This window comes from Brevibacillus sp. MER 51 (assembly GCF_023714195.1).
GTDB lineage: Bacteria > Bacillota > Bacilli > Brevibacillales > Brevibacillaceae > Brevibacillus.
Map to the genome: position 1 here is coordinate 1 of NZ_JAMAUS010000003.1, position 230,686 is coordinate 230,686.

Consider the following 230,686-nt stretch of genomic DNA (forward strand, 5'->3'; position numbering starts at 1 on the left):
AGATGAGACTTCCCACAGCGCAAGCTGGTAAGACCCCTCATAGACGATGAGGTTGATAGGTTCGGTGTGGAAGCGCGGTAACGCGTGGAGCTGACGAATACTAATCGGTCGAGGACTTATCCACACATTCTTAGCAATCATGCATATCTAGTTTTGAAGGTGCATATAATCACGGAGAGTTACCCAAGAGGCCGAAGGGGACGGTTTGCTAAACCGTTAGTATGCGCAAGCGTAGCGAGGGTTCGAATCCCTCACTCTCCGCCATTTTTATTTTGGCGGCGTAGCTCAGCTGGTTAGAGCGTTCGGTTCATACCCGAAAGGTCGGGGGTTCGATTCCCTCCACCGCTACCAAACTACATAAAAAATATGGCGGTCGTGGCGAAGGGGTTAACGCACCGGATTGTGGCTCCGGCACTCGTGGGTTCAAGTCCCATCGATCGCCCCATACAACACGGGAGTATAGCCAAGTGGTAAGGCACGGGTCTGCAAAACCCTTATCCCCGGTTCAAATCCGGGTACTCCCTCCATTTTAGTCCCAGTAGCTCAGCAGGATAGAGCAACGGCCTTCTAAGCCGTCGGTCGGGAGTTCGAATCTCTCCTGGGACGCCACGCCTTTTCAAAAGATATCCTCCTTAGGACGTTGTGGCGTCCGCAGGAGGTTTTTTTCGTAGAAGATAGCGCGTCTTTCAGGAGGCAATCAGAAACAAATGATAAGTCAAATGGCCTATTTCAAAAAAATAGCAAAAAAACTTCCACCCACATCTGGAAATATTTTGTCTAATTTGTCATAAATTATGTAAAAATACCACAGAATATGGCTCCCTTTCTGTTCGGAAAATGTGACGAAACGATGATATTTTTGTAGGGAGGCGCTTGTATTCTTTCAAAATTTTTGCGACATGTAACTTTCTTTTTCGACAAACGTATCTACTAGAAGACAGAGCAAAAAAACAATAGTTTGACAGGAAAAATATGGGCTGCATCTACTCGAAAACGATATTGACTTACGAAAATTGATTGTGTATACTCAAAAACGTACTTCGTGTCAACAGAAAAACACGAGTAAAATCAACGTTTATAGGCGGTCGTGGTGGAATTGGCAGACACACCATCTTGAGGGGGTGGCGGGGCGACCCGTGCGAGTTCGAGTCTCGCCGACCGCACCAATCCCGGAAGCAATCAGGAAGAAATGGAAACGAGTGTTTGTATTTTTCTAAATAGATGGAGCCTTTTTCGACAAGGGCTTTTTTTTCTGCCAACTGCGAAAGCACTGTCGAATAGAAAGAGAAAAAGGTGGGAAAGGTGATAGCAGTGCCTTATTTTTTCCCACTTTTGGGTCATTGCTTATGAATCGTATTTGATGTAAACTGCCAATTGAGAGAAAAACAATAGAGAAATGTTGGAAAAACAACACTACCTAAATTCAGATCAGACCCAATCTGGTTTAGGTCGAGGAGAAGAACCCATGAGTGTAATTAGAGAGATCATTGAGGGATTATTCATCGGATTTACTTCTGCGGTGGGCGTAATCGGCACATATCAAACACTAGTTTCTTGTGCAGGCCTGTTCCGCAAAAAAGAGCAAGTAACATCTGAGCCGCAAAAGACATTTGCTGTGCTCGTGGCGGCTCACAATGAGAGCGCCGTAATTGCTCCGCTTATTGAAAACCTGAAGAAACTCGACTATCCACGTGAAATGTACGACATCTTCGTCATTTGCGACAACTGTACAGATAACACGGCAGAAATTAGTCGGGCGCATGGTGCAATTGCATGTGAGCGTTTTGACACATCCAAGCGTGGGAAAGGCTACGGCATCGAATGGATGCTGGAGAACCTCTGGGCAAGACCTAAGCAATATGACGCTGTCGTCATGTTTGATGCTGACAACTTGGTTGAGAAAAACTTCCTGAAAGTAATGAATGACCGTCTCTGCAAAGGGGCGCGTGTGATTCAAGGTTACCTCGACTCCAAGAACCCGTTCGATTCCTGGATTACGCTGTCTTATGCGGTTACCTACTGGTTTACAAACCGTATGTGGCAACTGGCTCGTCACAATTTGGGACTGCCGAACACTTTGGGCGGAACTGGCTTGTGCATTGAGAGCAACCTGCTCAAAGAAATGGGCTGGGGAGCAACCAGTCTCACGGAAGACTTGGAATTTGCAACACGTTGTATCGAACGAGGTATTTACCCGACATGGGCACATGACACCAAGGTCTGGGATGAAAAACCGATTGACTTAAAATCGTCTATGCGCCAGCGTTTGCGTTGGATGCAAGGGCACTACGATGTGGCAGGACGCTATATTCGATCTGTCTTGTTTAATGGTATGAAGTCGAGAAAGCTGGGGATGCTTGATGCAGCCTTCTACCTCTTCCAACCGATGTATGTTCTGATGGTGACAATGATGTCGGTATTGTTCCTGGCAAGATTTTTTGATATCGGTACGTTTTCAACGGTATCCACGATCTTGCCAACATGGCTGGTATACGGTTCTACTGCCGTGTTCTACCTGTTGCCGATCTTGGCCCTCTATTTGGATAAAGTTCCGTGGAAGGGGTATTTCGGGCTCCTCTTGCTACCGTTCTTTTTCCTGACCTGGCTTCCGATTATGTTTTACGCGTTCTTTACGAAGAAAAACCAAGTGTGGAGTCATACCTCTCACACACGCGCGATTCGTATCGAGGAGATCCAGCAATAGTGACGTAAACAAGCAAAAACCACAGGGGGAATATTCACCTGTGGTTTTCCTATTATCTTAAAGTAGCGAGACCGTTGCCGAATTTGGTATAATGACGTGATCAAGCAAGTAGCGTTCGCCAACGGGATAAAGGCACCAGCGCCAGACGTAGCGGTGCCCATAGGAGGAAAACAGCAATGAAGCTCGCGACAGATATTCACAACAACGACGTCCCATTGTTGTGGGGCGATAAACGATACCATACATGGAATTATCATTTAAGAGGGACTTTTCACGAAAAGATTTTCAAGGTTCCATTGGATGGCGGTTTTAGCTGTCCGAATCGGGATGGGAAAGTAGCGACAGGCGGATGCACGTTTTGCAGCGCCAGAGGATCTGGAGATTTTGCTGGTGACCGCAGAATGGATTTGGAAAGACAGTTTCACGATGTGAAAAATCGCATGCACGAGAAATGGCCGCAAGCCAAGTATTTGGGCTTCTTCCAAGCGTATACGAATACGTATGCGCCCGTGGAGGAACTGCGGGAGATGTACGAAGTCATCCTCCAGCAAGAAGGTGTAGTCGGACTCTCCATTGCCACACGTCCTGACTGCCTGCCTGACGACGTTGTGGAGTATTTGGCTGAATTGAATGAGCGCACATATTTGTGGGTGGAGCTCGGACTCCAGACAGTCCATGAGCACACAGCCCAGTTAATCAATCGAGCACACGATTATCAATGCTACGTGGATGCTGTAAAGAGGTTGCGCAAGCACAACATACGTGTATGTTCTCATATCATCTACGGATTGCCCGGAGAGAGCCACGAAGAGATGATGCAGACGGCAGATGCTGTGGCACATCTGGATGTGCAGGGGATCAAAATACACCTGTTGCATCTGCTGCGCAAAACACCGATGGTGAAGCAGTACGAAGCAGGACTCTTGGAATTCCTGTCTCAGGAAGAGTACACGAAGCTTGTTGTGGATACATTGGAAATTTTACCTCCAGAGATGATCGTCCATCGAATCACAGGGGACGGACCACCTGATCTTTTGATTGGACCGATGTGGAGTCGCAAAAAGTGGGAAGTTCTGAATGGTATTGATGCAGAACTGAAAGCACGGAATAGCTGGCAAGGAAAGTTATTCGTTCCACGCACGTAAATTCATCGCAACAAAAAGGGAGCCATTTCTGGGCTCCCTTTCTTTTTATAGATTGCGAATCAGATTTCTCGCACGCTTCGGGTAATTGGTGATCAGACCATCTACCCCACAGTCAACGGCTCGCTGGATTTGCGGACCTGTATTTACCGTCCAGCTCAAAACTTCAAAATGACGCTGCTTTGCTTGTTTGACCAAATCCTCCGTCAATTGATCATAGGGGACGTGCAATTGATCAGCTCGATAGCGACTGGCTACTTCCCAAGGCTTGGCGAGTGGCCCAACATATAAAAGTCCCGTCGTTTGCGTGGCATCTAATTGCTTGATTCGTAAAAGGCTATCGAAGTTGAACGTTGAAATGATCGTTCGCTCTGTTAGCTGATATCGTCTGATTTGTTCGATGACGAGCTCCTCTAAGTGAGGTTGATCGAGGAAGAAATTTTTCATCTCGATGATAAAGCGCAGTGGTGTGTCTACAAATGACTGAAATACCTCCTGTAGGGTTGGAATGTGGGCTTTTGGTACTCGCATAGACGAGTCTTTATCCGCTCGTAGCTGACGCAGCTCACGCAATGTGTAATGACGCACCAAGCCAGAACCATTGGTCGTGCGCTCCAGGTTATGGTCATGAATGACGACCAGCTTATTGTCACTGCTGAGCTGAACATCTAATTCGATCCCATTGGCTTTTCGTCGGGCGGCTCCTTGAAACGATTCCATCGTATTTTCCGGAAACAGGCCGGAAGCGCCACGATGGGCATAAATAAGTGGGGGCACGAGGGCTTCCTCCCTTCTCGAGCGTGTCATTGCCTACTATCATGATATGTAAAGGGCCCCTCGATACGACCTGACATGAGAGGCATCTCCAGAAGTCTATCCGATTACGACGAGTACGATGACCAACAGGACAAAGAGGACAAGGATCAGGGCAAAATTGTTATGGCAACTCACAAAACACACCCTCCTTCTCGCACATGAAGCGTCTACTCTCATGGTATGAAGAAGAGGTAAATATGACCCAACAGAATGCCCACCTTCTGTTTTTTTGTGCATAAGGAACGCTTTTTTATACAGATTGGCAGATGACGGTATACCTTGTTTTGCTACAATGAGAGTAAGAGTATTGTAGGGGAGGGTGAAGACCGTGATAAATGTTGTAGGCGCACAGGATGCTGGCGACCTGATCATTGATCGACAAAATCGCCGCGTAAAGCTGCATGTGTATGAACCATCACAAATCGAGCAGTGGGATCGGGTCTTGAAGGAACTGGCCGAGGAGTCAGAGGCAACAAAAGTGATTGTGTACGGAAAGAAACAAGATGTTCCGCAATGGCAATCCCTGGGTTACGAGCTGGAGGGTACCATTGATGGTTTTTTTCAAGGGGAAAACGCACAGATGCTCACCTGCTATCTGACAAAAGAGCGGGCTACCTCTGGCGCAGAAAAACTTGCTGAGGAAATTCTTGCGTTGAGCCTGTCAAAAGCGGGGAGTATGATAGAAAAATCATTACCAGAGGGATACCACCTGCGTGAAGCAACGGAGGCAGACACGAAGGAATTGGCGTGTCTGTATGGACTGGTATTCGCGACGTATCCTACACCGATGAACGATCCGTCCTACATTCGCAAAACCATGCAAGAAGGGACCCTCTACTATGTCGTTGAATTTGACGGCAAGATTGCTTGTGCTGCGTCAGCAGAAGTATCCGAACGCTTTGGGTCAGCGGAAATGACGGATTGCGCGACCCATCCAGACCATGCGGGGAAAGGTCTCCTCCAACCGCTGTTTATCGCGTTGGAAAAAAGGATGGAGGAGGCAGGGATTTACTTTTTGTACACCTTGACCCGGGCACAATCGGCAGGCATGAATGTGACGGCTGCCAAAATGGGCTATGCATACCGCGGACGGCTAATTAACAATTGTACGATCTTTTCAGGTTATGAAGACATGAATATATGGGTTAAGCCACTTCGCCCGACGAGGGAATAACAGGCTACCTGTTTGTAGGATACAACTGCTGTTGCAGACGGCGGGCCATCAGGGCCAACTGAAGCTGCCAGCGTTGATGAGCATCCTCCAGGCGGTAGCCTGTTTTTTCTTCGATCTGGGTCAACCGGTACTTGAGCGTATGTCGATGGATATACAAGGCTTGCGACGTCTGAAGACCGTTTCCGTTCTGGGCTAAATACACCTCAAGTGTTTCGAGCAGCTGTTGATTATATTTCGTATCATAGCGAATCAATGGATCCAGCAATGGGTTCCACAGGCGGAGCAAGCTATCTTTTTCACGATGGTACGGAAACAAAAACTGATAGCCCTGCATATCCCGGTATCGCAAAATCTGCGGGGACTGGGCCAACAGCGGGTACGCTTGCAGAGCAAACATCGCTTCTTCGGAGGCAGTGACGACGTTTGGCAATTGCTCACAGGGATTGCTCAAGGCGATGTGTAGAGCAAAGTCAGGGTGCAGCCCTCTCCAGCGGGAAGTGAGCTGTTCCAAGAGGCGCAGGCTCGTCTGATCATCCGGCAAAATAAACAAGAGGCAATGTGGCCGCTCGCGCAGCAAATAAGAGCGCTGATGACGGTCGCTAAGCCTCCGCATCAACGTAATGACACTTTGATGCATGTCTCCGAGCATCGTTTGATCGGCTACCTCTACACGGACAGCGACGCAGAGATGATGTCCAGCAAGCGGGTACCCCAGCATGCGACAACGGCTCTCCAGCTCCGTGTGGGTCATCTGCTGCCCATTCAGCAACTCCTCCACAAAATCCCCTTTTAACCGCCATTCCGTTGCGGCTACCGCCCTTTCCTTTACATATTCGAGTGCACATAAAGTAGAGGCATGCTGTAGAGCGACGTCATCGAGCTCTTTCCAGGCCTGCTCGGGCTTCGTTAAAGTCAACGTGCCAAAATGCTCGCGATTGGCGCGAATCGGTACATGATGCGCGATTTCCTGGGACTGATCATGCGGCAGCGCTTCCGAACTGCCATGCTGTGTGACTTCAAAGCCTAGTGCATCTACGAGCGAAACGACCCCTCCCGTAAGTGCAGCGAGCTCGCCTGCGATGGCGGGAAGGCCTCCTTTAGACAGGGCAGCATCAATCATTCGGTTATGAATCGCCGAGGAATAGGCCAGCGTTTCAAATTGCCGATTCATGATCGGCTGCAAAATGGCTTTGGTAATAGTAGAAAAGTTTATCTCCGTAGGAATTTCAATCAATGGAAGTTGATACTGATCCGCCAAAGTCAAAAACGTCTCGGGAATTTCCCGTAAATAAAAGCCCGTATGAATCGCAACGCCACTCAGCTTTTGCTTTGCCAACGAAGGAATAAAAGAAGCGAGCTTTTCTGTATGCTCAGCCAGTCCAAAGCCGGTTGTAATCAAAAATTCGCCTTCCTGCAAGCGGCTCGTATCCTCCAGCACCTCGACAATTGTCACCCAACGAATCGGATTGTCCAGTCCGCCTGCTCCTGCGATCAGCCTGGTGTGAACCATGTCCGGCAGTTGCAGCGCTTCTCTTATCGTGATGGTCATCAGGTATCTCCTCCAAAAGCCTCGGTAAAGGTTCTCTTATACAAAATGTACAAAAGATTTTGTCTCTTTGCCATGTTTTTTTGCCAGCACGTAGGATGGCTCTTGCGTGCTGGTCAGCTAGGATAGAGGTAGAGAATAAGCGAGGTGGCGACGAAAATGACGAAAAGCTATGTAATCAAGCCTGAATTGGGCAAAGAGTATCCGGTTATTTCTCACGGAAAAGGTATCTATCTTTACGATAAAGAGGGGAATCGTTACATCGACGGTTCTAGTGGAGCGGTGACGGCAAGCATTGGTCACGGTGTAGAAGAAGTAGCTGAGGCGATGTATGCGCAAGCCAAGGAGGTTTCCTTCGTATACCGCTCGCATTTTAGCAGCGATGCCGTGGAGAAGCTGGCTGCAAAGCTGGCGGAGTGGGCACCAGGCTCACTGAACTGGACGTTTTTTGTCAGCAGTGGTTCGGAAGCAACCGAGACAGCACAAAAAATCGCGATCCAGTATTGGCAGGAAAAAGGAAGACCAACGAAAAATCGGATTATCTCCCGCTGGATGAGCTATCACGGGATTACAATGGGTGCGCTCTCGATGTCTGGACACGTCTTGCGCAGAAAGCGGTTCACCCCATTATTGGCTGACTATCCGGCGATCACAGGACCATATCCATATCGTAAACCGGAAGACATGTCCCTGGAATCGTATGCGCTTGCGTGTGCAGACGAGCTGGAGACCGCAATTTTGCGCGTAGGACCCGAGCAGGTAGCGGCATTCATTGCAGAGCCTGTCATCGGAGCTTCTGGGGGAGCGGTCGTGCCACCAGACGGTTACTTCCAGCGTATTCGCGAGATTTGTGATAAATATGAGGTTTTGTTTATCGCAGACGAAGTAATGACAGGAGTAGGTCGCACAGGAAAAGCGTTTGGGATCGACCATTGGGGCGTCGTGCCTGACCTGATGACATTGGGTAAAGGGATGAGTGCCGGTTACACGCCTATGGCTGCTACGATTGTCTCGGACGAAATCATTGAGACCATTACAAAAGGTAGCGGCTCGATTATGGCAGGACATACGTATAGTGCCAATCCACAATCTGCTGCTGTTTCTCTGGCTGTCCTCGACTATGTGGAGAAGCATCAGTTGGTCGACAAAGCAGCCGAACAAGGTGCCTATATGCTTGCCCGCCTAAAAGAACTGGCAGACGAGCTGCCGTTGATCGGAGATGCACGTGGTCTTGGCATGTTGTGCGCGCTGGAATTTGTGAAAAACAAGCAGACAAAAGAACCGTTTGCGCTTTCTCAAGGCGTAGGGGGGAAGGTCATTCAAAAAGCATTTGAAAAAGGCTTGCTTATTTATCCGGCAATGGGCGGAATCGAAGGGGTGGCAGGGGATGCTGTCATCATCTCACCTCCACTGACCATTACCACGGAGCAAATCGATGAACTGATATCTCTGCTGAAAGAAGCGGTGGTAGCTGTTCAGCAAGAGCTCCAAGACAAGGCACTGATCGGATAGAGAAGGAGGAACGAGGATGACAAATCGATTTGAAAAGGTCGTCTCCCTGTCCGAAGCGCTCACCCATTTTCGCGATGGGATGACGCTGTTGGCAGGGGGATTCGGTGGCGTAGGAAACCCGCCTACTTTAATACAGGGAATTTTGGATAGAGGTGTGCGTGATCTGACGCTGATCAGTAACGATACGGCTTTCCCGCATATCGGAATTGGCAAACTGGTAACCGAAAAGCGCGTCAAAAAAGTGATAGCTTCGCATATTGGCTCAAATCCGAACGCAGGGGCCCAAATGACAGCTGGGGAGCTGGAAGTAGAGTTCTGCCCGCAGGGGATACTTGCAGAGCGTGTACGGGCAGGTGGAGTCGGTCTGGGAGGCATTCTATCGGATGTCGGCATCGGGACGATCGCGGAAAAAGGAAAACAGAAGGTCGTTCTGGATGGAAAGGAATACTTGTTGGAGACACCGCTCACTGCCGAAGTGGCTATCGTACATGCGAAAAAAGCGGATCGCTTTGGCAATTTGGTGTTTGATACAAGTGCACGGAATTTCAATCCGTTAGTGGCGATGGCAGGTGACATTACCATCGTGGAAGCGGATGAGATAGTAGAGGTAGGCATGATCGACCCGGAAGAAATCGTCACCCCGGGCGTTTTCGTGAACCTTATTGTCCAAAGTGAAGGGGTGAACTGGCAATGGGCATGGGAGAAGTAAAAGAAACCGAGAGCTATCGTGAACGTATTGCCCGCCGCGCAGCATTAGAAGTGGAAGACGGCATGATCATTAACTTGGGAATCGGCATTCCAACGTTGGTTGCGGATTTTATTCCAGCGGAAAAACGAGTCATGTTTCACGCGGAGAATGGCATTCTTGGTACAGGACCAAGCCCTGCGAAAGGCGAGGAGAATGCCATGCTTTGCAATGCGGGCGGTTTTCCTGTCACGCTTGCCACAGGAGCTTCCTTTTTTGACAGTGCGACTGCTTTTGCCATCATTCGCCGTGGACTATTGGATATGACGATTTTAGGAGTCCTGGAAGTAAGCCAAAATGGAGACATTGCCAACTGGATCGTTCCAGGCAAACGTGTCCCTGGCATGGGTGGAGCTATGGAACTGGCACAAAAGGCCAAGAAGGTCATGGTTGTGACCACGCATCTGGATAAAAACGGACGTTCGAAAATCGTGCGGGAATGCTCACTGCCGTTAACCGCGACAAAAGCTGCGGATTTAATCATCACGGACATGGCAGTGATGGAGGTCATGCCAGATGGGTTGTATCTGCGAGAAGTCATGTATCCATACAGTGTCGCTGACGTGATTGGAGCAACGGAAGCCGAACTCAAGATGGACGGAGAGGTTGGCGTTTTCCGCTAAGCAAAGAAAAAACGATAGAACGGGGGAAAAACATGGCAAACTGGCAGGTGCGTATCCGGGAGCAATTGGAAAAAGATCGGGAAGCCGCTGTTCAACTGCTGCAGCAATGGGTAAAAAGCCCAAGCGTGCAAGGAGAAGAGCAATCCATTCAACAAAGCATTGCAGAACTTTTGGGGCAGATGGGGCTGGACGTTGACTTATGGGTCATGGAAGGCGAAGAGCTGGTGTCACATCCGTATTTTGTCTCCCCGCGTACGACGTTTGAAAGCAGCCCGAATGTCGTCGGTGTGTGGAAGGGGCAAGGAGATGGCCGTTCCATCATTCTGAACGGACATGTGGATGTAGTGCCAGCGGGCGATCTGGCACAGTGGAGCGATGATCCGTTTGGCGGGAAGGTTGAGGATGGCAAGCTTTACGGGCGTGGAGCAACCGACATGAAGGGTGGAAACTTATCTTCACTGTTGGCGATCCAGGTTCTACAGAAGTTGGGCGTGCAACTGAAAGGCGACGTCATTTTTCAGAGCGTCGTAGAAGAAGAAAGCGGCGGTGCAGGCACATTGGCGACGATCATTCGCGGGTACAAAGCGGATGCTGCCTTGATTCCAGAGCCGACCAATATGAAAATTTTCCCGAAGCAGCAAGGCTCCATGTGGTTCAGATTAACGGTTAAAGGTCGTTCTGCTCACGGAGGGACTCGCTACGAGGGAGTCAGCGCCATCGAAAAGAGCATGCTCGTCGTTCAAGCCATTGGACAATTGGAAAAAGAGCGTAACGATCGACTCGACGATCCACTCTATGCCAAGCTGCCTATTCCGATCCCGATTAATCTGGGGGTGATTGAGGGTGGCAAGTGGCCTTCGTCTGTAGCGGACCTCGTCAAGCTGGAAGGAAGGATGGGGGTTGCCCCAGGAGAACAGATGGACGATGCCAAAGCAGAAATGGCGGCAGCACTCAAAAAGCTGGCAGAGGTCGATCCGTGGTTTGCAGAGCAACCTGTTGAGCTGGAGTGGTTCGGAGCTCGTTGGGTACCGGGAGCAGTGGAGCTCGATCATCCGTTGATGGATATTTTGCAAGCGCAGTTTGAAGCTGTGACAGGAGATCGTGCCATTGTGGAAGCATCGCCTTGGGGTACAGACGGCGGTTTGCTGACGGCTTTGGCCAATACGCCAGCGATTGTGGTCGGACCTGGAGTCACACAGGTTGCACACTATCCGAATGAATTCATCGTTTTGGATGAGGTATTCCGTTGTGCTGAGATCTTTGCGCTTACGTTACTGGAATGGTGCGGTGTGGCTGAAAGTGTGAAAGAGTAAAGATATCCAAATATTTCAAAATCGAGACAGGAAGGCACGCGTATGAGGGAGAATGATTGGAAGGTGAACACCAATCAATGAGAGTGGGGATATGCCGATGAAAAAAACATGCTTTATCGGGGGAGCGTGGGTGCCAGCCACTACTCATGCACCACTGTTCTCTCCATGTACGGGTCAAGAGATTGCACAAATTTCGCAAGCAGACTCATCATTGGTTGAAAAGGCAATTGCTGCGGCCCACGAAGCGACTGCCGACATGCGGCGCCTTCCTGCTTATCAACGCGCCTTCCTGCTTGAAAAAATCTCGATTTTAATGAATGAACGTTTGGAGGAAGCGGCGCGAATCATCGCAATAGAAGCGGGGAAACCAATCAAAACAGCTCGCGGAGAAGTGATTCGAACCATTCAGACGTATAAGTTTGCGGCAGAGGAAGCCAAACGCCTCCACGGAGAAACCGTACCACTCGATGCAGCGATCGGAGGAGAAGGACGCTTGGCTTATACCGTGCGTGAACCACTGGGAGTGATCGGAGCCATTACACCCTTTCCTTTTCCGATGAATCTCGTCGCCCATAAGGTCGGGCCTGCTCTCGCTGCTGGCAATACCGTTGTTATCAAGCCAGCTTCGCAGACACCGCTTAGCGCATTGTTTCTGGCAGAGCTCGCAGAGCAAGCGGGTGTACCTGCTGGCGCCCTCAATGTGATCACGGGAAGTGGGGCGAGCGTTGGCGATCAAATCGTGTCTGATCCGAGAGTCAGGGCGGTGACCTTTACAGGGAGTCCAAGTGTTGGGCTGGATATACGCAATCGAGCAGGTATGAAAAGAGTCATGCTCGAGTTGGGATCGAATTCGGCAGTGATCGTTGATCGTGATGTGCAGCTGAGTGAAGTGATTCCTCGATGCGTTTTTGGTGGCTTTGCCTACTCAGGGCAGGTATGTATCTCCGTGCAAAGAATTTATGTGGTGAAAGAGATCTATCAAGATTTCGTCCAGCGTTTTGTTGAACAAACACGAGCACTTCGCGGTGGTGATTCGCTCTCTGAGGACGCAGACTATTCGGCCATGATCAATTCGCGCGAAACTGAACGAGCGATGGAGTGGATTCATGAGGCACTCCTTCAGGGGGGACGTTTGGAGTGTGGGGGACAGATCGTGGATCGGATGCTTCAACCTACGGTGTTGACGGGTGTTCCGGCAGATGCAAAAGTATCTTGTCAGGAAATATTCGGCCCTGTCGTGCTGATAAATCCAGTGGATTCGGTCCGGCATGGCATTACGTTGGTCAACGATTCACGCTACGGATTACAGGCTGGTGTCTATACCAACAATCTGTCGTTGGCTCTGGAAGCGGCAGATGAGCTGCGTGTGGGCGGTGTGATGGTGAATGATATTCCGACTTTTCGGGTGGACCATATGCCCTTCGGTGGCGTAAAGGAGAGTGGACTTGGTCGGGAAGGGGTCAAATACGCGATAGAAGAAATGACGGAATTGAAACTCGTTTCCATCAAGCGATAAAGGAAATGGAGAAAGAGCTCTTGCAAAGAATAGTAGAGCTGTGATATAGTTTATATTGTTGAAATACGGAGGGATACCGAAGTGGTCATAACGGGGCGGTCTTGAAAACCGTTAGAGTGCAAGCTCACGCGGGTTCGAATCCTGCTCCCTCCGCCATAAATACAAATGAACCGACTCCAGTTGAAAAGCTGGGGTCTTTTTTATGGTCGAGAGCTTTGAGAGTAAGTTGTCGTTTCTTTTTTGTGAAAATATCAGAAAATAAAGAAAACTATTATATAATGGAGAGGAGACTATAAGTGATGGGGGAATATGCATGCTCGAAGCGCAAAGGGTTCGTAGAAATGCACTTGGCGATATTTTGCGAAGAAGTCGTGGACGAAATCCTGATAAGCCTGCCCTGTACTTTGAGGAAGAAGTATTGACCTACACGCAGCTTGATCAGTTTGCGAACAAGACCGCTCATTTGCTTCTTTCCAAAGGCTTGCAAAAAGGGGAGCGGGTAGCAGTATTGTCACGCAACTCAATGGATTTTGCGATTCTGAACTTTGGGCTAGCGAAAGCAGGAGCTATCATGGTGCCGATCAACTTTATGTTGAATAAGGAAGATGTCGCTTATATTTTCGGTCATGCGGAAGTGAGTGCTTGCTTCGCAGCTCCCGAATTCATGCAGCTCGCTCAAGACGGACTCCAATTAGCTGGAATTTCCCCTAAGCTGCTTTCCCTCATGTCCAAACCAGCAGTTCAAGCAGGGGAATGGTTGCCTTTTCGCACGCTGATTGAAGCAGCAGACGATCATGAGCCCGAAGTCGACATCGTGGACGAAGATGTTGTGCAGATTTTGTATACCAGCGGAACGGAGTCAAAGCCCAAGGGTGTTATGCTCACTCATAAAAGCATTATCTCCGAATATGTCAGCACGATTATCGAAGGCGGGATGACGCAGGATGATGTGGCTGTTCACGCACTACCCTTGTTTCATAGCGCGCAGCTTCACTGCTTTTTGGGACCATATGTGTACCTGGGTGGAAGCGGCATTATTTTGGAACAGGCAACCCCTGCGCTGATGCTACAGACGGTAGAGACGTATAAGGCCACCCAGTTGTTTTGCCCGCCAACTGTATGGATTGCTTTACTGCGTTCTCCCGATTTTGCCGCGCGTAATTTGAGTTCTTTGCAAAAGTGCTACTATGGTGCAGCAATCATGCCAATAGAAGTGTTAAAAGAGCTCAGTCAACGCCTCCCGAATGCACAGTTTTACAATTTTTACGGACAGACGGAAGTGGCGCCATTAGCAACTGTTTTACCACCGAAGGATCAGATGAGAAAAGCAGGCTCTGCAGGCAAGCCAGCGTTAAATGTGGAGACAAAAATCGTCGATGATGACGGGAAGGAAGTCCCTCGTGGGAGTGTTGGTGAAATTGTACACAGGACCAGTCACGCGATGCTGGGGTATTTCCGTGATGAGGAAAAGACACAGGCTGCCTTCCAGGGAGGGTGGTTTCACAGCGGGGATTTAGGCATCATGGATGACGAAGGCTATATTACGGTCGTTGATCGGAAAAAAGATATGATTAAATCGGGTGGAGAGAACGTAGCAAGCAGGGAGGTTGAGGAGCTTATTTATCAACATCCGAAAGTGTCTGAGGTCGCCGTGATCGGCGTTCCTCATCCGTTCTGGATCGAAGCAGTGACGGCCGTTGTTGTGCCGAAAGCGGGTGAGTTACTGACTGCTGACGAGATGCTTGCTTTTTGCAAAGAACGTCTTTCCTCCTTCAAAGCACCTAAATATGTAGTGATTGCTGATAATCTACCCAGAAACCCCAGCGGCAAAATCTTGAAAAGAGAGTTGCGCCTCCGATACGAAACACTGACGACTTAGCCAGTCACAAGGTATAAAGCTTCAGAAAAGCCCGCTCTTTCAGGGAGCGGGCTTTTTGCTGTTTAATTATTTTACATTGGAAACAGTCGGGCGATCGGCTTGAATGACTTCAAAACGATAGCCTTTTTCTTTCAGGTACGAGATGATTCCGGGGAGAGCTTGAGCTGTTGGCGATTTGGTGCTTGAATCATGCATCAAGACAACGATTTCTTTTTGTGACTTTACTTGCTGCTTTATATTTGCCAGTGCTTGCGTGGCTGTGTATTTGTTGCTCCTCGCATCGCCGTTTGTTATATTCCAGTCGATAAACGTATAGCCACGTTGTTTCGCCTCTGCTTTGATCGCATGCATGACTGTTTGTTCCTTGTTATAACGTTTGGGATCTTGATATTTCAAACTGACGGTATTCGTACTGCCACCTGGATAGCGGAATACGGTTGGTTTTATGCCGGTTGCTTTTTCAATCATTTGGCTGCCTTTTTCCACGTCAGCAAAAAAGCTTTCCATATTTTTGTAAACAAGCTGATAATTATGGGAATACGAATGTCCTCCCACCGCATGTCCTTCAGCTACAATCCTTTTGAGAATGGCCTCATGACCAGCTACCTCACGACCCACAATAAAGAAGGTGGCTTTGACCTGATGCGCTTTCAGCGTATCCAAAACGTGCGGAGTTACAGGAGAGGGTCCATCGTCAAAGGTTAAGTAAGCGATCTTCTCAGAAGACTTCGGTGTCTGAGGGATCGGTTTTGTAGCAGGTTCAGGCTTCTTCGTTTGATTGGTGGTTCCTTTGTTATTGCCAGGCTGCAGTGGAGTCGGTGTCTCTGGTTTTGCAGGCTTGGATGGTTTCAGTTGTTCTGGTTGCTTTGGCTGCTTCTGTTGAAGCGGCTGCATCGGAATAAACGGTTCATTGCCATAGATCAAATATTTTTGACGCAGCTCAACAAATTTCTTCAGATCCGCTTCATAGGAAGAAACAATCTCCTGCGGGGATTTGCCTTGCTCGAGAAGCAGCGCGATTTTGTTGGTACCCATTACCTTGTCGAACATGGAGATTTGCATACTCGTACTTTTTGGCATAGGGAATGGTTGTAATTGCTTGGCATATGCCAGCGCGTAAATACCTGTTTTTACCGGGTTAAACTGATATGGATCGTTGATCTGAAGACGTACTCCCCCTGCCGTTCCTTTATTCTCAGGAATAAAGATGACGCCAGGTAGAAGACTTCCATTTAACAGATCAGCGTACTTGTGCGAGTCTAGACCCTCTGCCCCGATCCAAGTGAAATGGTCGCCTTGACGAATGGGGGTACCCTCACCCAAACCGGTTGCCATATAACCGAAAACCGAGTTCAAGCTAGGAATGTGCGGAGAACTCGGAATCCAGGCCAAACCTGTCTGTTGATAAATCATGTTGCGTGTATACCCTTGCATCGGAATGACGGTAAGATCTACACCGATGGTACGGTTGAAAAACAAGGCCAGCTCTCCGATGGTCATGCCATGTGCAAGCGGGAGGGTATCCACTCCAATAAAAGAGCGGTATGGCAGTTCAACTACAGGACCCTCGACAATCGTTCCACCGAGAGGATTCGGTCGATCCAGTACCATTACTTCTTTTCCTTGTTCTTTTGCAGCTGTCATGGCATATTGCAAGGTAGATATGTACGTGTAGGTTCTCGATCCGATATCCTGCAAATCAACGAGAAGAATATCAATGTCTTTCAGCATTTCTGGTGTCGGCTTGCGGGTTGATCCAGACAAGCCATAGACGGGAATAGCGTAGACGGGATGAACAAAGCTCGTTACTTGTTTTCCTGCGACCGTTTTTCCGTCGAGGCCGTGTTCAGGTGCAAAGAGAGCGGTTAAATGGACGGAGCGATCTCGTCGTAACATGTCGATCGTGCTAACCATTTGACTGTTCTGACCTGTTTGATTCGTAATCAACCCGACTTTTTTGCCTTCAATGAGATGGTGGAACTGATTGAACAGTACATCACTTCCCAATTGGATGGCAGTCGTATTGGCGGAGCTTCCTACTGGAGGAATTAAAGTTAAGATAAGTGCCAGGATGAGGAAAGGGAGAAATTTGTTCATCATTCATTGCCTCTTTCAAGATAAAATACTGTCGCTTCTTGTCTATTGTAACGGTTTTGCAATGCAAGATGGTTGCATTTTTGTAACAATTTGAAATTAGGTCAAAAGGAGCAGAAAAAGGTAACGGAAAAGGGGAGGGGTATTAGGAAGAAATGTTCTTTTGAAAGGGAGTCTACAGGAAAATCTTGAAACAGCCCTCATCCTATAGTAGATTAAGAATCGTGTGAACCTTTTTGGAAATGGAGTGAATGTTTTGCTGAAAAAAGTAACCTCATTACTGCTAGCGATTGCCTTGGTACCAATGGCAGCGTTTTCTGCAGCGGCAGCGACTGCACCTGGAGCACCTAAAGCCGTACAGAATGCTGTTAAGGTGGAGTACAATAAAAAACAAATTGCGTTTCCTGACCAAGCACCTATTATCACCCAAGGGCGGACATTGGTTCCGATTCGTCCGATTGCAGAGAGTCTTGGATTTGAAGTGAAATGGAATGAACAAACGCGTACCGTGACCATCAACAAAGGAAAAGATAATATCAGATTGGTGGTTACTCAAAAAATTGCCAACAAAAATGGACAAACCATCAACCTCGACGTGCCTGCACAGATTGTGAACAAGCGTACTGTAGTACCCGTTCGTTTCATCGCGGAAGCTCTGAGCTACAAGGTTGAATGGGATCCGAAGACACAAACGGTATTGATTGCGGATAATGTGAACCCTAATCAAGTTGGTCAACAGGAAAAGCCAAAAGATCCAGCAAAGCCTGGAACAGACGAGAAAAAACCCGATACACAAGTATCATTGTTCGATAAAGAGAGTATTGAAGGTAAAAAAGTGAATGTCTTTGCTTATTATCAAGTTACCGGGAAGGTTGAAGCAGACTCAGAAGTTGTCGTCATCCTAGGAGATGACACATATGAGGTTACAGTAAATAAGGATGGCACCTTCAAGTTCCAACTCGAAGGTGATCATGATGGTATTCGTAGCTTCACTTTAAAAGCAGAAAAAGATGGAAAACAAGATACAGTAGATGGTGAGTTTATCGCTCAGTAAGGTAGCTACTTCCTGAGTAAGAACACCTCCTGCACATCACACTAAGTGCAAGGAGGTGTTTTTGTTATGAGACGAATAAGTAGGAGTATCATTACAGTACTCCTGTTTGCCGGCTTGCTGACAGGGTGTTCCCCTAACAAAGAACAGGGCACCGAAGATCAGAACGGAAATCAGGCCAAATTTGAATCTCTCGGGATTAACTTCCAGAATGATAACGTCGGTAGGGACAAAGGACCGGCAGCCATGATTAGCCAAAAGAGGGTTCATCAGCGAGAACCGCAGCTTGTGACGTCCTTGGAGGGGCATGCGGAAAAGCTGCCCGGTGTAGCTGATATCAAGGTGTTAGCGTACAAGGATAACTTGATTGTAGGTGTGCTGCCAGTCGATACACCAAAGCCTGACGAAGTCAATCCGCGGACGTCGATCCCGTATACGCCTGGAAAAATTGTACGAGTCGATAATGGACATCCAGATTCGCTGCACAGACGTGTTGTGAATCGGATGAGGTCAAGTTTACAGGCAGAAACACGCTTCAACATTTTGTATGTGTCTACCAATCGCGCTGTTTATGACCGAATCGCAGATTTGCATTCACGAATTACGAACGCAGAGCACATCAGTGACGAGGAATTTCAAGTCCTGTTAAATGATATTGGATATACTGTTATTGGATATAATTTAGTGGATTGAAAGAGCACCACCTGGACTCCCGGGTGGGCTTTTTGTCGATTAAGGGTCAAACGGCAGGAGAATAGTTAGAAATGGGGAAATAGTCAAAGAAGAGCAGGAGAACGGCAAGGAGTGCACATTGTATGATTCCAATCCACATCCCAATATCCAAAATAACTCCTCCAGGACAGAAGCCGTATGTCTTACGGAGACCTGCATTGGCAAAAAAATTACGATTGTTGAAATATACGCAGCTTTGTCTCATACATGCAGGGACAGGCTACGGCAAAACGACTTCTTTGGCTACATTTTTACATGATGATGCACTGGCTTCGTCCTGGTATACCATTCAGGATGGAGACGATGCCCTTCTTGCATTTGTCATCTGTCTCGTCGAAAGCGTTCGTCAGGTTCATTCTGATTTTGGACAGGTATTGCGAGAGCAACTCAAACGTATCACAGAGCAAAGTCAGGTGCCCTCCCTGGACAGTAAGGTACTGGTTGACTGGTTTGTCGGGGAGTGTGTACAGCTCCAGGCTGACCACATAGTTGTTTTGGACGATTACCAACGAATTGAGAATGGCAGTGAAGTTGATCGATTTGTTCAACGGTTAGCCGAGGCTCTTCCACAAAAGGTCAAGCTGGTTATTTTAACGCGTTCCCGACCGAAATGGTCCAATCTCGACTTGTTGTCCGCCAGAGGGGAGTGTCTGGAACTTACAACAAATGACCTTTCTTTTACGCTGGAGGAGAGTGAGGCCTTTTATTCAGATCAATACGACATCACACTGTCCGAAGACGATTGGGGCCGAGTCGAAGAAGTGGCGCAAGGCTGGGTGATGGCGCTGCGCACTTTTGGTGAAATGGTAACGAGGGGGCAGACGGTATCAGATAGTCTGCGTGAATTATCCCGATTGCTGCACTTGCTGGAAGTAGAAGTCTGGACACAGTTGGATGCACGTATGCAGGGCTTCTTGTTGAAGGCAGCTGTTCTCGAACAATTCGATTTGGAGGATTGCAAGCAAGTACTTGGGGAAGGATGCATGGAGCACCTGTTGGAAGCCCAGCGTTGTAATCTTTTTCTTCATGTCCAAACAGGATCTCATTATTTCTTTCATCCACTTTTCCAGCGTCTCCTGTCTAGCAAGCTGGCTGGGAATCAAGCGACATATGTGCAGGTCAATCAAAAGGCTGCAGGTTGGTACAGACGTAAAGGGGACGAGGCAAAAGCTTTTGGGCGGTTGCGTCTTGTCGAACAGTGGGAGGTGCTGGGCGAATGGCTGTGCCAAGCATCGGAAAGGTTGCTGCAAGCAGGGAAGCTGGACTTTTTATATGAGTGGATTATGCTGTTACCAGATCACATCAAGTGTGAACAGCATTGGCTGTTGTTTTATCAGGGCGAAGTAGAACGCTATCGCTGTCTATATGCGAAGGCCTTTTCTTCTTATGAGCAATTTTTGAAACAATGTGAACAAAAGCAAGATCAAATCGGATTGTGTCGAGGGCTGGAAGGGCAAGCACGCGTTCATCTCGACAGCGTACAAGGCGTCCGGGCAGAAGAACTGCTTAAAAGAGCGATTCAACTCTTGCCCCCATTTGAACAGGAGAATGAGATGGCGCCGAGGCTGTATCGCTTGTTGGCAGAGATTTATACAAATCGCGGAGATGCCAAACAGGCGTCTGCTTGGTATGAACGGAGTCAGGAATTAGAGCAGCAGACGGAGGTTGAGCTGGAATCGCGCCTGTTGTTTCGTACTGGCCGACTACAGTCCTCCATTCAGCTGTTGGAGAGTAAGTGGCAGGTAGAACAGAGGAAGCATCCTCCCTTGACCAGATCGTATCGGGAGACCTCTTTGCTCCTATCTTTTGTGTATGCATTGAATGGCGAATGGGAGCGAGGGTGGGAAGCAGCAGAAACTGCCATACAACTCGGACGTGCAGCGCATTCCCCTTTTGTAGAGGCGAATGGTTATGTTCGAAAAGCCCATGCGGCCCTCATCAGTCAAACATTGCCTACGGACGAGATTCGCCAGCTTTATGAAAAAGGTTTGCAAATCATGGAGGAGCTCCAGTCGACACGGGGAAAGTCAGAAACGCTTCTGGGACTAACTTTGCTTCATGCAAGAGAAAAGGCACTCGACCAAGCGCTTTTATATGGCAACAGGGGGATACAAGAGACAGAGGCAATGCGCGACGACTGGTTAGGCAGTCTTGTACGCATGGCGATTGGAATTGCTTATGCCAAATACGGGAAAGAAGAGGAAGCATGGGCTACCTTTATCGATTGTGCCGACCGACTCAGTCACTGCGGGGACAGCTACAGCGTCGTCATTTGTCAACTGTGGCTGAGCTTCTTGGCTTATCGCAAGAAACAATGGGATTTGTTCGTACCTGCAGTGACGCAAGCACTGTCCTTGATGAAGTCCGGTGAATATTCATTCCTTTTGCAGAGGCCTACCCTACTTACACCGCATGATGTACAGCAGCTTATGCCAATTCTGATTGAGGCAGAGCGCCGCAAGGTATCACCGGATTACGTCTCTCAACTTTTAAATGATTTGGGCTTGCAAAACGTGACTTTCCACCCCGGGTATACCCTTCGTATTCAGACGCTTGGTGCTTTCCGTGTATGGCTGGGAGAGCGGGAACTGAGCGAAAAGGCATGGCAGCGTGGGACGGCCAAGCTGCTGTTTCAGCTTTTATTGACGAAGAGACATCATTTATTAGCCCGGGAAGAAATCATGAACCGGCTATGGCCAGACAGTATTGAAGAAGCGGCAATTCGTGATTTTAAAGTATCGTTGAATGCGTTGAACAAAGCCCTCGAGCCAGATCGTGCGGCCAGAACGGACACATTTTTCATTCAACGCCATGGCAGCTCTTACGGTTTCAATCTGGCATCGGGCTACCATATGGACGTCGAGGAGTTCGAGAAGCTCGTTACACTGGGCTTGGCAGAGTCTGATCCGCGTCAGGGGGCCATCCTTTTGGAAAAAGGGCTTGCGTATTACTTGGGTGATTACATGCCGGAATGCCGTTATGAGGATTGGTGTGTAGAAGAGCGTGAGAGAGTGCAGGCGCTGTTTTTACGCGGAGCAGAGAGGGTAGCCAAAATCATGCTAGAGGACGGGCAATTGGAAAAAACGATCCGCTGGTGTGAGGCGATTTTGCGAGTGGACGATTGCTGGGAGGAGGCGTACCGCTTACTTATGACTGCGTATTATCAGCAAAATAATCGGACACAGGCAATCCGCTGGTATGAAAAATGTGTAGTAAAACTAAAGGAGAACCTAGGTGTCGCACCAATGCCTGCAACCATGGAGACTTACCTTCAAATTATAGAGTCGTAAAAGATCGCCCACAAAGCGATCTTTTTTTGTACATAGAGCAATGGCTGCTTGACAAAACTAGGAAGTATTCGTAATATAATCTTTGTACTGACCGGTCAGTTCAAAAAATCGAAAGGGGACAGGAGTGATGGCACCATCAAAAAAAGATCAAATTGCAAACGGAGCTTTAACCGCATTTGCCCAATTGGGTTATAGCGAAACGACCATGGATGCAATCGCGGAAATGGCACAGGTGGCAAAAGGAACACTCTATTATCACTTTTCCACAAAGGAAGAGCTGTTTTTGTACGTGATAGAAAAAGGCGTGAAGATGCTGATTTACCATGTAGATCATGTGATGCAGAATGAAGAGCTTTCCTTGGAGGATCGCATTCTGAATGTGTTGGATGAGCATCTTCGCTTCTTTTCCGAGAATCAAGATTTGTGTTTCCTGTTGCTGAGTGCCTTTTCAGGAGATGGACAGCGCGACAGGATGGTTGGCAATCTGCTAGGTGGCTATTTCAGCACGATGGAGTCTCACATGCTGGAACTGCAGAAGCAAGGGTATATCCGGGCGGATATCGATATTCGCACACTTGCTTCCTCGTTGTTTGGCATGGTTGGTTTTACTGTACTACGCAAGCAGTTTCGCAAAGAGCCAGTCAACAGTGCCGCAGATAAACAGACGCTTCGTTATATGCTTTCAGGAATGTTTCAAAATAACGTCTAGAGAAACGTAAAACAAGAGGAGAAGACAGATGAACAAACGTGCATGGATCGGTGTAGGTAGCTTTGTAGTTAGCATTGCAGTACTTGGAACTGTATTGTTTGGTTCAAATGTGAGTAGCATGGCAGGTCAGAATACAACGAAATTAGCAGGTGTAATCGAGGGAACAGAGGTAGACCTCTCTTTTAAAATGGGCGGTTCCATCGAACAGCTCTCCTTAAAAGAAGGAGACGAAGTAAAGGCAGGTCAAGTAGTTGCCACGCTAAGCAGCGCGGAAATCCTTGCGAAGAAAGAACAGGCTGAGGCTGCTTACAAGCTCTCACTCGTCAGACTTGATCAGGCAAAAAAAGGAGTATCAGTGACGGATAACTCCAGCAATGCTCAAGTCGACCAAGCAAAAGCAGCAGTAAACTCGGCGCAAGCGCAGCTTGACGCGAACAAAAATGGAGCGCGTTCGGAAGAAATTACACAGCTCAAAGCGAAATTACAAGCAGCACAAACTGCGAATCAAATTGCCGCGACGAATTTGGAACGAATGAAAAAATTAATGGCGGAAGGCGCCGTTCCACAAGTGAAAGTGGAAGAGGCGCAGATGCAAGCAGATAAAGCCCAAGCGGAGTTTAAAGCAGCAGAAGAGCAGTTGAAAATGGCTCAAACTGGATCGCGCAAAGAGCAAGTCGATGCCGCACAAGCACAACTGGATCAAGCAAAAGCTGCATACAACCAAGCGGTAGCAGGGAGAGGTCAAGTAGGCTTGAAGGAGCTGGATGTTAAATCCGCAGAAGCGAACGTCATGCAGGCAAAAGGTGCACTGGCAGAAATGGAAGCCTATGTGAACAACACCAAGCTGACAGCTCCAGTAGACGGTATTGTAAAATCAGTAGCTGTTCAAAAGGGAGAGCTGGTTTCGCAAGGCTTCACCGTCTTGACGATCCAAACGAAATCAGACAACTATGTCAAATTTTATGTAAATGAATACATGCTTGCGAATGTGAAAACAGGCGATCAAGTGAAATTGTTTGTCCCAGCCCTGAACAGAGAAGTAGACGCCAAAGTGGTTACTGTAGCTCCTGCTGCTGACTTTGCCGTGAAAAAAGCGACACAAGAACTCGGTGATCGTGACATTCGTTCCTTCCAGGTGAAGCTGCTGGTGTCCGATCCGGAATTGCGTCCAGGTCTGACGGTTGAGTGGCAACTTGAAGGAGCTGGTAATGGTGAATAGTTTCTCTCACCTATTTTGGAGCGAATGGAAAAATCTTTTTGCAAACAAAACCATTCGCAATATTCTCTTCCTCGTTCCGCTGATTTATTTGACGATGTTCGGCTTTCTGTACAGTGAGAAAAAAGTAATGGAGATCCCCACTGTGATGGTGGATGCCGATCAAACCGAATTGAGTCGTGAGCTCTATCGCGCCTTTGAGGTCGATCATACATTTCGGATCACGTCGATTGTAGGAACAGAAGAAGAAGCAATGAAATTGGTTGACAAGGGCGAAGCAAACATCGCCCTGATCATTCCTGCTGGACTAGAAAAGGATGTGAAGGCTGGGAGAGAGGCAGAGGTATTGACTGTTATCGACGGCAGTAACATCATGATTTCGAATACGGCAGTTCGAGCAGCAAATACAGCGATTAAGTCTGTTTCAGCAGGAACCACGCTGAAGAAGATGGAAGCACTCGGCGGCTGGGGAGAAGAAGGGAAAAACATGTTTACGGGTATCGACTATCGATACAGAGTGTTGTACAACCCGACCTTCAGCTACCTGTCCTTCATGGTATTCGGTCTTGCAGGTACAGTGCTTCAACAAGTGCTGTTTCTCGGAATCGTATTGTCGGTTGCCCAACAAAAAGAAGAGGGTACCTGGAAGGATACACTCTCTCGCCATGGTTTCTTTGCAATCACAGCGAGCAAATTATTGCCGTACTTTCTGGCGGGAACCCTCAACATGTTCCTGGCGTTTACACTGATGTTAAAAGGTTTCGATATCCCTTATTACGGAAGCACATTTGACCTAATGCTACTGGCTACCATGTTTAACTTGGCGGTATTGGCTATCGGTTATGCCATCTCCTTTGTATCCAGCAGCCAGCTCCAAGCTACACAGATCGGGATGATGATTGCCGTACCTTCTTTCATGCTATCGGGTTATACATGGCCACTGATGTCGATGCCAACAGGGATTGCTGCAATTGCAAAATCTTTGCCACTGACCTATTTCCTGGATGGTGTCAGAGAAATTTTGACGAAGGGCCACGGGCTGTCAACAGTCATGGACGACTTTATGGTTCTCGGCTTCATGACACTCATCGGGTTGTTCGCAGCCTATGTGATTTATTTGTTGCAGATAAGGAAAATGAAGGGGAAAGTTAGAGAACAAACGGCTGTAGAAATATGAGAATTTGGCTGCGCCAGAGCTATGGCGTAGCCTTTTTTTACTTACATGCAACTTGTTTGGCAGTCAGGCTGTATAAAAATAACCCTTGTGTAATAAATAATCCTTCCTTTATACTTATTATAAAAAAGGCAGATTCTTCAACACTAGGGGGACTTTATGTCAGCGACTCATCTAAAGCAATTGTGCGAGGAGACGTACACCAAGTTGAAAAAGGTCAGCATGGAAGTGGAACGTTTTTTGAATCAGGTCACATTATCTGCTCTAGTATCTGCGTCAGGTGATCCTGAAGAATTTGAAACGTATTATCGTAACTATCTTTCCGACTTGCGCCACCTTTTGGTCTACTGCGAAAATGCATACGAAAGGCTGGGAGTATCACTCCGACGCGCACGATTCCATGAGGAGTTTGCCGAGGAAGTATTGTATCAGGTCTACCATACCTGTATAAATAACTTCTACTATCCAAAAGGTGAGGTCTACGAAGAAGATGGGCGGTTGGCCTATACAGGTCAGGACTGTATCATTTTCCGCAAGCAGGTAGTCCCTGAGTTGCAGGAGTTGACCTTGTCCCTGGCCAGAGTGTTCGAACAGATGCGTAATGATCTTCAATATTATGAGACAGACTACATTGCGAAAAAAAGTATGCAAATAGAAAAAGCACAGGCCTAAAAAGCCTGTGTTTTTCTTTGGTTTCCCAATCAGGGATGAACCCTGATGGAAGTCCTATTATTTATAAAAGTGTAGCGTAATGGATAATGGCTGTGTACATTATGCTTCGAAGTACTCACTTTTCTCCTCATCAAAAGAGAGGGGAGAGTTCATGAGAAAAAAACGAATTTCCTCAATGCTTAATCCCATTTTTCGTGCTGTAAGGATTAGATCGATCCATTCCTTATCCAGGAGATCTTTAGGAGACGGAGTGGTTTTCATGTTAGTTCCCCTTATACCCTCCTTTTGTAAAAACAAATAAAATACCCAAAAAATGGTTGGAAAAAGATAGGAAAAAGCTTATATCAAAAATGATACTTAATTCAGTTTCATATGTAAATCTAGTATTTGTGACTTTTGTTTTAAATTCATGCAAAAATAATAAGCCACCACTATATCAGTGCTGGCAACAATGTTATTTATGTCGATTTAACCGCCATTTATTGTACTCCAAAAATTCCCGAAACTGTTCTTTACTTACCCCGGATTTCATAGCCTCTTCGATCAGCTTGTACCATTCTTCATCAACATTCTCGCTTGAAGGAACATCTTTTTCCTGAAGCAATGTGTCTACTGTCACATTTAATACTAGTGCGATTTTCTCAAGAAATTGAATAGAAGGATTTCGCTGAATGCCGCGCTCGATTGAGCTCAGATAAGACTTGGCGACACCAGCGCGTTCAGCTAAATCAGAAAGAGAAAGGCCTTTGTCTATTCTAAGCTGCTGTATACGCGAGCCGATCATGTAATAGCCACCCCTTTAAATCTCTTTGTTTATTATAACGTCAACATAGCTGAAACACAACTTTTTGTGGGACTAGTCCTGTGTCGTTTGGCTCATTTATTCGAATTGAACCTACTGACACTGCTAAAAAATTACCTTTCTACTAGATGAAATGTAGCCCCATTATGGCTAAGTATCTATAATCGTGGTCGTTCTTTATAAGAAACGTGTTGTTCGTTATTAAGGTTGAGCAAAAACGAGATATTCAGACGTTATTCAACAAAATAGTCGATTTTCGCTGTTTTTGGTCTATTTTTAGAGAAAATTGATATTTTACATTCTTTTGCCTGTACAGGATACTGATTTCAAATCGTTCTTTATAAAGAACAAAACGAACGAAATGTTCTCTATAAAGAAAGTTTCGGATTTGAACGGCGCTTACTGCTGTCGATTTGAAATGGATAGGGATGCACAGAAAAACGTACAAAAAAAATCGGAGAGGAGAGATCCATTCTGCATGCCAATTTGTCAGAAGCAGTAACGGTAATCTGCCTGCTAATTGTAATAATTATACTATTTTTTATGGGGATCTTGGTGATTAAATCAAGGAACTTGTTGATAGAAAGGAGAACGCGCGTTTACCTGAGACAGTTTCAAGACTACTTCACGTATATCCAGTCTCAGATGGACTCGCCTGAGAGATTGAAACCGCCTTACTGGCAATTAAATCGTTTGGAAATGAGGGTTCTGCAACAAAAACTCATTGAATGGATCGAATCTCTAACAGGAAGCCACCGAGAGAAAATGATTACACTATGTGAGGATACAGGACTCGTCAAGCAAAACCTCCGAAGGCTGTATAGTCGCTTCCATTGGATAAGGATCGATGCAGCGTACTTTCTAGGAGCAATGCGGTCGGAGGAAGCTGTACCAAGACTTCTACAGTTGCTACAGACAAAAAAACTCGATCCTACTCATTTTATCATCGCGAGATCTATCGCTAAGTGTGCGAGAAATCTGGAGGATATAAGGAACATGCTGATGCTCCTTGTAAAACATCGAAAAAGCAATCATTACCTTGCCGTTGACATCATGAAAGAGACAGATCTCGATTGCACACCATTATTGCTTGAATGTTTGCGAAGTACGGACAAGGATTTGAATAAAATCGCTTTGATTGGATGGTCTGCTCCTTTAACCGCGGAGATTGCCGATTTGGTATATCGGCAGATCGATTCGGAAGACAAGGAAGTCCGCATCCAGTCAATGAGGTTGCTGTTCAAATATGATGCTGTTTTGGCAACGGCATTGTTCGAGTCCTTGATGAAGACGAACGATATGGAAGTTTGTCAGAATACTGAAATGATTGAGATGTATGCCAGTTACAAAAAGCAAATCAATGAGGATGAGCAGGTGGACAAGAAAAGCCGTTATGTTTATGCCGTGTAACTATACCTGAAAGGAGTTTGACATGAGGGACTTTTTGCAAGCATACGGGATCTTTGCTGTTTATTACGTAATCGTGATTGAGACGCTCTATTTAACGATTCTAAGCCTGTCCATCAAAAATATTTTTTCCATCATCAAAAGCTCCATGTATTCTCGCTTTCAGTCACTCTCTGGATCAGAGTACGTACCACAAATTTCGATTCTCGTTCCCGCTTACAATGAGGAATTGACCATCATTGAAAACGTTCGTTCGCTTCTCGCGCTAGATTATCCCAAGTATGAAGTCGTTGTTATTAATGACGGTTCCAAAGACGAAACGTTGCAAGTTTTGTTACAGGAGTTCCAGTTAACTCGCACAGAGTATGCAGGGGGCTCCAGAGTATTGGAAACCTCCAACGTACGAGGCGTTTATTACAATCCGCAATATCCGAATTTATATCTCATTGATAAGGAAAACGGAGGAAAAGCCGACTCGCTAAACGCGGGGATTAATCTTTCCCATTATCCATTGATTGCTTCCATCGATGCTGATTCCTTATTGGAAAAGGACGCATTGATCCGCATCGCCAAGGTGTACATGGAAAACCCTGAAGAAACGGTCGCAATCGGCGGCATAGTCCGAATCGCTAACGGTTGTGAAATCGAGGATGGAATGATAAAGAAAGTTAATCTTCCTACCAAAATCTTGCCTATGTTTCAGTGTGTCGAATACCTAAAGGCATTCCTAGGGGGAAGGATCGGTTGGAGCTCAATCAATGGACTGATTATTGTGTCAGGTGCCTTTGGGGTATTTCGAAAAGATTTCGTGGTCAAAGCCGGCGGTTATCGAGGGGGATATCCCGGCGAGGACATGAACATTATCATCAAGCTTCATAAATATATGCTTGAAAATAAACTTCCATATCGAGTGGCTTTTTGCCCTGATGCCGTTTGCTGGACCCAGGCTCCTGATACCTTGAAAATACTTGGCAGCCAGCGAAGAAGATGGGGACGTGGCAACCTTAAAAACATGCTGGAGTACGGTATTTATATAGTAGGCCGTCCCAAGTACAAAGTTGTAGGGCTGATTACATTTCCCTATAACATCATTTTCGAAACGCTCAATCCTTATTTCAGGTTTACCGGTTTTTTGGCTCTGCTGGGATATACATTGATGGACATGACTCAATGGAGAATACTGGCTATCTATGCGATGCTGAATCTCTTGTTTGGCGTGCTGCTCGGGATCGGTTCTCTTTTTATGGAAGAGCTGGCCTTCAAGCGTTACACAAGATTTCGCGACAACCTCAAGATGTTGGCATTCCTCTTCTTCATGTTTCTTGGATATCAGCAGTTGGGAGTCATTTGGAGATTTCTGGGGCATATCGAGTTTATGCGCAACAATAACACATGGGGAACCATGACGAGAACAAGCTGGAAAACATAGAGAAATAAAGCACAGGAGGGAGATACCATGAGTCAGATTGCAAAAGCGTATTCGTTTCCTTTATTTCAAGCCTTTGAACATGTGCTTACCTTCTATGAGTCGAGTCAGTTGCCATGCGGGATTATTCTGGCTGTCACGAATGGAAGCAGTGAGGAAAAGCTCCAAGATTTGAAAATGTCTTTGGCAAAAGCAGAGGGGTTTACGGATATCCATTGTTTTTACGACAAACAAAGCAGCATTCTGGGAATTCTCCTTGGCGATCAAATGCTAGGCAATACTCATTTCTATTCTCTCTTCATCAAGGAACAGCTACAGACCCAACAACTGTTGGCAGGGCCAGTATTCATCGCCAGCTTCCCTGAACAGGGGGAATCAGCAGCACAAGTTCTCAGTGGTATGGTACAGGAGATTACTGCTGGAAAGGGAAGCGCTGGTGAGATTCACATATACAGCGGTAAAAGATCATCGGAAGAAAAGAGAAGTCTTTTGCTTGTTTCGCAAGATGAAACTGTGAATGAGTTTTTACGCATCTATTTACAAAGAAAAGGTTACTGCGTTTATTTGGCGGACAACGGGAGAGAAGCGTGGGAAAAATACAAACGATTTTTACCGGACGCTGTTATCACCGATATCAATTTGGCCATTGAAGACGGTTACCAGCTCATCAGCAAGATCAATGCAGTTGAGCATGGCACCAAAATCGTGGTGTTAACCCACAAACGGTTGGAAGGCGACAAGAAAAGATCATTCGAGCTGGGAGTCTCAGATTATATAGCGAAGCCATTTTCACCAGTGGACCTGGAAGCACGAGTGAGAAGTCTATTGTCTTAAACATAGATAAAAGGGAGGAAGAAAAAAATGAGCTACTTCACAAAATTGAAGCAAAAAATGGAATCAAAAACCGTAAAAGTCGGGGTAATTGGTCTTGGGTACGTTGGTCTTCCCCTCGCTATGGAAATGGCAAAAAGCGGTTTCTCTGTTTACGGCATCGATTTGGACCAACGGAAGGTAGAAACCTTGCTTGCTGGGAGGTCGTATATTCAGGACGTTCCTTGCGATGTGATCCAATCAAGCCTATCTGCTCAGCGATTCTTCCCGACTACTGATTATCGGGTGCTCAAGGAGCTAGATGCCGTCAGCATATGTGTGCCAACGCCGCTCAGTGAAAATCAAGACCCGGATACGTCCTTCATTAAGGGAGTTGTCCGTGAAATTATTAAATATAAAAAGAAAAACCTTCTGATTACGCTTGAGAGCACAACTTACCCGGGGACGACAGAAGAATTGATTCAATGGGAGTTCGAAAAGCTGGGTCTGACCGTCGGAAAGGATTTCTTTCTTTGCTTCTCTCCTGAGCGAGTAGACCCAGGCAATCATTCCTTCAACACACACAATACGCCAAAAGTAATCGGGGGAACCACGCCGAAGTGCTTGGAGTTGGGGGCCCTGCTGTATGGCAATCTGGTAACCAATGTAGTAACGGTTTCTTCTCCAAAAGTAGCTGAAATGTCAAAATTATTGGAGAATACATTCCGGAGTGTAAACATTGCCTTTATCAATGAAATGGCTATGATGTGCGACAAAATGGGCATCGATGTGTGGGAGGTTATCAAAGCTGCGTCAACGAAACCGTTTGGCTACATGCCATTTTATCCAGGTCCTGGAATCGGTGGGCATTGCATTCCGCTTGATCCGATGTACCTTTCTTGGAAGGCAAAGGGCTTCCGCTTTCATAGTAAATTCATCGAACTGGCACAATCGATTAACGACAATATGCCAGACTATGTGATCAATAAAACTGCACAGGTACTGAATCTTTATGCCAAATCAATCAAAAACTCGCGGATTCTCATTTTGGGGATGGCCTACAAGCCTGACATTGATGACCTGCGTGAATCCCCAGGCTTGCATATATATGAGCTGTTCCTGGAAAACGGGGCACGTGTGGATTACTACGATCCTTATGCACAAAGCTTTGTAGACAAACGCGGGAACACAGTTCGTTCCATTCTGCATGACTTGGAACAAATGAAAAATTACGATTGCATGGTACTCGTTACGAATCATAAGAGCTTTGACTATCAGGAGTTTGCTGACCTGGGTGTAGCCATCATTGATACACGAAATGCCTTTGACAGCATAACAGGTCAACACATTTACAAGCTGGGGAATCCGGCAAGGATGCATGGTGAAGAAGAACGAGTCGTACTCCTGGCTTAACTCGGAAACTGGATGCTCATTACGGAATAGGGAGGCAATCGTATGTGCGGTATCGTGGGATACATTGGTGAGGGGCAAGCGCAAAAAATCCTGACAAATGGTTTGCAGAAGTTGGAGTATCGCGGCTATGATTCGGCTGGTGTAGCAATATGTAACGGTGAAAAAATGGAGATTTGCAAATCGAAAGGAAGGCTGGCCGTTTTAGAAGAACGGCTGGTTCAATCTCCTATTCGAGGTTGTTTGGGAATCGGACATACGCGTTGGGCTACTCACGGCCGTCCATCCGATGAGAACTCACATCCACATACGGATGAGTCGGGGAAGTTTTCTGTTGTCCACAATGGTATTATCGAAAACTATCTGGAAATCAAACAGGAGCTTTTGGACCATGGAGTCACTTTTACATCCGAGACCGATACAGAAGTCATTGCTCATCTCATTGCTGTACTATACGAAGGCGATCTCGTTACCGCGGTTCGAAATGCAGTACTGCGTATGCGCGGAGCATATGCTCTCGGAGTTATTTGCGAGTACGAACCAGATAAAATGGTGGCAGTCCGATTGGCAAGTCCATTAATCATCGGGGTAGGCAAAGGAGAAAACTTCATCGGCTCCGACATCTCTGCTGTACTTGAGCACACACGCGACATTGTTATCTTAGAAGATGGGGAAATGGCTGTTCTCAAGAAAGACAGCGTTTCTCTCATGAAAGTGGAAACGGGCGAACCGCTTCAACGAGAGTTGTTCCACGTAGATTGGAATGTGGAACAGACGGAGAAGGACGGTTTTGAGCACTTCATGTTAAAAGAAATTTACGAGCAGCCAAATGCATTTCGTAACACGCTGCTCAACCGGATTGACGAGGACGGAAAGAAAATTGTTTTGAAGGATTTGCAATTACACGCAGAACAAATCAAAGGTGTTGAGAAGATATTTATCGTCGCGTGCGGTACCGCCTATCATGCAGGGCTGATCGGTAAAAATGTGATCGAAAACCTGGCAAGGATACCGGTAGAGATCGATGTCGCTTCAGAATTCAGATATCGACGCCCTATTATATCTGAAAAAACGCTGGTCATTGTCGTGAGCCAGTCGGGTGAAACGGCTGATACGCTGGCCGCCTTGCGGGAGAGTCAACGCCTGGGAGCCAAGGTCTTGGCTATTACCAACGTACAAGGCAGCTCTATTTTCCGTGAAGCCGATTACGTACTTGCTACCTTTGCAGGGCCGGAAATTGCTGTAGCTTCAACGAAGGCGTACACCTCTCAGGTAATCGTTTTTTATCTGCTCGGATTGTATCTAGCTCAACTGAAGGAGACGCTTACGGAAACAGAGCGAGAAATCATGATTGCCAATTTGCGGCAGCTGCCTGAGCAGGCTGAAAAGGCACTCCAACATGCGGATGATATTCGTGTTTATGCCGAGTCTATCCAAAATCATGCCAGCCTGTTCTTTATCGGTCGAGGCATTGATTATGCTGTGGCGCTGGAAGGGTCCTTGAAGCTAAAGGAAATTTCGTACCTTCACTCAGAGGCATACGCTGCAGGGGAATTGAAGCATGGAACGCTGGCTTTGATCGAAGAGGGTACGCCTGTCATTGCCTTGGTGACACAAAAAGAGCTGGAAGAAAAAATGGTTAGCAATATTACAGAAGTGAAGGCCCGAGGTGGGAATGTGTTAGCGATCACATTGGAAGGGAATGTCGAATTGCACCGAAATGTTGACGAAGTGTGCTTTGTGCCTGCGACTTTGCCTGTATTTACCCCCATCCTGTCCGTTATTCCGCTGCAGTTGATCTCGTATTATACTTCTCTGGCATTGGGTAATGATGTTGACAAGCCACGGAATCTTGCCAAAAGTGTAACCGTTGAATAAAAAATATGATTTGGAAGAATCCCGGAACAGCCAGCTTATTGGAGTGAACGGGATTCTTTCCCCATTTTGACTTGTCGGATTTATATTTATTTCCGTAAGGGGCTGAAGTGTCCATGATGGATTCCACTGACCAAACTCTTGATCAAAAAACGTTGATAGAAATCATGCTTCAGGTTTACGAGAAAGGTCAACAGACAACGACAATGGGAACGAGAGATATTGTTGAGGATATTGTCAACAGAGTAAGGCCGTACTTCAAAGAAGCCAAATAAGTCGATCTGATAGGAGGATCACATGACTAGTCGTTATGCAATTGTATTGGCAGCAGGAAAAGGGACACGAATGAGGTCTGCGCGATGCAAAGTGCTCCATGAGGTTTGTGGCAAACCAATGATCCAGCATATTGTCGACCGATTACATGGTCTTGGCATCCATGAGATTATTTTGATTGTAGGGCATGGGTCCGAGCAAGTGAAAAAGCAATTCGGTGCTTCTGTCCGCTATGCTTACCAGTCCGAGCAATTGGGGACTGCCCATGCAGTGATGATGGCGGCTGACCTCCTGCATGACAAACAGGGAACAACGATCGTGTTGAGCGGGGATACACCATTGGTGAGGGAGAAAACACTGGCGCAACTGCTCGAGCAACATGAAACTCAACATGCAGCAGCAACTGTATTAACAGCACGCGTAGACGATCCTACAGGGTACGGGCGATTGATCCGCAACGCAAACGGTCTTGTAGAACGGGTCGTGGAGCACAAGGATGCAACAGCCGAAGAACGGCTCGTATGCGAGATCAATACAGGAATGTATTGTTTCGACAACCAAAAGCTGTTTCAAGCCATATCTCGAGTGAAAAATGATAATGCCCAGAAAGAGTATTACTTGCCTGATGTTTTGAGTATTTTAAACGAGCAAAACGAGCGCATTGGGGCTTTTATGACCGATGATGCGGAAGAGGGGGGCGGCGTGAATGACAGAATCCAGCTAGCTTGCGCCGAGAGATTGCTCCGTATGCGAATCAATGAGCAGCATATGCAAAACGGGGTCACGATCATTGATCCAACCTCCACCTATATTGATGCCGATGTGTGTATCGGACCTGATACGGTTATTCATCCGGGAACGTACCTTCGCGGGAAAACAACAATAGGGCCCGAATGTGACATCGGGCCGAATGCAAACCTAAGTGATTGCATCGTAGGGGGTAACGTAGAAATTCGCTACTCAAATGCATGTAACAGCACGATTCGAGACGGAGCAGTGGTTGGCCCTTATGCCTATATTCGTCCAGGTTCAGATGTAGGTGAGGGGGCGAAGGTCGGAGATTTTGTCGAACTGAAAAATTCACGTCTGGGAAAAGGGGCAAAGGTTGCTCATCTCTCTTATATTGGTGATTCTGATATTGGTGAACACGTAAACGTTGGGTGCGGTACAATAACTGTCAACTACGATGGCGTCCACAAGCATAAAACGATCGTGGGTGATCACGCCTTTATTGGTTGCAATGCGAATTTGATCGCTCCCGTTACCATTGGAGAGGGTGCCTATGTAGCCGCAGGCTCTACGATTACAGATGATGTTCCGAGCGACGCTTTGGCTATCGCCAGAGAACGTCAGAGTATTAAAGAGCAGTATGCCAAACGGTTGATAACAACCCGCACATAATCGCAGTCAGTAGGAGGATGTCTTATTTTTACAGCTAGCACAGAACCAGAACAAAATCGATCAAGCAAAAAAAATCTGCTGCTTGGTTTTGTGATCATTATCATACCAGTCATCGCAATCATCGCCTATTTGTATAGGACTCCGCCGATGATCGCGACCTGGATTTGGAATACGCAGCTCATTGTTACAGAAAGAGAAGAAATCATCACATTTGCCAAGCAACATGACATCAATCTCATCTATTTGCATATTGACCAAGAAAAGGTTACCCATCAAGATTATCGATCCTTTATTAAGGAAGCAAATGCATCCGGCATTCGCGTGGATGCTCTGGCAGGAGATCCGGTATGGTCTCTTGTTTCCAATCGAAAAAGTATTACCACCTTTGTAAACTGGGTTCAGACCTATAATAAATCAGCAGGAGAAGATGAAAGATTTAGCGGTCTCCATCTCGATATTGAACCTCACGTACTACCCGAATGGAATGAGAATAAAGAAGTAATCAAAAACGAATGGGTATCCAATATCGAATACTTGTCCGCGGAAATCAAAAAGGACCCAGCGTTGGAGCTAAGTGTCGATATTCCGTTTTGGATGTACGAGCTGTCGCTGGCAGACCAATCGGAAACGGTCAGTAAGTGGCTGGTCAGCACGCTAGATCATGTAACGTTAATGGCCTACCGCGACAGGATAGAGGGACCGAACGGGGTATTGGAAATTGTGAACCCGATCATGAACGAAGCGAACGGTCACAAAAACAAAGTGGTCGTAGGCCTTAACCTGCTGCAAAGCGCAGAGGGAGAAAACACAACCTTTTATGAGGAAGGGCATGGCGGATTGGAGGAGCAGCTGGCCGTTCTCGAAGATAATCTCGAAGAATTTGCAGGCTACGCCGGATACGCCATCCATGATTACGAGAAGTGGAAGGAACTGGTCAAAAAAAGCGAAGCCCAAATGGAAGCAAGCAAAGCGGCAAAACCGATGCCTGTATTCGAAGGTGAAGGCAAGAAGCTGGTTGCCAAAGTAGACGGCGGGGATATTGCCCTCTATAACGGGCAAGGCTGGGAACCCGTGTTTTGGGCGGGAATCAACCTGGGTGCAACGACACCAGGGCACTATCCTGGAGAGCTCTCCCCGACCCGCGAAGATTACTTGCGCTGGTTTTCACAGATGAAAGAAATGAATAACAAAGTCGTCCGCATTTATACAATTCTACCTCCGATTTTTTATGAGTCATTACATGAGTTCAACCAAAAGCAGGAAGAGCCGTTGCTCCTACTGCAAGGAATCTGGTCGCCGGATGAAGCGCTCGCGGGTGAAGATCGGAAAGGACGGGATGCATTTACTCCCGAGATAACCAAAGATTTTCGGCAGGAGATTAAAGACGCTGTACAAGCAGTCCATGGAGACGTGACTCTCCCGGAGCGGTACGGTCGTGCCAGCGGTGAATATCGAACAGATGTGTCGGAATACTTGGTAGGGTGGATACTTGGTACCGAGTGGCATCCATATACAGTACAGGTGACGAATGCAACACATCTGGACATGCCTCCTTATCAGGGAAAATATATCATAACAGCGGAAAAAGCGTCTCCTTTTGAAAGCTGGCTTGCCTCCATGCTTGATTCTTTGGCTGAGGAAGAGATGAAATATGGATGGCAGCATCCAGTATCGTTTACAAATTGGCTGACGACCGATCCGCTGTCGCATCCCAACGAGCCGCTGCCGCAAGAGGATATGGTCTCGATTGACCCGATGAATCTGAAAGCCTCGGCGGAATGGACAGCTGGTTACTTTGCCGCATATCATGTCTATCCGTATTACCCGGACTTTTTGCGATATGAGGGAAAGTACCAAACGTACCGGGATTCAAGCGGCAAGATAAATCCGTATGCCGGCTACCTGCGTGATTTGCGTGCCCACCACAAAGGAATCCCATTGTTAGTTGCCGAATATGGTGTACCTAGCTCACGTGGAATGACTCATTATGGGCCTGCTGGACGGAATCAGGGAATGCATACGGAACAAGAGCAAGGCGAGATGAACGCCGATATGCTGCGCAGTATTTATGAAGAGGGTTACGATGGTGCACTTTTATTCGCATGGCAGGATGAATGGTTCAAATTTACTTGGAATACGATTGACCTGGAGCTGCCTTCGGAACGGAGGGCAATGTGGAACAATCCGTTAACAAACGAGGAGAAATTTGGCGTCATCGCGGTCGAACCTGGTAATTACGTATCTGACCAGATCATCCTTGATGGGAAAACAGCAGATTGGGAAAAAAGACTTCAGCGTGTCAAACGTGCTTATCCCGGATTTGATCTCTCTGTTTCACACGATGAAGCGTACCTGTATCTTATGCTAAAGAAGAGCGAAGGGGTTTGGGATTTCTCAAAGGACAGGCTGGATATTGGCTTTGATACGCTGAGTGGTGGGAGTCGAACAGCTGATCAAGCACCAGGAATTACATTTTCCCAAGAGATCGAATTTTTATTGCGAATGCAAGGGGAAAGCAATTCTCGCATTTTTGTCAATAGCGCCTATGATCAGCATAGTTGGCTATATGGGTATATCAAGGGAATGCTGCCTTGGGATGAACGTTATGATCAAGCAGATAGGGGCATATTCTTGCCATGGAAACTGACACTCAACAAAGCATTGTATTTACCGGAAACCAAGAAAAAAATGCCTTTCGAAGAGTTGGAAGTGGGCATCATGAAACCAGGGATTTCCGATCCAGAAGATCCGACGTACAACTCATTGGCGGATTGGTATGCAAAAGGCAATGTTTTGGAAATACGTATTCCTTGGATGTTTCTGGGGTATACTGACCCGAGTAGCAAACAGGTTTGGAAATACCCGTATGAGGCGAATGGAATCGTTCCAACCGAAAGTAAAGGGGTTGGTGTGGAAGTATTTGCACATTCCAATCAAAAGCCATTCTCTCGGGAAGCTTCCAAACCACTCTTGTACCAATGGGAGAAATGGGATTTGCCAACGTACCATGAACGAAAAAAGCTGAGCTTTGAGATTTTGCGCAAGGCGTACGAAGCATATGGTATGCCAAGGCATGATTAACGAAAAAGGTGGTTAGCTGCCACCTTTTTCTATTCGAATCGCTCTGAAATGTATATAAAAAGGCGTACAAACCTTAGACGGGGACGTACGCCTTTTTGTTCACCGAAATTTATTACTGGATTTATTGTGCCCCAAAACGCAGACGTTGAAAAAACTTGGTAAGCAAGCCGCCGATTGTTTTTGGAGGCTGTTCCGTTTTGACTTGCTCGACCGGTTGGGCTTGGCGAAGGGCTTGGTTCACGTTAATGATACCGTACCCGTACAACTGGTCGTGACCTGGAGCTCCGAGGTCAGTTGCGGAATGTCTAATGAGATTCATCACGTCTCGGGTGTTCATATCGGGATGAATGGAACGGATGAGCGAAGCGAGTGCAGCGACGTGAGGACATGCCATCGAAGTACCGGATAGAGAGGCATAGTCGCTATAAATGTACGTGCTCGGAATATCGACCCCGGGAGCAGATACATCTACATAATCGCCAAAGTTGGAAAAATCGGCGCGTTCCTTGCGGTGATCGACAGCGGCAACGGCCAGGACTTCATCATAGGCTGCAGGAAAGCTAGGTTGATCACTTGCGTCGTTTCCGGAAGCCGCGACCAATACGACATTCCTTTCAAAGGCGTAGCGACAAGCTTCCCGTAGAGCGGCTGAGGAGGTATAGTTGCCTACGCTCAAGTTGATGACATCCGCTCCGTTATCAGTCGCCCAATAAATACCTTGTGCGATGTCTACAGCTGAGCCCGAGCCGTCTGCGCCAATGGCTTTGACCGGCATGATCTTGCTATTCCAGGACATCCCGGCAATCCCATCTCTGTTATTCGTTTTCGCCGCTATGACACCTGATACATGGGTTCCATGACCATTATCATCCTCGGGTTTGTTACTGCCATCCAAAACGTTATAGCCTTTGACCAGCTTACCGGCAAATTCCGGATGCTTCATATCCACACCTGTATCGACGACTGCGACGATGACATCACTGCTACCTTCACTGACGTCCCAGCTTTGCTCCATGCCGATCAGAGGAAGATTCCACTGGTATTCCTTGTAGTACGTATCGTTTGGTTTCACGTTCGGAAGTAAAAGGTAATTTGGCTCGGCAAATACGGAGTCAGGATGTTCAGCCAGTTTTTTCATGAGCTGCTTGGTAGTCATGCTCTTTGATTTGATAATGAGAAATTTGTCAAAGTCGCGCTTGATCTTGGCATCCAACGAAGAAACGAGCTCATCAATTTTTTCTTGCTTGGGTCGAGGGGAGAAGCGCACGACAACTTCATTTTCGACATAATGACTGCGGTCACGCTGGTTATGATGAAGCGTTTGGATATGGTTTTTTGTCTCCAGGTCACGACGAATGTCTTTCACTTGTTCAATGTAGTTAATGCGGGGAATTCTCGCTTGAACGGATGTCACGCGGGGATGAGGTTCGCGCATTTCCTGCTCTGCATTCTGATTCATCCGATACGGGACAACTACGAGACCGACCAAGGCAATAGCGGCAACAAAAGGCCAGACGCGCAAAAAAACTCACTCCCTCCAGTGCTGTTATCTATATCGTGCACATGAAGGGAGTGATTATGAAGGAAATACTTACAATTGGTGTGACTAGATTAATCCAAGCTTTGCTAAACCATGTTGAATGCCATTGTCGTTTACGTGGCGCGTAATCATATTGGCGAACGGCTTCAATTCTTCATGAGCGTTCCCCATCGCTACTCCCATACCAACATAGGAGAGCATCTCTTTGTCGTTCAATCCATCTCCAAAGGCAACAGCATCCGCAGGAGTGAGTCCAAAATGTTTCAAGACGGCTTCAATTCCTTTTGCCTTGGAGCCGTTTGGGGGCAAAATATCCATGCAGTGTTCATGCCAACGAATGTAAGTAACGTCACGGAATTCTCCTGTGTACCTTGCTTCATCTGGGCCACAGTATAGAAATGCTTGATAAATCGGCGATTCCTCCCAGTAGCGATGGCGATACGCTGGGTATTCCAGTCCCAACCAATCAAAAGACTCGATGATATGCGGGTGGTCCATCGCATTGGCATAGAAGTGATCTGCGCTCAAAAATACCATGGGATGGGAATAACCCTCAGCCATTTGTTCGAGCTTTGCCAATGTTTCTGTAGCAATTGGCGTGTGATGAATGATCTTCCCTTCACTCTTCACATACGACCCGTTAAAGCCCACGAATGTCTCAATGCCCAGTTGCTCAGCGATTGGCATCAAATGATAAGGAGCACGTCCTGTTGCGATCGCGACATGGACACCGTTTTGTTTTAATGTCTGTACGGCGTCTACCGTTGTTTGTGGAATGATATGATCGGTGTTCAGTAAGGTTCCGTCAATGTCAAAAAAGACGATTTGATAAGCCACTTCTTATCCGCTCCTCTCCACGCTCTCTCTCTAGGTGTTCTCTCTATAAAAAGTTTTGCACAAAAAAATAGGAAAAGGAATGCCGGTTGGGACACTCCTTTTCATTCCGCTATTAGAATACAGCTACTTCTGTCTCGCTGTCAAATACATGACATTTGGCAAGATCCATCGCTAGTTTTACCTTCATCTTTGGTTTGAGCGCTTCACGAGAATCCACACGCGCTACCATCTGGGTATCCCCGATATTGTGGAAATAGACATACAATTCGGAACCCATGTTTTCTACGACTTCCACTTCTGCTTCGAGTGAGCTCTCAAATGGATTTGCTTCCATAAAAGTAGCGTCGCTGTAAATGTCCTCGGGGCGAATCCCAAAAATAACCTGCTTATTTACATAACCTTTTTCCCGTAAAGTCTTGGCTTTATCTTCCGGGAAGCGTACATGAATATTTTGGGCATCAAAATAGAGTGCTCCGTCTTTCTCGGAAAGATTCCCTTTCACAAAGTTCATCGCAGGGGAGCCGATGAAGCTTGCTACAAACAGATTGACTGGATGATTGTAGATTTCAGTCGGGGTTGCCACCTGTTGGATGAGGCCGTCCTTCATGACGACAATCCGGTCTCCCATAGTCATGGCTTCCGTTTGATCGTGCGTCACATAAATGATCGTGGTATTCAAGCGTTGGTGCAGTTTCAAAATTTCCGTGCGCATTTGTACACGCAGCTTCGCATCGAGGTTGGACAACGGTTCATCCATCAAAAATACTTGCGGTTCACGCACGATAGCACGGCCCAGTGCGACACGCTGTCTTTGTCCCCCGGACAGCGCTTTTGGCTTGCGGTCTAGCAAATGCGAAATATCGAGAATTCGAGCTGCATCTTGAATGCGCTTATCAATATCGGATTTGGAGAATTTGCGCAATTTCAGTCCGAAAGCCATATTTTCGTATACATTCATATGCGGATAGAGTGCATAGCTTTGAAAAACCATGGCGATGTCGCGATCTTTGGGAGCCACATCGTTGACACGGCGATCGCCTATGTATAAATCACCTTCCGAAATCTCTTCCAGACCCGCAATCATGCGCAGCGTGGTAGATTTTCCACAACCAGATGGTCCGACTAGAACGAGGAATTCGCGATCTTGAATTTCCAAGTGAAAATCGTCTACTGCCGTAACGTTGTTTCCATATCGTTTATAAATGTGGGAAAGACTTACCTTTGCCATGAAAAAGGCACCTCCTCGGGTTTGTGAAGAGAGAGAATTCTTGGATGACTGTAATGGTAGGGTACCAATTCATTTGCAAGTTGGATACGGACAGTATATACAAAATGTTTTGTTAATTTTGACGAAAGAGGAGGTAGAGCTGGAGCATGACGGCATCAGGAAACAATCGCGGGTCTAATCCGGTTTGTTCAGTCAGCTTGTCCAATCGATACAACAGTGTATTCCGGTGAAGGAAGAGCTGTCGTGCTGTATCGCTTACATTCAATTGTCTGGCGAACAAGGTATCTAATGTTTCCAGTTGTTCATCTGTCATGTGCGGAACGGTTATGACAGTGGCCAGCTCGTTCGCGATTGCAGCTGCTATTTCTTTGGGGAGAGAAGCAGCCCATCGTTCCAATGGATAAGACCAATCTCCAGCAACCATCATTTGTGGTCGATAGGTTTGAAGGGCACGGGCCAGTGATAATTGCTGTAAAAGAGTGTCGCCCAATGCTAGTGGACTCGCGATTGGCGATCCGACAACAAGGCGAACGGGTTCCATCCATTCCATCGAAATCAGATCATGCAGGCCAGATGCCCACTCCAAAAGCTCAGAAGCCGTTTTTTGGTGATCGAGCATGGAGACTGGGATGATGAGAAGGGCATGTGTTTGCGTTAGCGGAATGAAATCAGGTGCTCCTTCAAAAAAATCATGCAGCAAGGGCTGCAAGGAATCCCATTCTCCCTTTTGATCCGGTCTGCATCGCTCTAATAAAAAGGAGACGCGAGCTTCTTTCCACGGCCATTTTGCTTCCAGCTGAGCAGGAATTGCAACAGGGGAACCGGAGACAATGCCCGAAAGCCAATTGGATATCTGTTTTGGGAGGGGAAGCGTTGTTGGGTCATCCATATGAGGAAAAATCAGATCCAGCAACGCCCGGGCTGAAGCATGCCAAGATGCCGTTTCGATAAGAATCAATGACATTACACCGTTACTCGAATGGAGGGCAACTGGTTCCCAACCTTTTTGTACCCAATCCTGCTGGGCTTGTGCAGCTTCCGTTTGTGAGACTTGTACATATTCGATAGGTAAATTCGTCGTTTGTCGGATGTGCTCGACATCTCTCTTCCATTTTTCCACAAGTTGACCCCCATCTCGACACGAAAGTAAGGCTATTATACCTTAGTCGAGGGCAAGCGTGGCAGCAGTTTCTTGTAGGGCCGGAGCTGGAGCGGCTATCACGCTGAATGGAGCATCACTGCCCAATACATGCAAGGTTATCTCGGGACGGGAACGCAGACGGATGTTTACCCCTGTTTGCCCCAGGCCCTCACTGATGTAAAAGGGTCGACCATCCATCTCATGAAGACCTTTCACGATATTTAGCTTCGGCAATTTCCCCATCTTTACGAGATGAAAGGGACGAGGCCAATGGATCTGACCTCCGTGAAAATGCCCTGACAACAAATAATCGTAAGCATACTCCTTCATGTGCAAAACTATATTAGGATCATGAGTCAAGACGAGCCTTGCTCCTGTCTCGGGAACACCGAAGAAAGACTTGGCCAGGTTGCTATGGCGCGTGCTGAAATCATCCACACCGATAAGGTGCAGGGGTTGCCCTTTGTGATAGATTGTTTCATTTTCGTTGACAAGAACATGACAGCCAATTCGCTCCAACTCTGATTTTAACTGTGCAAGCTTGAAAGGGGTAAGCACGTAGTCGTGATTGCCAAAAACTACATAAGTTCCGAGTGTCGGCTGTAATTGCTGGAGACATTGCACAAAAGCAACTGCCTTCGGAATGTTTTTGTCGCGGTCGAGCAAGTCGCCGGTAATCGCAATCAGGTCTACCTGACGCTGCGAGAAGTCATCGACAATGCGCTGGGGCAATACGGATAAGTTTTCCATGTGCAAATCAGACAGATGCAAGATCGAAATCGGCTCAAAATCATGCGGTTGTTGAAGATGCCGTGATTTTTGCAAGGGTATTGCTACTTCCTTTATTTGAACATCAAATGTATTGCGATAGGCTCGAAAAAGCAACAAGGCGATAGCGCCAAGTAAAATAAACCAGATCATCAAGGTCAGCCATCTCCTTTACGATAAGCGTACCGTCAATTATACAAGAAAAAGTTCGCAATCGAATAAGTAGGTTCTGGCAGGAGGAATTACGCAAAAAATGTAGAAATATTATGAATGTTGCGTAGTGAGAAAAACGATGTAGAGTAGGAGAGTGAAGACATGAACGTAGAGAAAATTCCAGCAACGGAAGGCCCTTATAATCTGGAAAATTATGACGAAGCATATGCGAATTTTGATTGGGCGGATGTGGAGAAGCAATTCTCTTGGTATGAGACCGGGAAAGTGAACATGGTGTACGAAGCCATTGATCGACATCTCGCTACTGATCGGAAAGACAAAATTGCTTTGATGTACAGCAATGCAACGAGAGACGAGACTTATACGTTTGCGCAATTAAGCGAATTATCCAATAAATTCGGGAATGTTTTGCGGAATTTGGGCATTGTAAAAGGGGACCGCGTTTTCGTCTTTATGCCGCGTTCGCCGGAGCTTTATGTAAGCGTTTTAGGCACGATCAAGATTGGCGCGATTGTAGGGCCGCTGTTCGAAGCGTTCATGGAAGCAGCAGTGCGTGATCGTTTGGAAAATAGCGAAGCCGTTGCGATCGTTACGACGCCTGCACTCTTGCCGCGCATTCCCGTAAGCGACCTGCCTGCCCTAAAACACGTGATTGTTGTAGGTGCAGAAGAGGAGCTAAAAGAAGGCCACATCTGCTTTGAAAAAGCGATGGAAGAAGCCTCCACCGAGCTGGAAATCGAATGGGTCGATCGTGAGGATGGCATGATCCTGCACTATACCTCAGGCTCAACCGGTAAGCCAAAGGGTGTCCTGCATGTCCACAATGCCATGATCCAGCATTATCAAACTGGGAAATGGATTCTCGACCTGCAAGAGGATGATATTTATTGGTGCACAGCAGACCCAGGCTGGGTAACGGGTACTTCTTATGGCATTTTTTCGCCTTGGTTGAATGGAGCGACGATTGTTGTACGTGGCGGACGTTTCACTCCTGAAGACTGGTATAAAGTCATTGAGAAAAACAAAGTATCGATCTGGTTCAGTGCTCCGACTACGTTCCGCATGTTTATGGGGGCAGGGGATGAACTCGTCAAGCAATTTGACCTGTCCAGCCTGCGTCACGTCCTGAGCGTTGGCGAACCACTCAATCCTGAAGTTGTTCATTGGGGAATGCGCGTGTTCAATCAACGCATTCATGACAACTGGTGGATGACGGAGACAGGTGCCCAACTAATTTCTAACTATCGCTGTATGGCGATCAAGCCTGGATCGATGGGTAAGCCGTTCCCAGGTATTTATGCAGCGATTATTGACGATCGAGGAAATGAGCTGCCGCCGAATCGTATGGGGAACCTGGCAATTCGTGCGGGCTGGCCGGCCATGATGAGACAAATCTGGAACAACCCGGCGAAGTACGAAGAATACTTCAGCATCCCGGGCTGGTATGTATCCGGGGATTCTGCCTACAAGGATGAAGAAGGCTACTTCTGGTTCCAAGGCCGTATTGATGATGTGATCAATACTTCCGGTGAGCGAGTCGGTCCGTTTGAAGTAGAGAGCAAGCTGGTGGAGCATCCAGCAGTAGCCGAAGCAGGCGTCATCGGCAAACCGGATCCGGTTCGTGGTGAAATTATCAAAGCATTCATCGCGCTGCGAGCTGGGTATGAGCCAAGTGAAGCGTTGATGGAAGAAATTCGCAAGTTTGTGAAAGAAGGACTGGCTGCACATGCTGCTCCTCGTGAAATCGAATTCCGCGACAAGCTGCCAAAAACACGTTCCGGAAAAATCATGCGCCGCGTCTTGAAAGCGTGGGAATTAGGTCTACCGACTGGTGACCTGTCTACAATGGAAGATTAATCACAGGAAAACCATCTCTCGAAAATGTCGGGAGATGGTTTTCTTTTTTTAGGAATGGCTATGTTGTCTAATGATCATGAGGATGGTTGTGCTCATGGTTATGATCGTGATCGTGGGAATCGGCTGTTGCCTGGCAATGTAAGTCACCATGTAGAGTAGAGGAGTTCTCAATCTGGATGGTAGCGTGTGTAATACCGAATTCTTTTTCCAAAAGGACCAGCGCGTCATTTAATACAGGGTAGCTGGGCAAATCGTCTTGAACAACCAAATGGCATGTCAGGGAATCAAATCCGGAAGTAACCGTCCAGATGTGCAGGTCATGCACTTTGATAACTCCAGGCAGCTGACTGAGTCGCTCTTCCACTTTTGTCGTATCCAGCCGTGAAGGGGCGCCTTCCAGCAAAATATTGACAGATTCTTTCGTTACGCGCCATGCGCTCAGCATGATCAGGACAGCCACGACGATACTGATAATTGGGTCGGCGATGTACCAGCCAAAAGCCCACATCAGGATACCACCAGCGATTGCGCCGACAGAACCGAGAAGATCGCCAAGAACGTGGAGATAGGCACTGCGTACATTGACGTTATTTTTGGTATCGCCACGCATGAGTACAATGGCTGCAGCAATATTTGCCAAGAGTCCGACTGTGGCGATGATGATCATGGAGCCACTGGCAACCTCAGGCGGATTCCACATGCGTTGGAACCCTTCCCAGAAAATGAACAAGGATATCAGTACAAGTGTCACACCATTGGTCAGGGCAGCCAAGATTTCAAAACGTTTCAACCCGAATGTTCTCTTTGCAGAAGGTGGTCGTGCAGCAAAATGCACAGCGATCAAGCTCAAAAGAAGCGCTAATGCATCGCTTAACATATGCCCAGCATCAGAGAGTAACGCCAAACTATTGGTGAGGAAGCCCCCGATGGTTTCTACAACCAAAAATACAGCAATGATGAGGAAAGAAATGAGAAGAGCTCGTTTACTGGCTCCTTTTCCATGGTGATGGTGATCGTGACCATGACCATCTCCATGATCGTGATGATGAAAGCCCATGATAGAATCCTCCTTATAGAAAAAAATTTATAGATGTTCCACTAGATAAAGGGCGTCTTTTCCTACGCCACCCATAAGCGCTGACGCTCTCGTATGCTGCCAGGGAAGTCCGAGAAAGGATAGGCCAGGCACTTTTGTGATACCCCGAAGATGAATGGGTCTGCCTTTCGAATCCAGCACATCTGGAATACTCAACCAATCGTAGTTTGGTCGAAAGCCAGTGGCCCACAATACGTTATTGACGGTTGCCTCTGTTCCATCTGCAAAATAAACGGTTCGCCCATTAACCTGTACAGCTCGAGAAACCAACCGCAATGCTCCTGAGCGAGAGAGCTCGCGCACCTGCTTTTTGTAGCCGAATATTGGATCGGGTGAGCTGCGCATTTTCTTGCCGATCCAGGTGGAGTGGGGAGCATCGAGTAATCCAAGTGTCTTCATGTAATCAAATATAGGTTTTCCAAATAGGAAGTTAGGCAAGTAAGAGCGTGATTCTCCCTGTGAAAAAATAACAGGTCGATGAGCGGCGAGTTCTACCGCAATCTGTGCTCCAGAGTTGCCGCTGCCAACGACAAGAACCGCGCCGTCGATGAGCTGGCTCTCATTCTTATACTGCGAAGTGTGCAGTTGATGAACGGTGTGGTCCAAGCTGTTCGCAATATCTGGGATAAACGGCGTATGAAATGGCCCTGTTGCAATGACGACTTGCTTCGCGAAGAGCAGACGGTCTTGTGTCCGTACTTGGAAGCGGAAACCAATTTTGCTGAGTTCCATGACAGTCGTACCCAGCATGACAGGCAATTCGAAATGTTTGGCGTACAATTCTAGGTAGTCTGCTGCTTCATCCTTGTTCGGGAGCGTATTCCGCTCTCCGGGAAACGCAAGACCAGGTAGTTGATTATGTTTACGTGGTGTAAAAAGCACCAGTGAATCGTAGCGGTGCCGCCAACTGTCCCCGATCCGTTGGTTTTGCTCCACGATGACAAAACGACGATTTTTACGCTTGAGCGCATATCCGAGCGCAAGTCCTGCCTGCCCTCCGCCAATTACGATGACGTCATAATCGTTCATGAGTAGTGCCTTCTTTCTGGTAAGGATTACCTACATCATACCACATTCATTATCATATTCAAGTAATTGTTTGAATGTTTTTTTGGAAATCAGCAAAAAAGGCCGCCACATTGGTGACGGACCTGTTTAAAAGCCAGTGGATTTACGGTTTTGATTGCTTCAATTCGGCAGCATGCTCAATTCCACACATGATTAAATGGCGGACATGATCATCATCGAGTGAGTAATAGACGAGCTTGCCACTTTTCCGATAACGGGCGAGACCCATGTTTTTTAACAGTCGCAGATGGTGAGAGGTATTGGGGATCGAACTATTGATAGTTGCTGCGACATCACAAACGCATAGTTCTCCTTCAAGCGCCAGCGCGTAAATGATTTTTGCTCGGGTATCGTCTGCGAGAGCCTTGAAGAGAGGGGCGACACCTTCCGTCTCCATCATCCTGGGCCGAAGCCTGTTTACTTTTTCTTCATCAATCGTCTGGACTTCACAAACCTCGAGATCAGTGGGAATGCGCTGAATGTCTTCGCTCACTTCATTCACCCCAAACCGTACCATTTTCCACCATTATAAGACGGATACAGGGGGAAGGGAAGGCTGGACAACCTGCTCTTCTTGTAAAAAAAGTAAAGGACAAGAAGGAAATAAAGGTGTCTTTATCTAAATAGGAATGATACCTATTTGTAAATGGAGAGGAGAGAATTCCCACTTGATTCTGAAGATTCGCCAATTCCTGGTTGAAATAATCGGGGCGCTCCTGCTTGGACTAAGTGTCGTTTGGTTAACAATGGGCACGGACAGCAGCTTGTTTTCCGGTTGGAGTATAGAGTGGTCCCCTTTGTGGCTTGATGTGAAAACCTTTTTCCTTAGTATTTGGCTGGAAGCAATCCCGTTTGTCCTCCTGGGTGTATTCTTTTCTGCGTTTATCCAGACGTTTGTGACAGAAGAGCAGGTGAGGCGTTGGACACCGAAGCATCCACTCGTTGCCCTGCCGTTTGCCGGGTTGCTCGGATTTTTGTTCCCCGTATGTGAATGTGCCATTATCCCTGTGGTTCGTCGTTTGATCCAAAAAGGGATGCCCCTGTCAGTCGGGATTGTTTTCTTATTGGCGGGACCGATTGTGAATCCCGTTGTTTTGTCATCGACCTATGTCGCTTTCACCCGTCAGCCGGAAATGGCTCTCTACCGGGGCATTGCGGGATTCGTAGTTGCACTTATTGTGGGTATGCTTGTCTTCCTGTTTGTCAAAAAAAATCCGATACGGCTTGGCATGGAAGCACAAATCAGTCATGAAGCCGACCATGTAAAAGCGACGGGTGGAAAGCTGTCCTCGACGTTTGCCCACGCGGTAGATGAATTTTTTGACATGGGAAAATATTTGTTGTTTGGTGCGTTTATCAGTGCGCTTTTACAGGTGTACATCAGCAGGGATACGCTCATGGACATCGGTCAAACGCCGCTCACTTCCCATTTGGTCATGATGGGGATGGCGTATTTGTTTTCGCTTTGTTCAGAAGCAGATGCGTTTATCGCTGCTTCCTTTGCCAATACGTTTTCAAGCAGCTCGTTGCTTGCATTTTTGGTTTTCGGCCCCATGCTCGATTTAAAAACGACGTTGATGCTATTTGGAACATTCCGTTTTGGTTTTGTTATCAAGCTGGTCGTGGCTATTACGCTTTTAGTGATTTGTGTCACCATGCTCATACCGATATAAGGAGGAGAATATGGATCAGAAAAATTTGAAGCGTCATCACATCATGCGCAGTTTGATTTTGTCGGGCATTACAGCGTTGTTGGCCTATTTGATCCTGTCGGAAACACTCAGTTACTATCTTGCACCACGATTGCACATGTTCAGCTATGTCACGCTCGTCATCCTGGCCCTGTTGACCATTGTCAGCATACGGCAAATTTTTGTAGGCAGTAGCGTTTACGATTGCGATTGTGAGGAGCAACACAAAGTTCCGCGTACACCTATCGGCTCCCTTTTGGTTTATGGATTGTTTGTACTCCCCATCGTAATGGGATTTGTCATGCCGGATAAAATTCTTGGCAGTGATGTCGCACAGAAGCGTGGGATCACGCTGCTCAGCAATGATGTACGAAAGCTGGCGGATGTTACGGCGAACGCGAATGTGAATGCGAATGCAGCAGAAAATGTGAAGCAGAAAGCAGAAGGAAAAGAAGATGCCGAACAAAGCGTAGAACCACAGCCAGAGGCAACCAATCAAGTAGCAATACCCCCGGTTCAAGCAACAGACGACGAACAATTGCGACAGCGATTCTCGAACGAGGGATTTGGTGACTTTTACACGGATATCGCCGTCTTTTTACATAAACAGCCAGTAATCGAACTCAATGACAAGGTGTTCCTGGACGGACTCACCACGATGGAGCTATATGCAAAAGAATTTGCTGGAAAAGAGCTTGAGACAATGGGATTTGTATATCGGCAGCCTGACTTTACCAAGCAGCAGTTTGTCGTAGCGCGTTTTTCCGTCACCTGCTGTACAGCAGATTCCAGTGTTTATGGTGTTCTGGTGGAAAAAGAGGACGCGAACAAATGGAAAAAGGATAGCTGGGTAAAAGTACGCGGAAAGCTTGAGTTGCGTCAGGTAGACGGGTACGACATGCTTGTTCTCAAAGCCTCTCAAGTAGAAGCCGTTTCCGCACCCAAAGATCCTTATGTGTATTACAGCTTTGAATCAGCACCAGAAAGCTAAAATCGGGGGAAACGAAATGATCGTGCGGCTAGAGTTGCAAAATGAAAAAACGGTACAAAAACTTTGGAACATGCAGCAAAGAGCGTATCGTGTAGAGGCAGAGATAATTGGTACAGAAGATATTCCACCCCTGCGCGAATCAGTAGAACAACTGAGGACATGTGGAGAAACATTTTATGGCTACATGGAGGAAGGCGAGTTGGCAGGGGCCGTTTCTTTTATGATCGAGGGGGAAACGTTGGATATTCACCGAATGATTGTTGATCCTACTCATTTTCGCAAGGGAATCGCGAGTCAATTGCTCGCCTCTGTCCACGAGCATGGTTGCAACAAGATCGTCGTCGCGACTGGTTCCTTGAATGAACCGGCTGTCCGATTGTATGAAAGACATGGATTTACCTTGAGGGACCAAAAAGAAGTGAAGCCTGGTCTGTGGCTATCTTTTTTCGAGAAAACGATTCTAGGATAAGGCGAGAGGTTGGGAAGGGTGAAGTTCATGCTGATTAGGAAGGAAAGCAAGTGGCAACAGCGTTTGCTCAAGGCGACGGCGATGGCTTTTGGGTTGGCTTTGGTCCTTGGTGGATCAGGAAGTGGCTGGTGGATGCCAGAACGGGTGCGGGCGCAGTCTCTTACAGTGGGAAAGATAGACGACTTCACAGCCAAGCCCGTAGCAGATGGCAGTAAAGGCTCATACGACCTGAAGCTCGAGATGTCGCCAGAAGGAAAGTTTACCGCTGAGGCCAAGATCACCGTTGAAAATCGTTCCAAGGACGAATGGGATCAGTTGATCTTTTACTTCCTGCCCCATGCATTTACAAAAGAGAACAAACCCCCATTCTTCGAGGACGCAGCTGAAGTGAAAATTCGAGAGGTCAAGCTGGATGGTGTGAAGGCGAAGTATCAACTGACGGGTGATACGCTTGCCATCCCACTTGCCGAAAAGCTTGCGCCAAATGAGAATCGAGAGGTAATCGTAAAATATTCGTTTACCGTTCCGAGAAAAGGATTGCGATTTGACCGTACGGAAAACGGCTTTCATCTAGCGCAAGCATATCCGATGCTTGCCTCCTACCAGGGAAAGGACGGATGGAATAAGAAGCCGTATTCGCTTCGAGGTGAATCGTATCATACGAGCCATGCGGATTTTTCGATTTCGTACCGCTTGCCGCCAGGGTATACCATCATTAGCTCTTCTGATCAGGATAAGGCGTCGAACAGTCAGAGCGGTAAATTAAAAGTGAAAAATACGAAGGAAGTATTCATCGCCGTTGTAAAAGGAATGCAAAGTAAAAGCAAAACGGTTAAAGGTGTCGAGCTGCGAGTATGGGGAAAGGAAGCAGACAAGGAAGCGATGATTGTCGCTTTAAAAGCTGCGGAAAAATCGCTTGAACAATTCACGGATAAATTGGGTCCATATCCGCATAAACAACTCGATATCCTGTTGGATGAAACCGCAAGTATGGAATATCCTGGCGTGGTGACGGTTGGACACATGGGGAGTGTAGTCCCCGATATGAGTCACACGGTGGTGCACGAGATTGCCCATCAATGGTTCTATGGAGTGGTCTCGAATGATCCGTTCCATCACGCTTGGTTGGATGAAGGAATAACAGAGCTGGCTACAACGCTCTATTTTTACGATGTGGAGAAAAAAGGGGACGCAAGCTTTTATTTTGCTGATCAAGCGGATGCGACCAAATCGGTTTCCAATCTGCCGCTGGATGCATTTGACAAGGGACCGATCGTGGGTCCGGTGTACGGTCAGCCTGTAAAAGAGCTATGGAAGCTGATTACAACTTACGGTGATGCGACGGATGGCTGGGAGTTTTTGCATGAGTATTATCAGACGTACGCTTACAAACAGGTGGATACGCATGAGTTTGTTCGTTTTGCCACAGCGTATTTTCCAGTGAATGAACAGTACTTTGCGAAATGGCTGCGTTTATAGTACGCCCCTGTACACAAAACAACCCGGATAACGGGCACTTTCCCAAGTGTCTGTTTCCGGGTTTTCTTTCTTTTTACAGCATAAGCTTATTTGGTATCATCTGTTTCTTTCTGTTGGTCTTCGTAAAACCAGAGAGGATCATCGCAATCCTCATCGCCATTGTAGTTGATTAAGATTTCTTCACCCGCTTGAATGTCCGTATACGCATAAAAATCAAACGTGTGGTTGTCGAAATTAATCTCATACGTGGCATTTGGCGTGTAGGAATGATTAAATAGCATACCATACCCTAACAAGAAGGCCGTGTGATTAGCACCGTACTCAAATGCATAATCCGCGAGCAAGGTTTTCTCAATATGCTCATGCTCTTCGTTCAAATAAGGCAGCACGGGCGCTTCATGAATCAGGTCGCCTTTTCGGATATCTTGAGTCGCAAATACACCTCTATTTAATTCTCCATTGCTAAGTTTGGAGGTCTTGACTTCGATCATGCGGATCACCTGCATTTCTTATGTCTGTGGAAAACGTATCTTTCTAAGGATGACAGTTGATCGAGCAGAAAGCAATGTTTTTTATTTGATAACCAAATGATGGCGAACCGCGTAAGCAGCGAGCTGGACGCGATTAGCCAATTGCAGCTTCTCGAGAATGTTTTTCAGGTGGTTTTTCACTGTGTTTTCTGCGATGATCAGCGCTTCGCTTATTTCCCGATTCGTTTTTCCTGCTCCCACATACATGACAATCTCTCGCTCTCGCGGGGTCAGAACAGCAGGGACCATTTCATCTGTGGTTTCTTCTTGACGGAAGCGGTACATGAGTCGGGTTGCCATTTCGCGAGTCAATTCACTGTCCTCGCCGAGCAAGGCATGCAAGTAGTTAATCCAGTCGTCAGGCTCTAAATTTTTCAGCAAGTAACCTTGGGCACCGAACTGAATGGCCGTGATCAGGTCAGCAACGTCATCGGAGACGCTGAGAATGACGACCTTGATGTGCGGGTATGCTTTCTTGACCTCGCGGGTCGCTTCGAGTCCGCTCCATTTCGGCATGTTGATGTCCATGAGAACAAGATCCGGTTGTATTTGTCCGCATAAGAGAAAGGCTTCCTCGCCATTTTGCGCTTCTCCGATGACTTCAAAAGAGGGATCTGGATCAAGGAGGCTGCGAATGGCCATACGAGCCATCGGGTGGTCGTCGGCGATCAATACACGGTAAGCGTTCATAGTGTTTTTCCTCCTGAATAAGAAGATAAGCGGATGATCGTGCCGCCTGCCGGTCGCACCTGAATGTCGAGGTAGGCGTTCAACTGGCGTGCTCGCTCGCGCATCATGGACAAACCGTATTTTTTCGTATCGGGAGAAGGGTTGGAAATCCCAATGCCATCGTCCTCAACGGCGAGAATCCAGCCAGTTGTTTCATCTGTCGTGAGGTGAATCCACGAATGCTTGGCCTGAGAATGCTTGCGAATGTTGGCAAAAGCTTCCTGGATGATCCCAAACAGTTGTACTTCTGCGGTGGGAGTAAAAAAGCCGTCTTTGACGTGCAATTCGCTAGCAACGTCGATTCCTGATAAAGCGCTCCATTGGGCCAACCATTTCTCAAGGCGTTGATCCAGACTGCCTTCTTCTGGCAATGAGCGCAAGTTAAAGATGGCTTGGCGTACATGATTGTCGATGGCAGATACAGCGACCCGTGCATCGTCCAATTGTCCCTGCTTCAGCTTTACGTTGAGGAAGAACAAAGACTGTGCAATCCCGTCGTGTAATTCGCGGGCAAGGCGTTCCCGTTCTTCATAAACAGCGCGACGGGCTTGTTCCTCGACGATTCGTGCATTCATTTGTTTAAGCGTGTGAAACATCCAGGTAGCAAATAAAAAAGAGAGAAAGAGCGTCAAGAGGGTAATGTACACATTTCCAGCTTCCATAGACATATAAGGCAGCAGAAAGTCGTGACGGATGAATTCAAAACCCCCGATGATGATGGTTGGAATCAAAAAGGTCAACCAATAAAAGATTCGATAGGACATGCAGATGCCTCCTTGCATGACTGTTGGCAAACATTCCTTAAGTATACCGAATGGGACGAGCGGATGGTATACTCAGGTGAGAAAAGGTGGAAAGCAGGAGGGAATATCATGAGCACGATTGCGAAAGCATTGACGATAGCGGGTTCAGATAGCGGTGGGGGAGCTGGGATTCAGGCAGATCTGAAAACCTTTCATCAACTCGGTGTGTACGGGATGAGTGCGATCACAGCAATCACTGCACAAAATACATTGGGTGTAGCAGGTGTTTATCCGTTGCCGACAGAGGCAGTTGCCCAGCAAATGCATGAGGTGTTGCGTGATCTTGGCGCTGACGCGGCGAAAACGGGCATGCTGTTTAATGCTGATATCATTCGTGTTGTTGCGGAAGAGATCAAAGCATTTGGCCTGAAAAAGCTGGTGGTAGACCCGGTGATGATTGCCAAGGGAGGGTCAAAACTACTGTTGGATGAGGCGATCATTGCATTGAAAAAAGAGTTGTTGCCGTTGGCGGAAGTCGTCACACCTAACTTGCCGGAAGCAGAATGCTTGACTGGCATGAGAATCGAGACGACAGATGAGATGCGCGAAGGGGCAAAAGCGATACATGCGTTGGGCGCCCGCAATGTCCTGATGAAGGGTGGACATATGCAAGGGGACGTTGTCGTTGATATTTTGTTCGATGGTACCGCATTCCATGAAATATCCCATGAGCGTATTCATACACGCCATACGCACGGTACAGGTTGTACATTCTCCGCGGCTCTTACAGCAGAGTTAGCCAAACATACACCGCTCATCACTGCGGTAGAAAAAGCAAATCGCTTTATTTTCGAAGCAATTAAGACAGCACCGCAATTGGGTGGCGGGCATGGGCCGACCAACCACTGGGCGGTTGTAGACTAAGTTTATCAAAAGAATGCCCCACAGCGATGCCGTACAAGCAATCGCTGATGGGGCATTTTTTATTTGACTTCTACTGAAAAAGTACCTTGAAGACGTTCAGGATAGCTGGACAGAGGAAAGGAATAGGAAGTAGGGGTGCCTTTGTTTGTTTTTCGCTTGAATAGAATGGAATAGTTTTGAATCGATTCATCATTTGTGGAGTAGTTGCTTCCTTGCACATAATCATATTCATTTCCTAGGTCGTCAGTCAGGTCATACCCTAAGGATATATGAGAGTGTTTATCTTGAAGCGGAACCTTCAAAGAAAAGTCCATACCCACCACATCATCGACTTGACGCAGTGCTGTTAATTTTAAGCGATCATTCGGCACGTTTGTTAATGTGCCTGTCTTCGCGTCGATTACGATTCGCAGTTTATCTTTGTCTAGGGCACGAATGCTATCGGCTTTGAGAATTAGCTTTTCGGGCTCTACAAAATAAATACTTTCCAGATTATATATCCTCCCATTTTCACCGTTGTCACGAACAGGAATGCCATTTCCCCAAAAAGCGAATGGTTCTCCTTTTTCATCTTCGAGCCTCAGCTTATCAAAATCAAATACGTGCTTTTGGTTAGCTGGATCAAAGCGAATGCTCACTTCTGTCTGAGTAGGAAAAACCGCGATTTGTTCAATCGTGAAACGCTGACCGTCGATCATGACTTCCTTCATCACCGGGTACACTTTTTTGTCAAAGGTCTTAAATTTGTTTTTATCTACAGCAAAGTCGATCAAGAGAGGAGTCTTTTGTTCGAGATTATCGATTGCAAGTGTGACTTTTGCAGTCATTGCATCGGGTATTTCAGTGGCTTCATTGATGACAATATCAATACGATCCTGAATCACAGGCTCTTCTCTCCCCATGCTTGACCAAGATACACCATGCTCCCATTCCTTTCCCGTTTTGTCTAACAACTCGATCTTGTGCAGGGCTACTTCTTTATCCGTAAATGGATGCTTTACAGTATAGAAGAGGACCATCCGTTTTTCGTCGGCCAAAACTTGATCGATGGTAAACGTCACATCTTCCGTTGAACCACTGGCGCCAATATTTTGAACGAGGTTGTGTTCTGCTGCCTTTTGCAAGCCTTTATCGTCCCGAAGAAAATCAACGATCTTTTCCATCCCGGGAATCGAGCTGACATATGCGGCAACAGCGGGTGAAAGGCGAACGGAAAAAATAAACACGAAAATGAACAAACAAGCAACCAGACTAGAACCAACGCGTACCCAGCGTTTGCGGCTCCGATTTTGACGCAGCTCTTTTGCTTGTTCCATCCCTCTTCGAATGTATTGATCAATCTCAGCGGGAACCATGAATGGACTCGCATTCTTTTTTTCATTTTCACTCATAAAACTCACCAGCCTTTCCCGAGATCTTTGCGCAGTGCACCCAGAGCCTTGTGCAGCCATGTTTTGATGGTGCCTTCCGGATGACCGAGTACCTCAGCAATGTCGCGTATTGTCCGATCTTCAAAATATTTCAAAATAATGATGTGCCGATAATTTGGACTGAGACGAGCGAGAGCCGCTTCAATTTGGATACGCTCGACATTTTGGTCGTCCATCGGAGTACTTGCACGACTTTCGACGTCATCCTCCATGGGATCCAAGATGATCCGTTTTCGGCGCTTTTGCTCATCCAGACAAATATGAATAAGGATGCGGGTCAGCCAAGTACGAAAATACGCAGGCTGTTTCAATCGTGCCAGCTTGAGATAGGAACGGCACGTCGCTTCCTGAATGGCCTCTAATGCATCTGTCTCGTTACGAAGAAAGGCGTAGGCGATTTTATACAGTTGTTCTTTATGAAGGCTGACGAGTTGAAAAAAGGCATCATCATCCCCATTTTTTGCGCGTGAAACGAGCAGTTCCAGATTCACTTTTTCCCCCTCCTCTACCATTAGACGGCCAAGAGGCAAAAACGGTTTTCCTAAAATGTCAGCAACTCTCTTTTGTTTTGAACCAATCCCCCGTCCACTGCTTACTGTAAAAGAAAGAAGTGTGTAAGGATGGGGTGCAGGTGAATGTGGATCAAATGGGTTACGATTCATGAATCGTATGGTCTCCCACGGATTGCTCAGGAATGTCGGCGTTATTTAGAAATGAAAGGAATTCGAGTCAGGCTTTTATCCAGGCAGACCAAAAAAGCAGGACATGTCTATACGCTCCAAGTCCCGCAAACTCAAGAGGGGCAAGCAAAGACGCTGTTACGCGAATTTAAGAACACCCTGAAATAAAAGGCACAGCCATACTTCCCCTCACGTCCTGTCGAGTGGCACGGGCATACTAGGTGAAGGGGGGAATGATGGCTATGGGAACAACCCTTTTGGAAAGACCTGAAAAGACGGAGCAGAAAGGCAGCAAGCTGTTTGCTCCGGATTATATTTTCGTTGAGCCACATGCATTGAATTATCCACTTGGTCAAGAGCTGTATCGCCGTTTTCAGGCGGAAGGGATTCCGATGCAGATGACGACTAGCCATAATCAGGTTCGTGGCATTCCTGGTGATACTGAAGTGGAGAAATATCGCAATGCGAAGCGGACGTTGGTCATTGGTGTACGCAAAACATTGAAGTTCGAGACTTCCAAGCCTTCCGCAGAATATGCCATTCCACTGGCAACAGGATGTGCTGCCCACTGTCACTATTGCTATTTGAACACCAATATCGGGACTAAGCCGTATGTTCGGGTGTACGTCAATACAGATGAGATTCTGGCACAGGCCGAAAAGTATATCCAAGAACGCCCGGGAGAAATCACTCGTTTTGAGGCAGCTTGTACATCTGATCCGGTAAGTATTGAGCATCTTACAGGCAATCTGAAACGAGCAATTGAGTTTATGGGCCAGCAGGAGTTTGGGCGGTTGCGCTTCGTGACGAAGTTTCACCATGTGGATTCCTTGCTGGATGCCAAGCACAACAAGCATACCCGATTTCGTTTCAGCATGAATGCCGACTATGTCATCAAAAATTTTGAGCCAGGTACCTCCAGCTTTCATCAGCGACTGGAGGCAGCAGGGAAGGTAGCCAAGGCAGGTTATCCGCTGGGCTTTATTTTAGCGCCATTGTATTGGTTTGAAGGATGGGAAGCAGGGTATACCGATTTGTTGGAAAGGCTGCGTTCGCAGTTGGTCCCCGAAGCGATGGAGGATTTGACGTTTGAGCTAATCCAGCACCGTTTTACCAAGATCGCGAAAAGCTTGATCCTCCAGCGCTATCCGAAAACGAAGCTGGAGATGAAGGAAGAAGAGCGCAAGTACAAATGGGGGAAATACGGGAAAGGGAAGTATGTCTATCCCGACATCCAAGCAAAGGCTTTGCAGGCCCATTTGGAAAGTGAAATTGCTCGATTGTTTCCACAGGCTCGGGTTGAATATTTTACGTAAGAACCAGACTGCTCTTGATGAAGAGCAGTTTTTCTTTTAGAAAGATGAGCACCAAATGATACCAAACGACACGATGCGAATATTTTCGACAAACGCTTACATACGTGCTAGAATATGGAGTGCTCTCATTTTCTTGAAAGGAATCGAAGCATACATGAAGTCCATATTGATTACCGTTGAGGGACCTATTGGTATTGGGAAAACCTCTTTATCGCGGGAACTAAGCCGTGCATGCAACTTGCAGCTACTGGAAGAGATCGTCTACGAAAACCCGTTCCTGGGTAAATTTTATGAAAATATTGCCGAATGGAGCTTTCAACTCGAAATGTTTTTCCTCTGCAATCGTTACAAGCAGTTGCAGGATATTCATTCACAGTTCCTGAATCAAGGTATTTCCGTTGTTTCTGATTACAATATTTTCAAAAATACGATTTTTGCCAAACGGACGCTACAAGGAGATAACCTGCCAAAGTACCTCAAAATTTATGATATCCTAACAGAGGATTTGCCTCAGGCGCATTTAGTGATCTACATGACAGCTTCGATTGAGACCGTGATGAAGCGGATTGCGATGCGCGATCGCGAAATGGAGCGCAGCATGGATGTCACCTATATGGAGAACCTGATTGCTGATTACAACGAGTTTATGGAAGCGTTTGAAAAGCATCATCCGGATACGCCTGTCATCAAATTCGACTGTGACGATTTGGATTTCGTACATCGACCAGAAGATTTGAAGGTTGTACTGGATCGAATTGTGCCACGAATTCAAGAGTTGATGGGACAAGAAGGATAGGGAACAAAGGAAAAGTAAGCATGGGGATAAGGAGTTGCGTACATGTCGAGGTTTCAAAACAGCACGCTTCGTGAAAAATACGGGATACCAAACAACGCAGTAATTACGATCGGCGGGACAGTAGGGGTAGGAAAATCCACCTTTACACATGCCTTGGCAGATCAGCTCGGATTTCGCGTATCTGTAGAAAAGGTTGACAATAACCCGTATTTGGGCCGTTACTATAATGATTTATCACGTTGGGGTTTCCATTTGCAAATTTTCTTTTTGGCAGAACGCTTCAAGGAACAAAAACGGATGTTTGATTATGGCGGCGGTTTTGTCCAAGATCGCTCCATTTATGAGGATACCGGGATTTTTGCCCGCATGCTGTACGAGCAAGGCAACATGACAGAAGAAGATTACCGCACTTATACAGAACTTTTTGAAGCGATGGTCATGACGCCTTACTTCCCGCATCCGGACATTTTGATCTACTTAGAGGGCAGCTTCGATGATATTATTGGCCGCGTAAAAGAGCGAGGGCGTCCGATGGAGCAACAAACACCGGTGGATTACTGGCAGGATTTATTTAGCCGCTATGATAGCTGGATTGCCTCCTTTACGTCCTGTCCGATTTTGCGGGTCAATATCAACGAATACGACGTTGTGGATGACCCATCTTCGGTAGAGAGCATTATTGCGCGGGCTGCTGAAAAAATTCGGATCGGACGAGCTACCCGCTTTTCATCATAAAACCCTTTACAATAACAGAGCACCCCTGCATTTTGCCCGGAAAGAGGCGGAAGCAGGGGTGCTTTGCCTTTATTGGGTGCGATATCCTTCCAAGAGCAAGGTCAATGCTGCAGAAATTTCCTCAAGGGACTTCTCATGATCAGGCGTCTCCGAAATCCAGAGGACGGCTTCGTTCATCGCACCAGACAGCAAATGAGTCAGAGCGTCGATGGAAACGGTACGTAGGTACCCCTGCTCTTGCATCGTTTGTAGCTGCTCCCTGAGATGCCGCATGGAGTTTTCCTCGTCCATTCGGCGCCACGTTTCCCACCCGATGACAGAAGGGCCATCGATAAGCAAAATCCGCTTGTTGCGATGTTCGACGGCCGAGGAGACAAAGGCCAGGCACCCCAAGATCAATTGTTGCCAAGGCTCCTCACTTTTCGCAGCTTCAGCTTCTACGCGCTCTCCGATTTCTTGTTGGACAGAAGCCAGTACTGCCTCAAACAACCCTTCTTTGTTCCCAAAATGATGGTATAGTGCGCCCCGGGTCACCCCGGCTTGTTTTACGATGTCTTCCATGGCGGCATCCGCATAGCCTTGCCTAGAGAACACCTCTCTTGCTACTTCGATCAGTTTTTGCATCGTCTGCTGTTTTTGCTCTGCTTTGGACATCTTCATGCTTTACAATCTCCTTACTTGTTTCATGCCAGATTAGACAGGGTCAACATAGCTGTCAGCAAATGCTTCAGAAGGCGGGATTACTTTTATGATATCAAGTAAAATGCCGCTTGGATCGGATGTGATAAAATGCCGCTGACCGAAATCTTCGTCTTTAATGTCAAGATGGAGAGGAAGACCTGCTTTCACAATAAGTCTCTCGTATTCAGCGTCAACATCATCGACTTCGAAATTAAGGATAAGACCACCATCAACTGGCTTTCGGAAACCCTGTGGAATCGTGTTGTGTGAAGGATCCAAGATGGCTAGCTCAAATGCCGGAGTACTGCTCTTATTTTGCATGCTCACATACCAGTCTGCTTCGAAAACAATTTCAAAACCAAAGTACTCTCGATAAAACTTCGAGCTAGCCTCAACTTGTTTTGTCAAGATGACAGGATAAAAGCTGTTCACTTTCATTACGGATCTCTCCTTCACGATTGGATGAGATTAATTTTACATACATACAGTATGTACGTAAAGTGTTTTCACAATTTTTTCAACAAAGCTTCCTACACTTTGCCACACGCAAATCGGCAACGGATAAACCCCGCTGTGGTATAATAAGAACATCTTGGAATTAAAGGGGCTCAGACATGGCAGAAGAATGGTTTGAACGCAGCTTTCGCGAAGATTATGTGCTTGTGTATCGTCATAGGGACGATTCGGCAGCAGATGGAGAGATCGCTAATCTGTTGGAAAGATTGCCGGTAAAGGACACAGGACGCGTACTTGATCTTTGCTGCGGGAGCGGGCGTCATTCGCGTGCGCTGGCTCGCCGGGGGTATGAAGTAGTTGGTGTGGATTTGTCGCCTGTTCTTTTACAGTTGGCCGAGGAACAAAACACCTATCCACAGCTAAGTTTTGCCCGCTGTGACATGCGCGACATTCCGTTTCGCGAAGAATTTGATATCGTGGTGAATTTGTTTACCAGCTTCGGTTATTTCTCCACAGATGAAGAAAATGCTAACGTTATTCGTAACATGGCACAAGCTCTCAAAACAAAAGGTGAAGTGGTCATCGATTTCTTAAATGCAGCGTACGTCATCGATAATCTCGTGCCGCACTCTACCAAGGAAGTCAGTGGGATGTTGATTAAAGAAGAACGCTGGATCCAGGATGGATTTGTGAAAAAGCGGATACTGATTTCCGACGAGTCATCGAATGAACCGCGTGAGTATATGGAGCAGGTTCGCTTGTTCTCTGCCCAGCAAATGATTGCGATGCTTACAGAAGCGGGATTCGAAAAAATTCAAGTATTTGGAAACTATCTATTTGAAGAATATGTGGCGCATGAATCACCGCGTATGATTTTTTATGCTGTGAAGCAATAGGGTGCGGATAACCTGTACGTCTCGTGAATATGATGGTGTAACAACCATTTATCGGGTAAAAGGGGGCATTGCTACAATGAGCAAGCTGTCTTTGGAACAGGTCAAATTGTATCTGAGCAAAGTACCTGGCTGGAAGCTGGTAGAAGACCGAATGGCACTATCACGCACGTACCACTGTCGTGACTTTTCCACTGCGGTCAGTTTCGTCAACCGTGTGGCGGAGATGCTTGAGCATGACAATCAGCATGTGGAAATTCATCTGGCAGGTGGGACAGTCACGTTTACGTTAGCCACCCGTGAGGCAAAAGGTTTAACCGGCAAAGATTTTGCATTAGCCCAGACCATTAGCAAAGTAAGCTGAAAGGCAGAAGAGAAATAACCGCTTCCCATAGCGAAGCGGTGTTTCTTTTTGGCTTTTTAAGAGTTACTTTGTTATGATGGGCAGTATGAACCATTTCGGAGGGATTACAAGATGGACATTCAACAACATGAGCAATTGATTCAACTGTTGGCGGAGTATAAAAATCAAAAGGCTTCCGTGACTTTTACCCAATGGGATACCGATAGGGAAGAAGAGGAAGAGGTAACACAATTTCAAGCTCAGCTTTTGGAAACCAAGCTGACTGACAATGAATTTGAAGAAAAAGATCTCCTCCTTGTGTTTACGACAGCAGAGGGCGAAGAATTGGAAATCCTGATGGAGATTCCGGGTGATGAAGTAGATTTGGCTAGCTATGAAGAAGGACATTTGCGTATTTTTGGAACAGAAGCGGAGATTGTTTTGCAAAAATGAAAACGAAGCGAGCTTTTCGTTATGTAGGCACGCCCGATCCTATGTCTGATAAAGAGGCGTACCACTGCGAAAAATATATAAAGAAAAACAAGCATTCATTGGTGAGAGCGGGACAATATTTGGTTGATGTAACAGCCCTCCATGCTTTGTTTCACTTGGACTGTTGGAATTGCAGGACGGTTCATCGTGAGACCTGTTGTGAGGGTGGACAACCTTACGCCGTAGAAAAATGGCAGATTCCAATCATGGAAGGGGAAATCCCCTCTATCTCTGCTGGACTCGAGGATGAGGCTGAACGCAATCATTGGCTTCTTCATGGAGTTTGGGATCGCAATGAACCTCAAGGAACCATTCGCATGCGGCATGGCAATTGCCTTTTTTATCAAGAAAACAATGGGCGTTACGGGTGTGCGATCCATGCTTATGCGGAGCAGGCTGGTCGTGAAGTAGAGCCTATTAAGCCATTTAGCTGTCAACTGTATCCAATCGATTTGATTGATACAGGGGAAGGGATTCTGTTAACAGCAGTCACCAATGAAACCTCCTCCTTTTCCAGATGGGGTACGGATTATTTGGAGCAGTTTTATTGTGCCAGTCCAGCTCGCCGAAAGCTTGCCACGCACATAGATGACAAGCTGTTTGCATTAGAAGGCTATCGACCAGCCTATGAGTGGAATCTCCCTTTGTTACGTTATATCTTGCAAGATGATGCCGAGCGAATAGAAGGCATACTTGCGAGTAGCTATCAATTGGAACGTTGAATGCCGTGTGATATGATGATGTATGCATCAAGTAGATTGATAAAGGAGCAACAGCGATGAACGTCAAGACAACTCAAGAATCTCGTACAATTCAGGCATCACTGGTTCAGCCATCCGATACGAATTACCATGGGACTATTTTTGGTGGTACGATGATGGCTTATATAGATGAGGTAGCTGCAATCGCTGCGATGCGACATTCGCGTCGCCCTGTTGTGACAGCATCGATTGATTCGATTGACTTTCTGGCTCCCGTCAAAATGGGACATTCCATTTGCCTCGAAGCGTTTGTTTCGTCAACGGGCAAAACGTCCATGGAAATTTTCGTAAAGGTTATCTCAGAAAATCTCCAGACTGGCAATCGCATTTTGACCGCGACATCTTTTCTCACCTTTGTTGCCTTAGATGAAGATGGAAATCCGACTGAGGTGCCAGCCATTGTTCCTGAAACAGAGGAAGAAGAGCGATTGATGGCAACTGCGGATGAGCGCAAAAAAATGCGCAAAGAACGAAAAGGGAATCTGCAAGATTTCGTTAGCCAATTGAACATCGAGAAAAACATATAAATACTTTAGTCTTCACCCTGAGCGAACATTCGTTCAGGGAATTCTCGTTTATTTATGAGGAGGAGGAATCGGGCAATGAAGTACCGCAGACTAGGAAAAACGGATCTGAACGTATCCGTGATCGGTGTAGGTACCTGGCAATTTGGCGGGGAGTGGGGCATGGATTTCTCCCAAGAAGCTGTTGACCAGATTCTCGACAAAGCAAAAGATCTCGGCATCAACTTGATTGATACAGCGGAATGCTACGGAGATCATCTGTCCGAACAGCTTATCGGAGGATATTTGAAAAAAAGCCGCCGGGAAGACTGGATTGTGGCGACGAAATTCGGTCATCATTTTCATGACAAATTTTCTCGAACCAATCATTACGGTGCAGTTGAAGTTCAGCAGCAGTTGGAAAAATCGCTACAAGCCTTGCAGACCGACTATATTGACTTGTACCAATTCCACTCGGGACCTGACGAGGCTTTTGACAATGATGACTTGTGGACCTACCTCGACAAACAGGTGCAGGCAGGAACGATCCGTCATCTCGGTCTCTCCATAGCGAAAAACGACAACATGCATCAAACATCAGCTGCTTCTTCGGTACATGCAAAAGCAATCCAAGTAGTTTACAATCGTCTGGATCAAAAGCCGGAAGAAAGTGTTTTTGCTTCTTGCCAGCAGCAAGACCTTGGTGTATTGGCTCGCGTTCCGTTGGCGAGTGGTTATTTGAGCGGAAAGTATAAGCCGGGTTCTGTATTCGGTGGAAATGATGTTCGACACCGACACGATCAGGAGCATGTCAACAAGCTGTTGCTCCAGGTAGAAGAAATCAAGAAAAATGAAGTTCCAGAAGGAATGGATATGGCGCAGTGGGCATTGGCGTGGTGCCTCAAGCATCCGGCTGTCACGACCGTGATCCCGGGCAGCAAGAGCCCAGCACAAGTAGAGGCAAATGCCAAAGCGGCTGACTATGTAAGCGATGAGCATCCACAAGCGATGTCGAAATAAAAAGGATACGTGCCATGACAACTTCCAAAAAAACGGAAAGAACGTGCGCGAATGGTCATTCATACATGAAAAGCACAGATTGTCCGACTTGTCCAATCTGTGAGCAAGAACGCAAACCGGACATGGGATTTCTTTCTCTGCTCTCGGCACCAGCAAGAAGGGCATTGGAACACAATGGAATCACTACCTTGGAACAGCTCGCAAGCTACAGCGAAAAAGAGGTTCTGAAATTTCATGGGATGGGGCCAGCATCTATGCCGAAACTTCGGACAGTATTGAAGGAAAAGGGATTGTCATTTAAGAACGAATGATTGAACACAGCGAATAAAAAAGGAGGAGCCGCGAGAGGATAGCGGCTTCTCCTTTTTCTTTTAATCCAAAAAGCGGGATCTGATCTGAGGGGTAGGTAGCATGCATTGCTCTGCTTTACCCATCCATCGATAGCGATTTCTCGCGACCCAATCATAAATCGGATTGCGGACAGGTCTAGGGATGAGTCGAGCTATGTTTGACAGCAGAGGCCATCCGCCTTGAAGCTTGCGGCCAACGTGCAAGATCGCATCCGATTTCGTATATAGCTGTCCGTTGGCGATAAAGACCACGGATGACATGTCTTTTTCCTGATAGTTGTAATGAGACAAAATTTCCTGCGCTCTCTGTGACTGCAAGGAAGCAAAATGAATGTGTCCATGCGGATCACGCTTCAAAATAAACTGCACAGCACCGTGGCACAGATGACAAACCCCATCAAACAGCAACAGATACGCAGGATGGTCCAGTTCTCTGCCTGCTTTCATGAGACAGCCCTCCATACTTCAAGTGGTTTGTTCTACATGCTTATCCTTAGCTCCATCATAACAGAGAAAGACAATGGTTCCTATACACGAACAATTATTCCGTCACAAACGCGAGTGTCCCTTGCTGGATCAGCTCTTCTGCCTTTACGAGATCAGGATGCATTTCGCGGTCTTCATGCAGACGGGGAATCACCCGGCGCAACTCTTCATAGGCTCGTGCTGTACCTGTTCCAAGATCTCCCGAACCAAAATCGATAGCTTGTGCTGCTGCCAAATATTCAATGGCAAGCACCTTGGTGACATTAGATACGATCGTGCGAAGCTTGCGTGCAGAAGTTGTACCCATGCTGACATGGTCCTCCTGATTGGCAGATGACGGGATCGAATCGACAGATGCCGGATGGCAGAGCACTTTGTTTTCAGAAACAATGGAAGCGGCTACATATTGCGTAATCATAAATCCAGAATGGAGTCCTCCATTTTCGGTTAGGAATCCGGGAAGACCGCTTAGCTGTGGATTGACGAGACGTTCTGTCCGTCTTTCGGAAATGTTTGCCAGTTCAGCTATGGCAATGGCAAGAAAATCTGCTGCGAATGCCATTGGCTGACCATGGAAATTTCCGCCGGAGATGACGTCGCCAGTTTCCGTAAAAAGGATAGGGTTATCGGTGACGCTATTGCATTCACGAGTAACTGTAGTCCATACATACTCCAGTGTATCACGAGTTGCACCGTGCACTTGTGGGAGGCAACGAAGGCTGTAAGGATCTTGTACACGCAGTTCACCCTGTGCAGTTGTACGTTTGCTGCCGGATAAGTGCTGGAGTAATCGCTTGGCCGACTCTTGCTGTCCTGGATGCGGGCGGACGAGATGGAGCTGAGGATCAAAGGCTTTTGGAATTCCACGTAGCGCTTCAATCGTCATCGCCGCAATCAATTCCGCGCTTTCAAGCAGAACTCGCGAATCATACAAGGCGAGGCAAAGCTGTGCGGTCATCGCCTGTGTACCGTTAATCAGAGCCAGACCTTCTTTTGCCTCCAGTCGAATAGGGGAGAGACCCACTTCGCTCAGTGCTTCTTTGCCAGAAAGCCGCTTGCCATTGACGAGTGCTTCACCTTTGCCGAGCATGACCAGAACCATATGAGCGAGAGGGGCCAGGTCGCCACTGGCACCAAGGGAACCTTGTTGAGGTATAATCGGATGAACCCCTCGATTGCATAGTTCTACTAGCTGAAGCAATGTTTCTTCTCGAATTCCTGAATACCCCTTTGCCAACGCATTGATGCGCAAAGCCATCATCGCACGAACAACTTCAACGGCATAAGGGTCGCCCATCCCGCAAGCATGACTCATAATCAAATTTTCTTGCAGTTTGCTTACGTCCTCACCGTGGATCATGACATCAGAGAATTTTCCGAAGCCGGTGGTGATTCCGTATACGACTTCCTGTTGCGATACCATTCTCTCCACCATAGCCCGTGAAGCACGAACACGATGCAATGCTTCTTCGGTCAATTGGATATGGGTGGCGCTCCTTGCAATGGAAACGACATCTTCGATACGCAATTGATCCCCGTCTACTTTTACAATGTTTGCTTGCTGATTCATCTGTAATTTCCTCCTTTAGCAGAGCAGAGAACGAAAAGAGCGAGGGGTTAGGATATCATATCCTAACCCCTCGCTCGAGAGCATGTATGTGATTGGATGAAAACGTGTAAGCCTGCATTCGTCGCGGCATACGTTCTTCCTCACTTTCGTTCATTTGCAACTGTCTGATTATTTAAGCTATTGCTATCATTGTATCAAATGCCTACGTGCAGTCAAGATGATCTTGTCACGGCGACTTCCCTAAGGAGCAAAAAAAGGGCTTAGTCCATTTTTTCAAACTGGGCGAGAGTCGTCTCTCGAGTTGGATAAATGTCATACCATGTACTGTGTTATTTCATCCGAAAGGACGTGTAGAATTCCGTGGAAAAGCGACGTAAGATGCCGCCAATGCCTACCGCACTCCCAAGGCGTCCTAAAGAAATGCCGAAACCGCCTTCTTCAGCTATGCCATTGCCCTCCCCATCGATGCCGTCACCTATGATGCCTTCTCCTGAAAAACCCAAGTCGGAAAGTCCGATCAATCCGAATCATTCTATTCCAGCGCGCCCAATGCCGCAAAAGCCGATTATGCCTGCTCCCAATTTGGCTAACCCGAACGTGCCAAACGTAATGCCGCCAAATCGGATGCCAGCAAACCCAATGCCACCAAATAGTAAGCCGTCGAATCCAATGCCGCCAAATCTAATGCCACCGAACCGAATGCCGGCAAACCCCATGCCTAACGCTTCACCGAATGTAAGACCCAATGTACGGCCGAATGAAAGTCCAAACATGAGACCAAACGTGCGACCAAATGAGAGTCCAAACATGCGGCCAAATGTAACACCGAACGTAAGGCCAAACGAAAGTCCAAATATGCGGCCAAATGTTGGACCGAATGTAAGGCCGAATGTAAGACCGAATGTAAGACCCAATGTGAGGCCGAATGAAAGTCCAAATATGATGCCAAATGTAAGACCGAATATCAGACCGAATATCAGACCGAACATCAGGCCCAATATAATCAGGCCGAATACGCGACCGAATGAGAACATAGGAAGGGAACTGGAGCTGTACCTGTTCAAATTCCAGTTCCATATGGATCGGATGGAATATTTCCGCCACAAATGCGAGGAGCATCGTGAAAATCGCCGCAAATACATGGATTACCGCAGACATTACAAGCATCATGAACGGAGAATGCATCATTATCATGACCGGTGCCAATTATGGAATGACGGTAGCAGTTCCTTTGGCAGAGGTTCATCATCTTCGGGTGGCAGTAGCTCCTCCTCCTCCGGATACAATTATCAACATAGACGGGGTCATAGACGAGGGCGTGGGTGTGATTGCGGATGTTCATTTTGAAGCGCATGAGGAAGGACGCCAGCTAATTAAGCGGCGTCCTTTTCCATATTCATTTCGTAAATGCCTCAACAGCGACTCCTTTTTTCTTTAATTCGCGTCTTAAAGTAAGGAGGGCATCATCTTTGTTTTTACATTCCAATATGATGTCCACATTGTAATTCGCGAGCGCACTGACAAAAGTTAGGAACGCCTCCGGGTCAATATTGTCTGCATGAGCGCGAAAGTCTTTTTCTGACTTTGGCGAGGACATATGCATCTTCGGTGTGCGCTCTCCCCAGGTTTGAATAATCCTTGGAAGGTATTCCGTCCAATCTTCGCCTTCAGAATGGCAGTTGTGGTGGTGAATATCGAGCACCATCGGCACACCGATCCGTTCGCACAGCTCCAGTACCTCGCGCATGGTAAAAGACATGTCATCGTTTTCCACGACTAAACGACGCTTGACATTTTCAGGAAGCAGCTCGAAGTTGGATGCAAAACGGTCGAGAGAAGAGGCTTTATCTTCGTATACGCCTCCCACATGTGTCACCAAGACGGAATTATCGTCTAGCCCCAGTAAATCAAACACTTTTGCATGGTAGGAGAAATCGGCAATCGTCGATTCCAGCACAGAAGGCTTGTCGCTGTTCAATATGCTGTAATGGCCAGGATGAGCTGTCAAACGAATGCCATGATTGCGGATATAGTTCCCTGCCTTTTGGAAGTCCCATGCGAATTCTTTTGCCCAATCCCATTCAGCTGCTACTGGATGGGTCGCCAGAGGAACAAATTCAGAAGGAAGTCGATACAAAAAGATCTGATTTTCTACATTATAAGCAAGCAAATCCATTAAATTAAAAAAGTTTGCCTGCATAACTTGCCGCAGCTTTTTTAACCGGGCTTGGGGATCTAATTTATTTACTTGGGCAACCGTCGTTTTTTTGTTTGGATTGTTTTTGGTCTTGACACTGATGCAGGCATAGCCCATACGGATCAAAGATAATCTCCCTCCTTTGCAACAGCATTCCTTTGTAGTATCTCCAAAACGGGAACGTCGTCGGCTTCTTGCCAGGGAATTATAAAACGGATAAGATGGGAGAATGTCACAGGTATGCCGATAAACTTTCCTTGAAAACGCGGGTGTTCCTTGTGAGTAGACTTCGGTAAAGGTTTTTGAAGGAGAATGCAATGAATAGTCTTGACCAATCCTATAGTATGACTCTGGTTTTTCTCTCCTATTTTATTTCAGCAATGGTGTCATACACAGCATTAGATCTAGGCGCACGTCTCCATTATGCGAAAGGCAGGGGACGTGTGTTTTGGTTATGTGCTGGATCCGTCTCCATGGGGCTTGGTATTTGGGCTATGCATTTTGTTGCCATGCTTGCCTTGCATCTGCCGATTGCTGTTCAGTATGATAACTTGATTGTATTTTTCTCGATTGTTTTGGCCGTGTTATCATCGGCGCTTACATTATGGATCGTGAGCGAGCAGTCCATGTCCAAAACGAGGGTAGCAATAGGATCAGTTGCCATTGGAGCTGGTATCGCAGGAATGCATTATACAGGGATGGCAGCGATGATGATGAACGCCATTATTCGATACGATTGGCTATGGTTTATCGTATCCATTTTCGTGGCCATCCTGGTTTCAATGGTAGCATTGATTCTTACGTTTCAATTGCGTTCGGTGGACCCAGTAAAAGGTCTCCGGCGTAAAATTTTTGCAGGGCTGTTGATGGGGGCAGCCATTACGGGTATGCATTACACTGGTATGTACGCCACCACATTTATCGCGCATGAGTACATGACGATCGCAGCGATCTCGTATGATGATTCTGGGCTGATTGCTACGATGATTGGCATAGTCATCGTGTTGATCCTGATCGTGACCTTGGCTTCTGTATACGTGGACAAGCAATTCGCAGGGAAGACCTTGCGCGTGCTAGAAAGTGATCAACGCTATAAATCGCTATTTGAGCACAATTACGACGGGGTGATTTTTTACTCGATCGATGGTAGCCAAAGCGTTATGAATCCTGCGGCAATGCGATTGACAAAGGAGCAGAGCCTGCCTCTTAAAAAACTAATGACGATGTGTGCTTCTGCGGATGCAGAGCTCATATCGACACATTTTTCAAATGCAGTACATGGTGAGGCGCGCAGCTACGAGATTACCTTGACCACGAGAGAGGGGCGTCAGCTTCATCTGAACATGACCCATACCCCCGTATTTGTCGATCAGCAGATTACGGGTGTCTTTATGATTATGAGAGACATTACCAATAAGAAGGAATACGAGGCAAAAATCAATTATCTCGCTTTTCATGATTCGTTGACTGGTTTGCCGAATCGCCGTTTTGTCGAGCAGAAACTGGATCAGGTGATCATGGAGGCACAAAAAACGCACCAGCAAGTATATGTGTTGTTTTTGGATCTCGACCATTTCAAGCTGGTAAACGATTCCTTGGGGCATGATTTTGGTGACCTGTTACTACAGGAAGCTTCCTTGCGTTTGCAGGAATGTGTGGGTAAAAAAGGAACGGTGAGCAGGCTTGGCGGAGACGAATTCATGGTGATTCTAACAGATGTCACGGAAAGAGAAGTATCTTCCGTGGCGAATAAGATCAACCAGAGGATTGAACAGGCATTTTTTATCCATGGGCATGAGCTTTACATAACAACGAGTATCGGGATTTCTCGCTATCCAGAGGACGGACAAGACAGAAGTGTCTTGATGCGTAACGCAGATGCGGCGATGTATGCAGCCAAAGAAAAAGGGAAGAACAGCTTCCACCTGTACGTACAGAATCTGGAGCAAGCAGTGAATGACAAAATGAATATTCAAAATGAATTGAATCGTGCTTTGGCCAGACAAGAATTTTTATTGCATTACCAGCCACAGGTATGTGCGAAATCAGGCGCAATCGTTGGCGTAGAATCGTTAATTCGTTGGGATCATCCTGAACGAGGCTTACTTTTGCCAGACCAGTTCATCTCGGTAGCAGAAGAAACAGGGTTAATCGTACCGATTGGAGAATGGGTGCTGCGGACGGCATGCAAGCAGAACAAGCAATGGCAAGAACAGGGACTCATACCACTTCGGGTAGCCGTCAATCTATCTGCACGTCAATTTCTCAAACAAGACTTTACCCAGATGGTCACTGAGATTCTGGACCAGACAGGACTGGCGCCGGATTACTTGGAGCTGGAAATCACAGAAAGCAGCATGATCGACGTCCAGCGCGCCACACAAGTACTTAAGGAACTGAAGCAATTAGGGGTGTGCGTTGCGATTGACGATTTTGGAACGGGCTACAGCTCTCTCTACTATCTAAAAGAATTTTCGTTGAATCGTTTGAAAATAGATCGCTCATTTGTGCGTGACATGATCGAACAGCCTTCGAATCAGGCCATCGTGTCCACGATTATTTCCATGGCGCATCATTTACAACTGCGTGTGATTGCAGAAGGGGTCGAGACAAAAGAGGAGCTTGCGTTTTTGCAGGACCATCTGTGTGAGGAAGTGCAAGGCTATTTATTCAGCAGGCCGCTACCAAGTGAAGACGTAGCGTTTTATTTGCAAGCACAAAAAGGCGCTAGTTAGACAAGAGGAGCAGCTCTCATGAGTTGCTCTTTTGTTTTGCATCTGCGAGCCAAATGAGATGGTATAGCTGTCAAAATAGCACGTAAAATGTACTATTCCTGCTAACTTGTCAAGGAATTGCATGAGGGACGAAAGGAGGGAGAGAATGCTGGCTCTAGGTGTCATCTTATTGCTGTTTACCATTGGAGTTGCGATTGCCATTGGGTATCGGGCAAACGAAAGCGTCCGGCAATTTGATGAAAGCGCGCATGAGAGCTTTATCGGTTCCCAAGCAGAGAGGGAGGGATAACGAAATGCAGCAGGAAAAAGAACAGCAATTGCTCGAGGACAAGAGAGACCTGAACAAGTTTGGTTATGCGCAGGAATTACTGAGGGATATGGGTGGCTTTTCGAACTTTGCGATCTCATTTTCGATTATCTCTATTTTGACTGGTGCAGTTTCCTTGTACGGGCATGGTTTACTGTATGGCGGTTCTGGCATGATGGGCTTCGGATGGACCTTGGTTGCGTTATTCGTCATCTTGATTGCAGCATCGATGTCTGAACTCGCATCTGCGATCCCTACAGCCGGAGCGTTGTATCACTGGGCAGCTATTTTAGGTAGCAAACGGTGGGGCTGGTACACAGCGTGGATCAATCTCATCGGCCAAATCGGGATTGTCGCGGGCATTGACTATTCGTTCTCTTTGTTCGCGGACCCGCTGCTCGCGAGTGCATTTGGTTATACCTCAACAGAAACGACCACATTAATTCTATTCGGGATTACACTCCTTTTACACGGTACGTTTAACCACATTGGAATTCGACTCGTTGCCCGGTTAAATGACTTCTCCGCTTGGTACCATATTGGCGTCGTCGTCATACTCGTCGGAAGCCTCGTCTTTTTCTCCCGTCATGATTTGCAACCGCTTGATTACCTCTTTCAAGTCGGTCAAACCTTTTCAGAAAAACCGTACGCGATTGCTTTTTTAATTGGGTTGTTACAGGCGCAGTGGACGTTTACTGGCTATGATGCATCGGCGCATACGATTGAAGAAACAATTAACCCGCGAGTTCGTGCTGCTTGGGGGATTTATACGTCTGTGGCCTTTTCCTTTATTTTTGGATTTATCATGCTTGCTTTTGTCACCTTATCTATCAAAAACGCAGCGGCTGCGAGTGAAGCGGAAAATGCATTTATTTATGTGATTAGCGAGGCATTAGGCGGCGCATTTGGTTCGGTGGTGCTGTGGCTGGTTACCTTTGCGATGTGGTTTTGTGGCTTGGCGTCGATTACTTCCTTTTCGCGAATGTTGTATGCGTTTTCACGTGACAAAGGAATGCCGTGGAGCCATCAGTGGGCAGAAATTTCGACCAAATACAGAACGCCGGCAAAAGCAATTTGGCTGGTTATCATTCTTTCCTTTGCGCTTGCCTTGTTCGATTACATCGTGAAAAGCATCAATCCGAACACGTCGTATACCACCTTGGCATTTCTTACAGCGGTAAGTGTCGTTGGGTTATATGTCGCTTACGGGATTCCGTTGTACCTCAAGCTCCGGGCGGAATCGAGAGGACTTTTTCAGCGGAAGCATTACGGTCCCTGGCATCTGGGGAACTGGAGTAAACCCATTAATGTGTTGAGCTTGATTTGGATCGTCTTCATCTCGATTATGATGGTGATTCCACCCAATCAGACAGCGGGGTATGCCTTGATAGTTATGTTTTTAGTGCTTCTCATCATGGATTTGGCTTATTACCGGAAGCATTTCGGGGGCCCGCAAGCTGCGCTGGGCAATTCGGAGGAAGACATTAAACGTCAGGAAGCAAAATTTCGGGACTCCTAATAGAAAAGAATTTCCGGTGCACGGAATGCGAAGAGCCTCCCTTATGTCAGTAATGGCATAGGGGCTTTTTTTCGCGAAGGACGGTTTTGCATAACGAATAAGGGCAATTTTCGAATTGCTTTCAAAAAAGCTCCCAATCTAGCAGTATAAATGTTTTTATTGTTCCAAATAGTATATTTTACATGGACATTGTCGATGGAAAATTCTAAAATAACAAATAAATAGACAGCAACAGATGTAGATTCGACAGCTTTGTCCTTGTGGAATGGACATTTGTTATTTTCATCGTTCCGTGATAGAATTCACAAAACGATATTTTTTTTTAGCTAAACTTAACTGACTCGGAAAATGTTGAGGAAGAAAGCAAAAAAAGGAGTGATTGTGTGAGTTTGGAAACGAAGAAATGGGCGGATGAGGTAGCTGAGCAGGTAATTTCATGGCGACGATATCTCCATCAGCATCCAGAATTGTCGTTTGAAGAGGAGAAGACGTCCCAATTTATTTACGAAACGTTGCAATCTTTCGGGAATTTAGAGCTTTCGCGGCCAACCAAAACGAGTGTGGTCGCTCGACTGATCGGATCACAGCCAGGAAAAGTTCTTGGTATTCGCGCTGACATTGATGCTCTCCCTATCCATGAAGAAAATGATGTGCCATATGCATCAGGCAAAGCTGGTGTGATGCACGCGTGCGGACATGACGGCCATACAGCAATGCTGTTGGGAGCCGCAAAAATTTTGTCCCAGTACAAGGATCAAATAAAAGGTGAGGTTCGTTTCTTCTTCCAGCATGCCGAGGAGTTGCCGCCGGGTGGGGCTGCTGAAATCGTAAGAGCTGGTGCAGCGGACGGTCTGGATTCGATTATCGGCATTCATTTGGCATCATACATGCCTGTCGGGAAATTTGGTGTTCTTTACGGGGCACTTACTTCATCGACAGATCGCTTTGATATCAAGATTCAAGGAAAAGGCGGGCACTCCTCGCAACCGGAAGCATCTGTTGACCCGATCGTCATTGGGGCACAGGTTATTACTGGCCTACAACAAATTGTATCCCGCAATGTGAGTGCGTTGGACAAGGTCGTTATTTCGGTGACGATGCTGAATGCTGGGACTGCTTATAACATCATTCCAGATTCGATGACACTGACGGGCTCCACACGCTGCTTCGATGCGGAGATTCGCAAAAACATACCGATGTGGATTGAACGAATTGTCAAAGGAATTACGGAAGCGCATGGCGCAAGTTATGAATTCACGTTCTCACATGGCTACACATCCGTTGTCAACGACAAGCAGGTGACGAAGCTGATGGAGGATACCATCCGCGAGCGTTGGGGAGAAGAAGAGATTATTTACATTGATCCTTTGATGCCGGGTGAAGATTTCTCTGAGTATTTGAAAAAAGCTCCGGGCTGTTTTATTCAATTGGGTGCTGGCAATCCGGACAAGGGCTTTACGTATCCGCATCACCATCCACGCTTTGATTTTGATGAGGATGCAATGGTACGCGGTGTGGAGTTGTTTGTTCGGGCAGCTCAAAAAGTCGTCATAGAGTAGAGCGAGATAGAATGAGGGGGATGTCGTATGGCAGAGGCACGCGTCAATGAGTACAAGCTGCATTTTCTCGTACTGATTCTCGTCGCATTGACAGAATTTATCGGGACAAAAAAAATCAGTATTGGCATCGGGGTTATCGCTCTGTTTCCGATGCTTTACGCGCTCGTTTTAGGCGGGGCAATTAGTTGGCCCAAGTTCAAATTTTTGAGTGAAAAAGAAATGAACGTCGCAGCCAATATTTTGGGCGTTTCGTTTTTAATCTTTATTGCGAAGCTGGGAGCCAATATCGGTCCTGAGCTGCCTAAGCTACTCGGCTCTGGTGTATCCTTGATTGTTCAAGAAATGGGACACATTGTAGGGACAATCGCGCTTGGTCTCCCAATCGCATTGTGGCTGGGTCTGAAGCGCGAAGCAATTGGGGCGACTTATTCTCTCGATCGCGAACCAAACTTGGCGATCATTGTAGATAAATTTGGAGCAAACTCTGCCGAAGCTCGCGGCGCGCTGGGCGTATATATTTGCGGAACTTTGTTTGGTGCCATTTATATGTCGATTCTTGCAAGTATTTTAGGAAGCAGCGGGTTGTTTCACCCGATTTCTCTGGCGATGGGAGCAGCAGTTGGTTCCGGTAGTATGATGGCTGCAGCAACAGGTTCATTGGCTGTTATTTTCCCGGAAGCGCAAAAAGACATTGCCTTTTATTCCGGAGCGGCAAACTTGATGATGAGTATCGTCGGAACGTACGTATGTATCTTCTTCTCCTTGCCGGTTACACAAAAGCTGTACGCATGGCTTGAGCCAATCATTGGACGCAAAGGCGCTTCTTCTGCAGCAGAAGGGGGGAGAAAAAGCGCATGAATCAAATCTTGACGATTTTTATCATTGGCTTCATTGCTCTTATCGGTAACTGGATCGGTTATAAAGTACCATTCATGGAATCTTTGCCAGGTATTTTGCTCTTGGCGGTCATTACGTTGATCGGAATGGGCTTTACTCGCATTTTGCCGTTCAAATCCCCCGTCATTGTTTGGATTTCTTTGTTTGCGATGCTTGCGACATCCCCGTTTTTTCCAGGGAATGAATATACGGCTGCTGCGATTGCCAAGATCAATCTGCTCGCACTGGCCACTCCGATTCTCGCCTATGCGGGTCTGTCTCTTGGAAAAGACGTTCATCTATTCAAACAGCTTAGCTGGCGTATCGTAGTGGTGTCTCTCGTCGTCTTTACCGGCACGTTCCTATTCGCTACGTTGTTTGCGGAGATTGTATTCAAGATTCAAGGCAAATTTTAACGAAACTGTTTTTGTGTTAGGGCCTCCGTGTGCTTCCATATGCCATGGAGGTTCTTTGCACATACAACTGTTAAATTTAGGAGTGGAGAGAGTATGATCATTGATGTAAGAAAGGTTACCTGGCAAAGAGATGAAACAACCATTTTGCGAGACATTGTCTGGCAAGTGCAAGACAAGGAGCATTGGTGTTTAGTCGGTTTAAACGGCTCTGGTAAAACCAGTCTGCTGAATATCATTTGTGGCTATGTATGGCCGACAAAGGGGGAGGTCAGTGTATTAGGCAATCTTTACGGAACAGTCGATTTGCGCGAGGTACGTAAATCAATCGGCTGGGTAAGCACAGCGCTGATGGCACAGCTTCACGAGCATGAAACCGCACTCCGTGTCGTCTTAAGTGGTCGAGAGGCAACCATCGGCTTGTATTCCGTTCCAGAGGAGGCAGACGTAGAGAAAGCGTCGGATTTACTCGATACATTTGGATGCCGTGCATTGAAAAACAGACGATTTGCCGCTTTATCGCAAGGGGAGAGACAAAAAGTACTGATTGCGCGTGCGTTGATGGCTTCCCCTCAATTACTCATTCTGGACGAGCCTTGCACTGGACTGGACTTGCTTTCAAGAGAGCAGCTGTTGGCCATGATTGAACAAATCGCCAAACAGCCAAATGGGCCCACGCTCATTTATGTCACCCATCACATCGAAGAGATTTTGCCTTGCTTCACGCATACCTTGCTGTTAAAAGCGGGAGAAGTAGACCAAGCTGGAAAAACAGATGAGGTCCTGACGGCTGAACGTCTGACAAGCTTTTTCGGCGTACCGGTTCACATTCAACGCTCGCAAGGAAGATCTTGGGTCAGCTTAGGGGAAGAGGCGAAAGTTTGATCGTGTAGGATAAGTTTGGGCACGAGTCAGCACGGTTGTGCATGATTGTGTATAATAGCAATAAGAAATTGTATCTGGGAGGAGAGGAGAGATGGAGGCATGAACAATGTGATTGCACCAATCACAGACTCCACCTGGGCGATCATCACCTATGAGGAAGCGTGGAATAGCTACGTGAACAGCTATGTGATCAAACAAGGGAATGCCTTTGTATTGATTGATTCTCACCAGCGCAAGCAACGCTCATTTTTTCAACAGGCGTTGGAAGAGATCGGGGTCAAGCCAGATCGAACGGAATATGTCTACTTCACTCATCGACATGCTGATCATATTGGAAATGCCGATATGTTCCCTTCTCGAAACAATTGGATTCACCTCGACGATTATTACGAACTGGACGATTTTTCACAGACGCTATTCGGCCATACGTTTACAGGTAGTGGGGGAGATTTGCCTTCTCTGCGTTTCCGACAGCTTTCCTTTCATACAGAAGGCTCCGTTGCCTTCTTTGATCCCCAGTCGAAAATATGCTTTGTTGGCGATCATTTATGCTTTGAAAACACAGAACTTGGCCAAATCGTTGGAGGAGAAGTGGACTGTCGGACAGCTTATCAAGAACACTTGAAGCAATGGGTAGCACGTGAACCTGAGCGAGCAGCGGAGTTTACGGAGGGCTTGGAGATTTTGCAGGATTGGCCCATTGAGTATTTAGCCACTGGTCATGGCCCTATTCTTCAAGGCGAAATCAAGGAGTTTTTGCAAGAGTTGATTGCGATTGCTCGTCCGTAACGAAAAAAGACTTGTGTGCCGCGCATTGCCGGCTTGCACAAGTCTTTTTGCATTACTTGCTGGAAGTTGTTGTTTCTTCTTCTTCCACTGATTTTTCTTTTTCTAAATCTTTATCCATGATTTGGACGTTATGCTTTTTATACAATTCATCGATCCATTTATCCATATTATTTCGTTTGTTTCTGGATTTTACTTTTTCGATCACTTTCGGGCGAACTTGTTCAAATGTTCCCTCGAACTTATCTTTGTTTTTCTCATAGTATTCCTTGATTTGTTCTTCGGTGATCGGGTTATCCTTCTCGAACAGCTTGTCCCGCAGCATAACAGCGCGCACGCCTTCACGGAGCTCTTGCTCAGTCATTTGCTTTTCCTTCAAATACTCTTGGAATCTTTCTGGTGATCCCATTTTTTCTTTGACTGGGTTCACACGCGCATCGAGTTCTTGATCGGTTACAGTAACTCCTCGTGCAGCGCCTTCCTGTTTGTACAGCTCCAAGGTGATGATATCAGCCATGATACGCTTGCCAGCATCTTTTTTCATTTTGTCGTACAGTTGCTCTTGCGTGATCGTCACATTACCAATTTTGGCAACAGGGTTATCCGCAGAGAATGCAGAATCTTTTCCAGGTGTACAGCCCGCTACAGCGAGACCGAGTACAAGTGCTGAGGCAGCAAGTATAGATACATTGAATTTTTTCATGAAAAATACCTCGCTTTCTTGATAGTAATACGACTGTGCATAGAGCAGCGTTACGGGAAGCGGAAAATAAAAACCGCACACATAAAGCAATGTGCGGTCGTCAATCGATTAGCTGGCTTGTGTAGAGGCTTTTTTCCACTCTTCCAAGCGTTTTTCCAGTACGGTTTGATTCAGATCCAAAAGACTGGCTGATTTGTCCATCAATTGCTTCAGATGGGAAAGGGCTCGCTCATAATTTCCTTTGGCAGCTTCAATCTCTGCCAAGCAGAAGAGCTTCCAGTCTTTTGCCGATCGTTTGCTTGCGATCAGCTGGTAAGCTTCTATCGCACTCTCTACTTCACCCAGGCGGGCGTGCGAGCAGGCAATAAGAGCTAAGGAATCAATCATTCCCTGATCACGCTGGTAAATACGAAACGCCACTTCCAATGATTCGTTGTATCGTTCGGAGGAATAGTAAACGATCGCCAAGTTGTAAAACAAGTAGTGAATCATCGCTTGATTGAATAACGTTGGTCGTTCTTTGCAGACGTTGATTCCTTGAACGATATATTTTTCGGCCATTTCATAGTTGCCAAGCATGATTTCATGGGTTGATTTATCCAGCATAGCGACAGCACGGGAACGGTTCTTCCGATAGGAAGCCTCCAGCCAGCGCAATCGAATATTCAAACGACGTTTGAAAAGATTGGCCATGTACTGAAAGCGGAAGGGCCAGTGCAGGCGAATAAACATAACCAACAGCACAGCCGCAATCCCTGCCAGCGTCGATGTCAAATTAAAACTCAAATACTCCACGTAGTGACACCCTCTCTATTTACGCTGCATCTATTACCCCATCTTAGCACAGAACCTGTCCGCATGACAGAGCATTACCGCTATTTCGCCAATGGCAAGATATTCTCTTTTTTGGGGGTAGAGAGCTGCTGCGTTTTGACGTAATCGTCTGAAACGGTATAGAGCGTGTCGCCAATCGTAAGTATCCGTTTAATGTTACTGGAGCTGTCGTACCAGCCTTCGCCTGCTTTCGCAACATCTTCCTTCGACAGATGGGTGATCTGATCTTTCAGTTGAAATCCTTTTTGCAGATCAAGCCGATATACGTAGGCACCTTGGAAAGTAAAGTGGCCGTACTCACGCATATCGTTTTTGGCTTTTTGTTCAGCGGTACGTTCGTGGACGGATACAGGGAAGGCTAGCAGATTTTTTTCTTTGGAGAACAGCAGAGCCTTGTGATTGTGCAATAGCTCGGAGTCCGTCCCTCTGTCCCCGATAACCGTCTTGAACTTTTCCTTCGGTTTGGTTACATCACTGACGTCAAAGAGGGCAATCTTCATCCCTTGGTAGTACGCCCAGTCTTTATCAGATTCTGCCTCTTTGCCAAAACCGATGATATGGTTTTCATCATACGGGTGTAAATAGTCGCTGTAACCTGGAATTTTCAGGGCACCTAGTACGCTTGGCGCAGAAGGCTTCTTCAGATCGAGAACGAACAGCGGATCGACTTTTTTGAAGGTGACCATGTAGGCGCGATCTCCCATGAAACGGACAGAGTAAATGCGTTCTCCAGGAGCGATGCCTTCCAGCTTGCCGAATATCTCGAGTTTGTTGTTCAGTACATACAAATTGTTTTTGGACGTAAGCTCATCGTCTCGCCACATGTTCCCGCTCGTGGTGGCGATTCGGAAATAACCGTTGTTTTCATCCATAGAAAACTGATTCAGAATGCGTCCAGGCACCGACCCTTTTCCCGTATACTGAATGTCTCCCTTGTTCATGGCAAAACGATAAATGGTTGTATCAGACTCAATGGGAGGTGCAACGAAAGGAGTTGGTACTCCTTTTTGCTTAACGGCTATTGGCTGGGCGGCATTGTTCTGGGTGACGGCTACATACAGATTTTTGGTGGATGCATAGATGTTCTCGCCAGCGCCGAGATACGTATGCAGTGACATCTTTTCTTTCGAATCATCCAGATTCACGCCAGTGACGATCAAATACTCGGGACGAAAATGATCCGGGAAGTAACGAATCTCGCTGTAGGGAATGGTTTGGTATTGATTATCATGGGCGCTGTCTTTATACGTTGGGCCTGGCACTTCCGCTTTCTCTTGCAGAATACGATACGTATCCATGTAATGATTGGCTGTCACGTACAGGCTCGCGCCGATTTTGCGGGACGACATGTACTGGCCTTCCAGCTCCAGTTGACGAATGAGCCGAGGTTGTTTTTTGTCCGAAATATCGTAGATCATGGTTTTCACGGACTGCATGCTTTGGAAACGGGGGATGCCTCTTTTGGAAGCAGAACCAGGAGGATAAGAGATGTTCTCATCCGCTTGCCCGATGACGATGAGTCTCCGATCGTCTACGTACATTTCTTGCGGTACGAATTTTCCATTGTCATAGCTGATACGGCTTGCGACCTTCATCTCGGTGGCTGGATATGCTTTGATGATGCGTACCTCATCCTGCGTGGATTGATAAAGATAAGTTCCGTCTGATTTGACGATATCTGCTTCATCTACGCCCTGCACTTGTGTATTCGTTGTGGAAAAATCACCGCGAGCAGCGCCGCCGGAAGTGTCCGCTACTTTGTTGGCTGTGCTAGGTGCGGCTGCTGGCATAGCGGCAGTTGTTTCCAAGGTGCCGTAATGATAGCTGTCCAAGTCTGATGATTGGATGAGCTTTTTTAGCTCCGCATAGGAACCGACTACTGGCAACTCTTCCGTAGTTGCTGCGGCTTGAACGGCTGGCTCCGCAATTGTACCTGTCGTGAACAGGAAGGGTATAGCGGTCACCACCATCACGGAGGCGAGAAGCCCGGCAAATGTTCTTTTCATTTTAATCCCCCTCGTATCTGCTTCTTGCCAAAATTTGCTGTCGGTAATAAGACGACGCACGTTTACGGAATGTTTCACACACTCTTTGGGCAGCAATCTACGGACAGGTGGGGGAGCGTGTGCTATAATAATAGGCGGTTTATGCTACCATTTACACCACTACGTCAAAAGGGGCGTCATAGATGGAAAACTTGAAGCAAAGCATTCTGGAACTCATCACGGATACTTCTACGAATCTACCACCAGACGTGCGTCGTGCCGTCAATGCAGCTAAAGTGAAAGAGGATCTTGGCACTCGTGCAGCGCTGTCTTTGTCTACGATTGCGCAAAACGTCGTCATGGCAGAAGAAAATGTTTCTCCGATCTGTCAAGATACGGGGATGCCTACATTCGAAGTGAAAACTCCGGTTGGAGTCAACCAGCTGATCATTAAACAAGCGATCAAAGAAATGATTGCAGAAGCAACCAAAACAGGTAAGCTGCGTTCCAACTCCGTAGATTCCTTGACGGGTGCAAACACAGGGGACAACCTCGGACCAGGTACGCCTGTCATTCACTTCGAGCAATGGGAAGAGAATGAAATCGAGATCAAGCTGATTCTCAAAGGCGGCGGCTGTGAGAACAAGAACATCCAGTACTCCCTGCCCTGTGAGCTCGAAGGCCTGGGCAAAGTGGGCCGCAACCTGGATGGTATCCGCAAGTGCATTTTGCATGCCGTCTACCAAGCGCAAGGACAAGGCTGTAGTGCCGGCTTCATCGGCGTAGGAATCGGTGGGGATCGCACCTCCGGTTATGCACTGGCGAAGCATCAATTGTTCCGCAAAGTGGACGATGTGAATCCAATTGCTGAACTTGCTGCTTTGGAAGACTACATCATGGAAACAGCAAACCAACTAGGAATCGGAACCATGGGCTTTGGTGGTAACTCGACTTTGCTCGGCTGCAAAATCGGCGTGGAAAACCGCCTGCCAGCAAGCTTTTTCGTATCCGTTGCGTACAACTGCTGGGCATTCCGCCGTCAAGGTGTTCGCCTGAATCCGGAGACTGGCGAAATTCTCCGTTATCTGTATAAAGATGAAGAAGTGGCGATGGACTTGTCCCCGGTAGCAGCTACGGACGATGCGGGCGAAAAACGCCGCGAGGTTGTTCTGGAAGCGCCAATCTCTGAAGAACAAATCCGCAGCCTGCGAGTGGGCGATGTGGTCATTATCAATGGTGAAATGCACACAGGACGCGACGCCCTGCATAGCTACCTGATGGATCATGACTGCCCAGTGGACCTGAACGGTGGCATCATCTACCATTGCGGTCCGGTCATGCTGAAGGACGAAGCAGGCGAGTGGCATGTAAAAGCGGCTGGCCCGACTACCTCCATTCGCGAGGAGCCTTACCAAGGCGAAATCATCAAGAAATTCGGAATCCGTGCCGTTATCGGAAAAGGCGGAATGGGTGCGAAAACCCTGAAAGCATTGAACGAGCATGGCGCTGTGTACTTAAATGCGATTGGTGGAGCGGCCCAGTATTATGCAGAATGCTTGGAAAAAGTAGAAGGTGTCGACTTCATGGAATTCGGTATTCCAGAAGCGATGTGGCACCTGCGCGTAAAAGGCTTCGCAGCAATCGTCACCATGGATGCTCATGGCAACAGCTTGCACGCGGATGTGGAAAAGTCTTCCGCAGAGAAATTGGCTCAGTTTGCAGCACCTGTATTTAAATAAGAAATGTAAAACACGAAAGCCTCTGGCGCACTTCACGTGCTCCCAGAGGCTTTTTTTTCAAACTAGGCGGAAGAGGAGAAGGAAATAGTCGGATAAATGATGAACTTTCGAGGAACTAACCACGATTGCGGACAGATGAATTTTCATTTTTGACAGGGGGGACAGGAATGAAATGGTTGATTGCTGATCGCGTCATTATCGGAGATGGAGAGCATGTAATCGAACAAGGCGCTGTCGGGATTGATGAGCGAGGAAAGATTGTAGCAGTAGGGGCAGAAGCGGAGCTTACAGATTCCATTTCAGGAGGAGAAGTAAAGCGGTACAGCGGATGTTCCATTTTACCGGGTTTGATCGATTTACATGTTCACATCGGGTATTGGTGGAGCAAACCAGATTCCGCTGAGTATCGCAACAACGATGGACTCGTGGCGTTACTTGCGACAGCGAACTTGAAAGAAGCACTTTCTTTGGGGGTCACGACGATCCGCGATGTAGCAGCACCGGATGGATTGTGCAGTACACTGAAACTGGCAGCCAAGAACAAGTTCATTGTGTCCCCTCGTCTTTTTCAGGTTAACCAAGGGATTATTATGACCGGGGGGCACGGCTGGCAATTAGAGGGTGCCCTCAGAGAAGCAAACGGTCCGTGGGAAGTTCGGACAGCCGTGCGTGAACAAGTGCGAGCAGGTGCAGACTGGATCAAGCTCATGACGAGTCATCGTACACCAACGCCGGAGTTCACACAAGAGGAGTTGGATGCGGCGGTTGATGAATCTCATCGCTTGGGACGAAAGTGTTGTGTGCATGCCTCGCTCCAACCGGCGATCCAAATGGCGATTGATGCGGGATTTGATACGATTGAGCATGCAACGTTTATGACTGTCGAACAGGCGGAACAGATGAAAGAAAAAGGACTCGTATGGGTACCGACCATGGTCACCTTCTTCCAGATTGCTGATTATTACAAGCATATTTGGAATGAGCAGCAACAGGCAAATCAAGGCATATTGAGCGAAGGGCTTATTGAGCAGGGAGCTTTTTTCATCGAATCGGAAAAGGCGTACCGGGAGAACTTCGCACGATTGATAAATACAGGTGTAAAGATCGCTACGGGTACGGATATTGTATTGGAAGGCTATCCGATTACACCTGTGGCAGAAGAGATTAAACTGATGGTGGAGCTGGGGATGGAGCCAATTCGGGCGATCCAGGCTGCTACTCAAAACGCTGCCGAGGTGCTGGATCAAGGAAGTAAGATCGGTACGTTAGCGCCAGGTTATTTTGCAGATTTGCTTGTGGTAAAAGGTGATCCATTACAAGAGATAGAGGTATTGAAGCAAGTAGAAGAAGTGTTACTTGAGGGTGCGACAGTCTATTCAAAGTGTTAATGGGGCTAAGCCTTGCACTTCCGGGTTTGTAACGGCGTTTGTACTGGGTGTTTGACTATTTTAAGCCAAAATGGGTATTGGTTTATTGCGCGTGTACCAGGGCGGGCATAGGTTAATAACGAATGATCACAGAAAAAAGGAGTGAGATTCGTGAACTATGTAGTCCGTTCGGGAGATACGCTGAACAGCATTGCGGCTCGTTTTGGTGTATCCGTTCAGGAATTGATCCGCGTGAATAATATCGCCTATCCTTACTACATTTACGTGGGGCAAAATTTGTACATCCCAATTACTCCAACTCCGACACCAACTCCTGGTGGGGATGTCGAGCGTCGTTTGAATCGACTGGAGAACCGAGTAGATGCGCTGCGCGAAGACTATCGTAGGCTGGATAATCGAGTAGATCGATTGGAGAACCGTGTCACTCGTCTGGAGCGGGCCATTACGCCAACACAACCTCCGCGCCCACGTCCGACCGGCACGCCTCGTCCACGCTAAGCAGCTGGATAGAGGGACGAATAATTTTCCGCATTTCGCAATTTCCCCTTCGCCTGATCCTGCATAAAGTAATACGAGAGGATTAAGAGGAGGTGCGGCCATGCTAGGGTTAAATGGAAAAAACGTCCGACACCATTTCATGGGCGTCTATGGAAAAGTAGTGCAGATTCGAGAGCTGGTGGATGTGATCGACCAAGTTTTTGACTCTGTAAACAAAGTGGGCAATATAGGTAAGGCGATGCTTGGACCTCGTAAGGCAAGTGCCAAAAAGCTCGACAAGCTGAGATGAATGGCAAAACAAAAAAACCGCGTCCATCATGGAGGCGGTTTTTATTTATGATATCATTCGTGATTCCTAGGGGCAGACTCTATCATCAGAATAACTCAACTGAAAGAAAAAGTCTACTCTTTTTTTGAAAAATCCCTTATATTTTTGGAGCTGTTATCAACTGACTTCAAAAAGGGGAGTGCGATGGAGATGGAAAAGGAAAAGCGTCGCGTAGACTTAGTCACGGGTGGAGTGCTGATGGGGTTAGTCTTGTCATCGTTGGATCAGACGATTGTCTCAACAGCCATGCCGACAATTACGAAAGAGCTGGGAGGTCTGTCTCTTTATAGCTGGGTGTTCGCCATTTATATGCTCACATCGACCACGAGCATGCCCATCTATGGGAAAATGGCAGACTTGTTTGGACCGAGAAAAATGTATTTGATCGGGTTGTTTCTGTTTCTCTCAGGATCTCTTCTGTGCGGCATGGCGAATTCCATGACGGGTCTTATTGCAGCGAGAGGAATCCAAGGCTTGGGCGCCGGGGCATTAATGCCGGTTGCGTTCATTATTGTGGGTGAGCTGTATCCACCCGAAAAGAGGGGCAAATTTCAAGGTCTTTTCGGAGCTGTCTTTGCCATGACGAGTATACTCGGTCCAACCATTGGAGGAATTATCGTGGAGCATCTGTCATGGGGATGGATCTTCTTTATCAACCTTCCCATCGGTATCGCTTCCATTTTGATCATTGCCCTAGCCTTTCGAGATCAGCGGCAATATGATAAGAAGCCTGTCATCGACTGGTATGGGGCGGCTAGCTTAAGTGCAGCCATCATTCTCATCTTGTTGTCCCTTGTCATGGCGAGCAGGGAATACAAGATCGGGTTAGGGGGTGCGGGCATCTTATTTCTCGGTCTGTTCATCTGGATTGAAACCAAAGCAAAGGAGCCCCTGCTTCCGTTGTCCCTATTCCGCATTCCGGCCATTGGATATGGCAACCTCGCAGGATTCTTTGTGAGTGCCGCTTTGTTCGGGGCAATCGTATACATCCCTTTGTTCGTCCAAGAGGTACGCGGTGCGAGTCCATCAGAGGCTGGTTTCCTTTTAGTGCCACTCATGCTGTCCGCAGCGATTTCTTCGACGCTTGGGGGAAGATGGATGGCAAAAGCTTCATTTCGGGCGATTCTGATTCCCAGCTTGCTCATCATGGCGACAGGCTTTTTCCTTCTGAGCACGATGGATGTAGGGACAACCAACACACAGCTCGTCAGCTACCTGATTGTCACAGGTCTAGGCATGGGGGCGATCTATCCGGCATTCGGTACAGCAGCACATAGCGCTGTAAAACCGCAAGATCGAGGTGTTGCCATGTCGACATCGCAATTATTTCGTTCCATCGGGGGGACGATTGGAGTTAGCGTGTTGGGGAGCATCGTAGAATGGCGGATGCGGGAAGGTCTGGTGTTTAGCGAAGCTTTGCACGACGTCTTTATCACTGGCTTGTTTCTGATTGGAATCAGTTTGATAGCCAGTATCCGACTTGGTAATACTCGCTTGCTCGACAAAGAACCCCGCCATTCGCATTCATCAAATAGCGGGGTTCCCAAACAATAGGATTACGGTTTTTTATTCATGCCTTCCATTGCCATCCGAACCATCTCTCTGACCATACTGCCGCCCAAGCGTCCTCCGATTCGACCGGCATCGTGAGAGGTTAACTGTCCATTGTAGCCGGGCTGCAATGGAACATGAATTTCTTCTGCAACCTCGAATTTGGCCTGCGCGGGATCAGCAACGTCTGCAACCTGCGCTTTTAGGGCGTCCAGCCCTTTTCTCGCCTCGGGTACGAGAGGGCGTTTGCGTCTGCTCATGGTAGATCACCTCACGCCCTAGTGTGCCCCATTAAACGAGTGCTTTGCGCAGAGTAAAATCAGTCTCCTGATAGTAAGTATTAGCAACGAGCAGGTTCGGTCCTGCACATCCAGCGGCAGGGCAGAAGCAATTGATCTTCTGATTCAGCGTGTGTTCTTGCCATTTTTCAAACATCGACTGGAGCTGATGGGTTTGAATATTGCCCAATGGCTCTACATCCCCGAAATCGGTCACGATGACATCGCCGGTGAAAATGTTGATGTTTAGACGATTGCGACCATCTGGATCATTGCGAGTCGTCACATTTTTCGCAGAGCGCAGTCTGCTGATCAATTCTCTGTCTGCTGCTTCAGGACTACAAGCGAAAAACGGAAGTGTCCCGAAAAGCATCCACAAATCTTCATTGCGCACATCGAGCATCCGGTGAATGGCTTGACGGAGCTCATCGAGTGAAAGGACATCCAGATCACGGGCAAAATCACTCGCGTACATCGGGTGTACCTCATGTCGTTTGCTGCCCATCTCCTGAATTTGACAATGGAGGGTATCGAGCTTTGTCCATGTGCGATGATTCAGCATCGTTTCAGCTGAGACAAAAACACCTGCTTCCGAGAGTTTGCGGGCATTTTCCATCATCTCATGAAATTGTGCTTCCGCTCTTTTGATTGAAACCGGCTGCCGTGCTTTTGCGTAAACAATATCATGGAATTCTTCGGGAGTAGACCAATTCCACGAAATATGCATGACATCGATGTAAGGCAGGATCAATTCATAGCGAGAAAAAGGCATAGACATGTTGGAGTTGATTTGCGTCCGCAGCCCGCGATCTGCTGCATATTGTAGAATAGGCGCGATCACAGTTTTCACGGTGCGCTCGCTGTACATCGGTTCTCCGCCTGTTATACTTATAGTAAGCAGATCTTTTGCTTCATCGAGACGACGGAGTATGAGATCAACTGGGAGAGCGGGATCGTCTTTGTATCGCAATGTATCACCAACCGCGCAATGCTCACAGCGGAGATTGCACAGATTCGTTACAGTAAACTCGACGCTGGTAAGCTTATAGGCGGGGGGTGTCGCATTGAACAACGGCTCCCATGGATCGTGTAAAGGTGTTAATGGTGTATTTGGAACCATGCGGATCAATTGTGAAACCTCCTTCATTCTGCGTACAACTCAACCTATTATAACGACATTAGGGCGGAAGGAGAATAGCTAACGACATGATTATGGGGATGTCTTTTGGACGCGGTGTGCTTTTTCATGATCGAAATGTGCTGGCTTGCGCGGAAGTAAAAGACGGCGTGATTCACATGTGGGCGGAAAAAATCACATTGAAAACGATAGGGAAGCTCTGGTATAGAATCTTCTTCTCCTTTCCTTGGTACTATCAATTGTTTCACTTCCTTCTTGCTGGTTATGTACTGGCGGCGATCATAAAGCCTGACTGGGCCATCATCGATCCAATGTGGGTAGCTGTATACATCGCAGGCTTTCACTTCGTTTTTCCGAAAAAGATGAAAAAATTTCACGGTGCAGAACATAAAGTGTTTAGCTATGGAGGGAAGAAATCGTTAGCAGCACTGAAAGAGATTCAACGGGCAAATATCGTGAATGACGGTTGCTCGACGAATCTGGTCGTGTGGTTTTTTACGGGGTTCTTTTTGTCTGTATTCTTCTTACCCTTGGAATGGAGCGTCGCATGCGGGGGAGCAGGACTGCTTGTTGGTATGCTCGGGGATCGCTACGTGCGTAAATATTTCGGTTTTCTTTACAAGCTGTCGGCTTTCTTTCAAAAATACAGCACGACCAAAGAACCGGATCGGATTCATTTAGAGACAGCGATTCGCTCGTATATGCTATTTGAGCACATTCGCGAGGTGGATCGATTGCAGAATGCTTCGTAAGGAAAAAGCGGTGTTTCCACTATGGATACGCCGCTTTTTTTGTTCCATCACAGGGTCCTAATTCTTCCTTTTTTTCTATTCCCGTTCGAGCGGGCTTTCTTCCAGTTGGCGATACGTCTTTCCTTTATCCACATACGATTGGCGAATGCGTACGAATTCTTTCAGGTCTGCCTCGTTGAGTTCACGTTTTACTTTTGCTGGGTTGCCAACAACAAGCGAGCGAGGTGGCACCTTCATGCCTGGAGGAACGAGTGCACCCGCAGCAACCATCGCTTCTTCTCCGATTTCCGCACCATCCAGCACGATCGCGCCCATTCCAATCAATGCGCCGCGACGTACCACGCAGCTATGTAAAACAGCGTTATGTCCTACAGTCACCTCGTCTTCAAGGATCAACGGGTTGTTCGGGCTTTGATGCAGGGTGCTGTTGTCTTGGACACTGACGCGTTTTCCAATGACGGTCGGGGCGATGTCCCCGCGGATGACGGTGTTGTACCAAATAGAAGAATCCTCGCCAATTTCGACATCGCCAGAAACGACGGAGCCTTTTGCCAGGAAAACAGTAGGGTGAATCTTCGGTTGGATGTTTTCAAATGATAAGAGCAGCATAGTTACCTCCTAATCAATGAGTAAGCGAGCAATCTGTTTGCATTGGGCGCGGATGGAAAATGGAGAAGCGGCCAGTTGCAGGATCGCAGTCGATGACCGTCCCGGAGAGCTTGTCAATCTCATGTGTTTGATAAAAGAAACGAATCCCACTTATTTCTTGGTCGAGATCATGTTTGTCCGCTTCCGTAATGGCGATGCTATATGTATAGCTGCCACAACCCGTCGTAGTCGGGACGAGTCTGATTCCGAGCTGTTCAGCATCCGATTCCTCCGCGATCATTTGTGCAAGACGTACTGCCGCAGTTGGAGTAATGGTTATCATCGTCCTACCTCCTTGTACCATTTCTATTGTACTACAAATGACCCTTCCAAATCCTGCTTGTTGACCATGTATGAGGCATGTGATAGAGTAAATGTTACTGATTCTGATGTGCAGGAAATGTGGGTAGTCGCTGCCGCAATCGTTTCGACGATTGGCGGTAGAGGAAAGTCCAGGCTCGCCCAGGCTGAGATGCCTGGAGTGTTCGTACCTGGTGCAAGCCAGGGCAGTGAGGTGCTGAGCCTTGCTGACGGCGTGGAAAGGGCTCTCTCTGAGGCCCGAGTACGCTGAAAGTGCCACAGAAACGTAGCTTTTCTGGCGACAGAAAAGATGGAACGCGGTAAACCCTGCGAGCGAGAAACCCAAATTAGGTAGGGGAACCGTCCTGAAGGAATCAAACGGAAAGGACGGATGGTATCTTCGGATGCCATAGATAGATGGCTACCGCTCTTGGTGCGAGGGATTGCCCCGCTTGAAGCACGGGAGAGACAGAACCTGGCTTATAGCATTTCCTGCTGGAATGAAACGTAAAACCACCTGATCTCAGGTGGTTTTTTTACGTTCCGCGAAATATTGTGAACCCGCTACCTATCAATGTTTGAGGAACAGTGGAATGATTTACCGTAAACAAGCTCTGAAACTTTTTCGGAAATCGTGTCGTCTAAAAAGAGCGTTCAGCCGAAGAAAACAGTTCTACTGTGGACTATTCCATCATTTCTTCAAATGGGAGTGTCTGCTGGAGAGAATGAACTGATATCACTGTTATATTGATGGAGGGGTTTATTTTGCAAAAAGAAAAGAATCGAGCAAGCAAGGATCTCAAAAAATTATTGGCGACAGCGGTTCTGGCAGGCTCGCTTGCATTGCCGGGTACCGGATGGGCTGCTACGGCACTGCCATTCTCCGACATCGGGGGAAATGTGAACAAAGACGCGATTCTGAAATTGAATTATGCGGGTGTTCTGAAAGGTTATACCGATGGCACTTTCAAACCGTATAAAGAAGTGACGAGAGCAGAGTTCGCCAAAGTTGCGGTCCTGGCACTTGGGTACACAGATGCGCAAGCAAAGCTTCTGCAAGGAAAGACTGTATTTAAAGATCTGCCAGCAGATCATTGGGCAACAGGATACATTAATCTTGCGGTATCCCAAGGCATCATCAAGGGATATCCAGATGGAACCTTCAAACCGAACAACAACGTAAAAATTGCGGAAGCATTGACTGTTTACGTACAAGGCTTAAAAATTGACGTTCGTCCATCAGCCTCAAGCGAGTGGTACATCCCATACTTGCTGGAAGCGGACAGAGCAGATATTTACGATGCAAAGGAAACGCCGACAGCAGCAGCTCCGCGTGATATCGTCGCGAAGTACACGGATCGTTTTATGGAGACGCCTGTTTACGCAAACGGCGCATACTACGACAAAGATGGCAATGCAAAAGGAACCAATCAGAAGCTGCAAGTAGTGAAGGGCGCAGTCGCTTCTTATGACAAGTCTGGCAAAAAGCTGAAACTAGTCGGACAAAACAAAGAAATCGAATTGGCTGATTCCGCGCAAGTGTACGGCAATCTGGTCGTAGGCGCGCAAGTGGAATACATCACGAAAAACGGCCGAGTGGCTTTCCTCACTGTTGTTACTTCTGACTCCGAAATCGTGGAAGGAATCGTGAAGACTGGCCTTAATTTTACAACGGCTGTAGGCGATGAGAAGAAATTCAAGGCAATCGTCAATGGTAGAGAAGTCGTATTGGAAGTAGAAGATGGCGTGAATGTAAGCCGTTCTCACATCGGTCAAAAGTTTGTGGCAGTCGTTGGAGACAATGGCAAGATCAAGTCCATCACGATCAGCGATAACACGACAAAAGGAATTGTGGAAAAAGTATCTTCCGTGAGCGGTTCCAACTCGAAGAAAGAGCTGAGAGTAGACGGCACGACCTACACGCTGGATTCCAAAGCAACGATCAAAGGTAAGGCACATCCAGAGGCAAAAGCAACAAGTGCTTCGTTCTCTGACATCGAAAAAGATGACTTGGTTGAGCTGACACTCAATGTGGACGGCAAGGTATCTGAGCTTGTTTACACGAAGCTGAGCTACACAGATACGATCACCGTTGATACAGACAAAAATCTGATTCGCGTTGGCGGCGTCAATTACGAGGTGCATGAAGATACAGAGTTGTTCGTAGACGAAGACGAAGTAGATGAGCTGGATGAGTTGACGAGTGGTCAAATTGCAGTGCTTTCGTTTGACAAAAATGGAAATTTGGTAAAAGTAGAGCAGGGCGTAGGGGCAGCTACGAACAAGCTGGTCTCAGACACAACTGCGTATGCACCTGGTAAACTGGCAACAGTGAAAATCGACGGGAAAATCTATGACATCTTGACCAATGCGAAGCTGACTGTCGATGGCAGCTCCGTATCTCCAACAACGATTAAAACCGATCAGTTCAATGACCACCGTATTCTTACGTGGAAATACAACGTCGGCACGAATGACATTGTGGAGCTGGCTTTGGAAAAGCAAACCGTAAAAGGATACGTGACGAAAAAATCCGGTTCCAAAATTACCGTGAACGGGAAAGTGTATGAGCTCTTGTCCGGTGTAACGATTGACAGCGATGCAGCATCCAACGACAAAGAGTACACGCTGACACTCAACAACGCTGGCAAAGTAAAAGCCATTACAGGTGCGCCTAGAAAAGTAAGCGGCGTGGTTGACTCTGTTGAAGTCCGTAACGATGACGGCAAGGTGACCTCCGCAAAGGTAGAGGTTAATGGTAAGACGTACGATGTAACGGATGAGGATGCGATTGAAGACGTCGATCAATTCGAGTACGTAACATTGACCCTTGATCGTGATGGCGATGTCATTGCTGCTTCCGTCAGTGGAAAGCTGGCGAAGGAAAACGTGCGTTTCGTCGGAATTGAATCCCGTGTGAACAAAGACAAATACGTATTCTTCGATGACGTATCGACGAGCTTGAAGATGACAGAAGATGCAAAGATCAAATACTACAACGGTAATGACTTGAAAGAAAGCGATCTTTCCTCCAAGGACAAAGTGGATTTGTGGACAAATGATCAAGGTCATGTCTATGCCATTGTCGTAGCAAAACGATAAGAAAATAGAAAAAGGCGATCTCTTGCTCGATTCGAGAAGGGGTCGCCTTTTCATTTGCTGGCATCGTCTTTCAAACGTATTTCATTGAAAATGGTTTTCAATTAAAAGAAAGTGTGATATATTCATATTGTTTCGTGCAAAACAAAAAGAGGAGTGGTTTCCATGCTTGTCGATTATGAAGTGATTATTGTTGGTGGCGGACCAGTTGGCATGATGGTGGCTGGAGAGCTGGCGTTGGCTAAAGTGAAGGTGTGCGTACTTGAGCGCTTAAAGGAAACGACCCCGTACTCACGAGCGCTCACTGTACATCCGCGCACACTGGAAATCCTGGATATGCGCGGGTTGAAAGCGAAATTACTTGATAGAGGAAAGCCGATTTCGACGGGGCATTTTGCTGCGCTTGATACACGCTTGGATTTTTCGGTCTTGGACTCTTCTTCCAACTACACCCTGATTATTCCTCAACATGACACGGAGAAGGTGCTTGAGGAGTGGGCGAAAAGTCTAGGGGTGGAAATACGCAGAGAAGTGGAGGTAATGGCCGTACACCAAGATCAGCACATGGTTGAGGTTGAGACTTCCGGGCCGAATGGAAAAGCTGTGCTGACGGCACTTTATGTGGTCGGCGCAGATGGCGCTGCCAGCATTGTCCGCAAGCAGGCAGGCATTCCGTTTGTCGGTAAGAATGCGACTTTTACGGCTATGCAAGGGGATGTTGTTTTAAAAAACCCGCCGGAATCAGGAGCTCCTTCCTACTTTAATGAACGAGGATTAGTCATGATTGTACCCTTGCCAAAAGGGATGCATCGGGTGGTGCTGATCGATTCGGAGCGAATGGCTGTGCCAAAGGAAGAACCAGTTACACTGCACGAACTGCGAGCAAGTTTGTTGCGTATTCTTGGAGACGATTTCGGGATTTCCGATCCGTTTTGGATGACTCGTTTTGGCAATGCGACCTTGCAAGCTCAGCGTTATCGAGAAGGACGGATTTTCCTGGCGGGAGATGCAGCGCATATTCATTTTCCAGCCGGAGGACAGGGGATGAACGTTGGCTTGCAAGAGGCAATCAACCTGGGGTGGAAGCTGGCAGGCCATTTAAAAGGCTGGGCACCGGATTGGCTGTTGGACAGCTATCATAAGGAGCGTTTCCCCATCAATACCGCATTGCTAACGAATACACTGGTGCAATCACTGCTGTTCGGTAGTTCGGAATTCTCCCCATCCGTTATCGCTTTGAGGAATATGGTGTCCGACCTGCTGCAAATACCCGAGGCAAATTATCGGCTGGCTACCCAAATTTCTGCGTTCAATGTCCAGTATGAACCGGTTGGGGAGATGTCGCCGCATGTATTGAATGGCCGACGTTTTACAGAGTTGAATCTGCGTCTGGAGAACGGTGAGTGCCAGAATGCATACGAGCTTTTTCATTCTGGTTCCTTCCTCTTGCTGCATTTCGGCTCGGATGAACGATTGGACGATGCACTCGATTGGTCGAAATACAAGCATGTCCATGCAGTTCACGCTTCGCTTGCTAATGGAGCTGCTGACTGGCATGACGTGCATACAGCGTTGATTCGACCGGATGGATATGTCGCATGGGCGGTTTCCCAAGAGGAGTCTAATCCGATAGAAGCTATTCGGAAAGGAATCACCCACTGGTGCGGACATGATTGATTATAAGTACGATTGTTTCGCACAAAACAAAATGAAATTGTTTTTCTCGAAACAATCAGTATATAATGGAGAGGAGATGAGATAGTAATGTAGGAGACTTGATATGCAAAGCACAGAACTTTCCAAGCAGCGGATCATACAGCTTTACATACAGCTAGTCACGCAGCAAGAGCTGCGAGAAAGCAAATTGACTGCCCGAATGGCAGAGGAGATGCAGAAGCTGGAAGCCGAGATGGGGATGAAGCTAAACCTTACCCTATCGGAAATTCATTTCATTGCCTGTATCGGGGATCATGGTCCCATCAATGTCACGACGATTTCGGAAAAAGTCAATTTAACGAAAGGGTCCATAACACGGATCAGCAAAAAGCTATGGAAGCTTGATTTAATTAAAAGGCAACAGCTGGTTGATAATAAGAAGGAAGTGTATTATCGGCTAACCGCAAAGGGACAAAAGCTGTATAAGATTCATCACCAGTTGCATCAGGACATTGAACAGCGATTTAAGAGCTTTCTGGATAAATACACACCGGAGCAATTAGCATTTTCCCGGGAACTGCTGGAGGATTTGCTGGATTGGGATTTCTAAGTACGGAAACAAAGGGGCGCCATCACACTGATGGTGTCCTATGTCTGTGAACAGTACTCTCGATAAGTAAAAAGCCGGATTTACCCCACGGTAATCCGGCTTTTTTGCTTATTTAATCTTAGGGTTGAATTTTGCATTTCTCATAGGAAACCGCTCTTAGTTAGGTATACGTCTGTCTTTCCACTCGTCAACTTCTCTTGGATCGATGCCGAGAACTTCGCAAATATGTAGCGCAATCGTAACAGTGGGATTGGTAATCCCGTATTCAATGTTCTGATAATGTTTCAAGGATACGTTTATGATCCTGCTTACTTTTTCCTGGGATAATTTCTTTTCTATTCGGGCATCTTTTAGTTTCAATTCTTGGAAGCTCTCCTTGAATCATTTACTCATATGTTAACCTGTTAGCGAATTAAAATACACGTATTATACTTACTGTTATTGCCAAGCATTTGCATTTTGATAACCTCTAAAAACAAAGATGAAAGTGGAATGAAAATTCATAGAAGGATGTGAACTCCATGCATGAGTAATATAATTGACGGATCATGAGTAAGTTCAAGGGGAAATTATGGTAAATAGTTACGTGTTTCTTATGTACACTACTAAGGGGGATTTCTTTTAGTATGGAAACAAGAAAAACAACACAAAAATCGATACGTTCTGAAATAGATAAAAATATGAAAGAGAACGGATATACACTTAGTAAACTCAGTGAGTTGAGTGGCGTTAATCCTGGACATTTGAGTGAGATCCTAAATAGCAATCCACCACGTGCCATTACAATTGGTCAGCTTGACACGTTGGCTAAGGTCTTTAAAAAGGCTCCTGGTTGGTTGTACGAGTTATACCCGGAAGAGTGCATAGCCGAGGAAAAAATTTCGCGTCCACGCTTGATCCCTTACTTGGTTCGATGTGCTGAGATCGGGCGTCAGAATTGTATTGATGTGGTTGTCTCAAGATTGCTAGAGAACCCTAAAAACGTTTCCATTCTCTTCACTGTTGCAGAGCAATTATTTCAAACTGGTGGAAAGGTTATGTCAGTCCCTTTTTATCAGCTAGTGATTGAAGCTGAAAAAGATAGTCATTCGGATCACTTTCTGATAAGTCAATATCGGTTATTTCGTGCGTTACAAGGTACAAGTCCAGAAGATAACTGGAAAGCGGTCATAAGGTTTGAACCCTATCGGAACAGATTGTCCGAAAATCACCAATTGGATGCGTTGCTACATCTAGCGAATGCGTGCTACATGTTGCAGAAGTGGAAAGATGTAGAAAAATATGCTGACGAATTACGGACCCTAGCTATTGCAGTCTATCAGGATCAACTACGCAAGAAAGAGAGCGGTAAAACGGTTGAAATGTTACACACGGAACGTCATCTAGTTGTGTACTATGGCCAAAGCTCCTTGTTAAAAGGAGTTGCTCTCACTATGCAAGAACAGTATGAAGAAGCGGAAAAACATGTGATCAAAATATACTGATCTTACTTGGTTTGAACTGTTAGATGAGATAGGGCATAAAGAAGTAAAGAAATTCAATATATGGGGCAGGGCTAATTTATATGGGCTTAACTTAAAGAAGGGAAACGTGAGTATCCTATCAGAGTATGTTGCTTTCTTACAGGAACATCCAAATGAAATTCTCCCTGGGATGTTGACCATCATCGAAGCAGCCAATAAACATAATTTTTGTATAGATGAGCTACTGCATCGTTATTCCGCTAATCTATCCAGCTTTCATGACCATCAGAACCCTATTAATTTGAGTCAGAATTTTCACTTTTGGGATCAAAAGACTGAATATGATTTTAGAAAAGGAAACACGTCTCAAGCGATAGATCAGTTACTGCTGTGCCTGGATTTATCTGACAAAATGACCTATCACCAAGGATTTAAACGTTGTGTCACAAAGTTTTGGAAACACTTGCCACATGCAACAAATGAGCAAAAAGATCGCTATGAAGCCATTTTAGAAGGGAGAGTGTGAATATGAAGAAATTTTTTGTTTTGTTATCCATGGTTTTGAGTTTTGGGGTATTTTCCAGTGTTGGCCAGGCTTCTATAGGAAGCGAAACGCCATCTTTTTCTGCTGGTTCTCCTCCTCCAGTTATGCAATATCATCACGGCGTAGGAGGCTAAATAGGGTTTGATAAAGGGTTCGAAAAAGCATCCCAAACAAAAAAGGGATGCTTTTTTTATTTTCCCATTTTTCTAAGAACAGTGAATTTGGGAAATTACAGTATAGTTATAAATGTATTTATTGTTAAAAAAAGGGAGGTGATAACCATAGGGGCTATTGCATATAAAAAGGGCGTTCCACCCCTTGGCCAGGTTAAAGGAACGCCCGCAGGAGGAGCAGATACAACTCCTATAAGTAAATGTACCACGCTAGCGTTAGATCAGGAAGGAGGAACTTATCAAGATATAGATCATTTGAAAAACATTGTGGAACAATTACGCGAGCAACTGGTGCAATTGTTTTTGGAGAAGAATGATTTGTTGGATGATGCAGTCGTGGAATTAAGTCAGCAATTGGATCAGTACATCCTGGTAATTCAATCAAAAATGATGCAAAAATAAGAAAAAAGTAGATAAGGTTTTATTTGAATTAAGGTTATAGCAACTCAATTTGGAAATATATGTTATAATTCCCTTGAATTTAAAATTTCTAAAAATATACAGGAGGGTAAAATGACTATTAAGAAAATTTCTTTCGCAACTCTCTTACTTAGCAGTTTAGTTGTATCTGGGGCTGGCTCTGCTTTCGCAGTATCTCAAGGTGAGACTATTAAAATAGGTAACCTAAAAATCGTTGAACGTGTATATGAGAACCCAGTAGAGTATGATTTTACAGATGACCTTACAAAGAGTGATTCATCTAAGATTGGTCCCTTTGGCAATGATATGACTGGCAAAGTATATGAAATGTCTAAGAAGGACCTATACAAAGCAAAATCTTATGAAGCTGATATTGAGAACAATAGTAGCGAAAACGATACCTTTTCAAGGAAGGTTACAAAAAAAACATTTCTAACCGGAAAAATAGGCGTGGAAGCCGAGACGAAAGTCAACTGGAGGATAATAGAGGGAAAAGTGGGGATTAATGCAGAAGTCTCCTTTGGAGATGAAGACATTGTAGAAACAACCCACAGTTGGGTCATACCAAAGCGTACGATTACAACCGTTGAATACGGATCAAAAGCCGTAAAAACAACTGGAAGCTTAAACGAATATTTTCAAGGCAGAGTAGTAGATTCTAACTACGTTAACGTCAAATACTCGTACAAAGAGTATTCTAGTAAAAAATCAAAAGATCTATGATCCGACCTCTCCATATACTTCTCCTTCTGTTCATAGTTCTTCTTAGTGGCTGTAGCGAGGCAGTAACAGTCCCTAAAGAGAAGTCATATGTAACTGTCTACGATTATTTCGAAGAAATTACAGGGGAGAATCTAAAAACATCCGTGCTTCAAATAACAAAAAACGGTAATTCGGCAGAACTCACGTTACGAATCTTAATTTCGGACGATTTAAGAGAAAAAATGATGCATACTGAAAAACCCATTTACTTTCCGTTTGCAGATATGCCAGGCAACGAGACCATTAAAAATTTGCTTGCTGAGACTCCTTCACATGTTCAAATTGAGTTCAACAGTAAAGAGAATCGGTATACGATTTCGCAACAGCTAAAGCTAAAAGAAAATTTGACGGAAGATGATGAAAAGGCGCTATTGTCTCCTGCTAATTACCGATTTCAGGTCAGCAACGAAGAAAAGCTCTCCGTAGCTAGTTTTATGGGTTTAGAATATTCGCTACTTCCTGAAGATAATCAGAAGTAGCAAATCGCTTGTTACGAATTGTACCTCTTGTGGCAAACGTGGCCACAGCCTACATGGTATCTTTTGGGGGTACCGCCAACAAAATGTGACTTGGATGTAATAAAAAACTCGTATTCCTGTACGCTAAGGAACACGAGTTTTTCATATTGCCGGTACCCTTTATTTTTCGAGTCTAATACATTATTTTCAGTGAACACCTAGGCTTACTAGCAACTTCTTGTTGTATCCCTCAGCGTGTTATAACGTAAAGAGTGCGCCTACAAAGAGGTTTAAATGATTCTCATTTTAAAGATTCTGACCACTTTAAGCCTAACTGAAATGCTGATGTGGAATAGTTTACCTAATCATGTGATCATAAAGACATGTCAATTAAGTTGAAACGGAGTTTACAGTTTAGCGTGGTTATTTATTTGCTTGGGCGCTTGGACTATAGTGCTACAAAGTATGACAGAATCTAAAGTGGCATCAAAGTCATCGGAAAAAATAGTCATCATCAACAGAAAACGATTGTCGTTAATAACCATATTACTACTAATGGAGGGGTGACAAATGATTTGTTTCGGAAATAACAAATTCAAAACTCCTTTTACTGTCATTAGGATCTATTAACTTAGCGCCACTCTGCGCCTTAACCGGCGTAGGGTGGTTCTTTTTGAGCAAAATGAACACTACCCAGTGCCGAATAAATTGGGCGGAAGGTACTGAATGAACTTAACCCTAATTATCCCCGTATGATGTTCCTTTAATATGCCTGTACGCACAAAAATGTTTGAATTTAACCCATTAGCGTTACATATTACAGCTTCGAACAAAGGGAGCTTTGACAATGGCAAAGATTCGGCTGAATATCATTTCAAAAAAACGGCCCATCATCGCTACAAAAAGAATGGGAAATGTATTGATATTGCCAATGACGGTACAATTGTTTTATTCGATCTGGTGAAAAGAATGGACGCGAATTCAAAGACGATGCACGTTTGGCGAAATCTAAAATTTTGAAAGAAACCGTGCTTTTCGAATTATATTTGGCAGACAAAGATCTCGATTGATCGAGTGGATATTGTGACGGAAGAATATGATTTGATTGTGCAGCATTCCAGGCTGTATGGCAAAGAACAAAAAACAGTGATTTGGCAGCGATATTTGACGCTGATGGCATAACAGCCAACTGCCATTAAATAAGTTTTGGAGGTAGAATCAAAATGAAGATCATAAAAATTAACGGTGAGGAATTTACTTCTAGGGATAATTTACACAGCATTCTGAGAAGCAAACTAGTAGAACCTGAACATTATGACCATACGTATTGGGGAAATAATCTCGATTCGTTATGGGAATGTTTAACTGCGTGGATTGAATTACCTCTAACGATTGAATGGTTGAATTATGAAAAAAGTGTTGAATATTTAGGTGATTATGCAGAGAAATTACTCCAAGTCTTTACTGATGCAGAGAAAAATGAAAGAGGATTTAAAGTGATAGTAAAATGAAAACTGGTTTGAGTGATTTTAAGTATATAGAAAGCACCAGAGTAGCCCTTCCAATGTAATCTTAAAAAAGCTATTCATTCTTTCCAAAAAGATGTAATCGATCTTAACTAATATGACCCAACTCACTTTCAATATATTGATCCAAACACAGGGAGAACTAGATCAGACCAACATTTCTACTTCAACGATTAGGAGGATAGCATGGAACTTAACTTTATAAAATCAATTGGAATGTTAAAACATAATGTGTCAACTGAGGAAGTTGCTCAAATTCTTAGTTTTCTAATAGAAAACGATTCCTTGCTGTTATTCTCTTTCTATGAGAGAAATCTTCATTTATTCGAGTCGAAGATTCAAGATTTCATCAATGAAAGACGTCTATTTACTAATTCCGAATGGGTATTGCCGTGGGAAGAGACAATTCCTCACTGGGACAAACCAAATAATACTCCACCAAATATTATTTGGTTCTCAGTAAAGACAACGGACGAGATTATAAAAGCGATTGATATCGACAGTTTGTTTCGATGTGTTGTTGTGAAGGATGGCGACGACTTTTCGAAATACTCGAATGTGATATTCCAACAAGAATATTATGCAACTTTTGACGAAGAAAATTTTGAGCATTATATTGGGTTTACGAACAAGGTTGAATTTCTTAACGCCACATGGTCAGAATTAAAGAACCGATTTCATGTAAACTTAGTTGAATAGAGTAGGAGGACCTTGTTGGATAAATTCTAACAAGGTTCTCGAGTCTGTACTCGCCCCGTCCATTTTCGTAGGACATCTATCGTTACGAGATATAACATTTTAAGCAGGGCATTGTCGATGGGGAAACGGCTTTCCCCTCGTTACTTTTCGAAGTTGTCGATGGTAGCCGTAGGCTTGACTAATTTCTTGTCACCAGTAGCACTTGATTTAGGGGGACATGTTAGGAACGGGATAGCGATTGCCGTAACTATTTGGAGCCTTTCTCTGCAATTGGCCACGATTTAAAATTCATTAACTCCTCATTCACGCAGGGGTAGTGCCTTCTTTTTTCAATCGATTATAATAGCGTATAAAAGCCATTTATGGTTAGGAGAAAGAGGGAACCTCCATGACTTATACGACACAGGAAAACGGTGTTTTTCCAGCAGTCTGTTCACTTGATTGCCCGGACCAATGTGGATTGCTCCTTCATAAAAAAGAGGGGAAAATCGTCAAAATCGAAGGGGACCCGAACCATCCGGTGACGAAGGGGAATATTTGCAACAAAGTCCGCAACATGACAGAGCGCATTTACGATCCCAAGCGACTCACGCATCCATTGAAGCGTGTTGGCAAAAAAGGGAGCGGGGAGTTTGTTCGAATCAGTTGGGAGGAAGCGGTCACTACTATAGCCGAACGCTGGCGTGCCTTGATCGACTCAGACGGTCCCGAGAGCGTTTTGCCTTACAGCTTTTACGGGAACATGGGGCGAATTAGTGTAGAAGGAATGGATCGCCGTTTTTTCCATCGTATGGGGGCCAGTCAACTTGACCGTACGATATGCAACAGTGCAGGGGCTGTAGGGTACAGCTACACGATGGGCGGAGCTTTTGGAACAGATCCGGAAGACACCGTTCATTCCAAGCTGTTCATCATGTGGGGGATCAATACGGTCAGCACCAACATGCATCAAGTGGTATTTGCAGAACAGGCTCGAAAAAATGGGGCGAAGATCGTCGTGATCGATGTCCATAAAAATCAGACGGGTCGATGGGCTGATTGGTTTATCCCGATTTTACCCGGAACAGACACAGCTTTGGCTTTGGGTATTATGCATGTGCTTTTTGCAGAAAACTTGGTGGATTCAGCCTTTATGGAAAAGTATACGGTAGGACATGAAGAGCTCAGGGAGCATGTTCGTACCTACGATCCTGCTACCGTATCAGCCATAACGGGTGTCCCTGTCGACGATATTTACAAATTGGCGAGAATGTATGGTACCACTTCCCCGTCCTTTATTCGCATTGGAAACGGCATTCAGCATCACGACAATGGTGGCATGTGTGTAAGGACAATTGCTTGTCTTCCGGCCCTGACAGGGCAGTGGCTCGTCAAAGGTGGTGGGGCCAATAAAGGAAATAAGGGTTTCTTGGAGCACAACAAGCTTGCCGTGCAGCGACCAGACTTGCTGGCCAATAAACAGACGAGAGTCATTAATATGAATGAGCTTGGAAAAGCGTTGCTCGATACAGAGCCGCCGGTGAAATCGCTCTTCGTCTATACGAGCAACCCAGCCATTGTTGCACCGGATGGAAACAAAGTGCGGCAAGGCTTGGCGAGAGAGGATTTGTTCACCGTTGTGCATGATTTGTTTTTGACGGAGACGGCTCTTTATGCCGATATCGTTTTGCCAGCGACGTCTTCTTATGAAAATACGGATTTTTACACGTCGTATTGGCATCATTACATTCAGCTTCAGCAACCGGTGATCGCCCCATTTGGAGAGAGCAAGTCCAACACGGATGTTTTCCGCTTGCTGGCTGCCGCCATGGGGTATGACGAACCTGTTTTTCAAGACAGTGATGCAGAGATGGTCAGACAGGCGTTGGAGGGGCACGGCAATCCTCATTTGGAAGGAATCACGTATGAAACTTTGGTCGAAAAACAATATGCCAAAGCAAATTTGGAACCTTTCTTTTTGGAACATCTCCCCACCCCAAGTGGCAAAATTGAGCTTTACTCGCAGGCAATGGCAAAACGAGGGCTGCCCCCATTACCGACGTACACGCCATTGGTGAATGATGGGGATTTCCCGTATTTATTTGTGCCGGGGCCGAATCACAACTATTTGAACTCCACGTTCTCGAATAATGAGAAGCATAAGAAAATGGAGAAAATACCACGTTTGCATATGAATGTGGCAGATGCGTCTGCATCAGGCATAAGTGACGGAGATACGGTCCGCATATGGAATGAGCGGGGAGAATGCGAGCTGGTTGTATCGATAGGAGAAAATGTTTTACCGGGAGTGGTGGTTAGTCAAGGCTTGTGGGCTGATGCTCCTCACTCAAAGCATTATGTAAATGCGCTGACCCCGGATCGCATCGCGGACATGGGGGGAGGAGCTACCTTTTTTTCCGGGCGTGTCGATGTGGAGAAGGTCATACGATAAAAATCAGCGAGTGTCTCGATTGTAGCCGGACACTCGCTGGTTACTTTTATTACCCGAAAGGATAGCAAGGGTTATAGTGAGGAAGTTGTCCAATGAACATAGTTGCTTTAAACCAATTCATCTTAATTATTTTTGAGCTTTACACAAAAACAGCATGTCTTTAATGATGTCTACGACAACATTTGGCTGATCAATATGAATGGCATGTCCAGCATTTTCAACGATGATATGCTTGCTGCGGGTTGATAATTTCGTAAGCTCTTTATGTAAGTGGACCCAAGCAGCCATAGATTCGGGAGTATGATGAGGTTGTAATGTACCCGATACGACAATGAGTGGCTTGTTGCCAAGTGATTTAGAATTTCGAGCTTGTTCAAAGCTTTCTTCTATCTCTTGAATAGAACCTTCAAGAACAAACTGACTATAGTACGCTGCTTGAACTTCTTCAGAGAACAAAGGAACCATGACTTTATTTTGATCTTCATGACATGGATCTAATAAAATCACTCCGGCAACCTCTTCTGTGAATGTACTTGCATATAGGCGAACATTCAATCCCCCAAAAGAGTGACCGACCAAAACGTAAGGGGGAGACACGTTTGCTTTCTGAAGCAAGCTTCTAAGATTCTCAATGATTTGCTGACTATGACGAGGTCTTTTATCATTTTCACTTTCCCCTATACCTGCTCGGTCATAAATGAATATCCTAGTATGCTTTGAAATGTCACCACCAATCGAACTCCAGTAGTTCAATGTACACCCATAACCAGAATCAAAAACCACCGTCGGAAAATCACTTATTTCACCAAAATATTTGAAACATAGTCTAACTCCACCGATGTCGAGCTTTTGACTCGGTTCATTTATTCCAATGTCACTCATTTTATCTCCTCCAAATATTTTTTTATTTGGTTCATTTCCACAAACCATGCAATCATCCTTTTTTTGCAAGAGAACTTTAGCTATACCCTTTGCATACAAAAAAGTGTCCCTACTGCACATGGCAGAGAGACACATTTTTATGTCACTTACAAAACAAAGCTGACGATGACACCGGACAAAAGACTAACCAGCGTGGCACCGAACAACAGCTTCAACCCAAAGCGAGCAACCACATTGGATTGTTTCTCATTCAGCCCTTTCACCGCACCAGCAATAATGCCGATAGAGGAGAAGTTCGCGAACGAAACGAGGAAGACGGAGAGAATTCCTACTGTACGTGGGCTCAGTTCAGATACGACTTTTCCCAGCTCGATCATCGCTACAAACTCGTTCGTTACGAGCTTCGTCGCCATGATACTACCAGCCGTCATCGCTTCCCCGAAAGGAATGCCCATCAGGACGGCAAAAGGAGCGAAGACGAATCCGAGCATTTCTTGGAACGTCCAGCCGAAAATCATGCCGAACAAGCTATTCACAGCGGCGATCAAAGCAACAAAACCGAGCAGCATGGCTCCCACGACTACCGCTACCTTGAATCCGTCCATGATGTACTCGACGAGCATTTCGAAAAAGGACTGCTTTTCATTACTTTGAATCTCCAGTAAATCTTCTTCTTCGTTCACTGTATAAGGGTTGATAATCGAAGCGATAATAAAGCCGCCAAACAGATTCAAGAACAGGGCCGTGACAACGTATTTTGGCTCAATCATCGTCATGTACGCACCGACAATCGACATCGAAACGGTTGACATGGCTGACGCGCACAGCGTATACAGACGGTGCTCCGGCAAGGAACCGAGCTGTTTTTTCACCGTGATGAATACTTCATTTTGGCCGACAATAGCAGAAGCAACAGCGTTGTAAGACTCCAGCTTACCCATGCCGTTAATTTTGCTCAGAACAAAGCCAATTGCTTTCATGATCATCGGCAAAATCTTGAAGTGACGCAAAATACCGATGAGGACGGAAATGAAGACGATTGGGAGCAAAACACCAAGGAAAAAGGACATTTGTCCGTCGTTTGCCAGATTGCCAAATACGAAATTGATTCCTTCCGCAGCAAAAGCAAGAAGCTTTTCAAACGATTTGGAAATGGCTGAAACGAATATAAACCCAAACTTGGTATGCAGAAGAAGAAAGGCGAGCAAAAATTGCAGAGCAATCATGACGATGATCGGTCTGTATTTGACCTGTTTTCGACTATTGCTCCCTAACAATGCTAACCCGATCACGATGAGTATGCCAGCGATGGGAATGATAAAATTCATTACAACCTCCAAAAAATTAAATAGTACTAAACTTAAAAGGCAAAAAAACGCACTTCCCGACAAGAGAAGTGAAAGCGGTTTATATTCTATCATCCTGATAATATGATTGCAATTTATATGTATGTTCAGAATTGTTGTCCGTTTGCGTTTGGAGCGCTGAAATCGGGCGTACTAGCATAAGCCCACCACCATACGGTTTATGGAGGAGGTGAAATCCCTTGGATGAGTTGCAGAGGCTCAAGCAGTTTATCACTTCAGCAGAGCATGTCTGGACTCAGATCGCGAATTCGCCGAGAGGAAAGCCTGTTTATACCGTAAACGGTGTGGATTACACGCCATTGCCCGAAAAATACAACACCAAACGAAAAATCTCCCGTATTTTCCGCCGGTATTGGGGGAAGCAATTGACGGAAGTGATGATTCGGAATCTCCATTTGCGGATGCTGAAAGGTAAGCTCTGTGTTCCTTACCGTGACATCCCGCCTTTTCCAGCAACCGTGCTGTCGTTGCAGATAAAAGTGAATCTGCCGGATCATCGGACCGTGGCTGCGATCCTGAGCGGGGGAGGGAAAAAAACAAGAGTGGACTACCGTTTGATCCGAGTCGGCGCAACCAAAACGTTCACGATCATGAAACGCTCAGGCGAGCAGTTTGATCTGAGATATCAATCTCTGGCTACCATACCCCTCAACCCGAAGGCACAACCCGTACGTAGAACCAAGCAACGGGGACGAACCAAAAAGTAACGAAAAGCTCCTCAATTCCCCCGAAACATAAGGGGCGAGGAGCTTTTGTTATACCGTTACGTACGAATGGAAACACGGTACTCCCGCAGCCAATAATTCAGCTGACCGAGATAGGCGAACAACTGAGGTGTACTCATGAGCTGACCGAAAAACGGAATGCTCGAAGCTTGTGCATCTGACTCGGCAATTTTTCGAATCGTTGGAACATCTACCAGTTGAAGCAGTGGAGAGGAAGAGTCGTTTATGATATCCAGCAGCCAAGAGCGAACGGCTTCCGTATAGGCTGGATTGTGTGTTTTTGGGTACGGGCTTTTCTTGCGGTACAAAACCTCATCAGGCAAGATTCCTTCCATGGCTTTTCGCAAAATTCCTTTTTCCCGATGCCCGTGCGTCTTCATATCCCATGGGATGTTCCAAACGTATTCCACGATACGGTGGTCACAGAACGGGACACGCGCTTCCAGACTGGCCGCCATACTCATTCGGTCTTTGCGATCCAATAATGTGTTCATGAACCACGTTATATTCAAATAAAACATTTCCCGTCGGCGAGCTTCAATCGGATCTTCCCCTGGAAGATGTGGGACTTCATTGAGAGATTCCTCATATCGCATGGCAACGTATTCCTCTGGTTTGACCCAATCACGAAGATCAGGGGATAGCCAGGAGGCACGTTCTTTTGTCGCTCTCGACCAAGGAAAGGTTCCGGCATTTAACAGCTCCTCACGATGAAACCACGGATACCCGCCAAATACTTCATCTGCACATTCTCCAGAGAGGACGACGGTTGTCTCTTTTTTTATTTCGCGGCAAAACAGGTAAAGGGACGCATCTACATCAGCCATCCCCGGCAAGTCGCGGGCGAGTGTCGCTGTTTTCAAGGATTCGATCAAATCTTCAGTGTCGAACTCAATCGTGTGGTGCTCGGTTCCGAGAAACTTTGTAACGAGTTGTACAAAAGGTTCATCCTCATTCGGTTGAAAAGCACTCGCCTTGAAATGTTTTCGGTTGTCGACGTAATCGATGGAGTAGCTGTGCAGGGTGCCGCGGCCTGTTTTTTGAAAATGATTTGCCGCAACGGCTGTAATAATGCTCGAGTCCAACCCGCCTGACAAGAGGGTCGAAACGGGCACATCCGCAACCAATTGGCGTTCAATCGAATCCGTGACTAACTCCCTGACACGTTCCGCTGTTGTCTCCAGGTCATCTGTATGTGGGTGGCTTTCGAGCTGCCAGTAGCGTTTTTGCTTGACGCCATCCCGCGTCACTAACAGATAAGCGCCGGGCCGAACCTCGTGTACGTTGTGAAAAACACCATGGCCAGGCGTACGGGCGGGACTGATTCCGAAAACCTCCGCCAAGCCTTCACGAGAGAGCTCTGGTTTGACTTCGGGGTGAGCGAGCAAGGCTTTCAGCTCGGAGGCAAGCAGAAATGAACTGCCTCTTTGCGCATAAAACAGCGGCTTAACCCCCATACGGTCACGGCCGACAAACAATCTTTGTTTGCGTTCGTCCCAGATCGCAAAAGCAAAGATGCCGTTTAGCTTTGACAGACATTCTGGGCCCCACTCCAAATACGTGTGCAAAAGCACCTCCGTGTCCGAGTGAGATTGAAAAGTATGTCCGCAAGCAAGCAGCTCTGCTCGCAAATCCTCGGTATTATACAATTCACCATTGTAAATCATGGTGCAGGCATGTTCGTTTTTGAGAGCCGACATGGGCTGCTGTCCGCCAGCAGGGTCTACGACCACAAGGCGACGATGACCGAGGGCCGCGCGAGGAGTCAGCCAAAAGCCTTCTGCATCAGGGCCTCGATCCTTGAGGCATTGGGTCATTTTTTGCAGCACATTACGTTCACCAGATAAGTCCTTTTCCCAATCAATCCATCCTACAATTCCACACATGGCATGATCACCCTTCTCCTGAAGCATTGCACACACAGCGTATGCAATTAGCCCAACGAGGTTGTCTGTCCAGCAGGGAATTGCGGGTAATATGCGGAATTTATAGAAGATTTAAACTGAGGGAGGCTATGGTGGACAATCTCACGTTATTGCTCATTGAAAGAATGGGCATTCTTTTGACGCTGGCATTTATTTTGACAAGGACACCGTTGTTTCGCCAGCTTTTAGACCGCGAACTGCACGTAGGGACGTCAATTGCATTTTCCGTGATGTTCGGGTTGTTTGGGATTGCAGGTACATATGCAGGAGTGGTCGTGCAAGGGGAGAGCTATCTCCCTGCGTTTTGGATATTTCGTTTGTCCCATGATGAAATAATTGCCAATTCTACTTTGGTAGGGGTTGTTATTGGAGGTTTGCTTGGGGGACCTCTCGTTGGCCTGGGGGCAGGTGTCATTGCTGGGCTTCATGTCTTTCAATTGGGAGGATTCGCCGCAGCACCGATGGGCTTGTCGATCCCGATCACGGGGTTGCTGGCCGGATACGTAGCGCGTTTTTTCTCACAGGAGCGGGTTATTTCTCCGTCCAAAGCCATGTTCATTGGCATGTTCGCACCCATTATTCAGATGTCGCTTTTATTGATCATGGCAGCTCCGCCTGAGCTGGCGCGAACTATGGTCAACGTAATTGGGATTCCGATGGTGCTCACGAACAGTGTTTCGATTGCGATTTTTACGACGATGATACGGGTTGCCTTGCAAGAGGCAGAACGTTCGGCAGCCATTGAGGCAGAGCGTTCCTTTACGATAGCGGAAAGAATATTGCCACATCTGAAAAGGGGGCTTACACCGCAAACGGCTCAGTCAGCAGCCCTCGTCTTACAAAAAGAAACGAAAGCAGCGGCCGTTGCGGTAACCGATCGAGAACGGCTTCTAGCACATGTAGGAGTGGGGGCAGATCATCATCATCCCGGAGAAGCGCTCCATAGTGAGCTCGATAAGCTGGCGCTGTATAGCGGTGGAATCGACAAGGGATTGTCGCGTGAGAGTGTCGGGTGCAAGCGGAAAAATTGTAGCCTGCATGCCGCGATTCTCGTGCCGATTAAAGAGGGGGACAGCGTCGTTGGTTTGATCAAACTCTATTATCGGAGGCCGCAACAAATAGGAAGGGTCCAGGAAGCATTGGCAAAAGGGCTTGGCAACCTGATTTCCAATCAATTGACCCTATCTCTCACGGAGCAAATGAAAGGTTTGATGAAGGATGCAGAGTTGCGGATGCTACAGGCACAGATTCATCCTCACTTTTTGTTTAACACATTAAATTCAATTGTGACCTTGATACGAATTGATCCGCAGCTGGCCCGGCATATGACCATTCAGCTTGGCGTGTTCATGCGTTTTAACCTGAAGCTAACAGCGAGTCCGCTTGTCACCGTGAGACAGGAGTTGGATCACCTGCATGCTTATTTGGAAATTATCAAAATCAGATTTTCCGAGCAATTCGCCGTTCGCACTATCATTGATGCGGGGGTAGAGGAAGCTCTTATTCCCCCTGGCACGTTGCAGCCGTTATTTGAGAACTGCATTCAGCATGGTGTTCGCGATATCACGAACGGCGGTGAGATCATTCTCCATGTGAAACGGGAGGATGTGCATGTTGTTTTTCAAATCGAAGATAATGGACAAGGCTTTCCCGACAACTTGCTGCCAGTTCTGGGAAAGGTGCCGATGGAGAGTAAGGAGGGCAACGGAATTGGCATCCATAATGTCAACCAACGTCTGATCAGCTTGTGCGGACAAGATGCCCAACTTCATTTTGCCAATAAACCAGAAGGCGGCAGTACGATTACCTTTACGATTCCGATTACAAAAGAGGTGAGTGCCTGATGCCAATACGCGTCATGATTGCAGAAGACGAGCGACTAGCACGCGAAGAACTGAGCTATTTACTGCTACAGGAAGGAGACGTAGAACTGCTGCCCTATGCTACTAACGGGCGAGAGCTTTTGGAATTGGTCGATGTGCACGAGCCGGATGTCGTCTTCCTCGATATGAAAATGCCTGAGCTGGAAGGAGCACAGGCAGCGAGAATGCTCGCTTCACGCAAGCAGCATCCCCTTATCGTTTTTTGTACCGCGTATGAGGAATTTGCCATCGATGCATTTAAGCTGTACGCCGTCGACTATTTGTTGAAGCCTACGGAGCCCAAGCGGTTGGTAGAAACGATGCAACGAATACGGGAGCGTCTGGTCAAGCCAAAAGTAGAGCCAGTCCAGACCAAACGAACCAAGCTGTTGGTAGAAGACAACAGCAGATTAGTGGTTATTGATCCAGCGACGATTGTCTACGCAGTGCGGGAGGAGCGATATGTGCAAATCGTCACCCAAACGGCTACCTACTCGACGAGAATGACCCTGACACAACTGGCGGATAAGCTTTTCGCATACGACTTTTTCCGTACCCACAAAAGCTATTTGGTCAATCTTCAATACATAAGCGAGCTCGAACCCTGGTTCAACGGTGCCTACAACCTGATTTTGAAGGGAGAAGGTAGACCACGTATACCCGTGTCCCGGACCTCCGCCAAGGATTTGCTCAAACGGCTCGAGGAGTAAGCCTGGTGATCCATTGGTTTGCAGATCGTGGTTGAAAATCTGCCACTGACACACGCTCCCCGACATCTTGCGCAGAAAAATACACGGTTAGAAAAGGATTCTCTACAATGTAGGAAGCGCTTACATTTTTGTAGATGAGGGGGAGGTTCCCATGAGCAAATCCGCTTCGGCAAAAAAAGCCGAGGATCAGAAGAAGGATGCTGTTGATTATGCAAAAGTGATTCAGTCAGCCACTTTCAAAGAGCTTTTAAGAAGAAAAAAAGCATTTATTTTGCCATCTTCTATTTTTTTCTTCGTGTTTTACTTTACCCTTCCGATTTTAACCTCCTACTTCACCGTACTGAATCAACCAGCGTTTGGAGCCATTTCGTGGGCGTGGGTATTTGCCTTTGCTCAGTTCGTCATGACATGGGGTCTCTGTATCCTGTACACGAGGCGGGCAGAGCAGTTTGATCAGCTCGTTGAGAAAATCAAACAAGAGGCAGGTGGAAGGGGCTAATGAACGTTACTGCATTTTTACTCTTTCTAGTCATTGTTCTATTGACGCTTGTCATCACTTTTTACGCTTCGAAAAAGACGAATACGACTAGTGAGTTTTATACCGCTGGAGGAGGCTTGACGGGTTGGCAAAACGGCCTCGCGATTGCGGGAGATTACATGTCCGCTGCTTCCTTCCTGGGAATTGCCGGAATGATTGCGTTGAGCGGGTTTGATGGATTCTTCTACAGTATCGGTTTTCTTGTCGCGTATCTCGTTGTGCTCTACTTGGTAGCAGAGCCTTTGCGTAATTTAGGAAAATACACGATGGCTGATATGATAGCCGCGCGTTTTGACAATAAAAAGGTTCGTGGTGTCGCGGCTCTCAATTCGATTGCCATCTCGATTTTTTACATGATCGCGCAATTGGTCGGAGCAGGCGCCTTGATCAAGCTGCTCTTGGGGCTGGATTACACGACCTCCGTATTGATCGTAGGGGCATTGATGACGATCTATGTCGTCTTCGGCGGGATGACGGCGACCTCGTGGGTGCAGATCGTCAAGGCAGTTTTGTTGATGGTCGGGACATTCATCATCTCCATGATGGTTTTCGCCAAATTCGATTTTAATCTCTTGAAAATGTTCGAGCAAATGAAGACGGCGACACCATTGGGAGAGCAATTCCTCAATCCTGGCAACAAGTTTAAAGTAGGGCTCGATACGATTTCCCTGAATCTCGCGCTTGTGCTCGGAACAGCTGGATTGCCGCATATTTTGATTCGTTTCTTCACCGTAAAAGATGCCACAACAGCTCGCAAGTCGGTCGTGTACGCGACGTGGATCATTGGTGTCTTCTATGTCATGACGATCTTCCTCGGCTTTGGGGCGGCAGCGTTTGTCGGAGCGGGCAATATGGACCCGGCAGGTAACATGGGAGCTCCTCTGCTTGCGCAAGCACTCGGCGGAAATTTCTTGTTTGCCTTCGTGTCCGCGGTTGCCTTCGCTACCATTCTCGCGGTAGTGGCTGGGCTGGTGCTGACTGCGGCTTCTGCGTTTGCGCACGACTTTTACGGACACGTATTACGTCAAGGAAAAGCAACGGAAAATGAGCAGATGAAGATGGCCAAATGGGCGTCTGTCGGAGTCTCGATTGTCTCTATCCTGCTCGCCTTGTTTGCGCAAAATCTGAACGTGGCTTTCCTTGTTGCCTTGGCTTTCGCAGTAGCGGCGAGTGCAAATCTACCAGTGATTTTGTTCACGATCTTCTGGAAAAGGTTCAATACGGCGGGAGCAATCAGCGGGATGCTCGTCGGATTGTTCAGCGCCCTCATTCTGGTTGCGTTGAGTCCGAACGTTTGGAATCCTGTGGCTGGAAAAGCTATTTTGGTCGGCGAAGCGCTGTTCCCGTTGCCGAACCCGGGTATTGTCTCGATCCCGTTAGGGTTTTTGGCAGCATGGATCGGAACCTTGTTGTCCAGCTCCCGTGATGATAAAAAGTACGATGAAATTTTGGTGAAAGCGAATACAGGAATGAAAGATTCAGCGTAGAAACAGTAAACATAGGAAGCTCATGCCACGAAGAGAAGGCTGGGGTTAGCCCCTGGTCTTTTTTTCATTTTTGCAAGAAGGGAGAGGTATTGTCCGTGACGACGATCATCTTTTTCCTTGCCGTCATTATCGGGACGATGGCCATCACTTATTCGGCTGCCCAACAGACAGGAACGACGAGAGATTTCTATGCAGCTGGAAATCGCTTGAACGGGTTACAAAATGGCATTGCCATTGCAGGAGATTACATGAGTGCTGCTTCGTTTTTGGGGATTGCGGGCACGATTGCGATGTACGGCTTTGACGGGTTCGTGTATGCGATTGGCTTTTTTGTCTCTTATCTGATTATTTTGTTTTTAGTAGCGGAGCCGTTGCATAATTTGGGGCGATATACGTTGGCAGACGCGATTGCCGTCAGGTTTGACAGTCTTTGGCTGCGTGGCGTTGTTGCCTGTACGACACTATTAATTACGATTTTTTACATGCTGGCGCAATTAGTTGGGGCAGGTGCCCTCATTCATTATTTATTGGGAGTCCGTTACGATACGGCGGTCCTGATTGTCGGGAGCCTGATGACATTTTACGTCGTGTTCGGCGGGATGGTTGCGACCTCCTGGGTTCAGATTATTAAAGCGATTTTGCTCCTGACGGGGACGTTGATCTTAAGTCTGATCGTGTTTGCACGTTTTGATTGGAGCTTCTCCGAAATGTTTTCCCATGTGAGTACGATTACACCTCTTCAAGAACAGTTCTTGCAACCGGGTAATCAGCTTCATGATCCGCTGGAAACGATCTCCCTACATTTGGCCTTGATTCTCGGTACCGCCGGACTGCCCCATATTATCTCCCGGTTGTTCACAGTCAAGGACGCAAAGACGACGCGTAATTCGATTTACACCGCTACTTGGGTCATCGGCGCTTTTTATTTGATGACGATCTTCCTCGGTTTCGGGGCGAGCACGTTTGTAGGCTACGAGGCATTGAAAAATGTGGGCTTTGGGGGGAATTTGACTGTCACACTCTTGGCGGATGCTCTCGGCGGAGAGTTTTTGATGGCGTATATTGCTGCCGTTGCCTTCGCGACGATATTGGCGGTCGTGACAGGACTCGTGCTCTCCGCCTCTTCTGCATTCGCGCATGATGTCTACAGTCATCTGATCAGGCGAGGGGTGGCATCAGAAAAAGAACAAGTCACCATGGCAAAGCTTTCGTCAGTTGCGGTGGGCGTGATCTCTATTTGGCTGGCGATTGGTGCAGAAAAAATGAACGTGGCGATTCTCGTTGCGCTGACGTTTGCGGTTGCAGCATCATCCAATTTGCCACTGCTGTTGTTTACCTTGTATTGGAAGCGGTTTACTGTAAGAGGAGCGATTTGTGGTGTCCTGACAGGGTTAACGGCATCAGTAGTCCTTGTCTTCTTGGGACCGACTGTTATGCATCCCGTAACCGGACTTATTCGTGCGGAGCCACTATTTCCACTGACGAATCCTGGATTGGTCTCTATACCCCTCGGCTTTTTAGGGGCAGTGCTCGGAACACTACTGGATCGGCCTGATCCGGATGCCGAGAGGAAGTACCAACGCGTACTGTTTCAGGCGTTGACGGGAATCCGAGTTCCACCTGCGAAGAAAACGGAACAAGAATCTGCATAAAGCCCCGCCGCGTGCCCCACTCTAGGAATAAAGGAGGAGGGGTAAGTGGGGACGACGAAAGAGTCAGACGCTTTATCACATGACCAGCCAGATGTTTATGAGCGCGCAAGGCTGGCACTGGATGATCTGATTGGCGAGCTATGTGAAGCACTGGAAGAGGAAGATACCGAAGCCTTTAAGCGAAAAGGCTATGAAATGATCGGAAGCTACTTTCGTGAGCCGGTCAACACCGGGGAGTTAACGTTGATCTATGCAGCGGTGCTTGCCGATATCCTCTATAAGCTGGAGTTGACACAGCATGAGGAAAACGTAACGATGATCCGTGATGAGTACAGCATGATGAAAAAAGACGATTGAGTGGCGACCCCGTTTGAGGGTCGTTTTTTGATTGGCACGATCTCACCCTGCATGTTTCGTTGGGTAATCATTCATACTACGGGTAAACGACATCAAAATAGGTGATTGGTATGGAAAAGGTCGGGCTCGTTTTGCAGGGAGGGGGTAGCCGTGGAATTTATACTGCTGGCGTTTTGGATTACTTCATGGAGCAGGAGCTATACATTCCGTATGTGATTGCTGTATCAGCAGGTGCATGTAATGGGGCGGCATACCTGGCGAGACAGCACGGATTGGGCAAGATTTATCATACGAAATACATTCGTGATCCCCGATACTTTCACTACAAAAATTTGATCAAGAAGCACTCGCTGTTTGGCATGGATTTTATTTTCAATGAAATGCCTAACAAACTGGAGCCGTTCGCCTTTGATCGGTTTCGCGAAGCCAAGGAACAGTTTGTCGTTGTCACGACGGATTGCGCGACAGGGGATGCCGTTTACTTTACGAAAGACGACTGTGAGGATATTTTTCATGTGATTCGGGCTTCGTGCAGTCTTCCGTTTCTATCACCCAAAGTTGCGTTCAACGGACGTAAACTATGGGATGGAGGCATCGTGCATCCGGTACCTTTCGTGAAGTCCATGCTTGATGGCAATCAAAAACATATTATAGTGCTTACTTCTTCTTGTCCGCCAAGTGAGTGGATGCGCAAGCTTTCGCGTGTCGAGCGTTTTTTTCCAAAAAGTAAGCGCTTGTGTCAAGCATTCATTCGTCATTTTCGTATCTATTGTGAGGCTATTGAGCAGGTCAAAGAGATGCAAAAGGAAGGCAAAGCGTTTGTCATCGCACCTCCCGTCGGTACCTTTCTACGAGGTTTTGAACGTCAAGAGGAGAAGCTGGAGCATTATTACTCACAAGGCTACCAGGATGCACGTACCCAATTTTCTGGGCTTTGTACATGGCTTGGTCTTGGAAGGCACAGATGAAAAACGAGGAGGAATCTGTTCCGGGGATGTTTTTTCGGCAAAATCCTGCGAAACAGGTTTTTTCAAAGCAAAGATAGGGAAGAAGCATCAGGGGAGGACGGAATCAGGAGGAAAGACCCCATGAAATATGTGAATGTAGACCTAGTAGAGCCAGGAGACGTTTTGGCTCGAAGCATTTATACAAGCGAGGGTTTGACGCTCTTGCATGCAGGTGTCCAACTGACTGTCGGAATGATTAATAAATTGCGCCGGTTTGGCGTCACGATGCTAAGCATCAAAGACCCGCTGCTCGACGAAGTGAAAGAGCAGGAGGTCGTCACGGAGACCACTCGGAAGGACGCAATCCGCAATCTGTCACAAGCGATTTCGTGTGTGCAGTCCGGAAAAAACTTTGATGTCCGCGGCATTCAAAAATCAGTGGGAAGTATCATCGATGAAACTTTGAGAAATCGTCGTGTGCTCTTGAATCTGGGAGAAATTCGCACGACCGACAACGCTATGTACATTCATTCCTTGAATGTGTGCATGATGGCGACAGTAATGGGCGTTGGATTAGGTTATAATACGGCTCAACTAAAAGAGCTCGCCATCGGCGCCCTCTTGCATGACATTGGAAAGCTGTCAGTCGACAAGGAAGCACCAGCATACAAAAAGAACAGCAAAACGAATCATCATACCTGGCTGGGCTTTGATCTGTTGCGTAAAAAACATGAGATGAGTATTGTGTCCGCACATGTCCCTTTGCAGCATCATGAATGGGTGGATGGTAGTGGGCAGCCACGAGGACTGACTGGCGATGAGATTCATGATTTCGCCAAGATAGTGGCGATTTGTAACTACTATGACAATCTCATCTCGCCTTTTTCGGGGGAAGAAGAGACGTTGCCAGCGTATGAGGCTTGCGAAAAAGTCATGGGGCTTGCGGAGAAACGCTTCGATCATAAAATGGTCATTCACTTTTTGCGCTCGATTGCCATGTACCCGACAGGAACCTCGCTTAAGCTGTCAACAGGCGAAATTGGTGTGATCATTGATCAAAATAAAGGCTTGCCTTCGCGCCCAGTCGTTCGGGTTATTCGAAGAGACCAACAGGCGACTCGGCGGATGGTGGATGATCATGAGATTACGGACATTGATTTAAGTGAAAAGCCTACTATTTTTATCACGGCTGTCATGGACTAGGGCATTGAAAGATTAGGACTCCCTATCAGGGAATATCCCTACCAAGATCAGGGAATACCCCTACATACACGTCGGGCCCACAGGGCTACAATGAAATCAAGGCAGATGGATACATAGAGCTACACCGCATTTGCCAGATGAAAAAGAGGAAGGACGTGTCATTATGTCCCGCATTCTAGTTCCTGTTGATTTCTCAGCGCAGTCCATTCAGGCTGTCCGCTTCGCGCTGGCCTACGCCAAAAATAAGCATGATATCACATTGCTTCATGCCATCTCTCCGTTCCCTTCACGCAATGTTGTCAGAAGGTTGGGACGAGATGTCGTAGAAGATTATCAATTGGATGAAGCAAGAGAAGATCTGAAGAAATTTCTGGCGATCGTAGAAGAAGCAGGTATCACGTATGAATTGGAGATTGAATTCGGAGAGCCGCATGAAGTCATTGCCAAGCACGCTGCGAATGACTATGCCGCCATCGTAATGGGAACACACGGCTACGGCCGCATTACAGGCTTCCTGTTGCAAAGCGTCAGCTATCCGACACTCCATGATGTCAAAGTTCCGGTTTTCCTCATTGCAGAGGAGACAGATGAGAGCCGCTTCCCTTGGAACAAAGTACTCATTGCAGTAGATGGTTCCGATCATTCGATGGAAGCTGCGAAAAAAGCCATTGAGATGAGTCAGCACCTCCCAGATGTATCGTATACGCTTTTGTCCGTTGTCATCCCACCAGTCACATATGCAGGTGTATATGGCGTAGGCTGGGATAACATGAATACACTCGAAGGTTGGGGACGTGAATCGTTAAAACCTTGCGAGGAGATGCTTGAAGCTGCATCGCTTCCTTTTGAAAGCAAGGTCGTGGTCGGAGATCCAGCGACTGTGATCCGCCAGACCGCTGAAGAAATCGATGCTGGACTGGTTGTGCTTGGTCATCATGGCCAAGGTGCAGTCGCAGGTACGCTGCTCGGCAGTGTGACATTTAAAACGATTCATCGTACGAAAACACCACTCCTCATTGTGAAAACATAGCATTTTACTAGAAAAAGCTGTCCGTTTGGTGGACAGCTTTTTTGCTTGGTCGTATGTTTCTTACGATAGCGTTTGCGCCTGCTTGTGTTCGAGAAGTTGGTTAGCTCCATCTTGTGTTACTTCCGCCGAATCCCACTTGATTTGCTTACATCCCCATGCAGCGAGCAGAAGGATGACAGATGCAATCAGAAATACCGTAATCAACGAAGTCATCTGCATGAGCGGACCTGCTGCAAAGGAACCGACCATCATGAGTCCGACCATGAGCGGTGAGATCGTTCCATTCACCCTTCCGATATATGCTTCATCCACGAGCTTGATCATGAACATACCGATTACAATCTGTAAAAATGCCATCCCTATTCCGGTAAAAAAGCGCATCGCTGCAGTTAGGTACATCCATACAGAGAGAACTTCTACGGCGACGGAGAGAGCGAAGAATATTAATCCACCTGTAATGACCCAGCGACTATTCAAGCGTTCCAGATAAATGGAAGCCAAGATGCCGCCCAACAGCATACCCAAACCGTCTAGCGCGGTAAACCATTGAATGGCTTCCTTGGAAAGTAAAAGACGATCCGTGATGACAAATACCTCCAGTGAATTGATAAAACCCGAGGATAACCCCAGACATGAAAAGGCAATGGCGATCCGGCGCAAGGCTGGTCGCTTTTTTACATAGGCAAAACCTGCTTTAATCTCAGAAAGGAGAGTTCCGCCTTCCTCTGTTGCACTGGCAGTTGAGGTGGGAAGTATCAGCAAGATCAGTGCCGAGACGAAGAACAGCCCGGCCATCGTTAACAGGGAAGGGTAGATGCCCCACTGCTCGAAGAAAAAGGTACCAATAATCGGGCCAACCAGCAGAAAAATCGAACCCGTACTTTGTGAAATAGACACAGCTGCTGCAACTTGCTCATCAGGAATATGACGCTTCATCATCTTGGCAGAAGAAGGCTGGGAGAACTGCGACACGATAGCCGAGATAAAGGTCGCAAAGAATACAGCGATCCACATCCCTTGCCAGAGCAAATACACGATGACCAATACAGAGAGGGCACTTAACAGGTTTCCGGCTATCATCGTTCGCTTCGGGTTCCAGCGATCAGCCAATGCCCCGCCAATAATCGAAAAAACCAAGATCGGCGCAAGTTCGATAGCAGTCAAAAGCGATACGGCGGTCGGATTGTTGCCGCTCGTCTCCATGACATAGTAGAGCAAGGCCATGTTGCGAATCCATATACCGATATTTTCCAATGTATCCGTGATAAAAACGGTAAGAAAAACTTTGTTTCCCCAAAGACCTTTCATAGGTCATATCACTCCCGAAAAAATATACCGAACGTCCGGTCTAATTAAAGTTGAAAAAAATGCTACCTGGCAATAATGCCGTGCAGCAAAACGTCAATGCTCCTTTTCAGCAGAGCATGAAGACGCTCGTCTTCCATTTGATAACCTACATTGATGATTCCGTTCATGAGCCCTTCCAGTATCATCGCCATTTCTTCGGGATCGCATGGAGCGAACTCCCCTCGGTCGATTCCTTCTTGGAAGAGTGAAGTATAGAGGGTATACGTGGAGCCGAGCATTTCCAGCACTTGTTCCAAAATGACTGGATCAGCGAGCTGGCTGCCGGAGAACTCTTCGCCTGCTTTTTTCAGAGGGTGGGACAAAAAATCCTCCAAGAAAAAGGCAGCTAAGCCGTACAGCTTTTCGATGGATGTCTCGAATTCTTTTTCTTTTTCCTGCCATAAATCTACCCATTCGCTGTACTGCTTTTCAAGCAAATGCAGGAACAACTGCTCCTTGTTTTTAAAGTGGTAATAGAGGCTGCCCTTACTCGCTCCAGTTGCTTGGCAAATGTCCTCAATGGAAGTGGCTGAATAGCCTTTCTGAGAAAATAACTCGGTGGCTTTCTCTACGATATGTTGCTTGGTTTTCTCCCCATCGAGACGGCGCTTTGACATTATAGAAATGCTCCTTATTCCTAGACTGAACGTTCGGTTTAGTTTTAGTCTATTCGATCTGACAGGGAAGTGCAAGTGCTCGATTGAGAAAAAGGGACAGAGGGAAAAATGAGAAGAAGCGAGTGAGGGGAGGGGCTATCTTGCAAATCGGTTGTCATGTCAGTATTCGTCACGGGTACGAGGAGGCGGCGAGAACTGCATTTAGAGAAGGAGCGTTAGCATTTCAATTTTTCCCGAAAAACCCGCGTAGCTTAGGTGTCAAGCAATTCGATGCCCGGGACGCAGAGCGATGTCGCGCTTTTTGTCAGCAAAACGGCATGCTATCGATTGCTCATACCCCATATCCAGTGAATCTTTGCGTCGAGGAGCAGGAGCTTTTCGCCGTTACAGTGGGCTCCGTACGAAATGACCTTGAAATTGCCGAAGCCTGTGGAGCGTTGGGTGTGGTCGTTCACTTTGGCCAGTATAAAGGCGCGGATGTCCTTACCGGATACAAAATCATGATCCAGATGGTCAATCAAATACTGGATGGCTGGAATGGAAAAGCCCAGCTGTTAATTGAAAACAATGCTGGACAAGGCAACCGCATGGGTACGACTCTCGAAGAGCTTACGCAGGTTCGACAACTGTTTGCTGAGCCAAGAAAGGTAGGCTTTTGCTTGGATACGTGTCATGCATTTGCCAGCGGATTGTGGAAAGGGAATGATTGGGGAGAAGTAGCTGATCGGATGCGAGAGCTCGATTATTTTACGAGCCTGCGAGCCGTTCATCTGAACGATTCCGTTTATCCGAGTGGTTCCTTTCGAGACCGGCATGCCTCTATCGGTAAAGGGATGATCGGGGATGCAGCCATTGCCGCTTTTTTACAAACACCCGAATTGCGGGAACTTCCCATCGTTCTGGAAACCGCGAGAGGCTCAGAAGGGGGACATCGCGAAGAAATCAAACATGTCCGTCTGCTTATAGACAATTGGCAGGGCTGACCATGTTGTGGTAGAGTGTGAAATGATGTGTTCAACACGGGAGGGGTACCTATGAAAAAGCGTATTAAGGTGACGATTGCGGATTTTACTCATCTGACTGAAAACTTGAATAACCCGGAGGAGCTCGCTCTGTACGAAGCGGCGAACGGAAATACATACGATGCTGAAATCGAGCATGATGGATATGCGATTGTAGATGTGACTGACGATGATTACATCGAGCTGGCTCCAGGTGAGTATCAGCTGATGATCGAGGAGTGGACAAGCGCCGGACAAATCGGCGAGTGGACGCTGCAAACCATGTCAGACCCCGCGGATGACAAAGCTTTGCTGTACCGCACAGTGGACAAGGCTGGAACGGAAATACAAGCACCACAATCATTACCGAAGCAGGTAGTCGAGCTGGTTGCAAATACGTGGTTTGGCAAAAAAGCAAAGAAGATTGACGAGTAATCCAAGAACGAAAAGGAGCGCTGCAAGGTAGCGCTCCTTTTTTATGTCATAAAGAGTGTATACGGGCGCACATCTGTAGCATTGAGCCTTATGAAGATTATCCCTCAGTTTATACTGACGAGGATCTTGCTTTTAAAAGGTACCGATGAACAAAAAAAGCTGGTGAGAAGAAAAAGCGCAGGACTCGCAGACCTTGACAACGCCTACCCAGTCGGAACTTCAAAAAGGGGACCCGGTTGTCGAACACTTCTTCCCTGAGAAACGTCCGCCCGTAGGGTGGCTTTGGCTCGACGGTCCCCTTTTTGAAGTGGAGACGGACAGTCAATCCCCCTTGTGAGCGTGTCAGAGTCGAAGAGAACTGCGCTTTTTCTTCTCCTCCACAATGTTGACTCAGCTTCCCAATCATTCCTCCTCAGAATCCAGCTGAATCCCATACTTTCTAATCCGCCGCATAAGTAGCGACTGGGTTATGCCAAGGGCCGATGCTGTTTTGCGAGTTGTTTTGTGTGTACGCAATGCTTGCAGAATAAATTCCATCTCAATTTTCTCCATCCGCTCTGTAAGAGAAAGAGAACCGAGTGAAAGAATTCCCTCCTCCAGCTCACGAATACTCCGCAGTTCTTCTGGCAAATCACTCACTTGAATTTCATCCAGCTTGGACGTGATAACGATCCGCTCTACCAAATTTTCCAACTCCCGCACATTCCCAGGCCATTCGTATTGATGCAAAACATCCAGTGCTTCCGGGGAAAAACGCCGTTTCTGGTTATGTTTGCTATTGAATCGCTGTAAATTGTGATGGAGTAACGGGAAAATATCGTCCTTTCTCTCCCGTAATGGCGGAACATTGATGGGTAAAATATTTAGGCGATAGTACAGGTCATGTCTGAATTTGCCCAACCGCACGAGCTCCTGAAGGTTGGCATTGGTTGCGGTTATGATGCGGATGTCAGCAGTGTATGTTTTCGTTCCGCCGATCGGCATAAACGTTTTGTTTTGCAAAAGCAGCAATAATTTCGATTGCAAGTGATAGGGAAGCTCGCTGATTTCATCCAGGAAAAGCGTCCCTTTGTCCGCCATTTTTACTAATCCGATTTTTCCCGAGTGACTCGCCCCCGTAAAGGCCCCTTTATGGTAGCCGAACAGCTCTGACTCGATCAAGGTTTCGGGAATGGCGCTACAGTTGACGTGGACGAACGGCCCGCTGCTTCGTTCGCTCAATTGATGGATTTGCTCCGCAAGATAGCTTTTTCCTACACCTGTTTCTCCTGTAATAAACACGGTCGTGTCCACAGGGGCTGCTTTTTTCATTAATTCCAGCAGGGCGAGATAGGAACGGCTGTTGCCAATCAAGGTTTGGGAAGAGCTCTGGCTAGCTTCCCACTTCATGAGCTGAATTTCTTCGCTGTACCGCTTTAGTAAAGCGACCGTCTCTTCCAGCTGTGAACTGGCACGGGCTGCCTCAGTGATATCGCGTGAGTGGGAAACGATCAGCTCCGGTCTTCCATCCTCATCCGGGATAATATGTCCGGTCACCAGAAATTTCCCCTTATTATTGACGAGCTGAATGGTTGTGGTCGGTTTTCCCGTTTCCAAAACCAAGCGGGTGACAGAGGGGCTGAAAATCCCCATTTCTTCGAGGTCGGATACGTTTTGCCCGATGAGTTCGGCTTTTGGCAGACCACACAGGTTTTCACTGGCATTGTTTAACCATAAAGTAGTTCCCTGGGCATCAGCAATGAATATGCCATCTGCCAGTGTGTTCAGGATGTCAATAAAACGATCAACAGAAGACAGTGCTAGTATCTCCGCAGCTTTTTCCATGTTGAGTAGCTCCCCGGTTTTTCAACTGATTGTACAAGATCAAATTGATTGTTGTATAGTGAATCGAAATTAAAACTAGCTGAGTCGAAATCGATTCATTAGAAAAGTTAGACTTTTCCTGCCTTTTCGCTTCAAAAGTGAGTCTATTTCGACTCAGTAATAGAAGTAGCTTGTAGCTTGCTTGTGTTTTTATGCCGCTTTGAGGCTTGGCACAAGAGTTGCTACTACATAGTTCGACGTAAGCGATTTACCCAAGAATACGAGACAAGGAAATGCATGCGATGTTATCAAAACTGGTGACGCACGAACAAGCAGTGGAGCATGTTCTGGATGGCACCCGGCTGATGTATGGCGGATTCGGCACGATCGGTTCCCCGGCACTCTTGATTGATGCGATCTTGCACAAAGGCGTGCAAAGCTTGACACTCATCGGAATTGATGCGGGGTATCCGGAAATCGGAATCGGAAAGCTGATCAGTCATGGACGGGTGAGGCGGCTGATAACCACACATATTGGCTCCAATCCCGAAGCAGGTCAACAAATGTTGGATGGAATGCTGGAAGTGACATTTTGTCCACAAGGAATTTTCGCAGAAAAGATTCGGGCAGGGGGTGTTGGCATTCCGGGAATCGTTGTAGATGCGCATGTGAGTGGAGAGCGAATGGAAGGAGCAGAGCCGTTTGCTTTTGCCGGAAGAACCTGTCAGATCGAAGCTGCCCTGACAGCGGAAGTAGGGATCGTCTATGCAAAACAGGCGGATACTTACGGAAATCTCATTTATGACAAGGCAGCAAGAAATCTGAATCCGCTAGTAGCGATGGCCGCAGATATCACAATCGCTGAGGTGGAAGAGATCGTTCCGGCAGGAGAGCTGGACCCGGATAAAATCGTGACGCCTGGCATTTTTGTGGATTATATCGTGGTTCGTGGCGGAGGGAACAGCTAATGGGGTTGGAAATGGATCAGCGAAATATGGTTGCGTGGCGTGCGGCCAAAGAGGTCGCTCCCGGAATGGCAGTGAACTTGGGGATCGGAATACCTGAGCTGGTCGCTGATTTTATCCCGAATGAATGGCAAGTCATGTTTCACTCGGTGAATGGAATCTTGGGTGTCGGACCTACGCCGTTAAAGGGAGAAGAGGACCAGCATATTTCCAACGCAGGTGGAGCACCTGTTACCGTTGTACCGGGGGCATCGTATTTCGACAGCACCATTGCGTATGGCATGATCCGAAGAAGAAAGCTGGATGCAGCGTTTATCGGGGCTTTGCAGGTGAATCGCCGAGGAGATCTGGCAAACTGGATTGTTCCAGGCTCGCGCGTTCATGGAATTGGTGGAGGAGCGGAACTGGCCTATTACGCCAAGAAAGTGATTGTGCTCATGAGCCATGTCAATCAGGCAGGTGAGCCCAAAATCCGCAGGGAGTGCACATTGCCACTGACGGCGAAGGGCTGCGTCGATCTCATTATCACCGAGAGGGCTGTAATCGAGGTCACGCCAAGAGGCTTGCTTTTGACAGAGGTAATGTACCCGTTCACCTTGGAAAATGTCATTACGAATACCGGGGCACCTTTAATGATTTCAGAAAATTTACAAATGGTGGAGTAATGAAAAATGTAAGCGCGAACAAATAGAACAGGGGGATGAAACACATGAAAAAAACAATCAAAATGATCGCAGGAGTCGTATTTTCGTTGTCACTACTTGTAAGCGGATGTAGCCAAGGCGCTTCCACTAACAGTGCGGGAGGGCAAGCGGGTGGGGCTTCTGCTGGAAATGCGTTGTCCATGACAAAAGAGGCAGGCGTATTTGTATACGCGGCTTCAGGTGAATATCAGCCATTCAGCTACTTCAAGGATGGTCAATTGACCGGATTTGATATCGAGATCGGCAATGAGATCGCCAAGCGTTTGGGTCTTGAGCCAAAGCCAGTCACGTCGCCTTTTTCCGGTATTATCGCAGGGGTAAAAGAAGGACGCTACGATGCAGCGATTGCCAGCCATGCGATTACAGAAGAACGGAAGCAGCAGGTTGATTTCGCAGACCCGTACTACTTGTCTGGTGGTCAACTGTTCGTTCGCCCGGATGGGACGATTAGCACACTGGAAGGTTTGAAAGGTAAAGAAGTGGCAGTCGCACTCGGCACTACACACGAAAAGATGGCGCGGGAGTATACGGATAACATCAAAACGTATGACAGCGATGTAACGGCTCTGCGTGCTTTGGAGCAGGGAAAACACGATGTCGTGATTACAGATAGCGTCGTAGGGGAGATTGCCATTGCGCAAGGCTTGAAGCTCAAGAAAAGCGGGAAGCCACTCTCGGAAGTCAAGCATGGAATCGCAGTGCGCAAAGGAAATACGGAATTGCTGAACAAGATCAACGAAGTGCTCAAGCAAATGATGGAGGATGGTACCTACGTTAAATTGAGCGAGAAGTACTTTAATCGCGATATCAGCAAAGCAGAATAGTGAGTTGGTATAAAAGACAAATTCCATTACGAGTGAGGGGTGGCATCAAGTGCCCAGTTTTGCCCATCTGACAGAAGAGTTTTTCCGGACATTGCCGTTTTTTTGGAAGCCGTTGCTGCTGACCTTTCAGCTGACGATCGCTTCTGTTATCGTAGGCTCGATTATCGGATTGTTTGTCGCTTTGTTAAAGGTATCCAAGCTTCCAGTTGCACGCTTCATAGCCAATGCGTACATCATGATCATTCGCGGTACACCGTTGGTCGTGCAAATTTTCGTTTTGTATTTCGGCTTTTACAAAATTATTGACCTCGGTCAATTTTGGTCGGCAGCGCTCGCTCTGGCGATTCACAGTGGAGCCTATATCGCAGAGATTTTCCGGGGCTCGATTCAGTCGATTGATAAAGGACAAATGGAGGCAGGGCTGTCTTTGGGGATGTCGGCTCGTCAGACCATGCGCCGGATCATTTTGCCGCAAGCGATGAAACGATCGATCCCGCCGCTTGGTAACCAGTTTATTTTGTCTTTGAAGGAATCATCTCTGGCCGCTTTTATTGCCATGGATGAGTTGTTCTCGCTGGCTCGTCGCTTGTCTGCGGAAACCTTTGATGAAATGACGTACTTTTTGATTGTGGCGCTCTATTACTTGGTTATTGTCATGGCGTTTACGTATGTGGTCCACATCATGGAGAAGCGTTTGGCAAAAGGAGAGGCGTAAAGCGGAGGGGAAAGACGATGGAAAAGCAAAGAGAAATGATACGCGTGCAAAATTTGAAGAAAAGCTTCGGAAAAGTGGAAGTTCTCAAGGATGTCACCCTTCAAGTCGGAAAGGGTGAGGTCGTCGTCTTGATCGGTGCCAGTGGATCGGGGAAAAGCACATTGATTCGATGCATTAATTTTCTGGAGATCAAGGACGGCGGAGAGATTTATATCGAAGGTAAAAGCATCGATCCGAAGAAGGATGACTTGACCAAAGTACGGCAAAAGGTAGGCATGGTGTTCCAGCACTTCAATCTGTTCCCGCATAAAACCGTTCTGGAAAACATCATGGAGGCACCGCTGATTGCGAAGAAAGCGGACAAGGAAGAAACGAAGCAGGAAGCGCTCCGGCTGCTGAAAAAGGTAGGTCTTTCTGAAAAAGCGGACGCCTACCCATCCAGCCTCTCCGGTGGACAAAAGCAACGCGTGGCCATTGCTCGTTCACTGGCGATGAAACCGGATATCATGCTCTTCGACGAGCCAACCTCGGCGCTTGACCCAGAGCTGGTAGGGGAAGTGCTGGAGACAATGAAGCAGCTCGCGCAAGAAGGAATGACGATGATTATCGTGACGCATGAAATGGGGTTTGCCAAGGAAGTGGCTGACTGGGTGGCGTTTATGAATCAAGGCAAGATCATCGAGATGGCTAGACCCCAAGAAATTTTCAACAACCCGAAAGAAGAGCGCACGAGAGAATTTTTGAACCGTGTACTGTAATGGCGTAAAAACGAAAGGGAGCTGGGGTATGAGAGACGTAGTCATTGTTGCGGGTGTGCGCAGTGCTGTGGGTGCATTTGGGAAAAGCCTGCGGGACGTACCGGCAACAGAGCTGGGGCGGCAGGTATTGGAAGGCTTGATGAATAAGGTTGATTTGCCGAAGGAACAAGTCAATGAAGTGATTTTTGGCAATGGGTACGTACATGGGGGAGGACTCAATGCTGCACGTATCAGCTCGCAGCTGGCGGGATTTCCACGCAATGTCTTTGGTCACATCGTTATTAAAGCCTGTGGTTCAGGATTGAAAGCAATTGGCAACGGTGCGCTAGCCATTGCAGCAGGTCAAGAGGATGTGGTGATTGCGGGCGGAGTGGAATCCATGAGCAGTGTTCCCTACCTCGTGAAGAACCGCTGGGGCAGCAAATTCGGCAATTTGTCCATGGAGGACGCTCTTTTGTCCGATGGCTTGATCTGCTCGTTGACCGGCGAGCATATGGGGCTGACCGCAGAACGGCTGGCGGTACAGTACGGTATTTCCCGTGAGGAGCAGGATCGGTTTGCCTATGAGAGCCACGTAAGAGCAGCGGCAGCAATCGAAGCAGGCACGTTCGCGAATGAGATCGTACCAATTGAAATCAAGGATCGCAAAGGCACCCGTGTTTTTGCGCAGGATGAATCGGTGCGACATGATATCAAGCTAGAAGAGCTCGCCAAGCTGAAAAGTGTTTTTCAAAAAGAGGGATCTATCACTGCCGGAAATGCGTGTCCGATGAATGACGGCGCAGCCGCAGTATTAATGATGTCTCGTGAAAAGGCGGAGGAGGCGGGTTTGACTCCGCTCGTGAAAATCAAGGCTTTTGCCAGCGCAGGAGTCGAACCTGACGTGATGGGGATCGGACCAGTTCCCGCTACGCAAAAAGTACTGGAGAAAGCGGGATTGGCGCTAGAAGACATTGGGCTCATCGAATTAAACGAGGCATTTGCCGCCCAGGCTTTGTCCGTGATCAAATGCTTGGAGCTGGACTCGAGTAAGGTGAATGTCAATGGAGGCGCGATTGCCTTGGGTCACCCTGTGGGAGCAACTGGCGCGAAGCTGACAGTGACGTTGATGAACGAAATGATGCGCAGACGCGAGAAGTATGGCATGGTGACGCTGTGCATGGCAGGTGGCATGGGAATGTCAGTGATCTATGAAAATTTGACGCTATAAACTTTACATGTACAAAGGAAAAAGCCCCGAACGTTGTTATGTCGGGGCTGTTTGTCATGAAAACTAGATCGGTTATGAAGGGGCATTTTGTTCACGTAAGTATTTTCGCAATGTAGCCGCTACTTCTGTTGGGTTTTCCAGCTGTACAATGACGTGCTGGTATTTGGCATGACCCTCTACTTCCAGGATCAACAACGAATCTGTCTGGGTAAAAGAAAGGAAGTACCATTCATTTCTATACTGAAAGCTTCCTTCATAAATGTTCAATGGGCCAAAAGACGTCCCTGGCATGCGCAACATCCATTTTGGCGGAATGAAAGAACCAACCTCGACATGCTTGATCGACTGATAAGGTAACGTGATCGTGCTCTTTAAGGCTAAGAGCGTATGCAAGCCAGTGAGTCGCAAGGTAAAATCCGTCTTGCCGAAATGTACACTTCTTCCCATTGTTGCTCACCTCTTTCATCTGCCATCGTTTCATTATCTCACAGAAGAATGACGATGACACGGGACAATCAAAAAAGCCGGCGCTTCCCCACAAAAGGAAGGCAACCGGCTTTTCGTATTCTTTCTTACATTTCTTCTGGAGCAGACAGACCGAGCAGACGCAGACCTTCCTTCAGCACAGCAACGACTGCTGCTACGAGCTGGAGACGAGATGCCTTCACATCTTCTTCCTCAGCCAGGATGCGTACATTCGCATAGAATTTGTTGAACGTTTGTGCCAGGTCGATCACATACTTGCCGATTTGCGACGGATCGAAGTTATCGGCAGCACGTTCGATTATCTCTGGGAACGCGTTCAAGAGGGTAATCACTGCCCAAGCCTCTTTGCTGTCGAGTGCACCGGAAGCCAGGTTTACCGCCGATGCTGGCTGGTAGCCACCTCTGCGCAGCAGCGAGCATGCACGCGCGTGTGCGTATTGCACGTATGGTCCTGTTTCCCCTTCGAAGGTCAGCATCTCTTCCCAGGAGAAGTTGACATCATTGAGGCGGAAGTTTTTCAAGTCATGGAAAATAACTGCGCCTACCCCGACTTGACGAGCCACTTCTTCTTTATTGGACAGCGTAGGGTTTTTCTCCTCGATGACTTTTTGGACATCAGAAATGGCTTGTGCCAACACTTCTTCCAAGAGAACAACTTTCCCTTTACGCGTGGACATTTTCTTGCCGTCCTTGAGCATCATGCCGAATGGGATGTGGTGCATATTTGCAGACCACGCATAGCCCATTTTTTCCAACACTTTATAGAGCTGCTGGAAGTGAAGACGTTGCTCGTTTCCTACGACATAGAGTGCTTTTGCAAAATCGTACGATTCGTGACGGAAGAGGGCAGCAGCCAAATCGCGCGTTGCGTACAGGGTAGCGCCGTCAGATTTTTTGATCAGGCATGGCGGCATGTTGTATTCATCGAGGTTCACGACCATCGCACCGTCGGATTCAGTCAATAGCCCTTTTTCCTCGAGCAATGTAACAACGCGATCCATTTTGTCGTTGTAGAACGCTTCCCCGTGTGTGGAGTCGAAGGCTACGTTCATCAGGTCGTAGATCTTCATGAATTCCTTGAGGGACTCATCACGGAACCATTTCCACAGATGCTGTGCTTCTTCGTCGCCATCCTCGAGCTTTTTGAACCATTCGCGGCCTTGATCTTCCAAGGTAGGATTGTTCTCGACTTCTTCGTGGAAACGAACGTAGAGGCTGAGCAGCTCCTTGATTGGTTCTGCTTTTACCTTTGCTTCGTCACCCCAGAGGCGATACGCAACGATCAGTTTCCCGAACTGTGTACCCCAGTCACCCAAGTGATTGATGCGCACTGGCTCGTAGCCTTGCTTTTCCATGATGTTGGCAATTGCGTTCCCGATAACGGTAGAGCGCAGGTGACCCATGGAAAACGGCTTCGCGATATTCGGGGAGGAGAGGTCGATTGGTACTTTGCGCCCTTGACCGACATTGCTGCTTCCGAATGTGCTGCCTTGGGTAAGGATGGTTCCGATTACTTGCTCTGCCACATTTTCTTGATCCAGGAACAGATTCACGTACGGACCAACTGCTTGCGATTCGCGCACTGGTGCACCGGTGAGCTGTCCAGCCAGCTCTGATGCGATCATCGGTGGGGCTTTGCGCAATGCTTTTGCCAATTGGAAGCATGGGAAGGCCACATCGCCCATTGCAGGGTTTGGAGGTGTTTCCAGCATGCCGTATACAGCTTCTTTGGTCAGTGTGTCAACGCCCATCGAGGAGAGCGTAGCGGCAATCTTTTCAGCGACTTGGTGTTTGTAACTCATCTAAATTTCTACTCCTTTCAAATAAAAAAACCTCTACGTCTCCTGTGAAAAAGAGACGAGAGGTTATACTCCCGCGGTGCCACTCTTGTTGTTTTTCCCTTCCATCGAACAGGAAGGCAAAAACCGCTTGATCTGCTGTAACGGGCAGTCCCGGCATAGGCCCTACACGATCCGTTGCCCATAATGGCTGGCGCAGGATGTTCAGGCCGCATCTCCGAGGGGCGCTTCCTCACATGGTTTGGCATCGGGCTCACACCGTCCCCGACTCGCTTTCGTCCTCACACAAGGAGTACTTTCCTCATCAACGATTCGTCTGTTTCACTAGAATTATAGCTGTTTATACCGTCATGATGCAAGGTGCCTCGATCAAGGTTTTTTTAATATCTTATCTAATTCCGCGAAATATTGCTTGGTCAGCTCTTCCTTTTCTTCCGCGCTGAGGTTTTCCGCATTCATCATTTGCTCTTTGTACTGCTCCAACTTTTCTAGCATAGCCAACTCGGCAGCAGCGGCCTCGTCCAGATCGTAATTTTCCGATGGATCGAACGGGATCAATCGATTGTCATTCCCACTTCGCAAATAAGCGGAGCGCCAGTTCTCCGGAAACTGGTACGGCTGTTCGCCAAACATAATCGCTAAAATATCGTCGGATTCAATCGGCAGGAAGTGATCGTAATCGTCTCTTCTGCCTCCCTCGGACAAGTTAATGTGGGACAAAAAATAATGGAGATAATGTTCCCCGGTTTCGGTATTCTTAACGATGGAATAGGTTTCAAAATCGGATTTGGATAGTTCTTTTATGGTTTCCAAACAGGACAGAAATTTGTCTTTTTCTCGTGCTTGCAAGTCATCCATGTCATCTCGTTCCTTTCGCTCTACAATAAGCCTCATGATAGCAAAAGCAATGGGCGCTGACAATGAAAGCAACGTAACAGAGTGCAGCAGTGGAAGAAGAGAAAAGGATTATGGAAAAAATAATTGGATATTCTTGTCACAAAAACAAGTCAGCTGGATCAAATACATATCAACACGAAACAAGGAGGTGAACAGCGCGTGAATGCAAGTGCCAAAAGTAGCGAAGTGGACCGGACGCTGCAATTGACCAACGAGGAGAAGCTGACGAGGCTCATGAGCGAGTACGGAGACAACATCGTGCAGCTCGCCTACTTGATCGTCAAGGATCGGGGAATTGCGGAAGACATTACCCAGGAAGTGTTTCTGAAGGCGTATCGGGGTCTGGATCAGTTCCGCCATCAGAGTAGCGTGAAAACATGGCTTTACCGAATCGCGATCAACGAGTCCCGCAAATATTTGCGCTCGTGGTCCTTTCGCCAGATTTTTTCTACATACCTCTCCAAAGAGGAAGCACCCCCGGAAAAGGTCGACACGGCAAATGTTGAATCGGCAGTCATCGGACAAATGAGCAAGATACAGGTAGCGGAGCAGGTGATGAAGCTCTCGCCGCTGTACCGAAAAGTCATGGTACTTCATTACTATGAAGATTTGTCGATAAAAGAGATTGCGCATGTGTTGGATATTTCAGAAGATGCCGTACGAACCCAATTGTCACGGGCCCGAAAACATTTTAAGGCATTGTGTGAAAAGGAGGGATTGGAATGGACGTAGATAAGCAAATGCGTGAAGCGGTGCGGAGCGCAAGTGGGGAATCAGTGGAGGAAGTGAGGTTTACAAAAGAGATGGAATTGCGGATCAGAGATGCGATTGCAAAGAATAAACACAAGAATCGAAACCGAATTTTCGTGGCTGGTTCGCTGGCAGCTTGCTTGGCGGTTACTGCTGTGGGAATGCACCAGCAAGGCTGGTTTCCACAGTTGCCAAATGGCAAAAATGTAACGAATGCGATTGCAACGACTGCTACGAAAACAAATAATAAAGAGGCAAATCAGAACAGTGTAATGGTGTCGGCGGAAGATGCCGTCTTACCATTGAAAAAAGTGATTCCAGCCTTGAGCAAAATGACAATAAGAGTGGATCGTACAAGCTATGGATTCAGTGCACTAACTTTACTGGAAGGGGATACTGCGCGTGCCAATGTTGTCTATGATACACAGACAGGACAAATTGAGAGCTTTACAATAAACGGTGAGCGGAAAGAACAGAAGGAGATAAACTTGCCATCATCCAAGACTGCGGCGAAAGCAGCAAGCGCATTTCTTCAAGCTTTTTTGGGGGAGGAAAGTAAGACCTATCAGCTCGTCGAGACTCAGATCTACACCGACGAGCATATGGTAAAAGGCCCATGGATGAGCGTGAATTATCAACGGATCGAAAACGGCCAGCCCGTTCCGTTCGACGTATTGTCGGTTGGAATTGACGAACGTGAGCAAGTCGCGTTTTTCGGGCGATTGAACAAGAGCGAACAAGCCTTTTTCACCAAGCTGACAGATGCCATGCCCGATTTGAGCCCATCCCTTCTTCTTTTGGATAAAGAAAAGAACCACGATGGCATGTCATTCATTTTGGGGAAAACGAACAAAGAGGGTCATGAAGTTTCTCTTGTGATCACTGGCAATGGTCAAGCATTGGAACATTATAGGCTTCTGTTTAAGGATGAAAAGGAAGCAAAGAGCCAGAAAAGAGCAGAAGGAGCAAAAGCATTGGAGCAAGAGCGACAGTTCCTGAACAAGCTGCTCGGGGCTGATAGCGAGAACTATCGGTTGTTGGACGCTAACCATCCGGGATTGTACCTGAGATACTATAACGGGATGCCGGTGTTGTCTGATGAAATAAGCATCGAAACAACCGACTCTGGCCACCTCGAATATTTCAATAAGGGGCTCGAATCATTTGAGCCGTCGCAGTACCCGGATGTATCGACTGCTGTGTCAGAAGAGGTAGCCATCAAAGAGCTGAGCGAGCATATGAAGCTTCGGTACGTGCAGAATCCGAGAATACAGCCACAATCAAATCAAGGGGATATGTGGCAGCCCATTCTGGAGTACACACCAGCTGTTTCCTTCATGCAAAGAGGACGTGAAGATGGTCAGGAGTGGTATATCGACGCGACCAATGGCAAGATGGTGTATGGAACGGGAGATAACGGGCTTGCTTATGATCAGTTGAATACGAAGGAAGCACATCCGATCGAATCTCCAAAGGAATACGTCAAGGTTCGCTCCAAGGATGAGGCAAAAGCGTTGCTGCAAGCGGAATTCGGCATACAAGTGGATGACTCGACCTATAGAGAGAGTAACCGTGACGGACGCAAGGAATACGTCTGGAATGATAAAAATGACAAGTATATCGGCGTAGAAGTTCTCGCAGAAACAGGCAGTGTCGTCGGGCTGGGGTCACCGCGATCCGATACAGCAGTGACAGTCAAACGCGAGCAAGCGGAAGAGGCTGCACTTGCCTTTCTGCCTAAATACGTTGATCCAGGCATAAAAGAAGTGCAATTGGCGAAAGTCATACAGCCAGACGAAACGAATCCTGTGTCTTCGGGCGAATGGGAATTCAGATATCTCATGAGCAAGGATGGCATTCCAGTACAGGATCGCTGGCCAAAAGCGGCTTATTCAGTAACAGTCGATCCGTCTTCTGGCAAAGTGACAAAGTTCGAAAACTACAGAGAGACGCACGAGTTGGTGGAGCTTCCAGCATCCGACGAGATCGTCTCGAAAGACAATGCTGTTGAGGCGTATTTACGAGTCATGCCATTAAAGCTGGTCTATTTGAGGAGAGATGTGGATGGGCAAAAATTAGCTCAACCAAAGCTGGCGTATGTGCCGTGGAGTGACGAAAAGCTGGCGTTCAAATATATTACTCTGGATGCTGTGACAGGCAAGATCATCACCAAATAACAAGAAAAAAAGGCTATCCCGCAGCCATTCCTGATGGCTTTTGGGATAGCCTTTTTTACACACTTATCTAACAGTCGTCACACGAGCACCCGATAATAACCAACAGGATAAACAGCACGAGCACGATTGCGAAGCAGTCACCGAAGAATCCGTTACCGCAGAAAGATGTACTCATCTTTGTTTCCCCTCCTTTCCGTTATACTCCAGTCTATACACGAATGCCGATATTGGACTGGGCGGATGCCCAGCTTAGGCAAAAATGGGCGGGTAAGAAGAGAAGCTCAGTAAAAAATAGACAATTCACAATTGACGGGGAGACAAAGGGGGTGTTAAGATACTTGCAAACATTCAAGACATTTCGCAAACCAACTAAATGACAAGTGTACGACTCTTATCCAGAGAGGCAGAGGGACTGGCCTGATGAAGCCTCGGCAACCGGTAAAAATCCGGTGCCAATTCCAGCAAAGCTACGTGCTTTGAAAGATAAGAGGATGTCTCAGGCGTTTTCGTATCTGCTGACAAATCCTCTTCTTTCAAAGAAGAGGATTTTTTTATTTACCCAGATGCAAGGGAGAAAAGGGGCACGTCAATGAAACCAACTTTTCGCGAACAGCTTTCCCGGAAAATTCTGATTCTGGACGGTGCAATGGGCACCATGCTTCAACAGGCGAATCTGACTGCTGATGATTTCGGCGGTGAAGCCTATGATGGCTGTAATGAACTCCTGAACTTGACCAGACCAGATGTGATTCGTTCCATTCATGAGAAATATTTAGAGGCAGGCGCAGACATCGTCGAGACAAATACGTTTGGTGCTGCTTCCATTGTTTTGGCCGAGTACGATGTGCCAGAGAAAGACCTTGAGATCAATATAGCGGCAGCTCGCTTGGCCAGAGAAGCGGTGGATGCCTATTCCACGGAGGAGTGGCCGCGTTTTGTAGCAGGTGCCATGGGACCGACGACCAAAACCCTTTCGTTGACAGGCGGTGTCACCTTTGAAGAACTGATCGAGGCGTATTATCGTCAGGCAAAAGGTTTGATTCTCGGCGGCTCCGATGTTCTTCTTTTAGAAACCTCGCAAGATACGTTGAACGTCAAGGCTGGCGGGATCGGGATTCGCAAAGCTTTTGAAGAGCTTGGACAGGAGCTCCCCGTTATGCTGTCAGGTACGATTGAGCCGATGGGCACGACGCTGGCGGGCCAAAATATCGAGGCGTTTTACGTCTCCTTGGAGCATATAAAGCCTGTCTCTATAGGTCTGAACTGTGCGACAGGACCTGAGTTCATGCGTGATCATCTGCGGACACTATCAGGAATTGCCCAATGTGCGGTCAGCTGTTATCCGAACGCAGGCTTGCCAGATGAGAACGGTCATTACCATGAAACGCCACAGGGACTTGCTTCGAAAATGCGGGCGTTCGCGGAACAGGGCTGGATCAACGTCGCTGGCGGTTGTTGCGGAACAACGCCTGACCATATTCAAGCGATGGCAGAAGCATTGAAAGACTGCAAGCCGCGCAGTGCTGCTGTAGAACCGCTGAGCGCGGTCTCCGGGATCGAGGTCGTTTACGTCGAAGATGACAATCGTCCCTTGCTCGTAGGGGAGAGGACCAATGTCATCGGTTCCAAAAAATTTCGTGATCTGATTGCAGCTGGTCACTATGAAGAAGCGTCTGATATTGCCCGAGCCCAAGTAAAGCGTGGGGCACATGTCATCGATATATGCTTGGCTGACCCCGACCGTGATGAATACGAAGATATGGAAAAATTCCTACAGTTCATCGTGAAAAAAGTAAAAGCACCGCTCATGATCGACTCGACAGATGCCAAGGTCATGGAACTGGGACTTCGCTATTCGCAAGGGAAGGCCATTCTCAACTCGATTAACCTGGAAGACGGGTTGGATCGATTTGAGGAAGTGGTTCCGCTTATTCACAAGTTCGGTGCCTCCGTTGTCGTCGGAACGATTGAAGAAGCGGGTATGGCTATCACTCGCGAAAAGAAGCTGGAGGTCGCGCAACGTTCGTATGACATTCTCGTCAACCAGTATGGAATAAAGCCACAGGATATTATTTTTGATCCACTTGTCTTTCCAGTAGGGACAGGGGATGAACAATACATCGGCTCTGCCAAGGAAACCGTAGAAGGCATTCGTTTGATCAAACAGGCAATGCCTGCTTGCAAGACGATCCTGGGTGTCAGTAATGTTTCCTTCGGCTTGCCTCCTGCGGGTCGGGAAGTGCTGAATGCGGTCTTCTTGTACCACACTACTCTCGCAGGGCTTGATTACGCCATCGTCAACACGGAAAAGCTGGAGCGCTACGCTTCGATTCCAGAAGACGAGAGAAAGCTGGCAGAAGCCCTTCTATTCGAGACAAATGACGAGACATTGGCGGCCTTCACTGAATTTTATCGTCAAAAGAAAAAGGAAGTCCGTGTGGAAGTTTCCTCGTTAACACTCGAAGAACGTTTGGCCCGTTATGTTGTCGAAGGCTCCAAGGATGGTCTGGTGGAAGACCTGAAGCTGGCTTTGGATAAATACACACCGCTCGAGATCATCAATGGTCCGTTGATGGCTGGGATGGAAGAGGTAGGTCGCCTGTTCAACGGCAACCAGTTGATCGTGGCAGAAGTACTGCAGAGCGCGGAAGTCATGAAGGCATCCGTATCGTTTTTAGAACCATTCATGGAAAAAAGCGATGCCGCTGCAAAGGGGAAAATCTTGCTGGCGACAGTCAAGGGCGACGTACACGACATCGGAAAAAACCTCGTGGAAATTATTTTGTCAAACAACGGCTACAATGTCGTAAACCTGGGGATCAAGGTACCGCCAGAGCAACTGATTGCCGCATGCAGAGAAGAAAAGCCGGATGCCATCGGTCTGTCTGGACTCCTGGTAAAATCCGCGCAGCAAATGGTCATTACCGCACAAGACCTGCGTGAAGCAGGCATTGATATCCCGATGATGGTTGGCGGTGCGGCATTGACGCGCAAATTCACATCGAACCGGATTGCACCGGAATACCGTGGAATTGTTTTATACGCAAAAGACGCCATGGATGGTCTGGAGCTCGTGAATCGTCTGCAAAATCCAGAAGAACGTGATCGCTTGGTAGAGGAACAGCAGCATCTGCTGGAAGCAGTCGCAACGGCTCAGCCTGTTGTCGAGGAGAAAAAAGCACCTTTGCCCTCTCGTTCAGCCATCAGCAGAACCGTTCCAATCCATCTGCCGCCCGATTGTGAACGACATGTTTTGCGACAATACCCGCTGAGCCATCTGCAACCGTATTTGAACCTGCGGATGCTCCTCGGAAAACACCTCGGCGTACGCGGAAATGTAGATAGATTGATAGAGGAAGGCGACGAGAAGGTACTGGAACTGTACGGCATTGTGGAAGAGTTATTGCATGAAGCGAAGCAAAAAGGAACCATTTCGACCCACGGTGTGTATCAGTTCTTCCCGGCTCAGTCAGATGGCAACGATATTTTGGTCTATGATCCAAAAGACCACAGCAAGTTGCTGGAGCGCTTTTCGTTCCCGCGTCAGCTGGAAGAACCTCATCTTTGCCTGGCCGACTTCTTGCGACCGGTGGAGAGCAAGGAAATGGATTATGTCGGATTCCTGACCGTAACGGCTGGGGGCGGGATTCGCGAAAAATCTACAGAGCTAAAAGAGCGTGGTGACTACTTGCGCTCTCATGTCCTCCAAGCCTTGGCATTGGAGCTGGCAGAGGCATTTGCTGAGCGAATTCATCACGTCATGCGCGACGTGTGGGGTATACCAGACCCTGTTGAAATGACGATGCTAGAGCGCTTTGGAGCTAGATATCAGGGCATTCGTGTCTCCTTCGGTTACCCAGCTTGCCCGAACCTGGAAGATCAGGCGCAGTTGTTCCGTCTATTGCGTCCAGAGGATATCGGCGTTCAGCTGACAGAGGGCTTCATGATGGAGCCAGAGGCTTCCGTATCGGCGATGGTATTTGCTCACCCTGAAGCGCGTTACTTCAATGCAGGTCCATCTATTTTTGAAGTCTAAAACGACGGAGTTTGACCATGTATATATGAAAATGGGAGAGAAGGGATGGAGTTGACGACGAGAAAGAAAGATTTACGAGCCTACTTGAAAGACCACCTCCTAGTCGGAGATGGTGCAATGGCGACCCAACTGCACGGGCTGGGCGTCCCGGTTGGCGTCAGCTTTGAAGAGCTGTGTTTGTCCAACCCTCGTTTGGTGCATGAAGTCCATACGTCTTACTACCAGGCGGGTGCACGTTTCCTGGAGACAAATACGTATTCTGCCAACCGAGATGCATTGAGCCGTTACGGTTTGGAGCATAAAGTAGCGAGGATTAACCGGCTTGCAGTCGCCATTGCAAGGGAAGCTGCACAGGATGATGCGTATGTAGCTGGCAGCATCGGATCGATTTTGGCTGGACGGGTGAAGAAAAAGGTATTGGATGAATTCCGTGACCAGTATGAGGAACAAGCAATCGCATTGTTGCATGCGGGCGTGGATGGACTGATTCTGGAGACGTTCCTCGATTTGGAGGAGCTGCTTCTGGCGATCGAGGTAATCCGCCCGCTCACAGATGTACCCGTAATCGCGCAGTTAGCCACTTTGGAGGTAGGGCGTACACGTGATGGCTACGCTTTGACAGATGCCTTTTCTGAGCTGAAAGCCGCGGGCGCTGACGTGATCGGACTAAACTGTCGCCTTGGTCCCGCTGAACTCTTACGCTCGTTTGAAAATACAGTGATTCCAGAAGATGCACTCTTATCCGTATTCCCGAATGCAGGACGTCTGGGGATGACTGACGGAGAATACGCTTTTAAATCATCACCTGAATATTTTGGACAGAGTGCGCTTCGTTTGCGTGAGCAGGGGGTTCGGTTGATTGGCGGATGCTGCGGAACCACACCTGCACATGTGAAGGCGATTGCGGATGCACTTGAGTCACTGGAGCCGCAAGCGCGTGTTAACCCGACCATCGTAGCTGGAGATCGTCCTACGATTTCTGTGCAGAACACGAGGGAGAGGGAGAAACCGAGCATTGTCGAGCGCGTAAAAACCGCAACGACGATCATTGTCGAGTTTGATCCGCCACGTGATCTGGATGCAGACCAATTTATCCACGGATGCTGCGAGCTGCACAAAGCAGGAGCGGACGCGATTACGCTGGCGGATAATTCGTTGGCGACAGTTCGGATGAGCAACATGGCACTCGGGGCACTCATGAAGAGCAGACATGGAATCGATCCACTCTTGCACCTTGCTTGCCGGGACCGCAATCTGATTGGGCAGCAATCGCACTTAATGGGGCTGCACGCTCTGGGGATCGATCAAATATTGGTGATTACTGGCGATCCATCACGCTTTGGGGACTTGCCGGGTGCCAGCTCGGTATTTGACGTGACCTCGTTTGATCTAATCCGCATGGTGAAGCAGTTGAACGAAGGTGTTTCGTTCTCAGGACGTCCGTTAAAGCAAAAAGCCCAGTTCATCGTAGGCGCCGCCTTTAATCCGAATGTCCGAAATATGGATGCTGCTGTTGCCCGATTGGAAAAGAAGGTCGAGGCAGGCGCGGATTACATTATGACGCAACCTGTGTACGATGCAGAGTCCATTCGGAATGTGTACGAGGCGACGAAGCATATCGGCATTCCTGTCTTTATCGGGATCATGCCGTTGACCAGCTCGCGTAATGCGGAGTTCCTGCATAATGAAGTGCCCGGAATCAAACTGTCGACAGAGGCTCTGGAACGGATGAAAAAGGTTCAGGGAGAAGCCGCCAGACAGGAAGGAATTGCAATCGCGAAGGAATTGGTCGACACGGCCGTTCGTTACTTCAATGGTATCTATCTGATTACACCGTTCAATTATTACGAGATGGCGGCAGAGCTCATTCAATATACACGCCAGCAAAGCTCTTTGGTGAAGATGGCCCAGGCTTAACGGTTTTACGCCAGATATATAGGGAAGGCCCATTGTATAGACAGGCTATAGCCTTGCTTCTAATACACATGGGCCTTCATTTCGTTTAGCATAAAGGCGGTCTTGAGAGCTTCCCGATTGCAAAACTGTTGAATCTCCGCAAGGTCCATCTGGGCATACAGCTTTTTGCGTAAAAAACGTTCAATGATATGCGGGAAAGTGAGATCGACAAAGAGCAAATGCAGTTGCTCCATCGAAAGGGGGTTTTCTTGGAGATAGCCACGCAATATATGAGAGAACAATTCCTCGTTCCACTGGTCATTTTTTCGCATAGCAAGGGATAGAACACGGGCAATGTCTTTGGACGGAAAATCGTAACGAACGTCCTCCCAGTCAATGATCGCAATTCTTTGATTACTGACGAGCAAATTCCCATTATTAAAATCTCCATGACAGAGAAAATGGTTGGTTAAGGGTTCCCTTTTCCATTTCGAAAAGTATGGAGAGGATATCAAATGTTCCTTTGCTGTGATCCCGGCTTGTTTAAAAAAAGGAAGGTATTCCGCGATCACAGCGTATTTTTGATCATTCTTCCCGGCATATTGAAGCTCCCACTTCTCAAGGGCAGCTAAATCTGTCTTGTACTCCACGGTCCATTTTTCTGCGCCATTATAAAGGTTGCCATGCTTGGAAGAAAAACCGAGCGACCTCATATGAAATTTGCCCAATACCGAGCCGATCCGTTCCATTCGAATAGGGGAGTTATACGCGATATTTGGCCAGGATAGCCTTTGGTGGAGAACGAAAAGATTTTCCTTATGAGTTATGTAACGCTTATTATTTTTGGTTCGTTGAATGTCGGGGATGAGTACGTCTTTTTTCCGCAAATGCGCTTCAGCATCCAGGATGAAATGTAAACGTTCCTTTTGCAGAGTGGAAGCTTTTCCAATGAATTTGCCATTGGTTGTTTCCAAGTAAATGACGAGTGATTTGGGTGTATCCCGAATGGTCTTGTGATGCAAAACAGTCATGTCGTATTTGATCTGGATTTTTTTGATGAGGTCGTCCACTGCTGATGCCCCTCCTTGCGTACAGAGCTACAAGTATTGTACGGAAGAATAGGGGTGAATGACACTAAAGGATCTACTTAGCAGGCGAGGAAAGAGGGTGCCAATTCATTTCGCGTAAAAAATGACTCAGCTCAGTAAACTTAGCGATTCGTTCCTCACGTGTAAAAGATGCGTTAGCCCCACTTGTAGACGGGACGACAAACACATAGCTGCCTGACCAATCTTCTGTCCCAAAGTACCTGATTGGCTGAAGCCCCAGTGAAATTGCTTGTTTTTTTTGTCCAGTCGCGTGACGAAAAGCAGTAATGCCGTTAAAACAGATGACACGAGGCCGGTAAGTCTGGATCATTTGGACGAACAGCTCTGCCCCTGCAGCAAAATCCTCATTGCGCAGGTCTGTTGCGGAGCGGGTAGGGCGTGAGACCAGATCGGTAATACCATAGTTGTATTCTAAGAGGGTAGCAGTTTCCTCTGGCAAGAGCTTGTGAGGTGTAAGGCCTCCTTCGTACAATCCGCGCCAAAACAGGTTGGCTGGATTGGCGTAGTGAAAACCCGTCGTAGCTGATATACGCCCTGGATTGATCCCGCAAAATAAGACTGCCAAATCGCGGCGTATGTATGTAGGCAACCATTTTTCTGTGAACTCGACCAAAGCGAACCCCTCCTGTTTACCACATTGTAGCACATCAGTGAGCGCTTTCAGAAAGAAGCAAAAAAAGCTGCCAGACTCGGCAGCTTCAGGTTATATTGGATCAAGTAACGGATCTTAGAGCTGGGGATGCGGATACGGCAGCACTTGCTGTGGCTCGTTGAACGTGAATTGCTCCATTTCATTCCGGACGTATCTTTTCGTCTCGAATGGAACGACTTCTTGTTCTTCATTACCCCACAACCAATTCGACAGCATTTGTATCATAAGGATACCCTCCACTTTGTGGAAATGTTTTACATGTTCATCATACTCCAGTTGAGGGCATTTTTGGTTGGGCAGGTGTGAATAAGGCGTGAAGAAATCGTGGATAGAACGTGAACAAAATTGAAGCGATTTCACAGGGCTTCGAAAAAAAGCGAAAAGAAATCCGCCTGTACGAACGGACTCTTTTCGCTTTTTTGCCATGTCATTTCTATGGATTGGTGGACCACAGTCCAGCGGATTTCACAAAGATGCGTTTGTTCAGTTTCAGCTGGCTAACCACGAACTCAGCAATATCCTCAGGCTGCATCGTCTTCTCAGGATTTCCGTCTGTCAGACCCAAGTCCAAAGCCAAATCGGTAGCTACCGTACTCGGAGTCAGCGCCGTGACGCGGATGTTGTGTTTGCGTACTTCAAGAGCCAAAGACTCCGTCAGACCAAGAACACCGAACTTGGATGCGCTGTACGCACTGGTAAGAGGAGCACCTTTTTGTCCTGCTGTGGAAGAGATGTTGATAATGTCACCGGCGTTTTGCTCAATCATACCTGGGAGCACCGCGCGAGTCACGTAGTAGACACCCATCAGGTTAACTTGGATGATTTGCTCCCATTCACTTGTTTCCAGCTCCATGAACTTGCCGAATTTGGCAACGCCCGCATTATTGATCAGGATATCAATCTGACCCAGTTCATTTTTGATAGAAGCAACAGCTGTTGTGACAGCATTGTAATTGGAGACGTCTGCGGTCGCAATCGCTACCTTGACGCCGTATGCTTCTACTTCCTTGGCGACTTGCTTCAGATTTTCCTCAGAGCGAGCCAAGAGACCGAGATGCACGCCTTCCTTTGCGAGAGCGATCGCAATTGCGCGGCCAATACCTTTACCTGCACCCGTAATGAATGCGGTTTTTCCTTTTAGATCGATAGCCAAACGAAAAACACTCCTTTTTCAAGACAATAGGAATCTCATGTATATTGTGCAGTGTACTAGCATTTATCCCTGGGGGGAAGGATGCACTTTTATGTACGTAGGTTACGAAAAGTAACTGTTGAAAATGGAAATGTCCTCCCTGAGTAGGGAGAACATTGGGGAGCAAGGGGAGAACTGCTTACAGCTTGTATACGTCTGTGTATTTTTTCTCGAGGTAATTCATTAAGTAAGTAGCATTTGTACCTTCGCCTGTAATCGCTTGAACGAGTTCACGAGGGCTCTTCATTTTACCGTACTGATGGATTTTTTCCTTGAGCCACTCACGGATCGGCGCGAAATCGCCTTTCGCGATCAGCTCCTCGTAACCGTTAATCTCATTCTCCATAACGTGGACGAATTGTGCCGCATACACATTACCCAGCGAGTAAGTCGGGAAGTAACCGATCATTCCGCCTGACCAGTGTACATCCTGAAGCACACCCAGTGTATCTGTCGGTGGCTCGACACCCAGGTATTCTTTCATTTTTTCGTTCCAGATTTTTGGCAGATCAGCCACCTGAATGGTTTGATTGATCAAGCCTTTCTCGATTTCGTAGCGGATCATGACATGCAGGTTGTACGTCAACTCATCTGCCTCTGTCCGGATAAAGGAAGGAGTAACAGCGTTAACCGCACGATGCAGATCTTCTACAGACACGCCTTCGAACTGGGTAGGGAACGCTTTTTGCAAGTCCGCAAAAAAGTGATTCCAGAATGGCAGACTGCGTCCGACCATGTTTTCCCAGTAGCGGGATTGAGACTCGTGAATCCCCATGGAGGTACCATCGCACAGTGGTGTGAACAGCAGTTCTGGATTGATGTTCTGCTCGTACATCGCGTGTCCAGCCTCGTGAATACAACTGAAGAGTGCAGAATTGAAATCATTTTCAGCGTATCGCGTCGTAATGCGAACATCCCCAGGGTTGAAGGTGGTGCAGAACGGATGCGCACTGCGATCCATGCGACCAGACGTGAAGTCGTATCCGATTTTCTCGAGGATATAACGGCTGAATGCTTCCTGGTCTGCCACTGGGAAGTTTTTCGTCAAGAAGGAGGTGTCTGGCTTGTTCGGAGAGTCGGCGATCGCTTTTACCAGCTTGACGGTTTTCTCACGCAAGGTAGCAAAGATCGGATCGAGCTGGTCGACAGTCATGCCAGGCTCATACATGTCCAAGAGGGTGTTGTACTTGTTTTTGCCGTCATGACCCCAATATTCGATGAACTCGAGCTGGAAGTTCACGATTTTCTCGAGGTACGGCTGGAACATGGAAAAGTCGTTGTTGGCGCGAGCTTCTTCCCACACTGTTTCTGCCTTGGCGGTCAGTACAACGTACTCTTGATGCCTGTCAGCAGGAATTTTCTTGTTGCGGTCAAATTCCTTTTTGCATTCCAGCACACTGTGACGGGTAATTTCATCCAATGTTTCGAGAACGGATGGCTCACTCAGATCTGTCAAAAGCGCTTCCATTTCTTTAGACGTCGCCAGCTTGAATTGCTCGCCTGCCAATGTCCCGATGATTTCGGAACGGGCATCCATTCCATTGCGAGGAGCTTGTGTAGCCTTGTCCCAATAAAGAACGTTCAGTGCTTGCGTGTAGCTGGTTATTTTCTTCACATAGTCACGGAACTCGGCCGCACGTGTTTCCACAGTCGTTGACATAGGGTTCCTCCTGTAAATTTGTCATGTTCTGGTAATCAATATGTAAGTCATGCAGTCAAAAAATTTTTACTACTGAATATTATATCGGTTTAACAAAAAATTACTAGGTGGATGCGGCAAGCATTTGTCGGTATAATCGTAGAGGATACGAATGTGTTACTTATTTGCGATGACAGGAGAATGAAGATGAGTCAATCCAATCCCCAATGGGAAAATGAGATAGCAAAACGCCGTACCTTCGCCATCATCTCCCACCCGGATGCGGGTAAAACGACAATGACGGAAAAGCTGCTCTACTACGGCGGAGCCATCCGTGAAGCAGGGATGGTCAAAGGGCGCAAAAATTCCAAGCATGCCACCTCCGACTGGATGGAGATCGAGAAAAAGCGTGGAATCTCCGTTACGTCCAGTGCGATGGATTTCGAATACAACGGACACCACATCAACATTTTGGATACACCTGGTCACCAGGACTTCAGTGAAGATACGTACCGTACGCTGACGGCTGCTGACGCTGCTGTGATGATTATCGACGTAGCAAAAGGGGTAGAGGCACAGACCATCAAGCTGTTCAAGGTCTGTCGGATGCGGGGTATTCCGATCTTTACGTTCGTGAACAAGCTGGATCGTCACGGTAAAGATCCATTCGAGCTCTTGGAAGAAATTGAACGCGTACTGGGTATTCGTTCTTATCCGATGAACTGGCCGATTGGGATGGGTAGCTATTTCAGCGGCGTATTTGACCGTATGAAGTCTCGTGTCGAGCTGTATCAAAACAATACACAGCACGAGGAAATTTCCTTTTTCCCTGTTGAGGGAGCAGAAGATCCATTGATCGGTGATCGTGTTGGTCAAGAACTGTGGCAGCAATTGCAGGACGAAATTTCTCTGCTGGATGTTGCGGGAGATGAATACGATCCTGAACTGATCAACAAAGGGCAACTGACGCCTGTTTTCTTCGGTAGTGCCATCAATAACTTCGGTGTACAAACATTCCTGGACAACTTCCTGCAAATGGCGCCAGCACCTTCCGCGAAGAAGAGTACAGAAGGCTTGATCGATCCGTATACGAACGCGTTCTCCGGCTTCATTTTCAAAATCCAAGCCAATATGAACCCGGCTCACCGAGATCGCATCGCTTTCTTGCGTATTTGCTCCGGCAAGTTTGAGCGGGGAATGTCAGTCAAGCACGTCCGTCTTGGCAAAGACATCAAATTGGCGCAGCCGGTACAGTTTATGGCACAGGACCGCGAAATAGTCGAAGAATCGTTCGCGGGAGATGTCATCGGTCTTTTTGACCCGGGCATTTTTCAGATCGGCGATACACTCTGTGTCGGAAAATCATTTGAGTACGAAGAAATGCCGCACTTCTCGCCAGAGTTTTTCTCCAAGGTGATGGTGAAGGACGCGATGAAGCACAAGCAATTCCAAAAAGGAATCATGCAGTTGACCGAGGAAGGAACGGTGCAATTATTCCGTACCCATCCGATGGAAGAGCTGATTCTTGGCGTGGTAGGTGTGCTGCAGTTCGAGGTACTGGAATACCGTTTGAAAGCCGAGTACGGGGTAGACATCATGCTGACTCGTATGCCGTATCAAATCGCTCGCTGGCTCGAAGGGGAGAAAGCAGACCTCGATGCTGTGAAGAACCGAACCGTTTCCGACCGTTATGGCCGTCCGGTTATGCTGTTTGAGAGCGAGTACCAGCTGCGTGTCGCAATGGATAAGTACTCGAATATCAAGTTCCACGAGAGTTCTCTCGGTTTGAAGACCGTTCATTCTTAATTGAAAAAGAAAATGCAGGGCCTCCCGATCACGGTGAGGCCCTCTTTGTCCATTTCACGAATTCCACGACTCATTTGGACAGCATGGACTAGAACTCGATGGCAAAAAATCTGACCTCATCCGTAGCATCTGGAAGGGTAACCATTCCTTTTTCTTGCAGACCGATTTTCTTTAGAAGGTTGGCTGAAGATGCATTATCGGGGTTAGTGATTGCTACGATGCGCTTTAAGCCGACAACTTCTTTTCCGTGGGCAAGAACAGCAGAGGCTGCCTCATACGCATAGCCTTTGCCCCAGTATGCGGGCAGTAAGGCAAAGCCGATATCGACATCCTCTAACGAATCTCTCTTGATCAGTCCACATAAGCCGATCGGAACATTTCCTTCCTTCAGCTCTGCCAAATACAGACCAAAGCCAAGACTTTCGTACATCGCGACAGCACCATTCAAAATATAGTTGCGGGCGTCTTCCGTCGTACGAAGACCACGATCGCCAATAAATCGAATCCAGGAAGGCTCATTCATCAGTTTCAAGACAAAATCAGCGTCTTCGGCAGTTTGCCAGCGGAGAATGAGACGATCTGTTTCCAGCACTTTCAATGGAACGACACCAGCCTTTGCTTTTTGGATTTATCCGATAATTTGTAGTTCTTTGGGAAACGACGTCAATACTTCTACGCCATCCTTCGTGACGAGCACATTATCTTCAATTCGGATGCCACCGATCTTCGTGTTATAAATGCCTGGTTCAATCGTGAAAACCATACCTGGGATGAGCTCTCCTGCTGCTTGGCTATGAACGTAAGGAGCTTCATGTAGCTCTAGTCCGATTCCGTGCCCGACACGATTGATGAAAAATTCTCCATAGCCCCGGTCCCCAATGACAGCTCGTGCAGCTCGGTCAACCTCTGCGATCGGAGCTCCTGGTCGAACGGCCTGTATCCCGGCCAGATTCGCTTGCAAGACCGTATCGTACATGTCCAGCAATTCTGCACCCAATTGACCGACAGCAAAAGTACGCGTCAAGTCCGATACATACCCATCGACATACACCCCTGCGTCAATCAACAAAACTTCTCCCGCTTGAATCACCCGATCACCCGGGTCGCCATGGGGCAGTGCTGCTTTTTCACCAGCCAGCACAATCGTTGAGAAGGAAGGGCCTTGTGCTTTCAGCTTTTTCATTTGGTATTCCAGCTCTGCGACGACGTCCAGTTCCGTCATCCCTATGGATATCAGAGGGAGCGTACGGCGTAGGGATTCCTCCATCACCCAAATCGCTCGCTTGATCGTAGCGATTTCAGATGCATCCTTAGCCACGCGTATATTGCACAGCAATTCTCCGACATCCACTGCTTCTGTAGCTTGCACGATCGATACGAGCGACTCATATGTTTTCGCTGTCAAATGGTTCTTCTCCACACCAATCTGAGAGAGGGGAGTCGGCAGCAAATGCAGGAGCACAGTAAGTGCATCCTGTGAATCGTCATGTGTATAAATCATCATGGCAGGACAAGCCTCCCGTGCTTTTTCACCGTCCAGCAGAGGAACGAAGAGGAAGGGGGACTCGCCTCTCACCAAGACGAGGCCCATAAAACGTTCATGTGGCTCTGTCAAAAATCCGGTAAAATAGTAAACATTTTTGGGATGCGTAATCATCAATGCGTCCAGTTTCCTGCTTTCCATGTACGCGTGCAGCTTTTCCAATCTTTCTTGCATCCAGATCACCCTTTTTTAATGGTAGACAAGGTTAGGTTCTAAAAATGACAGGTGTCAAAACGGACAGGATCTCGGCTTCTTCAACAGTGGAAGGATTGTACCACGTATGAAGGAGAGAGGAAGGGAAGTGAATCGTGTCTCCTTGCTCGAGATGGTATTCTGTTTCGTCGACGACGATGGTGACACATCCTTTTACGACGTAGTAAAACTCTTCACCGGGATGCTGAAAGGCGACATGCTTCGTCTGTCCGGGTGGCAACACGTTGAGGAGGGGTTCAAGCGCCCTGTCGGGGAAATTCCCACCGATTCGAACGTACTTCACAGGTGACCCTTCAATCTGCAACGTTTTACGCCTTGCAATGGGCGTGTGGTACGTGACATCTTTTTCGACTTCAAAGAAGTACGTAATGGGGACACCCAGACATTCCGCAATTTTCTGCAGAGAAGTAATCGCGAGCGAACTATTGCCGCGCTCTACCTGTGATAAAAAACTGACGGAGAATCCCGATTTCTCGCTTAAATCCTTTAAAGTAAGCTCCTGCTGAATACGAAGTGCTCGTATTTTTTTGTAGACGTGCTCCAAAAAGTCACCTCCTGACAAAGGTGATTACGGTATTACAGTAAATATTACGGTAATACAAAAATAAATGCTACATCTATTCTGAATCTTCCTTCTTCTTTTCGTATCCTACTTGTACCATTCGCTTCATATACTGGGATAAAGACAGGCCGTTAGAGAGGAAGGGAATGCTTTGAGAGCTCTCCTGTTAGTGGTTTTGTTTCTTGTTGCCTTTGACATGCACGCGCAGACGCCACTTCTTGCGCCGTATTTAAACGTATTGGGTGTATCCGCTGCGATGATTGGTTTCGTGCTCGGGGGATATGCGATCAGCAACTTGACAGGCAACCTGCTCGCAGGACCTTTTCTCGATCGCTATCCGAAAAAATGGTTTATCGCAGGTGGATTGATTTTGGCTGGTGTGATGCTGATTGGTCAAGGCATTGTGCAAAATACCGCGGGTTTCTTTACCTTTCGGCTGATGCTCGGGTTTTTGATGGCGTTTGTTTCTCCTGCTTGTTCTGCCTTGCTCGGAGAAACAGGGAAGACGGCACTTGAGCAGGGCGAGATCATGGGAAAAAAGGGATTGGTCCTTACCTCGGCAGGTATTGTATCCCCGGCAGTCGGTAGCTTTTTGGCGGTGCAGTTTGGTTATGGTCAATCATTTGTGATTCTCGGCTACATGATGATGATTGCTGGCGTTTTCGCTTGGATGATGCTGCCCGATAGAGTAGAGGGAAGCGCGCCGTCAACGCCAAGGATGAAAGGTGGGGGCAAGCAGAGCCTAACCGCCATCCTGGAAAATCGAATGCTGTATCCAGCGTTTCTTGGGGGATTTGCGATCATTTACGCACAAGGAACGATCATCTATGAAGTGCCTTTGCTCATCCAAAGACAGGGGATGTCCCCGGCCGTTACGGGGATATTATTCAGCTTGAAAGGGTTGGGAGCACTTGCGATTTTATGCCAGTTTTGGCTGCATCGCGTCCCTGTTGAGACGAGAACGTTTGCCGGATTGGGTGTGCTCAGCCTTCTTTTGTACGCCCTGGCAATCGGGCTGGCGATTCCGATTCACGTCATGATGTTTTTCTTTGGTGCATGCTTTGGGATGCTGTTTCCCGCTTTTGCAACCGTTTTGACGGTACATTCACCCCGAGAGTTATACGGGAGTGTGTTTAGTATTTACTCGGCGGTTTTGTCAATCGGAGCGGTATTGAGCCCAGTATTGGCAGGCTTGCTGGGGAATTGGCACCATTCCTACTTCATTGCGTTTTTTGTAACCGCGGGTGTCTGTCTGATCGGGGGACTGCATCGATTCTTGTTAAGCGGGGTTCCACGCTAGGAGGATACGGACTTTCTGCTTAGTAAGCAGGGGGTCTTTTTTCGTTTTCAAAATAAAAAGTTGAGCATCTTGCCATGATCCGCTATAATACCCATTGTGATTATGATAATTATTCTCAATGAAAATGCGGTCGAGTAGGCATTTGTCGCTGCTAGATGGCATGACGCAAATGGAGGAACACACCCATGAAAAAAACAGCCAAACTTTCAATAGCCAGTGTCGTATTGGCAAGCCTCGTTACAATCGTGAGCGCTTGCTCTGGCCAGCCGAACACTGCGAGTCCAGAGACACAGACGGGCAACAGCCAGACCGCGACACCAGCTGCGGAAGCTCCACGAGTACTGAAGGATGCGATGGGAAATGAAGTAACAGTCCCAGCTAAACCGCAGCGCGTGATCGCTTCTTACCTGGAGGATCATTTAGTAGCGTTGGGAGTGAAGCCAGTTGCTCAATGGTCAGTAGGGAACAACCAGGTACAAGGCTACCTGCAAAAAGAGTTGGCGGGTATTCCAGCGATTCCTTACGATCTGCCGCCAGAGGTCGTGATGAGCCACAGCCCTGACCTGATTATTTTGGAGAGCGCATCCCTAGTCCAAGGGGACAAGTATAGCCAGTACTCGAAAATTGCTCCTACTTATACCATTGGGAAAGAAAAGAACAGCGATTGGCGTAAAGAGCTTCTGACAGTAGGAGAAGTCCTCAACAAGGGGGAAGAAGCGAAGAAGGTGCTAGCGGATTATGAGACATTTGCAGCCGAGTCCAAGCAAAAGCTGCAGAAAGCGATCGGGGAAAAATCAGCTGCAGCACTGTGGATGACGGGGAAAAATGTGTACGTAGCACGTCAGGACTTGTCTAGCGGCGACGTGCTATACAAGGACCTCGGGTTTAAGGTTCCTGCCATCGTTCAGGAAATCTCCAAGTCAGGAGATGCAAACTGGAACGCGATTTCCATGGAAAAATTGGCTGAACTCGATGCCGAGTATTTGTTTATCGTAAACAGTAATCCGACTGCTGTGGAACAGCTTCAAAAGGATCCAGTTTGGACGAATATCCCTGCTGTGAAGAATGGCAATGCGTATACGTTTGCGAAAGATTCCAGCTGGCTTTACACTGGGGTTATTGCCAATCGTCAAATGATTGAGAATGTACTCAGCAACGTTATGAAATAAAGAAGAGAAAGCCTATCCACCCCTTGACGTTTCGTACGAAAGAGTGGATAGGCTTTTTACATGTGTTTCTTGCTATCTTGGGATTGGGGCCTTCTGGATTTTACATGTTTCAACTCCGCCACGATAATGAAGCTCACGATGACGAGCAAAAACCACGAGCTGATTTTACTGAGATGCACGAGCTCCCAACCTGCTCTTTGATTCGGATAATTCCAAGCGCCGAGGAACGTCGCTATATTTTCCGCAATCCAAATGAAAAAACCGATCAAAAAGTAGCCAAGAGGGATGGGCATGAAAAACCGCTCGTTCGCGACAGTAAAATATACACGTGTTTTCCAGAAGACAATGAAAATAGCTGCCATCAGCACCCAACGCAAATCCCAAATATAATGGTGGGTGAAAAAGTTCAGATAGATCATTGCACCCAAAATGGTGGCGATAATCTGATTCGGCCAACCGGTGAGAGAAACCTCTAGTCGACGCCAAGCTTGACATAAGTAGCTCGCGACACTGGCGTACATGAAGCCACTGTAAAGAGGAACACCAAACACTTTGCTGTACGCATCCTCTGGATAGCTCCAAGATCCCATATGCACCTTGAATATTTCCAAGCAGAGCCCGATCACGTGAAAGACCGTGATGACCTTCAATTCGTCCCGAGACTCCAAGCCGCTTTTCACCATGAAAATCTGAAAGAGGAGGCAGAGTAACAGCAGGAGGTCATATCTTGGCAAACCAGGAATGGTGACGAATTTGGATAAGGCGAGCGAACCGAAAATAAAGACCGGAAACAAGCAAGACATGGCTTCTTGATAACCGAAATGAAGCAATAAACGCATATATCGTATCATTTGTCTGTCCTTTACGTTTACGAGAGTAGTTTCAAAGGGCTAATCCGTAAGCACAAACCGCACAAGCCTATTAATAGCGGAAGGGAGCACGCTTACGTGGCCCTCATCTTCGAATTTGATGAAGCTCACTTGAACACCTTTGGTAGCGAGTGATTCCATGCGCTCGACGACGCGTTGTGCACCCTCGATCATGAAGGATAGCTCATCGCCGCCAACAATGACAAGCAGCTTTCGTTCATGATCGCCTTTCCAATGGGCGATGAAGCGCTCTTGCTCTCTTAATACCTCGTCGTTGCCCCACCAGACGGAAGGGCTGCCTGATACGACGTGTGAGAAAAGCTTCGGACGCGAGAACATCGTATACAGTGTGAAATGACCGCCCAACGAGTGGCCGAAAATCGCCTGTTTGCTCGGATTTACCTGCCATTCGGAAGAAACAGCTGGCATCAGCTGCTGTTCAAGGAAATCGAGAAACAAATCAACTCCACCATGCTCTGGCCAAGGCTGCCCATTCGGTCGGTCAGGAAGTGTAGCTGCGTCCACAGGCATGGTCAAATCGTAACAACGGCGGTCCATGTCAAATGGCAGACGGGACGGGTAGCCGATTCCTACAACAATGGCTGGGTTGAAGCCCTTGGGCTTGCGGGTTTGCAACTTCACTGTCTCGGCAATCGTTCCGAACATCGCATCGCCATCTACGGCATAAATAACCGCATATCCTTCGGGAGGGGCCTCAGCTTCCGGAATCGCAATCATAACCCGATAGTCATGACCTTGGCTTGATTGCAGTGTCCACTCTTCACAATTACGAGGGGAGTAGTCGTTTTTCTCTATGATTTTCATTTTGCAATCAATCCTTTCACATCGTCAATGACTTTCCTATGTGCGATCAGGCCGCCACTTAACCAGTGATCTCCCTCTACTTTAAACGTACGACCATTCCTCACAGCCTCCATGCTTTTCCAAACAGGACTCTCTGTTAATTCTTTCTCGAAGGCATCTCCCGTACCAGCATCATTGATGAGGAAAATATAGTCCGCATCCAAATCAGGTAAGCTCTCCAGTGATAAATTGATGTCACCGCCGGATACAACCTGGCTTGGCAAAAAGCCTAGCTCATTGGTAAGGACATATCCACTGAAGAAATCGTACTTGATGAAAAACATCCCTCTGCCATTGAAGCGAATGATCGCTGCTTTTTTGCCTTGGATATGAGGAGCCAGCTCCTTTTTGGCTGCCTCGACATGCTCCTTATATGTCTGTAAAGCTTTTTCAGCTTCCGCGGACTTGCCCAACAAATTGCCAACCACGCGTACGGAAGATTCAAGATCAGCATTTGCTTGCTTGAACACATATGTCGGCGCAATCATCTTATATTTATCGTACACGCCGCTTTCGATATGGTTGGCATTGTGCAAGAGGATGAGATCTGGCTCATGGGCCATAACCGCTTCCGGCTCTGGAGGCAATCCACCTGTGAAGGCAATGGACGGCACATCTTTTAGCTGATCTTGCAAATACATTTTTGGTCTTGAGCCAGAAGACCACTGCACGACCGGAGCAACACCCAGTGCGACCAAAGTATCTTCCAGATTGGGAGCGAATATTTTGGCAGGTGCGGCAGGCAATGTCACCTCGTTATCCATTTCATCTTTTAATACCCGCGGGGAGGTAGGGTGGTCAGAAGAGCTTTTTGCCGATCCTGCGACATTCCCAGTCGCAGACGAATCGACCTTCTGCGTCACTGCCTCACTGCTTACGTTGTTCCCACAGCCTGCTGCCAGTCCAGCAACGAGCATCGTCGTGGTCAGCATCAGCGCAAGACTTGTTTTCTTTGTCATACAAGTGGAATCCCCTCTCGTTGATAATGTTTCTCACTCGGGAACATTATAATTCACCCAAGAAAGGGGCTCCATGGACAATACCTTGAATCGCATTTGGACTTTTCCCCGTTACCATCAGCAGCATCTCATCCAGCATACGGTTCATGGCGACCGGTGAATACTCGTACCACGGATTAGAAGGCAAGGGGTAGAGATACCCATTTTGAACAGCGCGAAGTCCTCTCCAAATCGAATGGTGCTGGAGAGTCAGCCAGCTTAGACGTGTCGACTCATCCAGACAAACGAACAACAGGATTCGCTCCGGGTTAATGCTAGCAAGCTGCTCGAGTGTGATTGGCCGATTGCAAGGTTCCATTTCCTCTTCCACAAGAGAAAGCTGCAAATCGTCGCATAGAAGCTCCTTCATTCCCTTGTTGTTGTAAAGAAGGATGCCATCCCGATAAAGTCGAATGATCGCAAATTTATCTTGTTTGAGCACGGATTGCAGGTCTGCTCGAACGGCAGCAACCTTCGCCTCATAAGAAGCAATCCAGGCGTCACAAGCTGCTTCTTTGGCCGTGTAGCTGGCAACCTCACGTAATTGCTCCTTCCAGCCAGAAGATTGGAGGGTCATTACGTCAATGCCGTGTACGGACAAACGTTGTCTGGTATTATCGGCAAGCTCCATGTGGCTAATGACAACATCCGGCTTGGCACCCAGAAGCATGACTTCCTGATCGTCATCGTTCCACGGTGTTTCGACCGCTTTTAGATGAACCGCGATCTGTTGCTGATACTGCTGATAGTAATAGGGGGTCCACTTCGCATCCAAAGGAGCAGCGACTGGTATAATCCCCAGTACTACTAGATGTCCCAGCAGGGAAGGGGAGTAGACGGCAACTTTTCGCACGGAAGCTCTTTCATACGCGGAGGGGGATACACCCACTTCCTTTTTGAACTTCCGGCTAAAGTAAAACTCATCGCTGTACCCGATTGTTTTCGCAATATCGCGCAGCTTCATATCTGTCTCGCGTAACAATCGCTTGGCGTGATTGATACGCAGACTCGTTACATAATCCATGACACTTTGTCCGTAAGCTTTCTTGAACGAATCGCCAAAATAGCTCGGACTTAAGTTCGCCATCGCTGCCAACGTAGTTACGTTTAATGGACGATCGAAGTTACAGATCATATAGACGCGAACCTCGTTGAGTGACATTTTGCGACTAGGCTCGTATTCTTCGTTATGCTTCATGAATCCATCCACCTTTTCAGGCACGTGCAGATGCTTGTGATAATGATAATTATTATCTATGAATGGTGACGAAAATGATAGAGGAAGAAAAAATAAGACGACCGCTCCTACTGTAGGTAGGGAAGCGATCGCCGCCAGTTCAATTATGGATTACTCTTCGCCGGTCGCTACCGGATTATCTGGATACGAGCTCCAATCACTCCAACTGCCCAAATACAATTTCACATCGGTTCGACCTGCAGCATGGAAAGCGAGCAAATTGGAGCAAGCCGTCACGCCTGAGCCGCAATAGACGATCAATTCTTTATCAGCGTAAGGAGCGAGACGCTTTTGCAGCTCGTCTGCTGGAAGCATTGTCTGATCCGCAGCCAGGTTGTCCTTATAAAAGAAATTGTGCGCCCCGGGTATGTGACCTGCTTTTGCGTCGATCGGTTCGTTCTCGCCGCGGTAGCGTTCTGGTGCACGAGAATCGAGCAATACAGTATGTTCACTGCGTTTTTTGACACCTTCCATGTCAACCAGCATATCGTGACGTACATGGGGGACGAACTGACGAGCTTGTACAGTAGGTACTTCTGCTGTTACCTCATAGCCAGCCTTTTTCCAAGCAGCGTATCCGCCGTCGAGGACAGCTACCTGATCGTGACCAAGGTATCGCAGCAGCCACCATAGCCGTCCTGCCATCGCCATTTCCTGATCATCGTAGGCAATGACAGTCGTGTTGGCATCGATTCCCGCATTTGAAAAATGGGCAGCCAGCAGATCCGTATCTGGTAGGGGATGACGTCCACCATGCTCGCTTTTGGTGCCAGAAAGGTCACGGTTCAGATGAAAGTAGAGGGCTTGCGGGATATGGTCCTTCGTGTATTCCTCTGCACCTGCTTCAGAAGCACTTAAAGCAAAACGACAATCGACGACCACCAAATTTTCATCGTTCAGATGATCCTTGAGCCATTGAGGTGTGACAAGTGCTTGCATGAATCTCCCTACTTTCTCTTTTTTCTTCATCATAGCAGATGGTGATCCAATCAGGTACAATAAATAAGGGATTGTGGCTAGGAGAGAGGTGAAGAGCGATGAAGCGTTTTATTCGCTATTTTTTTGAGGGGTTATTGTTTGTCATTCCTTTGGCAGTAACGATTTATATTTTGTACTGGATTTTCACGACCGTGGATAACTGGTTCTATCTGCTGGTCCATAGGTGGTTTAATCTCCAAATTCCAGGACTGGGTGTCCTCTTGACTATACTTGGCATCACGATTGTAGGATTCCTTGCATCCAATGTACTGACACGTGGAGTGCTTTCGCTGGTATCCACTGTCTTCGAGAAAGTGCCGTTTATCAAACTCATTTATACGTCCATCAAGGATTTGATCGGAGCGTTTGTAGGGGAGAAGAAGAGCTTTGACAAGCCGGTGCTCGTGACGCTATCCAAGGATGGAAATGCGAAGGCCATTGGGTTTATTACAAAGGAAAGCCTCGATTCTTTCGGCCTCAGCGACCACGTAGCAGTCTATCTGCCGCAGTCGTACAATTTTGCGGGAAATCTCCTGTTGTTTCCGAGTGATCAGGTACAGCTGCTTGATACGGAAAGCTCAGAAGTCATGGCATTCCTGGTATCGGGTGGGGTGTCCGGAGGGCTGCAAAACGGTAACAAAAAAAGCAGCGATGCGTAAATCTATCTAAATTCGACTGTTCCACACAAAAAAGACACTCAAGCGAGTTTGAGTGTCTTTTCATTTCAGTAACGTTAGCTGCTAAAAAATCCACTATGGCTGGAATATTTGCGACGATAGTGGCGATGACCGTATGTTCGATGCCCCATCTTCCACGAGGGCCGATATCGGTAATCACTGCTGCTGTACTTGTGATAGCCACGTCCGGTCATTTTCCATAAGAACCGGGCGCCTTTCTTAAAGAGGACCGCCACAATGACAACCGCAACGATCAAAATAACGAAACCGATCCCCAAAATCGTGAGTAGGACTGACATCCACATCGTCTCCTCGCCTAAAAGGTCTTACCTTTTTTACGGATGACTCCACTGGAAGTTTCAATTATCCCTCGGCATTCAAATATTTCTCATAGGGCGTGTAGTCGATTTCTTTGGATTGCAGGTGGGCAATGAGCCATTTATGGTCACGCTTGGGGGTTGCTACGATGTATCCCTTTACAATCAAATCTGTTGTAATGGTGCTTGCTTTCTCTTCTAATGCAATCTGGCCGATTTTCGCTGCGATGGAACGTCTCGCAACATCACGAAACAACTGTGGCACAGGATCAACCAGTTCATTGAGTAAGGTCAAACCCTCATCTGTCCAGAGCGAACGTGTCTGATCAATGTAATGGTCTTGCCAATCCAAGTCAGATTTTCCGTCTTGCTTGGGCATGGACTTGAGAAATTTACGGAACATGAAATACCCGCCAATCGCCATCAGACTTACGAGAACAATGGTCCAGCCAACGATAAACAGGGAAAACCCTGTAGACATTTCACCCATACCTTGTACACCTCATTACCAATATCCATTCATTAGTAAAATTGTACCTTATTTTGGTTCGGGCAACAAACTTTTTGTGCGTTTACCTATCCTAAGGGGTTTGCTCTTCCCAAGAACACATACAATTTAGTATGATTAGAATTAATCTTTATTGGGAGTTGACGCTCATGTTCAAGCTTGGACAACGCGTCGTCATTGTTGCCGACTCCTTCGAGCAGGGTTTGCCTTTGGGTGAATACGGTTACCTGATTGCTCGTGACCGCAATCCGGACAGCGCATTTTCCTGGGTTTTACGCATTCCGAAAATTGATAAGCATATCGCCGTTGTAGAAGAGGATATCGCCTTGGAGGAGCAATTGCTGGAGGAAGAAGCAAACCGCATCTCGCATGAGGCTTTACTTGACTTTGCATTGGCGACAAGGAACGAAGCACTGTTTCGACAACTGATGGGCATGGAAGATGCAGAAGAGGCAAATGACGAACCGGCGAAGGAATCAATGGAGGAATTTATCCGTAAAGTAAATATCAAAGCATGGATCTAATTGGCGATACAAGCATTTGAAACTTTTGTGAGGAAATGAAAGCGAGGCTGTTTCATGTCTGAATTTGTGACGTTTACCAATGAGCTTGGTCAAACCATCGATATGTCCCGAGAGGATTACCAGAAAAAAATAATTCCGCAAAATCTGGATAAGTACTGGGATGAAAAAGATAAGCTTCGCGATTTTGCGATGGAGTTGGTGAAGGGTCAATTTCACGAGCAAGCCGCTGTCGCTGCCGACAGGCTTCTCGAATTATACGGGCCAATTGAGTCTGCTCTCATTTTCCGTGCAGTCGTTCATATGCAGGCGAGAGAGTTTGAAAGCGCTAAAAAAATCCTGACAGATTGTCTGGAACGATTCCCGTCATCGGGTACGGCTTGCACCAATTTGGCAAAAATCTTCGCGTTTGAGGGAGATGAGCCAAAAGCGTTCGAGACACTACATACAGGTTTGCACAAAGACCCGAATCAAGAAAATGGCTTGAACATGTTTGTCGAGAGCTTCTTGCAAAGAGGGAAAAAGGATGAGCTAAAAGGGCAGCTGGAGGCGCTGGCAAGTAAAGAAGGAGCTTGGAGACCACAGCTTCAACTGGCTCGTCTTGCTTTGACGGAGGAGGACCTCCTGAATGCGATGAAATGGTACACGGTAGCGATTGAAGGAGCGAAGGACCGCTTTGAGGTCGTCATGACTGTGACTGGTGAATTGGGACAAGCGGGTTATGTCTATCAATTGATTCAGATTTGTGAAAAGTTCTGGACGCCACATTTCCCGTATCCGTATGCGGGCTTCAACTATGCCAATGCTCTGTTGGCGACTGATCAAATGGAAAAGGCAATCGGCATCCTGCGCAACATGCAAGAGCATTTGCCAGATAACTACAAGCCAATGGTCGATCACTTCCTGAATCGAGTACCTGGAGCGCTCGAAGTGGAAGCAGCCGCCCAACAGAAAGTCGTCGATAGCCAAATGGATGATCCGACGACGAAGAAGAGCAAGTGGAAGTTTTGGAAGTAAATCGATAGCTAGAGCGCCCGGCATTTCACTGTCGGGCGTTTTTCTGTAAGAAGGGGGATTGTGCGATGCTGCATCATGTGGAAGTGAATGTCTCCAATCTGGCGCGCTCAAAAGATTTTTGGGGGTGGTTGCTGGAGGGTGAGCTGGGTTATACGCGGTATCAGGAATGGGCCAGTGGGGTAAGCTGGAAACAGAATGGCACCTATCTGGTATTCGTCCAGACAGAAGAGCGATTCCTCGACATTTCGTATCACCGTTGTCGTGTCGGTTTGAATCATCTGGCATTTTACGCACGGGATCGGGAACATGTGGAAAAGCTGCGGGAGGAAGCTGCCCGTCGCGGCATCTCCTTACTTTATCAGGATCGGCATCCCCATGCTGGAGGAGAGGGACATTATGCTTTGTTTTTCGAGGACCCAGATAGAATAAAGGTCGAAATCGTGGCACCCTGATCTCCCCGGGAACATATTAGTCCATGAAAAAACGGTGCAATCATCCCCGGTAGATGGTTGGCACCGTTTTTTAGAAGCCATCTATTTGAACTGGCTGGTGAGCCGCCGCTCTATATAGGCTACTCCTTGATACATCAGGGTAGCGATGACCGCGATAATGGCTAAGCTCATCATGACCAGGGTGAAATTAAACACTTGGAAGCCGTATATGATCAAATACCCCAAGCCTTGCTGGGATACGAGAAACTCTCCGACGATGACGCCTACCCACGAAAGTCCGACATTTACCTTCAGCGTTGCGAGAAGGGTTGGAATGGTAGCCGGCAAAATGACGAGCGTGAAGATTTGCCGTTTGCTCCCTCCGAGTGTTTGCACGACTTTGACGTAGTTTTGATTGACTTCCTTGAAGCTGGTGTAGACGTTGATCGTGGTGATGATGACCGAGATCGCGCACCCCATAGCTATGACGGAGAGCAAACCTGGACCAAAGCCGACGATAAAAACCGGACCGAGGGCTACCTTTGGCATACTGTTGGCAATAACCAGGTAAGGCTCTAGTACGCGGGAGAGAAAAGGGGACCACCATATGATCGTTGCCATGACGGTTCCCAGAATCGTTCCTAAGAGAAAGCCGATAATCGTTTCCCATACAGTCAAGCCAACATGCGGGAGAAGACTGCCATCTTGCAGCTGCAACCAAAATTGAGCCCAAATCTTGGAGGGATAGCTGAAGATGAGCGCATTTATGGTATTGGTTCGAGCCAACAGCTCCCATAAGCCGAGAAAAACGAGAAAGAGGAGCAGTTGTGTGGAAAAAACGGAAAAGCTCATACGCTTTTCTAGCTCCAAGTAGCGGCGATGGACGGATTCAATTTCCTTTGGCTGCATCAGACACTACCTCCATCTCTTTCCACACGCGATGGAACAAGTCTTGGAATCCTTCATGATTTCTGGCGTCGAAGGGCAGAGCATCCCGAATCGGGCTGGGTATGACAATCTCGCTGTTGATACGTCCCGGGTTGCGTGAAAAGATATAAACGCGATCGCCCATCGCGATCGATTCGGAGAGATCATGTGTTACAAGGACTGCCGTTTTTTTATGCCGACGCAGTGTTGAAAAAATCAAGTCTTCTAGCTTGAGTTTGGTCTGATAGTCCAATGCCGAAAATGGTTCGTCAAGTAACAGCACATCCGGTTGACAGGCGAGTGTTCGGACGAGGGCAACCCGTTGCCGCATGCCGCCTGACAGCTGCAGGGGAGAGGATTTGCGCACATCCGACAGCTCCATTTCATCCAGCAGATGCAGCGCGTACTCCTCTGTTTCTTTGGTTCGGATGCCTTGGATATCGAGTCCGAGAAACACGTTGTCTTCGATGGAGCGCCAGTTGAACAAATAATCTTGCTGCAGCATGTAGCCAACTTGCCTAGACGTTCCTTGGACTTCTCTTCCGTCGATCCACACCTTGCCTGCTGTCGGCTTCTCCAGCCCTGCGATCAGGGAGAGCAGCGTCGTCTTTCCACAACCGCTGGGACCAACCAGACAAATGAATTCGCCTTCCTCCACGCGCAGGTTAATGTCTTGGGCCGCCATGAACGCCCTGGTCGTGGATAAATAAAGATGGGTCACGTGGCCGAGTTCTATTTTTGCCGGCGTAGAAGAAATCTGCTTCATGACGGCCTATTTCCCTTCTTTGGATTGGATAGCAAAAGTGGTGTTTACCAGCTTGTTGTAATCAGCGCGTTGCTTTAATTCACCAGCGGAATCCATAATATCTTGTAGCTGGTTCCATTCTTTTTCGTCCAGAATGGGATCTGTCGCATAGGAGCCTTGCTCCAGGTAACGCTGTACAGCGGTTTCCAGAATCTTTGGATCGATTTGCTCGAAGTACTTGCCTATTACATCAGCCGTTTCTTTTGCACTGTGGCTGGCAACCCACTGTTGCCCTTTGTAGACCGCATTGGTAAACTTTTGGATAGCTGCTGCGTTGCTGTCGATATAGCTTTGTTTTGTCATGAAGACAGTGTAAGGAACGGTTCCGCTCTCTTTGCCAAAAGAGGCGACGACATGGCCGATTCCTTCCTGTTCAAAGCGAGAGGCTTCCGGTTCGAACAACTGTACATACGCTCCTGTACCAGATGCGAAGGAAGAGGCAATGTTTTTGAATTCGATATTCTGAATAAGTTCCAGGTCGCCTTGCGGATTGATGTTGTGCTTTTTGAGTACATACTCTCCGACCATTTGCGGCATGCCGCCTTTACGTTGCCCCAAGAAGACACTGCCTTTTAGCTTGTCGAAAGTAAAGTCATCCATTTTGGTGCGGGAGACGAGGAAGGTACCATCCGTTTGTGTGAGCTGCGCGAAGTTGACAACGGGATCGGCAGCTCCTTGCTGAGAGACGTAGATGCTGGTCTCGGAGCCGACGAGCGCGACCTCGATGCCGCCAGATAACAGAGCCGCCATCACTTTATCTCCGCCGGGAATGGTTGAGAGCTCCACTTCCAGACCTTCTTCCTTGAAAAATCCTTTTTCAAGTGCGACATATTGCGGGGCGTAAAACAAAGAACGAGTCACTTCACCAATTCTTATTTTTTCGGGAGTGCTGGAGCAGCCAGTCAAGACGGCCGTCATAACGAGAAAAGCGGCCAGCCCCAGCGCCAAAAATCGTTTCATGATAAGGAGTCCCTCCTTGCTAGGCTTTGTATGTTGTAGGCTATGCGCCCAGACAAAAAAGGGTGAATGCCTAGAGATAGAGACAGGCACATGATGAGGGAAGGCCACAAAGGAGATGGACATAGCGTGATCGTTACATTTTTAGGCACCGGATCAGGTGCACCCACTACGCGAAGAAATGTGAGTGGGATCGGCTTGCGATTTTTACAGGCAGGAAAGTGGTGGTTGTTTGACTGCGGAGAGGGGACGCAGCACCAGCTACTGCGAGCACCGATGAAAATCAGTCAATTGGACAAAATCTTTATCACCCATCTGCATGGGGATCATCTGTACGGACTGATCGGACTGCTTGCGAGCCGGTCATTGCGCAATACCGAGCCAACTCCGTTAGAGCTGTACGGACCACCGGGGCTCGATAAATATTTTCGAGCGATCATGGAGGCAAGTCCGGTTCATTTGCAATATCCATTAGAAATAAAAATCGTCAGTGAGGGCGTAATCTACGAGGACGAAGAGATCGTGGTGAGCTGTCGGATGGCGAAGCATCGCGTGCCTTCGTTTGCTTATGCCGTGGTGGAAAAGGAGAAGACAGGAGCATTTCAAGTAGAACTGGCAAAGCAGGCCGGGGTGCCGTCAGGGCCGCTGTTTGGAGCCTTGAAGAGAGGAGAACAGGTCACACTCGAGGATGGTCGTGTTCTGGACGGGAAGGACTTCGTTGGAGAGCCGCAGCCAGGACGCAAAATCGTCTTCAGTGGAGATACGGAACCGAGCCAAGCGGTACTCGAGCTGGCAAAAGGGGCAGATTTGCTCGTCCACGAAGCCACCTACGCCCATCACGACAAGGAGCTGGCGACCAGAAGCGGGCATTCCACAGCACGCGAGGCGGCCCAAATTGCCAAAGAGGCTGGCGTGAAACAACTGTGTCTGACTCACTTCAGTCCACGTTATGAAGATGAAGACGGGGATTTTTCGATGGAGGATTTGTTGGCAGAGGCGCAGCAAATTTTCCCAGCGACCCAATTGGCTGACGATCTCGGCAGCATTTCTGTCAAGCGAGAGAGAAACGATGGGAGAAAGAAATAATCCTTGCTATAATGAATGATCACGATGGAGGAGGTGGGGGAGCATGAAGCGGATTACCTTTGCTACACCAGAAGAACTTATTCAACATTGTCAGTCGGAAGAAGTCAGCCTCGTTGTCGAATATCGAGACGAAGTGAACAAGCAACGCCAGGTCATTTTGACGGGAGAGCAGCTTGCAGAGGCACAGACCTACCTAAACTTCTCCAAATCCGAAGCGTATTACCGGAAGGACGGACTTTTTTACGAAGTCATCGCAGGCTGGAAGTAAAACACATCGTCAGGAGATGAGTAGACGTGTCTGGCAGAGGTTCCAACCGGTCTATTGCGGTTCGCTACATGATGTTTGTGCTTGGCTTGTTCGTTGGTGCATTCGGTACGGTGCTGGCCATTAAGGCAAACTTAGGCGTAGCACCCTGGGAAACCTTTCACATCGGCCTGCAAAAAACATTTGGATTAACGATTGGCCTATGGTCTCAGATCGTAGGAGTTGTTGTCATTTTCGCCACGTATTTAGTGGCAAAAATCAAGCCTAATTTTGGAATGTTCTTAAATATGATTTGCTTTGGCTTTTTTCTCGATCTTATATTATGGTTGGATTTTATTCCTGAACTGCAATCAATTTGGGCGAGGTTCTTGATGTTTCTCGCAGGTGTTGTGGTTCTGGCTGTCGGAATCGGGATGTATTTGTCTCCTTCTCTTGGTGCGGGTCCGCGTGACAGCTTTATGCTGGCGATGAACGAGCGTCTTGGCTGGAGTATCCAGCGAGTCCGCCTCATCATAGAAGTAACCGTCCTGCTTGCAGGAGCTGCTTTGGGTGGACCTGTGTCAATCGGCACGATTCTGATCGCGCTGTTAACGGGACCAATGATTCAACGGACGATTCCGTTTTGGCGTCAAGTTATGAAAAAACAGTATGAACTGCCCGAGCCAGTTGAAAGACAAGCGAGCTAATCTCCATTCCATTTGCCAGTAGCTGTGTGAAAATCCGGGAAAAACGGTCTTGTATAGGCGATGGTCCAATCATCTTTGAGCATTCGCACATACAGTATGACTAGTTGCTGGCAAAGGAGGGAAAGCGAATGAGTCTGTTCAACGGAGGATTTGACGACTTTGCTTTAATACTGGTGTTGTTCGTATTGCTCGTTATCGTTGCTTGCTCTTGCGACTAACGAAAAACACTGGGTAGCTTCGCCAGAGGGAGAGCGATTTTTCGCTCTCTCTTTTGTTTTGCATGAAAAAGGCTTCGCCAAAGAGTGGCGAAGCCAAGGGTAGACATATCTTATCCGAGACGATCATGCACTTGCTTTTTTACACTGGACATTTGCTGGTCGGATAATTTGACACCGACTGCCTTGCTGACTTTTTTAATCAGCTCGCTTAATTTCTTGTCGTCCTTCAAGTCTTTCATGGAAAAGTCTTTTGCCAGTGATCGTACATCGCCCATCGTCCATTTTTTCTTGCTTTTCTTGTTGATGGACTTCAGTAAATCACGTGGATTGCCCTTCGCTTTGAGCTTGACTTTTGCCCTTGCTTTTCCTTTTGCTTTTGCCATGATGCTTCGCTCCTTTCAAAAGAATACGTCTGCCCTATGCAGTTATATGGAAAAGCAAGGGGGTTCGCTTGGACAGATTCACGCCGCTTTTCGCCTATTTTGCTTAACGTTGTGCAATGGCCCAAACCCATAGGGGGAGCCATGACATAGGATGAGTCAGAACGATGCATGACAGGAGGCTAGTAGGTTGAAAATTGTCAGCTTTCATCGGGATACGCCATTTACCGAGATACTGTCAGATTTGAAAACCAAGGTTCTGACCAAAACCGAGAGACTTCCATGGCGATGCTATGATGACCTTTCTTGCTTGTGTGTCAAACAAAAGATTTTTGAGCAGCATGAGGAGCTTTTTCGAAGGTATAAAGCGATGGTGGAAGAGAACATTACCGTAAGCGTCCATGCGGAAGGGGAGGATGAAATCCCGTGGGGCGTGCGATATGTAGGGGCACAAAGATTGTGGCGAAAGGGGCGCGGAGCAGGCGTCAAAGTCGCTGTCATCGATACAGGAATCTCCCGGGATCATTTTGATTTGAGAGATCAAATAAAGGGCGGCATCCAGCTTGTACGCGGCAAACAAAATGGACACGGTACGCATGTCGCAGGAATCATCGTAGCTGAGATGAACCAAAGAGGAATTGTGGGAGTGTCTCCTGAGGCCCATTTGTATGACGTCCGTGCTTTTGATCATGAAGGTCAATCATCTTTGTCGACCATTTTGCAGGCGCTGCAATGGTCGATTGCCAATAAGATGGATGTGATCAACATGAGCTTTGGCATGCCCCAATATAGCGAAGCAATGGCGCGAGCAGTTGGCAGGGCCCATCAGCAAGGAATCGTACTGGTGGCTTCTGCAGGGAACGGAGGGGGAGAAGCGGAGTATCCCGCGCGGTACGATGGTGTCATAGGGGTTAGTGCGATTGATCAAACCGGAAAATTGGCATCGTTCAGTGCGAGAGGCAAGGGCGTAAATATGAAGGCACCCGGAGTTGATATTTTGTCTACGTGGCCGGGCAATCAGTTTAAAAAGCTGAATGGTACTTCTATGGCTGCCCCGCATGTGGCAGGGCTGAAAGCGCTAGAAATTGGTCGCAAACGAAAAAAAGCGTAGTGTTCCTACGAAAAACAGCTCCCAGGCTAAAATGCAGCCAAGGAGCTGTTGCTTTTTATAAACGAATTATTGATGGATTTTGGTGTCATGGTCTTGCTGGACACGGAACCATATATTAAGATCGTTAATAACACTGGCCAATTCGTGGATCTCGCTGTTCAATTCGCAAGATCTTACGAAATTTTCCTCTTCGGACATTTGTTTGGTTTTCTCAATGATAACCTGCTCTACCCGGTGTATTTGATCCGGAATGGTTGCTCGGATTTCTTCCCATTCCAGCAACATGTCCGCTCTTTCTACAGTCGAATAATCTTCCCATTCCAGATGCAGCACGGGAAGTCGTATACCTAGCCGTTCATCATGGATAAATTGATAACGCAAAGGTGAACTCACTCCTCTCCACCTCCATCATACCAAAAATGAATCGGTACGGGGAGAGAAATACACACGAAAGGAGCAACCATGTCAAAAGGACGTGTTCTTATCGATGCGGATGCTTGTCCGCGCCAGGCACTCTTAACTGCCCAAGCATTGTGCAAAGAGCTCGACTGGATCTGTTTGACCTTTGCCAGTTATAATCATCAAATCGGCAATGCAAATCATGTGACGGTAGATGCCGGGCCACAAGCGGTAGATATGAAGCTGGCGAACGAAACGAGTCCGGGGGATGTCGTGGTGACACAAGATATCGGTCTGGCAGCGCTCATTCTCGGGAAGAAAGCCCATGCCCTCACACCACACGGGATGGTTTTTGACCCAGAACGGATTGCGTTTCACTTGGAAGAACGAAATGAAAAAGCGAGATATCGACGCGGGGGAGGTCGTACGAAGGGGCCTGCTGCTCGTACACGAGAAGACGATCAACGATTTGCTGAGTCCCTGCGCTTTTTGATGGAAAGAGGAGATCACCCATGATTCAGACAACTAGAAAAAATGGATATGTAGGCGGAGCACTAACGTTTGCTGTTTTTGCTACGATCATGTTTGCCCTCTACCTAGCAGGGAGAGTGGCAGGTATGGATCAAGCTGCCATCGCATTTGCCGATTCGATTCGCTCGGATGTTGGGACTGCCTTTTTTCGATTGGTAACCAATCTGGGCGGAGGCATGTTCCTTGTACCAGTAGCAGTGATTATGATCGTTGTCCTATACATAAAGAAATATCGTGTGGAGGCAATGTTTGTTCTCATTTCCCTCGGTGTCAGTGAAGTCGCAAATGAGCTTTTAAAGCTGTTTTTTGCCAGACCTAGACCGAGTGGCGTCAATCTGATTGAACTGCCGGAGTCCTTTTCGTTTCCGAGTGGTCATGCGATGATTGGACCAGCCTTTTATTGCATGGTCGGGTTTTGGATTGCCCAGTGGTTTGCGGAGAAAAGATGGTCGTCGCTTGTGCAGCCTGCGATTTTTATTTTCGTGGCATTGCTCGCGTTCAGCCGTGTGTACTTGGGCGTTCATTTTTTGAGTGATGTGCTTACCGGCTTTTTCCTGTCGATGTGCTGGTACTTTCTCCTTCGTCTTGGCTATGAAGAATGGATGGGGAGACGAAGCACAGTCGTCGACCCCATACCGCATTCCAGATAATCACGAAGCTAGGTGGAATACCCTAATTCACCCATTAAACTCAGCCATTTTTCTACGCTGGGTTTATTTTTTTTGTCCTTCGGCAAGACGATGTATGCCGAGCGTTTGGGAGGCTTATTGCCTGTGATGATCAGTTCCTTCAAGGTACCAGCCGCAAGCTCGGCTTTGACGGTAGAGCGCGTCAACAAGCTCACGCCGAGACCTTCTTTTATCAAATCGATGGCGAGCTCCGCTTTGTCTACTGTTAGCTTGGGTACGTAATTTCGCGGCAGTGTTTGTCTTATCCACTCGTTAAAAGGAGGGCCCCAATTCATGTACAGCAGAGGCAGATTGCGCAGTTCGCGCGAATCGACGTGAGTAGATGCGGCGATGGAGCTCTCTGGACAGCAAACTAGGACAATTTCATCATCCCATGTTGGAATGACGTCAAAGTTGGGCAAGGATGGAGGAACGTATACGATTCCGATTTGAATCACGTTGTCCAGCAAATACTGGATGACATCGGACGAGTGGCCTGTCTTTGTGCTGATGGCAATTTGTGGATACCGGTAGTGGTACTCTTTCAAGATTGGTTCGAGGGTGGATGTCCAGATCGCGTTTAAGCTGCCAATCGATAAATAGTCTTCATAAGGCTGGAGTGAGGCGACTTCATTTAGGGCTTCATGGGACAGTTTGAGGATTCTCTCTGCATACGGTAAAAGGGTTAAGCCCGCTTGGGTTATCTCAACACTTCTTTTATCACGAATGAAAAGAGGTTTGCCAACTTTTTCTTCCAGTTGCTTGATTCGCATTGTCACCGTAGACTGGACTAAGTGGAGCATTTCCGCAGCCTTGGTGAAATTTTTCGTTTGGGCCAATGTGTAGAAAGCGCGTAATTGTTCGAAGTCCATACAGTTGGAATCCCTCTTATCTAAATATTTGATTACCATATACAAAATTGTTCGTTTCCCAAATTATACCCTGTTCGCTAAGCTGGGGATATCCTTATTTCATGGGCTATCGGGAGAGCGAGGGGTATTGAAATGAAGTGGGAATGGTGGCGAGAAACGCCCTTTTCAGTGAAGCTCTTGTTAAGCACATCTTTTATGATGAATATGGGTTTTTATGCATTAATCCCATATCTCACTTTGTATTTGACAGGCAGCATCGGCTGGACACTGGCGATGGCAGGAATTGTCCTGAGTGTGAGACAGTTCTCGCAGCAAGGTCTTGCCTTTCTTGGCGGTGTGATCGCGGATGCCTTCGGGTACAAAGGGGCGATGTTCCTCGGGTTGGGCGTGCGTGCTGTTGGTTTTGCGATGTTCGCTTTTTGTACCGAGACGTGGCACTTTTTTGTTGCCGCGATTCTTTCCGGTTTGGGTGGGGCGTTGTTTGAGCCTGCATGTTCTGCTGCCTATGCCATTATTACGCCTGAGGCCATTCGAAAAGAAGTATTCTCCCTTCGCAATGTGCTTGGCAATATTGCAGTTGTCGGCTCTCAAATCGTGGGGACAGCACTCTCGGCTATTGATTTTACTTACATTTCGCTGTTTGCAGGGGCGGTTTTTGGTGTGAATGCCATCGTGATCTTCTTTTTATTCCCACCGATTCGCGCCACGAATACACGGCATAGTATATGGGAAAGTATGTCTACGGTAGTGAAGGACAAGCTGTTTGTACGTTATACCTTTATTTTGATGGGGTATTATTACTTGAATATGCAGGTGTTTTTAACCATTCCGCTATTTGTTGAAAATGTTACACATAGCAAGGTGAATGTAGGGATCGTGCTTTCTGCGCTTTCGCTGTTTGTGATCTTATTTCAAATGAAAGTGACACAATTGCTGGAGGGTTATCCGCAAAGGCTTACCTTGATTGGCATCGGGACGTTGTTTATGAGCGTGGGACTATTTTTGTTCACGTTTGCTGATTCATTGTGGCTCATTCTCTTGGATGTGTTCCTTTTTGCACTAGGTACCATGATTGCTGTTCCGAATCTGGTGGATGTCGTTCCCCGTTTTGCTCCTAAGGATTTGGTGGGCGCCTATTATGGCTTTAACGGATATTCGATTGCCATCGGAGGTTCATTTGGACAGGTAGCGGGAGGATGGGTGTACGATGTCGGGCTTCGTTTGCAAACGCCGTGGCTGCCGTGGACCATTTGTTTGGTCATTGGTTTTTGGGTGGCCTGGATGCTGCATCGTATGGAACAACAAACCGGACAAATCGGGAATGATTTGAAGAAAATAGCTCGCTCATAAATATTTTTGGGCGAAATGAAACATTTTCCATTGTTCATACGTATATATCGATAGAGATGATTGGCGCAAGAAAGTGAGGGAATTTTATGGAAGATATGAAAAAGCTGAAGCGCATGTTGCTGGTAACGAGTTCCCTTGGATTTGCAGTCTTTGCCATGGTAGTCGTTACGGAAATTGTCCGAATCTCATTGTAGCAATGCCAAGCCTAACGCATCGCATATAAAACATGAAAAGCTTGCAGTCCCTTCTTGAAAGTAGGGGGCTGCAAGCTTTTCTTTTTGATTTACGCTTCGAGTTTCTTTTTAAAATGGAATTGATACACGCATATCGCAATGATCATGAACGGAACTCCGCAGTACAAGGCTATGCGCTGTTCTGGATCGAATGCCAAACTCACGAGAACGAGCAAGTTCAAGATCAAGGAAATCAAAGGCAGTATAGGGTACAAAGGTGTACGGAACTTCAGGTCCTCCAGCTTGCCTCCATTTTTCAAGTAATGGCGACGGAAAGCGAGCTGCGAAGCGGAGATGGAGATCCATCCCACCTGTGCGCCGAGACCAGCGATGGACAAGAGCACCATGAACACCGTATCTTCTGCAAAAATACCGGACAGAAGAGACAAGAGAGCAATGGCAAACGTAATCAACAAAGCGTTCATCGGAATGCCTTTTCCATTTACCGCCCCAAGCTTTTTCGAAGCCATTCCTTCTTTGGACAGGGAGTAAAGCATACGAGTTGCTGCGTACAAACCAGAGTTGGCCACAGACAGAAGTGCTGTCAGGACAACGAAGTTCATAATGTCAGCTGCATAAGGAATCCCAATGCTGTCAAATACGACGACAAATGGACTTTCAATCACACCCGCCTGTTGGTGTGGAATCATCCCTGCCACAATGGCAATCGCCAGAATGAAGAATACGAGTGTGCGCCAAACCGTCGTACGAATGGCCTTCGGAATCGTCTTCTCTGGATTCTCACTTTCTCCAGCCGCAATCCCGATTAACTCGGTACCTTGAAAGGAGAAGTTCACGGTGATCATCGTCATCAGCAAGCCTGTAATTCCAAAGGGGAGAAGCGGGCTTTCTGTAAAGTTGGTGAGCATTGGCGCAGGCTGACCGTTTTTTAGGTCGATAATGCCAAACATCGCCGCTCCACCCAAGATGATGAACAAGATGATAGCGCTTACTTTAATGCTGGAAAACCAGAACTCAGATTCACCGAACGCTCGAGCAGATAAAGCATTTAATAAGAAGAGCACTACACCGAAGATCGCACACCACATCCAAACAGGTGAGTCAGGGAACCAACGTTGCATCAGCAATCCTGATGACAACAACTCTAAAGCAACGGTCACGGCCCAACCAAGCCAATACAACCAGCCTACACCAAACCCAAGTGCTGGGCTAACAAAGCGAGTCATATATGTTTGGAACGAACCGGCCACTGGCATGGCAACTGTGAGCTCGCCCAGACATAGCATAGTCAGGTACATGATAAAGCCGCCGACTAAATAGGAGAGAATGGCACCAACTGGTCCTGCCTGACTAATTGTATAACCTGATCCGAGGAATAACCCGGTTCCGATTACGCCGCCAAGAGAAATCATAAAGAGGTGTCTGCTGTTCATCGTGCGTTTCAATTGATTGTGCTGTTCCATGTTGCTTTGGGACATATAACCCTCTCCTTCACGCGAGTATGTTAAATGGATGTATGCGTTTTCAGGCGCGATAGCGATATATGCTCTGCAAGAATGATACCAAATGAAATACTTTATGAAAATATTATTTTTGAGGTATATCCTGGCAAAAAGTGCAAAATGATTCGGCAGTTGATGCAAAATAATTAAAAAAACGCCAAATCTCTTGGCGTTTATTAAAATTGATAAGGGAATAATTGGATTGGCTGAATAGCATCTCATGAGATTATCATGCAAGTTTTTTAGGGAACGATGAACCAACAAAACTGTCGAGAAGAAAAAGCGCAGGGCTCGTAGACCTTGACAAAGCCTACCCAGTCGGAACTGCAAAAAGGGGACCACGCTTGTCGAACACTTCTTCCTCGAGAACCTTCCGCCCGTAGGGTGGCTTTGGCTCGACGGACCCCTTTTTGCAGTGGAGACGGACAGTGAATCACCTTTGCAAGCGTGTCAGAGTCGAAGAGGACTGTGCTTTTTCTTCTCCTCCACTATGTTGACTCAAACCAAAACGTTTTTATTGGTATGCTTTACCCCTTAATCCCCAGCTTACGCAAACGATATTGCAAGCTCTGACGACTGATTTGTAATTCCTTGGCTGCTCTTGAAATATTTCCGTTATAGCGTTCCACAACATGGTGAATATATGCTGTTTCAAATTCTTGCATCGTTTCCTTCAACGGCTTTCCTTCGTCCACAAATGGCAACGTGTGGGGGGAAGGTTGCTCGATTGTTACAGAAGCGGCTGGCATACGACGCAAAAAGTGTAAGGGCAAGTGTTCATAACGGATGGTTGATTCGTCAATCATCAGATTCATGGCCCCCTCAATCAAGTGCTGAAGTTCACGCACATTGCCAGGCCAGTCATGCTGAATAAAAAATTGCAGAACCTCGTCACTGATGCTTCTTACCTCCATTTGGAACAACTCATTGTATTTTTCGATAAAATGGCTGACCAGCATCGGAATATCTTCCTTGCGTTCCCGAAGCGGGGGGAGAAATAACGTGACGACTCCGAGCCGATAGTACAGGTCTTTTCGCAAATGCGAATTGGCGATTGCTTCAACAGGATCTTCATTGATAGCCGCAATAATTCGTACATCGATCGTTCGATCCTTTGTGTCACCAATACGTCTGATCGACTTCTCTTGCAGAGCACGCAACAATTTTGCTTGTAGTGGCATACTAAGCGAGTTGATTTCGTCGAGAAAAAGTGTTCCGCCTTCTGCTTGCTCAAACAATCCAGGTCGCTCTACTGCGCCGGTAAATGCTCCGCGAGCAGTTCCAAACAATAACCCTTCGATCAGGCTATCCGGAAGTGCAGCGCAGTTTTGTGAGATAAGGGGACCAGATGCACGCAGGCTGGCATTATGGATGCTTTGCACGAACAGCTCTTTCCCGGCACCAGTCTCACCGACTACCAATACGGATGAGGAGGTGCGTGCTGCGCGTTTGGCATTCTCGATGACATCGAGAATTGGACCGCTTCTCCCGATAATGTGCTCGAATGTGTAGCGTGACCCGTTTTTTTGCAGCAGGTTTTCTCTGATCAATCGTTCCATCTTGGTAACATCATTGGCGATTTCCATCGCCCCGATGATCTTGCCATTTTCAATGATGGGGTACGTATTGTTGATGGTTGAAATTTCTTTTTGCTTGTCATTGAAATACGTTTGGCGTGTATTGCGGATGCTATTTCCGGTACGCAAGCATGTGAGCAAGGTACTTTCCTGACCAGACGGGAACTGAAAAACTTCTGCCAAAGGTTTGTGCAAAACGTCTTGTCTGGTCATCGATTCCAGCTCGGTCATTTTGGCATTGTAAACAATCGTTGTCCCGTCCGAATCGATGACGTGTACACCTTCATTCATTCTGTCCAAAGTATGTTCATAAATGCGCAAGAGAGTGTCAGCAGAAGAATTATGCGTAGAAGACGACACTGTGGTCACCAGCCTTTCCTTATGAGGGTATCATAGCATAAAGGGAATGAGTGCAAAAACATTATGCACTGCAAAAGATTATGAATGCGAGATGCAAAATTTTTTTGCTCAACTCATCGAATTGGATCGACTTTTTGGGGTTTTGCTGTTTGGCATCGTTCTTGCTAGATAATTTTAGCAAGTGATCTTGAAGGAGGCTAACGACATGAGTAAAACAAACGTGGTTATTGAACAAACAGAAAAATTTGGAGCGCACAACTATCATCCGCTACCGATCGTTATTTCCAAAGCAGAAGGCGTATGGGTACACGATCCGGAAGGCAATAAATATCTGGATATGCTGAGTGCATATTCTGCGCTGAACCAAGGACATCGTCATCCACGTATCATCCAAGCTCTGAAAGATCAAGCAGATAAAGTAACGCTCACTTCCCGAGCTTTTTACAATGACCAACTGGGTGAATTCTACGAAAAGCTCTCTGCGGTGACAGGTAAAGAAATGATCCTGCCAATGAACACCGGTGCTGAAGCAGTAGAGACGGCACTCAAAGCAGTTCGTCGCTGGGCTTATGATGTGAAAAAAGTACCAGAAAACCAAGCAGAAATCATCGTATGTGAAGGCAACTTCCATGGTCGTACTGTCACAGTGACTTCCTTCTCTTCTGCCGAGGAGTACAGACGTGGCTTCGGGCCATTTACACCTGGTTTCAAAATCATTCCTTATGGCGATATTGAAGCGCTTAAGCAAGCGATTACACCGAATACAGCAGCATTCATGCTGGAGCCAATTCAAGGAGAAGCAGGGATCATCATTCCGCAAGAGGGCTTCTTGAAGCAGGCACAAGAGGTATGTAAAGCAAACAACGTACTCTTGGTCAGCGATGAGATCCAAACGGGCTTCGGACGCACAGGTAAAATGTTTGCCAGCGATTGGGAAAATGTAGTACCAGATATGTACATCATGGGGAAAGCTCTTGGTGGTGGCGTGTTCCCAATCTCCGCAGTAGCTGCAGATAAAGAGATCTTGAGCGTATTTGAGCCAGGCTCCCACGGTTCTACTTTTGGAGGAAACCCACTCGGATGTGCGGTTGCCATCGCAGCTATGGATGTATTGGCTGACGAAGGTCTCGTACAGCGCTCCCTGGAAATGGGCGCATACTTCATGGAGAAATTGAAAGAAATCAACAACCCGATTATCAAGGAAATTCGCGGACGCGGTCTGTTCATTGGCTTGGAGCTGACTACAGCGGCTCGTCCATATTGCGAAAAACTAAAAGAACTGGGACTCCTGTGCAAAGAAACACATGAGACAACCATTCGCTTTGCACCGCCACTTGTTATCAGCAAAGAAGACCTGGATTGGGCAATTGATCGCATCAAACAAGTTCTGCACGTGACAGAAGCAGCAAACGCATAAAAGCAACAAGGAAAGCCATCCTGTACAGGGTGGCTTTTTTTGGGGTTATTATGACAGAATAATCGCATCATTCGTTCGACAAATTTCGACTGACTGTGGATAAAAGGAAAAAAACATCCACAAAGGAAATGCTTGGATGCTTATAAGTTACACACAATTTGCCCACATGTTACCAACAAGATGTCCACATTGCTTGTGGATATCCGAACGATTGTTCGATACAAATGCTTCTGGTACAATGGGCTCATATTAAAGATGGAGGTGAGCAAAGGTGAAATACTTAAGTGACCAAATGTTGATAGAAGTATATCATCGAGCTGTCGACCTTCAACTAGATGCAGCTTTTATCGAATTGCTTCGCGAAGAACTACAGCATCGGAATATCCGTATCACGCAGTTCAGCGCCTAAGAGCAAAATCATCACACATACGTCACATATGGCAAAAGCCATCCTCTTTTTCGGGAGGATGGCTTTTGTTATCTCACGCTTGCTCCGTAATAAACTCAAAAGCGGTAATTCCTTTAATTGGTTCTTCATTGGCAAGCAACATTTCAGGCAAATAAAAATAAACAGGACCATCCTCTTTAATAGGCCTGCCGCCTTTGGAGAATTGGAGGATGGCTCTTCTTGCCTCGGCAAGTGGAAGAACGATCGCTTCCTGATCCTCGCGGTGAAGACGGACATGAGTCACCTCTGGTAGGGGCTCAGCATTTGCAATGAAGGGATCAAGGCGCATTCCGTACTCGCCTTCGAGCACTTTGCGTTCTTCGGCTAAACTTTTTCTTTCAGAAGGAAGCGTAGCTCCTTCGCGCAATTCCTTATCCCACTGCGTACCTGTGCCAGCCAAATATTTTGCTTGCGTGGCCAGCGAGCTATCATCTTCGCCCGAGTATGTTTTCAGATCGAATTTGCGTTCATCAAAAACCCAGACGGTTGGATCCAATGTAATAGGGAAAGCAATAGCCCCTTTGAACACGATAACATCAGACATGCGTCATTCCTCCGTGGTCGTTCATAATCAATCTCTATATTACTATAGACCAGCAAATGACAGCAATTATCCGAAAAGCGAAAATTTCATAAAATAGTCTAAAAATTATTGACATACATTTTACAGATTATATAATCATATTAGAAAGTTATTATGTGAGAGTGAACTTTGCCTGTGATATTTGAATTCCTACTGAAAAGTGGGGGGCCAGATAAAAGGCATTGTGTACAAGCCTTTCGATTTTTGAAAAGGCTTTCACGAAAAAAGGGAAGCTCACTTCGTCTTTCTCCCGCTGAACCATCAACGGCGATGAGCGCTAGAGAAGGAAACCTACATCATTCATCCCGAGGATGGTTGCAAAGCCGCAGAAACATTCAGGGAATTCAAACGACTTAGGGGGCGAAACTATGGCGAAAGGCACGAATGTGCAAGCAGATCTGATGAAGCAAAAAGGTATTTTAAAATGGATTGAAACCGTAGGGAATAAACTCCCGCACCCATTTGTACTGTTCATTATTTTGTGTGGCGTGTTAATGGTCGTCTCTGCAATCCTCGCAGCCATGGATTTTTCGGTTATACATCCTGCAAAAGGCGAAGAGGTTGCTGTAAAGAGTTTGCTCAGCGTCGAAGGTATTCATTGGATGTTAACGAGCATGCTGAAAAACTTTATTGAATTTCCAGCACTTGGCCTCGTTCTGGCGATGACGCTTGGAATTGGACTGGCAGAAAAAATCGGTCTTTTGACGACAGTTCTGCGCAAAATGATGGCAGGCATTCCGGCAGCCGTTGTCAGTTATGCCATTGTCTTTGTCGGTATTTTAGGAAATCTTGCTTCTGATGCAGCCATGGTTATTATTCCTCCGCTTGGCGGTCTCGTGTTCTTGGCAATGGGACGTCACCCGATTGCAGGCTTTGCAGCTGGTATGGCTGGTGTATCCTCCGGTTTTACAGCGAACTTTTTCATTGCCGGTACAGATGCTCTCTTGGCAGGGATCAGTACCGAAGTAGCGAAAACAATTGATCCAAATGCAATGGTCACACCTGTAGATAACTGGTTCTTCATGTCAGCTTCCGTTGTCATCCTCGCTTTCTTTGGAGGGTGGATTACCGATAAAATTATCGAACCACGTCTTGGCACGTATCACGGGGATCGAAACGTACAATTCGAGGAAGTAACTCCGCAAGAAAATAAAGCACTGCGCAAAGCTGGTATCGCAGCGTTGATTTTCGTAGTCATTGTAGGGTTGCTGGTCGTTCCGGAGGGTTCACTGCTGCGTGATCCAAAGACAGGTGACTTCTTGACCTCACCGTTTTTGAAAGGGATCATTCCCATCATCTTGTTGTTCTTCGTGACTGTATCGTTTGTGTACGGCAGAGCAATGGGAGTAATTAAAACATCGAAGGACATTCCGCATTACATGTCCGAAGCCATCAAGGATATGTCAGGCTTTATTGTGTTAGCGTTTACAGCAGCGCAGTTCATCGCGTTCTTTAACTGGAGCAACATTGGTATTTTGATGGCTGTCAATGGTGCAGAATTCATGACAAGCATGGGCCTGACAGGCTTGCCGATCATTATTGCCTTCACCCTATTCACAGGTGTTTGTAGCTTGTTTATCACGAGTGGTTCAGCTTTGTGGGCGATCCTCGCACCTGTATTTATGCCAATGCTGATGCTGTTGGATTACAATCCGGCGTTTATCCAAGTCGCTTATCGGATTGCGGACTCCGCAACCAATACGATCTCACCTGTGAATCCGTACATCCCGCTCTTCCTGGCTTTCTATCAGAAGTATAATAAGAATGCCGGGATGGGAACGATTTTCTCTACCATGACTCCATTTGCAATCGTTTTCTTGGTTGTATGGATCTTGCAGTTGACAGTATGGTACTTCCTGGATCTGCCATTTGGCCCTGGCGTATACGCTCGCTAGTCTATTATTTAGTAAGAAGAGAGTCGCTCATCAGGGCGGCTCTTTTTTTCGTACACCAGAAGCTTGGACAATTGGAAAAAGACGGTTTATGCTGTGTGTATGTAAGTGAAGGGACTACGGGGAGGGAACGAGCGTGTACGATTTTGATCAGCGCATCGAACGTAAAGGGACAGATAGTGTCAAATGGGAGATTCAGAATCCGAGAGTCAACGGAGAAGGAATGCTTCCGCTGTGGGTGGCCGACATGGATTTTGCTTGCGCTCCTGAAATCACAGAGGCATTGATCAAACGAGCAAATCACCCGATATACGGATATACGTTGAAGTCAAATGCCCTTTATCAGAGCTTGAAAGAGTGGATACACAAGCGATTTGGTGTAGAGGTAGACGTGAGCTGGATGACAGGGATACCTGGGGTCGTTCCCGGCATTCACGTCGCTGTAGAGGCTTTTACAGCCCCAGGAGACGGTGTCTTGATCCAGACGCCCGTGTACCATCCTTTTTATCATGCAGTCGAAAATCGCGGACGTCATGTCGTTGCCAGCCCACTCATAGAGCGTGACGGGCGTTATGAAATGAATTGGGATGATCTCGAACAAAAGCTGAGCGACACGCGGGTGAAGCTCATGCTGCTCTGCACACCGCATAATCCGATCGGCAGGGTATGGGCCAGAGAAGAGCTGGAGCGCTTGGGGAGATTGTGTGTAGAAAATGGCGTGATTGTGGTTGCCGACGAGATTCATTCCGATTTGGTCTATGAGCCAAATGTTCATACGCCTTACTATTCGCTGGCACCGGAGCTGGCTAACCAGAGCGTTACCTTTCTATCAGCCGCCAAAACGTTTAATTTGGCTGGCCTGTATACTTCCTATTTGATGGCAGAAAATCAGCAGTTATTGCGGGACTTCCAGGTCACAGCATCCAAAATGGGCTACGAGAACCTGAATCTGTTTGGGATGGAAGCAACGATCGCTGCCTACCAACATGGAGAAACATGGCTGGAAGAACTGTTACTCTATTTACGTAAGAATGCGGCCTACGTACATGAGTTTTTATCGACTCGTGTTCCGGGGGTATCTATGGCAATTCCAGAAGCGACATACTTGGGGTGGATGGATTTTAGACAGTTAGGTTGTAGTCAGGCGGAGTTGAACAAGCTCATTCGCGAGGAGGCAAAGCTCGGTTTGCACGATGGCACGACGTTTGGGCCAGATGGTGCAGGGTTTATGCGAATTAATTTTGCCTGCCCGAGATCGATTCTAGTCGAAGCGATGGAACGATTGGAGCACGCTGTTCAGAAGTAGGGATAATTTGACATGTCCCCTATAGAAATCTACAATCGAATCTGTATACATCGACGTAATAGACAGAGGGGATTTTCGATGGATTTGAAACAAGCGTCTGAACAATTGGTACAAGTACGCAACCAATCACTTGAGTATACACACAATGGGAGTGTAGCGTCCTACATCCCTGAATTGGCAAAAGTCGAACCATATCAATTGGGGGTGGCTGTATGCTTGCCCGATGGGACGATCCTTTCTGCTGGTGATGCAGATGTGCCATTCTCGATGCAAAGCATCTCCAAGATTTTCTCGCTGATCGTCGCCTTATGCCAGAACGGGAAGGAATACGTGTTTCGGCATGTGGGGAAAGAACCAACTGGCGACCCGTTTAATTCGATTATTAAACTGGAGACGACCGAATCCCATAAACCACTGAACCCGATGATCAATGCAGGAGCCATTGCGGTTGCTGGCATGATTCGTGGCGCTAACGTGGACGAGCGGCTAGATGCTGTGCTGGCTTTGATGCGGAAAATGACGGGAAACCCTCATCTTACGATCAATCAAGCTGTTTATTGTTCTGAAAAGAAAACGGCTGATCGCAATCGTGCCCTCGCTTGGTTTCTAAAGGACAGCGGCATTCTCGAAACAGATGTAGAAGAGACGCTTGATCTGTATTTTCGCCATTGCTCGATAGAAGTGACAGCGAAGGAAGTAGCTACACTAGGGATGGTCCTTGCAGCGGACGGAATTCTCGTGAATACGGGTGAGCGAGTGATTCCAGAAGAGGTAGCAAGAATCTGCAAGACTTTCATGGTGACTTGTGGGATGTACAATGCCTCTGGTGAGTTTGCGATTGACGTAGGAATCCCTGCGAAAAGCGGGGTTGCCGGTGGTATTATGGCAACCGTGCCACAGCGTATGGGGATTGGTGTGTTCGGTCCGTCCTTGGATGAAAAAGGAAATTCGGTAGCCGGTGTCAAGCTGTTGGAGCTACTCTCAAAAGAGTGGAAGCTTGGTATCTTTTAGCTTCTTGCAGTTGATCTGTCTTCTCCCCTTTTCAAATGGCCCAGAATCGCGTACTATGTATGATAAGGATGGAGGCAAACGGAGGGATAGGTTTTGACAGAAATTAAGGTTCCCGATCTGGAACAAAAAGCGCTAGCGTTGCTTCAAGCAGACGCCGACAAAATTTACAAGCTGATCGACGTACAGATGGAAAACCTGACCATGCCGCAGTGCCCACTGTATGAAGAAGTGCTGGATACTCAAATGTTCGGGCTTTCTCGTGAAGTAGAGTACGCGGTCCGCTTAGGACTGATTAGTGAAGACATTGGTCGAGAAATTATGGGTTCATTGGAACGTAAATTGGCCCATCTTCATGAACTGTTTAATCAAAAGTAAGGCGAGGAGAGCGGCGATTATCCTCGCTTTTCATTTTGTTAAAAGAAAAAACACTTGCCTATTTCGTATATTTATATTAAATTAAATTCTATAATTTTTTATTAATTTTGAAATGCGATGATGGAGACTAGTATGCGGAATCACCGCTTGTCAGGGAGAAGCTGCCTTAGACTGTAAGCAGCTTTGAAGCGCGCCCCGTAGAATTCCCTCCTGAGCAGCCCTCTTAATGGCTTTTCGCCTAGTAGGAGGAATCGGGTCATTCCCGTTATCAATGATGGAGAGAAGTGTGTAGGGTTTCTGTATCCCGTGCACTTAATCAGGGTGGTACCGCGAATAACTCGTCCCTTTTTTGGACGGGTTTTTTTAATTTTCGGGAATGCCCAACAATCGAATCATAGAAACAAGCAAGGAAAGAGACTAGTAAACGGACCTGCTACATGACAGGAAAGGCTGCCATAGACTGAGAGCAGCCTGATGGAAGCCCCGTTGAATTCACTCTTGAGCTGACCTCTGAACGCAGGCGCCGCCAGTAGGAGAGTCCGGGTCACACCCGTTATCAATGACGAAGCGAGGCATCGCCTTTAGGGGGATGTCTAAGTAGGGTGGTACCGCGAGAAATGAAAACTCGTCCCTTTTTGGGGCGGGTTTTTTTGTATCCATTTTTGAGCATAAAAAGAATATCTTTGGAGGGTGAAGACTATGAAACAAGCCGAACAATGGACGAGCAGGCTCGGCTTCATCTTGGCAGCAGCAGGCTCGGCGATTGGATTGGGGGCCATTTGGAAATTTCCTTATATGGTCGGAACGAGCGGTGGTGGAGCGTTCTTTCTCCTTTTCATCATCTTTACACTAGCAATTGGTCTTCCGCTGTTGCTAGGAGAATTCACAATCGGACGCAGTACGCAAAAAGAGGCGATCAGTGCGTACAAAACAATTGCGCCAGGGTCACTCTGGCATTGGATCGGTCGCCTTGGGGTGATCACTTGCTTCTTGCTCTTGTCCTTTTACAGTGTAGTGGGAGGCTGGATTCTTAGTTACCTTCTTCGCGGGTTTACTGGTCAATTGCAAGGGCCAGCTTATGACAAAGTGTTTGGTGAGGTTATCGGTGATCCTGTCAGTGCAGTCGTTGCGCAGTTGGTTTTCATGCTCATTACTGCATGGGTAGTCGCGAGAGGCGTACAGAGTGGAATTGAGTCCGCTAACAAGTACATGATGCCTGGTTTGTTCCTTTTATTCATGGTATTGATGGTTCGCTCCTTGACGTTGGATGGAGCGATGGAGGGCGTTTCCTTCTTTTTGAGTCCTGATTTTTCCAAGCTGAGTGCGCAATCGATCCTGTACGCATTGGGCCAATCCTTTTTCGCGCTGAGCGTCGGGGTGTCTGTCATGGTCACGTACAGCTCGTACCTTGCCAAAAATGAAAGTCTGGTTCGTTCTGCTGGATCGATTGTCAGTTTGAATCTGCTCGTATCGCTGTTTGCCGGTTTGGCGATTTTCCCTGCCGTCTTCTCCCTTGGAGTAGAGCCAACAGCAGGGCCGGGATTACTGTTTATCGTACTGCCTTCTGTGTTTGAACAAATTGCCTTCGGTAGCATTTTTCTATTAATCTTTTTGGCTCTTTTCCTTTTCGCTACGTTGACATCGGCTTTTTCGATGTTGGAAATTATCGTCGCATCTCTTGCAAAAGGGGACGAAACAAAGCGCAAGCGCCTTGCTTGGGTGGTAGGCCTGTTGATCTTTATCGTCGGTGTACCGTCGGCGTTGTCATTCGGCGTATGGAGCGAGGTTACGCTGTTCGGCAAATCTATCTTTGACGCGATGGACTTTTTGGTCAGCAATATCTTGATGCCGCTGGGAGCGCTGCTTATTGCGATCTTCGTTCCTTTGAAAATGAAGCGGGAGACCTTGATCAACGAGCTGGGGGCGCATACTTCTCTGGGCAAACGCCTGTTTATTGTTTGGCTTCTCCTGATTAAATATGTAGCACCTATCGCGATTCTCGCCGTTTTCCTGCAAATGCTGGGAATCTGGTAAAACAACGAAAGGCTTCGCCACTTTAGGATGGCGGAGCCTTTTTTGTTCCTGCGCCCTACGCGAAGAAAAAAACCGTACCCAAAATAATATACACCGTCAACAGGAGTACGCCTTCAAACCAGTTCGTAGCGCCATCCCGTGTGATGGAAATCGTAATAAAGGTAGCAACTCCAATCGCAGCCAATTCAAAGCTAGTGAACACGATGTCCATCGGATTGCCTAGCAAGAGACTGAGAATGACGAGAGTAGGGGCCACAAACAAAGCAATCTGCAAGCTGGAGCCGATCGCGATTTCGACTGCTGCACCGATGCGTCCTTTTAGTGCCAAAAGCATGGCAGCGCTGTGCTCTGCTGCATTCCCGATGATCGCAATGACAAAAGCACCGACGAATAACTCTGACCACCCTAACGATTCGGAGACATGCTGAACTCCCTCTACCAGCCATTCCGAGACAACGGCCACGAAAAAGGTGGAGACAGCAAGCATCAAGAGAGAGACGCCTTTTGACCATACCGCATCACTTTCTTGCGGCTCGATATCCGATAAAAAATCACTGTGGGTAATCATTGAAAAGATGAGCCATAAAATGTAGGCAATGATGAGCAGGCTGGCGATGACGATGCTGATGATCTCTACCTTGATCATAGGCAGATCAAACATGAAGACTGCCGGTATGAACAAAGCGACGATTGCGAGTGTCATCAGGGAAGCATTGTGACTGGCCAGCCTGCTATTGAAGGTTTGTTCCTTGTACTTAAGACCGCCCAGTAGCGTGCTCAAGCCGAGAACCAACAGCATATTTCCGATGATCGCACCGGTAATAGAGGCTTTGACCATATCGAACAAGCCTTCTTTCACCAGAAAAAAAGCAATAATAAGTTCAGCGGCATTTCCGAAGGTAGCGTTAAGAAAGCCCCCGATTCGGTCCCCAGCATAATGGGCGACGCTCTCTGTCGATTTTCCGAGCCAAGCCGCCAAAAAAATGATGGCAAGGGAAGACGTGGCGAATTGGAGCATTTCATTTCCAGAAAAATAGTGGGCGTAAAGGGCTAATAGCATGCTCCCGCCTACTAATGAGAAAAAGAGTTTCAAGTTCATTTCATCACCTCAGCAGTTTTTACGCATCTCTAAACCTTATAGGTATAGAGTTCCTGTTCTGGACAAAACTAACCATGAACTAGAAAAGGGAGGTGTTTTTTATGACCCAGCCTTTATTGTGCCCGACATGTAAATCGAATCGGATGAGGTTCACTGTCATTGAGCAGACCCCTCGCTATATAAGACTGGATCCACAGTCAGGCGAAGTCGTAGCAGAACTCCATCAAGACCAGCTCGATATGTTTCACCAGCCGTACAAAGGTGAGAACTACATGATACAATGTGGAGTTTGCGGGACCACTGAACCGGAAGAACGATTCATCAAAATGGCCCAGCATTTCCAATCACAGCGTTCCAAATGAAACGCGAAAAGGAAAACAGGCACGCAGTTTACGACTGTCGTGCCTGTTTTTAATAGAATGCTAACGGCAAAAAATGTGTCTGCCGATCTTTTTGATTTGAGGGCGGCTCCAAATCCAACCGGATGTAGCAGTATCCGGGTTGAAATAATAAATGGCCCCGTCAGTTGGGTCCCAACCTTTGAGCGCGTCATTCACTGCTTTTTTTGCCTGCTCGTTCGGTGTTAGCCAAATCTGACCATCCGCCACGGCCGTAAAGGCCCGAGGTTCGAAAATAACGCCCGCGGGTGTATTGGGAAAGGACGCGTTTTTCGTCCGGTTTAGAATAACAGCCGCCACTGCCACTTGGCCAATGTAGGGCTCTCCACGCGATTCTCCGTAAACGGCATTCGCCATCAGACGCAGGTCGTTCTCCGATATTCCAGCTGCGTGATACGTAGGTTTAGAAGGCGTAGAAGGCTTCGTTGGTGCAGGAGTTGCGGTTTGTGGCACCCCGAGATCAGAAGCAGTGGGCTTATAATTTTTCGTTGCGTTGTACAGCTTTACTTTCGTCTGCGCCCCAAGGACACCGTCTACGGTTAAGCCAAACTCATACTGAAAGTTACGCAGCGCCCAATAAGAACGCCATCCGAATACCCCGTCTACTTTTCCGGTATAGAAGCCAAGGTGCTTCAAGCGATACTGCATTTCGCGCACGTCTGAGCCTTCTTCCCCTACTTTGACGATCTGCTTACTGAATGCATCCGAGCGCAAGGGAGATACCATAACCGCAGACGTAACCAGAAGTGCGAATACTACTACAGCTAGCAGCCATTTGACAGGCTGTTTCATTTCTTACCCTCCTTCGGGTATGGATTTGTATATCAGTTGATTATTGTTAGGTTCTCCAACTTCCGTCATTTTGGTCTTAGTAAAATATTGGAGAATGCGTAGACTACGAGTACATGTATTTGCACTTTGTCCTGAAAGGGGAAGATTTTGATGCAGGTCGCGCAATATTTGACGGAGCAATTGATTAGATGGGGAGTAAAACGAATCTACGGGGTGGCAGGTGACGGAATCTTTGCCTGGCTGGATCAGATCGCGAAGCAATCCGACATTCAATACATTGCTTGCAAGCATGAATCTGCTGCGGCCATGATGGCAAGTGCGGAAGCAAAACTGACGGGGTTTCCGGCTGTTTGTACCGCGACGATGGGACCGGGTTTCGTCAATCTGCTGAATGGACTTGCAGATGCCCATACGGATCGTGTACCTGTCATTGCAATTACAGGTCAAGTGGAGACATACAAGCTGGGTGGTGCGTACAAGCAGTTTATCTCACAAGAAGATATGATACGCCCCATCAGTTTTTATTCGACAACGATTACGCATCCAGACGCAATCCAAAGTGTTCTGCACAAAGCATTTGTCACGGCTATGCAACAAAAAGGAGTGACACATCTCGCCATTTGCAAGGATGTCTTCACCCAAACGACTTCAGAAGCTGTCCTTGCAGCACTTCCACGTATTCCACATGCCATTTATCCTGATCGGATGGAGATTGAGCTCGCTTCCGAGCAGGTTGCGAAGGCGAAAAAGCCTCTCGTTCTCCTTGGAATCGGTGCCCGCAAGTCGGCCGATTCGTGTGTGAAGCTAGCGGAACAGCTAGGGGCAGGGGTGTTGCTGTCGCTCGGAGCAAAAGGGACGGTTGATGAATCTCATCCACTTGTGATTGGCGGTTGGGGAGAGGGGGGTAGCGAAACCGCTTTACATGCGTTAGCGGAAGCAGATTTGTTGCTGATTCTGGGAGCGAGCTGGTTCCCTCGTACTTTTTTGCCGAAGAAACTGTCCGTCATTCAAGTAGATCATCAGCCTGGATCCATACATGCTCATCCCTACCTCCAGTCTGTCACAGCTGAATTGGATGATGTCCTGCCGATCTGGATGAGGCGTTTGCAATCGCACAGAAAAGACGATGCGTGGCAGGAACAGATCAAGCGTTGGCATGGAGAGTTTGGCGAGGAGACAGAGCAAGTAGTCATTCAACAAGTGAGTGAACGAGTAAAGCCACAAACCTTGATGCATACACTTGGGGGCATGGTCAATGAAGATGCGATTATCGTCCTGGATACGGGGGAGCACACAATCTGGTTTAACCGTGCGTTCCGTGGGAAAAAACAGACCCCACTCTTTTCGGGAAAGTGGCGAACAATGGGATTCGGGTTGCCTGCGGCTGTGGCTGCAAAGCTCACCTATCCTGAGAAGCAGGTCGTCTGCGTCGCTGGGGATGGGGGATTACAAATGAATCTGGCGGAACTTATGACAGCGGCCCAGCACCAACTTCCGATTGTGATTCTTGTGGTGAACAATGGGACATTAGGATTGGAAGAGGTGAAAATGAGTCAGGCGGGCTTGATCCCTTTTGGAGTGAAATTGCGTAATCCAGATTTTCAGCAATTGGCGAGTGCTTGCGGAATCAGCGGCAAGGTTGTCAAAGAGGTACAAGCTCTTGAGCCAGTATTGCGGGAGGCTTTTGCTGCAGATCAGTTGACACTCGTTGACATACATTGCACGTCTCCGACACTAACGGAGAGAAAAAAACAAATTTCCTTCCAAGCCCAAGCATGATTTGTTTATAATGAAAGAAAAGGCAAATGAAACCAGTGGGGGAAGAACGAAACGGGCGAAGAGGAGGGCGTCCTGATGGCTGACAGGCTTGGCGAAATCAGAGTAGCAGATCAGGTGATCGCAATCATTGCTGGCGTTGCTGTAGAAGAAGTGTTGGAAGTCACAGTCCGTTCAGGCGGAATCTATCAAGATTTGGCGAAAAAGCTGAATGGCGGCGCGAAAGGCATTACTGTATCCGTAATCGACGACAGAGTCACCATTGACATGCGTGTATCCGTCCGTTATGGGGCACAGATCCATCACGTCTGTCACGTCCTACAGGAAAAAGTAAAAGAAGCGGTGGAAACACTGACAGGTCTTTATGTGGAAGCTGTGAATGTGCGGGTGGAAACAATCGAACTTCTTCGAAATGAGTAAGAAAAAAGGGATACTGGACGCATCCGGTATCCCTTTTGTTTGTTTTTTACATGGCATATGGCTGTTTTTGTAATTGCTCTTCTACCTTCTGGCGACTGACTTCCCGCGATATACTGAGTAAAAAGCCAGTGGAGAGCAGACATACGAGTAAGGAGGAACCACCATAACTGATAAACGGCAATGGTACACCTGTCAAAGGAATCAAACCCGTCACTCCGCCGATGTTTAAGATCGCCTGAATGGCAAACATGCTGACAACACCGATACCTGCCAGACTGGCAAAGGTGTCTTTTACGCGCAGACAAATATGGATGCCTCGCAGCAGGAAAAGCAAGAAAATCAAGAGGAACACCGAGGCACCGATAAAACCAAGCTCTTCTGTCATGATCGAGAAAATAAAATCGGTATGTCTCTCGGGCAAATACAAATACTTTTGAATGCTTTTTCCAAAGCCTGTCCCAGTCAGACCGCCATGTGCAATCGCAATCCAGGATTGAATAATGTTGTAGCCGGTGCCATCCATATCACTCCACGGATTGAGGTACGAGTAAATCCGATTCAAGGCATGGGGCTTTGCTGTGATGTATACCAATAGAGCAACAGTCACAGCTGGTGCACCGAGACCGACCAGTTGACGGATTTTGGCTCCACCGCAGATCATGACAATCAAAGCACACCCGAGCAAGATGGCGGCAGAACCGAGGTCAGGTTGGACTACAATCATCATAAAAAACATCCCCGTTACCATCAGTGGGGGCATCAAACCAGATTTCAGCTTTTGAATCCCGTTCCCTTTTTTGGAGATGATCGCTGCCAAGTACAGAATAAGGCCAAGCTTGGCAAACTCCGCAGGCTGAATAGTTGCAGAACCGATTTCAAACCATGATCGAGCTCCGTTCACTTCCTTACCAATACCCGGAACAAGAACCAGGAGCAAAGAAAAGAAACTGACGAGCGCAATCAATAAGAAGTTTCTCTTATAAAAGGAGAAGGGAATGTTCATGGCCACCAGCATCCCAACGACACCGAGCAGCAAGAAAACGGATTGACGCTTCACGAAATAAAGCTCATCTCCGCGACAGTAATCACAGCCGCCGCTTGTAAAGCTCGTCAATGCGAAAATGGAGCTGGAGCTGAGCACCATGGTTATCCCAAACCCAACAAGTAGGGCGGTCAAAAACAGGAGCAAGAAGTCAGGTACGCCCCTCGTCTTCATAAAAATAACCCCCCTCTACGTGAAACAGAGAGGGGATTCCTCTCTGTACACCGTGCCATTTCATTTTTTAGTGTGAGGACAGCTTTTCACCCAGCATTTGCAGCTTCAACTTCGCTGTTTTTACAACGGAGTCTGGCATTGGGTAATCGTAATCCAGACCGTGTGGGAAAAGGTGTTTGCCCATGTAAGGATCTTCGAGCTTCAGGACTGCGTGCGTATCCTCAAGTTTGCCTTCTGTCACGTTCGCTTCGATGCGCAGGTAGAAGACGTTGCCTTTATCTTGGATTTTATAATCGTATGTAGCATGCTTGTAATCCCAAGCGCCGCGATCAAAGCCGAGTTCGCTCATATAATGCTCCAGATCGGCGAAAAAGACTTCTTTCGTGCCAATACCCGTGTCCTTAATGACCATTCTTTTTCCTCCTAAAAATGGGTGAGATATTCACTTATTAATCATAGTCTGTTTTTGGAAGAAGCGCAATATATCATACTCTTTCTTGCGAATGAAACGATAGATGAGCGGACAAACTACAATCGTTGATTAGCAAAAGGAGGAGAATGAAATGGCAAAGCTGGAAAATCGCACTCTGCGCGAAATTATGACAAAAGATGTCGCTACTGTGACGCTTAAGGATAATGTGTATGAAGTGGCTTGCAAAATGCGCGATTGGAATGTAGGGGTCATTCCGGTTGTAGATGAAAAAAATGATGTGATCGGCGTGATTACGGATCGTGATATTGTGATTCGCGGTTTGGCTGAAAAGCATGAAGGATCGACTGCAACCGAGGTTGTCATGACCCGAGACATTATTCTCGGTCAGCCAGGAATGACGGTTGATGAAGCAGCAAAGGTGATGGCTCAGCATCAAATTCGTCGCCTGCCCGTTGTCGAGCATGGCAAGCTGGTCGGAATTGTGGCGTTGGCAGATATGGCTGTTCGTCAAGTCCACCACGATGAGGCGAGTGACGCTCTCCAACAAATTTCTGAGCCGGCCCCACATTAATAAGTATAGAAATGAGCTGTCGGGAGGAATCCGGCAGCTTTTTTTCTTTCTATCTGTACATTCACGCTGCGTCAAGGTTTATGATAAGAAAAGAATGATACAGGGAGAGAGTTCCATGCAAATCAAAGACATGGCCCATCGCTTGCAAATAACCCCGCGTGCGATTCGATATTATGAAGAAAAAGGGCTAATCAAGCCATCGAAAGCAGATGCATCCGGTTATCGCCAGTTCACAGAGGAAGATGTCTGGAGACTGCAAACCATCATTACACTGCGCGAGGTCGGGATGGCGGTAGAAGACATTCGGGAGCTTCTGATTCAAATGAAAGATCAGGAAGGCACTCTTCTCCATTATTTAGAGCTGCAGCGTTCGTTTATGTATACAAGATGGGTAGAAATGAGCAAGGTCATCCAAACGACAGAAGCGATGATTGAGCGGATAAAGGGTAGAGAGTCGATTGATCCAGCAGAGCTGTTTACATTGGCAGAGGCGAACAAGCGATTAAAGCAGACTCGGGATAACTGGGTGGATCGATGGAATTTTAATGAATGGGCGGACCGATACGACGAATGGGTACATGGCGGGAATGGTCACGAATCTTACGAAAACGTGCTGGATGAAGTCGTTGCGACAGTTGCAGTCAAACCGGGAGAATGTGGCCTAGATGCCGGAACGGGAACTGGAAACCTCGCAGGGCTTCTTGTGAAAAAAGGAGCCAGGATGAGCGGGTTCGACCAATCACCGCAAATGCTGAAGCAATGCAGAGCGAAACACCCAGAGGTCGAGACGAAGCTGGGAACCTTTTTCGCCTTTCCGTTTTTAGAAAATCGGTTTGACTTTGTGGCTACGAGTTACGCCTTGCACCATTTGACGGATGATCAAAAGCAGCTTGCCTTGGCGGAATGTCGTCGTGTGTTAAAACCAGGGGGACGCTTGGTCATTGCCGATTTGATGTTTGTGGATCAGGCACATAGACAAGCGCATCTTGTTGCACTAGAGGAGGCTGGCCATACGAGCGTGATAGCAGATATTCAGGACCGCTGTTATGCTGATCGCTCTCGGTTGCTACAGGAGCTTGTTCATCTTGGTTTTACGAATGAAGTCAGACAGCTAGGTACCTATACGCATTTGATCCTGTCTACTAGTAAGTAGTACATTCTTGTTGAGGTTTTTTAAAAGCCGTCTGTCGAACACGCATTTCACTTTTGGGCTCTTCCACCTACTGGCACGCGTCTAGCCTTTTGCATAGGCTGTAGCGAGAAGGAAAGGAGGACTCCACCATGGGTCTGTTCGACGGTTTTTTTGATCGCGAGAACGAGGAATTTATATGGATTATTATTGTCGTGGTCGTCCTGTTGTTCTTGTTTAGTGCCGATCGTGACTAAAATCTGGACGTATAAACAAAACGACCTTGCGCGAAGGTCGTTTTTTTCGTTACCCAAAATGGACTTCTTTATCCAACACATACTCCAGCGGTGGCAGTTCTCGTGGCGCTGCGTAGGGGGTCAAGGAGAAGCCAACACTATCGAGTTGATCGGGAAGGGCAGGACTGACCATAAACTGCAGGGAGATTTTTCGCTCAGAGCCGCGCGCTCCGCTTTTGCGTACATGGTGCTCCTGTGAGCTTTTGATTTCAAGCATGAGATGTGGGCGTAGCATACCAATGTCTTCATAATCGGTCAATCCCGATTTTATCTCGACATGAACGATGCTCAAATTCTTGTGTTGCATGGCATGTGTCAATGTGTAGGTAAAACCATCAAGCACAGTTGTTTTCATAATTGGCAGCACACCGATCAATTCGCCGTGCTCGTCAGGGAATACGGGCCTTATTTCAGAATTTAATGTGTGCATAAACCAACCAAGTTCAGCTTCATCGATACCGTATTTCTCAGCCCATTCCTGTCGGATTTCCTGGGGTGGGGTTAATCTTTTCCCGTTTGCAAGCACTTTTCGCTCACGAAGTAGCTGAAGAATACTCTCGTCGATTTTTTTGCATTCGTCGTTGTACTGGTTTGGTACAAGTTGAAATTCAGTCCAACCCATCAAGAATCGCTCCCTTTCCATTTTCATTATTTTACCAAAAGTCTTGAGTGTTTGTACTTTTTTCTCTCCTATTGACCTGCGCGGGCAAATCCACTACGCTGGAAAACAATGCAACATAGAAGAGGAGAAGGAAGTCTATGAAACGATTTGCTATGTATCTGCTCGCACTGGCTCTTTTGCTATCGGCCTGTGGAGCGTCCGGCAAACCAGAAGCTAACGGCGAGATGGATGCTGTGATCAAACGAGTGGTTGATGGCGATACATTCGAGCTGGACAGCGGGGAAAAAGTCCGTATGATTGGCGTAGATACCCCGGAGACAGTGAAACCCAACCATCCAGTCGAACCTTATGGGAAAGAAGCGAGCAATTACTCCAAGGAGCTTTTAACGGGTAAAAAGGTTAAGCTGAAGTTCGATGTCGAGCCCTATGACAAATACAAGCGTTTGCTTGCTTACGTATATTTGGAAGATGGAACCTTTGTCAATGAAAAGCTCGTTCGTGACGGCTACGCCCGGATCATGACGATCCCACCGAATGTAGCCCAAGCAGAGCTGTTCCTGGCAGCCGAGCGTGAGGCGCGGGAGCAGAATCGAGGGCTTTGGGCTTTAGAAGGGAAAAAGGCAGGGGCTCCTAAGGAAAAAGCCAAGCCCCAAAAACCATCCAATAACAATACCGCCGCAGACGCTGCACCATCAGAAGGTAAGACCATCAAGGGCAATGTCAACAGCAAGGGCGAGAAAATCTATCACGTTCCTGGCTCCGCTAGCTATGAGCAAACAAAAGCGGAAATGTGGTTTGCGACGGAGGAAGAAGCCCAGCAAGCAGGTTTTCGGGCGCCAAAACGATAAGACATGCAAGAAACATGAGCCGCATAAATGAAAATGTAAGCCTCGTCTGCTTTGGCAGTCGGGGCTTTTTCCTTGTCGAAAAAAATTTCAGAAATGTTACAGAACGATGTTATATGATGAAAAAAGGTCAAAAGACCTATGGTAAATGCCGTTACATAAGATAAAGGGATTAGTGAACTTGCCCGCCATTTTTCCCGAATGAAGCACAATTTGCAAGATTTATTAGAACGAGTCTCCTTCCATTCACAACAAGTAACCGCTTCCTCCGAGGAATTGACAGCAACGAGCATTTGAGCATGCGATCAGCTCATCCATTGAAGCGAACAAAACAGCAACAGAAGGGAATGAAGTGGTTGCCAAATCTATCGAACAAATGAATGGGATTAATCAAAAAGTGAGCTCTTCAACTGAAGTGGTCAATATGCTCGGCGAAAAATCAAAAGAAGTCGGTTCAATCGTTTCGATTATTACGGAAATAGCGAGTCAAACGAATCTCGAAAAGAACACAAGAAATGTCAGGACAAATCAATGAAGCCAATAACGGAACCGTTTCCGTCGTGGAATTTTCAGAGGGAATTGCGCATGTTTCAAGAATGGCGGCGGAGAACAAACAGCTTCTATGGAACAGATTACAACCGCTTCTAGTACACTCGCCGAAATGGCAGAAGAGCTGCAGCATTCCATTCGTAAGTTTCAATTGTAATGCGAGAACAGGCGGGGGTGCCATGTGTTTAATCAAATCAGAGATGTAAAGTATGCATTATCTGCATTGGAAGAGTCATCTGTTATTTCGATAACAGATGAAAAAGGAATCATCACCTACGTCAATCACAACTTCTGTCAAATATCCAAGTTTAGTAGAGAGGAATTAATCGGAAAAAACCATAACATCGTCGATTCCGGTTTCCATCCGAGAAACTATTTTAAATCGCTATGGGATACCATCAGCCTAGGAAAAGTGTGGAAAGGCGAGATGAAAAATCGGGCAAAGGACGGTACGGAATACTGGCTTAGCATGACGTTAGTGCCGTTCATGAACGACAGTGGTTTCCTTTATCAGTACGTGGCAATTGGGACGGACATCACGAAACGAAAGCAGATGGAAGAGTCTCTTTCAAAGACGATGAAGGACTTGCACGATATCAAAAATGCACTTGATGAATCTTCGATTGTAGCGATTACAGACGATAAAGGCGTCATTACTTATGTAAATGACAAGTTTTGTGAAATCTCCAGATACGAAGTGGATGAATTGGTTGGAAATACACATCGGGTCATTAACTCTTGCTATCATTCCAAGTCGTTTTTTAAATTGATGTGGGAAACGATCAAGCAAGGACGAGTCTGGAAGGGCGAAGTGAAGAACCGCGCCAAAAACGGCAGTGAATACTGGATGAATACGACCATCGTGCCATTTTTAGACGACCGGGGAGTTCCATATCAATATGTTTCGATCCGTACGGATATTACCGACCGGATTGAAGCAGAGGCAGCATTGGCAGAAGCATTGCAGAACGATTTTCGCAGGACGGTCCAAAACTTGCAAAACTGCGTGTTCAAGATCGTAACAGATCCAAAAGGAAACATCACCTATACCTTGTGTGAAGGGAAAATTGCCGAAGAGCTCGGGCTAACGTCTGAGAGGATGTTGAGAAAAACATCGTATGAAATCTTTCCATATGAGGTAGCGGAGCAAATGGAAAGCTATTTTCGCAGAGCATTTGCTGGTGAGTCTGTTACCTTCGAACTGAAACTATCCGGAAATGATTATTACATTACATTGTCGCCTATTGAGGAAAACGGAGAGATCGTGGAAATGGTAGGCTCCATGATTGACATCACCGAGAGAAAAAAGGCAGAAGAAACGATTCGCTACATGGCCCATTACGATTCCTTAACCAACCTGCCTAATCGAACGCTTTTTCATGAAAAACTGGCTGAGGCCATGCTCAAGGCAAAACAAAAAAATGAGAAAATCGGCGTCATGTTCATCGATTTGGATCGTTTCAAAAACATCAATGACACGCTTGGCCACTCCATTGGGGATGTCCTTTTACAAGCAGTAGCAAATCGTCTCATCGGTTGTTTGCGAAAAGAAGATTCTGTTTCTCGACTAGGTGGAGATGAGTTCGCCATCTTTCTCACAGGTGTCTCACACATGGAGGTTGGTGAAATTGCGCAGCGAATCATCACGAGCATGTCCGAATCGATTACGTTAGACCATATCGAAATCGTTATCACACCAAGTATCGGCATCAGCATGTATCCGGATGATGGAGACGATATCGAAGCGCTACTGAAGCATGCAGACGCTGCCATGTATTTGGCAAAAGAGCAAGGAAAAAATAATTATCAATTTTTCTCGGAGGAGCTGCATCAGGTTTTAGCTAAAAAGCTTCAGCTTGAAAGAGAGCTGCGAAAAGCTCTGGATGAGAAACAATTTACACTGCACTACCAACCGAAGATTCATTTGCACACCGGCAAGATTATCGGCATGGAGGCGCTGATTCGTTGGGAACATCCAGACCTCGGTCTCATCCCACCAATTCAATTTATCCCGATCGCAGAAGAAACAGGCTTAATCGTTCCACTTGGGGAATGGGTAATGCGAACGGCATGCCAGCAAACAAAAGTGTGGCAAGAAGCAGGCTATACAGAACTGGCTGTTGCAGTGAATATATCCTTACGCCAATTTATGCAAAACAATCTCATTGAGATGATTACCTCGATCCTCGAAGAAACAGACTTATCACCGCAATTCTTGGAGCTGGAAATCACGGAAAGCATGGCGCTAAATGTAGACTATACGATACGGATTTTGAATCGCTTGAAAGGTCTTGGGATTAGCATCAGTATCGATGATTTCGGGACGGGCTACAGTTCTTTGAGCTATCTAAGTCAATTTCCGATCGACCGGCTCAAAATCGATCAATCCTTTGTCCGGAATTTGAATCCACGGAATCAAGCGATTATAAAAACGATCATCGACATGGCACACAACATGAAAATTGCCGTTATTGCAGAGGGCGTAGAAACACGCGAACATGTTGAATTTCTAAAGGAACAAATGTGTAATGAAGTCCAAGGGTACTTTTACAGTAAGCCGCTGCCCGCGAAAGAAATCGATTCCTTTTTGCAGGTAAATCGTTATGGGGAATCAGGCAGCATGGTTAAGTGAGACCATCGAGATTAACAAAAGGAAAGCGGTGAAGGAGCTTGGATCACCAGATACTTGGAACGTACGACAGTTTCCTTGTGATACTATCTTATTTAATCGCGGTTGCAGCTTCTTTTTCTGCTCTCAACCTGGCAGCCAGAGTGAGTAAAAGTAAGGGGAAGCATCAGCTACTCTGGTTGATTTTTGGTGCCACAACGATGGGGCTTGGAATCTGGTCCATGCATTTTGTCGGAATGCTGGCACTTACCCTCCCCATTAAGGTTTTGTATGACATGGAGTATGTCGTCCTATCCGTCATCCTTGCTATTTTTGTCTCAAGCATAGCCTTGTTTACCGTCACGAAAAGCAACTTACATGTGAGACAGCTAGGTATCGCGGGAATTCTTATGGCTGCTGGAATATCTGGGATGCATTACGTTGGAATGGCCGCGATGATTATTGAAATTACATACGATATGTGGATCGTCATTTTATCCATTATCATCGCAGCGACTGCTTCGGCAGCGGCACTTTGGCTCTTGTTTTACTTTCGCCGTGATCAATCAAAATACGCGTATTTATACAAATTGGGCAGCTCACTCATAATGGGAGCAGCAATCGCGGGCATGCATTACACCGGGATGGTTGCAGCGCATTTCTACGTTACAGAACTGCCAACAACAGAAGTGGAAACGCAGATTGAGCCGGAGACCTTGGCCTATATCATTGTCTTGGCCACCTTTTTACTGATCGGCATTACATTGTTCGGCTTGTTTATTAACAAACGACTCTCGCAAAAAGATACGGTCATTCAGGAAAGTGAAAGCTGGTATCGTTCCCTTTATAAAAATAATGAGTACGGGATTATTTCCTTAGATACAGGCGGATGTATTATCAAAATGAACCCAGCTGTTACGAAGATTGGTGGATTGCGGGAGGAAGAATTCATCAATCAACACGTATCGAAAATTGGCATGCATATTGTAGAGGAGAAAAGGGACATCACCAAAGATTCTTTTGCCCAGTCTTTTCAGCCCAATCGGAATAATTTTGAGACGACCATTTTTCATCCGAACGGAAATCGCGTAGAGTTGAGTGTACTCAATGTCCCGGTTGAGATTGAAGGAGAAGTGGTGGGGAATCACATCATTGTGAAGGATATTACCGAAGAGAATCGCGTGAAAGAAAAAATCAGATATTTAGCTTATCACGATGAGCTGACCGACTTGCCGAACCGAAGAAAGTTTAATCAAGTTCTTCATCAATCCATTGAAAAAAGCAGCCAAGATTTATCGAGCTTTGCCATCATGGTTATCGACATCGATCGTTTCAAAATGATCAATGATTCCTTGGGTCACTCCTACGGCGATATCTTTTTGCAGGGGGTCAGCGACAGAATTGCAAAGAGTGCGGAAGGGTACCACGCCACAATTGCCCGGATGGGTGGAGATGAATTTACCATCCTTTGCGAAACAGGAGCGGACCGCAGGGAAGCGGCGAGTTTAGCGGATAAGATCATTGAAGCGTTGAAACAGCCATTCTCGCTAAAAGACAGTGAGTTTTACATATCAGCGAGTATCGGAACGGCAATCTTCCCAGACCATGGAACGGATGCTGTCGCGCTGCTCAAAAAAGCGGATACGGCCATGTACGAGGTGAAAAAACAGGGGAAAAATGGTCATCTGTTCTACACGCCCGAATTTGACGTCCAATTGCTGGAAAATATTGAAATAGAACGTGATCTCAGAAAAGCAATTGAACGAAAAGAGCTGGTGGTGTACTACCAACCTCAATTTCATTCGGAAAGTAATCGCATGATCGGAGTGGAGGCGCTCGTCAGGTGGAATCATCCTACCAAAGGGATGCTTTCACCAGGAGTGTTTATCCCTATTGCTGAAGAGACAGGGTTGATCTATGAGATCGGTACATGGGTGCTCCGCGAAGCGTGCAGGCAAATGAAGCAGTGGCATGATGGAGGGGGACCGTTGATACCCGTTTCCGTCAACTTGTCCTCCCATCAATTTCACCAACGGAACCTCGTCCAGTACATCAAAAATATCCTCGAGGAAACCAAGCTTGCCCCGCACTTTTTGGAGCTGGAAATCACGGAGAGCATGATGATGGATCCGGCAGTATCGATCAGTATCCTGCAAGAGTTAAACAAAATCGGAACGAGAATTAGCTTGGATGATTTTGGAACCGGTTACAGCTCATTGAGCTATTTGAAAAAGTTTCCGATTCACAAGCTAAAGATTGACCGCTCCTTCATAACAGACCTGTCTCGAAATGAAAACGATAAAGCCATTGTGGCCACCATCATTTCGATGGCAAAGCATCTGAAATTGGATGTGATTGCAGAAGGCATTGAAACGAAGGATCAGCTGGATATTTTAACAGAAAATCATTGCAAGGAAATTCAAGGGTACTATTACAGTCGCCCATTATCAGCGAATGAGGTGGAGCAAGTGTTTTTTGTTCCCATAAGAACGCATCTAAGCCAAGAAGCGTAAGCAAATAACTCCCTGTCTTAAATAGATGGGGAGCTTTTTTAAATGTACATAGCAGGAAATGTAAATTTGGGTATTGTATACCCTACAGGGGTATTGTAAAATGTAATCGAGGTAAGTTTCCCAAAAACAAAGGAGGATGTAAAATGAATGTCACTTTGAACGTACAAGGAATGTCCTGCAATCACTGCGTTATCTCTATAGAAGGTGCTCTACAAAAACTGGAAGGGGTTAGCAAAGCAACGGTAAGCCTTGCTGACAATCAGGTAAGCGTGACTTTTGATGAATCTGTTGTTTCGCTGGAAAATGTGAAAGAGACGATTGAAGATCAAGGATACGATGTCGTTTAAGCAAAAGTTGCGGGAAAGGCTGTGATTGTAGAATTGCAGCCTTTCGTATATCGATCAGTTGACCGAATATTACAAATCCAGATAGTGTAGGAGGAATGCTTTTTGAAGCGTGTACAGTTTGCCGTAAGTCCAGAAATTCGTGTCGGGGGTTCTGTGTTTACTCCTGCAGATATGATGGCAATCGGTCAAATCGTTGGCGAGGATGCCCAACTCGAACTTTCGATCTTTCAGCAGCTTATTGTCGAGATGAATGAAGAGAAGGCGGAGGCTGCCAAAAATGCGCTGCGTGACAAAGGCTTATGCGTGTACGAAACGGGCTCTGTTGTAAAGAATTTGTCAGTCTGTTCTTTTTGCAAAGGAGCGGAGATTGAAGGGCTTATGGCAGCGAGAAATTTAAATGACACGATTGCAGGGATGACCGTTCCTTTTACGATGAGAGTCGGTTATACAGGCTGCCCAAATGCCTGTGGAGAGCCGTTGGTAAAAGATATCGGGATCGTCAAGCGAAAAGAAACCTTTGAAATCTACGTCGGAGGCCAATCGAAAACAATGGAGGCCAGAACAGCCCAGCTCCTGATCGAGCAGGTGAAGGAAGAACAATTATCCACCATCGTCCAAAGCATCATTGCGTTGTATCAGACGCAAGGGAAAAAGAGAGAGAAGTTTTTCAAGTTTGTCGAGCGATTTGGATTGGAGAATGTCCGAAAAGAATTGGGGCTGTCTTCCTGACAGAGATGTGAATATTGGTAGGATGATTAGAGGGGGAATCTTATTGTCAAATGCGGAATTGAACATTGTACAGTCTTGTCATACATCTGATCGAAACAGTCATCATTCAGAAAAAACCAAGCAAAACTTGCAGGCGCGTCTCAATCGGATTGAGGGGCAGATTCGCGGGATTAAGGGCATGGTGGAGAAGGATGCTTATTGTGATGATGTCTTGAATCAAATTGCTGCAGTACAATCTGCCTTAAATTCAGTCGGACGTATCCTTTTGGAAGGACATATGAAATCCTGTGTGATTGAGCGCATCCAAGAAGGGGACAGTGCAGTCATTGACGAGCTGTTAACCACGATGAATAAGTTGATGAAATAAAAAGCTTCAGAAATGAAGCTTTTTTATAATGGAGAAAGCGTGTGACGGTACAAAATCTGGACAAGTTTTGAAATGAAGCAGGGAGGCGTTTTTTAACAGTAAAAAGACGAAGACGACGGTCTATGCATGAATTCAACGAGGGTGTCCTTTTCTAGTTCGTTTTGTCCTATTTAGTTGGCGTAGGACATACTTTACAATGAGGGGAATATACTCGGGGGTGGTATCTTGAGCGCGGTGTATCAGGTCCTGATCTACGTCAGTCTCGCTTATGCTTGCTTCACATGGTTTATTTGGCGACGAAAGCAAGGAATCGATCATATGCAAGGCATGATGAGCACAATGTCTGTCAGTATGATGATTGGCCTGATCGGAGGGTTGATCTTCGGCGATGTTTACAAGGGAGATCTTTATGTATCCACTATGTGGGGAATGCTGGCAGGTGGACTGTCTGGGTTTTTGCTAGGCGTTCCATTGTCGATCCTGAGTATTGTAGAAGGAATCTTATCTGGCGTCATGGGCGGGATGATGGGCGCGATGCTGGGAGAAATGGTTCCCGGTGAAAAAGTAGAGCCTCTCCTGTTTGTTTTCGTCATGCTCTATACCGTATGTATGCTACTCGTATCCAAGCTGATTGATTTCAATAAAAAAGAAACGAAGTGGTCTTCCTTTTTTCATCATCCAGCTACCCCAGCTGTGTTGCTGCTTGCCGTCTTCTTCTGGTTTCAATCGTTACCGTTTCCATCCCCGGCGCTTTATGCGACAGAAATCACCCTCACAGCCGTCGACTTTTCCTATAAACCGAACCAATTTACTGTTAAAAAAGATACGGAGATCAAAGTCGTCTTTCAAAATGTTGGCAATGTTGAGCACGATATTAAGGTTGCCTCTCATGGTAAAATCGTTACGATTTCAGAATCAAGCAGTGAACATCAGCATGGAGGAATGGTTGAGGGTGTGGTTCACTTGCGCGCCAAACCAGGAGAGTCTGTTGAAACAGTGTGGAAGGCATTGGAGGAAGGAAACTATGAATTTTATTGTACGATCCCGGGACACAAAGAAAGCGGCATGATTGGTAGCTTGCAAGTGACGGGATGAAGCAACGGGGGAGGAGAATGCCTTTCTTTTTGGGGTAGCAATCACGCCTACTGGGTGGGCTGCATAGTGTAGTCATGAAGGAAGTGACATTGCAAGTTGGAGGAGGATATTGGCATTGCATTCGCAAACACGCGACTACTTTCCGTACGTTGGTCCCTTCGATCCTTGTCCGCCGATTCGGGTAAAGACATACCAGGTGCCCCCTCAGCTTTTTATGCAGTTTCAGCCGGAGAACTTGCCGCAATACAGCCCGATGGAAGCGTTGAAATTAGGTACGCTATGGCCGGCGCTTTTTAGCCCATATGACCCCAGACTGAGTCATTTAGGGAGGGGAGGCACATGACAGCTGAAAATAGATTTGGCGATGAACAATATTACGCATTGCTTGAACAGTTGCAAGCGATCGACTTCGTGCTGGTAGAGCTAAATCTTTACTTAGATACCCATCCAACCGATCAGAATGCGCTCCAGCAGTTTAACGATTTAACGGAACAACGCTGGGTTTTGGCAAACGAGTATGAGAGGCTGTATGGACCTTTGCAAAATCTTGGCCGCAGCTATTCAGGCTATCCGTGGCAGTGGAATGATGATCCATGGCCTTGGCAAGTTTAGAAGAGAGGGATAACGAAACCGATGTGGATCTATGAAAAAAAACTACAGTATCCGGTTCGTGTCAGTAAGTGCGATGTAAGAATGGCGAAGTATTTGATTGAGCAATACGGAGGAGCAGATGGAGAGCTTGCAGCCGCTTTGCGCTATATGAATCAGCGGTATACAATCCCAAATAAAGTGGTCGGATTATTAACGGATATCGCTACCGAGGAGTTTGCGCATCTCGAGATGATTGCCACGATGGTGTATAAGCTGACCAAAGACGCGACGGTAGAAGAATTGAAGGAAGCTGGTCTGGGTGACCATTACGCCAATCATGATCGGGCGCTCTTTTACAACAATGCCAGTGGTGTACCGTGGACGGCTGCCTACATCGCTGCCAAGGGCGATCCAATCGCTGATTTGTATGAGGATATCGCAGCAGAAGAAAAAGCCCGCGCGACGTATCAATGGCTGATCGACATGACCGACGATGTTGATTTGCAGGACAGCTTGAAGTTTTTGCGGGAGCGGGAAGTCGTCCACTCTATGCGTTTCCGCGAGGCTGTAGAGATTTTGAAGGAAGAGCGGGATGCGAAGAAGATATTTTGAATGTTAAAAAAGAGAGCTGGTGGGCTCTCTTTTTGTTTCTATGGCTGTTGCTGTTCAAAGGCTGGAGGAACAACTATGATGGATTTTTTTCCTCGATTTTGTGCAAAAAACACATGACATTCCAACATTTCCGCGACGTCTCGTAACGGTACAACCAGAATGGTGTTATTGTACAGCTTCGCTTTTGCAGGGACAGGGATTGGCTGACCATTTAGCACAAAGCGATCGCCGCCAACTGGAATTTTTAGCGTGTTATAGTTATCTTGGATAAGTGTTGCGGTTTGTGTAGAATCGTCCCATTGGATAGTAACTCCAAGTATATCTGCTAGTTCTCGAAGGGAAACATAAGTGACATTGTTTTCGGCAAATACTTGTTGAACAAGCTTTTTGTTATCCACTGTTATACTCATTGAAGTGTTTTCTTTATATGGTGCAGAGTCTTTGTGGTTATACAGTATATCAATAACTTCAATGTGATTGTAATTTATTTGTGATTTAATAGAATCTATCGGTATTTTGAAAGTCGCTCTTGCAAATTCTCCCGGTTCTAACTTCGAAGACGAAATCTCATAAGAGTGGGTAGCTTCGGGATGGAACTGAGCTTCGCCATCTATATCTCTTAATAAGAGTCCTGTGTACTCGAAAGTAGCTGTTGCCTCTCCTTGATTTAGTAATAGGGCCTCTATGATGTACGTTTCATCTATTAGTTCAGTATACAGTATTGTCGTTTTGATGTTTGATCTCGGTTCTGCTTTCTTCCCTAATGTAAATGTATACGTTGGCTTAAAATCAACCCCTTCATTTGGATGCGTAAATTCAGGAGTTATTTCAAAGATGACTATTTCGAAATTATCGAAATGGTCATCGTCTGGCTCCAAATTAGCGGATTCAAAGTATGTAGGTTTCAAACTGATTTTTTGCCCTTGTTTATTGAACAGATCAATGCTTCCTTTAAGGTTGATAAGTTCATATTCACTGACATTTCCCCAACGCAAGAAACCTGACGCTTTTCGACTTCCATCTGGTCTTTTTTCGAATGTTAAATCAGTCAATTCAAATTGTAAAGGATTCTTCTCCAATGATGCCAAGGAAACTGGAACTGAAGCAAAGAAAATAAAAAAGCTCAAAGCAAGGCACGTAAAAAGTCTCACCATTTTCACCAACTCAAATCACCCCAAGATTGAAAATATCATGTTAGAAAAGCATTCAGTAAAGAAGGCTTTTCCCTTCTCATCTATAAAGAAGATCATTCGGAATGACGACGATGGTTTTCTGACCCCCTTTATGTTCAAAAACAACATAGTAATCCAGCATTTCTACAATATCTCGTAAAGGTACAACCAGGGTGGTGTTATTGTACAGCTTCGCTTTTCCCGACACAGTAGTTTCGCGACCTTGATCAATAAAGCGATCACTGCCAACCGGTATGACTATTTGTCTATCGTATTCCATGAAGTTGTCTCTCAGGATGAGCGTTGCCGTTTGGGTAGGATCATTCCACTGGATCGTAGCACCAAGAACGTCGGCTAACTCGCGAAGGGAAACATAAGTGACATCATTTTCAATAAAGGTTTGTTGCACAAGCTTTTTATTATTTACGGTCACAGTCACTGCTGAGTACTCTTTATAAGGAGCAGAATTATCGCGGAGAATCAAAATACTAATTTTTCTGATGTCATTTATGTTTTTAAACCTAGAATCAATAAAATCTAAGGGCAGTTCAAATTTTGCTTCTACAAAATGTCCCGGCTCTAGCTTCAACGATGAATTGATAACAGTGTGGCTAGTTTCGGGGTAGAAGTGGTCCATTCCGTTTTTGCCCTCAAATGAGAGACCTGCGTAGCTAAAATTTGTAGCGGTTGCTTCACCTAGATTAAGTAATAGGGCATAAATAAAAAACGTGTTGTTGTCCTCTGATCTTCCATAAATCATTGAATCTACAATGACATTTGCCTTGAGTTCTGCCCCTTCAGACTCTGGAACTGAAGCAAAGAAAATAAAAAAGATTGCAAGAAGGCACGCTAAAAGTCTAACCATTTTCACCATTTCAAATCACCCCAAGATTGAAAATAACATGCTGGAAAAGCCCTCCTAAAAGAAGGCTTTTCCCTCACACATCCATAATAATCGGCAGGATCATGGGTCTGCGCTTTGTTTTGGCATACACGAATTTCCCAATCGATTCCCGCATTCCTTGTTTCAAGCGGTTCCACTGGCTCACATTTGCTTCCTGCAAATTGGTGATCACCTCGGATGCAATGCGAGTCGCTTCTTCCAACAGGCCCTCCGATTCCGGGGCATGGATGAATCCGCGAGAAATAAGGTCAGGACCCGACAAAATCTTGCCGTCGGTTTTGCTGCGCGTCACAACGATTACGAGAATGCCATCTTCCGAAAGATGTTTGCGATCCCGTAATATTCCATTCCCTACATCACCGATTCCTAAACCATCCACCAACGTATTTCCAGCAGGGATTTTTCTTTCCTGCATAGCCACACCGTCCTGAATATCCACGACATCTCCGTTATTCACAATGAAAATGGACTCGAAATCAACGCCGACAGATTCAGCCAACAGACGATGTTGATGGAGCATCCGATACTCGCCGTGAATGGGGATAAAGTATTTTGGCTTCATGAGAGTGAGCATGAGCTTCAATTCTTCCTGGAAGCCATGACCGGATACATGCATACCCGTCCCGGAGCCATAAATAACGTTGGCACCCATGATAAACAAGTTGTCGACGATGCGCGCTACATTTCGTTCATTCCCTGGAATAGGGGATGAAGAGAGGATCACAGTATCGCCGCGTTCTACTTTCACGTGCCGATAGCCGGAGGTCGACAACCGGGATAGAGCAGCCATTGGTTCGCCTTGGCTTCCCGTGCACAGAACAGCAACACGGGCTGGATCGAGCTCGTTTACTTCTTCTACTTCCACCAGCATGTCTTCTGGAATATGCAAATAGCCTTGTTCCGATGCGATTTTGACCACATTGACCATACTTCGGCCCAGCAAAGCTAGCTTTCGATTCGTTGCTTCTGCGGCATCAATGACTTGTTGGAGACGGTATACATTGGAAGCGAACGTCGAGACAAAGATTTTCTGCTGTGCCTTACTAAATGCCTCTAACAGACGATCGCCTACGTGTTTTTCTGACGGGGTAAAGCCTGGACGCTCCGCATTGGTGCTTTCCGACAACAAAGCCAATACTCCTTTCTGACCGATTTCAGCCATTCTGTGCAAATCGGGGGATTGCTTATGCACCGGCGTTAAATCAAATTTAAAATCGCCCGTATGCACAATGGAGCCTGCTTTTGTCTCAAATACAACGCCCAAGCAATCGGGGATACTATGGTTCGTCTGAAAAAAGCTGATCGAGAGCGAGCCCAATGAAATAGTAGAGTCACGATCGATGGAGATGAGGGTGGACTGATGAAGCAAATTATGCTCCTTCAGCTTTAATTCGATCAGACCTAACGTTAAGCGGGTACCATACACAGGGACGTTTAGTTGTCGCAAAAAATAAGGAATGCCCCCGATGTGATCCTCATGCCCATGCGTGACAATCAAGGCTCGGACTTTTTCTTGATTTTCCAGCAGATAACTAATGTCCGGTATGATCAGATCAATTCCTAAATAACTCTCATCCGGGAACTTCGAGCCACAATCGATGAGGACAATTTCATCCCCATATTGAATCCCGTACATGTTTTTGCCGATTTCATATACTCCTCCTAAAGCAAAAATAGAAAGAGTTTCATTCGATGTATTCATAAGCAGTCTATGACCTCCCCAAAGCATCTTGTGGTTACTTTTGCCTATTGGAAAGCTGAGTATGTATGGATAGCAGGGGAGATCATGCAGTAAAAATGGATGAATGAACCAAACAGGAGTCGGGCACACTGGGGTAAGACTCATTTTGGAAGGGAGCAGCTCCGGTGAAAACCAAACGATTTCTTTTCCGCTTGTTTCTATTGATTGCCATTGCGGCTGGTGTGGAATGGTTTGTGTATGCGAACCAACAAGCGCAAACCGAAGTGGTAGCAGACGAGTCGCACGCTCATCATGCAGCGCCGACACTCGCTGTGACGCATACCCTTGAAAAAGATGATTTGCAGCTCAAATTGGCTGTTACGAACTTCTCTTTTTCCCTCGAAAACATGGGAAAAGAAAACAAGCACGGGGAAGGTCATGTACATCTGTACCTCGACGGCAAAAAGATCGCCAAAGTATTTGAGCCTAGCTATGTATTGAAGGATATCCCTGCTGGGAAGCATGAGGTCAAGGTAGAATTGGCCCATAATAACCACGAGTCGTATGGTGTTGCAGAGAGCTTTTCCATTGAGGTAAAGCCCTGATAAGCAAAGGGTACTGTAGGGAAAAGGAAAAAAGCCGACTTCGATACGCCTTGTGGCTTTCGAACTGTCGGCTTTTTTCATGGATAGACTAACGCATATGCACATTGACTTTTGCTTGCTGGTCTGGCAGGGCAATCACCAAAGTCGGATAGGTGATGACTTGGGTTTTCATCGAACCTGGAGCGGGTGCTTGTACCCGAACGTGTACGGCAAAGGCATGAGGGCCAGTCCGCTTGACTTGATCCGCCACTAAACGATATCCTCCTGTCGGGCGCTGTCCTGCACCTACGACAACATAGGATTTTCCATTGGCACGAACAATGGTGTGTCCGCCATTTTTTCGAACTTTTTTCAAAGCTTCCTGCACGGCAGGAGGATAGGGAGCAGCAACGGCCTCGTAAACAGCATCTGCTTGTACAGCCTCTTTCGCTACAGGCTCAGATACGGTAGGATGTTGAGGTGACAAGACTTGTGTACCCGTTACTGCCAAGGTTGCCGTTAAGAGTAAACTAGGAAATACATGCAACATCAAGATCCCTCCAATTGGTAAAAGTAATGAATCGAACATCATATAGACCGAGGTGACAGGCGTGCGTGTGAAGGATTCGCTGGAATACCTGTCCGAATCAACGCGACAAGCGATTCTACATGAACAAACCAAACGATATCAGATTGCCGAAGAGCAAGATTTAACAGCGAGATTATTGGACCCGGTTTTTATTGGGCAAGTATGGAGACAGGCAGATGAGCTGGAACGAACCGTTATCCGGCTTTTCGTAACCAAAGCGACGAGAGGTTTTTTTAGCAAACGAACTTGGGAACGCGAAACGGCAAAAGAGCACAGACATCTGTCAGTCGGCTTGACGAAATTGCGACGGCTTGGACTGATCTTGACTGTACGGAAAATGTGGAGTGAGATTGGCTATTTGATGCCACAGGAGGTTCGCGAGCAGTTGACGAATCTAATGCTGCCGGAAGCCTCTCAGGCTTTTGTTTCTCTTTCAAAAACGCTCCCTTATTATATATCAGCAGGCAGAGGGATACAGCTGGATCTTTTTGGGCTTTTGTTGTTTGTTCGGGACAATCAAATTCCCATTACGCAAAAAGGAAGTATTCATCGCAGGATGTCGCAAAAAATGCTGCCGCTGCTCTCGTTAACAGATGAGCATGTAAAAGGAATCATCATTCCGCCGATCGATCAGGAACAGAGAGAGGGCTTATCCTTGACCGTTGTCCTCGATATTGCGCTCAGACTGAGCTTGGTGCATAGGGAAGAGCGGGAACTTGTCCTCGATCTCAATCGAACGAAGCAATGGTTGCAGCAACCTCCTCTCGTACGTTGGGAAGAGATGTACCAACTCGTCATGGAACAATTTTTGCCGCATGGAGACTGGTGGGAATTTTTCATTCAATTGATGAGACAGGTTCCAGTCGAGCAGTGGTGCTCCATCCATGAGCAATTGCGCATGTTAAAAGACGCCGGATTCCCATTGCCCGACAATGCAGGGGAGCTAATTGTGGAGCAATGGCTGCATTTGCTGTTAGGCTTGGGATGGATTCAGCTCGGAATGGACGAGAATCGAATGATTTTTTGGCGTTGGAGCAGCTTGCCGCGATTGTCGGCGGAGGAAGGCTGGTTTGTGGACCCCACAGGTGCCATTACAATCCCTCCGCTTGTCCCGTTGCTGGAAGTATGGGAGATCAGCCGATTTTGCCAGATCCAATTTGATGGGCAATTGATTCGGGGTGAATTGCAAGCAAGGGTGTTGCAATCGTATTTGGCCCAAGGAGGGACGGAGGAGCAAGTCATCGAAAAGCTCCGTGCCTCCTGTGTTCATCCGTTGCCTGAAAGCTTGATTGAGGTTGTGAGCCAATGGGCGAGAACAGCGAGGCAGATTCAAATGGAGCCGTACTTCCTCGTGCGGACAGCACATGCTGGATTTCTGGAGGAATGGCGCGAAATTCCTGATTTTCGACCATTTCTTACCCAAGTGATCTCCCCGACTTCGTTTTTGATTCCGTTCACGCAGGAAAAAGAATTGATTCGTTTACTACGGCACTTCGGTTATGAACCACAAGTACTGGCGCATGTTGCTAGTGCAGGCAAGGAGCTCCAGCCACTTCAAAACAATCAAGCGGGAAATAAGGGCCTGCTTCTCATTGAACGGCCCTGGGACGGTTATGCTATAGAAAACACGTTCCCTGAGCAAAATGAGCAAATCGCAGCCCTTCCCAAAATGTGGACGAAGCATTTCCAATCGTATCATCCACAATCGATGCGGGATTTGTTTAAGCGCGCAATAGAACTGAAGCTGGAAGTCGAGATCCAGCAAAGTGGAAAAGAAAAGCTGCGCGGGCTACCAACAGAGGTACGCCTGGAAATGGGGTACTGGATGGTTACGATTGCCGGACAGGGCGGCAAACAGTCTTACCGTCTCGAGAACATCGAGCGAGTGCGCATTGTAGTGCCCGAATATCTGTACTAAGGGTGTGCATCGTGATACAATCAGGAATGACGTAAAGTTTTCAAGCTTTACGGCGAAAGGAGGTCTCGCTTTATGGAAACATTGGAAGCTGTGGATATGTCACAGTTGATCATGGAGTCTCATGAGCTGTCCACGATGATTAACCAATCGCGCGAGGTCTCAGAGTATCTGGAGGCCAAACGCCAAATGGAAGCAGATGAGGAAGTGCAACGTCTGCTCGTCGTGTTCGAGGCTAAGAAGGAACAGTACGAAGATGTGCAACGGTTCGGGAAGTATCACCCGGATTACAATCATATATCCAAAGAAGTACGGGAACTGAAGCGCAGCATTGAACTGAGGGATTCCGTACAGGCATTCAAGCGAGCAGAAGATGCTCTGGATGAACTCTTGTATCAGGTGAGTAGAACCATTGCTCATTCCGTCTCGGAAACGATCAAGGTACCGAGCAACAATCCGTTTTTAGAGGCGCAGGGCAGCGGTTGCGGGACAGGCGGAAGCTGTGGCTGCAGCGTGAAAAAGCCATCGTAATTTACGCTGTTCCAGATTCATTTTGACGCAGCAGAAAACAGTCTTCACAAAGATTGCCACAGCAAAATTGCTTTTCGTCAGGTACGCGAAAGCGGAAGCGATACACATGTTGGACGTCATCTGAACGCACGTAAATGCATTCTGGCTGTAATTTGGTATCAGTGGTCAGGCGCTCTCCTGTTTCCATGAGCTGCTTCGTTAAGAGAGGAGCAGGGAGCGTACTGCATACATAGAAAAAGAGCTGGCCTGCATATGTTTGCCAACTGCTATGGGTCACGATTTTTTCGCGGTGAAGCGCTTCCTCAAATTGATGATAAAACGTAGCCAGCATAGACCACGATTCCTTTCTGTAATAAGCTTTCACCAGTAAGTATACCACGATTGGGAAGGAGACCGACGGCAAAACATGAGAGAGCGACGCCTGGGGGTCGCCGTGTGGGTGAAAAACACGCGTGCCGCCAAAAATTTACGCAAATTTGGCACCATTCATTACATCTCCAAGCGCTTAAATTACGTTTCGATGTATGTGGATGCCAATTTGTTGGACGAAACGATTCGCATTATGGAAAAGCTGCACTTTGTAACGAAAATTGAACGTTCCCATCGCCACGAGATCCCGGTAGAGTACAACAATGCCAGACCGGATAAGGCAAAGGAATACGATTATAAACAAGAAAAGAACCAGGTTATGGCACTAGCAGAGACCTTACAGACAGAAGAAAGCAGTCAAGCAACCGTTGGTTCGACATAAGTTGTTCATAAGCTGCCATTTTTCGGCAGCTTTTTTGCTTTTGTTAAACTGGCGTACATGGTATGCTAAAGTGGAAGAAAACGAGAAGTCACGCGCATGAATGCGTTTTCAAGAGATAGATTAGCGAAAGAAAGGTGAGCATACATGATTCATCTGGATATTAACTGCGATATGGCAGAGGGCTTCAGCAGAGGTCGACAATCAGAGGATTTGGGGATTATGAAATGGATCACCTCCGTTAATATTGCTTGCGGATTGCATGCAGGGGATCCCCATATTATTTGCAGAACAATCGAAGCTGCACTCAAGCATGATGTGAAAATCGGGGCACATCCCGGCTATGCAGATATTCAAGGCTTCGGACGTCGTTCGATGAACTTGTCTGTCAATGAAGTGTATGAGCTGGTGCTGTATCAAATTGCAGCCTTGGCTGGAACTACAAAAGCACTCGGCGGGGAGCTTCACCATGTAAAGTTGCATGGCGCGCTGTATAACGAAGCGGCCGAACGGCCAGAGCTCGCCGAAGCGGTAGTTCAAGCCATTGCGGATATTGATGAAGAGCTGATCCTCTATGCACTGTCCGGCAGCAAACTTGTAGAGGCAGGGTTGGAACACGGGCTACAGGTGGCAGAGGAAGTATTTGCAGAGCGGGCTTATTTGCCGAATGGTCGATTGGCCCCGCGTGAGTTGGAAGGAAGCGTGCTGATCAGCAAGGAAGAACGCATGGAGCAGACACGTCAGCTCGTTTTAAAACAAAGAGTAATGACGGTTAATGGCGAGCACATTGACTTGGCAGCCGATACCCTTTGTGTCCATCACGAGAGCCATGACGTACTGCAATTCCTTGGCGAAGTACATAAGTGGGCAAAGCAAAACGATGTAAAAATTGAACCAATCACAGCTCGATAGGTAAAAAGCCATCCAGCAATGCCATCCCATTATCGGGAGAGGGACGTTGCTGAATGGCTTTTTTCATTTTTCCGTTCTTTGATTGTGCCGTTGTCAATCAGGAAAATGACATCAGCGAGCTTCTCGGCTTCCTCACGATCATGGGTGACCAGCAGAAACGGGATGTTCCACATGGCGTGAAGGCGAAGCAACTCATCTTGGCATTGTTTACGGGTATCCGCATCCAGCGCGGATAAAGGCTCATCAAGGAGCAGAATGTCTGGTTCAGTCGCCAGCGCTCGTACAAGTGCCACCCGTTGTTTTTGTCCCCCGGATAACTGGTGAGGATATTTTTGCAACAGATGATCGATTCCTACCGTGGACAACAATGGTTCTACATTCAGCTCATGCCCCTTTTTCAAGCCGTAGCGAACATTTTGCTCGACGGTCATGTGAGGGAACAGCGCATAATCTTGAAATAAATACCCGATGTTGCGTTTTTGTACAGGGAGCGGCTTCTGTCCTTCTCGATAAAAGATGTTCTCGTTTAATTGGATTACACCCGCATCAGGATGAACCAGACCTGCAATACTGTTCAATATCGTTGTTTTGCCAGAGCCGGATGGTCCGAACAGCACGACAATTTCCTTTTGCACCGAAAAGGACACATCCAGAGTAAAATCAGGCAAACGCTTCTGTATGTGGACAAAGAGCAATGACCATTCACCTGCCTTACTTTTGATTGGCGTACCTGCGCACATTGCGACGACTCCACCAATTCAGCCAGAGAGTCGTACCCATCCCCAAGGAAACAATAATGACGACCCAAAACAATGCCTTATCCATTTGACCAGCCTCAACAGCAAAATAAATGGCGACGGGAATCGTATCGGTTTTCCCAGGGATATAGCCTGCGAGCATCAGCGTAGCGCCAAACTCCCCTAAACCACGTGCAAAAGAAAGAACAAACCCTGCCAACAGGCCAGGCCAAGCCAACGGAAAGGTAACGGTCCAGAATAATCGCCATTCGGAAGCACCCATCGTGCGTGCCGCATTCTCCAAACGGCGATCAACTCCTGTGAAAGCAGCGACTGCACTCTGATACATCAACGGAAAGGAAACGACAATCGAGGCAATAACGGCTCCTGTCAGCGTAAAGACGACGGTAATATTGAACCATTCATGCAGAAGCTGACCGAGAAAACCATTTTTTCCGAAAAGCAGCAACAAGCCGAAGCCAACAACAGTGGGAGGGAGAACAAGCGGAAGCAAAAAGAAGGACTCAAGCACATTCTTCCCCAAAAAATCTTTTTGTGTCATCCACCTTGCAAAAACCATCCCCAGGATGAATACAAAGGAGGTGGAGAGCGCAGCAACTTTAAGGGAGAGCATCAAAGGAGTAAGATTGGTTTCGATCACGCTTGCCACCTCCAATTCGATTCGTTTGGTTTATTGAAACCCGTACTTCTGTAAGATCGCTTTTCCTTTATCGCTTGTCAAGTAGGCTAGAAAAGCTTTTGCTGCATCTGGGTTCTTCGATGCGCTGACGACTGCACCTGGATAAACGATCGGCTTGTGCCATTCAGGCTTTGCTGTCGCCAAAACCTTAACATTTTTCGAAGCTGCGGCATCACTGGAGTAGACAATGCCGACTTCGGCGTTACCGGATTCTACGAAGGTCAAGACTTGGCGAACATCGCTGCCAAATACCATTTGTGCCGAAAGAGAATCCCACATTTTCAGCGTATCCAATGTTTCTTTTGCATATCGTCCTGCCGGGACTGTATCAGGCTCACCGACGGCAATATGCTTGATTGCTGAGTTGTTCAGCTCTTCAAAAGAAGAGATAGCGACAGCACTTGTGTTACCCGCAATGAGAACAAGCGAGTTTTGCGTGAAGTCTTGGCGTGTGTCTTTGGCAATCAGTTGCTGTTCCGCTAGACCGTCCATGTCTTTTTTACTTGCAGACAAAAATACGTCAGACGGAGCGCCTTGTGTAATCTGTGTAGCAAGTTTGCCAGAGCCTCCGAAGTTAAAGGTGAGGGTCGTTCCCGGGTGTTCCGTTTCGTATTGGATTTTCAACTCATTCAAGGCATCTGTCAAGCTGGCAGCAGCAGAAATCATCAGTTCTACCTTTGCTGCATCGGTTTTGGCTGGCTCACTTGTTTGTGGCGCTGTTTGCGTTGTCGAGCAAGCAGTCACCATCAAGCAAAATGCTGTCAATAAGGCTAACCAGTGCTTCTTCATAAAAAAGGACCCCCATAATTATATTTAGTTATAATTAATTATAACTGGATATAATTAGATTATATGGATTCGTAATGAATAATCAATTGCGATTTTACGACACTTGTTTGAAAATAGAGCAAAGGAGATAACGGAGGCGGGACATGAGTCAACAAAATTCTTACACCACCGAAGAAATAGCAAAAATTCTACGTATTTCTAAGCTGACGGTCTACGACTTGATTAAAAAAGGCGAGCTGCCTGCATATCGGGTCGGTCGGCAAATGCGCGTAGACGAAAGCGATCTGGAAGCGTACAAGGCGAAGGCAAAGGGGGAATACAGACAAGCCTCAGCCGTCAGCATCCCGCAGACAGGACAAGCTCAGCAGACGTCACGACATGAACAGGCTGGCACAGGTCGCAATATCATTATCAGCGGGCAGGATGTGAGCTTGGACCTACTGGCTGGGCATTTGGAGAAAAAGGATGAGGCATACCGACCGCTTCGCTCGTACGTTGGCTCTCTGAACAGCCTTGTGGCGATGTATACGGGTAAGGCTGATATCGTCAGCACTCACTTGTACGATGGGGATACCAATGAATACAATGTCCCGTATATTCGTCGCATTTTGTGTGGGCATCGTTATGTTGTCATCAATATGTTGTCACGTTGGGCCGGATTTTACGTTCAGGCAGGCAATCCGAAACAGATGAAAGCATGGAGCGATTTCACGAAGCCGGGCATTCGCATGGTCAATCGGGAAAAAGGGTCAGGTGCACGCACGTTGATTGAAGAGCAGTTTCGATTGGCAAAAATAGCGGGGAGTGACGTGATTGGCTATGAACGGGAAGAGTCCAATCACCTGGCAGTCGCAGGGGTAGTAGCACGGCGCGAGGCAGACGTAGGGGTGGGCATTGAAAAGGCAGCTTCACTCGTCGGAGTGGAGTTTGTCCCTACTATTCGTGAGCGATATGACCTCGTCTTGTTGAAATACAAGGACAACGAGCAGCTCATTCAGGCAGTGCTTGATGTTCTCGGGTCGCGTCCATTTCAAAAGGAACTGGAAGCAGTCGGGGGATATGATCTGAGCCAGACCGGAAAAATTATGTACGAAACCTGGTAAACACTAAAGTAAGCTGCCAATCATTACGATACAATGAGTGGCGGCTTTTTATTTTCACAGAAAGATCATCGCCAAATAAGGCGTTTTCTCTACAGAATCTCCTGAATTTCTACTCAGTTTGACATATATTTGCTACAATGAAACAAAAACATATAGCGCCTGCCGCCGGGCGATTTATTATATGGGGGCTGTCATGAAATCACTACATAAAACCAGCTTGCTCGTATGCGTGACGATCCTCGTTTTTTTCGGCTCAGTTGGGGTCGTCGCGTATTGGCCAGCCATTTCTCAAATCATTGCCATGAATCAATCACCTGAGGGGGAGCAAACGTTCGTCGATCCATTTTCATATGATCCGCCTCTGCCGTCTTATGTAAAGGATTTAAACCCGGTATATAAGATTCAAGCTGAATTACATACGTCTGAAGCAAAAATAACCGGAAACATGACATTGGAGTTCGATAATCCGAAAACGCCAGATGTACGATTGTATATTTACGATTACCTTTGGAACAAAATGACGGTGAAGTCGATTCGCTACAAGGACAAGCCGCTTTCTTTTGAACGTGGTCAATCGCTGGTGAAGCTGGCAAATCCTCTTGGTAAGGAGCTTCGTGGCGCTTTAACCATTGAATTTGAGAACCCGGTTCCACGCAGAGGCACACGTTTTGGGGTCAAAGACGATATATGGACGTTGACGACTTGGTACCCGATGCTTGGGGCCCAAAATCAAAAAGGCGTTTGGTATGACCCGCCGCAACGCGTTGATTTTGGTGATCCATTCGTCTACCACTATGGAGATTACGATGTGTCATTTACCTCTCCACAAGGCTACAAATGGGTCAGTTCGTGGGGCAGAGGGCAAACGAAGTCAATCGGTGGAAATAAGCAGCAAGTCCATTATCAAGCAAAAAATCTGTTGAACTTTGGATTGGTGGGAAGTCCGCTTTATCACATTGAAACGATTCAATTTGCTCCGAATTTAACGGTGGACATTGCTTCCGTGGATAAAGGTAACATTGAACGAATCAAGACCATTGCCCAATCGGTCTTTCCTACTTTCATCGACATGTATGGACCGTTGCCGTATCCGCATGTGGCGATTGCGGAAACAAGTACTGGAACGACGTACGCCATGGAATACGCAAACCTCGCTGTGTTCAAAAGAGACATGCATCACAACAATTTGATCGATCATTGGCTGCCGCATGAGGTAGGACATCTTTGGTGGTACAACAGTGTAGCTACCTTGGAGTCCTCGCATGGGTGGCTTGATGAGGGGCTGGTAGAGCTCGGTGTTTCCCATTACTTGCAGAAGCGTTATGGTGCTCAATCAGCTACGACTCTGCTGGATACGTACAACCGGGATGTCAAACGTTTGCAAGAGCGTTATCCAAATGGAAAGCTCGACAAGCCATTGCAGAGGTTTGCCACCGAAGAAGAGTTTAAGCTGACCTGGTATTCCCGGGGAGCACTCCTGTTCGACAACCTGCGCCGCAAAATCGGTGACGATGCCTATAAGCGATTCTTGCAGCGCGTCCAGCAAAATTATCATGGCAGTGTCATTGGTGCAGAGCATCTCGATCAGGCGCTTGGACAAACCTTGCAAGGGGAAGCGAAATATTTCACCCTGTATACCAACAGTGCAAATAAGAATGGCTTTGGTGCTGTTCAATTGGAACCCTATATCACCACAATCATTAATAACATGAGTTTTTATCCATCGATTCCAGCTCGGGTCACCCAAAATACGGTGTATATCCCGTTGCGAGAGCTCGGTGAGAAAATGGGATTAGCGATTAGCTGGGACGACAAGAAACAAATGATCCGCGTAAAAGGAAATGGACGCGAGGTATTTATAAAGGAACGGGAGCGCTTTGCTGACGTAGATGGGAAGCGAATCGATCTAGGCAGCCCGTTAATTGAGATCAAAGAACGTACGATGGTTCCACTGTCCTTTTTTGAAAAAGCATTGGGATATGAGACAGCGTACAATCAACAACAAAAAACGGTGAAGATCAATACATACCAAACGATTGGAAGGGCGGCAGAAACAAAATGAAAAACCTGGTGTTGGTCGGATTTATGGGAACGGGAAAAACCACGGTTGGCGCCGCACTCGCTGCCTCTTTGGGAATGAAGCATACGGACTTGGATGATGCGATTGTGGAAAGTGAAGGTCGGAGTATTCCAGAAATCTTCACGGATCAAGGAGAAGCGTATTTCCGAGACGTTGAGACGAAACGTCTGGCGCAATTACTGGCAGTAGGATCTCAGGTAGTAACAACTGGGGGAGGAGCTGTATTGCGGAAGCAAAATGTAGAGATGATGATGGAGCATGGCATCGTCATCGCGCTGCATGCCACGGAAGAGGAGCTCATCAAGCGTTTGGAAAATGATACAGGCCGGCCGTTGTTGGCAGGAGGAGTCGCAACCAGGGTAAAAGCCTTAATGACGGAGCGCGCAGGTGTATACGATTTCGCTCCGATTCAGGTGGATACGACAGGAAAGAGCCTTTCCGATATCGTGATGGAAATTGCGAGCCAAGTGGTTGAAAGAACACAGGACGGGGAACAATAGAGGGGACAGAGCTTGCGCCGTGGTGGAATCCACGAGTAAGAAGGAGGTCAAGTGCGATGTCCTTTCAGGAATATTTAAAGTACCTGACGAAACTGTTTGTCCAGTACATGGACACCCCAAAAGATGAACGCCGTTTGCGTAAGACTCCACGGGAGTCCTGGTCGTCACGCTGGTTTGGTGCCATTCCCATGTCCATTCGACTGTTGTGGCGCAAATAAAATTCGTAAACCTATCATGAACGAGACGGAGGGTGCATATGGCGAGAGTAGCGGTAGAAAATTCCCTGTCTGAAGTGTGCAAGATGCTGCGTCAAAATGGTTATGAAGTTGTTGATCTGGGCAACTGGCAGCAGGTGGTAGATGCGATTGTCATTACAGGACAGGATATCAACGTACTGGGTGATCAAAACAAAACGATTACTGGAGCTCCCGTCATTAATGCAGAGGGTATGACGGTCAATGAAATTTTTCATGCCGTTCATGAACGTCTCTCTCCTACAGAACATCGGTGAATAGAAAACGTAAAAAAACAAGCTCTCCAACCGGTTATTCGGCAGGAGAGCTTGTTTCGTTTACGAAAAATCGTCCGACGCGATGGGCATACGAATACGGAACAAAGCGCAGGCCCTCATCCCATACGCCGACATAAGCATTTTGATCATTCCATAAATGCAGGGACCCCACGACAAAGGGTGCCAAAACCTGTGACTGATGAATCGGGACGGCTAATGTTACCGGTGAGGTATAATCTTGCTGCCATAATTGGTTCCAGGACACGTCCGTATCCGTTGTACTCATTTGGCTGACCCACCCGATATGATCAAAAGGATCAGACTCGGCTGCGCTTAAAATTCTCATTTGAGTCAGGCGTTGGCCATTTTGTATGAGCTGCTCGCCTGCAAAAGCATCGACAGTGGGTTCACTAATATGAAAAGAAGTGGGGTACATTTCTCCCGTTTTTGCATTGACCATTTGTGTATCTGACTTTTGGGTGATCAGCCAGTAGGAAGCGAACCCGTCATAAACTGGCTCTGCCGCGATTTCCTTCGGAGCAAAAGCGTCATCGAACAAGATGTACTCCCCGACACCGTATTCCAGCAGAACAAATTTTTCATGGGTAGTGGAATCAGGTGCTTCTCCTATCACCAAATATCCTACTTGCTTGTCCGCTTTTTTTATACTTACCAGCCATTGATGCTGTCCCGCACCTAGTGTTTGCACGTCCGTCTTTGCGCCTTGCCATTGCTTGAATTGAGGGTCTCGGCTTGCGATTGCATCCATCCATTCTCGAATTTGTGCTTGGAATTGCTTGTCCCAGCTAGCTTCGTCTTGCGCAAAAGCTGGTGAGGAAAGCAGCATTAGAGCCAAAAGAGCAGCGATAAAAGGAAAAAATCGTCTGGTCACAACTATGCACCACCTTTTGTAAAGGCTTAACCTATTCCTATTGTAACCAGCTATGACAAAAAGATTTGTTGCAACGTGTCTTTTCTGTTTCACATTTTCTCGTTGATCTTTTACATGATTCGCCCTGATGCGGGGAGATGTCGCATGCTTTTTGCTTTCGATGACCGCATGAGCGGAGGAACGGAAGATAAATAGAACAAGCCACCGTTAATGAACGAAACCTCGATCCGCGGCTCGTATTGCCATGCCAGCTCATCTTTTCTACGTTGTCGCTCCTCATCTGGTGTGCTCTTTTTCCACTCTGCTTGATTAACCTCTTCGCGTGGAGTGATTTGGATTCCGTTTGTACGTAAAAAGTCGAGGATTCGTCCGCCAGACGCCCGGTATTCGTCAAAAGATACGGGCTGTTCGACAGAAGTTGGTCCAGCTGGATCAGGCTCGGGGTGCAGGGCTTCTTGCTCGAGTGACGGCTGAGCTTCCGGCTGCCCTGCTTCTTCTTCGGCTTCGTCTGTGTTTGTCTGCTGATTTTCCGGTTCGCGTCGTGCCAATTCTTCATAGTACGCTTCCAAGATGGCCAACTCTTCACGCAAACGTGTGCGCGCTTCCTCTGCCCATTGCTGATCTTCTTGTTCCAGTGTATGTTCGACTTCCTGCTGTGCCATTTGGAGGGCTTCCTGTATGGTAACCTTCCGATCCAATGTGTAGTAGTAGTCAGGGATCGCAGGGGTCAGGGAAAGTGAAAATAAAAACGATGTGAAATCCGTCACCAGCCGTGGCTGATGCAAATTAATCCCCAGGTACAATAAAATGTCCCGTCGCTTGTCACAGAGCAGAGAAATCTTTAAGTTCATCCCGAGCCAAGGCACGAGAGGGGTTGACCGACGCTTGCCAGCATTACCTAAAAGGCCCCCCTGTTGCTCGTACATACAGATAAAGCTGCCGTGCTTTTTGGCTGAAGCGAAAATTTGTTGCATGCGTGTAGCGCCTATATGCAGATGCTCGGATCGCAAGCCTTCAGGCGTGCAATCCGGATGAAAAGTAAAGGTGAGCACCAATGGCTGATAAGCCAAATTCATCTTATCTACCCAGCTCCAGTAAAAAGGGCGATTGCCGATATCTTTGTCCACCTCGACAGGGAGCTTGACTGTGAAATAATCCGGGTGAGACTCGACGATATGGGCAGAAAAAGTCGCCAAATAGCGCTCGACAAATTGTCTGACCTGTTGTTGCTGCATCAGGAGACCTCATTTCTTTTTCGTTTCCAACAAGAATTATTGGTCAGCCGCCTCAGAAAGCGGGACGGCTTCTTTTGTTATTTTGCTTGCCCGAATGGCGTGTCCAATGTTATCGAGCTTCAGCGCCATTTCTTTGGACGAACGGGAATCCATAATGATTTGAATCAGATTATCTTCCAAGGAGTGATTTAGATTCAGGCGTTCCACAATATCATCGAGTTCACCGATGACCATTTCAAACAGATCGATTTTTTCATACAGCAGCTTGAGAATATGCTCCTCGATCGTTCCTGTTGTCGATAAATTGTAAATGTGCACATCCCTTTTTTGACCCAGTCGATGGACGCGACCGATTCGTTGCTCCACTCGCATGGGATTCCAAGGCATGTCGTAATTAATCACCTGATTGCAGAACTGCAAATTGATACCTTCGCCGCCTGCTTCCGTCGCGATCAGGACTTGTGCTCGGTTTTGGAAAAGATCAGTCATCCAGTCCTTTTTGCTGCGTTTAAAGCCGCCGCGAAAGGGGACAGAAGTAATGCCGTGGTCATGCAAATATTTTTGCAGATAGTTTTGTGTTGCCCGGTACTCTGTAAAAATGATCACTTTGTCGTTGATTTGTTGAATGAGCTCAACCGCTTTGGCAGCTTTGGAATGCGTCTCAATTTGTTTGATCATCTCGACTAGCTCAAGAATTTGCGTACGCAGGGGAGAGTCCTCGCCAGTGCGCTGGTGCATATTATACAGCGTCATAAACGCAGCTTCCTTACTTGAACAGACCTCACGCTGCAAGGTAATCAAAGCGAGGGAGTTGAAGCCCCCAACCCCCAATCCAGTTTGGTACTGCTCGCGGACAAAGCGGGTCACGCCTTCGTACAACGTCATTTCCTCAGGCGAAAGGTCAATCGGAATGGACTGAACGCGGCGGCTGGTAAATTGGATACCGCCATCACTTCGTTTGTTGCGAATCATGACCTTTTCAATTTCTTCCCGCAATTTCTCGCTGTTTTTGGATTGACGTTTGCCCTCTACGTAATTGGTAGAGAAGGTGGAAGTATGGCCGAGGTGACCTGGCTTTAACAAATTGATGAGGTTGTATAGCTCGTCCATCTCATTTTGAATGGGGGTGGCTGTAAGGAGCAGGCAATATTTTTTGCGGATCTCTTTGACGAACTGATAGTTGCGTGTCCGTTTATTTTTGAGTTTATGGGCCTCGTCGATGATCAGCATATCGTAATCGATGTCGAGTACGTGTCGCCTGTGCGGATCTCGTTTTGCTGTATCTATCGATGCGACCACGACTTCGTGCTGGCGCCACATATATTCTTTTTTTTGTGCGACGGCTGCAATGCCGAATTTTTGATGAAGCTCTTTTGTCCATTGAATCACGAGAGAGGCCGGAACCAGGACGAGAATTTTTTTAGCCAAGCCGCGAACCATATACTCTTTCATGATCAATCCTGCTTCGATCGTCTTTCCCAGACCGACCTCATCTGCGAGAATGGCACGACCGCGCATTTCTAGCAGGACGCGTTTTGCTGTGTCCAACTGGTGAGGGAATGGCGATAAGAGTGGGAGGTATTTCAGACACTGTAGCTGGTCAAATTCGTGAACAGCCATCGCTTCCTCCGCTTCCAATGAGAGCTTGAACAGCTCCCACTTATCCCAGGGGCCATCTTCTTGCATGCGTTCTGTAAGCGTATTGATCCAACTCGTATCAAATGAAATAGGAACATTCGGCATATAAGATACTCCTTTTCATAGCTCTGCCATAACTTTCATGGTAAATGACAAAAAACTGAACGTTTATCTATTGTCAATGTGTTTTGTTAAGTTTTTCTGAATCTGACTGTTAATTTGTATATTTTCAACTTTGGACTCTCATGGTAGGATAAAGAGGTAGTACATCCCTTAGTATGGAAATGACAGCAGAAACTTATGTATGACCATGAAACAACCGCGAATGATGGTAGTAGGGAGAGACTGCTTGAACGTTTGGCAGCGCCGAAGGAGCAAGCCGGTAAACGGTGAATCTCTCAGGCAAAAGTACCTCTACCGGACGCAACTCTGGAGAGAGCTCACATGAGCCACCAAAGGGGAAACTTGCAAGTGGGGAACGATGTAACCCCCATCTGATTCGCAAGGTAACTCTCAGGTACCAAGGACAGAGGAGGAGAAATGGGCACCATTCAATTTGGTGTACCCGTTTTTCCCCCTCTGTTTTGTTTTGGTCGATAAGACTCCTATCGACATAAGTGCAACGAAGGCCTCGCCAAAGGCTCAGCGAAGCCAAGTTTTCTAAGATCTTATTGTTCACAGGAGGTGCCACATGTCCAATTTGAAACGTACGCCACTATTTGATTCTTATGCAAAGTATGGCGCGAAAACCATCGACTTCGGTGGTTGGGATCTGCCAGTGCAGTTTACAAGCATTGGTCAAGAGCATGAAGCCGTTCGGACAAAAGCTGGTCTATTTGATGTTTCCCATATGGGAGAAGTGGACGTAAAAGGGGAAAACGCTCTTTCTTATCTCCAGCGTGTGACTACGAATGACGTGTCCAAGCTGCAAGTCGGGCAGGCGCAGTACAGTGTGCTTTGCTACCCGGATGGGGGGACGGTAGACGATCTGCTTGTTTACAAGTATGCAGATGATCATTACCTGCTCGTCATCAACGCGGGGAACATCGACAAAGACTATGCGTGGCTAGAAGAACATCTGATTCCAGGCGTAACGATTGAGAATATTTCGCCACAAACAGCACAAATCGCGATTCAAGGTCCTTTGGCAGAGCCCATTCTGCAAAAGCTGACGACTACAGACTTGTCTCAAATCGGTTTTTTCCGTTTTGAGCGTGATGTGCAAGTGAGTGGCATTCCGGCATTGGTCTCTCGCACTGGCTATACTGGCGAAGATGGCTTCGAGATTTATTTGGATGCCGATCGTGCAGCAGAGCTGTGGGACATTTTGCTGGATGCCGGAAAAGATGAAGGTCTGTTGCCGTGCGGTCTCGGTGCGCGCGATACGCTTCGCTTTGAAGCCAAGCTGCCATTGTACGGTCAAGAGCTCAGCAAAGACATTACGCCGATCGAAGCGGGCATTGGCTTTGCTGTCAAGGTAGACAAAGAAGTGCCGTTCATCGGTCAAGAAGTACTGAAGGCACAAAAAGAAAACGGAGCTCCACGCAAGCTGGTAGGGATCGAAATGATCGATCGTGGGATTCCGCGCACGCATTACCCTGTCTATGTGGGGGAAGAGCTCATTGGCGAAGTGACAACGGGAACACAATCCCCAACCTTGAAGAAAAACGTCGGTCTCGCTCTCGTAAAAACCGAGCATACTGCGCTAGGTACACAAGTAGAAGTAGAAATCCGCGGAAAACGTCTGAAAGCAGAAGTCGTTGCCGCTCCATTTTATAAACGCCCAAAAAACTAAACGATCCACCACATACATCCTTTTAGAGGAGGACAACGTCCGTGAAATACCGCTACTTGCCCCAAACTGATCAGGACAAGCGCGAAATGCTGGAAACCCTCGGCATTTCGAGTGTAGAAGAACTGTTTGCTGATATTCCGGAAGAAGTGCGCTTCAAAGGTGCTTTGAATATTCCAGAAGCACTTTCCGAGCCAGATTTGGTGAAGTATTTTACACACCTCGCAAATAAAAACGTAAACTTCAGCACGCATGTTAACTTTCTAGGTGCGGGTGTTTATCAACATTACACGCCGAGCACAGTCAATCACATGCTGCTCCGCGGTGAATTCTTTACCGCTTATACACCTTACCAGCCAGAAATCAGCCAAGGTGAGCTGCAAGCTATTTTCGAGTTCCAAACGATGGTATGTGAGCTGACTGGCATGGAGGTAGCCAACTCCTCGATGTATGACGGCGCGACTTCTTTGGCAGAGGCAGCAATGATGGCTGCTGGCCATACTGGCAAAAAGCGCGTAATCGTTTCCCGTGCTGTACATCCAGAAGCGCGTGGCGTTTTGAAAACATATGCGTATGGTCAAAATGTTGAGCTGGTTGAAGTAGGTATCAACAGCAATGGCGTTACGGATACAGCGGCTCTGGAAGCGCTTGTCGATGAAAACACAGCAGCGGTCATCGTGCAGTATCCGAACTTCTTCGGAAACGTAGAGGACTTGGGAGCGATTGAACCAATCGCGCACGGAAAAGGTGCACTGTTGATTACATCCTCCAATCCGCTTGCTCTGGGTGTACTGGAGGCGCCGGGCAAACTGGGCGCAGATATCGTAGTGGGCGACATGCAGCCATTCGGTATCCCAGCATCCTTTGGTGGACCACATTGCGGATACTTTGCTACGACATCCAAACTGATGCGCAAAATGCCAGGTCGTATCGTCGGTCAAACGAAGGACGAAAATGGCAAACGCGGCTTCGTTTTGACGCTGCAAGCGCGTGAACAACATATTCGTCGTGAAAAAGCGACTTCCAACATCTGCTCGAACCAAGCGCTGCTCGCATTGGCTGCTTCTATTGCCATGACAGCACTCGGCAAACAGGGTGTACAAGAAATGGCGATGATGAATCTGCAAAAAGCTCATTACGCCAAGAATGCCCTGCAAGCAAAAGGGTTGGAGATCGTATTCACTTCTCCATTCTTCAACGAGTTTGTGGTGAAGCTGAACAAACCAGTTGCAGAAGTAAACAAAGGCCTGTTGGCTGCAGGAATCATCGGGGGCTATGATCTCGGTCTCGACTATCCAGAGTTTGCAAATCATACCTTGCTTGCAGTAACTGAGCTGCGAACCAAAGAAGAAATCGACACATTGGCGGCTGAATTGGAGGCGATCACACGTGCGTAACGACCAGGAGAAAGCACTGATTTTTGAAATGAGCAAGCCAGGCCGTGTGGGCTACAATTTGCCGGCTTTGGATGTTCCAGAAGTAGAAGTAGCAAGCCTTTTGCCAAAGCACCTCATTCGTGAAACCCCGGCTGAGCTGCCAGAGGTATCTGAGCTGCAATTGGTTCGTCACTATACAGAACTGTCTCGTCGCAACCACGGGGTAGACAATGGCTTCTATCCGCTTGGTTCTTGCACGATGAAATACAACCCGAAAATTAACGAAGACGTTGCCCGTTACGCAGGCTTTGCGCAGACACATCCGTACCAACCGGAAGAAACCGTACAGGGTGCTTTGGAGCTGTTGTACAACCTGCAAGAAGAGCTGGGTGAAATTACAGGCATGGACGCAGTTACTCTGCAACCAGCCGCTGGTGCTGCGGGTGAGTGGACAGGTTTGATGATGATCCGCGCCTACCACGAGAGCCGTGGGGAAGGCCATCGTACCAAAGTAATCGTGCCGAACTCCGCACACGGTACGAACCCGGCATCTGCTGCTGTAGCTGGTTTGGATACCGTAACCATTGCATCTGACGAGCGTGGATTGGTTGACATTCAAGCGCTGCGTGATGCAGTAGGACCTGACACGGCTGCTTTGATGCTGACGAACCCGAACACACTCGGATTGTTTGAAGAAGATATCGTGGAAATGGCGAAAATCGTCCATGAAGCTGGCGGCCTCTTGTACTATGATGGTGCGAATGCGAACGCGATTTTGGGAATTGCCCGTCCGGGAGACATGGGCTTCGACGTGGTGCATCTGAACTTGCACAAAACGTTTACAGGACCTCACGGCGGTGGCGGTCCAGGTGCAGGTCCGGTCGGCGTGAAAAAAATTCTCGAGCCATTCCTGCCTACCCCAATCGTAGCGAAAAAGGAAGACGGCAGCTTCTACTGGGACAGCAATCGTCCGGCTTCCATCGGTCGCGTAAAAGGCTACAACGGAAACTTCGGTATTCTCGTTCGTGCGTACAGCTATATCCGTACGATGGGGCCAGAAGGCTTGCTGCAAGTTTCCCAAAACGCGGTTCTCTCCGCCAACTACATGATGCGTCGTCTGGCAACGGCTTATCATCTGCCATTTGATCGCGTCTGCAAGCATGAGTTCGTCCTGTCTGGAGTGAACCAGAAGAAGCTGGGCGTACGCACGCTCGATATCGCAAAACGCTTGCTCGACTTCGGTTATCACCCGCCAACGATCTACTTCCCATTGATCGTGGACGAGTGCCTCATGATCGAACCGACCGAAACCGAGACAAAAGAAACACTCGATGAGTTCATCGACGTCATGCTGCAAATTGCCCGCGAGTGCGAGGAAACGCCAGAAATCGTTCAGGAAGCTCCTCATACGACTGTGGTCAAGCGTTTGGATGAAGCGACAGCGGCAAGAAAGCCAATCCTGCGTTATCAGCCGCAAGCATAATCCTAGATTCCAGGAAAAGTCGCCTGTTGTTACGGGCGGCTTTTCTTTCCGCTCAAAATTAGAGCATCAAAGGCTTGCCGTCCCTCGTGCCAGAAGCGTACAATGAAGGCGTTGTGAATGAGGAGGTACATAGATGGAACAGTGGCGCTATATCGTGACCGAAGCCATGTCACCCGCGATGAATATGGCAGTAGATGAAGCAATTTTGCAGTTGCACAGTGAGGGGAAGGTTCTACCGACCGTTCGTTTTTACACGTGGGACCCGGCGACACTGTCTATTGGTTATTTCCAGAAGGCCATCAAGGAAATCAATCTGGAGGAAGTTCAAAATAGAGGACTGGGCTTTGTTCGCAGAGCGACAGGAGGGCGTGCTGTTCTCCACGATCAGGAGCTGACATACAGTGTCATCGTGTCCGAAGAGCATCCGAAAATGCCTTCGAGCGTGACAGAAGCATACAAAATCATCAGCTTGGGACTTCTCCACGGATTCCAAAACCTGGGTCTCTCGGCGGAAATGGTTTCCTTGGCAAGTGAAGAGGAGAAGGAAAAGTACAATTCTCCAGGGTCATCCGCCTGCTTCGATTCTCCCTCTTGGTATGAACTCGTGGTAGAGGGGAAAAAAGTAGCCGGAAGCGCGCAAACCCGACAAAAGGGTGTTATCCTTCAGCATGGCTCTATCCTGCTTGATATGGACGTAGATTTGCTATTCTCACTCTTGCATTTCCCATCCGAACGGGTAAAACAACGGATGATCAATAGCTTCCGACAAAAAGCCGTGACGATCAACGAAGTAAGCCCTCGGCCAATCAGTCTGCAAGAATCTATCGAGGCGTTCTCAAAAGGCTTTGCATCCGGACTGGAAGTGGAGCTGATTCCTTCAACGCTTACGGACGAAGAACTCGCTTTGGCAGAAGAACTTGTGCGTACGCGCTATGCCACAGACGAATGGAATTTGCGTCGTTAAAAAAGAGTAGCTCTCTCGGATTTATGTGCATACCGGGAGAGCTTTTTTTCATTACACGAGTATGTCCAGTGAAAATAATGTACTAGAATCGAATTTACGGGCAGGATGATCAAATACAGTAGAAGGAAGAAAATACACTATTTTTGATTTAGTCCCCACCCTTTTTTGTAACGTGTCGTTACTCTATTTGTACTGGGAGTTCGGTTATAAAGTCTTTATGGTTTGAAGAAGCATAATTATTCGGAAGCGAAACTTCGTATACATTATTCTCTTTTGAAAAGCCTAATGACTTCGATTGACGAATAACAAAATGCGGAAATGTAACTTTCAATGTATCGGGTTCTTCGTCCTTATAGTCCTTCAATGTATAACGGAGGTTGCCACATACGAGGATAGGTTGTAAGTCATTGTTTATAGACTTGTGCGAGAATGATGAAATTGGAGAAAGTGGGACATTAAACTAATTCTAAGAGTGACAGGAACCATATTATAAACCTTTTGTTTTTGATCGATTTTTAATACTATAAATACTATTGAATATAATTACTAAATAACGGTTGAGTTGTTATACATTACATGAGAAATGAGGGTATTCATATTCTATGACAACGATAGGTATTGATTTGGGTACTTCGAATAGTCTAGTAGCTTTTTGGTGTGATAACGGTCCCGAGCTAATACCGAATGCGTTGGGAGAACATCTTACTTCATCTGTTGTAAGCATCGATGACAATGGTGAAATTCTGGTTGGCCAAATTGCAAAAGAGCGTCTCATTACCCATCCCCATGTAACTGCAGCAGCCTTCAAACGGTATATGGGTACAGAAAAGCTGTTTAAGTTGGGGCAGTATTCATTTTCTCCTGAAGAGCTTTCCTCTTTTGTCCTAAAAGCCTTGAAGGCAGATGCTGAAGCATTTTTTGGATATGAGGTTACGGAAGCGGTGATTAGCGTTCCGGCTTATTTTAATGACTCTCAGCGAAAGGCAACCAAGCGTGCTGCCGAATTAGCCGGGTTAAAAGTAGAGAGGCTCATCAGTGAACCTACTGCCGCTGCGATCGCGTATGGACTTCATCAGGAAAAGTCCGATACCAAATTCCTGGTCTTTGATTTGGGGGGAGGAACCTTTGACGTTTCTATACTCGAGTTTTTTGAAGGAGTCATGGAGGTCAAATCGATAGCAGGAGATAACTATCTTGGTGGCGAGGACTTCACCAAGCTACTCGCTGCCTATTTTGTTGAAAAAACAGGGATGGATTCTGAGGCTCTAGATGCCAAGGCACACTCTGCCATTGTCAAACAGGCGGAACTTTGTAAACGGATGATTGGCCGAGATCTGATTGGAAAAATGAACTTTACCATAAACGGCAAAACACATGAAATCAGCTTGGATCGAAATGAATTTGAGAAGCTTGCAAGTCAGCTCTTGCTTCGTTTGCGCCACCCGATCGAGCGAGCATTGAGAGACGCATCTCTTACTCCTGAGGAGCTGGATGCTATCATTCTCATCGGTGGTGCCACCAGAATGCCGATAATCAAGTCGACTGTTAGCAAAATGTTTGGACGCTTGCCCTACTCGCAAATCAACCCAGATGAATCGGTAGCGATTGGAGCTGCGATTCAAGTTGCTCTCAAGGAGAGAAACGAAGCCTTAAAAGAGATTATTCTGACGGATGTATGCCCTTATACGCTTGGAACCGATATTGTGAAAAGAACAGCAAGCGGCTTTGAGGATGGACATTATCTGCCGATC

The 230,686-nt window shown here is 47.1% G+C and carries 225 protein-coding genes, 7 tRNA genes, 1 rRNA gene, 1 other RNA gene, 2 pseudogenes, 3 riboswitches and 2 other annotated features (1 of these 241 cut by a window edge); of the genes and pseudogenes, 152 read left to right on the plus strand and 84 right to left on the minus strand.

The genetic code is table 11. The annotated features are described in order from the left end of the window. The 9 genes from M3630_RS07025 to mnmL form a co-directional block, all read left to right on the plus strand. Nucleotides 1-124, plus strand: a 23S ribosomal RNA gene (locus M3630_RS07025); the annotation flags it as partial. Nucleotides 125-173: 49 nt separating this feature from the next. Continuing rightward, nucleotides 174-264, plus strand: a tRNA-Ser gene (locus M3630_RS07030). Nucleotides 265-274: 10 nt separating this feature from the next. Then, nucleotides 275-351 (plus strand) — tRNA-Met (locus M3630_RS07035). 18 nt (nt 352-369) lie between these two features. Beyond that, nucleotides 370-445 (plus strand) — tRNA-His (locus M3630_RS07040). 8 nt (nt 446-453) lie between these two features. Further along, nucleotides 454-527 (plus strand) — tRNA-Cys (locus M3630_RS07045). A gap of 5 nt (nt 528-532) precedes the next feature. Beyond that, a tRNA-Arg gene (locus M3630_RS07050) sits at nt 533-609 on the plus strand. A gap of 472 nt (nt 610-1,081) precedes the next feature. Continuing rightward, nucleotides 1,082-1,166: transfer RNA gene (locus M3630_RS07055), tRNA-Leu, on the plus strand. A gap of 299 nt (nt 1,167-1,465) precedes the next feature. After that, nucleotides 1,466-2,704 carry a glycosyltransferase family 2 protein gene (locus M3630_RS07060; RefSeq protein WP_173609818.1) on the plus strand — a complete coding sequence of 413 codons (1,239 nt, stop codon included), beginning with the start codon at nt 1,466-1,468 and terminating at the stop codon, nt 2,702-2,704. 176 nt (nt 2,705-2,880) lie between these two features. Beyond that, complete coding sequence (mnmL, locus tag M3630_RS07065) at nt 2,881-3,849, plus strand: tRNA modification radical SAM protein MnmL/YtqA (protein ID WP_251251675.1); 969 nt, start codon at nt 2,881-2,883, stop codon at nt 3,847-3,849. Between the two features lie 45 nt (nt 3,850-3,894). On the opposite strand, the gene M3630_RS07070 is transcribed toward mnmL, so the two are convergent. Together M3630_RS07070 and M3630_RS31125 are read right to left on the minus strand one after the other, a co-directional pair. Further along, entirely contained in the window at nt 3,895-4,623 is a 729-nt protein-coding gene (locus tag M3630_RS07070; protein ID WP_251251676.1) for a glycerophosphodiester phosphodiesterase, read from the minus strand. 96 nt (nt 4,624-4,719) lie between these two features. Next, the gene (locus M3630_RS31125) at nt 4,720-5,034 is read right to left on the minus strand and encodes a YjcZ family sporulation protein (protein ID WP_353057218.1); all 315 of its coding nucleotides are present in this window, start codon (nt 5,032-5,034) and stop codon (nt 4,720-4,722) included. Here M3630_RS31125 and ablB point away from each other — a divergent pair. Continuing rightward, entirely contained in the window at nt 4,982-5,836 is an 855-nt protein-coding gene (gene ablB, locus M3630_RS07075) for a putative beta-lysine N-acetyltransferase (protein ID WP_251251677.1), read from the plus strand. The genes M3630_RS31125 and ablB overlap by 53 nt on opposite strands. A gap of 4 nt (nt 5,837-5,840) precedes the next feature. Here ablB and M3630_RS07080 read toward each other — a convergent pair whose 3' ends face one another. Further along, complete coding sequence (locus M3630_RS07080) at nt 5,841-7,385, minus strand: PucR family transcriptional regulator (protein ID WP_251251678.1); 1,545 nt, start codon at nt 7,383-7,385, stop codon at nt 5,841-5,843. A gap of 156 nt (nt 7,386-7,541) precedes the next feature. On the opposite strand from M3630_RS07080, the gene M3630_RS07085 reads away from it, so the two are divergent. The 7 genes from M3630_RS07085 to M3630_RS07115 all read left to right on the plus strand — a co-directional run bounded on the left by M3630_RS07085 (nt 7,542) and on the right by M3630_RS07115 (nt 14,970). Then, entirely contained in the window at nt 7,542-8,894 is a 1,353-nt protein-coding gene (locus M3630_RS07085) for an aspartate aminotransferase family protein (RefSeq protein ID WP_251251679.1), read from the plus strand. A 16-nt stretch (nt 8,895-8,910) separates the two neighbouring features. Continuing rightward, entirely contained in the window at nt 8,911-9,603 is a 693-nt protein-coding gene (locus M3630_RS07090; RefSeq protein WP_106782451.1) for a 3-oxoacid CoA-transferase subunit A, read from the plus strand. Beyond that, nucleotides 9,585-10,262 (plus strand): 3-oxoacid CoA-transferase subunit B, encoded by a 678-nt coding sequence (locus M3630_RS07095; RefSeq protein WP_012685801.1) that lies wholly within the window; start codon nt 9,585-9,587, stop codon nt 10,260-10,262. Before M3630_RS07090 ends, M3630_RS07095 begins: the two co-directional genes overlap by 19 nt. A gap of 32 nt (nt 10,263-10,294) precedes the next feature. Then, nucleotides 10,295-11,575, plus strand: coding sequence for a peptidase (locus tag M3630_RS07100; protein WP_251251680.1), 1,281 nt, complete (start codon nt 10,295-10,297; stop codon nt 11,573-11,575). A gap of 97 nt (nt 11,576-11,672) precedes the next feature. Next, nucleotides 11,673-13,091, plus strand: coding sequence for an aldehyde dehydrogenase family protein (locus M3630_RS07105; RefSeq protein WP_251251681.1), 1,419 nt, complete (start codon nt 11,673-11,675; stop codon nt 13,089-13,091). Nucleotides 13,092-13,158: 67 nt separating this feature from the next. Then, nucleotides 13,159-13,247: transfer RNA gene (locus M3630_RS07110), tRNA-Ser, on the plus strand. A gap of 157 nt (nt 13,248-13,404) precedes the next feature. Beyond that, entirely contained in the window at nt 13,405-14,970 is a 1,566-nt protein-coding gene (locus M3630_RS07115) for an acyl-CoA synthetase (RefSeq protein WP_251251682.1), read from the plus strand. A 66-nt stretch (nt 14,971-15,036) separates the two neighbouring features. On the opposite strand, the gene M3630_RS07120 is transcribed toward M3630_RS07115, so the two are convergent. Then, on the minus strand, nt 15,037-17,067 hold the full coding sequence (locus M3630_RS07120) for an exo-beta-N-acetylmuramidase NamZ domain-containing protein (RefSeq protein WP_251251951.1): 2,031 nt from the start codon (nt 17,065-17,067) through the stop codon (nt 15,037-15,039). Between the two features lie 223 nt (nt 17,068-17,290). Here M3630_RS07120 and M3630_RS07125 point away from each other — a divergent pair, with 223 nt between their 5' ends. From M3630_RS07125 to M3630_RS07155, 7 genes are all read left to right on the plus strand, one after another. After that, a complete protein-coding gene (locus tag M3630_RS07125; RefSeq protein ID WP_353057219.1) occupies nt 17,291-18,118 on the plus strand; it encodes a copper amine oxidase N-terminal domain-containing protein in 828 nt (275 codons plus the stop codon). Nucleotides 18,119-18,184: 66 nt separating this feature from the next. Beyond that, nucleotides 18,185-18,808, plus strand: a complete 624-nt coding sequence (locus M3630_RS07130; RefSeq protein ID WP_251251684.1) for a YhcN/YlaJ family sporulation lipoprotein — start codon at nt 18,185-18,187, stop codon at nt 18,806-18,808. Between the two features lie 122 nt (nt 18,809-18,930). Then, nucleotides 18,931-22,137, plus strand: coding sequence for an ATP-binding protein (locus M3630_RS07135; RefSeq protein WP_353057220.1), 3,207 nt, complete (start codon nt 18,931-18,933; stop codon nt 22,135-22,137). A 127-nt stretch (nt 22,138-22,264) separates the two neighbouring features. Next, nucleotides 22,265-22,846, plus strand: a complete 582-nt coding sequence (locus M3630_RS07140; protein WP_173609804.1) for a TetR/AcrR family transcriptional regulator — start codon at nt 22,265-22,267, stop codon at nt 22,844-22,846. A 28-nt stretch (nt 22,847-22,874) separates the two neighbouring features. Continuing rightward, entirely contained in the window at nt 22,875-24,065 is a 1,191-nt protein-coding gene (locus M3630_RS07145; RefSeq protein ID WP_251251686.1) for an HlyD family secretion protein, read from the plus strand. Further along, nucleotides 24,055-25,239 (plus strand): ABC transporter permease, encoded by a 1,185-nt coding sequence (locus tag M3630_RS07150; RefSeq protein ID WP_173609802.1) that lies wholly within the window; start codon nt 24,055-24,057, stop codon nt 25,237-25,239. Before M3630_RS07145 ends, M3630_RS07150 begins: the two co-directional genes overlap by 11 nt. Before the next feature lie 156 nt (nt 25,240-25,395). Then, nucleotides 25,396-25,908, plus strand: a complete 513-nt coding sequence (locus M3630_RS07155; RefSeq protein WP_221867239.1) for a DUF3907 family protein — start codon at nt 25,396-25,398, stop codon at nt 25,906-25,908. 99 nt (nt 25,909-26,007) lie between these two features. Here M3630_RS07155 and M3630_RS07160 read toward each other — a convergent pair whose 3' ends face one another. Beyond that, nucleotides 26,008-26,169 (minus strand): anti-repressor SinI family protein, encoded by a 162-nt coding sequence (locus tag M3630_RS07160; protein ID WP_173609800.1) that lies wholly within the window; start codon nt 26,167-26,169, stop codon nt 26,008-26,010. A 193-nt stretch (nt 26,170-26,362) separates the two neighbouring features. Next, nucleotides 26,363-26,692, minus strand: a complete 330-nt coding sequence (locus tag M3630_RS07165) for a helix-turn-helix domain-containing protein (RefSeq protein ID WP_251251687.1) — start codon at nt 26,690-26,692, stop codon at nt 26,363-26,365. A 783-nt stretch (nt 26,693-27,475) separates the two neighbouring features. Here M3630_RS07165 and M3630_RS31130 point away from each other — a divergent pair. The 9 genes and pseudogenes from M3630_RS31130 to M3630_RS07205 all read left to right on the plus strand — a co-directional run. Continuing rightward, nucleotides 27,476-27,613 (plus strand): annotated as a pseudogene (locus M3630_RS31130) (HEAT repeat domain-containing protein); the annotation flags it as partial. A gap of 93 nt (nt 27,614-27,706) precedes the next feature. Continuing rightward, nucleotides 27,707-28,120, plus strand: a complete 414-nt coding sequence (locus tag M3630_RS07170) for a hypothetical protein (RefSeq protein WP_237900633.1) — start codon at nt 27,707-27,709, stop codon at nt 28,118-28,120. Nucleotides 28,121-28,142: 22 nt separating this feature from the next. After that, nucleotides 28,143-29,546 carry a glycosyltransferase family 2 protein gene (locus M3630_RS07175; protein WP_237900635.1) on the plus strand — a complete coding sequence of 468 codons (1,404 nt, stop codon included), beginning with the start codon at nt 28,143-28,145 and terminating at the stop codon, nt 29,544-29,546. 27 nt (nt 29,547-29,573) lie between these two features. Beyond that, on the plus strand, nt 29,574-30,377 hold the full coding sequence (locus M3630_RS07180; protein WP_251251688.1) for a response regulator transcription factor: 804 nt from the start codon (nt 29,574-29,576) through the stop codon (nt 30,375-30,377). A 27-nt stretch (nt 30,378-30,404) separates the two neighbouring features. Beyond that, nucleotides 30,405-31,766, plus strand: coding sequence for a nucleotide sugar dehydrogenase (locus tag M3630_RS07185; RefSeq protein ID WP_251251689.1), 1,362 nt, complete (start codon nt 30,405-30,407; stop codon nt 31,764-31,766). A gap of 42 nt (nt 31,767-31,808) precedes the next feature. Next, the gene (glmS, locus tag M3630_RS07190; RefSeq protein WP_251251690.1) at nt 31,809-33,641 is read left to right on the plus strand and encodes a glutamine--fructose-6-phosphate transaminase (isomerizing); all 1,833 of its coding nucleotides are present in this window, start codon (nt 31,809-31,811) and stop codon (nt 33,639-33,641) included. Between the two features lie 113 nt (nt 33,642-33,754). Then, nucleotides 33,755-33,913 (plus strand): YwzD family small protein, encoded by a 159-nt coding sequence (locus M3630_RS07195; RefSeq protein ID WP_157966782.1) that lies wholly within the window; start codon nt 33,755-33,757, stop codon nt 33,911-33,913. Between the two features lie 22 nt (nt 33,914-33,935). Continuing rightward, nucleotides 33,936-35,312, plus strand: a complete 1,377-nt coding sequence (gene glmU, locus M3630_RS07200) for a bifunctional UDP-N-acetylglucosamine diphosphorylase/glucosamine-1-phosphate N-acetyltransferase GlmU (protein WP_251251691.1) — start codon at nt 33,936-33,938, stop codon at nt 35,310-35,312. Between the two features lie 90 nt (nt 35,313-35,402). Next, nucleotides 35,403-38,393: a hypothetical protein gene (locus M3630_RS07205; RefSeq protein ID WP_251251692.1), complete on the plus strand. Its 2,991-nt coding sequence runs from the start codon at nt 35,403-35,405 to the stop codon at nt 38,391-38,393. Between the two features lie 121 nt (nt 38,394-38,514). On the opposite strand, the gene M3630_RS07210 is transcribed toward M3630_RS07205, so the two are convergent. The 5 genes from M3630_RS07210 to M3630_RS07230 form a co-directional block, all read right to left on the minus strand. Then, nucleotides 38,515-39,915: a S8 family peptidase gene (locus M3630_RS07210; RefSeq protein WP_251251693.1), complete on the minus strand. Its 1,401-nt coding sequence runs from the start codon at nt 39,913-39,915 to the stop codon at nt 38,515-38,517. A gap of 84 nt (nt 39,916-39,999) precedes the next feature. Then, the gene (locus M3630_RS07215) at nt 40,000-40,770 is read right to left on the minus strand and encodes a Cof-type HAD-IIB family hydrolase (protein WP_251251694.1); all 771 of its coding nucleotides are present in this window, start codon (nt 40,768-40,770) and stop codon (nt 40,000-40,002) included. A gap of 112 nt (nt 40,771-40,882) precedes the next feature. Next, nucleotides 40,883-41,998 (minus strand): ABC transporter ATP-binding protein, encoded by a 1,116-nt coding sequence (locus M3630_RS07220; protein ID WP_251251695.1) that lies wholly within the window; start codon nt 41,996-41,998, stop codon nt 40,883-40,885. 112 nt (nt 41,999-42,110) lie between these two features. Further along, nucleotides 42,111-43,118 (minus strand): PucR family transcriptional regulator, encoded by a 1,008-nt coding sequence (locus M3630_RS07225; RefSeq protein ID WP_251251696.1) that lies wholly within the window; start codon nt 43,116-43,118, stop codon nt 42,111-42,113. A gap of 42 nt (nt 43,119-43,160) precedes the next feature. Beyond that, nucleotides 43,161-44,060 carry a metallophosphoesterase gene (locus M3630_RS07230; RefSeq protein ID WP_173609847.1) on the minus strand — a complete coding sequence of 300 codons (900 nt, stop codon included), beginning with the start codon at nt 44,058-44,060 and terminating at the stop codon, nt 43,161-43,163. Nucleotides 44,061-44,222: 162 nt separating this feature from the next. Here M3630_RS07230 and acsA point away from each other — a divergent pair, with 162 nt between their 5' ends. Then, nucleotides 44,223-45,938, plus strand: coding sequence for an acetate--CoA ligase (gene acsA / locus M3630_RS07235; protein ID WP_251251697.1), 1,716 nt, complete (start codon nt 44,223-44,225; stop codon nt 45,936-45,938). 67 nt (nt 45,939-46,005) lie between these two features. On the opposite strand, the gene M3630_RS07240 is transcribed toward acsA, so the two are convergent. The 3 genes from M3630_RS07240 to M3630_RS07250 form a co-directional block, all read right to left on the minus strand. Next, the gene (locus tag M3630_RS07240) at nt 46,006-46,995 is read right to left on the minus strand and encodes a cation diffusion facilitator family transporter (RefSeq protein ID WP_251251698.1); all 990 of its coding nucleotides are present in this window, start codon (nt 46,993-46,995) and stop codon (nt 46,006-46,008) included. Nucleotides 46,996-47,022: 27 nt separating this feature from the next. Then, entirely contained in the window at nt 47,023-48,063 is a 1,041-nt protein-coding gene (locus M3630_RS07245; protein ID WP_251251699.1) for a flavin-containing monooxygenase, read from the minus strand. 142 nt (nt 48,064-48,205) lie between these two features. Beyond that, nucleotides 48,206-48,595: an ArsR/SmtB family transcription factor gene (locus M3630_RS07250; RefSeq protein ID WP_026133948.1), complete on the minus strand. Its 390-nt coding sequence runs from the start codon at nt 48,593-48,595 to the stop codon at nt 48,206-48,208. A 253-nt stretch (nt 48,596-48,848) separates the two neighbouring features. On the opposite strand from M3630_RS07250, the gene M3630_RS07255 reads away from it, so the two are divergent. Genes M3630_RS07255 through M3630_RS07270 form a run of 4 tightly spaced genes read left to right on the plus strand, consistent with a single transcriptional unit; the run spans nt 48,849 to nt 52,732 of the window. Next, a complete protein-coding gene (locus M3630_RS07255; RefSeq protein WP_217367092.1) occupies nt 48,849-49,775 on the plus strand; it encodes a permease in 927 nt (308 codons plus the stop codon). 10 nt (nt 49,776-49,785) lie between these two features. After that, nucleotides 49,786-50,784 (plus strand): TIGR03943 family putative permease subunit, encoded by a 999-nt coding sequence (locus tag M3630_RS07260; RefSeq protein WP_251251700.1) that lies wholly within the window; start codon nt 49,786-49,788, stop codon nt 50,782-50,784. A 16-nt stretch (nt 50,785-50,800) separates the two neighbouring features. Next, nucleotides 50,801-51,253: a GNAT family N-acetyltransferase gene (locus tag M3630_RS07265; RefSeq protein ID WP_251251701.1), complete on the plus strand. Its 453-nt coding sequence runs from the start codon at nt 50,801-50,803 to the stop codon at nt 51,251-51,253. A gap of 27 nt (nt 51,254-51,280) precedes the next feature. Next, a complete protein-coding gene (locus tag M3630_RS07270; protein WP_251251702.1) occupies nt 51,281-52,732 on the plus strand; it encodes a M1 family metallopeptidase in 1,452 nt (483 codons plus the stop codon). An 86-nt stretch (nt 52,733-52,818) separates the two neighbouring features. On the opposite strand, the gene M3630_RS07275 is transcribed toward M3630_RS07270, so the two are convergent. The 3 genes from M3630_RS07275 to M3630_RS07285 form a co-directional block, all read right to left on the minus strand. Continuing rightward, the gene (locus tag M3630_RS07275) at nt 52,819-53,223 is read right to left on the minus strand and encodes an SET domain-containing protein (RefSeq protein WP_012685826.1); all 405 of its coding nucleotides are present in this window, start codon (nt 53,221-53,223) and stop codon (nt 52,819-52,821) included. 81 nt (nt 53,224-53,304) lie between these two features. Then, nucleotides 53,305-53,952, minus strand: a complete 648-nt coding sequence (locus tag M3630_RS07280) for a response regulator (RefSeq protein ID WP_173609779.1) — start codon at nt 53,950-53,952, stop codon at nt 53,305-53,307. Further along, nucleotides 53,949-54,755, minus strand: coding sequence for a sensor histidine kinase (locus M3630_RS07285; protein WP_173609778.1), 807 nt, complete (start codon nt 54,753-54,755; stop codon nt 53,949-53,951). The genes M3630_RS07280 and M3630_RS07285 overlap by 4 nt, the downstream gene beginning before the upstream one ends. Before the next feature lie 108 nt (nt 54,756-54,863). Here M3630_RS07285 and thiD point away from each other — a divergent pair, with 108 nt between their 5' ends. After that, nucleotides 54,864-55,658: a bifunctional hydroxymethylpyrimidine kinase/phosphomethylpyrimidine kinase gene (gene thiD, locus M3630_RS07290; RefSeq protein WP_251251703.1), complete on the plus strand. Its 795-nt coding sequence runs from the start codon at nt 54,864-54,866 to the stop codon at nt 55,656-55,658. A 59-nt stretch (nt 55,659-55,717) separates the two neighbouring features. Here the strand turns inward: thiD and M3630_RS07295 are convergent, their stop codons facing one another. Together M3630_RS07295 and M3630_RS07300 are read right to left on the minus strand one after the other, a co-directional pair. Beyond that, the gene (locus M3630_RS07295) at nt 55,718-57,049 is read right to left on the minus strand and encodes a DUF4179 domain-containing protein (RefSeq protein WP_251251704.1); all 1,332 of its coding nucleotides are present in this window, start codon (nt 57,047-57,049) and stop codon (nt 55,718-55,720) included. A gap of 5 nt (nt 57,050-57,054) precedes the next feature. Next, nucleotides 57,055-57,600 (minus strand): sigma-70 family RNA polymerase sigma factor, encoded by a 546-nt coding sequence (locus M3630_RS07300; protein ID WP_251251952.1) that lies wholly within the window; start codon nt 57,598-57,600, stop codon nt 57,055-57,057. A 410-nt stretch (nt 57,601-58,010) separates the two neighbouring features. On the opposite strand from M3630_RS07300, the gene splB reads away from it, so the two are divergent. The 3 genes from splB to M3630_RS07315 all read left to right on the plus strand — a co-directional run bounded on the left by splB (nt 58,011) and on the right by M3630_RS07315 (nt 60,615). Then, complete coding sequence (gene splB / locus M3630_RS07305) at nt 58,011-59,084, plus strand: spore photoproduct lyase (RefSeq protein ID WP_251251705.1); 1,074 nt, start codon at nt 58,011-58,013, stop codon at nt 59,082-59,084. A 154-nt stretch (nt 59,085-59,238) separates the two neighbouring features. Beyond that, the gene (locus M3630_RS07310) at nt 59,239-59,880 is read left to right on the plus strand and encodes a deoxynucleoside kinase (protein ID WP_142064742.1); all 642 of its coding nucleotides are present in this window, start codon (nt 59,239-59,241) and stop codon (nt 59,878-59,880) included. Between the two features lie 42 nt (nt 59,881-59,922). Then, nucleotides 59,923-60,615 (plus strand): deoxynucleoside kinase, encoded by a 693-nt coding sequence (locus M3630_RS07315; protein ID WP_251251706.1) that lies wholly within the window; start codon nt 59,923-59,925, stop codon nt 60,613-60,615. A 69-nt stretch (nt 60,616-60,684) separates the two neighbouring features. On the opposite strand, the gene M3630_RS07320 is transcribed toward M3630_RS07315, so the two are convergent. Continuing rightward, nucleotides 60,685-61,275, minus strand: a complete 591-nt coding sequence (locus M3630_RS07320) for a TetR/AcrR family transcriptional regulator (protein WP_251251707.1) — start codon at nt 61,273-61,275, stop codon at nt 60,685-60,687. A gap of 33 nt (nt 61,276-61,308) precedes the next feature. Next, on the minus strand, nt 61,309-61,734 hold the full coding sequence (locus M3630_RS07325; RefSeq protein WP_251251708.1) for a VOC family protein: 426 nt from the start codon (nt 61,732-61,734) through the stop codon (nt 61,309-61,311). A 176-nt stretch (nt 61,735-61,910) separates the two neighbouring features. Between M3630_RS07325 and M3630_RS07330 the strand changes: the two genes are divergently transcribed. From M3630_RS07330 to M3630_RS07360, 7 genes are all read left to right on the plus strand, one after another. Next, nucleotides 61,911-62,648 carry a class I SAM-dependent methyltransferase gene (locus tag M3630_RS07330; protein ID WP_173609771.1) on the plus strand — a complete coding sequence of 246 codons (738 nt, stop codon included), beginning with the start codon at nt 61,911-61,913 and terminating at the stop codon, nt 62,646-62,648. Nucleotides 62,649-62,724: 76 nt separating this feature from the next. Beyond that, on the plus strand, nt 62,725-63,009 hold the full coding sequence (locus tag M3630_RS07335) for a 4a-hydroxytetrahydrobiopterin dehydratase (RefSeq protein ID WP_048032351.1): 285 nt from the start codon (nt 62,725-62,727) through the stop codon (nt 63,007-63,009). 111 nt (nt 63,010-63,120) lie between these two features. Further along, nucleotides 63,121-63,441, plus strand: coding sequence for a hypothetical protein (locus M3630_RS07340; protein ID WP_232773101.1), 321 nt, complete (start codon nt 63,121-63,123; stop codon nt 63,439-63,441). Further along, entirely contained in the window at nt 63,438-64,202 is a 765-nt protein-coding gene (locus tag M3630_RS07345; protein ID WP_251251709.1) for a DUF3109 family protein, read from the plus strand. The genes M3630_RS07340 and M3630_RS07345 overlap by 4 nt, the downstream gene beginning before the upstream one ends. 56 nt (nt 64,203-64,258) lie before the next feature. Next, nucleotides 64,259-64,768 carry an acyl-CoA thioesterase gene (locus M3630_RS07350; RefSeq protein WP_173609768.1) on the plus strand — a complete coding sequence of 170 codons (510 nt, stop codon included), beginning with the start codon at nt 64,259-64,261 and terminating at the stop codon, nt 64,766-64,768. 75 nt (nt 64,769-64,843) lie between these two features. Continuing rightward, nucleotides 64,844-65,764 carry an aldo/keto reductase gene (locus tag M3630_RS07355; RefSeq protein ID WP_251251710.1) on the plus strand — a complete coding sequence of 307 codons (921 nt, stop codon included), beginning with the start codon at nt 64,844-64,846 and terminating at the stop codon, nt 65,762-65,764. Between the two features lie 14 nt (nt 65,765-65,778). Next, nucleotides 65,779-66,075 (plus strand): RNA polymerase alpha subunit C-terminal domain-containing protein, encoded by a 297-nt coding sequence (locus tag M3630_RS07360; RefSeq protein WP_173609766.1) that lies wholly within the window; start codon nt 65,779-65,781, stop codon nt 66,073-66,075. A gap of 60 nt (nt 66,076-66,135) precedes the next feature. Here M3630_RS07360 and M3630_RS07365 read toward each other — a convergent pair whose 3' ends face one another. The 3 genes from M3630_RS07365 to M3630_RS07375 form a co-directional block, all read right to left on the minus strand. After that, nucleotides 66,136-66,576: a thiol-disulfide oxidoreductase DCC family protein gene (locus M3630_RS07365; RefSeq protein WP_173609765.1), complete on the minus strand. Its 441-nt coding sequence runs from the start codon at nt 66,574-66,576 to the stop codon at nt 66,136-66,138. A 79-nt stretch (nt 66,577-66,655) separates the two neighbouring features. After that, nucleotides 66,656-68,170 carry a histidine ammonia-lyase gene (gene hutH / locus M3630_RS07370; RefSeq protein WP_251251711.1) on the minus strand — a complete coding sequence of 505 codons (1,515 nt, stop codon included), beginning with the start codon at nt 68,168-68,170 and terminating at the stop codon, nt 66,656-66,658. Between the two features lie 527 nt (nt 68,171-68,697). After that, nucleotides 68,698-69,234, minus strand: a complete 537-nt coding sequence (locus M3630_RS07375; protein WP_251251712.1) for a hypothetical protein — start codon at nt 69,232-69,234, stop codon at nt 68,698-68,700. Between the two features lie 56 nt (nt 69,235-69,290). Between M3630_RS07375 and M3630_RS07380 the strand changes: the two genes are divergently transcribed. Next, on the plus strand, nt 69,291-69,608 hold the full coding sequence (locus tag M3630_RS07380; protein WP_173609762.1) for a hypothetical protein: 318 nt from the start codon (nt 69,291-69,293) through the stop codon (nt 69,606-69,608). On the opposite strand, the gene uvsE is transcribed toward M3630_RS07380, so the two are convergent. Next, on the minus strand, nt 69,567-70,493 hold the full coding sequence (gene uvsE / locus M3630_RS07385) for a UV DNA damage repair endonuclease UvsE (protein ID WP_173609761.1): 927 nt from the start codon (nt 70,491-70,493) through the stop codon (nt 69,567-69,569). The two genes, M3630_RS07380 and uvsE, sit on opposite strands and share 42 nt — an antisense overlap. Before the next feature lie 191 nt (nt 70,494-70,684). Between uvsE and M3630_RS07390 the strand changes: the two genes are divergently transcribed. The 8 genes from M3630_RS07390 (at nt 70,685) to M3630_RS07425 (ending at nt 79,450) form a co-directional block, all read left to right on the plus strand. Continuing rightward, on the plus strand, nt 70,685-73,102 hold the full coding sequence (locus M3630_RS07390; protein WP_251251713.1) for a bifunctional diguanylate cyclase/phosphodiesterase: 2,418 nt from the start codon (nt 70,685-70,687) through the stop codon (nt 73,100-73,102). A 145-nt stretch (nt 73,103-73,247) separates the two neighbouring features. Then, nucleotides 73,248-73,391, plus strand: coding sequence for a hypothetical protein (locus M3630_RS07395; protein WP_007724273.1), 144 nt, complete (start codon nt 73,248-73,250; stop codon nt 73,389-73,391). Nucleotides 73,392-73,395: 4 nt separating this feature from the next. Next, nucleotides 73,396-74,928: an amino acid permease gene (locus M3630_RS07400; protein WP_251251714.1), complete on the plus strand. Its 1,533-nt coding sequence runs from the start codon at nt 73,396-73,398 to the stop codon at nt 74,926-74,928. A 383-nt stretch (nt 74,929-75,311) separates the two neighbouring features. After that, a complete protein-coding gene (locus M3630_RS07405) occupies nt 75,312-76,487 on the plus strand; it encodes an amidohydrolase (protein ID WP_251251715.1) in 1,176 nt (391 codons plus the stop codon). A gap of 27 nt (nt 76,488-76,514) precedes the next feature. After that, on the plus strand, nt 76,515-77,345 hold the full coding sequence (locus M3630_RS07410) for a DUF3100 domain-containing protein (RefSeq protein ID WP_251251716.1): 831 nt from the start codon (nt 76,515-76,517) through the stop codon (nt 77,343-77,345). After that, nucleotides 77,342-77,779: a hypothetical protein gene (locus M3630_RS07415; protein WP_048032367.1), complete on the plus strand. Its 438-nt coding sequence runs from the start codon at nt 77,342-77,344 to the stop codon at nt 77,777-77,779. The genes M3630_RS07410 and M3630_RS07415 overlap by 4 nt, the downstream gene beginning before the upstream one ends. A 93-nt stretch (nt 77,780-77,872) precedes the next feature. Beyond that, nucleotides 77,873-78,661 carry an ABC transporter ATP-binding protein gene (locus M3630_RS07420; RefSeq protein WP_173609756.1) on the plus strand — a complete coding sequence of 263 codons (789 nt, stop codon included), beginning with the start codon at nt 77,873-77,875 and terminating at the stop codon, nt 78,659-78,661. Nucleotides 78,662-78,760: 99 nt separating this feature from the next. Continuing rightward, on the plus strand, nt 78,761-79,450 hold the full coding sequence (locus M3630_RS07425; RefSeq protein ID WP_173609755.1) for an MBL fold metallo-hydrolase: 690 nt from the start codon (nt 78,761-78,763) through the stop codon (nt 79,448-79,450). Nucleotides 79,451-79,502: 52 nt separating this feature from the next. On the opposite strand, the gene M3630_RS07430 is transcribed toward M3630_RS07425, so the two are convergent. The 3 genes from M3630_RS07430 to M3630_RS07440 all read right to left on the minus strand — a co-directional run bounded on the left by M3630_RS07430 (nt 79,503) and on the right by M3630_RS07440 (nt 82,990). After that, on the minus strand, nt 79,503-80,150 hold the full coding sequence (locus M3630_RS07430; protein WP_251251717.1) for a SurA N-terminal domain-containing protein: 648 nt from the start codon (nt 80,148-80,150) through the stop codon (nt 79,503-79,505). Nucleotides 80,151-80,258: 108 nt separating this feature from the next. Next, nucleotides 80,259-80,945: a tetratricopeptide repeat protein gene (locus M3630_RS07435; protein WP_173609753.1), complete on the minus strand. Its 687-nt coding sequence runs from the start codon at nt 80,943-80,945 to the stop codon at nt 80,259-80,261. Between the two features lie 80 nt (nt 80,946-81,025). Then, nucleotides 81,026-82,990 (minus strand): beta-propeller domain-containing protein, encoded by a 1,965-nt coding sequence (locus M3630_RS07440; RefSeq protein WP_251251718.1) that lies wholly within the window; start codon nt 82,988-82,990, stop codon nt 81,026-81,028. Between the two features lie 182 nt (nt 82,991-83,172). Here M3630_RS07440 and M3630_RS07445 point away from each other — a divergent pair, with 182 nt between their 5' ends. The 5 genes from M3630_RS07445 to M3630_RS07465 all read left to right on the plus strand — a co-directional run bounded on the left by M3630_RS07445 (nt 83,173) and on the right by M3630_RS07465 (nt 88,476). After that, on the plus strand, nt 83,173-84,708 hold the full coding sequence (locus tag M3630_RS07445; protein ID WP_173609751.1) for a fumarate hydratase: 1,536 nt from the start codon (nt 83,173-83,175) through the stop codon (nt 84,706-84,708). Nucleotides 84,709-84,875: 167 nt separating this feature from the next. Continuing rightward, complete coding sequence (locus M3630_RS07450) at nt 84,876-86,096, plus strand: metal-dependent hydrolase family protein (protein WP_237900664.1); 1,221 nt, start codon at nt 84,876-84,878, stop codon at nt 86,094-86,096. A gap of 150 nt (nt 86,097-86,246) precedes the next feature. Next, nucleotides 86,247-86,594 carry a LysM peptidoglycan-binding domain-containing protein gene (locus M3630_RS07455; protein ID WP_173609749.1) on the plus strand — a complete coding sequence of 116 codons (348 nt, stop codon included), beginning with the start codon at nt 86,247-86,249 and terminating at the stop codon, nt 86,592-86,594. A gap of 100 nt (nt 86,595-86,694) precedes the next feature. Then, nucleotides 86,695-86,883, plus strand: coding sequence for a hypothetical protein (locus tag M3630_RS07460; RefSeq protein ID WP_017247839.1), 189 nt, complete (start codon nt 86,695-86,697; stop codon nt 86,881-86,883). Between the two features lie 183 nt (nt 86,884-87,066). Beyond that, nucleotides 87,067-88,476: an MDR family MFS transporter gene (locus M3630_RS07465; RefSeq protein ID WP_251251719.1), complete on the plus strand. Its 1,410-nt coding sequence runs from the start codon at nt 87,067-87,069 to the stop codon at nt 88,474-88,476. A 2-nt stretch (nt 88,477-88,478) separates the two neighbouring features. Here the strand turns inward: M3630_RS07465 and M3630_RS07470 are convergent, their stop codons facing one another. Continuing rightward, nucleotides 88,479-88,733, minus strand: coding sequence for an alpha/beta-type small acid-soluble spore protein (locus tag M3630_RS07470; RefSeq protein ID WP_251251720.1), 255 nt, complete (start codon nt 88,731-88,733; stop codon nt 88,479-88,481). Nucleotides 88,734-88,764: 31 nt separating this feature from the next. After that, nucleotides 88,765-89,880, minus strand: coding sequence for a radical SAM/CxCxxxxC motif protein YfkAB (yfkAB, locus tag M3630_RS07475; protein ID WP_251251721.1), 1,116 nt, complete (start codon nt 89,878-89,880; stop codon nt 88,765-88,767). A 77-nt stretch (nt 89,881-89,957) separates the two neighbouring features. Here yfkAB and M3630_RS07480 point away from each other — a divergent pair, with 77 nt between their 5' ends. Then, nucleotides 89,958-90,641: a DUF1385 domain-containing protein gene (locus M3630_RS07480; protein ID WP_173609745.1), complete on the plus strand. Its 684-nt coding sequence runs from the start codon at nt 89,958-89,960 to the stop codon at nt 90,639-90,641. A 75-nt stretch (nt 90,642-90,716) separates the two neighbouring features. Here M3630_RS07480 and M3630_RS07485 read toward each other — a convergent pair whose 3' ends face one another. Together M3630_RS07485 and M3630_RS07490 are read right to left on the minus strand one after the other, a co-directional pair. After that, nucleotides 90,717-91,250: a gamma carbonic anhydrase gene (locus M3630_RS07485; RefSeq protein ID WP_221867212.1), complete on the minus strand. Its 534-nt coding sequence runs from the start codon at nt 91,248-91,250 to the stop codon at nt 90,717-90,719. Between the two features lie 13 nt (nt 91,251-91,263). Continuing rightward, nucleotides 91,264-91,572 (minus strand): iron-sulfur cluster biosynthesis family protein, encoded by a 309-nt coding sequence (locus M3630_RS07490; RefSeq protein ID WP_106782299.1) that lies wholly within the window; start codon nt 91,570-91,572, stop codon nt 91,264-91,266. 115 nt (nt 91,573-91,687) lie between these two features. On the opposite strand from M3630_RS07490, the gene rnpB reads away from it, so the two are divergent. From rnpB to M3630_RS07510, 4 genes are all read left to right on the plus strand, one after another. Next, an RNA gene (gene rnpB, locus M3630_RS07495) (RNase P RNA component class B) lies at nt 91,688-92,077 on the plus strand. 277 nt (nt 92,078-92,354) lie between these two features. Further along, on the plus strand, nt 92,355-94,691 hold the full coding sequence (locus M3630_RS07500) for an S-layer homology domain-containing protein (RefSeq protein ID WP_251251722.1): 2,337 nt from the start codon (nt 92,355-92,357) through the stop codon (nt 94,689-94,691). A gap of 162 nt (nt 94,692-94,853) precedes the next feature. Continuing rightward, nucleotides 94,854-96,365: a monooxygenase gene (locus M3630_RS07505; protein ID WP_251251723.1), complete on the plus strand. Its 1,512-nt coding sequence runs from the start codon at nt 94,854-94,856 to the stop codon at nt 96,363-96,365. Nucleotides 96,366-96,468: 103 nt separating this feature from the next. Next, nucleotides 96,469-96,954: a MarR family transcriptional regulator gene (locus M3630_RS07510; RefSeq protein ID WP_221867209.1), complete on the plus strand. Its 486-nt coding sequence runs from the start codon at nt 96,469-96,471 to the stop codon at nt 96,952-96,954. Between the two features lie 156 nt (nt 96,955-97,110). Here M3630_RS07510 and M3630_RS07515 read toward each other — a convergent pair whose 3' ends face one another. Continuing rightward, on the minus strand, nt 97,111-97,314 hold the full coding sequence (locus tag M3630_RS07515; RefSeq protein ID WP_251251724.1) for a helix-turn-helix domain-containing protein: 204 nt from the start codon (nt 97,312-97,314) through the stop codon (nt 97,111-97,113). Nucleotides 97,315-97,580: 266 nt separating this feature from the next. On the opposite strand from M3630_RS07515, the gene M3630_RS31135 reads away from it, so the two are divergent. The 8 genes from M3630_RS31135 (at nt 97,581) to M3630_RS07550 (ending at nt 102,999) form a co-directional block, all read left to right on the plus strand. Further along, nucleotides 97,581-98,438, plus strand: coding sequence for a helix-turn-helix domain-containing protein (locus M3630_RS31135; RefSeq protein WP_353057221.1), 858 nt, complete (start codon nt 97,581-97,583; stop codon nt 98,436-98,438). 106 nt (nt 98,439-98,544) lie between these two features. Then, entirely contained in the window at nt 98,545-98,943 is a 399-nt protein-coding gene (locus M3630_RS31140; protein ID WP_353057222.1) for a hypothetical protein, read from the plus strand. Nucleotides 98,944-98,945: 2 nt separating this feature from the next. After that, entirely contained in the window at nt 98,946-99,095 is a 150-nt protein-coding gene (locus tag M3630_RS07525) for a hypothetical protein (RefSeq protein WP_251251725.1), read from the plus strand. A 294-nt stretch (nt 99,096-99,389) separates the two neighbouring features. Beyond that, entirely contained in the window at nt 99,390-99,536 is a 147-nt protein-coding gene (locus tag M3630_RS07530) for an aspartyl-phosphate phosphatase Spo0E family protein (protein WP_229088030.1), read from the plus strand. A 111-nt stretch (nt 99,537-99,647) separates the two neighbouring features. Beyond that, nucleotides 99,648-100,277, plus strand: coding sequence for a hypothetical protein (locus tag M3630_RS07535; RefSeq protein WP_251251726.1), 630 nt, complete (start codon nt 99,648-99,650; stop codon nt 100,275-100,277). A gap of 143 nt (nt 100,278-100,420) precedes the next feature. Further along, nucleotides 100,421-100,795 carry a hypothetical protein gene (locus M3630_RS07540; RefSeq protein ID WP_251251727.1) on the plus strand — a complete coding sequence of 125 codons (375 nt, stop codon included), beginning with the start codon at nt 100,421-100,423 and terminating at the stop codon, nt 100,793-100,795. Nucleotides 100,796-101,997: 1,202 nt separating this feature from the next. Then, complete coding sequence (locus M3630_RS07545) at nt 101,998-102,285, plus strand: barstar family protein (RefSeq protein ID WP_251251728.1); 288 nt, start codon at nt 101,998-102,000, stop codon at nt 102,283-102,285. Nucleotides 102,286-102,486: 201 nt separating this feature from the next. Beyond that, the gene (locus M3630_RS07550; RefSeq protein WP_251251729.1) at nt 102,487-102,999 is read left to right on the plus strand and encodes a hypothetical protein; all 513 of its coding nucleotides are present in this window, start codon (nt 102,487-102,489) and stop codon (nt 102,997-102,999) included. Between the two features lie 26 nt (nt 103,000-103,025). On the opposite strand, the pseudogene M3630_RS07555 reads toward M3630_RS07550, so the two are convergent. Then, nucleotides 103,026-103,167, minus strand: a pseudogene (locus M3630_RS07555) (IS256 family transposase); the annotation flags it as partial. A gap of 220 nt (nt 103,168-103,387) precedes the next feature. Here M3630_RS07555 and M3630_RS07560 point away from each other — a divergent pair. Further along, the gene (locus M3630_RS07560) at nt 103,388-105,430 is read left to right on the plus strand and encodes a molybdopterin-containing oxidoreductase family protein (protein WP_251251730.1); all 2,043 of its coding nucleotides are present in this window, start codon (nt 103,388-103,390) and stop codon (nt 105,428-105,430) included. Between the two features lie 126 nt (nt 105,431-105,556). On the opposite strand, the gene M3630_RS07565 is transcribed toward M3630_RS07560, so the two are convergent. Both M3630_RS07565 and M3630_RS07570 read right to left on the minus strand, forming a co-directional pair. Next, a complete protein-coding gene (locus tag M3630_RS07565; protein ID WP_251251731.1) occupies nt 105,557-106,312 on the minus strand; it encodes an alpha/beta fold hydrolase in 756 nt (251 codons plus the stop codon). Between the two features lie 146 nt (nt 106,313-106,458). Continuing rightward, entirely contained in the window at nt 106,459-107,640 is a 1,182-nt protein-coding gene (locus M3630_RS07570; RefSeq protein ID WP_232773112.1) for a NupC/NupG family nucleoside CNT transporter, read from the minus strand. A gap of 218 nt (nt 107,641-107,858) precedes the next feature. Between M3630_RS07570 and M3630_RS07575 the strand changes: the two genes are divergently transcribed. Then, nucleotides 107,859-108,386: a hypothetical protein gene (locus M3630_RS07575; RefSeq protein WP_173609731.1), complete on the plus strand. Its 528-nt coding sequence runs from the start codon at nt 107,859-107,861 to the stop codon at nt 108,384-108,386. A gap of 56 nt (nt 108,387-108,442) precedes the next feature. Here M3630_RS07575 and asnB read toward each other — a convergent pair whose 3' ends face one another. Further along, nucleotides 108,443-110,290 carry an asparagine synthase (glutamine-hydrolyzing) gene (gene asnB, locus M3630_RS07580; protein ID WP_251251732.1) on the minus strand — a complete coding sequence of 616 codons (1,848 nt, stop codon included), beginning with the start codon at nt 110,288-110,290 and terminating at the stop codon, nt 108,443-108,445. A gap of 131 nt (nt 110,291-110,421) precedes the next feature. Here asnB and M3630_RS07585 point away from each other — a divergent pair, with 131 nt between their 5' ends. The 9 genes from M3630_RS07585 to M3630_RS07625 all read left to right on the plus strand — a co-directional run bounded on the left by M3630_RS07585 (nt 110,422) and on the right by M3630_RS07625 (nt 120,115). After that, nucleotides 110,422-112,173: a LytS/YhcK type 5TM receptor domain-containing protein gene (locus M3630_RS07585; RefSeq protein WP_251251953.1), complete on the plus strand. Its 1,752-nt coding sequence runs from the start codon at nt 110,422-110,424 to the stop codon at nt 112,171-112,173. Beyond that, entirely contained in the window at nt 112,173-112,901 is a 729-nt protein-coding gene (locus tag M3630_RS07590) for a LytR/AlgR family response regulator transcription factor (protein WP_173609728.1), read from the plus strand. The genes M3630_RS07585 and M3630_RS07590 overlap by 1 nt, the downstream gene beginning before the upstream one ends. A 151-nt stretch (nt 112,902-113,052) precedes the next feature. Next, nucleotides 113,053-113,400, plus strand: a complete 348-nt coding sequence (locus tag M3630_RS07595) for a DUF485 domain-containing protein (RefSeq protein ID WP_251251733.1) — start codon at nt 113,053-113,055, stop codon at nt 113,398-113,400. Continuing rightward, a complete protein-coding gene (locus M3630_RS07600) occupies nt 113,400-114,926 on the plus strand; it encodes a solute symporter family protein (RefSeq protein WP_232773113.1) in 1,527 nt (508 codons plus the stop codon). The genes M3630_RS07595 and M3630_RS07600 overlap by 1 nt, the downstream gene beginning before the upstream one ends. An 89-nt stretch (nt 114,927-115,015) precedes the next feature. Next, complete coding sequence (locus tag M3630_RS07605; protein WP_370646645.1) at nt 115,016-116,578, plus strand: solute symporter family protein; 1,563 nt, start codon at nt 115,016-115,018, stop codon at nt 116,576-116,578. A gap of 45 nt (nt 116,579-116,623) precedes the next feature. After that, complete coding sequence (locus M3630_RS07610; protein ID WP_251251734.1) at nt 116,624-116,935, plus strand: hypothetical protein; 312 nt, start codon at nt 116,624-116,626, stop codon at nt 116,933-116,935. Nucleotides 116,936-117,045: 110 nt separating this feature from the next. Continuing rightward, complete coding sequence (locus M3630_RS07615) at nt 117,046-117,903, plus strand: patatin-like phospholipase family protein (protein ID WP_251251735.1); 858 nt, start codon at nt 117,046-117,048, stop codon at nt 117,901-117,903. 120 nt (nt 117,904-118,023) lie between these two features. Continuing rightward, nucleotides 118,024-119,085, plus strand: a complete 1,062-nt coding sequence (locus M3630_RS07620; protein ID WP_173609723.1) for an HD-GYP domain-containing protein — start codon at nt 118,024-118,026, stop codon at nt 119,083-119,085. A gap of 163 nt (nt 119,086-119,248) precedes the next feature. Further along, nucleotides 119,249-120,115, plus strand: a complete 867-nt coding sequence (locus M3630_RS07625; RefSeq protein ID WP_221867202.1) for a universal stress protein — start codon at nt 119,249-119,251, stop codon at nt 120,113-120,115. A gap of 60 nt (nt 120,116-120,175) precedes the next feature. On the opposite strand, the gene M3630_RS07630 is transcribed toward M3630_RS07625, so the two are convergent. Further along, nucleotides 120,176-121,423 carry an MFS transporter gene (locus tag M3630_RS07630; protein WP_251251736.1) on the minus strand — a complete coding sequence of 416 codons (1,248 nt, stop codon included), beginning with the start codon at nt 121,421-121,423 and terminating at the stop codon, nt 120,176-120,178. Nucleotides 121,424-121,485: 62 nt separating this feature from the next. Beyond that, nucleotides 121,486-122,079, minus strand: coding sequence for a TetR/AcrR family transcriptional regulator (locus tag M3630_RS07635; RefSeq protein WP_221867201.1), 594 nt, complete (start codon nt 122,077-122,079; stop codon nt 121,486-121,488). A 140-nt stretch (nt 122,080-122,219) separates the two neighbouring features. Here M3630_RS07635 and M3630_RS07640 point away from each other — a divergent pair, with 140 nt between their 5' ends. Both M3630_RS07640 and M3630_RS07645 read left to right on the plus strand, forming a co-directional pair. Beyond that, a complete protein-coding gene (locus M3630_RS07640) occupies nt 122,220-123,062 on the plus strand; it encodes a deoxyribonuclease IV (protein ID WP_251251737.1) in 843 nt (280 codons plus the stop codon). A 51-nt stretch (nt 123,063-123,113) separates the two neighbouring features. Next, nucleotides 123,114-123,515 (plus strand): hypothetical protein, encoded by a 402-nt coding sequence (locus M3630_RS07645; protein WP_251251738.1) that lies wholly within the window; start codon nt 123,114-123,116, stop codon nt 123,513-123,515. A 402-nt stretch (nt 123,516-123,917) separates the two neighbouring features. On the opposite strand, the gene M3630_RS07650 is transcribed toward M3630_RS07645, so the two are convergent. Then, a complete protein-coding gene (locus M3630_RS07650) occupies nt 123,918-125,339 on the minus strand; it encodes a sigma-54 interaction domain-containing protein (RefSeq protein WP_221867200.1) in 1,422 nt (473 codons plus the stop codon). A 281-nt stretch (nt 125,340-125,620) separates the two neighbouring features. On the opposite strand from M3630_RS07650, the gene M3630_RS07655 reads away from it, so the two are divergent. The 6 genes from M3630_RS07655 to M3630_RS07680 are packed head-to-tail and all read left to right on the plus strand — an operon-like array spanning nt 125,621 to nt 130,494. Then, nucleotides 125,621-126,286 carry a CoA transferase subunit A gene (locus M3630_RS07655; protein ID WP_251251739.1) on the plus strand — a complete coding sequence of 222 codons (666 nt, stop codon included), beginning with the start codon at nt 125,621-125,623 and terminating at the stop codon, nt 126,284-126,286. Next, nucleotides 126,286-126,948, plus strand: a complete 663-nt coding sequence (locus M3630_RS07660) for a 3-oxoacid CoA-transferase subunit B (protein ID WP_232773118.1) — start codon at nt 126,286-126,288, stop codon at nt 126,946-126,948. Before M3630_RS07655 ends, M3630_RS07660 begins: the two co-directional genes overlap by 1 nt. Before the next feature lie 44 nt (nt 126,949-126,992). Continuing rightward, nucleotides 126,993-127,811: an ABC transporter substrate-binding protein gene (locus M3630_RS07665; RefSeq protein WP_251251740.1), complete on the plus strand. Its 819-nt coding sequence runs from the start codon at nt 126,993-126,995 to the stop codon at nt 127,809-127,811. 49 nt (nt 127,812-127,860) lie between these two features. Beyond that, on the plus strand, nt 127,861-128,526 hold the full coding sequence (locus M3630_RS07670) for an amino acid ABC transporter permease (protein WP_048032419.1): 666 nt from the start codon (nt 127,861-127,863) through the stop codon (nt 128,524-128,526). Between the two features lie 17 nt (nt 128,527-128,543). Continuing rightward, a complete protein-coding gene (locus M3630_RS07675) occupies nt 128,544-129,284 on the plus strand; it encodes an amino acid ABC transporter ATP-binding protein (protein ID WP_285860344.1) in 741 nt (246 codons plus the stop codon). A gap of 28 nt (nt 129,285-129,312) precedes the next feature. Continuing rightward, nucleotides 129,313-130,494, plus strand: coding sequence for a thiolase family protein (locus M3630_RS07680; RefSeq protein ID WP_251251741.1), 1,182 nt, complete (start codon nt 129,313-129,315; stop codon nt 130,492-130,494). A gap of 72 nt (nt 130,495-130,566) precedes the next feature. Here M3630_RS07680 and M3630_RS07685 read toward each other — a convergent pair whose 3' ends face one another. From M3630_RS07685 to M3630_RS07695, 3 genes are all read right to left on the minus strand, one after another. Further along, nucleotides 130,567-130,941, minus strand: coding sequence for a hypothetical protein (locus M3630_RS07685; RefSeq protein ID WP_173609711.1), 375 nt, complete (start codon nt 130,939-130,941; stop codon nt 130,567-130,569). Between the two features lie 125 nt (nt 130,942-131,066). Next, the gene (gene argS, locus M3630_RS07690) at nt 131,067-132,782 is read right to left on the minus strand and encodes an arginine--tRNA ligase (protein WP_251251742.1); all 1,716 of its coding nucleotides are present in this window, start codon (nt 132,780-132,782) and stop codon (nt 131,067-131,069) included. A 366-nt stretch (nt 132,783-133,148) separates the two neighbouring features. After that, on the minus strand, nt 133,149-133,637 hold the full coding sequence (locus tag M3630_RS07695) for a hypothetical protein (RefSeq protein WP_173609709.1): 489 nt from the start codon (nt 133,635-133,637) through the stop codon (nt 133,149-133,151). Between the two features lie 198 nt (nt 133,638-133,835). Between M3630_RS07695 and M3630_RS07700 the strand changes: the two genes are divergently transcribed. Beyond that, nucleotides 133,836-134,408 carry a sigma-70 family RNA polymerase sigma factor gene (locus M3630_RS07700; protein ID WP_251251743.1) on the plus strand — a complete coding sequence of 191 codons (573 nt, stop codon included), beginning with the start codon at nt 133,836-133,838 and terminating at the stop codon, nt 134,406-134,408. Further along, nucleotides 134,399-136,603: a YcdB/YcdC domain-containing protein gene (locus M3630_RS07705; protein WP_251251744.1), complete on the plus strand. Its 2,205-nt coding sequence runs from the start codon at nt 134,399-134,401 to the stop codon at nt 136,601-136,603. Before M3630_RS07700 ends, M3630_RS07705 begins: the two co-directional genes overlap by 10 nt. A 67-nt stretch (nt 136,604-136,670) precedes the next feature. Here M3630_RS07705 and M3630_RS07710 read toward each other — a convergent pair whose 3' ends face one another. Beyond that, nucleotides 136,671-136,778 carry a YjcZ family sporulation protein gene (locus tag M3630_RS07710; RefSeq protein WP_007724452.1) on the minus strand — a complete coding sequence of 36 codons (108 nt, stop codon included), beginning with the start codon at nt 136,776-136,778 and terminating at the stop codon, nt 136,671-136,673. 213 nt (nt 136,779-136,991) lie between these two features. Beyond that, nucleotides 136,992-137,093: riboswitch (SAM riboswitch) on the plus strand. A 99-nt stretch (nt 137,094-137,192) separates the two neighbouring features. On the opposite strand from M3630_RS07710, the gene metH reads away from it, so the two are divergent. Both metH and M3630_RS07720 read left to right on the plus strand, forming a co-directional pair. Further along, a complete protein-coding gene (gene metH / locus M3630_RS07715; protein WP_251251745.1) occupies nt 137,193-140,639 on the plus strand; it encodes a methionine synthase in 3,447 nt (1,148 codons plus the stop codon). Nucleotides 140,640-140,684: 45 nt separating this feature from the next. Continuing rightward, on the plus strand, nt 140,685-142,556 hold the full coding sequence (locus tag M3630_RS07720; protein ID WP_251251746.1) for a bifunctional homocysteine S-methyltransferase/methylenetetrahydrofolate reductase: 1,872 nt from the start codon (nt 140,685-140,687) through the stop codon (nt 142,554-142,556). Nucleotides 142,557-142,615: 59 nt separating this feature from the next. Here M3630_RS07720 and M3630_RS07725 read toward each other — a convergent pair whose 3' ends face one another. From M3630_RS07725 to M3630_RS07745, 5 genes are all read right to left on the minus strand, one after another. Then, entirely contained in the window at nt 142,616-143,605 is a 990-nt protein-coding gene (locus tag M3630_RS07725; RefSeq protein ID WP_251251747.1) for a phosphotransferase, read from the minus strand. A 73-nt stretch (nt 143,606-143,678) separates the two neighbouring features. Continuing rightward, nucleotides 143,679-144,257: a mismatch-specific DNA-glycosylase gene (locus tag M3630_RS07730; RefSeq protein ID WP_251251748.1), complete on the minus strand. Its 579-nt coding sequence runs from the start codon at nt 144,255-144,257 to the stop codon at nt 143,679-143,681. A 114-nt stretch (nt 144,258-144,371) separates the two neighbouring features. Continuing rightward, the gene (locus M3630_RS07735; protein ID WP_162837744.1) at nt 144,372-144,521 is read right to left on the minus strand and encodes a hypothetical protein; all 150 of its coding nucleotides are present in this window, start codon (nt 144,519-144,521) and stop codon (nt 144,372-144,374) included. Between the two features lie 208 nt (nt 144,522-144,729). After that, nucleotides 144,730-145,449, minus strand: a complete 720-nt coding sequence (locus M3630_RS07740) for a 3-ketoacyl-ACP reductase (RefSeq protein WP_251251749.1) — start codon at nt 145,447-145,449, stop codon at nt 144,730-144,732. Between the two features lie 178 nt (nt 145,450-145,627). After that, nucleotides 145,628-147,148 (minus strand): carboxypeptidase M32, encoded by a 1,521-nt coding sequence (locus tag M3630_RS07745; RefSeq protein ID WP_251251750.1) that lies wholly within the window; start codon nt 147,146-147,148, stop codon nt 145,628-145,630. A 186-nt stretch (nt 147,149-147,334) separates the two neighbouring features. Between M3630_RS07745 and M3630_RS07750 the strand changes: the two genes are divergently transcribed. Then, a complete protein-coding gene (locus M3630_RS07750) occupies nt 147,335-148,933 on the plus strand; it encodes a peptide chain release factor 3 (RefSeq protein WP_173609701.1) in 1,599 nt (532 codons plus the stop codon). Between the two features lie 88 nt (nt 148,934-149,021). Here the strand turns inward: M3630_RS07750 and M3630_RS07755 are convergent, their stop codons facing one another. The 3 genes from M3630_RS07755 to M3630_RS07765 are packed head-to-tail and all read right to left on the minus strand — an operon-like array spanning nt 149,022 to nt 151,233. Continuing rightward, nucleotides 149,022-149,531 (minus strand): GNAT family N-acetyltransferase, encoded by a 510-nt coding sequence (locus M3630_RS07755; RefSeq protein WP_251251751.1) that lies wholly within the window; start codon nt 149,529-149,531, stop codon nt 149,022-149,024. Nucleotides 149,532-149,561: 30 nt separating this feature from the next. After that, entirely contained in the window at nt 149,562-150,650 is a 1,089-nt protein-coding gene (locus M3630_RS07760; protein ID WP_251251752.1) for a M24 family metallopeptidase, read from the minus strand. 31 nt (nt 150,651-150,681) lie between these two features. After that, nucleotides 150,682-151,233, minus strand: a complete 552-nt coding sequence (locus M3630_RS07765) for a helix-turn-helix domain-containing protein (protein ID WP_251251753.1) — start codon at nt 151,231-151,233, stop codon at nt 150,682-150,684. Between the two features lie 169 nt (nt 151,234-151,402). Here M3630_RS07765 and M3630_RS07770 point away from each other — a divergent pair, with 169 nt between their 5' ends. Both M3630_RS07770 and M3630_RS07775 read left to right on the plus strand, forming a co-directional pair. Next, the gene (locus M3630_RS07770; protein WP_173609698.1) at nt 151,403-152,551 is read left to right on the plus strand and encodes an MFS transporter; all 1,149 of its coding nucleotides are present in this window, start codon (nt 151,403-151,405) and stop codon (nt 152,549-152,551) included. Between the two features lie 185 nt (nt 152,552-152,736). Further along, nucleotides 152,737-153,720, plus strand: coding sequence for an ABC transporter substrate-binding protein (locus tag M3630_RS07775; RefSeq protein WP_251251754.1), 984 nt, complete (start codon nt 152,737-152,739; stop codon nt 153,718-153,720). Between the two features lie 56 nt (nt 153,721-153,776). On the opposite strand, the gene M3630_RS07780 is transcribed toward M3630_RS07775, so the two are convergent. The 5 genes from M3630_RS07780 to M3630_RS07800 form a co-directional block, all read right to left on the minus strand. Then, nucleotides 153,777-154,571 carry a DUF817 domain-containing protein gene (locus M3630_RS07780; protein ID WP_251251755.1) on the minus strand — a complete coding sequence of 265 codons (795 nt, stop codon included), beginning with the start codon at nt 154,569-154,571 and terminating at the stop codon, nt 153,777-153,779. A 39-nt stretch (nt 154,572-154,610) separates the two neighbouring features. Next, entirely contained in the window at nt 154,611-155,414 is an 804-nt protein-coding gene (locus M3630_RS07785; protein ID WP_251251756.1) for an alpha/beta hydrolase, read from the minus strand. Further along, entirely contained in the window at nt 155,411-156,412 is a 1,002-nt protein-coding gene (locus M3630_RS07790; RefSeq protein WP_251251757.1) for an ABC transporter substrate-binding protein, read from the minus strand. Before M3630_RS07790 ends, M3630_RS07785 begins: the two co-directional genes overlap by 4 nt. Before the next feature lie 46 nt (nt 156,413-156,458). Continuing rightward, nucleotides 156,459-157,649: a helix-turn-helix domain-containing protein gene (locus M3630_RS07795; protein WP_251251758.1), complete on the minus strand. Its 1,191-nt coding sequence runs from the start codon at nt 157,647-157,649 to the stop codon at nt 156,459-156,461. Between the two features lie 150 nt (nt 157,650-157,799). Next, on the minus strand, nt 157,800-158,627 hold the full coding sequence (locus M3630_RS07800) for a sulfurtransferase (RefSeq protein WP_173609842.1): 828 nt from the start codon (nt 158,625-158,627) through the stop codon (nt 157,800-157,802). A 98-nt stretch (nt 158,628-158,725) separates the two neighbouring features. Between M3630_RS07800 and M3630_RS07805 the strand changes: the two genes are divergently transcribed. Beyond that, nucleotides 158,726-159,325: a DUF502 domain-containing protein gene (locus tag M3630_RS07805; protein WP_251251759.1), complete on the plus strand. Its 600-nt coding sequence runs from the start codon at nt 158,726-158,728 to the stop codon at nt 159,323-159,325. 74 nt (nt 159,326-159,399) lie between these two features. Here M3630_RS07805 and M3630_RS07810 read toward each other — a convergent pair whose 3' ends face one another. Beyond that, nucleotides 159,400-159,642, minus strand: a complete 243-nt coding sequence (locus tag M3630_RS07810) for a hypothetical protein (protein ID WP_221867184.1) — start codon at nt 159,640-159,642, stop codon at nt 159,400-159,402. A gap of 64 nt (nt 159,643-159,706) precedes the next feature. Beyond that, nucleotides 159,707-160,150, minus strand: a complete 444-nt coding sequence (locus tag M3630_RS07815) for a DUF2621 domain-containing protein (protein ID WP_285860346.1) — start codon at nt 160,148-160,150, stop codon at nt 159,707-159,709. Between the two features lie 167 nt (nt 160,151-160,317). Here M3630_RS07815 and M3630_RS07820 point away from each other — a divergent pair, with 167 nt between their 5' ends. From M3630_RS07820 to M3630_RS07830, 3 genes are all read left to right on the plus strand, one after another. Continuing rightward, nucleotides 160,318-160,692, plus strand: a complete 375-nt coding sequence (locus M3630_RS07820) for a hypothetical protein (RefSeq protein ID WP_012685928.1) — start codon at nt 160,318-160,320, stop codon at nt 160,690-160,692. Between the two features lie 54 nt (nt 160,693-160,746). After that, nucleotides 160,747-161,706 (plus strand): tetratricopeptide repeat protein, encoded by a 960-nt coding sequence (locus M3630_RS07825; protein ID WP_251251760.1) that lies wholly within the window; start codon nt 160,747-160,749, stop codon nt 161,704-161,706. Nucleotides 161,707-161,771: 65 nt separating this feature from the next. Beyond that, complete coding sequence (locus M3630_RS07830; protein ID WP_221867182.1) at nt 161,772-162,158, plus strand: VOC family protein; 387 nt, start codon at nt 161,772-161,774, stop codon at nt 162,156-162,158. Nucleotides 162,159-162,239: 81 nt separating this feature from the next. Here the strand turns inward: M3630_RS07830 and M3630_RS07835 are convergent, their stop codons facing one another. Genes M3630_RS07835 through M3630_RS07845 form a run of 3 tightly spaced genes read right to left on the minus strand, consistent with a single transcriptional unit; the run spans nt 162,240 to nt 164,829 of the window. After that, the gene (locus M3630_RS07835; protein ID WP_251251761.1) at nt 162,240-163,046 is read right to left on the minus strand and encodes an ABC transporter permease; all 807 of its coding nucleotides are present in this window, start codon (nt 163,044-163,046) and stop codon (nt 162,240-162,242) included. Next, nucleotides 163,027-163,830 carry an ABC transporter ATP-binding protein gene (locus M3630_RS07840; protein WP_251251762.1) on the minus strand — a complete coding sequence of 268 codons (804 nt, stop codon included), beginning with the start codon at nt 163,828-163,830 and terminating at the stop codon, nt 163,027-163,029. The genes M3630_RS07835 and M3630_RS07840 overlap by 20 nt, the downstream gene beginning before the upstream one ends. Nucleotides 163,831-163,836: 6 nt before the next feature. Then, nucleotides 163,837-164,829 carry an ABC transporter substrate-binding protein gene (locus M3630_RS07845; protein ID WP_173609685.1) on the minus strand — a complete coding sequence of 331 codons (993 nt, stop codon included), beginning with the start codon at nt 164,827-164,829 and terminating at the stop codon, nt 163,837-163,839. Between the two features lie 126 nt (nt 164,830-164,955). On the opposite strand from M3630_RS07845, the gene rnz reads away from it, so the two are divergent. The 4 genes from rnz (at nt 164,956) to M3630_RS07865 (ending at nt 167,081) form a co-directional block, all read left to right on the plus strand. Continuing rightward, complete coding sequence (gene rnz, locus M3630_RS07850; RefSeq protein ID WP_251251763.1) at nt 164,956-165,912, plus strand: ribonuclease Z; 957 nt, start codon at nt 164,956-164,958, stop codon at nt 165,910-165,912. Nucleotides 165,913-165,955: 43 nt separating this feature from the next. After that, nucleotides 165,956-166,180, plus strand: coding sequence for a hypothetical protein (locus M3630_RS07855; protein ID WP_088907054.1), 225 nt, complete (start codon nt 165,956-165,958; stop codon nt 166,178-166,180). Nucleotides 166,181-166,206: 26 nt separating this feature from the next. Next, entirely contained in the window at nt 166,207-166,863 is a 657-nt protein-coding gene (locus tag M3630_RS07860; protein ID WP_173609683.1) for a YczE/YyaS/YitT family protein, read from the plus strand. Between the two features lie 128 nt (nt 166,864-166,991). After that, complete coding sequence (locus M3630_RS07865; RefSeq protein ID WP_100169674.1) at nt 166,992-167,081, plus strand: YjcZ family sporulation protein; 90 nt, start codon at nt 166,992-166,994, stop codon at nt 167,079-167,081. Between the two features lie 110 nt (nt 167,082-167,191). Here the strand turns inward: M3630_RS07865 and M3630_RS07870 are convergent, their stop codons facing one another. Continuing rightward, complete coding sequence (locus tag M3630_RS07870) at nt 167,192-167,464, minus strand: stage VI sporulation protein F (RefSeq protein WP_173609682.1); 273 nt, start codon at nt 167,462-167,464, stop codon at nt 167,192-167,194. 187 nt (nt 167,465-167,651) lie between these two features. Here M3630_RS07870 and M3630_RS07875 point away from each other — a divergent pair, with 187 nt between their 5' ends. Continuing rightward, nucleotides 167,652-168,572 (plus strand): S8 family peptidase, encoded by a 921-nt coding sequence (locus M3630_RS07875; protein ID WP_173609681.1) that lies wholly within the window; start codon nt 167,652-167,654, stop codon nt 168,570-168,572. Nucleotides 168,573-168,638: 66 nt separating this feature from the next. Here M3630_RS07875 and M3630_RS07880 read toward each other — a convergent pair whose 3' ends face one another. Then, nucleotides 168,639-168,965 (minus strand): hypothetical protein, encoded by a 327-nt coding sequence (locus tag M3630_RS07880; RefSeq protein ID WP_173609680.1) that lies wholly within the window; start codon nt 168,963-168,965, stop codon nt 168,639-168,641. 69 nt (nt 168,966-169,034) lie between these two features. Between M3630_RS07880 and M3630_RS07885 the strand changes: the two genes are divergently transcribed. Together M3630_RS07885 and M3630_RS07890 are read left to right on the plus strand one after the other, a co-directional pair. After that, on the plus strand, nt 169,035-169,487 hold the full coding sequence (locus M3630_RS07885; protein ID WP_251251764.1) for a YaiI/YqxD family protein: 453 nt from the start codon (nt 169,035-169,037) through the stop codon (nt 169,485-169,487). Then, nucleotides 169,484-170,152: a phosphatase PAP2 family protein gene (locus M3630_RS07890; protein ID WP_251251765.1), complete on the plus strand. Its 669-nt coding sequence runs from the start codon at nt 169,484-169,486 to the stop codon at nt 170,150-170,152. The genes M3630_RS07885 and M3630_RS07890 overlap by 4 nt, the downstream gene beginning before the upstream one ends. 8 nt (nt 170,153-170,160) lie before the next feature. On the opposite strand, the gene M3630_RS07895 is transcribed toward M3630_RS07890, so the two are convergent. Next, nucleotides 170,161-171,042: a LysR family transcriptional regulator gene (locus M3630_RS07895; protein ID WP_251251766.1), complete on the minus strand. Its 882-nt coding sequence runs from the start codon at nt 171,040-171,042 to the stop codon at nt 170,161-170,163. A 132-nt stretch (nt 171,043-171,174) separates the two neighbouring features. Between M3630_RS07895 and M3630_RS07900 the strand changes: the two genes are divergently transcribed. Then, nucleotides 171,175-172,392 (plus strand): MDR family MFS transporter, encoded by a 1,218-nt coding sequence (locus M3630_RS07900; protein ID WP_251251767.1) that lies wholly within the window; start codon nt 171,175-171,177, stop codon nt 172,390-172,392. A gap of 283 nt (nt 172,393-172,675) precedes the next feature. Here M3630_RS07900 and M3630_RS07905 read toward each other — a convergent pair whose 3' ends face one another. Together M3630_RS07905 and M3630_RS07910 are read right to left on the minus strand one after the other, a co-directional pair. Further along, complete coding sequence (locus M3630_RS07905) at nt 172,676-174,064, minus strand: amino acid permease (protein ID WP_251251768.1); 1,389 nt, start codon at nt 174,062-174,064, stop codon at nt 172,676-172,678. Nucleotides 174,065-174,615: 551 nt separating this feature from the next. After that, complete coding sequence (locus tag M3630_RS07910; RefSeq protein WP_353057223.1) at nt 174,616-176,034, minus strand: sigma-54 interaction domain-containing protein; 1,419 nt, start codon at nt 176,032-176,034, stop codon at nt 174,616-174,618. Nucleotides 176,035-176,230: 196 nt separating this feature from the next. Between M3630_RS07910 and M3630_RS07915 the strand changes: the two genes are divergently transcribed. Together M3630_RS07915 and sda are read left to right on the plus strand one after the other, a co-directional pair. After that, complete coding sequence (locus M3630_RS07915) at nt 176,231-177,442, plus strand: ornithine--oxo-acid transaminase (RefSeq protein WP_173609673.1); 1,212 nt, start codon at nt 176,231-176,233, stop codon at nt 177,440-177,442. 271 nt (nt 177,443-177,713) lie between these two features. Continuing rightward, nucleotides 177,714-177,851: a sporulation histidine kinase inhibitor Sda gene (gene sda, locus M3630_RS07920; RefSeq protein WP_007725857.1), complete on the plus strand. Its 138-nt coding sequence runs from the start codon at nt 177,714-177,716 to the stop codon at nt 177,849-177,851. 73 nt (nt 177,852-177,924) lie between these two features. On the opposite strand, the gene M3630_RS07925 is transcribed toward sda, so the two are convergent. Further along, a complete protein-coding gene (locus M3630_RS07925) occupies nt 177,925-178,434 on the minus strand; it encodes a molybdopterin-binding protein (RefSeq protein WP_251251769.1) in 510 nt (169 codons plus the stop codon). 407 nt (nt 178,435-178,841) lie between these two features. Between M3630_RS07925 and M3630_RS07930 the strand changes: the two genes are divergently transcribed. The 5 genes from M3630_RS07930 (at nt 178,842) to M3630_RS07950 (ending at nt 185,091) form a co-directional block, all read left to right on the plus strand. Then, on the plus strand, nt 178,842-180,368 hold the full coding sequence (locus M3630_RS07930; RefSeq protein ID WP_251251770.1) for an AbgT family transporter: 1,527 nt from the start codon (nt 178,842-178,844) through the stop codon (nt 180,366-180,368). Between the two features lie 133 nt (nt 180,369-180,501). Next, nucleotides 180,502-181,671 carry a MalY/PatB family protein gene (locus M3630_RS07935; RefSeq protein ID WP_251251771.1) on the plus strand — a complete coding sequence of 390 codons (1,170 nt, stop codon included), beginning with the start codon at nt 180,502-180,504 and terminating at the stop codon, nt 181,669-181,671. Between the two features lie 78 nt (nt 181,672-181,749). Next, nucleotides 181,750-182,682 carry a glutaminase A gene (gene glsA, locus M3630_RS07940; protein WP_251251772.1) on the plus strand — a complete coding sequence of 311 codons (933 nt, stop codon included), beginning with the start codon at nt 181,750-181,752 and terminating at the stop codon, nt 182,680-182,682. Nucleotides 182,683-182,775: 93 nt separating this feature from the next. Continuing rightward, entirely contained in the window at nt 182,776-183,057 is a 282-nt protein-coding gene (locus M3630_RS07945) for an Fpa/YlaN family protein (RefSeq protein WP_007725848.1), read from the plus strand. Between the two features lie 108 nt (nt 183,058-183,165). After that, nucleotides 183,166-183,406, plus strand: a binding site (T-box leader). 49 nt (nt 183,407-183,455) lie between these two features. Continuing rightward, nucleotides 183,456-183,693 (plus strand) — a binding site (T-box leader). A 63-nt stretch (nt 183,694-183,756) separates the two neighbouring features. Then, a complete protein-coding gene (locus M3630_RS07950; protein ID WP_251251773.1) occupies nt 183,757-185,091 on the plus strand; it encodes a sodium-dependent transporter in 1,335 nt (444 codons plus the stop codon). A 55-nt stretch (nt 185,092-185,146) separates the two neighbouring features. On the opposite strand, the gene cax is transcribed toward M3630_RS07950, so the two are convergent. Next, entirely contained in the window at nt 185,147-186,190 is a 1,044-nt protein-coding gene (cax, locus tag M3630_RS07955) for a calcium/proton exchanger (RefSeq protein WP_173609667.1), read from the minus strand. A gap of 101 nt (nt 186,191-186,291) precedes the next feature. Between cax and M3630_RS07960 the strand changes: the two genes are divergently transcribed. Next, nucleotides 186,292-186,552, plus strand: a complete 261-nt coding sequence (locus tag M3630_RS07960) for a hypothetical protein (RefSeq protein ID WP_173609666.1) — start codon at nt 186,292-186,294, stop codon at nt 186,550-186,552. A gap of 60 nt (nt 186,553-186,612) precedes the next feature. Here the strand turns inward: M3630_RS07960 and sleB are convergent, their stop codons facing one another. Next, nucleotides 186,613-187,380 (minus strand): spore cortex-lytic enzyme, encoded by a 768-nt coding sequence (sleB, locus tag M3630_RS07965; RefSeq protein WP_251251774.1) that lies wholly within the window; start codon nt 187,378-187,380, stop codon nt 186,613-186,615. Nucleotides 187,381-187,530: 150 nt separating this feature from the next. On the opposite strand from sleB, the gene M3630_RS07970 reads away from it, so the two are divergent. Both M3630_RS07970 and M3630_RS07975 read left to right on the plus strand, forming a co-directional pair. Then, nucleotides 187,531-189,159, plus strand: coding sequence for a thiamine pyrophosphate-binding protein (locus M3630_RS07970; protein WP_251251775.1), 1,629 nt, complete (start codon nt 187,531-187,533; stop codon nt 189,157-189,159). 75 nt (nt 189,160-189,234) lie between these two features. Further along, on the plus strand, nt 189,235-189,576 hold the full coding sequence (locus M3630_RS07975; RefSeq protein WP_251251776.1) for an Asp23/Gls24 family envelope stress response protein: 342 nt from the start codon (nt 189,235-189,237) through the stop codon (nt 189,574-189,576). 46 nt (nt 189,577-189,622) lie between these two features. On the opposite strand, the gene ftsW is transcribed toward M3630_RS07975, so the two are convergent. Together ftsW and M3630_RS07985 are read right to left on the minus strand one after the other, a co-directional pair. After that, nucleotides 189,623-190,792, minus strand: a complete 1,170-nt coding sequence (gene ftsW, locus M3630_RS07980) for a putative lipid II flippase FtsW (RefSeq protein ID WP_251251777.1) — start codon at nt 190,790-190,792, stop codon at nt 189,623-189,625. A 67-nt stretch (nt 190,793-190,859) separates the two neighbouring features. Continuing rightward, nucleotides 190,860-191,204, minus strand: coding sequence for a YugN family protein (locus M3630_RS07985; protein WP_047068784.1), 345 nt, complete (start codon nt 191,202-191,204; stop codon nt 190,860-190,862). A 151-nt stretch (nt 191,205-191,355) separates the two neighbouring features. Between M3630_RS07985 and M3630_RS07990 the strand changes: the two genes are divergently transcribed. Together M3630_RS07990 and M3630_RS07995 are read left to right on the plus strand one after the other, a co-directional pair. After that, a complete protein-coding gene (locus M3630_RS07990) occupies nt 191,356-191,796 on the plus strand; it encodes a CBS domain-containing protein (RefSeq protein WP_173609661.1) in 441 nt (146 codons plus the stop codon). Nucleotides 191,797-191,911: 115 nt separating this feature from the next. Next, nucleotides 191,912-192,949 carry a MerR family transcriptional regulator gene (locus M3630_RS07995; protein ID WP_251251778.1) on the plus strand — a complete coding sequence of 346 codons (1,038 nt, stop codon included), beginning with the start codon at nt 191,912-191,914 and terminating at the stop codon, nt 192,947-192,949. Between the two features lie 282 nt (nt 192,950-193,231). Here the strand turns inward: M3630_RS07995 and M3630_RS08000 are convergent, their stop codons facing one another. Next, nucleotides 193,232-193,843 (minus strand): hypothetical protein, encoded by a 612-nt coding sequence (locus M3630_RS08000; RefSeq protein WP_251251779.1) that lies wholly within the window; start codon nt 193,841-193,843, stop codon nt 193,232-193,234. A 137-nt stretch (nt 193,844-193,980) separates the two neighbouring features. Here M3630_RS08000 and M3630_RS08005 point away from each other — a divergent pair, with 137 nt between their 5' ends. The 11 genes from M3630_RS08005 to M3630_RS08055 all read left to right on the plus strand — a co-directional run bounded on the left by M3630_RS08005 (nt 193,981) and on the right by M3630_RS08055 (nt 204,099). Continuing rightward, the gene (locus M3630_RS08005; RefSeq protein ID WP_251251780.1) at nt 193,981-194,691 is read left to right on the plus strand and encodes a thermonuclease family protein; all 711 of its coding nucleotides are present in this window, start codon (nt 193,981-193,983) and stop codon (nt 194,689-194,691) included. A gap of 349 nt (nt 194,692-195,040) precedes the next feature. Beyond that, nucleotides 195,041-195,223 carry a hypothetical protein gene (locus M3630_RS08010; protein WP_251251781.1) on the plus strand — a complete coding sequence of 61 codons (183 nt, stop codon included), beginning with the start codon at nt 195,041-195,043 and terminating at the stop codon, nt 195,221-195,223. Nucleotides 195,224-195,418: 195 nt separating this feature from the next. Next, nucleotides 195,419-197,869 (plus strand): EAL domain-containing protein, encoded by a 2,451-nt coding sequence (locus tag M3630_RS08015; protein WP_251251782.1) that lies wholly within the window; start codon nt 195,419-195,421, stop codon nt 197,867-197,869. 38 nt (nt 197,870-197,907) lie between these two features. Further along, complete coding sequence (locus tag M3630_RS08020; protein WP_251251783.1) at nt 197,908-200,358, plus strand: bifunctional diguanylate cyclase/phosphodiesterase; 2,451 nt, start codon at nt 197,908-197,910, stop codon at nt 200,356-200,358. A gap of 143 nt (nt 200,359-200,501) precedes the next feature. After that, the gene (gene copZ, locus M3630_RS08025) at nt 200,502-200,705 is read left to right on the plus strand and encodes a copper chaperone CopZ (protein WP_173609655.1); all 204 of its coding nucleotides are present in this window, start codon (nt 200,502-200,504) and stop codon (nt 200,703-200,705) included. Between the two features lie 102 nt (nt 200,706-200,807). Beyond that, entirely contained in the window at nt 200,808-201,434 is a 627-nt protein-coding gene (locus M3630_RS08030; protein ID WP_173609654.1) for an NAD(P)/FAD-dependent oxidoreductase, read from the plus strand. Between the two features lie 43 nt (nt 201,435-201,477). Continuing rightward, nucleotides 201,478-201,801, plus strand: coding sequence for a metal-sensitive transcriptional regulator (locus M3630_RS08035; RefSeq protein ID WP_173609653.1), 324 nt, complete (start codon nt 201,478-201,480; stop codon nt 201,799-201,801). A 234-nt stretch (nt 201,802-202,035) separates the two neighbouring features. Continuing rightward, nucleotides 202,036-202,896, plus strand: a complete 861-nt coding sequence (locus M3630_RS08040; RefSeq protein ID WP_251251956.1) for a cupredoxin domain-containing protein — start codon at nt 202,036-202,038, stop codon at nt 202,894-202,896. Between the two features lie 115 nt (nt 202,897-203,011). Further along, the gene (locus tag M3630_RS08045; RefSeq protein WP_173609652.1) at nt 203,012-203,239 is read left to right on the plus strand and encodes a spore coat associated protein CotJA; all 228 of its coding nucleotides are present in this window, start codon (nt 203,012-203,014) and stop codon (nt 203,237-203,239) included. Then, nucleotides 203,236-203,508 (plus strand): spore coat protein CotJB, encoded by a 273-nt coding sequence (locus tag M3630_RS08050; RefSeq protein ID WP_173609651.1) that lies wholly within the window; start codon nt 203,236-203,238, stop codon nt 203,506-203,508. Before M3630_RS08045 ends, M3630_RS08050 begins: the two co-directional genes overlap by 4 nt. Nucleotides 203,509-203,529: 21 nt before the next feature. Beyond that, nucleotides 203,530-204,099 carry a manganese catalase family protein gene (locus M3630_RS08055; RefSeq protein WP_007725798.1) on the plus strand — a complete coding sequence of 190 codons (570 nt, stop codon included), beginning with the start codon at nt 203,530-203,532 and terminating at the stop codon, nt 204,097-204,099. A gap of 38 nt (nt 204,100-204,137) precedes the next feature. Here M3630_RS08055 and M3630_RS08060 read toward each other — a convergent pair whose 3' ends face one another. The 3 genes from M3630_RS08060 to M3630_RS08070 form a co-directional block, all read right to left on the minus strand. Further along, entirely contained in the window at nt 204,138-205,253 is a 1,116-nt protein-coding gene (locus M3630_RS08060; protein ID WP_251251957.1) for a copper amine oxidase N-terminal domain-containing protein, read from the minus strand. Nucleotides 205,254-205,329: 76 nt separating this feature from the next. Further along, a complete protein-coding gene (locus M3630_RS08065; RefSeq protein WP_251251784.1) occupies nt 205,330-206,145 on the minus strand; it encodes a copper amine oxidase N-terminal domain-containing protein in 816 nt (271 codons plus the stop codon). Between the two features lie 64 nt (nt 206,146-206,209). Next, on the minus strand, nt 206,210-207,877 hold the full coding sequence (locus M3630_RS08070; RefSeq protein WP_251251785.1) for a ribonuclease J: 1,668 nt from the start codon (nt 207,875-207,877) through the stop codon (nt 206,210-206,212). 164 nt (nt 207,878-208,041) lie between these two features. On the opposite strand from M3630_RS08070, the gene M3630_RS08075 reads away from it, so the two are divergent. Beyond that, nucleotides 208,042-208,461: a thioredoxin domain-containing protein gene (locus M3630_RS08075; protein WP_173609647.1), complete on the plus strand. Its 420-nt coding sequence runs from the start codon at nt 208,042-208,044 to the stop codon at nt 208,459-208,461. An 88-nt stretch (nt 208,462-208,549) separates the two neighbouring features. Here M3630_RS08075 and M3630_RS08080 read toward each other — a convergent pair whose 3' ends face one another. Then, a complete protein-coding gene (locus tag M3630_RS08080; RefSeq protein WP_251251786.1) occupies nt 208,550-208,990 on the minus strand; it encodes a protease complex subunit PrcB family protein in 441 nt (146 codons plus the stop codon). 61 nt (nt 208,991-209,051) lie between these two features. On the opposite strand from M3630_RS08080, the gene M3630_RS08085 reads away from it, so the two are divergent. Continuing rightward, nucleotides 209,052-210,947 (plus strand): hypothetical protein, encoded by a 1,896-nt coding sequence (locus tag M3630_RS08085; RefSeq protein WP_251251787.1) that lies wholly within the window; start codon nt 209,052-209,054, stop codon nt 210,945-210,947. A gap of 72 nt (nt 210,948-211,019) precedes the next feature. Next, a complete protein-coding gene (locus M3630_RS08090; RefSeq protein ID WP_173609644.1) occupies nt 211,020-211,475 on the plus strand; it encodes a YlbF/YmcA family competence regulator in 456 nt (151 codons plus the stop codon). A gap of 1 nt (nt 211,476) precedes the next feature. Here M3630_RS08090 and M3630_RS08095 read toward each other — a convergent pair whose 3' ends face one another. Next, on the minus strand, nt 211,477-211,806 hold the full coding sequence (locus M3630_RS08095; protein WP_047068802.1) for a hypothetical protein: 330 nt from the start codon (nt 211,804-211,806) through the stop codon (nt 211,477-211,479). 75 nt (nt 211,807-211,881) lie between these two features. Here M3630_RS08095 and M3630_RS08100 point away from each other — a divergent pair, with 75 nt between their 5' ends. Together M3630_RS08100 and M3630_RS08105 are read left to right on the plus strand one after the other, a co-directional pair. Beyond that, entirely contained in the window at nt 211,882-212,226 is a 345-nt protein-coding gene (locus M3630_RS08100; protein WP_007725782.1) for a YlbG family protein, read from the plus strand. Nucleotides 212,227-212,370: 144 nt separating this feature from the next. Next, the gene (locus tag M3630_RS08105; protein WP_047068803.1) at nt 212,371-213,135 is read left to right on the plus strand and encodes a LamB/YcsF family protein; all 765 of its coding nucleotides are present in this window, start codon (nt 212,371-212,373) and stop codon (nt 213,133-213,135) included. A 29-nt stretch (nt 213,136-213,164) separates the two neighbouring features. On the opposite strand, the gene M3630_RS08110 is transcribed toward M3630_RS08105, so the two are convergent. The 3 genes from M3630_RS08110 to modA are packed head-to-tail and all read right to left on the minus strand — an operon-like array spanning nt 213,165 to nt 215,361. Then, nucleotides 213,165-213,830 (minus strand): ABC transporter ATP-binding protein, encoded by a 666-nt coding sequence (locus M3630_RS08110; RefSeq protein WP_251251958.1) that lies wholly within the window; start codon nt 213,828-213,830, stop codon nt 213,165-213,167. Between the two features lie 16 nt (nt 213,831-213,846). Further along, nucleotides 213,847-214,533, minus strand: coding sequence for a molybdate ABC transporter permease subunit (gene modB / locus M3630_RS08115; protein ID WP_251251788.1), 687 nt, complete (start codon nt 214,531-214,533; stop codon nt 213,847-213,849). A gap of 30 nt (nt 214,534-214,563) precedes the next feature. After that, on the minus strand, nt 214,564-215,361 hold the full coding sequence (modA, locus tag M3630_RS08120) for a molybdate ABC transporter substrate-binding protein (protein WP_251251789.1): 798 nt from the start codon (nt 215,359-215,361) through the stop codon (nt 214,564-214,566). A 143-nt stretch (nt 215,362-215,504) separates the two neighbouring features. Between modA and M3630_RS08125 the strand changes: the two genes are divergently transcribed. From M3630_RS08125 to M3630_RS08145, 5 genes are all read left to right on the plus strand, one after another. Beyond that, on the plus strand, nt 215,505-216,464 hold the full coding sequence (locus tag M3630_RS08125; RefSeq protein WP_251251790.1) for a helix-turn-helix transcriptional regulator: 960 nt from the start codon (nt 215,505-215,507) through the stop codon (nt 216,462-216,464). 193 nt (nt 216,465-216,657) lie between these two features. Beyond that, a complete protein-coding gene (locus M3630_RS08130; RefSeq protein WP_251251791.1) occupies nt 216,658-218,526 on the plus strand; it encodes a stalk domain-containing protein in 1,869 nt (622 codons plus the stop codon). Continuing rightward, entirely contained in the window at nt 218,523-219,044 is a 522-nt protein-coding gene (locus M3630_RS08135; protein ID WP_251251792.1) for a shikimate kinase, read from the plus strand. Before M3630_RS08130 ends, M3630_RS08135 begins: the two co-directional genes overlap by 4 nt. 56 nt (nt 219,045-219,100) lie before the next feature. Next, nucleotides 219,101-219,262, plus strand: a complete 162-nt coding sequence (locus M3630_RS08140; protein ID WP_007725773.1) for a YqzE family protein — start codon at nt 219,101-219,103, stop codon at nt 219,260-219,262. A gap of 38 nt (nt 219,263-219,300) precedes the next feature. Further along, nucleotides 219,301-219,555, plus strand: a complete 255-nt coding sequence (locus M3630_RS08145) for a YkuS family protein (RefSeq protein WP_106785704.1) — start codon at nt 219,301-219,303, stop codon at nt 219,553-219,555. 34 nt (nt 219,556-219,589) lie between these two features. Here the strand turns inward: M3630_RS08145 and M3630_RS08150 are convergent, their stop codons facing one another. The 3 genes from M3630_RS08150 to M3630_RS08160 all read right to left on the minus strand — a co-directional run bounded on the left by M3630_RS08150 (nt 219,590) and on the right by M3630_RS08160 (nt 223,425). After that, complete coding sequence (locus tag M3630_RS08150; protein WP_251251793.1) at nt 219,590-220,447, minus strand: hypothetical protein; 858 nt, start codon at nt 220,445-220,447, stop codon at nt 219,590-219,592. Nucleotides 220,448-220,557: 110 nt separating this feature from the next. Next, the gene (locus tag M3630_RS08155) at nt 220,558-221,682 is read right to left on the minus strand and encodes a YqhG family protein (protein WP_251251794.1); all 1,125 of its coding nucleotides are present in this window, start codon (nt 221,680-221,682) and stop codon (nt 220,558-220,560) included. Nucleotides 221,683-221,718: 36 nt separating this feature from the next. Next, nucleotides 221,719-223,425: a DEAD/DEAH box helicase gene (locus M3630_RS08160; RefSeq protein ID WP_251251795.1), complete on the minus strand. Its 1,707-nt coding sequence runs from the start codon at nt 223,423-223,425 to the stop codon at nt 221,719-221,721. Nucleotides 223,426-223,645: 220 nt separating this feature from the next. Then, a riboswitch (glycine riboswitch) is annotated at nt 223,646-223,744 on the plus strand. Then, nucleotides 223,745-223,860, plus strand: a riboswitch (glycine riboswitch). A gap of 151 nt (nt 223,861-224,011) precedes the next feature. Between M3630_RS08160 and gcvT the strand changes: the two genes are divergently transcribed. From gcvT to M3630_RS08185, 5 genes are all read left to right on the plus strand, one after another. Beyond that, nucleotides 224,012-225,115: a glycine cleavage system aminomethyltransferase GcvT gene (gcvT, locus tag M3630_RS08165; RefSeq protein ID WP_251251796.1), complete on the plus strand. Its 1,104-nt coding sequence runs from the start codon at nt 224,012-224,014 to the stop codon at nt 225,113-225,115. Nucleotides 225,116-225,156: 41 nt separating this feature from the next. Further along, complete coding sequence (gcvPA, locus tag M3630_RS08170; protein WP_173609633.1) at nt 225,157-226,509, plus strand: aminomethyl-transferring glycine dehydrogenase subunit GcvPA; 1,353 nt, start codon at nt 225,157-225,159, stop codon at nt 226,507-226,509. After that, nucleotides 226,502-227,971: an aminomethyl-transferring glycine dehydrogenase subunit GcvPB gene (gene gcvPB, locus M3630_RS08175; RefSeq protein ID WP_173609632.1), complete on the plus strand. Its 1,470-nt coding sequence runs from the start codon at nt 226,502-226,504 to the stop codon at nt 227,969-227,971. Before gcvPA ends, gcvPB begins: the two co-directional genes overlap by 8 nt. 133 nt (nt 227,972-228,104) lie before the next feature. Further along, the gene (locus M3630_RS08180; RefSeq protein ID WP_251251797.1) at nt 228,105-228,935 is read left to right on the plus strand and encodes a lipoate--protein ligase family protein; all 831 of its coding nucleotides are present in this window, start codon (nt 228,105-228,107) and stop codon (nt 228,933-228,935) included. 602 nt (nt 228,936-229,537) lie between these two features. Further along, nucleotides 229,538-230,686, plus strand: the 5' portion of a protein-coding gene (locus M3630_RS08185) for a molecular chaperone HscC (RefSeq protein WP_251251798.1). The gene runs 549 nt beyond the window's last position; only the first 1,149 of its 1,698 coding nucleotides appear in the window; it begins with the start codon at nt 229,538-229,540; the stop codon falls past the right edge of the window.

Bases quoted from the DNA above. Each gene is read 5' to 3' on its own strand.
- M3630_RS08095 (WP_047068802.1), bottom strand. From the start codon at position 211,806: ATGCTGGCTACGTTTTATCATCAATTTGAGGAAGCGCTTCACCGCGAA.
- M3630_RS08145 (WP_106785704.1), top strand. From the start codon at position 219,301: ATGGCGAGAGTAGCGGTAGAAAATTCCCTGTCTGAAGTGTGCAAGATG.
- M3630_RS07810 (WP_221867184.1), bottom strand. From the start codon at position 159,642: ATGTCAGTCCTACTCACGATTTTGGGGATCGGTTTCGTTATTTTGATC.
- M3630_RS07885 (WP_251251764.1), top strand. From the start codon at position 169,035: ATGTCAAAAGGACGTGTTCTTATCGATGCGGATGCTTGTCCGCGCCAG.
- M3630_RS07925 (WP_251251769.1), bottom strand. From the start codon at position 178,434: ATGTCTGATGTTATCGTGTTCAAAGGGGCTATTGCTTTCCCTATTACA.
- M3630_RS08130 (WP_251251791.1), top strand. From the start codon at position 216,658: ATGAAATCACTACATAAAACCAGCTTGCTCGTATGCGTGACGATCCTC.
- M3630_RS08155 (WP_251251794.1), bottom strand. From the start codon at position 221,682: ATGCAGCAACAACAGGTCAGACAATTTGTCGAGCGCTATTTGGCGACT.
- M3630_RS07425 (WP_173609755.1), top strand. From the start codon at position 78,761: ATGAACAATGTGATTGCACCAATCACAGACTCCACCTGGGCGATCATC.
- M3630_RS07990 (WP_173609661.1), top strand. From the start codon at position 191,356: ATGGCAAAGCTGGAAAATCGCACTCTGCGCGAAATTATGACAAAAGAT.
- glmU (WP_251251691.1), top strand. From the start codon at position 33,936: ATGACTAGTCGTTATGCAATTGTATTGGCAGCAGGAAAAGGGACACGA.
- M3630_RS07135 (WP_353057220.1), top strand. From the start codon at position 18,931: ATGATTCCAATCCACATCCCAATATCCAAAATAACTCCTCCAGGACAG.
- M3630_RS07195 (WP_157966782.1), top strand. From the start codon at position 33,755: ATGATGGATTCCACTGACCAAACTCTTGATCAAAAAACGTTGATAGAA.
- M3630_RS07320 (WP_251251707.1), bottom strand. From the start codon at position 61,275: ATGAAGATGTCCAAAGCAGAGCAAAAACAGCAGACGATGCAAAAACTG.
- M3630_RS07805 (WP_251251759.1), top strand. From the start codon at position 158,726: ATGAAGCGTTTTATTCGCTATTTTTTTGAGGGGTTATTGTTTGTCATT.
- M3630_RS07535 (WP_251251726.1), top strand. From the start codon at position 99,648: ATGACTATTAAGAAAATTTCTTTCGCAACTCTCTTACTTAGCAGTTTA.
- hutH (WP_251251711.1), bottom strand. From the start codon at position 68,170: ATGAATCAGCAAGCAAACATTGTAAAAGTAGACGGGGATCAATTGCGT.
- M3630_RS07445 (WP_173609751.1), top strand. From the start codon at position 83,173: ATGGAAAACTTGAAGCAAAGCATTCTGGAACTCATCACGGATACTTCT.
- M3630_RS07560 (WP_251251730.1), top strand. From the start codon at position 103,388: ATGACTTATACGACACAGGAAAACGGTGTTTTTCCAGCAGTCTGTTCA.
- M3630_RS07490 (WP_106782299.1), bottom strand. From the start codon at position 91,572: ATGATAACCATTACTCCAACTGCGGCAGTACGTCTTGCACAAATGATC.
- M3630_RS07655 (WP_251251739.1), top strand. From the start codon at position 125,621: ATGTTATCAAAACTGGTGACGCACGAACAAGCAGTGGAGCATGTTCTG.
- M3630_RS07720 (WP_251251746.1), top strand. From the start codon at position 140,685: ATGGAGTTGACGACGAGAAAGAAAGATTTACGAGCCTACTTGAAAGAC.
- M3630_RS07710 (WP_007724452.1), bottom strand. From the start codon at position 136,778: ATGAGTACATCTTTCTGCGGTAACGGATTCTTCGGTGACTGCTTCGCA.
- M3630_RS08105 (WP_047068803.1), top strand. From the start codon at position 212,371: ATGATTCATCTGGATATTAACTGCGATATGGCAGAGGGCTTCAGCAGA.
- M3630_RS07360 (WP_173609766.1), top strand. From the start codon at position 65,779: ATGACAACTTCCAAAAAAACGGAAAGAACGTGCGCGAATGGTCATTCA.
- M3630_RS07995 (WP_251251778.1), top strand. From the start codon at position 191,912: ATGCAAATCAAAGACATGGCCCATCGCTTGCAAATAACCCCGCGTGCG.
- M3630_RS07545 (WP_251251728.1), top strand. From the start codon at position 101,998: ATGAAGATCATAAAAATTAACGGTGAGGAATTTACTTCTAGGGATAAT.
- M3630_RS07415 (WP_048032367.1), top strand. From the start codon at position 77,342: ATGAATCAAATCTTGACGATTTTTATCATTGGCTTCATTGCTCTTATC.
- M3630_RS07155 (WP_221867239.1), top strand. From the start codon at position 25,396: ATGTCAGCGACTCATCTAAAGCAATTGTGCGAGGAGACGTACACCAAG.
- M3630_RS07735 (WP_162837744.1), bottom strand. From the start codon at position 144,521: ATGATACAAATGCTGTCGAATTGGTTGTGGGGTAATGAAGAACAAGAA.
- M3630_RS07400 (WP_251251714.1), top strand. From the start codon at position 73,396: ATGCAGCAGGAAAAAGAACAGCAATTGCTCGAGGACAAGAGAGACCTG.
- M3630_RS07485 (WP_221867212.1), bottom strand. From the start codon at position 91,250: ATGCTGCTCTTATCATTTGAAAACATCCAACCGAAGATTCACCCTACT.
- copZ (WP_173609655.1), top strand. From the start codon at position 200,502: ATGAATGTCACTTTGAACGTACAAGGAATGTCCTGCAATCACTGCGTT.
- M3630_RS07115 (WP_251251682.1), top strand. From the start codon at position 13,405: ATGCTCGAAGCGCAAAGGGTTCGTAGAAATGCACTTGGCGATATTTTG.
- M3630_RS07325 (WP_251251708.1), bottom strand. From the start codon at position 61,734: ATGAAAGTGAACAGCTTTTATCCTGTCATCTTGACAAAACAAGTTGAG.
- M3630_RS07335 (WP_048032351.1), top strand. From the start codon at position 62,725: ATGAGCAAGCTGTCTTTGGAACAGGTCAAATTGTATCTGAGCAAAGTA.
- M3630_RS07295 (WP_251251704.1), bottom strand. From the start codon at position 57,049: ATGAGTGAAAATGAAAAAAAGAATGCGAGTCCATTCATGGTTCCCGCT.
- M3630_RS07695 (WP_173609709.1), bottom strand. From the start codon at position 133,637: ATGGATGACTTGCAAGCACGAGAAAAAGACAAATTTCTGTCCTGTTTG.
- M3630_RS07895 (WP_251251766.1), bottom strand. From the start codon at position 171,042: ATGGACTTCGAACAATTACGCGCTTTCTACACATTGGCCCAAACGAAA.
- M3630_RS07365 (WP_173609765.1), bottom strand. From the start codon at position 66,576: ATGGAGGGCTGTCTCATGAAAGCAGGCAGAGAACTGGACCATCCTGCG.
- M3630_RS07480 (WP_173609745.1), top strand. From the start codon at position 89,958: ATGATTATGGGGATGTCTTTTGGACGCGGTGTGCTTTTTCATGATCGA.
- M3630_RS07510 (WP_221867209.1), top strand. From the start codon at position 96,469: ATGCAAAGCACAGAACTTTCCAAGCAGCGGATCATACAGCTTTACATA.
- M3630_RS07790 (WP_251251757.1), bottom strand. From the start codon at position 156,412: ATGACAAAGAAAACAAGTCTTGCGCTGATGCTGACCACGACGATGCTC.
- M3630_RS07060 (WP_173609818.1), top strand. From the start codon at position 1,466: ATGAGTGTAATTAGAGAGATCATTGAGGGATTATTCATCGGATTTACT.
- M3630_RS07175 (WP_237900635.1), top strand. From the start codon at position 28,143: ATGAGGGACTTTTTGCAAGCATACGGGATCTTTGCTGTTTATTACGTA.
- M3630_RS07450 (WP_237900664.1), top strand. From the start codon at position 84,876: ATGAAATGGTTGATTGCTGATCGCGTCATTATCGGAGATGGAGAGCAT.
- M3630_RS07330 (WP_173609771.1), top strand. From the start codon at position 61,911: ATGGCAGAAGAATGGTTTGAACGCAGCTTTCGCGAAGATTATGTGCTT.
- M3630_RS07525 (WP_251251725.1), top strand. From the start codon at position 98,946: ATGAAGAAATTTTTTGTTTTGTTATCCATGGTTTTGAGTTTTGGGGTA.
- M3630_RS07090 (WP_106782451.1), top strand. From the start codon at position 8,911: ATGACAAATCGATTTGAAAAGGTCGTCTCCCTGTCCGAAGCGCTCACC.
- M3630_RS07465 (WP_251251719.1), top strand. From the start codon at position 87,067: ATGGAGATGGAAAAGGAAAAGCGTCGCGTAGACTTAGTCACGGGTGGA.
- M3630_RS07245 (WP_251251699.1), bottom strand. From the start codon at position 48,063: ATGAACGATTATGACGTCATCGTAATTGGCGGAGGGCAGGCAGGACTT.
- M3630_RS07100 (WP_251251680.1), top strand. From the start codon at position 10,295: ATGGCAAACTGGCAGGTGCGTATCCGGGAGCAATTGGAAAAAGATCGG.
- splB (WP_251251705.1), top strand. From the start codon at position 58,011: ATGGGAACAACCCTTTTGGAAAGACCTGAAAAGACGGAGCAGAAAGGC.
- M3630_RS07280 (WP_173609779.1), bottom strand. From the start codon at position 53,952: ATGAACGCTTACCGTGTATTGATCGCCGACGACCACCCGATGGCTCGT.
- M3630_RS08125 (WP_251251790.1), top strand. From the start codon at position 215,505: ATGAGTCAACAAAATTCTTACACCACCGAAGAAATAGCAAAAATTCTA.
- M3630_RS07270 (WP_251251702.1), top strand. From the start codon at position 51,281: ATGCTGATTAGGAAGGAAAGCAAGTGGCAACAGCGTTTGCTCAAGGCG.
- modA (WP_251251789.1), bottom strand. From the start codon at position 215,361: ATGAAGAAGCACTGGTTAGCCTTATTGACAGCATTTTGCTTGATGGTG.
- glsA (WP_251251772.1), top strand. From the start codon at position 181,750: ATGGATTTGAAACAAGCGTCTGAACAATTGGTACAAGTACGCAACCAA.
- M3630_RS07395 (WP_007724273.1), top strand. From the start codon at position 73,248: ATGCTGGCTCTAGGTGTCATCTTATTGCTGTTTACCATTGGAGTTGCG.
- M3630_RS07785 (WP_251251756.1), bottom strand. From the start codon at position 155,414: ATGAAAATCATAGAGAAAAACGACTACTCCCCTCGTAATTGTGAAGAG.
- M3630_RS07630 (WP_251251736.1), bottom strand. From the start codon at position 121,423: ATGAAAGGTCTTTGGGGAAACAAAGTTTTTCTTACCGTTTTTATCACG.
- M3630_RS07170 (WP_237900633.1), top strand. From the start codon at position 27,707: ATGCTGATGCTCCTTGTAAAACATCGAAAAAGCAATCATTACCTTGCC.
- cax (WP_173609667.1), bottom strand. From the start codon at position 186,190: ATGAACTTGAAACTCTTTTTCTCATTAGTAGGCGGGAGCATGCTATTA.
- M3630_RS07840 (WP_251251762.1), bottom strand. From the start codon at position 163,830: ATGAAGCAGATTTCTTCTACGCCGGCAAAAATAGAACTCGGCCACGTG.
- M3630_RS07865 (WP_100169674.1), top strand. From the start codon at position 166,992: ATGAGTCTGTTCAACGGAGGATTTGACGACTTTGCTTTAATACTGGTG.
- M3630_RS07095 (WP_012685801.1), top strand. From the start codon at position 9,585: ATGGGCATGGGAGAAGTAAAAGAAACCGAGAGCTATCGTGAACGTATT.
- M3630_RS07410 (WP_251251716.1), top strand. From the start codon at position 76,515: ATGGCAGAGGCACGCGTCAATGAGTACAAGCTGCATTTTCTCGTACTG.
- M3630_RS07430 (WP_251251717.1), bottom strand. From the start codon at position 80,150: ATGAAAAAATTCAATGTATCTATACTTGCTGCCTCAGCACTTGTACTC.
- M3630_RS07440 (WP_251251718.1), bottom strand. From the start codon at position 82,990: ATGAAAAGAACATTTGCCGGGCTTCTCGCCTCCGTGATGGTGGTGACC.
- M3630_RS07960 (WP_173609666.1), top strand. From the start codon at position 186,292: ATGACCCAGCCTTTATTGTGCCCGACATGTAAATCGAATCGGATGAGG.
- M3630_RS07185 (WP_251251689.1), top strand. From the start codon at position 30,405: ATGAGCTACTTCACAAAATTGAAGCAAAAAATGGAATCAAAAACCGTA.
- M3630_RS07590 (WP_173609728.1), top strand. From the start codon at position 112,173: ATGCCAATACGCGTCATGATTGCAGAAGACGAGCGACTAGCACGCGAA.
- M3630_RS07570 (WP_232773112.1), bottom strand. From the start codon at position 107,640: ATGAATTTTATCATTCCCATCGCTGGCATACTCATCGTGATCGGGTTA.
- M3630_RS07660 (WP_232773118.1), top strand. From the start codon at position 126,286: ATGGGGTTGGAAATGGATCAGCGAAATATGGTTGCGTGGCGTGCGGCC.
- M3630_RS07620 (WP_173609723.1), top strand. From the start codon at position 118,024: ATGAAATATGTGAATGTAGACCTAGTAGAGCCAGGAGACGTTTTGGCT.
- M3630_RS07675 (WP_285860344.1), top strand. From the start codon at position 128,544: ATGGAAAAGCAAAGAGAAATGATACGCGTGCAAAATTTGAAGAAAAGC.
- M3630_RS07615 (WP_251251735.1), top strand. From the start codon at position 117,046: ATGGAAAAGGTCGGGCTCGTTTTGCAGGGAGGGGGTAGCCGTGGAATT.
- M3630_RS08160 (WP_251251795.1), bottom strand. From the start codon at position 223,425: ATGCCGAATGTTCCTATTTCATTTGATACGAGTTGGATCAATACGCTT.
- M3630_RS07505 (WP_251251723.1), top strand. From the start codon at position 94,854: ATGCTTGTCGATTATGAAGTGATTATTGTTGGTGGCGGACCAGTTGGC.
- M3630_RS08005 (WP_251251780.1), top strand. From the start codon at position 193,981: ATGAAACGATTTGCTATGTATCTGCTCGCACTGGCTCTTTTGCTATCG.
- glmS (WP_251251690.1), top strand. From the start codon at position 31,809: ATGTGCGGTATCGTGGGATACATTGGTGAGGGGCAAGCGCAAAAAATC.
- M3630_RS08000 (WP_251251779.1), bottom strand. From the start codon at position 193,843: ATGGGTTGGACTGAATTTCAACTTGTACCAAACCAGTACAACGACGAA.
- M3630_RS07345 (WP_251251709.1), top strand. From the start codon at position 63,438: ATGAAAACGAAGCGAGCTTTTCGTTATGTAGGCACGCCCGATCCTATG.
- M3630_RS07255 (WP_217367092.1), top strand. From the start codon at position 48,849: ATGGGCACGGACAGCAGCTTGTTTTCCGGTTGGAGTATAGAGTGGTCC.
- M3630_RS07150 (WP_173609802.1), top strand. From the start codon at position 24,055: ATGGTGAATAGTTTCTCTCACCTATTTTGGAGCGAATGGAAAAATCTT.
- M3630_RS07780 (WP_251251755.1), bottom strand. From the start codon at position 154,571: ATGATACGATATATGCGTTTATTGCTTCATTTCGGTTATCAAGAAGCC.
- M3630_RS07080 (WP_251251678.1), bottom strand. From the start codon at position 7,385: ATGACCATCACGATAAGAGAAGCGCTGCAACTGCCGGACATGGTTCAC.
- M3630_RS07680 (WP_251251741.1), top strand. From the start codon at position 129,313: ATGAGAGACGTAGTCATTGTTGCGGGTGTGCGCAGTGCTGTGGGTGCA.
- M3630_RS07975 (WP_251251776.1), top strand. From the start codon at position 189,235: ATGGCTGACAGGCTTGGCGAAATCAGAGTAGCAGATCAGGTGATCGCA.
- M3630_RS07355 (WP_251251710.1), top strand. From the start codon at position 64,844: ATGAAGTACCGCAGACTAGGAAAAACGGATCTGAACGTATCCGTGATC.
- metH (WP_251251745.1), top strand. From the start codon at position 137,193: ATGAAACCAACTTTTCGCGAACAGCTTTCCCGGAAAATTCTGATTCTG.
- M3630_RS07930 (WP_251251770.1), top strand. From the start codon at position 178,842: ATGGCGAAAGGCACGAATGTGCAAGCAGATCTGATGAAGCAAAAAGGT.
- M3630_RS07470 (WP_251251720.1), bottom strand. From the start codon at position 88,733: ATGAGCAGACGCAAACGCCCTCTCGTACCCGAGGCGAGAAAAGGGCTG.
- M3630_RS07165 (WP_251251687.1), bottom strand. From the start codon at position 26,692: ATGATCGGCTCGCGTATACAGCAGCTTAGAATAGACAAAGGCCTTTCT.
- M3630_RS08070 (WP_251251785.1), bottom strand. From the start codon at position 207,877: ATGAATACATCGAATGAAACTCTTTCTATTTTTGCTTTAGGAGGAGTA.
- M3630_RS07890 (WP_251251765.1), top strand. From the start codon at position 169,484: ATGATTCAGACAACTAGAAAAAATGGATATGTAGGCGGAGCACTAACG.
- M3630_RS07835 (WP_251251761.1), bottom strand. From the start codon at position 163,046: ATGCAGCCAAAGGAAATTGAATCCGTCCATCGCCGCTACTTGGAGCTA.
- M3630_RS08065 (WP_251251784.1), bottom strand. From the start codon at position 206,145: ATGGTGAAAATGGTTAGACTTTTAGCGTGCCTTCTTGCAATCTTTTTT.
- M3630_RS07825 (WP_251251760.1), top strand. From the start codon at position 160,747: ATGTCTGAATTTGTGACGTTTACCAATGAGCTTGGTCAAACCATCGAT.
- M3630_RS07230 (WP_173609847.1), bottom strand. From the start codon at position 44,060: ATGATCTGGTTTATTTTACTTGGCGCTATCGCCTTGTTGCTTTTTCGA.
- M3630_RS07870 (WP_173609682.1), bottom strand. From the start codon at position 167,464: ATGGCAAAAGCAAAAGGAAAAGCAAGGGCAAAAGTCAAGCTCAAAGCG.
- argS (WP_251251742.1), bottom strand. From the start codon at position 132,782: ATGAGTTACAAACACCAAGTCGCTGAAAAGATTGCCGCTACGCTCTCC.
- M3630_RS08080 (WP_251251786.1), bottom strand. From the start codon at position 208,990: ATGTTGCATGTATTTCCTAGTTTACTCTTAACGGCAACCTTGGCAGTA.
- M3630_RS07390 (WP_251251713.1), top strand. From the start codon at position 70,685: ATGAATAGTCTTGACCAATCCTATAGTATGACTCTGGTTTTTCTCTCC.
- mnmL (WP_251251675.1), top strand. From the start codon at position 2,881: ATGAAGCTCGCGACAGATATTCACAACAACGACGTCCCATTGTTGTGG.
- M3630_RS07180 (WP_251251688.1), top strand. From the start codon at position 29,574: ATGAGTCAGATTGCAAAAGCGTATTCGTTTCCTTTATTTCAAGCCTTT.
- M3630_RS07970 (WP_251251775.1), top strand. From the start codon at position 187,531: ATGCAGGTCGCGCAATATTTGACGGAGCAATTGATTAGATGGGGAGTA.
- M3630_RS07310 (WP_142064742.1), top strand. From the start codon at position 59,239: ATGAAGTCCATATTGATTACCGTTGAGGGACCTATTGGTATTGGGAAA.
- M3630_RS07855 (WP_088907054.1), top strand. From the start codon at position 165,956: ATGAAGCGGATTACCTTTGCTACACCAGAAGAACTTATTCAACATTGT.
- thiD (WP_251251703.1), top strand. From the start codon at position 54,864: ATGAGCACGATTGCGAAAGCATTGACGATAGCGGGTTCAGATAGCGGT.
- M3630_RS07120 (WP_251251951.1), bottom strand. From the start codon at position 17,067: ATGAACAAATTTCTCCCTTTCCTCATCCTGGCACTTATCTTAACTTTA.
- M3630_RS07830 (WP_221867182.1), top strand. From the start codon at position 161,772: ATGCTGCATCATGTGGAAGTGAATGTCTCCAATCTGGCGCGCTCAAAA.
- M3630_RS07285 (WP_173609778.1), bottom strand. From the start codon at position 54,755: ATGTCCTATCGAATCTTTTATTGGTTGACCTTTTTGATTCCAACCATC.
- M3630_RS07760 (WP_251251752.1), bottom strand. From the start codon at position 150,650: ATGCAAGAAAGATTGGAAAAGCTGCACGCGTACATGGAAAGCAGGAAA.
- M3630_RS07800 (WP_173609842.1), bottom strand. From the start codon at position 158,627: ATGCAAGCACTTGTCACACCTCAATGGCTCAAGGATCATCTGAACGAT.
- M3630_RS31135 (WP_353057221.1), top strand. From the start codon at position 97,581: ATGGAAACAAGAAAAACAACACAAAAATCGATACGTTCTGAAATAGAT.
- gcvT (WP_251251796.1), top strand. From the start codon at position 224,012: ATGTCCAATTTGAAACGTACGCCACTATTTGATTCTTATGCAAAGTAT.
- M3630_RS07900 (WP_251251767.1), top strand. From the start codon at position 171,175: ATGAAGTGGGAATGGTGGCGAGAAACGCCCTTTTCAGTGAAGCTCTTG.
- M3630_RS07460 (WP_017247839.1), top strand. From the start codon at position 86,695: ATGCTAGGGTTAAATGGAAAAAACGTCCGACACCATTTCATGGGCGTC.
- M3630_RS07750 (WP_173609701.1), top strand. From the start codon at position 147,335: ATGAGTCAATCCAATCCCCAATGGGAAAATGAGATAGCAAAACGCCGT.
- M3630_RS07315 (WP_251251706.1), top strand. From the start codon at position 59,923: ATGTCGAGGTTTCAAAACAGCACGCTTCGTGAAAAATACGGGATACCA.
- M3630_RS07815 (WP_285860346.1), bottom strand. From the start codon at position 160,150: ATGGGTGAAATGTCTACAGGGTTTTCCCTGTTTATCGTTGGCTGGACC.
- M3630_RS07340 (WP_232773101.1), top strand. From the start codon at position 63,121: ATGGACATTCAACAACATGAGCAATTGATTCAACTGTTGGCGGAGTAT.
- M3630_RS07240 (WP_251251698.1), bottom strand. From the start codon at position 46,995: ATGGGCTTTCATCATCACGATCATGGAGATGGTCATGGTCACGATCAC.
- M3630_RS07350 (WP_173609768.1), top strand. From the start codon at position 64,259: ATGAACGTCAAGACAACTCAAGAATCTCGTACAATTCAGGCATCACTG.
- M3630_RS07775 (WP_251251754.1), top strand. From the start codon at position 152,737: ATGAAAAAAACAGCCAAACTTTCAATAGCCAGTGTCGTATTGGCAAGC.
- M3630_RS07105 (WP_251251681.1), top strand. From the start codon at position 11,673: ATGAAAAAAACATGCTTTATCGGGGGAGCGTGGGTGCCAGCCACTACT.
- M3630_RS07685 (WP_173609711.1), bottom strand. From the start codon at position 130,941: ATGGGAAGAAGTGTACATTTCGGCAAGACGGATTTTACCTTGCGACTC.
- M3630_RS07085 (WP_251251679.1), top strand. From the start codon at position 7,542: ATGACGAAAAGCTATGTAATCAAGCCTGAATTGGGCAAAGAGTATCCG.
- M3630_RS07950 (WP_251251773.1), top strand. From the start codon at position 183,757: ATGAAACAAGCCGAACAATGGACGAGCAGGCTCGGCTTCATCTTGGCA.
- M3630_RS07300 (WP_251251952.1), bottom strand. From the start codon at position 57,600: ATGGTAGAGGAGGGGGAAAAAGTGAATCTGGAACTGCTCGTTTCACGC.
- M3630_RS07705 (WP_251251744.1), top strand. From the start codon at position 134,399: ATGGACGTAGATAAGCAAATGCGTGAAGCGGTGCGGAGCGCAAGTGGG.
- M3630_RS07140 (WP_173609804.1), top strand. From the start codon at position 22,265: ATGGCACCATCAAAAAAAGATCAAATTGCAAACGGAGCTTTAACCGCA.
- M3630_RS08055 (WP_007725798.1), top strand. From the start codon at position 203,530: ATGTGGATCTATGAAAAAAAACTACAGTATCCGGTTCGTGTCAGTAAG.
- M3630_RS08050 (WP_173609651.1), top strand. From the start codon at position 203,236: ATGACAGCTGAAAATAGATTTGGCGATGAACAATATTACGCATTGCTT.
- M3630_RS07635 (WP_221867201.1), bottom strand. From the start codon at position 122,079: ATGTCAAAGCGCCGTCTCGATGGGGAGAAAACCAAGCAACATATCGTA.
- M3630_RS07985 (WP_047068784.1), bottom strand. From the start codon at position 191,204: ATGGTCATTAAGGACACGGGTATTGGCACGAAAGAAGTCTTTTTCGCC.
- M3630_RS07160 (WP_173609800.1), bottom strand. From the start codon at position 26,169: ATGAAAACCACTCCGTCTCCTAAAGATCTCCTGGATAAGGAATGGATC.
- M3630_RS07550 (WP_251251729.1), top strand. From the start codon at position 102,487: ATGGAACTTAACTTTATAAAATCAATTGGAATGTTAAAACATAATGTG.
- M3630_RS07600 (WP_232773113.1), top strand. From the start codon at position 113,400: ATGAACGTTACTGCATTTTTACTCTTTCTAGTCATTGTTCTATTGACG.
- acsA (WP_251251697.1), top strand. From the start codon at position 44,223: ATGAACGTAGAGAAAATTCCAGCAACGGAAGGCCCTTATAATCTGGAA.
- M3630_RS07130 (WP_251251684.1), top strand. From the start codon at position 18,185: ATGAGACGAATAAGTAGGAGTATCATTACAGTACTCCTGTTTGCCGGC.
- M3630_RS07565 (WP_251251731.1), bottom strand. From the start codon at position 106,312: ATGAGTGACATTGGAATAAATGAACCGAGTCAAAAGCTCGACATCGGT.
- M3630_RS08135 (WP_251251792.1), top strand. From the start codon at position 218,523: ATGAAAAACCTGGTGTTGGTCGGATTTATGGGAACGGGAAAAACCACG.
- M3630_RS07915 (WP_173609673.1), top strand. From the start codon at position 176,231: ATGAGTAAAACAAACGTGGTTATTGAACAAACAGAAAAATTTGGAGCG.
- M3630_RS08180 (WP_251251797.1), top strand. From the start codon at position 228,105: ATGGAACAGTGGCGCTATATCGTGACCGAAGCCATGTCACCCGCGATG.
- M3630_RS31125 (WP_353057218.1), bottom strand. From the start codon at position 5,034: ATGATCAGGTCGCCAGCATCCTGTGCGCCTACAACATTTATCACGGTC.
- M3630_RS08060 (WP_251251957.1), bottom strand. From the start codon at position 205,253: ATGGTGAGACTTTTTACGTGCCTTGCTTTGAGCTTTTTTATTTTCTTT.
- M3630_RS08140 (WP_007725773.1), top strand. From the start codon at position 219,101: ATGTCCTTTCAGGAATATTTAAAGTACCTGACGAAACTGTTTGTCCAG.
- asnB (WP_251251732.1), bottom strand. From the start codon at position 110,290: ATGTGTGGAATTGTAGGATGGATTGATTGGGAAAAGGACTTATCTGGT.
- M3630_RS07795 (WP_251251758.1), bottom strand. From the start codon at position 157,649: ATGAAGCATAACGAAGAATACGAGCCTAGTCGCAAAATGTCACTCAAC.
- M3630_RS07745 (WP_251251750.1), bottom strand. From the start codon at position 147,148: ATGTCAACGACTGTGGAAACACGTGCGGCCGAGTTCCGTGACTATGTG.
- M3630_RS07265 (WP_251251701.1), top strand. From the start codon at position 50,801: ATGATCGTGCGGCTAGAGTTGCAAAATGAAAAAACGGTACAAAAACTT.
- M3630_RS07845 (WP_173609685.1), bottom strand. From the start codon at position 164,829: ATGAAACGATTTTTGGCGCTGGGGCTGGCCGCTTTTCTCGTTATGACG.
- M3630_RS07595 (WP_251251733.1), top strand. From the start codon at position 113,053: ATGAGCAAATCCGCTTCGGCAAAAAAAGCCGAGGATCAGAAGAAGGAT.
- M3630_RS07420 (WP_173609756.1), top strand. From the start codon at position 77,873: ATGATCATTGATGTAAGAAAGGTTACCTGGCAAAGAGATGAAACAACC.
- M3630_RS07905 (WP_251251768.1), bottom strand. From the start codon at position 174,064: ATGTCCCAAAGCAACATGGAACAGCACAATCAATTGAAACGCACGATG.
- M3630_RS07145 (WP_251251686.1), top strand. From the start codon at position 22,875: ATGAACAAACGTGCATGGATCGGTGTAGGTAGCTTTGTAGTTAGCATT.
- M3630_RS07820 (WP_012685928.1), top strand. From the start codon at position 160,318: ATGTTCAAGCTTGGACAACGCGTCGTCATTGTTGCCGACTCCTTCGAG.
- M3630_RS07645 (WP_251251738.1), top strand. From the start codon at position 123,114: ATGAAAAAGCGTATTAAGGTGACGATTGCGGATTTTACTCATCTGACT.
- M3630_RS07260 (WP_251251700.1), top strand. From the start codon at position 49,786: ATGGATCAGAAAAATTTGAAGCGTCATCACATCATGCGCAGTTTGATT.
- M3630_RS07650 (WP_221867200.1), bottom strand. From the start codon at position 125,339: ATGGAAAAAGCTGCGGAGATACTAGCACTGTCTTCTGTTGATCGTTTT.
- M3630_RS08090 (WP_173609644.1), top strand. From the start codon at position 211,020: ATGGAAACATTGGAAGCTGTGGATATGTCACAGTTGATCATGGAGTCT.
- M3630_RS07625 (WP_221867202.1), top strand. From the start codon at position 119,249: ATGTCCCGCATTCTAGTTCCTGTTGATTTCTCAGCGCAGTCCATTCAG.
- M3630_RS07275 (WP_012685826.1), bottom strand. From the start codon at position 53,223: ATGATCGAAGTCAAGACCTCCAAACTTAGCAATGGAGAATTAAATAGA.
- M3630_RS08100 (WP_007725782.1), top strand. From the start codon at position 211,882: ATGAGAGAGCGACGCCTGGGGGTCGCCGTGTGGGTGAAAAACACGCGT.
- M3630_RS07220 (WP_251251695.1), bottom strand. From the start codon at position 41,998: ATGGCAAAGGTAAGTCTTTCCCACATTTATAAACGATATGGAAACAAC.
- sleB (WP_251251774.1), bottom strand. From the start codon at position 187,380: ATGAAACAGCCTGTCAAATGGCTGCTAGCTGTAGTAGTATTCGCACTT.
- ftsW (WP_251251777.1), bottom strand. From the start codon at position 190,792: ATGAAGACGAGGGGCGTACCTGACTTCTTGCTCCTGTTTTTGACCGCC.
- M3630_RS07665 (WP_251251740.1), top strand. From the start codon at position 126,993: ATGAAAAAAACAATCAAAATGATCGCAGGAGTCGTATTTTCGTTGTCA.